General features: G+C 67.3%; 181 protein-coding genes, 6 tRNA genes and 2 pseudogenes (2 of these 189 running past the window's edge). 117 read left to right on the plus strand and 72 right to left on the minus strand.

What is annotated here, in order from left to right; genetic code table 11:
* The 3 genes from GQ464_RS16765 to GQ464_RS16775 form a co-directional block, all read right to left on the minus strand.
* Positions 1-1,860: the 5' portion of a cation-translocating P-type ATPase gene (locus GQ464_RS16765; RefSeq protein ID WP_166973946.1), read on the minus strand. The gene continues 867 nt to the left of window position 1, outside the view; 1,860 of the gene's 2,727 nt are visible here — the first part of the coding sequence; its start codon is at positions 1,858-1,860; its stop codon lies beyond the left edge, outside the window.
* A 451-nt stretch (positions 1,861-2,311) separates the two neighbouring features.
* The gene (locus GQ464_RS16770) at positions 2,312-3,199 is read right to left on the minus strand and encodes a hypothetical protein (protein WP_228350388.1); all 888 of its coding nucleotides are present in this window, start codon (positions 3,197-3,199) and stop codon (positions 2,312-2,314) included.
* 327 nt (positions 3,200-3,526) lie between these two features.
* On the minus strand, positions 3,527-4,822 hold the full coding sequence (locus GQ464_RS16775) for a peptidoglycan DD-metalloendopeptidase family protein (protein WP_166973953.1): 1,296 nt from the start codon (positions 4,820-4,822) through the stop codon (positions 3,527-3,529).
* Positions 4,823-5,023: 201 nt separating this feature from the next.
* On the opposite strand from GQ464_RS16775, the gene GQ464_RS16780 reads away from it, so the two are divergent.
* On the plus strand, positions 5,024-5,989 hold the full coding sequence (locus GQ464_RS16780; protein WP_166973956.1) for a 2-hydroxyacid dehydrogenase: 966 nt from the start codon (positions 5,024-5,026) through the stop codon (positions 5,987-5,989).
* A 147-nt stretch (positions 5,990-6,136) separates the two neighbouring features.
* On the opposite strand, the gene GQ464_RS16785 is transcribed toward GQ464_RS16780, so the two are convergent.
* Both GQ464_RS16785 and GQ464_RS16790 read right to left on the minus strand, forming a co-directional pair.
* Positions 6,137-7,588, minus strand: coding sequence for a DUF5723 family protein (locus GQ464_RS16785; protein WP_166973959.1), 1,452 nt, complete (start codon positions 7,586-7,588; stop codon positions 6,137-6,139).
* 57 nt (positions 7,589-7,645) lie between these two features.
* Entirely contained in the window at positions 7,646-10,432 is a 2,787-nt protein-coding gene (locus tag GQ464_RS16790) for a hypothetical protein (protein ID WP_166973962.1), read from the minus strand.
* Positions 10,433-10,833: 401 nt separating this feature from the next.
* Here GQ464_RS16790 and GQ464_RS16795 point away from each other — a divergent pair, with 401 nt between their 5' ends.
* The 8 genes from GQ464_RS16795 to GQ464_RS16830 all read left to right on the plus strand — a co-directional run bounded on the left by GQ464_RS16795 (position 10,834) and on the right by GQ464_RS16830 (position 22,353).
* On the plus strand, positions 10,834-11,268 hold the full coding sequence (locus tag GQ464_RS16795; protein WP_166973965.1) for a DUF4783 domain-containing protein: 435 nt from the start codon (positions 10,834-10,836) through the stop codon (positions 11,266-11,268).
* A gap of 123 nt (positions 11,269-11,391) precedes the next feature.
* Complete coding sequence (locus tag GQ464_RS16800) at positions 11,392-15,543, plus strand: sensor histidine kinase (RefSeq protein ID WP_228350389.1); 4,152 nt, start codon at positions 11,392-11,394, stop codon at positions 15,541-15,543.
* A gap of 199 nt (positions 15,544-15,742) precedes the next feature.
* Positions 15,743-17,095: a Trk system potassium transporter TrkA gene (trkA, locus tag GQ464_RS16805; protein WP_166973971.1), complete on the plus strand. Its 1,353-nt coding sequence runs from the start codon at positions 15,743-15,745 to the stop codon at positions 17,093-17,095.
* Between the two features lie 15 nt (positions 17,096-17,110).
* A complete protein-coding gene (locus GQ464_RS16810; RefSeq protein ID WP_166973974.1) occupies positions 17,111-18,622 on the plus strand; it encodes a TrkH family potassium uptake protein in 1,512 nt (503 codons plus the stop codon).
* A gap of 363 nt (positions 18,623-18,985) precedes the next feature.
* Positions 18,986-19,246 carry a hypothetical protein gene (locus GQ464_RS16815; RefSeq protein WP_166973977.1) on the plus strand — a complete coding sequence of 87 codons (261 nt, stop codon included), beginning with the start codon at positions 18,986-18,988 and terminating at the stop codon, positions 19,244-19,246.
* A 417-nt stretch (positions 19,247-19,663) separates the two neighbouring features.
* Positions 19,664-21,010 (plus strand): ammonium transporter, encoded by a 1,347-nt coding sequence (locus GQ464_RS16820; RefSeq protein WP_166973980.1) that lies wholly within the window; start codon positions 19,664-19,666, stop codon positions 21,008-21,010.
* 246 nt (positions 21,011-21,256) lie between these two features.
* Positions 21,257-21,415 (plus strand): IS4 family transposase, encoded by a 159-nt coding sequence (locus tag GQ464_RS16825; RefSeq protein WP_423816168.1) that lies wholly within the window; start codon positions 21,257-21,259, stop codon positions 21,413-21,415.
* Between the two features lie 242 nt (positions 21,416-21,657).
* Positions 21,658-22,353 carry a TorF family putative porin gene (locus tag GQ464_RS16830; RefSeq protein WP_166980623.1) on the plus strand — a complete coding sequence of 232 codons (696 nt, stop codon included), beginning with the start codon at positions 21,658-21,660 and terminating at the stop codon, positions 22,351-22,353.
* 176 nt (positions 22,354-22,529) lie between these two features.
* Here the strand turns inward: GQ464_RS16830 and GQ464_RS16835 are convergent, their stop codons facing one another.
* Positions 22,530-23,045, minus strand: a complete 516-nt coding sequence (locus GQ464_RS16835) for an HhH-GDP family DNA glycosylase (protein ID WP_166980625.1) — start codon at positions 23,043-23,045, stop codon at positions 22,530-22,532.
* Positions 23,046-23,175: 130 nt separating this feature from the next.
* Complete coding sequence (cysS, locus tag GQ464_RS16840) at positions 23,176-24,681, minus strand: cysteine--tRNA ligase (RefSeq protein ID WP_166980627.1); 1,506 nt, start codon at positions 24,679-24,681, stop codon at positions 23,176-23,178.
* Between the two features lie 209 nt (positions 24,682-24,890).
* Here cysS and GQ464_RS16845 point away from each other — a divergent pair, with 209 nt between their 5' ends.
* Positions 24,891-25,295 carry a hypothetical protein gene (locus GQ464_RS16845; protein WP_166980629.1) on the plus strand — a complete coding sequence of 135 codons (405 nt, stop codon included), beginning with the start codon at positions 24,891-24,893 and terminating at the stop codon, positions 25,293-25,295.
* Positions 25,296-25,497: 202 nt separating this feature from the next.
* Positions 25,498-27,957, plus strand: a complete 2,460-nt coding sequence (gene bamA / locus GQ464_RS16850) for an outer membrane protein assembly factor BamA (RefSeq protein ID WP_166980631.1) — start codon at positions 25,498-25,500, stop codon at positions 27,955-27,957.
* 42 nt (positions 27,958-27,999) lie between these two features.
* Here the strand turns inward: bamA and GQ464_RS16855 are convergent, their stop codons facing one another.
* Positions 28,000-28,290, minus strand: coding sequence for a hypothetical protein (locus GQ464_RS16855; protein WP_166980633.1), 291 nt, complete (start codon positions 28,288-28,290; stop codon positions 28,000-28,002).
* Between the two features lie 168 nt (positions 28,291-28,458).
* Between GQ464_RS16855 and GQ464_RS16860 the strand changes: the two genes are divergently transcribed.
* From GQ464_RS16860 to GQ464_RS16890, 7 genes are all read left to right on the plus strand, one after another.
* Positions 28,459-29,445: a coiled-coil domain-containing protein gene (locus GQ464_RS16860; RefSeq protein ID WP_166980635.1), complete on the plus strand. Its 987-nt coding sequence runs from the start codon at positions 28,459-28,461 to the stop codon at positions 29,443-29,445.
* A gap of 93 nt (positions 29,446-29,538) precedes the next feature.
* A complete protein-coding gene (locus GQ464_RS16865) occupies positions 29,539-30,177 on the plus strand; it encodes an RNA polymerase sigma factor (RefSeq protein WP_166980637.1) in 639 nt (212 codons plus the stop codon).
* Positions 30,164-30,595 (plus strand): anti-sigma factor family protein, encoded by a 432-nt coding sequence (locus tag GQ464_RS16870; protein WP_166980639.1) that lies wholly within the window; start codon positions 30,164-30,166, stop codon positions 30,593-30,595. Before GQ464_RS16865 ends, GQ464_RS16870 begins: the two co-directional genes overlap by 14 nt.
* Positions 30,596-30,600: 5 nt before the next feature.
* A complete protein-coding gene (locus tag GQ464_RS16875; protein ID WP_166980641.1) occupies positions 30,601-31,035 on the plus strand; it encodes a hypothetical protein in 435 nt (144 codons plus the stop codon).
* A 100-nt stretch (positions 31,036-31,135) separates the two neighbouring features.
* Positions 31,136-32,422, plus strand: a complete 1,287-nt coding sequence (locus GQ464_RS16880; protein WP_166980643.1) for an efflux RND transporter periplasmic adaptor subunit — start codon at positions 31,136-31,138, stop codon at positions 32,420-32,422.
* Positions 32,423-32,460: 38 nt separating this feature from the next.
* Positions 32,461-33,213, plus strand: coding sequence for an ABC transporter ATP-binding protein (locus GQ464_RS16885; protein WP_166980645.1), 753 nt, complete (start codon positions 32,461-32,463; stop codon positions 33,211-33,213).
* A complete protein-coding gene (locus tag GQ464_RS16890; RefSeq protein WP_166980647.1) occupies positions 33,210-34,427 on the plus strand; it encodes an ABC transporter permease in 1,218 nt (405 codons plus the stop codon). The genes GQ464_RS16885 and GQ464_RS16890 overlap by 4 nt, the downstream gene beginning before the upstream one ends.
* A gap of 47 nt (positions 34,428-34,474) precedes the next feature.
* Here the strand turns inward: GQ464_RS16890 and GQ464_RS16895 are convergent, their stop codons facing one another.
* From GQ464_RS16895 to GQ464_RS16905, 3 genes are all read right to left on the minus strand, one after another.
* Complete coding sequence (locus tag GQ464_RS16895; RefSeq protein WP_166980649.1) at positions 34,475-34,981, minus strand: MogA/MoaB family molybdenum cofactor biosynthesis protein; 507 nt, start codon at positions 34,979-34,981, stop codon at positions 34,475-34,477.
* On the minus strand, positions 34,962-35,312 hold the full coding sequence (gene yidD, locus GQ464_RS16900; RefSeq protein ID WP_166980651.1) for a membrane protein insertion efficiency factor YidD: 351 nt from the start codon (positions 35,310-35,312) through the stop codon (positions 34,962-34,964). Before yidD ends, GQ464_RS16895 begins: the two co-directional genes overlap by 20 nt.
* A 98-nt stretch (positions 35,313-35,410) precedes the next feature.
* Entirely contained in the window at positions 35,411-36,127 is a 717-nt protein-coding gene (locus GQ464_RS16905; RefSeq protein WP_166980653.1) for a cell wall hydrolase, read from the minus strand.
* A 223-nt stretch (positions 36,128-36,350) separates the two neighbouring features.
* Here GQ464_RS16905 and GQ464_RS16910 point away from each other — a divergent pair, with 223 nt between their 5' ends.
* The 4 genes from GQ464_RS16910 to GQ464_RS16925 all read left to right on the plus strand — a co-directional run bounded on the left by GQ464_RS16910 (position 36,351) and on the right by GQ464_RS16925 (position 41,212).
* On the plus strand, positions 36,351-37,022 hold the full coding sequence (locus GQ464_RS16910; RefSeq protein WP_166980655.1) for a hypothetical protein: 672 nt from the start codon (positions 36,351-36,353) through the stop codon (positions 37,020-37,022).
* 177 nt (positions 37,023-37,199) lie between these two features.
* Positions 37,200-38,531 carry an asparagine synthase-related protein gene (locus GQ464_RS16915; RefSeq protein WP_166980660.1) on the plus strand — a complete coding sequence of 444 codons (1,332 nt, stop codon included), beginning with the start codon at positions 37,200-37,202 and terminating at the stop codon, positions 38,529-38,531.
* A 27-nt stretch (positions 38,532-38,558) separates the two neighbouring features.
* Positions 38,559-39,563 carry an archaeosine biosynthesis radical SAM protein RaSEA gene (locus GQ464_RS16920; RefSeq protein WP_228350391.1) on the plus strand — a complete coding sequence of 335 codons (1,005 nt, stop codon included), beginning with the start codon at positions 38,559-38,561 and terminating at the stop codon, positions 39,561-39,563.
* A gap of 59 nt (positions 39,564-39,622) precedes the next feature.
* On the plus strand, positions 39,623-41,212 hold the full coding sequence (locus tag GQ464_RS16925) for an NAD(P)/FAD-dependent oxidoreductase (RefSeq protein WP_166980657.1): 1,590 nt from the start codon (positions 39,623-39,625) through the stop codon (positions 41,210-41,212).
* On the opposite strand, the gene GQ464_RS16930 is transcribed toward GQ464_RS16925, so the two are convergent.
* The 7 genes from GQ464_RS16930 to GQ464_RS16960 all read right to left on the minus strand — a co-directional run bounded on the left by GQ464_RS16930 (position 41,157) and on the right by GQ464_RS16960 (position 48,739).
* A complete protein-coding gene (locus GQ464_RS16930; protein WP_166980659.1) occupies positions 41,157-41,954 on the minus strand; it encodes a phosphatase PAP2 family protein in 798 nt (265 codons plus the stop codon). The genes GQ464_RS16925 and GQ464_RS16930 overlap by 56 nt on opposite strands.
* A 52-nt stretch (positions 41,955-42,006) precedes the next feature.
* Complete coding sequence (locus GQ464_RS16935; RefSeq protein WP_228350392.1) at positions 42,007-42,891, minus strand: IS982 family transposase; 885 nt, start codon at positions 42,889-42,891, stop codon at positions 42,007-42,009.
* Positions 42,892-43,213: 322 nt separating this feature from the next.
* Positions 43,214-45,535, minus strand: coding sequence for a TonB-dependent receptor (locus GQ464_RS16940; protein WP_166980317.1), 2,322 nt, complete (start codon positions 45,533-45,535; stop codon positions 43,214-43,216).
* Between the two features lie 107 nt (positions 45,536-45,642).
* Positions 45,643-46,740, minus strand: a complete 1,098-nt coding sequence (locus tag GQ464_RS16945; RefSeq protein ID WP_166980315.1) for a sialidase family protein — start codon at positions 46,738-46,740, stop codon at positions 45,643-45,645.
* A gap of 27 nt (positions 46,741-46,767) precedes the next feature.
* The gene (locus tag GQ464_RS16950) at positions 46,768-46,956 is read right to left on the minus strand and encodes a hypothetical protein (RefSeq protein ID WP_166980313.1); all 189 of its coding nucleotides are present in this window, start codon (positions 46,954-46,956) and stop codon (positions 46,768-46,770) included.
* A 199-nt stretch (positions 46,957-47,155) separates the two neighbouring features.
* Positions 47,156-47,545, minus strand: coding sequence for a hypothetical protein (locus GQ464_RS16955; protein ID WP_166980311.1), 390 nt, complete (start codon positions 47,543-47,545; stop codon positions 47,156-47,158).
* Positions 47,546-47,722: 177 nt separating this feature from the next.
* A complete protein-coding gene (locus tag GQ464_RS16960) occupies positions 47,723-48,739 on the minus strand; it encodes a carbon-nitrogen hydrolase family protein (protein ID WP_166980309.1) in 1,017 nt (338 codons plus the stop codon).
* A gap of 298 nt (positions 48,740-49,037) precedes the next feature.
* On the opposite strand from GQ464_RS16960, the gene GQ464_RS16965 reads away from it, so the two are divergent.
* Positions 49,038-51,752 (plus strand): DUF5916 domain-containing protein, encoded by a 2,715-nt coding sequence (locus GQ464_RS16965; RefSeq protein ID WP_166980307.1) that lies wholly within the window; start codon positions 49,038-49,040, stop codon positions 51,750-51,752.
* 873 nt (positions 51,753-52,625) lie between these two features.
* On the opposite strand, the gene tadA is transcribed toward GQ464_RS16965, so the two are convergent.
* From tadA to truA, 4 genes are read right to left on the minus strand one after another with little or no spacing between them, the layout of a single operon-like run.
* Positions 52,626-53,108: a tRNA adenosine(34) deaminase TadA gene (gene tadA, locus GQ464_RS16970; RefSeq protein ID WP_228350393.1), complete on the minus strand. Its 483-nt coding sequence runs from the start codon at positions 53,106-53,108 to the stop codon at positions 52,626-52,628.
* Entirely contained in the window at positions 53,105-53,293 is a 189-nt protein-coding gene (locus tag GQ464_RS16975; RefSeq protein WP_166980305.1) for a hypothetical protein, read from the minus strand. The genes tadA and GQ464_RS16975 overlap by 4 nt, the downstream gene beginning before the upstream one ends.
* Positions 53,294-53,316: 23 nt before the next feature.
* Positions 53,317-54,666: a Kelch repeat-containing protein gene (locus tag GQ464_RS16980; protein ID WP_228350394.1), complete on the minus strand. Its 1,350-nt coding sequence runs from the start codon at positions 54,664-54,666 to the stop codon at positions 53,317-53,319.
* Positions 54,659-55,405: a tRNA pseudouridine(38-40) synthase TruA gene (gene truA, locus GQ464_RS16985; RefSeq protein ID WP_166980300.1), complete on the minus strand. Its 747-nt coding sequence runs from the start codon at positions 55,403-55,405 to the stop codon at positions 54,659-54,661. The genes GQ464_RS16980 and truA overlap by 8 nt, the downstream gene beginning before the upstream one ends.
* Positions 55,406-55,545: 140 nt before the next feature.
* Here truA and GQ464_RS16990 point away from each other — a divergent pair, with 140 nt between their 5' ends.
* A complete protein-coding gene (locus GQ464_RS16990; RefSeq protein WP_166980298.1) occupies positions 55,546-56,100 on the plus strand; it encodes a shikimate kinase in 555 nt (184 codons plus the stop codon).
* Between the two features lie 41 nt (positions 56,101-56,141).
* Here the strand turns inward: GQ464_RS16990 and GQ464_RS16995 are convergent, their stop codons facing one another.
* Together GQ464_RS16995 and GQ464_RS17000 are read right to left on the minus strand one after the other, a co-directional pair.
* Positions 56,142-57,368, minus strand: coding sequence for a thiamine pyrophosphate-dependent enzyme (locus GQ464_RS16995; protein ID WP_228350395.1), 1,227 nt, complete (start codon positions 57,366-57,368; stop codon positions 56,142-56,144).
* A gap of 87 nt (positions 57,369-57,455) precedes the next feature.
* Positions 57,456-59,321: a 2-oxoacid:acceptor oxidoreductase subunit alpha gene (locus GQ464_RS17000; protein ID WP_166980295.1), complete on the minus strand. Its 1,866-nt coding sequence runs from the start codon at positions 59,319-59,321 to the stop codon at positions 57,456-57,458.
* 572 nt (positions 59,322-59,893) lie between these two features.
* Here GQ464_RS17000 and GQ464_RS17005 point away from each other — a divergent pair.
* The 3 genes from GQ464_RS17005 to apaG all read left to right on the plus strand — a co-directional run bounded on the left by GQ464_RS17005 (position 59,894) and on the right by apaG (position 61,904).
* Positions 59,894-60,448, plus strand: coding sequence for a hypothetical protein (locus GQ464_RS17005; protein ID WP_166980293.1), 555 nt, complete (start codon positions 59,894-59,896; stop codon positions 60,446-60,448).
* A gap of 137 nt (positions 60,449-60,585) precedes the next feature.
* Entirely contained in the window at positions 60,586-61,428 is an 843-nt protein-coding gene (locus GQ464_RS17010; RefSeq protein WP_166980291.1) for a BtpA/SgcQ family protein, read from the plus strand.
* Positions 61,429-61,520: 92 nt separating this feature from the next.
* Positions 61,521-61,904, plus strand: a complete 384-nt coding sequence (gene apaG / locus GQ464_RS17015) for a Co2+/Mg2+ efflux protein ApaG (protein ID WP_166980288.1) — start codon at positions 61,521-61,523, stop codon at positions 61,902-61,904.
* A 23-nt stretch (positions 61,905-61,927) separates the two neighbouring features.
* Here the strand turns inward: apaG and GQ464_RS17020 are convergent, their stop codons facing one another.
* Positions 61,928-62,188: a hypothetical protein gene (locus tag GQ464_RS17020; RefSeq protein ID WP_166980286.1), complete on the minus strand. Its 261-nt coding sequence runs from the start codon at positions 62,186-62,188 to the stop codon at positions 61,928-61,930.
* Positions 62,189-62,445: 257 nt separating this feature from the next.
* Here GQ464_RS17020 and thyA point away from each other — a divergent pair, with 257 nt between their 5' ends.
* On the plus strand, positions 62,446-63,339 hold the full coding sequence (thyA, locus tag GQ464_RS17025; RefSeq protein WP_166980283.1) for a thymidylate synthase: 894 nt from the start codon (positions 62,446-62,448) through the stop codon (positions 63,337-63,339).
* Positions 63,340-63,362: 23 nt separating this feature from the next.
* A complete protein-coding gene (locus GQ464_RS17030; protein WP_166980280.1) occupies positions 63,363-63,941 on the plus strand; it encodes a dihydrofolate reductase in 579 nt (192 codons plus the stop codon).
* On the opposite strand, the gene GQ464_RS17035 is transcribed toward GQ464_RS17030, so the two are convergent.
* Positions 63,929-64,567: a class I SAM-dependent methyltransferase gene (locus GQ464_RS17035; RefSeq protein WP_228350397.1), complete on the minus strand. Its 639-nt coding sequence runs from the start codon at positions 64,565-64,567 to the stop codon at positions 63,929-63,931. The genes GQ464_RS17030 and GQ464_RS17035 overlap by 13 nt on opposite strands.
* A gap of 286 nt (positions 64,568-64,853) precedes the next feature.
* Here GQ464_RS17035 and GQ464_RS17040 point away from each other — a divergent pair, with 286 nt between their 5' ends.
* The 3 genes and pseudogenes from GQ464_RS17040 to GQ464_RS17050 all read left to right on the plus strand — a co-directional run bounded on the left by GQ464_RS17040 (position 64,854) and on the right by GQ464_RS17050 (position 68,390).
* Positions 64,854-65,930, plus strand: coding sequence for an N-acetylmuramoyl-L-alanine amidase family protein (locus GQ464_RS17040; RefSeq protein WP_166980275.1), 1,077 nt, complete (start codon positions 64,854-64,856; stop codon positions 65,928-65,930).
* Positions 65,908-66,942, plus strand: a complete 1,035-nt coding sequence (gene mamK, locus GQ464_RS17045; RefSeq protein ID WP_166980273.1) for a MamK family actin-like protein — start codon at positions 65,908-65,910, stop codon at positions 66,940-66,942. The genes GQ464_RS17040 and mamK overlap by 23 nt, the downstream gene beginning before the upstream one ends.
* Positions 66,943-67,203: 261 nt before the next feature.
* A pseudogene (locus tag GQ464_RS17050) lies at positions 67,204-68,390 on the plus strand (IS256 family transposase).
* 117 nt (positions 68,391-68,507) lie between these two features.
* Here GQ464_RS17050 and GQ464_RS17055 read toward each other — a convergent pair.
* The 12 genes and pseudogenes from GQ464_RS17055 to GQ464_RS17105 form a co-directional block, all read right to left on the minus strand.
* A pseudogene (locus tag GQ464_RS17055) lies at positions 68,508-68,930 on the minus strand (AGE family epimerase/isomerase); the annotation flags it as partial.
* A protein-coding gene (locus GQ464_RS17060) for an IS630 family transposase (protein WP_228350172.1) occupies positions 68,929-70,058 on the minus strand; the annotation gives its coding sequence in 2 pieces (ribosomal slippage) (positions 68,929-69,626 and positions 69,626-70,058; 1,131 coding nt in all). The gene GQ464_RS17060 and the pseudogene GQ464_RS17055, both read right to left, overlap by 2 nt.
* A gap of 45 nt (positions 70,059-70,103) precedes the next feature.
* On the minus strand, positions 70,104-70,928 hold the full coding sequence (locus tag GQ464_RS17065; protein WP_166976560.1) for an AGE family epimerase/isomerase: 825 nt from the start codon (positions 70,926-70,928) through the stop codon (positions 70,104-70,106).
* Complete coding sequence (locus tag GQ464_RS17070) at positions 70,925-71,878, minus strand: dihydrodipicolinate synthase family protein (RefSeq protein WP_166976559.1); 954 nt, start codon at positions 71,876-71,878, stop codon at positions 70,925-70,927. The genes GQ464_RS17065 and GQ464_RS17070 overlap by 4 nt, the downstream gene beginning before the upstream one ends.
* 1 nt (position 71,879) lies before the next feature.
* Positions 71,880-74,471 carry a sodium:solute symporter family transporter gene (locus tag GQ464_RS17075; RefSeq protein ID WP_166976558.1) on the minus strand — a complete coding sequence of 864 codons (2,592 nt, stop codon included), beginning with the start codon at positions 74,469-74,471 and terminating at the stop codon, positions 71,880-71,882.
* A complete protein-coding gene (locus GQ464_RS17080) occupies positions 74,461-75,204 on the minus strand; it encodes a FadR/GntR family transcriptional regulator (protein WP_166976557.1) in 744 nt (247 codons plus the stop codon). Before GQ464_RS17080 ends, GQ464_RS17075 begins: the two co-directional genes overlap by 11 nt.
* 107 nt (positions 75,205-75,311) lie before the next feature.
* Positions 75,312-75,986, minus strand: coding sequence for a GDSL-type esterase/lipase family protein (locus tag GQ464_RS17085; protein WP_166976556.1), 675 nt, complete (start codon positions 75,984-75,986; stop codon positions 75,312-75,314).
* 20 nt (positions 75,987-76,006) lie between these two features.
* On the minus strand, positions 76,007-77,128 hold the full coding sequence (locus GQ464_RS17090) for a sialidase family protein (protein WP_166976555.1): 1,122 nt from the start codon (positions 77,126-77,128) through the stop codon (positions 76,007-76,009).
* A gap of 25 nt (positions 77,129-77,153) precedes the next feature.
* Positions 77,154-78,626, minus strand: a complete 1,473-nt coding sequence (locus tag GQ464_RS17095) for a RagB/SusD family nutrient uptake outer membrane protein (protein WP_166976554.1) — start codon at positions 78,624-78,626, stop codon at positions 77,154-77,156.
* Between the two features lie 47 nt (positions 78,627-78,673).
* Positions 78,674-81,862 carry a SusC/RagA family TonB-linked outer membrane protein gene (locus GQ464_RS17100; protein WP_166976553.1) on the minus strand — a complete coding sequence of 1,063 codons (3,189 nt, stop codon included), beginning with the start codon at positions 81,860-81,862 and terminating at the stop codon, positions 78,674-78,676.
* Positions 81,863-82,097: 235 nt separating this feature from the next.
* Positions 82,098-82,322: a GIY-YIG nuclease family protein gene (locus GQ464_RS19270; protein WP_166976552.1), complete on the minus strand. Its 225-nt coding sequence runs from the start codon at positions 82,320-82,322 to the stop codon at positions 82,098-82,100.
* Between the two features lie 52 nt (positions 82,323-82,374).
* Positions 82,375-82,448 (minus strand) — tRNA-Pro (locus GQ464_RS17105).
* A gap of 241 nt (positions 82,449-82,689) precedes the next feature.
* Between GQ464_RS17105 and GQ464_RS17110 the strand changes: the two genes are divergently transcribed.
* Both GQ464_RS17110 and GQ464_RS17115 read left to right on the plus strand, forming a co-directional pair.
* Positions 82,690-83,763: an isoaspartyl peptidase/L-asparaginase family protein gene (locus GQ464_RS17110; protein WP_166976551.1), complete on the plus strand. Its 1,074-nt coding sequence runs from the start codon at positions 82,690-82,692 to the stop codon at positions 83,761-83,763.
* Between the two features lie 148 nt (positions 83,764-83,911).
* Positions 83,912-84,091: a hypothetical protein gene (locus GQ464_RS17115; protein WP_166976550.1), complete on the plus strand. Its 180-nt coding sequence runs from the start codon at positions 83,912-83,914 to the stop codon at positions 84,089-84,091.
* A gap of 9 nt (positions 84,092-84,100) precedes the next feature.
* Here GQ464_RS17115 and GQ464_RS17120 read toward each other — a convergent pair whose 3' ends face one another.
* Positions 84,101-84,355, minus strand: a complete 255-nt coding sequence (locus GQ464_RS17120) for a hypothetical protein (RefSeq protein ID WP_166976549.1) — start codon at positions 84,353-84,355, stop codon at positions 84,101-84,103.
* A gap of 147 nt (positions 84,356-84,502) precedes the next feature.
* Here GQ464_RS17120 and arsN2 point away from each other — a divergent pair, with 147 nt between their 5' ends.
* The 3 genes from arsN2 to GQ464_RS17135 are packed head-to-tail and all read left to right on the plus strand — an operon-like array spanning position 84,503 to position 86,782.
* The gene (gene arsN2, locus GQ464_RS17125; RefSeq protein ID WP_228350399.1) at positions 84,503-84,979 is read left to right on the plus strand and encodes an arsenic resistance N-acetyltransferase ArsN2; all 477 of its coding nucleotides are present in this window, start codon (positions 84,503-84,505) and stop codon (positions 84,977-84,979) included.
* The gene (locus GQ464_RS17130) at positions 84,972-86,258 is read left to right on the plus strand and encodes a thioredoxin domain-containing protein (RefSeq protein WP_228350400.1); all 1,287 of its coding nucleotides are present in this window, start codon (positions 84,972-84,974) and stop codon (positions 86,256-86,258) included. The genes arsN2 and GQ464_RS17130 overlap by 8 nt, the downstream gene beginning before the upstream one ends.
* Complete coding sequence (locus GQ464_RS17135; protein WP_166976546.1) at positions 86,258-86,782, plus strand: class IV adenylate cyclase; 525 nt, start codon at positions 86,258-86,260, stop codon at positions 86,780-86,782. Before GQ464_RS17130 ends, GQ464_RS17135 begins: the two co-directional genes overlap by 1 nt.
* Positions 86,783-86,790: 8 nt before the next feature.
* Here GQ464_RS17135 and GQ464_RS17140 read toward each other — a convergent pair whose 3' ends face one another.
* The 7 genes from GQ464_RS17140 to GQ464_RS17170 all read right to left on the minus strand — a co-directional run bounded on the left by GQ464_RS17140 (position 86,791) and on the right by GQ464_RS17170 (position 94,567).
* Positions 86,791-88,026: an ATP-binding protein gene (locus GQ464_RS17140; protein ID WP_166976545.1), complete on the minus strand. Its 1,236-nt coding sequence runs from the start codon at positions 88,024-88,026 to the stop codon at positions 86,791-86,793.
* Positions 88,027-88,082: 56 nt separating this feature from the next.
* Entirely contained in the window at positions 88,083-89,150 is a 1,068-nt protein-coding gene (locus GQ464_RS17145; protein ID WP_228350401.1) for an agmatine deiminase family protein, read from the minus strand.
* A 10-nt stretch (positions 89,151-89,160) separates the two neighbouring features.
* A complete protein-coding gene (locus GQ464_RS17150) occupies positions 89,161-90,063 on the minus strand; it encodes a carbon-nitrogen hydrolase (protein WP_166976544.1) in 903 nt (300 codons plus the stop codon).
* 88 nt (positions 90,064-90,151) lie between these two features.
* Complete coding sequence (gene speA, locus GQ464_RS17155; protein WP_166976543.1) at positions 90,152-92,158, minus strand: biosynthetic arginine decarboxylase; 2,007 nt, start codon at positions 92,156-92,158, stop codon at positions 90,152-90,154.
* Between the two features lie 48 nt (positions 92,159-92,206).
* Positions 92,207-93,238, minus strand: a complete 1,032-nt coding sequence (locus tag GQ464_RS17160; RefSeq protein WP_166976542.1) for a deoxyhypusine synthase family protein — start codon at positions 93,236-93,238, stop codon at positions 92,207-92,209.
* Between the two features lie 95 nt (positions 93,239-93,333).
* Positions 93,334-93,807, minus strand: a complete 474-nt coding sequence (locus tag GQ464_RS17165; protein ID WP_166976541.1) for a hypothetical protein — start codon at positions 93,805-93,807, stop codon at positions 93,334-93,336.
* 355 nt (positions 93,808-94,162) lie between these two features.
* Positions 94,163-94,567 (minus strand): PAS domain-containing protein, encoded by a 405-nt coding sequence (locus GQ464_RS17170; RefSeq protein WP_166976540.1) that lies wholly within the window; start codon positions 94,565-94,567, stop codon positions 94,163-94,165.
* A 218-nt stretch (positions 94,568-94,785) separates the two neighbouring features.
* On the opposite strand from GQ464_RS17170, the gene GQ464_RS17175 reads away from it, so the two are divergent.
* The 4 genes from GQ464_RS17175 to GQ464_RS17190 all read left to right on the plus strand — a co-directional run bounded on the left by GQ464_RS17175 (position 94,786) and on the right by GQ464_RS17190 (position 100,437).
* Positions 94,786-95,736, plus strand: coding sequence for an ABC transporter substrate-binding protein (locus GQ464_RS17175; protein WP_166976539.1), 951 nt, complete (start codon positions 94,786-94,788; stop codon positions 95,734-95,736).
* 61 nt (positions 95,737-95,797) lie between these two features.
* Positions 95,798-96,433, plus strand: a complete 636-nt coding sequence (locus GQ464_RS17180) for a hypothetical protein (RefSeq protein WP_166976538.1) — start codon at positions 95,798-95,800, stop codon at positions 96,431-96,433.
* 65 nt (positions 96,434-96,498) lie between these two features.
* Positions 96,499-98,649, plus strand: coding sequence for a S46 family peptidase (locus GQ464_RS17185; RefSeq protein WP_228350402.1), 2,151 nt, complete (start codon positions 96,499-96,501; stop codon positions 98,647-98,649).
* A gap of 168 nt (positions 98,650-98,817) precedes the next feature.
* Complete coding sequence (locus GQ464_RS17190) at positions 98,818-100,437, plus strand: amidase (RefSeq protein ID WP_166976536.1); 1,620 nt, start codon at positions 98,818-98,820, stop codon at positions 100,435-100,437.
* 14 nt (positions 100,438-100,451) lie between these two features.
* Here the strand turns inward: GQ464_RS17190 and GQ464_RS17195 are convergent, their stop codons facing one another.
* Positions 100,452-100,676, minus strand: coding sequence for a helix-turn-helix transcriptional regulator (locus tag GQ464_RS17195; RefSeq protein WP_166976535.1), 225 nt, complete (start codon positions 100,674-100,676; stop codon positions 100,452-100,454).
* The gene (locus GQ464_RS17200) at positions 100,676-101,122 is read right to left on the minus strand and encodes a DUF2178 domain-containing protein (protein WP_166976534.1); all 447 of its coding nucleotides are present in this window, start codon (positions 101,120-101,122) and stop codon (positions 100,676-100,678) included. Before GQ464_RS17200 ends, GQ464_RS17195 begins: the two co-directional genes overlap by 1 nt.
* Before the next feature lie 152 nt (positions 101,123-101,274).
* On the opposite strand from GQ464_RS17200, the gene GQ464_RS17205 reads away from it, so the two are divergent.
* Positions 101,275-102,216, plus strand: a complete 942-nt coding sequence (locus GQ464_RS17205) for a hypothetical protein (RefSeq protein ID WP_166976533.1) — start codon at positions 101,275-101,277, stop codon at positions 102,214-102,216.
* Here the strand turns inward: GQ464_RS17205 and GQ464_RS17210 are convergent.
* The gene (locus tag GQ464_RS17210) at positions 102,198-102,917 is read right to left on the minus strand and encodes a site-2 protease family protein (protein ID WP_166976532.1); all 720 of its coding nucleotides are present in this window, start codon (positions 102,915-102,917) and stop codon (positions 102,198-102,200) included. The two genes, GQ464_RS17205 and GQ464_RS17210, sit on opposite strands and share 19 nt — an antisense overlap.
* Positions 102,918-103,166: 249 nt before the next feature.
* On the opposite strand from GQ464_RS17210, the gene GQ464_RS17215 reads away from it, so the two are divergent.
* Entirely contained in the window at positions 103,167-103,640 is a 474-nt protein-coding gene (locus GQ464_RS17215; protein WP_166976531.1) for a DUF6010 family protein, read from the plus strand.
* Between the two features lie 19 nt (positions 103,641-103,659).
* Here the strand turns inward: GQ464_RS17215 and GQ464_RS17220 are convergent, their stop codons facing one another.
* Positions 103,660-105,936 (minus strand): hypothetical protein, encoded by a 2,277-nt coding sequence (locus GQ464_RS17220; RefSeq protein ID WP_166976530.1) that lies wholly within the window; start codon positions 105,934-105,936, stop codon positions 103,660-103,662.
* 162 nt (positions 105,937-106,098) lie between these two features.
* On the opposite strand from GQ464_RS17220, the gene GQ464_RS17225 reads away from it, so the two are divergent.
* From GQ464_RS17225 to GQ464_RS17320, 20 genes are all read left to right on the plus strand, one after another.
* Positions 106,099-106,905, plus strand: coding sequence for an IclR family transcriptional regulator (locus tag GQ464_RS17225; RefSeq protein WP_166976529.1), 807 nt, complete (start codon positions 106,099-106,101; stop codon positions 106,903-106,905).
* Positions 106,906-107,020: 115 nt separating this feature from the next.
* Positions 107,021-109,975 carry a TonB-dependent receptor gene (locus GQ464_RS17230; protein ID WP_166976528.1) on the plus strand — a complete coding sequence of 985 codons (2,955 nt, stop codon included), beginning with the start codon at positions 107,021-107,023 and terminating at the stop codon, positions 109,973-109,975.
* A 93-nt stretch (positions 109,976-110,068) separates the two neighbouring features.
* Positions 110,069-112,666, plus strand: coding sequence for a T9SS type A sorting domain-containing protein (locus tag GQ464_RS17235; RefSeq protein ID WP_166976527.1), 2,598 nt, complete (start codon positions 110,069-110,071; stop codon positions 112,664-112,666).
* Positions 112,667-112,701: 35 nt separating this feature from the next.
* A complete protein-coding gene (locus GQ464_RS17240; RefSeq protein ID WP_166976526.1) occupies positions 112,702-113,709 on the plus strand; it encodes a PorV/PorQ family protein in 1,008 nt (335 codons plus the stop codon).
* Positions 113,710-113,782: 73 nt separating this feature from the next.
* Positions 113,783-115,360: a hypothetical protein gene (locus GQ464_RS17245; RefSeq protein WP_166976525.1), complete on the plus strand. Its 1,578-nt coding sequence runs from the start codon at positions 113,783-113,785 to the stop codon at positions 115,358-115,360.
* Complete coding sequence (locus GQ464_RS17250; protein WP_166976524.1) at positions 115,347-116,231, plus strand: carbohydrate ABC transporter permease; 885 nt, start codon at positions 115,347-115,349, stop codon at positions 116,229-116,231. Before GQ464_RS17245 ends, GQ464_RS17250 begins: the two co-directional genes overlap by 14 nt.
* 8 nt (positions 116,232-116,239) lie before the next feature.
* Positions 116,240-117,514, plus strand: coding sequence for an aminotransferase class V-fold PLP-dependent enzyme (locus tag GQ464_RS17255; RefSeq protein ID WP_166976523.1), 1,275 nt, complete (start codon positions 116,240-116,242; stop codon positions 117,512-117,514).
* A 17-nt stretch (positions 117,515-117,531) separates the two neighbouring features.
* Positions 117,532-118,431, plus strand: coding sequence for a carbohydrate ABC transporter permease (locus GQ464_RS17260; RefSeq protein WP_166976522.1), 900 nt, complete (start codon positions 117,532-117,534; stop codon positions 118,429-118,431).
* Positions 118,432-118,460: 29 nt separating this feature from the next.
* Entirely contained in the window at positions 118,461-119,741 is a 1,281-nt protein-coding gene (locus GQ464_RS17265; protein WP_166976521.1) for an extracellular solute-binding protein, read from the plus strand.
* Positions 119,742-119,753: 12 nt separating this feature from the next.
* A complete protein-coding gene (locus GQ464_RS17270) occupies positions 119,754-120,602 on the plus strand; it encodes a sugar phosphate isomerase/epimerase family protein (protein ID WP_166976520.1) in 849 nt (282 codons plus the stop codon).
* Positions 120,599-121,630 (plus strand): Gfo/Idh/MocA family protein, encoded by a 1,032-nt coding sequence (locus tag GQ464_RS17275; RefSeq protein WP_166976519.1) that lies wholly within the window; start codon positions 120,599-120,601, stop codon positions 121,628-121,630. Before GQ464_RS17270 ends, GQ464_RS17275 begins: the two co-directional genes overlap by 4 nt.
* Before the next feature lie 8 nt (positions 121,631-121,638).
* A complete protein-coding gene (locus GQ464_RS17280; protein WP_166976518.1) occupies positions 121,639-123,501 on the plus strand; it encodes a hypothetical protein in 1,863 nt (620 codons plus the stop codon).
* On the plus strand, positions 123,498-124,520 hold the full coding sequence (locus tag GQ464_RS17285; protein WP_166976517.1) for a WD40/YVTN/BNR-like repeat-containing protein: 1,023 nt from the start codon (positions 123,498-123,500) through the stop codon (positions 124,518-124,520). The genes GQ464_RS17280 and GQ464_RS17285 overlap by 4 nt, the downstream gene beginning before the upstream one ends.
* Before the next feature lie 26 nt (positions 124,521-124,546).
* Positions 124,547-125,353 carry a phytanoyl-CoA dioxygenase family protein gene (locus tag GQ464_RS17290; RefSeq protein WP_166976516.1) on the plus strand — a complete coding sequence of 269 codons (807 nt, stop codon included), beginning with the start codon at positions 124,547-124,549 and terminating at the stop codon, positions 125,351-125,353.
* A 58-nt stretch (positions 125,354-125,411) separates the two neighbouring features.
* Positions 125,412-126,779 (plus strand): hypothetical protein, encoded by a 1,368-nt coding sequence (locus GQ464_RS17295; protein ID WP_228350403.1) that lies wholly within the window; start codon positions 125,412-125,414, stop codon positions 126,777-126,779.
* Between the two features lie 3 nt (positions 126,780-126,782).
* Positions 126,783-127,682 carry a sugar phosphate isomerase/epimerase family protein gene (locus GQ464_RS17300; protein WP_166976515.1) on the plus strand — a complete coding sequence of 300 codons (900 nt, stop codon included), beginning with the start codon at positions 126,783-126,785 and terminating at the stop codon, positions 127,680-127,682.
* Between the two features lie 33 nt (positions 127,683-127,715).
* A complete protein-coding gene (locus GQ464_RS17305) occupies positions 127,716-128,912 on the plus strand; it encodes a Gfo/Idh/MocA family protein (protein ID WP_228350404.1) in 1,197 nt (398 codons plus the stop codon).
* Between the two features lie 48 nt (positions 128,913-128,960).
* A complete protein-coding gene (locus GQ464_RS17310) occupies positions 128,961-129,728 on the plus strand; it encodes a 3-ketoacyl-ACP reductase (protein WP_166976514.1) in 768 nt (255 codons plus the stop codon).
* 72 nt (positions 129,729-129,800) lie between these two features.
* Entirely contained in the window at positions 129,801-130,835 is a 1,035-nt protein-coding gene (locus tag GQ464_RS17315) for an aromatic ring-hydroxylating oxygenase subunit alpha (RefSeq protein WP_166976513.1), read from the plus strand.
* Positions 130,836-130,876: 41 nt separating this feature from the next.
* Positions 130,877-131,926 carry a cobalamin-independent methionine synthase II family protein gene (locus GQ464_RS17320; RefSeq protein WP_166976512.1) on the plus strand — a complete coding sequence of 350 codons (1,050 nt, stop codon included), beginning with the start codon at positions 130,877-130,879 and terminating at the stop codon, positions 131,924-131,926.
* A gap of 24 nt (positions 131,927-131,950) precedes the next feature.
* Here the strand turns inward: GQ464_RS17320 and GQ464_RS17325 are convergent, their stop codons facing one another.
* Together GQ464_RS17325 and GQ464_RS17330 are read right to left on the minus strand one after the other, a co-directional pair.
* Positions 131,951-134,407, minus strand: a complete 2,457-nt coding sequence (locus tag GQ464_RS17325) for a glucosidase family protein (protein ID WP_166976511.1) — start codon at positions 134,405-134,407, stop codon at positions 131,951-131,953.
* A gap of 43 nt (positions 134,408-134,450) precedes the next feature.
* Positions 134,451-136,772: a type 1 glutamine amidotransferase family protein gene (locus GQ464_RS17330; protein WP_166976510.1), complete on the minus strand. Its 2,322-nt coding sequence runs from the start codon at positions 136,770-136,772 to the stop codon at positions 134,451-134,453.
* Positions 136,773-137,144: 372 nt separating this feature from the next.
* Between GQ464_RS17330 and GQ464_RS17335 the strand changes: the two genes are divergently transcribed.
* The 20 genes from GQ464_RS17335 to GQ464_RS17430 all read left to right on the plus strand — a co-directional run bounded on the left by GQ464_RS17335 (position 137,145) and on the right by GQ464_RS17430 (position 170,910).
* Positions 137,145-137,597 (plus strand): nuclear transport factor 2 family protein, encoded by a 453-nt coding sequence (locus GQ464_RS17335; protein ID WP_166976563.1) that lies wholly within the window; start codon positions 137,145-137,147, stop codon positions 137,595-137,597.
* A 72-nt stretch (positions 137,598-137,669) separates the two neighbouring features.
* Positions 137,670-138,671, plus strand: a complete 1,002-nt coding sequence (locus GQ464_RS17340) for an aldo/keto reductase (protein WP_166976509.1) — start codon at positions 137,670-137,672, stop codon at positions 138,669-138,671.
* 60 nt (positions 138,672-138,731) lie between these two features.
* Positions 138,732-139,979 carry a PQQ-dependent sugar dehydrogenase gene (locus GQ464_RS17345; protein ID WP_166976508.1) on the plus strand — a complete coding sequence of 416 codons (1,248 nt, stop codon included), beginning with the start codon at positions 138,732-138,734 and terminating at the stop codon, positions 139,977-139,979.
* A gap of 29 nt (positions 139,980-140,008) precedes the next feature.
* Positions 140,009-141,037, plus strand: a complete 1,029-nt coding sequence (locus GQ464_RS17350; protein WP_228350405.1) for an SMP-30/gluconolactonase/LRE family protein — start codon at positions 140,009-140,011, stop codon at positions 141,035-141,037.
* A 235-nt stretch (positions 141,038-141,272) separates the two neighbouring features.
* Positions 141,273-142,286, plus strand: coding sequence for a LacI family DNA-binding transcriptional regulator (locus tag GQ464_RS17355; protein WP_166976507.1), 1,014 nt, complete (start codon positions 141,273-141,275; stop codon positions 142,284-142,286).
* Positions 142,287-142,313: 27 nt separating this feature from the next.
* Positions 142,314-144,311, plus strand: coding sequence for a T9SS type A sorting domain-containing protein (locus GQ464_RS17360; RefSeq protein WP_166976506.1), 1,998 nt, complete (start codon positions 142,314-142,316; stop codon positions 144,309-144,311).
* 135 nt (positions 144,312-144,446) lie between these two features.
* Positions 144,447-147,167, plus strand: a complete 2,721-nt coding sequence (locus GQ464_RS17365) for a TonB-dependent receptor (protein ID WP_166976505.1) — start codon at positions 144,447-144,449, stop codon at positions 147,165-147,167.
* Positions 147,168-147,270: 103 nt separating this feature from the next.
* Positions 147,271-150,567 (plus strand): fibronectin type III domain-containing protein, encoded by a 3,297-nt coding sequence (locus GQ464_RS17370; protein ID WP_166976504.1) that lies wholly within the window; start codon positions 147,271-147,273, stop codon positions 150,565-150,567.
* 92 nt (positions 150,568-150,659) lie between these two features.
* Positions 150,660-151,694: a PorV/PorQ family protein gene (locus GQ464_RS17375; RefSeq protein ID WP_228350406.1), complete on the plus strand. Its 1,035-nt coding sequence runs from the start codon at positions 150,660-150,662 to the stop codon at positions 151,692-151,694.
* Positions 151,695-151,966: 272 nt separating this feature from the next.
* Positions 151,967-153,820 carry a glucoamylase family protein gene (locus GQ464_RS17380; protein ID WP_228350407.1) on the plus strand — a complete coding sequence of 618 codons (1,854 nt, stop codon included), beginning with the start codon at positions 151,967-151,969 and terminating at the stop codon, positions 153,818-153,820.
* 46 nt (positions 153,821-153,866) lie between these two features.
* On the plus strand, positions 153,867-155,315 hold the full coding sequence (locus tag GQ464_RS17385) for a glucoamylase family protein (RefSeq protein ID WP_166976502.1): 1,449 nt from the start codon (positions 153,867-153,869) through the stop codon (positions 155,313-155,315).
* 44 nt (positions 155,316-155,359) lie between these two features.
* The gene (locus GQ464_RS17390; RefSeq protein ID WP_166976501.1) at positions 155,360-156,256 is read left to right on the plus strand and encodes a formylglycine-generating enzyme family protein; all 897 of its coding nucleotides are present in this window, start codon (positions 155,360-155,362) and stop codon (positions 156,254-156,256) included.
* A gap of 27 nt (positions 156,257-156,283) precedes the next feature.
* Complete coding sequence (locus tag GQ464_RS17395) at positions 156,284-158,527, plus strand: glycoside hydrolase family 3 N-terminal domain-containing protein (RefSeq protein WP_166976500.1); 2,244 nt, start codon at positions 156,284-156,286, stop codon at positions 158,525-158,527.
* Between the two features lie 91 nt (positions 158,528-158,618).
* Positions 158,619-160,037, plus strand: coding sequence for a sulfatase family protein (locus GQ464_RS17400; protein ID WP_480383401.1), 1,419 nt, complete (start codon positions 158,619-158,621; stop codon positions 160,035-160,037).
* 14 nt (positions 160,038-160,051) lie between these two features.
* Positions 160,052-162,649, plus strand: a complete 2,598-nt coding sequence (locus tag GQ464_RS17405) for a glycoside hydrolase family 2 TIM barrel-domain containing protein (protein ID WP_166976498.1) — start codon at positions 160,052-160,054, stop codon at positions 162,647-162,649.
* 46 nt (positions 162,650-162,695) lie between these two features.
* The gene (locus GQ464_RS17410) at positions 162,696-163,979 is read left to right on the plus strand and encodes a sugar ABC transporter substrate-binding protein (RefSeq protein WP_166976497.1); all 1,284 of its coding nucleotides are present in this window, start codon (positions 162,696-162,698) and stop codon (positions 163,977-163,979) included.
* Between the two features lie 47 nt (positions 163,980-164,026).
* Positions 164,027-164,929: a carbohydrate ABC transporter permease gene (locus tag GQ464_RS17415; RefSeq protein ID WP_166976561.1), complete on the plus strand. Its 903-nt coding sequence runs from the start codon at positions 164,027-164,029 to the stop codon at positions 164,927-164,929.
* 8 nt (positions 164,930-164,937) lie between these two features.
* Positions 164,938-165,750, plus strand: a complete 813-nt coding sequence (locus GQ464_RS17420) for a carbohydrate ABC transporter permease (RefSeq protein WP_228350409.1) — start codon at positions 164,938-164,940, stop codon at positions 165,748-165,750.
* Between the two features lie 12 nt (positions 165,751-165,762).
* The gene (locus tag GQ464_RS17425; RefSeq protein WP_166976495.1) at positions 165,763-169,182 is read left to right on the plus strand and encodes a GH36-type glycosyl hydrolase domain-containing protein; all 3,420 of its coding nucleotides are present in this window, start codon (positions 165,763-165,765) and stop codon (positions 169,180-169,182) included.
* Positions 169,183-169,542: 360 nt separating this feature from the next.
* Positions 169,543-170,910 (plus strand): GH1 family beta-glucosidase, encoded by a 1,368-nt coding sequence (locus GQ464_RS17430; RefSeq protein ID WP_166976494.1) that lies wholly within the window; start codon positions 169,543-169,545, stop codon positions 170,908-170,910.
* A gap of 33 nt (positions 170,911-170,943) precedes the next feature.
* Here the strand turns inward: GQ464_RS17430 and GQ464_RS17435 are convergent, their stop codons facing one another.
* From GQ464_RS17435 to GQ464_RS17445, 3 genes are all read right to left on the minus strand, one after another.
* Entirely contained in the window at positions 170,944-171,933 is a 990-nt protein-coding gene (locus GQ464_RS17435) for a radical SAM protein (RefSeq protein ID WP_166976493.1), read from the minus strand.
* A 93-nt stretch (positions 171,934-172,026) separates the two neighbouring features.
* Positions 172,027-174,309, minus strand: coding sequence for a TonB-dependent receptor (locus tag GQ464_RS17440; RefSeq protein ID WP_166976492.1), 2,283 nt, complete (start codon positions 174,307-174,309; stop codon positions 172,027-172,029).
* Between the two features lie 60 nt (positions 174,310-174,369).
* Entirely contained in the window at positions 174,370-174,816 is a 447-nt protein-coding gene (locus GQ464_RS17445) for a hypothetical protein (RefSeq protein ID WP_166976491.1), read from the minus strand.
* A 431-nt stretch (positions 174,817-175,247) separates the two neighbouring features.
* Between GQ464_RS17445 and queA the strand changes: the two genes are divergently transcribed.
* The 4 genes from queA (at position 175,248) to GQ464_RS17465 (ending at position 178,283) form a co-directional block, all read left to right on the plus strand.
* Positions 175,248-176,294: a tRNA preQ1(34) S-adenosylmethionine ribosyltransferase-isomerase QueA gene (gene queA / locus GQ464_RS17450; RefSeq protein WP_166976490.1), complete on the plus strand. Its 1,047-nt coding sequence runs from the start codon at positions 175,248-175,250 to the stop codon at positions 176,292-176,294.
* A gap of 26 nt (positions 176,295-176,320) precedes the next feature.
* On the plus strand, positions 176,321-177,079 hold the full coding sequence (gene ispD, locus GQ464_RS17455) for a 2-C-methyl-D-erythritol 4-phosphate cytidylyltransferase (RefSeq protein ID WP_166976489.1): 759 nt from the start codon (positions 176,321-176,323) through the stop codon (positions 177,077-177,079).
* A gap of 70 nt (positions 177,080-177,149) precedes the next feature.
* A complete protein-coding gene (ispF, locus tag GQ464_RS17460) occupies positions 177,150-177,629 on the plus strand; it encodes a 2-C-methyl-D-erythritol 2,4-cyclodiphosphate synthase (RefSeq protein ID WP_166976488.1) in 480 nt (159 codons plus the stop codon).
* Positions 177,630-177,641: 12 nt separating this feature from the next.
* Positions 177,642-178,283 carry a DedA family protein gene (locus tag GQ464_RS17465; protein WP_166976487.1) on the plus strand — a complete coding sequence of 214 codons (642 nt, stop codon included), beginning with the start codon at positions 177,642-177,644 and terminating at the stop codon, positions 178,281-178,283.
* A 46-nt stretch (positions 178,284-178,329) separates the two neighbouring features.
* On the opposite strand, the gene GQ464_RS17470 is transcribed toward GQ464_RS17465, so the two are convergent.
* Positions 178,330-179,448: an ISAs1 family transposase gene (locus GQ464_RS17470; RefSeq protein ID WP_166982023.1), complete on the minus strand. Its 1,119-nt coding sequence runs from the start codon at positions 179,446-179,448 to the stop codon at positions 178,330-178,332.
* A gap of 174 nt (positions 179,449-179,622) precedes the next feature.
* Between GQ464_RS17470 and GQ464_RS17475 the strand changes: the two genes are divergently transcribed.
* From GQ464_RS17475 to GQ464_RS17555, 17 genes are all read left to right on the plus strand, one after another.
* Positions 179,623-179,694: transfer RNA gene (locus GQ464_RS17475), tRNA-Thr, on the plus strand.
* An 89-nt stretch (positions 179,695-179,783) separates the two neighbouring features.
* Positions 179,784-179,866, plus strand: a tRNA-Tyr gene (locus GQ464_RS17480).
* A gap of 75 nt (positions 179,867-179,941) precedes the next feature.
* Positions 179,942-180,014: transfer RNA gene (locus GQ464_RS17485), tRNA-Gly, on the plus strand.
* Between the two features lie 218 nt (positions 180,015-180,232).
* Positions 180,233-180,304: transfer RNA gene (locus tag GQ464_RS17490), tRNA-Thr, on the plus strand.
* A 115-nt stretch (positions 180,305-180,419) separates the two neighbouring features.
* On the plus strand, positions 180,420-181,616 hold the full coding sequence (tuf, locus tag GQ464_RS17495) for an elongation factor Tu (protein ID WP_228350410.1): 1,197 nt from the start codon (positions 180,420-180,422) through the stop codon (positions 181,614-181,616).
* Positions 181,617-181,650: 34 nt separating this feature from the next.
* Positions 181,651-181,723 (plus strand) — tRNA-Trp (locus GQ464_RS17500).
* Between the two features lie 29 nt (positions 181,724-181,752).
* Positions 181,753-181,935, plus strand: a complete 183-nt coding sequence (gene secE, locus GQ464_RS17505; protein ID WP_166980541.1) for a preprotein translocase subunit SecE — start codon at positions 181,753-181,755, stop codon at positions 181,933-181,935.
* Positions 181,936-181,969: 34 nt separating this feature from the next.
* Positions 181,970-182,521 carry a transcription termination/antitermination protein NusG gene (gene nusG, locus GQ464_RS17510; RefSeq protein ID WP_166980543.1) on the plus strand — a complete coding sequence of 184 codons (552 nt, stop codon included), beginning with the start codon at positions 181,970-181,972 and terminating at the stop codon, positions 182,519-182,521.
* Between the two features lie 138 nt (positions 182,522-182,659).
* Positions 182,660-183,100 (plus strand): 50S ribosomal protein L11, encoded by a 441-nt coding sequence (gene rplK / locus GQ464_RS17515; RefSeq protein ID WP_166980545.1) that lies wholly within the window; start codon positions 182,660-182,662, stop codon positions 183,098-183,100.
* Between the two features lie 99 nt (positions 183,101-183,199).
* Positions 183,200-183,910, plus strand: a complete 711-nt coding sequence (rplA, locus tag GQ464_RS17520; protein WP_166980547.1) for a 50S ribosomal protein L1 — start codon at positions 183,200-183,202, stop codon at positions 183,908-183,910.
* 74 nt (positions 183,911-183,984) lie between these two features.
* Positions 183,985-184,515, plus strand: a complete 531-nt coding sequence (gene rplJ, locus GQ464_RS17525; protein WP_166980549.1) for a 50S ribosomal protein L10 — start codon at positions 183,985-183,987, stop codon at positions 184,513-184,515.
* Positions 184,516-184,645: 130 nt separating this feature from the next.
* Positions 184,646-185,026: a 50S ribosomal protein L7/L12 gene (gene rplL / locus GQ464_RS17530; protein ID WP_166980551.1), complete on the plus strand. Its 381-nt coding sequence runs from the start codon at positions 184,646-184,648 to the stop codon at positions 185,024-185,026.
* Positions 185,027-185,286: 260 nt separating this feature from the next.
* Positions 185,287-189,114 (plus strand): DNA-directed RNA polymerase subunit beta, encoded by a 3,828-nt coding sequence (gene rpoB, locus GQ464_RS17535; protein ID WP_166980554.1) that lies wholly within the window; start codon positions 185,287-185,289, stop codon positions 189,112-189,114.
* Positions 189,115-189,211: 97 nt separating this feature from the next.
* On the plus strand, positions 189,212-193,501 hold the full coding sequence (gene rpoC / locus GQ464_RS17540) for a DNA-directed RNA polymerase subunit beta' (RefSeq protein WP_166980556.1): 4,290 nt from the start codon (positions 189,212-189,214) through the stop codon (positions 193,499-193,501).
* Positions 193,502-193,664: 163 nt separating this feature from the next.
* Entirely contained in the window at positions 193,665-194,039 is a 375-nt protein-coding gene (locus tag GQ464_RS17545; RefSeq protein WP_228350411.1) for a hypothetical protein, read from the plus strand.
* 254 nt (positions 194,040-194,293) lie between these two features.
* Positions 194,294-194,803 carry a hypothetical protein gene (locus GQ464_RS17550; protein ID WP_166980558.1) on the plus strand — a complete coding sequence of 170 codons (510 nt, stop codon included), beginning with the start codon at positions 194,294-194,296 and terminating at the stop codon, positions 194,801-194,803.
* Between the two features lie 123 nt (positions 194,804-194,926).
* Positions 194,927-195,115 (plus strand): hypothetical protein, encoded by a 189-nt coding sequence (locus tag GQ464_RS17555; RefSeq protein WP_228350412.1) that lies wholly within the window; start codon positions 194,927-194,929, stop codon positions 195,113-195,115.
* Between the two features lie 198 nt (positions 195,116-195,313).
* On the opposite strand, the gene GQ464_RS17560 is transcribed toward GQ464_RS17555, so the two are convergent.
* The 8 genes from GQ464_RS17560 to GQ464_RS17595 form a co-directional block, all read right to left on the minus strand.
* Positions 195,314-196,519 (minus strand): endonuclease/exonuclease/phosphatase family protein, encoded by a 1,206-nt coding sequence (locus GQ464_RS17560; protein ID WP_166980562.1) that lies wholly within the window; start codon positions 196,517-196,519, stop codon positions 195,314-195,316.
* A 38-nt stretch (positions 196,520-196,557) separates the two neighbouring features.
* Complete coding sequence (locus tag GQ464_RS17565) at positions 196,558-197,856, minus strand: NHL repeat-containing protein (protein ID WP_166980564.1); 1,299 nt, start codon at positions 197,854-197,856, stop codon at positions 196,558-196,560.
* 3 nt (positions 197,857-197,859) lie between these two features.
* Entirely contained in the window at positions 197,860-198,924 is a 1,065-nt protein-coding gene (locus GQ464_RS17570) for a PorV/PorQ family protein (protein WP_228350413.1), read from the minus strand.
* Positions 198,925-198,955: 31 nt separating this feature from the next.
* Positions 198,956-201,853 carry a TonB-dependent receptor gene (locus tag GQ464_RS17575; protein ID WP_166980568.1) on the minus strand — a complete coding sequence of 966 codons (2,898 nt, stop codon included), beginning with the start codon at positions 201,851-201,853 and terminating at the stop codon, positions 198,956-198,958.
* A gap of 65 nt (positions 201,854-201,918) precedes the next feature.
* Positions 201,919-203,538: a hypothetical protein gene (locus GQ464_RS17580; RefSeq protein WP_166980571.1), complete on the minus strand. Its 1,620-nt coding sequence runs from the start codon at positions 203,536-203,538 to the stop codon at positions 201,919-201,921.
* 87 nt (positions 203,539-203,625) lie between these two features.
* Positions 203,626-204,054 carry a four helix bundle protein gene (locus tag GQ464_RS17585; protein WP_228350414.1) on the minus strand — a complete coding sequence of 143 codons (429 nt, stop codon included), beginning with the start codon at positions 204,052-204,054 and terminating at the stop codon, positions 203,626-203,628.
* Positions 204,055-204,122: 68 nt separating this feature from the next.
* Complete coding sequence (locus GQ464_RS17590) at positions 204,123-206,333, minus strand: T9SS type A sorting domain-containing protein (protein WP_166981584.1); 2,211 nt, start codon at positions 206,331-206,333, stop codon at positions 204,123-204,125.
* Positions 206,334-206,422: 89 nt separating this feature from the next.
* On the minus strand, positions 206,423-208,606 hold the full coding sequence (locus GQ464_RS17595; protein WP_166981587.1) for a hypothetical protein: 2,184 nt from the start codon (positions 208,604-208,606) through the stop codon (positions 206,423-206,425).
* 240 nt (positions 208,607-208,846) lie between these two features.
* On the opposite strand from GQ464_RS17595, the gene GQ464_RS17600 reads away from it, so the two are divergent.
* The 3 genes from GQ464_RS17600 (at position 208,847) to GQ464_RS17610 (ending at position 210,555) form a co-directional block, all read left to right on the plus strand.
* Positions 208,847-209,674 carry a class I SAM-dependent methyltransferase gene (locus GQ464_RS17600; RefSeq protein WP_166981590.1) on the plus strand — a complete coding sequence of 276 codons (828 nt, stop codon included), beginning with the start codon at positions 208,847-208,849 and terminating at the stop codon, positions 209,672-209,674.
* Between the two features lie 165 nt (positions 209,675-209,839).
* Complete coding sequence (locus GQ464_RS17605) at positions 209,840-210,292, plus strand: response regulator (protein WP_228350415.1); 453 nt, start codon at positions 209,840-209,842, stop codon at positions 210,290-210,292.
* Between the two features lie 17 nt (positions 210,293-210,309).
* Positions 210,310-210,555 carry a response regulator transcription factor gene (locus tag GQ464_RS17610; protein ID WP_166981595.1) on the plus strand — a complete coding sequence of 82 codons (246 nt, stop codon included), beginning with the start codon at positions 210,310-210,312 and terminating at the stop codon, positions 210,553-210,555.
* On the opposite strand, the gene GQ464_RS17615 is transcribed toward GQ464_RS17610, so the two are convergent.
* Positions 210,512-211,918, minus strand: a complete 1,407-nt coding sequence (locus GQ464_RS17615) for an IS4 family transposase (protein ID WP_228350416.1) — start codon at positions 211,916-211,918, stop codon at positions 210,512-210,514. The genes GQ464_RS17610 and GQ464_RS17615 overlap by 44 nt on opposite strands.
* A gap of 78 nt (positions 211,919-211,996) precedes the next feature.
* On the opposite strand from GQ464_RS17615, the gene GQ464_RS17620 reads away from it, so the two are divergent.
* Positions 211,997-212,491, plus strand: coding sequence for a LuxR C-terminal-related transcriptional regulator (locus tag GQ464_RS17620; protein ID WP_166981517.1), 495 nt, complete (start codon positions 211,997-211,999; stop codon positions 212,489-212,491).
* A 184-nt stretch (positions 212,492-212,675) separates the two neighbouring features.
* Here GQ464_RS17620 and GQ464_RS17625 read toward each other — a convergent pair whose 3' ends face one another.
* The 4 genes from GQ464_RS17625 to GQ464_RS17640 all read right to left on the minus strand — a co-directional run bounded on the left by GQ464_RS17625 (position 212,676) and on the right by GQ464_RS17640 (position 217,722).
* Complete coding sequence (locus GQ464_RS17625) at positions 212,676-214,361, minus strand: hypothetical protein (RefSeq protein ID WP_166981520.1); 1,686 nt, start codon at positions 214,359-214,361, stop codon at positions 212,676-212,678.
* Between the two features lie 126 nt (positions 214,362-214,487).
* A complete protein-coding gene (locus GQ464_RS17630) occupies positions 214,488-214,850 on the minus strand; it encodes a hypothetical protein (RefSeq protein WP_166981523.1) in 363 nt (120 codons plus the stop codon).
* Positions 214,851-214,878: 28 nt separating this feature from the next.
* Complete coding sequence (locus GQ464_RS17635) at positions 214,879-215,577, minus strand: HmuY family protein (protein WP_166981526.1); 699 nt, start codon at positions 215,575-215,577, stop codon at positions 214,879-214,881.
* A gap of 42 nt (positions 215,578-215,619) precedes the next feature.
* Positions 215,620-217,722, minus strand: a complete 2,103-nt coding sequence (locus GQ464_RS17640; RefSeq protein ID WP_166981529.1) for a TonB-dependent receptor plug domain-containing protein — start codon at positions 217,720-217,722, stop codon at positions 215,620-215,622.
* A gap of 279 nt (positions 217,723-218,001) precedes the next feature.
* Between GQ464_RS17640 and GQ464_RS17645 the strand changes: the two genes are divergently transcribed.
* From GQ464_RS17645 to GQ464_RS17660, 4 genes are all read left to right on the plus strand, one after another.
* Complete coding sequence (locus tag GQ464_RS17645) at positions 218,002-219,012, plus strand: patatin-like phospholipase family protein (protein ID WP_228350417.1); 1,011 nt, start codon at positions 218,002-218,004, stop codon at positions 219,010-219,012.
* A gap of 6 nt (positions 219,013-219,018) precedes the next feature.
* Positions 219,019-219,783, plus strand: a complete 765-nt coding sequence (locus GQ464_RS17650; protein ID WP_166981535.1) for a sulfite exporter TauE/SafE family protein — start codon at positions 219,019-219,021, stop codon at positions 219,781-219,783.
* Positions 219,784-219,950: 167 nt separating this feature from the next.
* On the plus strand, positions 219,951-220,535 hold the full coding sequence (locus GQ464_RS17655) for a sigma-70 family RNA polymerase sigma factor (protein ID WP_228350418.1): 585 nt from the start codon (positions 219,951-219,953) through the stop codon (positions 220,533-220,535).
* A 17-nt stretch (positions 220,536-220,552) separates the two neighbouring features.
* Positions 220,553-223,657, plus strand: a complete 3,105-nt coding sequence (locus GQ464_RS17660; RefSeq protein WP_228350419.1) for a bifunctional serine/threonine-protein kinase/formylglycine-generating enzyme family protein — start codon at positions 220,553-220,555, stop codon at positions 223,655-223,657.
* A 67-nt stretch (positions 223,658-223,724) separates the two neighbouring features.
* Here GQ464_RS17660 and GQ464_RS17665 read toward each other — a convergent pair whose 3' ends face one another.
* On the minus strand, positions 223,725-224,141 hold the full coding sequence (locus GQ464_RS17665; protein WP_166978425.1) for a c-type cytochrome: 417 nt from the start codon (positions 224,139-224,141) through the stop codon (positions 223,725-223,727).
* Positions 224,142-224,356: 215 nt separating this feature from the next.
* The gene (locus tag GQ464_RS17670) at positions 224,357-225,640 is read right to left on the minus strand and encodes a ScyD/ScyE family protein (RefSeq protein ID WP_166978423.1); all 1,284 of its coding nucleotides are present in this window, start codon (positions 225,638-225,640) and stop codon (positions 224,357-224,359) included.
* Between the two features lie 224 nt (positions 225,641-225,864).
* Here GQ464_RS17670 and GQ464_RS17675 point away from each other — a divergent pair, with 224 nt between their 5' ends.
* The 3 genes from GQ464_RS17675 to GQ464_RS17685 are packed head-to-tail and all read left to right on the plus strand — an operon-like array spanning position 225,865 to position 228,708.
* Positions 225,865-227,091 carry a di-heme oxidoredictase family protein gene (locus GQ464_RS17675; protein ID WP_166978421.1) on the plus strand — a complete coding sequence of 409 codons (1,227 nt, stop codon included), beginning with the start codon at positions 225,865-225,867 and terminating at the stop codon, positions 227,089-227,091.
* A 2-nt stretch (positions 227,092-227,093) separates the two neighbouring features.
* Positions 227,094-227,513: a QcrA and Rieske domain-containing protein gene (locus GQ464_RS17680; RefSeq protein ID WP_166978419.1), complete on the plus strand. Its 420-nt coding sequence runs from the start codon at positions 227,094-227,096 to the stop codon at positions 227,511-227,513.
* Positions 227,514-227,529: 16 nt separating this feature from the next.
* Entirely contained in the window at positions 227,530-228,708 is a 1,179-nt protein-coding gene (locus GQ464_RS17685; protein WP_166978417.1) for a hypothetical protein, read from the plus strand.
* 52 nt (positions 228,709-228,760) lie between these two features.
* On the opposite strand, the gene GQ464_RS17690 is transcribed toward GQ464_RS17685, so the two are convergent.
* Entirely contained in the window at positions 228,761-229,048 is a 288-nt protein-coding gene (locus GQ464_RS17690; protein WP_166978415.1) for a EutN/CcmL family microcompartment protein, read from the minus strand.
* Between the two features lie 180 nt (positions 229,049-229,228).
* Here GQ464_RS17690 and GQ464_RS17695 point away from each other — a divergent pair, with 180 nt between their 5' ends.
* Positions 229,229-229,933 carry a hypothetical protein gene (locus tag GQ464_RS17695; RefSeq protein WP_166978413.1) on the plus strand — a complete coding sequence of 235 codons (705 nt, stop codon included), beginning with the start codon at positions 229,229-229,231 and terminating at the stop codon, positions 229,931-229,933.
* Positions 229,930-230,686, plus strand: the 5' portion of a protein-coding gene (locus tag GQ464_RS17700; RefSeq protein ID WP_166978411.1) for a RimK family protein. It continues 743 nt past the right edge of the window; the window shows 757 of its 1,500 coding nt (coding positions 1-757); its start codon is at positions 229,930-229,932; the stop codon falls past the right edge of the window. Before GQ464_RS17695 ends, GQ464_RS17700 begins: the two co-directional genes overlap by 4 nt.

Below are 230,686 nucleotides of genomic sequence, written 5' to 3' on the forward strand. Positions count from 1 at the left end.
GCGGGCGAAGACGTTCGTCTGCTCCACCACCCGGCAGAGGGACGCCTCGTCGAGTTGTTCCAGTTCGGCGCCGGTCAGCACGTCCTGGCAGGTACACGCCGGGTCCCCGGTGGTGAGGCCGATCTCGCGGGCGACGGCCCGGGCGGTCACCGGGTGATCGCCGGTGATCATCTTCACCGTGATGCCTGCCGAGCGGCACGTCGCCACGGCAGGTGCGGCCTCGGGGCGGGGCGGGTCGATCAGGCCGACCAGGCCGAGGAAGGTCATGTCCGTCTCGGCATCCTCGCGACCGGTCCCGTTTGCCCGGGCGCCGGGCTTAAAGGCCACGGCGAGCACGCGCAGGGCCTCTTCGGCCAGGTGCCGGGCCGTCTCCAGGAGGCGGTCGCGGTCGTCCGCCGTCAGGGGGCGGATGTCGTGCTCCATCCGCTGGTGCGTGCAGGCCGGCAGGATGACCTCGGGGGCCCCTTTGGCACAGGCGAACGGTCCTTCGGGACCCTCGTGAAGCGTCGTCATGCGCTTCGTTTCGGACGAAAAGGGGATCTCGTCGAGGCGCGGATAGCGTTCGTCCAGCGCTTCTTTTTCGAGCCCGGCCTTGGCGGCGGCCACGAGGAGGGCTCCCTCGGTCGGGTCTCCCTGGATCTCCCATGCCTTGTGTTCTTCGTCGAAGCGGAGGTGTGCGTCGGAGGCCAGCACGGCGGTGCGCAGCAGCAGGCGCACGGCCTCGGAGGGAGGTGCCGGGGTGCCGTCCCGGACGAAGTCGCCCTCGGGCGTGTAGCCGGCTCCGGTGACCTGCCAGGTCTGCCCGGCCACGACGAGGACCCGGGCGGTCATCTCGTCCCGGGTCAGCGTGCCCGTCTTGTCCGAGCAGATGACCGAGGTGCTGCCGAGCGTCTCGACGGCGGGCAGGCGCCGGATCAGGGCGTTTCGCCGGAGCAGGCGGCGCACGCCCAGGGCCAGCGAGATGGTGACCACCGCCGGCAACGCTTCGGGGACGACCGCCACGGCCAGGGCGATCCCGAAGAGGAACATCTCCAGGAAGGGCTGCCCCCGCAGGAGCCCCAGCGCGACGATCAGCACCACCACGACGAGCGCCGCGCCCGCCAGCACCCGCCCGATCCGGTCGAGGTTCTGCTGCAACGGGGTCCGGCTCACCTCGACCGTCTCCAGCATCGTTGCGATCTGCCCGAAGGCCGTGTGCATGCCCGTGGCGACGACCACGCCCCGGCCCCGGCCGTAGGTCACCGTGGTGCCGGCGAACGCCATGTTCACCCGATCCCCGACCGGCACCGACGCGCCGGTGAGCGGCTCGGTGTGCTTCGGGACGGGCACCGACTCGCCCGTGAGCACGGCCTCTTCGACCTGCAGGTTGACGGCCTCGGTCAGCCGCACGTCCGCCGGTACCCGGTTACCCGTCTGGAGCAGGACGACGTCGCCGGGGACGAGCCGGGAGGCCGGCAGGTGAACCTCCCGACCGTTGCGGAGCACGGTGGCCGTTGGGGCTGCCATCCTGCGCAGCGCCTCGATGGCCCGCTCGGCCCGGTACTCCTGCACGAAGCCGAGGAGGACGGCAAAGAGCACGATGACGAGGATGACGACGGCCTCGATGCCGTGACCCAGAAAGAGGGACAGCACCGTGGCCCCGATGAGGATGAGGATCAGCAGGTCCTTGAACTGGGCCAGGAGGAGCGACCAGGCCGTGCGGCGCCGGGTTGCCTGGAGTTCGTTCGGACCCCAGCGGGCCAGGCGCCCGGTGGCTTCCGCTTCCGTCAACCCGTCCCGTCCGGTGTGCAGGCGCTCGTACACGGCCTCGACGGGCAGGGTGTGCCAGGCCTCGTCACGCCGTTTCTCGGGGGAAGGCATGGAAGCGGTGGGTTCGTCCGGGGTGGCGGCCGCGGTCGAGGCGAGCGGTCAGGGAGCCGGGGCGGCGTCGGCGTAGTGGAGGTGGTTCACCTGCCGGCCGTTCTTCCAGAACCGGTAACAGACGTGCGGGCCGGTGGCTCCGTCGGCCGTTCCTACGGGTCGGCTGCGGGTTTCATCTACCGCTTGGGCTTTGGAGACCCTGACGACATCTCGGCCCGGCTTGGACGTGGTTGCACCGCCCGGTCGCTTCGTTCCGCTGTCTCGCCGTATCGCGGCGCATACGGTTGTTCGAACCGGTTCGTGGTCCGGATGCACCTTGTGACGCAACGGTTCGCTCACGCTCACTTTCAACGCGCTTTTGTTGAGACAGGCTTGGCCTGATGGTGCAGGCGTGTGGGAGGATGTACCTCCTGCCCGTGGGGCCGGGTCTCTGCATTCCCGGGCGTAACGTTCAGTACCAGCCGAGCTTAAAGCCCCACCGGCCGATGTCGAGGGCGAAGGCCAGGCCCCAGTAGAAGACGAAAAACGTCCCGCCGGCCACAAGGGCCAGTCCGCTCAGCAGGACCGGTTGGTGCGGTTTCTCGGCGGCCCATCGGACGAGGCGTCTGCCACCCAACCATACCATCACAGCGAAGAGTACGGCCATTACGGCGATCTGGCCGAGACCCTGCACCATCATGACGCCCGCACCGTAGAGCGGGCTCTCGGCGCTCGCGGCGTAAGTCAGGAACTCCCGGAAGACAGGGAAGGGCCGGCCGACGGCGAAAAGACCGACGAGCGTGCCGATAATGCCTGCCTTTGCCGTCGTCGTGCCGAAAAAGGCGCGAACCGGTAGGGCAACCCGTTCCACCAGTGCGCCGGCGAACCCGAGTTCGACGATGCCCCACACCAGCATGACGAGGCCGATCGTCGTAAACACCGTCTGTGCCTGCGCGAGCCGTGCGCCGCGTTCGTTGTACGCCGCGACCCCTTCCGCGCCGAGCGTGCCCACATACAACCCGTACGCCGCGCACACGACGAGCACACCAGCCACGAACGCTCCCAGTGCCCGCCAGGGGCGCGCCCCCTGCCGCTTCCGGTCGGTCGAGCAGATAAGCCCCGGCAGCATGGCAAAGACGACGCAGTTACACGCGGTGAACGTGGCCGCGAGGCCGGCAATGGCGGCAAAAAGGAAACCGAAACCCGCGCCGTATGCGTCGTAACCCTGCGCGAGTCGGGACGTGTCGCCGATGGTTCTGCCGGCCACCACGTCTCGCCCGAAGCCGTCCACCACGTGGTAGTTCCAGAAGCCTGCGATCACCACGGCCGCAGCAATGGTTACGAGGGTCCAGCGCAGCAACCGGGTACCTCCGTAGACAACGCACGGATTCGCTGGGTCCAGCGTACCGTGTACCACCTTCGTTTGCATGGGTGCGTCTGCCCGTTGAAGCACGTTCTGCCGGCAATATCGTCTCGGGTCCATCTCGAAAGCACCACACGACCCGGTGACATCATGGGACGTATAGTACGAGACAAGCACTGATTACACAATAACCTCCTTGCTAAAAGTCGCTCTGTACACGGCCTCGACGGGCAGGGTGTGCCAGGCCTCGTCACGCCGTTTCTCGGGGGAAGGCATGGAAGCGGTGGGTTCGTCCGGGGTGGCGGCCGCGGTCGAGGCGAGCGGTCAGGGAGCCGGGGCGGTCGCCGGGGCGGCGTCGGCGTAGTGGAGCGGGGCCTGTTCCAGGCGGGGCAGGAGGGTGTTGCGCAGCGTTTCGAAGGCGGTGCGGTGTCTGGCCTGGACCGGCTCGGAGGAGGGGAATTCCTCGCGGAGGTGGTTCACCTGCCGGCCGTTCTTCCAGAACCGGTAACAGACGTGCGGGCCGGTGGCCAGGCCGGTGCTGCCCACGTATCCGATCACGTCCCCCTGCCGCACGCGCACGCCGGGACGAATGCCCTTTGCAATCCGCGACATGTGCAGGTAGCCCGTCGTGTACGTGCCGTTATGGCGGATTTTGACGTAGTTGCCGTTGTATTTCGCATAGCGGGCCTCGACGACGACGCCGTCGCCGGTGGCGCGGATGGGGGTGCCGGCGGGTGCGGCGTAGTCGGTGCCCAGGTGCGCCTTGTACCGTTTCTGCACAGGGTGGAACCGCCGCAGGTTGTACCGGGAGCTGATGCGGGCGTACTTGACGGGCGACATGAGGAAAGCCTTGCGCAGGCTGTTGCCTTCCTCGTCGAAGTAGTCGGCCTGTCCGTCTTGCTCGAAGCGGAAGGCCAGGTAGTCGCGCCCGGCGTGGGTGAAACGGGCGGCCCGGATGCGCCCGAGCCCGACCGGCTCGCCGTCGATCCGGCGTTCCTCGTAGATCACCGTGAAGGCGTCGTGCTTCTGGATGCGGTAGAAGTCGATCTGCCAGGCATAGATCTCCGAAAGCTCGATGGCCAGCGCCGGATCGATGCCCTGTTCGTCGAGCGTCTCGTAGAGGGAACGGGTGATGACGCCGCTGGCCGTGCGTTCGACGGTTTCAACGGGGCGCTGCCGGGCGTAGACCCGTACGGAATCGCTCAGGTCGAAAACGACGTAGTTGACCGCATCCTGCGCGTAGACCAGGTAGCGGGCCGTGCCGAGGGAGTCGTCGAGGTAGAGGCGATAGGGGCGGCCGGCGCGAAGGTGCCGGCGCACGTCGAAGACCGGTCGGGCTTTCTCGGCCGCGCGGACGATGGTCGGATAGGGCACCTCGTGCGGTACCAGCAGATCGGCGAAGGTCTCGTTGCGGCGGATGCGTGCCTCGACCGTGCGGAAGGCGTCGGCCGCGAAGCCGTATTCGTCGAGCACGGGCAGGGGGGTGACGGCAGAATCCGCCTCGGCCTCGGACGTGGGCGGCGGGGCCGGGTCGGGCGGGAGAAGCGCAAAGACGGACAGGCCGCTCAACAGGAGGAGCGGCAGGATCAGCCGGAGGCGCCGTCGGGGAACGGACTGCATGGGATGCTCGGTCGAAGAACGGGTGAAACGGTACGGGAAAACGTGTTTGCACCGGCGGAATATAGGGGTTCTCCCGGGTTATCGGCAAAAGGGGCGGGGAAGAAAGCGAGACGACCGGAACGCGGGAGGAACGCACGGTTTCTTGTTGCCCGCGGATGCCGTAATTTGGCGCGCCGTTGCCACGAACCGTTTTCGTAGCTCATGGCCCGCATCGTCATCACCCGTGCCCTGCCCGAGGCCGGGATTGCCGCGCTCCGCCGTCGTCACGAGGTGCATGTTCACGACCTCGGCCCGCATACCGGCGGGGATGAGGATGGCCTCATCGCGGCGGCCCGGGAGGCCGAGGCCCTCATTTCCATGCTCGACAACCCGCTCACGGCCCGGGTGATCGAGGCCTGTCCCCGGCTGCGGGTCATCGCCCAGTATGCCGTCGGGTACGACAACATCGACCTGGAGGCGGCACGGGCCCGCGGCATCGTCGTCACGCACACCCCGGGCGTGCTGACCGACGCCACGGCCGACTTCACCTTTGCGCTGCTGCTGGCGCTGGCCCGTCGCCTGCCCGAAGCCGAGCGCTACGTGCGCGAGGGCCGGTTCCGTCGCTGGGAGACGATGCTGCTGCTCGGTATGGAACTGCGCGACAAGACGCTCGGCATCGTGGGCCTCGGGCGTATCGGGGCGGCGGTGGCGCGGCGTGCCCTGGCTTTCGGGATGCGGGTGGTCTATCACAGCCGCCACCGGGCCAACCCCACCGTCGAGCGCATGGCCGCCGCCCGGTACGTTTCGATGGACGAGCTGCTCGCGACGAGCGACGTCGTCTCCCTGCATTGCCCGCTCAACGAGCAGAGCCGTCACCTGATCGATGCCCGTGCCCTGGCGAAGATGAAGCCCACGGCCCTGCTCATCAACACCGCCCGCGGTCCGGTCGTCGACGAGGCGGCGCTGGTGGAGGCGCTCCGGGCAGGCCGCATCGCCGGTGCCGCCCTGGACGTGTACGAGCGTGAGCCGGAGGTACATCCCGGCCTGCTGGAGCTGGACCGGGTGGTACTGGCGCCGCACCTGGCCAGCGCCACCGTCGAGACGCGCACCGAGATGGCAAGCATGTGCGCCCGTGCCGTGCTCGCCGTGCTCGACGGGGAAGAGAAGATCCCCTACCGCCTGGTGTAGCCCGCACAGGCTCCCCCGAAAAAATGGCTTCCTCCGCCGCCGGGACGGAATCCGCGCGAGGGTGCCTGTTCGGTTTAACCCCCCTGCCTCGCGCGCTTCCCGTTCCCGTCGTGCGGAGGAAGCCGGAAAAAATCGCCGTTCGCCGTCTCAGATGTGGATGTTGACGAGGGAGAGGGCGAGGGTATACCGCCCGCCGTGGCCCATCATGTCCGTCTTCGGGGTGGCGGCGACGCTGAGGCCGAACTCGTAGGCGCGCGTGCGCAACCCCAGGCCGGCGCCGATGGTGAGCGCGCCGTCGCCGCCGTAGCGCACGCCGGTCCGCAGCGGGACCGGGCCGAGCCGGTGTTCGATCCCGGCATGGAAAGAGGGTTTGCGCGTCGGGTTGCCCGGGGCGTCGTTCAGGGCCATCGAAAGGCCCATGTTCAGGGTGGTGCGGCCTTTGTACCAGGCCGAACCGAAGTGGAAGGCGGCGGGCAGGGCCGTCGAGAAGCCGCCGTGGACGCGGTGGACCTCGTCGTAGGCGTCGCGGGCCAGGCTGTCGAGCACGCTCCGGGCATAGCGGCCCAGGCTGCCGTCAAACTCGTCGTTGATGCGCGACTGGTTCAGTTCGAGGCCCTCGAAGCGGAACGTGTGGTTGACGGGCGAGAGCGTCTGGGCATCGCCGTCCCAGGCGACGGAGCCGAGGTCCGTGACGGAAGCGGCCACGAGCACGCCCGGGGCAGCCACGTAGGTGAGGCCCAGGTCGAGCCCCAGCCCCTTGCCGGCGACGGGTCCGAAGGGACCGGAGAAGGAGGCTTCCTCGAACGGCGAGGCTTTGAACAGATCGACGGCGTCGAGGAAGTCGCGGCTGAACGAGCCGGCGGCGCGGATCGTGTAGTCGAAGGTCTGGATAAGGGCTTCGTCGGTGATGGAGACCGTGGCGGTGTAGGTGCCATCGACGTAGCTGGTGCCCAGGACGAGCTTGGGCGCGACGCCGACGAGGAGCCGGTCGAAGCGCCGGCTGAAGGCCAGCGAGACCTCGGTCGTCGCCAGGGTGTGGAAGGTGGCGTCGAGGGGGAGGTCACGGTTCTCGCCGGTGCCGCGCAGCAGCAGGTCGAGCCAGCCCCGGTTCACGCCGAAGCTGTTGTGGGATCTCGCGCGCACGGCCAGGCCAAACGCCCACGCGCCTCCCCGGACGGTGACGGCCAGGGGGACGACGTCGGCGTAAAGCCCGGCACGGCGCAGTTCGTTGGCCTCAGCGGCGCCGAACCAGCCGTCGAGCATCCGGGTGATCTCGGCTTCACCCAGATGGCGCCCGGCGGCGAGGTAATCGTTGTAATAGTTGAACTGGAGGAGACTCCCGCCGCTGTAGGCAAAGGTGTTGCCCAGCGTGAGCACCGCCCGCGCCCCGCGGTCGGAGAGGACCAGGTTGGCCGGGTTGAAAAGGATGGCGTCGTTGCCCCGGACGAAGGCCGGGCCGCCGCCGGCGGTGCCGAGCAGGGCTACGCCGCGGGTTTCCGCCTGGCCCCGGGCGTCCGGTCCGGAAAGCCCGCAGAGGAGGGTCGAGGCGAGAAGCACCCGCACGGCGTGTGTGCCGCAGAGTCGAAGCAGGGTGGTCATGAACGGTCGTGTGGATGTCATGTCATGAAGGCGAAGGGAGGGGGCAACGATCCCCGGTCACCGGCCGCCGACCTTAACTTCGAACCGGAAGTCGCCGTGGAGGCTGAGGCGGAGGGTGTCGTCGGCACGGAGGCGGGCGGGGGATCCCGCCTGCTCGCCGGTCTCGACGGTCAGGGCCAGCCGGATCTGCCGGCCCCGGCTGAGCTGTCTCAACTCGTCTTCGCTCAGGGTGAACTCGAGCAGCCCGGAGCGGGGCTCGGCGCTCAGGCCGGCGTCGTCTTTCACGGCCGGGACGAGCCGGAGGGCCGGTTTATCCGGGGCCGGGAAGCTGATCTCGACCTCGCCCAGGTCGTTGAGGACTTCCAGCCGGGTGTCCACGCCCAGGGGGAGGCCGTTCTCGTAGGTGAGGCGCAGCGAGGCCCCTTCGAAGAGCACCTCTTTGGACGGGTCGGTCAGGTCGGCCAGATCGGTCAGGTCGGCTTCGAGCTCGTCGCGGAACGTGAAGTCGCCGGCGAAGTTGAGCGGGACGGCCGCGCCGATCGCCGCCGAGAGCTCCAGCGGTTCGGCGAGCACGTCGCGGCCGCCGCCGGCCTGTACGAGCACCTTGCCGACGTAGCGTACCTGTTCGGGCAGGGCGCTGATGAACTCGTCCACGTTCGAGTTGGTAGCGTCCAGCACCACGGTGCGGGTCACCGCCTGGCCCGGTGCGGGCGCACCTTCGATGGGTAGACGGATCATCTGCTCGGGGCGGACCGGTACGCCGCCGGCGAGGAACGTCCCGGCCAGCGTGTCCCCGGCGGCTACGGCATAGTCGCCCTTGCCCTGGAGGAAGACCGTCTTGCCGGCGGCCGTCGTGCCCAGGAGGACGGCGTAGAGCTCCAGGTCGGTCGTCACATTGGTGCGGATGTTGAAGGTGAACGCGCTGCCCTCGAAGCGGAGGCCGTCGAAGTCCTTCTCGGTCAACGCGCTGAGTTCGTCCAGGCGGGTCACCTCGGCGTCGGCGTCGCTGAGCACGTCGAGGTGGCCGTCACCGTCGCCATCGGGGGTGACGGCCACGGCGAAAGGCTCGATGAAGGCGGCCACGTCGTGCACCCGGGCCTCCCGGACGCGGATCGAGGCGCTGATCGCATCGGTGGCGGTCAGTTCGCGGACGTCGGAGGACGTTTCGCTGCGGGCGTAGATCCGGTAGGTGAGGCGGTTGTCACGCGGGTAGATCCGGACGTCGCGCAGGTCGAGTGTGGCGTGGCGGGGGCCTTCGTTCCGGTCGAGCCGGCGGAACTTGTGCGCCCCGGGGTCGTCGGTCGATCCCTGGAAGTGGATGACGAGTGTGTCCTGCTCGCGGTAAGGCGGCCGGCGGAAGTCGGGCAGGCTGATGTCGACCCGTTCGAGGGCCAGATCCATCCTGTTGATGAGGTCGCTGATCTCCAGGAGCCCTTCCTTCAACGTGACGTAGTCGTCGGCGGAGGTGAAGCGCACGTCGCGCACGTCGAGCTCGATGATGCCGGTTTCGGTGAAGGTTTCCCCGTTCGGCCGGAAGACGAGCCGGTCGATGAGCGCCTCGCCGTCGAGGCTGAGTGCCAGGCCCTGGCCGGCGTCGAGCGTGACGGTCCGGGACGTCCCCCCGCTGGAGGCCCGTACCGTGACCGAGACCCGCGTGCCGATGCCGACGGCACCGAGGTTCACCGGGACACCGACCGTGCCCCCGGCGGGCACGTCGACGCCGGTGAGCGAGAGGATCGTCGAGCCCGCCGGAAAACCGGCGACGGCCTCTTCGTTCCGTACCTCCAGGGCGTCGATCCGCACGTCGATGGGCAGGGTGTTCGTCACGTGCAGCGTGGCCTGGCCCGTCCGCGTGACGATTTCGGTGAAGACGACGTCCCCGGTGTCGAGGAGCAGGTTTTCCCTGGAGATATCGATTTCGGACTGGGCCGGGATGTGGTGGACGCGGGTCTCGCCGTAGCGCAGCGGGGCGAGGGTCATCTTGAGGCGCACCGCCCCCGGATCGTCGAGCAGGGGCTGGACCTGCCCGCCGGCCCCGACGTTGAGGCGGTATGTGAGCGCGTCGACGGTGAACGTCTTGCCGGCCACGCTGAGGTGGACGGTGGCCCGCTCGCCGGGGCCCACGAACCCGAACACGGCGGTGCCGAGGACCGCGCCGTTCTGAAGCAGGGTGATCCGGGGTGGCTGGGACGGATCGGTCGCCGCGGTCAGGGGTTCGGGCAGGTCGTTGATGAGCTCGAGTGTGAAGGCGTTGACGCCGGCGGTTTCATCCGTGAAGCGGACGGAGGCCAGGCTCAGGTCACTCAGGGTTACGAGATCCACCTTCGGGGGCACGAGAAAGTTGGGGACCTCGACCGTGGCCTCCCCGGCCTCGGGGTCGGGCAGGACCGGCATTTCTTCGGAGAGCGCCGGCGGCAGCGGCGTTTCGGCCGGGTCGAGGGTGAAGATGCCCAGCGGTCGCTCGTAGGCCGTGCCGAATCGCTGCTCGGCCAGCTCGCCGATGGAGACGGACAGGTCCACCGGGGCCACGTTCAGGGCCGGCAGTGCGCCGTCGAGGCTGCCGATGGCGAAGTCGTCCAGGTTCTGGACGAGGTAGACGGTGTTGTCGGTCTCGCTGACGGTGAACAGGCTATCGAAGGCGGAGGTCGTCGTATCGATCAGGGCCTGGTGCCCGGTGGCGCTGGGGCCCATGAACACGAACGTCTGATCAAAGATCAGCGGGGCACGTACGCCGGGGGAAAAGGAAAAGTCGGGACCGGAAGAAGGCAGGTCGCAGGCGCTGACAAGCAGGAGGAGCAGGGGGAAGGGCGCGAGGAGGTAAGGTCTGGAAGGAGAACCCGGCATGGCGGTACGGCTTTGATGGAACAGGCTTACTTCGGGGCCGGCTACGGGAGCGGCTTCCAGGGGCTGATGCGAACGTGCAGAGAGCACCCTTCTGGTTTGGCACCGGCAGGGCAGTCTCCGGGAAAGGGTCTCGCTTCGTGTGGCGCCGGGGGTGTCCTGTGGATCGGCGCCGTCGGAAAATTTTTAAGTTTTGCCTGCCTGCAGGGACGTCGCCCGGCGGGCGCAGGCGGGGGATCCCGGCGAATCCGGTTCTTCCGGACGCTCCCCGTCAGCGAAACCATCCGGGAGGACGGGGGTGTCAGCACCGGTACGGTTCGCTTTTTGCGGGCACAGGGTCCTATCTTATCTCGGAAGCCGGCGGTGGGCACATTGGCCGCCGGGAAGGACGGCACGCGCGCAGCATGTGGATCGAGAAACAACTGATCGTGGCCTTTTTAGTGGTCGGAGGCGGCTGGTTGGCCGGGCAGCCGGTGGCCGTGCTGGGGCAGGAGCGCGGCACGGGCGCGATCCAGGCCATCGAGGAGGCCTTCTCTCGAGGCGATGTGGAAACCCTGCTGCACCGGGCGGCACCGCAGGTTGAGATCGCGGTGTTCGAGCCCAGCCGTCTCTACAGCCGCGGGCAGGCACGCTACGTCTTGCGTACTTTTTTCAGGGCGTATCCCCCCCGGCGCTTCGTTCTGCGGGACTACTTCGAGACGCACAGCGGGTGGTTTGCCGAAGGCGATTTCTGGCATGTGCGGGGGGAGGAACCGCTGCGCATCTACCTCCGGCTCCGGCAGCGTGCGGGCCGGTGGGAGTTGCGGGAAATTCTTGTGGAGGAGGGCGAACACCGGTGAGTGAGGTCCGGTCCTGCTCCCCGGCCGGCTGAAGGAAGGGCGTTCATCCGGGCATCGAGCCGCCCCGCCGCTTAATCAGATAAAGCGCTTATGAACGGGATCCGGGCACGTACGCCGTCCAGGGTGTACCGCATCATAGGCGGGGTGCTGGGGGCCCTGTTGCTGGCGACCTGGATCGGGCGAGACAGTTATGTGGCCCGGGTGCGTGCGACCGTTCCGGCCCGGCAGGAGGCCGAGGTGCACCAGGCGCTGGCCCGGGTGGAGCGCAACTTTGCCGAGATCCAGGCGCAGCTGCTGGCGCAGGCCCGGGCGCTGGCGGAGGCACCGGCGGTGGTTCTGGGCTTTCGCCGGCTACAGCAGGGGGAACGGCCCGGAGCCAACGAGGCGCTGGTGCGCTATCTGGCCGCCTTCGAGCAACCCCGGCACATCGCCGTCGAGCTCTACGACCCGACCCCGCTGTTGCTGGCCTGGAACGGGTTCAGCATGCCGCTCGATGCGGCACCGAGTTCGCCGCGTTTCCTCGAAGCCGTCCAGACGGCCGTCGTGCAGGATGCCGGTAAGCGGGCTGCTCTGGTGGTCTGGTGGCCGGTGCGGGACGGGATGCGCCCGCTGGGTGCCGTTCGTGTGATGCGGCTGATTCACTTCGATGCACCCGTGCGCAACCGCTACCTGCGCGATTATAGCCTGGACGACGAATGGACGCGGGCGGTGCGCCTGCCGGTCCACGTGGCGTACGACGTGACGGCCGGACCCGGCGCGACGGAGGAGGGGCGGAGCCGTCTTTTGCAGGGGATCGACGGAACCCCGCTCGCCCGGGTGCGCGTAGAGCCGCCGCCGGCCGCGCAGCTCATCGCCGACGCCCGTGCCCGCTTCGACGACCTGATCGTGCTCTGGGTCGTTCTGCTCGGCTTCTGGGTCGTGGCCGGCCTGTGGCAATGGTACCGTGCCCTGTGGACGCCCGGCGAGCCGGCACCTATGCACCGGGAGGCACCGCCGCCCGGCAGGCTGCTGGTCCGCTTCGGCATCGTGGCGCTGGCCTGGTGGGCATGGCGCTACGGCCTGCTGGCGCTGAACGCTCCGGGGCGCTGGCAGGCAGGCAAGGCGCCGCTGGCCCCGCTCTTCGACCCGCAGCACCTGGCTTCCACCTACGGCGGCGGGCTGATGCGCTCCACCGGCGACCTGCTGCTTACCGCGTGCTTTGCGCTGTGCTTCGCCCTGGGCCTGCTTCACCTGGCCATGCAGGTGCCGGCGACCGGTACCGGCCGTGCCGCGCTGCGCGGTCCCCGGCTCCGGGACCGTCTCCACCGGCCGGAGCCGGTCTATGCCCCCCTCGTGCGGCTTTTCGCCTCCACGGTCGGGGTCGTTGCTCTGGCGGGCCTGCTGGTGTTCGGGCTCGGCGGGGTCGTCCGGCATGCCATCCTGGACAGCACGCTCGACTACTTCGCACGCACCGGCCTCCTGCCCGGCCGCCTGGCGCTGCTCGTCTACATAGCCCTGCTGCTGTTGACGCTGGCGGTGCTGCTGGCGATCACCGGCGTCATGCGACTGGCCCCGGGTGCCGTGGCGTGGATCGGCCCGTTCGCCGGTTCCGTGTGGCATCGGATCCTGACGTCGGTCCTGGCCGTGGTCGTGTCCGTCATCGGTCTCTACCTGTTCGTGCCCGGTGCGGCCGGTCTGGTGCCCTGGACCACCTTGCTGGCCTTCCTGGTCCTCGGAGCCGGCGGGGCCGTCTTCCTGGTACGGCACGGCCTGCCCATCTGGCGCCTGCTGGCCTTCCGCAGCGTGCTGCCCCAGGTCTTTCTGCTGGCGCTGTTGCTTTATCCGCTGCTCTATGGCGGGTTCGATGCCCAGCGCCGTGTCCGGATGCAGGATGCGGCCGAGGCCTTCGAAGAAGGCAACGATCCGCGTATCTACTTTGCCATCGAGCAGGTGCTGCAGAAGGCGTCGTGGGCCGAGGTGTCCCGGGCGCTGGTCCGGCCGGCGGAGGTCGGTGCCGGGCATCCGCTCGACTCGCTGGCCGCGGTGCTGCTGGAGGGGTCCCTGCTGGCCTCGCTGGGGGGGCACGACGTCAGCCTCACCCTCTTCGACGGGCGGCACCGGCCGCGGGGGCGGGCCCGCCTCTCCTCCGAGTCGATGAGCCGCACCCTTCTGGACGAGGCGGATTCGCTGGAGTTCGACCTGCTCCATGCCATGTACACCGAGGCCCGGCAGGCCGGCCCATTCATCGAGAAAATAACCGGCCGGCGGCAGCAGGATCGGTTCCAGTATGCCGGGATCGCGCCGGTCCGGTACGGGCCCGACAGCACCGTCGCCGGCTGGATGCTCGTTCGTGCCGAACCCCGGCCGTACCTCCGTGAAGGCTACAGCGCCTTTCCCCAGGTCCTGTTGCCGGCCGGGCTCTACGGCAGCCGGTATGCCGGCCTGTCGCTGGCCGAATTCCGGGACGGGGTGCTCGTGCGCAGCCAGGGACGCGGCTTCGGCCGCTACCGGCTCGACGACGCGGTGCAGCAGGCCCTCCTCCGGGAGCCGCTGCTCTGGCGCTATGAGACGGTGAAAGAACAGTCGTACCTGACGCTCTACGCACGGGTCGACGACCCCGCGCCGGAGGAGGTCCCGGCTCTTCCCGGCCCGACGCGCGTGGTGGCGGTCCGCACGGCGTCGATCAACGTTTTCGACCACCTGTATTTTCTCCTGCGGCTTACCCTGGCCGGTCTGTTCATCGGGGTGCCGGTCTACCTCGGCGGGCTCTACGGGCGCCGGCGGGCCGGCTACCTGCCCGCCCCGCGGGTGGCCTTCCGAGAAAAGGTGCTCAACGCGTTCTTCGTCGTCGGAATCGTCACGGCCACGGCGATGGGCTACACCGGGCTGAAGGTCGTCACAGGGGAGAACGAGCGGGCGATCCAGAGCTGGCTCCAGCAGCACCTCGAACGCGTCGAGGCGACCCTGGCGCGCCAGGCCCGTGGGGACGAACTGCCCTACCGCGTCCTGGATCGGATCCGCATCGACTCGCTGGCCCTGCAGGTGGGGCTCGACCTCAACGTGTACAAAGACGCCCGGCTCACGGCCACCAGCCGCCCCCAGCTCCTGCGCGACCGCCTCATCGACGAGCGGCTGCCGGCTTCGGCCTACCAGGCCCTCTACTTCGACGGCTTCCGGTTTACCTCCTCCGAGGAGGAGGTGGGCAGCTTCGCCTATACCGCCGGATACCGGGCCCTGCCGGATGAGCGGGGCGTGCCCCGCTACGTCCTCTCGGTGCCCACGCTGCCGGAGCAGGAACGCATCGAGGAGGAACGGGCACGGACCGTGGCCTATCTCTTCGGCGCCCTGCTGCTGCTGGTGCTGGTGGTGGTGCTGACGGCCGGGTTACTCGCCCGCGCGCTGGCCCGGCCCATCGCCCGGCTCCGGGAGGGGCTCGAGGCCGTTGCCCGTGGCCGCTTCGAGCGCATCCCGCCGGTCAAGACGCGCGACGAGATCGGCGAACTGGTCGAGAGCTTCAACGAGATGCAGGCCCAGCTCTCGGAAAGCCGCCAGCGACTGGCCCAGCAGGAACGCCAGCTCGCCTGGCGCGAGATGGCCCGGCAGGTGGCCCACGAGATCAAGAACCCGCTGACCCCCATGAAGCTGTCCGTGCAGCACCTGCAACGGGCCTTCGAAGACCTGCTGGGCGACGGGCGGACCGGCCCCGAGAGCGATTCCCGCCTGCTCCGCTTCGGACAGCTCCTGCAAAACAAGACCGGCACCCTGCTCGAACAGATCGACGCCCTCAAACGCATCGCCGACGAATTCTCCTCCTTCGCCCGGATGCCCACCCGGATGCTCGAACCCCTCGACCTCAACGCCGTCATCCGGGAGGCCGTGGATCTCATGCAGGAAGAGGCCGACTTCACCCTCGAACTCGACCTGCACCCGGCCCCGCTGGTGCTGGAGGCAGACCGTGAAGAGCTGCGACGTATCTACATCAACCTCATCAAGAATGCCCTCCAGGCCATCCCCGAGGGCACGTCGCCCCGCGTCGAGATCACCACCGAGCGGCAACCCGGCGACGACCGGACGCCGGCCTGGGGCTACAGCACGGTCTCCGACACCGGCACCGGGATCCCGCCCGAACTGCAGGACCGCATCTTCCAGCCCAACTTCTCGACGAAAACCAGCGGCACGGGGCTCGGACTGGCCATCGTCAAGAAAGCGGTAGAGGACCTGCACGGCGAGATCGGCTTCGAAACCGAGCCCGGGGTCGGGACCACCTTCTGGATCCGGCTGCCGCTGGTCGAATAGCGCTCCCGTTTTTGCCGATTTCTCGCAGGCGGAAGGCCCGGCGGCCGCCCCGGCCGGGTTGTATGCGGCAGGTCGCCGTCCTATCTTGCGTCCGGCCTGATCTTTTCCTGGCCCGTGGGGGGACGGCCTCTCCGGCGTCGCCTCCGGGTGCAAGCCGCGCACAAGCGATGGTGGCCCGGGGACATCCACCATAAACACGATGAAGGTTGTCGTTGTCGGAGCGGGTGAAGTCGGGTTCGACGTGGCCCGGCTGCTTGCCATGGAGCAGCATGACGTGGTGGTCATCGACGTCGACCCGGACGTGCTGGAGAACGTGCGCGACAAGCTGGACGTGATGACGATTCAGGGCAGCGGCACGTCGGCGCGGGTGCTCACCGAAGCCGGCGTCCGGGGAGCCGACATGCTGATCGCCGTCACGACGAGCGACGAGGTCAATGTGATCGCCTGCATGATGGCGGACCGGCTCGGGGTCCGGACGACGATGGCCCGCATCCGCTCGGACGAGCTCACCGGCACCGAGACGGTGCTCTCGGCTTCGGATCTCGGGATCGACATTGCCATTCATCCGGAGGAGAGTGCCGCCGCCGAAGTGGTGCGGCTCATCCGCCGTGCCAGCGCTACCGACGTGCTGACCTTCGCCGGGGGCCGGCTGCATCTGGTCGGCATCCGTCTCGACGCCGATGCACCGGTCATCGGCAAGTCGCTGCGCGAGCTGGCGGCCTCGCTTCCCGGAATCACGTTCCGGGTGATGGCCATCGTACGCGGCATTCGAACCCTGCTGCCCGGCGGCGACGAGGTGCTGCGCAAGAACGATCAGGTGTTCGTGCTGGCTCCGCCGAAGTACATGCCGCCGCTGATCCGGGCCATGGGCAAGAGCGAACACCGCCTGGAGCACGTGATGATCCTCGGGGGAACCAAGGTCGGCGCCAAGGTGGCTTCGATGTTGCAGGACGTCAAGGGGATGCGCCTGAAGCTCATCGAGCCGGACCGGGAGCGGGCCGAACAGCTGGCTGAAGCCCTTTCCGGCTGCCTCGTCCTCCACGGCCAGTCCACGGACATCGATCTGCTGGTGGCGGAAGGACTGGGGGAGATGGATGCGTTTGTGGCGGTGACCGGCGACGAGGAGTCCAACCTGGTGACCTGCCTGCTGGCCAAGCACCTGGGGGTCCGCAAGACCGTGGCGCTGCTTTCGAAAGGCGCCTACATCCCCATCAGCCAGTCCATCGGGCTGGATGCGGCCGTCAGCACCAAGCTGGCTGTCTCGCGGGAGATCATGCGTTTCTTGCGCGGCAAGCACGTGCTGAGCGTGGCCACGGTGCACGGCATGGACGCCGAGGTTCTGGAGCTGAAGGCGGCCCCGCGTGCTCCCATCACCCGGGCGCCCCTCCGGGAGATGAAGCTGCCGCGGGGGGTGCTCCTCGGGGCCGTCGACCACGGGGATCGGGTCGAGATTGCCACCGGCCATACCCAGCTGCAGCCGGGAGACCGGGCCTACGTCTTCGTTTTGCCCGAGCGGGTCCGTGACGTGGAGCGCCTCTTTGCCCGTCCCTGACACCGATCGCGTCGTATGAAGGTCTTGAACTATCGGGCTGTGCTGAGCACACTGGGAGCGCTGGTCTTCTTTCTGGGGCTGGCCTTGTTGCTTCCGATGGGCGTCGGGCTGCTCTACGGCGAGGCGTCCTGGTGGAGCTTCGGTCTCACGGCGCTGCTGTGCCTGGGGATGGGGGGCGCGGCCTGGCATTTCCTCGGGGAGCACCCGCTCGACCTGCGCCTCCGGGAAGGCTTTGCCATCGTTGCGCTGGCCTGGATGGTGCTGGCGCTGCTCGGCGCCCTGCCGTTCGTGCTCGGCGGGGTTCTGGACGCCTACACCGATGCCTTCTTTGAGACCATCAGCGGCTTCACCACCACGGGCGCGACGATCCTCGGGGGGGCCAACACCCCGGCCATCGAGGCGATCCCGAAGTCCTTCCTGTTCTGGCGCAGCCTGACGCACTGGCTCGGCGGCATGGGCATCATCGTGCTGACGCTGGCCGTCATGCCCATCCTGGGCGTCGGGGGCATGCAGCTCTTCAAGGCCGAAGTGCCCGGCCCCTCGGCCGACAAGCTGACCCCCCGCGTGCGCGAGACGGCCCGGCGGCTCTGGCTGATCTACGTGGGTTTGACGGTCGTGGAGGTGCTGCTGCTGCTGCCCGTGATGGATCTCTTCGACGCCGTCAACCATGCCTTCGCCACGATGGCCACAGGCGGCTTCTCGACCAAGAACGGCTCGGTGGGGCAGTACGGTTCGGCCTACGTCGAGTGGGTCATTACCCTCTTCATGATCCTGGCGGGGATGAACTTCGCGTTGCACTACCGGCTGCTGCGGGGAAACGTACGGATCGCCCTGCGGGACACCGAACTGCGGGTGTATTTCGGCATCCTGGCGGTGGGCACCGTGCTGGTCACCCTCGGCCTGTGGCAGCCGACGCTGCGCCTGCTGCCCGGCGAGGACGCCGTGTCCTCCTTCGAGGGGTATGCCGGGCTGGGAGAGGCGCTCCGCTGCGCCGCCTTCCAGGTCGCGGCGATCGTCACCACCACCGGCTTCGGAACGGCCGACTACGAACTCTGGCCCCCGCTGGCCATCGTGTGCCTCTTTCTGCTCTTTTTCGTCGGGGGAATGGCCGGTTCCACGGGGGGCGGCGTCAAGGTGGTGCGGCACGTGCTGGTCTTCAAAAACTCCTTCAAGGAGATCAAACAGCTCATTCACCCGCAGGCAGTCATCCCGCTGCGCCTCAACGGCCGGGTCGTGCCGCCGGAGGTGATGGGCAACGTGCTCTCGTTCATCGTGCTCTACATCGCCGGCATCACTGCCGGCATTGCCCTGCTGGCCCTGATGGGGATGGATCTGATGAGTGCCATCGGCGCCTCGATCTCCGCCATAGGCAACATCGGGCCGGGCTTCGGCACGGTCGGGCCGGTGGAGAACTACGCGCACCTGCCACTTCCGGGCAAGTGGGTGCTTGCCTTGCTCATGGTGGCCGGGCGCCTGGAGATCTTCACGGTGTTGATCCTTTTCGTTCCTGCCTTCTGGCGCCATTGAGCCGGGCCGGGCGCGTGCGAGGAGTCTATGCCCGGGGGTGCCGGTCCGTGGGGGAAGGTCTCGCACCGTCAGGCCCGTTGCGCACGCCGGTCCGGACGGGCCGACCGGCGCCGGGGCAAGAATTTCCACCACCGGACGACGACCCGCGGCTTCCCGCCCGTGCCGGGCAAAATGAGCAATTTTCCTATCCGCATGAAAAGGTTGTCGTTAAGGAGGTCGGAAAGGTGCCGAAACCCGGTGTAGGCCTGCCTGAAACGACAGCGTTCCGAACGCGACGAACCCCGTGCGGGCACGGCGCTTGAGTGAAGGGCGGGCATCTGTATCATCCAAAAGAGGCCCCGTAGCACACGGGATGGACGAACCATGGAAGCGAGAGCCTATCTGGAGCAGCGCCTGCGGCGCATCTCGGGCCGCAGCATCGCCTGGGACGAAGAGACGTTTACGAAAGAGAAATCGCTTGAACCCGTCGACCTGGTTGATGTGGCCGTCGATATCGCCTGGGAGGAGTTGATGCCTGCCGGTGCCCTGGAACGTCCCGCGCTGGAGGTGGTCAGGCAGGGAGGTCTGATCGTTTTCCGGTTGCAGGATCAGCCGCTTGCCGAGATCCTGCCGCAGGCGGCCTGACGGAAACCGTCTTGCCGGTGCCGGAACCCCGGTGCGAGGCACGGTCCCGGGGTTTCCGGGAGCGGCTTGCCCGGCGGGTGGACGGGCACGAGGCATGCCGGCCGGGCGTGCCGGCATCCGGTCGGGAGGGAACCCGCAGGGCGGGCAGGCACCCCCGTCTGAAGGCCGCCGGCTGCGCGTCATGATGAAAGGGTGGGGAATGGGAGCCCTGGAGCCCATTTCCCACCCTTTCATCGTGAAGAAAACGTCATTTTCCGGAGAAGACCCCGGTCCCTTTTTCAAGAAAAGCGCTTTCGTTAGTAAGGGAATTTTTTGTTTTTATATTGTTATTGCAGGTATTGGGCGATTATTATTAATATTATTAAGGCATTTGGGTAACTTGTCCTAATTTGTTAAACGATTGCGTGGAGGTAGTCTATGCGAAGGTCTATATCGCTCATCGTGCTCGCGGTGCTGGCCGGGGCCCTCTCGGCCTTTGCTCAGGAAGCTCCGGCCGAAGTGGCTCCCGCTGAAGCCGCGCTGGCCGCCGCCGAGGCGACGCAGCTCCACCTCAACTTTGCCTGGACGGTGCTGGCAGCCGTGCTGGTGTTCTTCATGCAGGCCGGCTTTGCCCTGCTCGAGACGGGCTTCACGCGCTCGAAGAACGCCGTCAACATCATCATGAAGAACGTGATGGATGTCTCGGCCGGTGCCGTGGTGTTCTTCGTGCTGGGCTTCGGGCTGATGTTCGGCACGTCGCTCGGCGGCTGGATCGGCACGGACGGGTTCTTCCTCGCCGGCCTGGGCGGGGATCCGTGGACGTATGCGTTCTTTCTCTTCCAGGCCGTCTTCGCAGCCACGGCGGCGACCATCGTCTCCGGTGCCGTGGCGGAACGGACAAAGTTCACGGGGTACCTGCTCTTCTCGGTCGTCATCACCGGGCTGATTTACCCGGTCTTCGGCTCGTGGGCCTGGGGCGGCCTCTTCAACGGCGGCGGCTGGCTCGAAGGGCTCGGCTTCATCGACTTTGCCGGCTCGACGGTGGTGCACTCGGTGGGTGGCTGGGCCGCGCTGGCCGGGGCGCTGGTCGTCGGGCCGCGGGTGGGGAAGTACGACGAGAACGGCAACCCGCGCCACATTCCCGGTCATAGCCTGCCGCTGGCGGCGCTCGGCGTGTTCATCCTCTGGTTCGGGTGGTTCGGCTTCAACGCCGGTTCCACGACCGAAGGCTCGACGGATATCGCCCTCATTGCCATGAACACGTTCCTGGCCGCCGGGGCCGGGGCGACGGCGGCGATGCTGGTCTCCTGGATCCGCGGCGGCAAGCCCGACGCCCCGATGACCCTCAACGGGGTACTCGGGGGGCTGGTCGGCATCACGGCGGGCTGCGCCAACCTCACGCCCGGCTTTGCGCTGTTGACCGGGGCCATCGCCGGGGTGGTGGTCGTCTATGCCACGCTGTTCCTCGACCGGTACGTGGACGATCCGGTCGGTGCCGTGGCCGTGCACGGCGTCTGCGGCGCCTGGGGCACCCTCGCCGCCGGGATGTTCGACAGCGCCGGGCTGTTCAACCCGTCCGTGATCGGGGTGCAGCTCGTCGGGATCGCCGCTGCGTTCCTGTGGACCTTCCCGGTGAGCTACCTGCTCTTCACGCTCATCAAGAAGACCATCGGGCTGCGCGTCAACGGGCATCTGGAGCACCTGGGCCTCGACCTGCACGAGCACGACAACCAGGCCTATCCGGAGTTTGTCCCGACCGATGAACTGACCCTGGCCGAAGTGTGAGGGCCCGGCGCCCGGCGAGGGGGGAAGTCCCTGCGAAGTCAGGGGGCCCGGTGGCTCCGCACGGCCCGCTCGCCGGGCGACCGGCAGCCTGAAGAACCTTTGTTACGCAGTTGAAACCTGTGGGATAGCAGGACTACCCCTCCGTCGCTTCGCGACACCTCCCCTTCGCATCTTACCTTTACCCACAAGTGCCGTGAGATTAGCAGAAGGATGCTGATCAAATAACCTTTTACCCCATCGAAGCCATTGAAGAGGAGCCCCCCSMWGGWGGTCCTGTGGATCGCCCGGCTGGGCGGCTTTCTGGCTCGCAAAAGCGATGGGCCTCCGGGTGTCACTGTGCTCTGGCGCGGCTGGCAACGTCTCACCGATATCGCCTCCGCCTGGCTCGTCTTTCACCCCTCCTGATTTGTGGGTAAAGGTAAGCCTTCGCATGGGGAGGGACTTTTCAGACCGCGTCGTGCCAATACAAGCTCTTCCCCCTGGCCGCCCCCGGCGGCCCTGCAGGGGGAAGGTCCCCGAAGGGGGGATGGGGGTCGCCCTCTCCCTGGTCGAGGGGCCCGCCACGAAGCGAAAGGGAAGCAACGTGACGGCTTCGTCGCCTACCGCGTAACATCAGTTATTCACAGAGAACCTGAGGAGACCCTGCCATGCGTACGCACCTTTTACTGCCGCTTCTAGCCGTCTTTGCCGCCGCGCCGGCGACACCGCTGGCCGCCCAGGAATTCAGCCTGGGAGCCGACCTGATGAGCCGGTACGTCTGGCGCGGAACCGACTTCGGCGAGTCGGCCAGCGTCCAGCCCACGCTTGCCTTCTCGGCGGGTGGCTTCGAGATCGGCACCTGGGCGTCCTACGGCATCGCGCCCGAGGCCGCCGACGTGAACGAACATGACCTGTGGATCAGCTATGGCTTCGAGACCTCGAGCGGCACGTTTACCCTGGGCGTGACCGACTATTACTTCCCCAATGCCGGCGTTCCCTTCTTCGACTTCTCCGACGGCGGCGGGGCGCACTGGATCGAGCCGTTCGTGGCCTACGAGGGCCCGGCCTCCTTCCCGATCAGCCTCTTCGCCGGGGTCTTCGCCTACAACGACCCCGACAATTCGGTCTATCTCGAGGCTTCCTATCCGTTTGCCCTGGATGGCGTTTCGCTGGCCTTCACCGCCGGGGCCTCCGGGGGAAGGAGCGGGCTCTACGGGACGGACGGGTTCGCCCTGATAAACCTCGGCCTGTCCGCGGTGAAGGAGATCCAGGTCACCGAGTCCTTTGTGTTGCCGGTCTCGGTCGGTTACATCGTCAACCCGGACATGGAGAAGAGTTATCTGGTCTTCGGGCTGAGCTTCTGAGGACGATGCGGCTGGTGACAGCCGTGGCTCCAGCCCGGCGCCGGTGTGTCGGCGGGGGGAGGTGCACCTGTGGATGACGGCCCGCTGCAGGTGCACCTTCTTCACACCGGCGTTTCGCGGGCGGAGGCGCTTCCGAGCCGGTCTTCGGAAGGCTTCCGAAGAGCACGGAACCGGTGTCAGGTTCCGGAAAAGTCCCGGTAACCGAAATAGTGCAGCACGTAGCGCATCTTCCGGGCCTTGAGCGGGCCGAAGCCGGGCAGTTTCCGGATGCGCCGCTCGATGGTGGGGAAGTCGGCTCCGTCGTTCCAGAGGTTGGCGGCGTTGCCGTCGTACGAGGCGGCCAGGATCCTGGCGACGGCGTGGGTGCGGTCCGCCATGACGTTCGTAAAGCGATGGACGGCCGGCTTCTCGGCGAAGAGCGCGCGGAGGCGGTCCAGCGGCATCGCGGCGATCTGCTTCATGTCGAGGTGGCCCAGCCGGTCACGGAGGCGGTGCGGCCCGGTGAAGGCATACTCGGCCCGCACGCGCTGGTCGTAGAGGAGGCCGAGCAGGGCGGCGTTGGGATCCTGGCGAAGGTAGGCGTCGGCCTCCGGGTCGCCGGTGAGGGTGCCCTGCTCCCAGAAGCGATCCATCATGCGCGCCAGGCCGCCGTTGAGGTCACCATAGTCGAGAGGTTTGATCGTCAGGGACATGGGAGATCGAGGGGTTGAGGATTTGCGATTCGCGGGTTGAAGATTCGGGGGGCATGTGCGGAGGCGGATGTCCGGGAACGCTACGGGGTTGGTGCCTTCCGTGCAGCGCAACACGCCGTCGGAACTGCGGCTACAGCCTGGTTTTCTTCCGCCACCTGGGTCCTTCGGGCGTGTCCATCACCTCGATGCCCAGGGCGGTGAGCTCGTCGCGGAGGGCGTCGGCGCGGGCGAAGTCGCGGGCTTTGCGGGCCGCTTCCCGTTCGCGCAGGAGCGCCTCGACCTGTTCGGCGAAGGGATCGGGGGCATGCGCCGGCGGGGCTTCGTGCTCGGGGGCGAGGATGCCCAGCAGCGCGTTCATGCGTTCCATCCAGGCGCGGGCGCTGCGGGCCGAGGCCGCATTCAGGTGCTCCTTGAAACCCAGGATGAGGCGGGTGCCTTCGAGCGTCCGGGCGATGGCTTCCGGGGTGTTCAGGTCGTCGCACAGGGCGGCCAGGGCCTGGGTGTAGAGCGCCTCCAGCCGGGAACCGAGCCGGTCCTCACCCGGCCGCCCGGCTTCGAGGGCCGCCTCGACGTTCGCCGCCGCCTCGCGGAAACGTTCGACGTGCTTGAGGCTGGCCTTCAGCGTCTGGAGCGTGAAGTTGTACGGCTGGCGGTAGTGCCCGGCGATGAGCGCCATCCGCAGCGCCAGCGGGTCGACGCCCCGGCCTCCTTCGTGCTCGGGCCGCACCAGCTCGCGCACCGTGAAAAAGTTGCCCGCGCTTTTGGACATCTTCTCCCCCTCGACCTGCAGGAAGCGCGTGTGGACCCAGTGGCGGGCGAACGGCCTGCCGGTCAGGCTTTCGGACTGGGCGATCTCGCATTCGTGGTGGGGGAAGATGTTGTCCTCGCCGCCGGTATGCAGGTCGAGCTCTTCGCCCAGGTAGGCCATCGCCATCACCGAGCACTCGATGTGCCAGCCCGGGAAACCCCATCCCCACGGGCTGTACCATTGCATGAGGTGCTTCTCGTCCTTTTTCCACAGGGCGAAGTCACGGGGGTCACGTTTTTCCGGATCGACCACCACGTCCCGGACGGCCCGGTCGAGTTGCCCGGCCTCCCGGTTGCCCGAGAGCTTGCCGTAGTCGGGGAAGCTGGGGACGTGGAAGTAGACGCCCTGCCGGGTTTCGTAGGCGTGGCCCTGCCGGACGAGCTGCTCGATGGCGCGGATCTGCTGGGCGACGTGTTCGGTGGCGCGGGGCCGCACGTCCGGCTCGCGGAGGTTGAGCGTGCGCCAGTCTTCGAGGAGCGCCTGCGTGTAGAAGCGGGCCAGGTCCCAGATGTTGGCGAACCGCTGCCCTTCCTTCGAACGGAGCGCCTTCATCATCCGGTCCTCACCCGAGGGGTCGCTCAGGTCGTCTTCCGTCAGGTGGCCCACGTCGGTGATGTTCGTCACGTACGTTGTGCGCCAGCCGAGTGCCTGCGCGGTCCGCAGGATCAGGTCGGCGGTGAGGAAAGAGCGGAAGTTGCCGATGTGGGCGTAGGCGTAGACCGTCGGCCCGCACGCATAGAAGCGGAGGTGGCCGGGCTCGCGCGGCACCACCGGCTCGACCGTGTTCGTCAGCGTATTGTACAGCCGGAAAGAGGGATCGGAGGGCATGACCGGGTGTGGATTCCAGGGACAGGAGCCGGGTTGCGGCGGCAGTATAACCCGCCCGGCGACGGGATGTGCCGTGCGGGGCCGGAGCCCGGCGCACTTTCAGCAAGAATTAAACGCTGCCTGCGTGGTTCCTGGATGGAATGCCGGCGCGGCGTTGCACGTCAGGATGCTGGCTACGGACAAGATCCCACTAACCACAGGAGGACATCATGACGGCGCATCGGATGCGGGTCATGCTGGTGGTGTGGCTGGTCGGCTTCGGCCTGGCCGCTACGGTCACCGCCCAGCCCCGATCGTTCGACCCGGAACGGATGAAGGAACGGCTGTACGAACAGGCCGAGGATCTGTTGAAGAAGATGGAACTGGACGAGGCCACGGCGGAGAAGGTGCGCCCGATCCTGCTGGCCGGCGTCGACCGCCGTATGGCGCTCATGCGGGAACTGCGCGGCACCCGGCCGGCGCCCGGCGTGATGCAGGAGAAGATGACGGAGATCGACCGGGAGACGGAGGCACAACTGGCCGGTGTGCTGACGGAGGCACAACTGGAGACGTACCGCAAGCTTCGCGACGAGCAGCGCGCCGCCGCCCGCCGGGGCATGCGCCGGCGGAACTGACCGCACCCGACGGCAACTCCCCTGCAGGATTTGAGGCCGGACAGGGACCGGGTCGGGAAACCGGCACGGTCCCTGCTTGTTGGATCCCGTGTTCCGATCCCGTCCAACGAAACGGCACAGGGCCGGCCGAACCCGATACGAACGTCGTGAAGCTTTCCTGGAAGAAGAACCGGAGCCGGTGCGTTCCGGGACGAATACCTGCATGTTGACCCGCCTGCTGCCGTTGCTGTTCTGGGCGTTGCTTGCCGGCCTGCCGGTCCGGGCGCAGACCTTGCCGGCCGGGGAGGAGCCGGCCCAACTGACGGCCTACGACCGGCCGGTGCCGCTCACCATCGTGGACATCGCCGTGGAAGGGGTGGAGGAGCCGCTCCGGGCGTTCGTGAGGAAGGCGAGCGGGCTTCGGGTGGGACAGCGCGTGGAGGTGCCGGGCGACCCGGCCCTTTCCGCCGCCGTGCGGGCGCTCTACCGGGTGGGGCTGTTCGAGGACGTGAAGTTGCTCGAAGCCGGGCGTGAAGGCGGGAGCGTGCGGCTCCTGCTGCGCGTCAGGCCGGTGCCTCGCCTCACGGAACTTGCCTTCGAAGGTGTGGGCGGGCGGGACCGGCAGGCCCTCGAACGGGACCTGCCCCTGTTTCCCGGTGCCTACGTTCGCCCGTCCGATCTCGTCCGGGCCGAGCAGATCATCCGCCGGCATTTCGTGCGGCAAGGCTATCCCCTCGTGAAGGTCCGTGTGGAACGTGCCGGGACGGGCGACGGCGGGCTGCGGCTCACCTTCGCGGTCGAACGCGGGCCGCACGTGGAGGTGGCCGCCCTCGAGATCGAGGGCAACCGGGCCCTCTCGGACGGCACCCTCCGCAACGTGATGAAGACCCGGCCACCACCCTGGTGGCGCTTCTGGCGGAAGGCTCCCTTCAACCCCGACGTTTACCGGGAGGACCTCGACCGCCTGCTCGCCCTCTACCGCGAACGTGGCTACTACGACGCCCGCATCGTCCGGGACACGACCTACCTGCGGTACGAGGACGACAACCCGGAGATGGTCGTCGAAGTGGAGGTCGCGGAAGGACCACGCTACCACATCCGCCACGTCGTATGGCGGGGCAACGAGGTCTTCCCGGGCGAAACCCTCACCGAGGCCCTCGGTCTCCGTCCCGGCGATCCCTACAACGGCACCCGCCTCGAAGAAAACCTGTATTTCAACGAAGCCGGGACCGACGTCACCAGCCGTTACATGAACCGGGGCTACCTGCGCTTCAACGTGGTTCCATCGGTTCAGGTCGTCGAAGGGGACTCCCTCGATCTCATCTTCGAGGTGTTCGAGGGCGACGTCTACACGTTCGGAGAGATCGAGATCGCCGGTAATTACGCGGTGCGGGAGCACGTCATCCGGCGGGAGCTGGCGACGGTGCCGGGCCGGCCCTTCAGCCGGGCGGCCATCCAGACCTCCCTCATGCGGCTGATCGGGCTCGGCCTGTTCGATCCGGCGGTGCTGGCCGCCGGGCCCGAGATCCGCGTCGACGAGGCGCGGAAGACGGTCGATCTGACCTATCGCGTAGGCGAGGTGCGGCGGAATCCTCTGAGCCTGGGAGGCAGCTATACGGGCGACCTGATCCTGCAGGTGGGGCTGAACCTGGACAACTTCTCGCTCGGCAACCTCTTCAGACCCTCGACCTGGAACCCGCTGCCGGCCGGCGACGGGCAACAGCTTGCCCTCGGCGTGCAGACGACCGGCGCGGATTACCAGCGGTACAGCCTCGACTTCGTCGAACCGTGGTTTCGAGGGCGTCCCGAGCCGCTGGGGGTTTCGGTCTCCTACGCCCGCATCGCCGACGGCTTCCGGTCCGGCACGGACGGGGCGGGCGGGCTGCAGGCCTGGTCCGCCCGTGTCTTTCACGATCGCCGCCTGGCCACGCACCTGACGCTCTCGGCCGGCCTCCGGTATCGCCATTTCGACAACCGGGGCTGGAGCACCTCGCTGCCGGAGGGCCGGAGCCACGAACTGGTGGTGATGCCGGGGTTAACCTACGGCACGCTCGATCATCCCGTCCTCCCGCGCCGGGGGGTGCTCGCCCGCCTCGGGGTGGAGCTGGCGCCGGCGCCGGGCACGGTGCCGTACCACAAATGGCGCCTGCAGGGCCGGGCGCTGGTGCCGCTCACCACGCGGCTCGGCCTCGAGGTGTCGGCGGACCTCGGCTACACGGCCTCGCTCACCGGAGCGCCGCAGGCATTTCGGCGCTTCATGGTGGGCGGTTCTCCGTTCGACGCACAGGGGTTCGACACTTTCTTCGGCGAGGACCTCGTCTACCTGCGGGGCTATCCGGCCCGGGCCATCGGGCCGCGGGATGCCGAAGGACGGCCCGTGGGCGGGCGGCTGCTGACGAAGTATACCGCCGAACTCCAGTGGCACGCCGTCCGGAAGCCCCGGCTGGCGATCGTGCCCTATCTTTTCTTCGACGCCGCCAACACCTGGAGCAGCCCGGCGGCCTACCGGCCGGGCGATCTGTTCCGGGCCGCCGGCGTGGGCCTGCGCATGACCCTGCCCGTGCTGGGCTTCGTCGAGGTCAGCTACGGATACAATCTCGACCGGTTCGCCCCGTTCGGCGACCACGACGGCGGTCGCGGCTGGCGCCTGCAGTTCACCCTGGGCCGCAGCTTCGGCTTCTGAACCACGGGTATCCCTTCCATACCGGCACGGAAGGCAGCCGGGCTACTTCGTACCGGTCCGGGGGGGACGGAGACGGCCGGCCGGTGCACGATCCCGCTGCGGTTCCAGCAGGTGCAGGGCCGGGCCTTCCTCCAGGTCGACGAGCCGCTTGGTCAGGGTGCGGCAAAGGGCCACGGCGGCGTACAGGTGCGTGATCTCGTCCAGCAGAGAACGGCACGTGTGCCGCTTTTCCAGGTCGATCCGGCGAAGCCGGTGAATGCGTTCCTCGAGCTCGTCCAGGGCGGAGGTGATCTCCCGGGAAAGCGCAAGACGGGTCATACGCTGGAAGTGCATGGCGGACGAGGTTTTGAAGGATGCCACACAGGGAATGATCGGAGCAGGTGCGTGCCGGTTAAATGGGAAGGGATCCCATTTCCGGGGTTGCCGGCGTGCGGTGGTGGAATGCCGCCCGGGCTGTGAACGTCCAATGGGCGACACACAACCACGAAACGAGGTGATGCCATGAAGACGAGTCTCTGGAACCGGATGCGGCGGGACGGGCACGCGCTCGGGATCGTTCTGGCGGCGGCACTCCTGCCGGTTGCCTGTGACACGACCCAGCCCCTCACCGAGACCGACACAACGGGAGCGGAAACGCAGGCCGTGACGGAGGAGCTTCAGTCGACGCTGCAGCTCGATGCGGCGCAGACGGCCGAGCTCGGCCGGCTGCTGGGGCGTCTCGAACAGCAGGAACGTGAGCCCGGTGCGCTGTGGACCGTGGCGGCCGCCTTGCACGAGCGTCTGAACGAGGCGCAGCGGGAACGGCTGCGCGAACAGGTCGCCGCCCTGCAGGAACGCGCCGGGGCGGAACGTCCGGGACCTTTCCGGCGGCCGGGTCGCCGGGATCGGCAGGGCGCGCCGGCGCCGTTCGGGGACAGAGGTCCCCTGGCGGACGACCTGACGGACGAGCAACGGGCTGCTCTGGAGGAACTCCGCGATCGTTTCCGTGAGCAGATGCAGACCCTCCGGCAGCAGCGGCAGGACGGCACCCTCACGGACGAGGACTTCCGCCGGCAGATCCGCGAGCAGGCTTCTGCGATGCGTGAAGCGGCGCAGGCATTGTTGACCGAAGAACAGCAGGCAGCCCTTGCCGCGCGGCAGGAAGAGCGTCGCCGGCAGGGGGCGGAACGTCGCGAGGCCGCCCGGGCGGCCCGGGCCGAAGCCCTCGGCCTGACGGCCGAACAGCAGGCGGCGCTGGAGCGTCTGGTCGAACGCCATCGCGAGGCGGTGCAGGCGCTTTTCCGGGAAGTGCGTGACGGCACGCGCGACCGCGAGGCGCTGCGGGACGAGCTCCAGACCCTGCGGGCAGAGCACCGCGCCGAGGTGGCCGGCATCCTGACGGAAGCGCAACAGGAGATCGTCGCCCTGCACCACCTGTTGGCCGCACGGGTGCTCCGGCAGGCCGCGAAGGACCACGCGCGGCCGGGCTTCGGAGCACGGCGGCGCTGAGACGGAAACCGGTCGGGCGCGGTGGGCGGGATGTCGTCCGCCACCGGACGGGTTGCAAAGACGGGCGTATACGTGGTTTACAGGCGCGAAACGTTGAACCTCCCGGCCGATGAGGCCGAACAGCGGCTGGTGGCCCGTGCCCGGCAAGGAGACCGGCAGGCGTTCCGCACCCTCGTCGACCGTTTTCAGGATGAGATCGCCGCCACGGTGGTGGCCCTGCTGGGACCGGGGCCGGAGGTGGACGACGTGGTGCAGGACACCTTCATCCGCTTCTATGAAGCCCTGGACGATTTCCGGGGAGAAGCGAAGGTGAGCACCTACCTGAAACGCATCGCCGTCAACCGCGCCCTCGACGTGCTGCGGCGAAGAAAACGAAACCTGGCCCGCTTCCTCCGCCGCGATGCAGCCGACCCCGGCCGTCTCGAAGGGACCCTCCACGCGGACACGGAGGTCGAAGAGGAGGATGCGGTGGAACAGCGGGAGCGGCAGGTGCTCGTCTATCGTGCCCTCGACCGGCTCTCGCCGAAGCACCGGGCCGTCGTCGTGCTGCGCCTGATCGAAGGGTACTCCACGGCGGAGACGGCAGCGATGCTGGGCATCCCCTACGGGACCGTGCTCTCCCGGCTGAGCCGGGCCCTGGAGAAGCTACGCAATGACCTGGCTCCCTATTTTTCCGGAACGCTTCCGGGCGACCGGGCCGAAAACCAGTCTCAAGGCCATGAACAAGCATGATGCGGAACAGCTGCTGCGCTGGCTCGACGGCGCCATGACCCCCGAGGAGGCGGCGGCCTGGGAGCGCCGGATGGCCGCTTCGCCCGGGCTCCGGGCCCGGGCGGAGGAGATGCGGCAACTCCGGCAAACGCTGCAGGCCTCCGTTGGGGCCGGGGCCGCACAGGTCCTGAAGCCTTTCTTCACGGATCGCCTCATGCGGCGCCTGCAGCCGGTGGCGAGCCGGTCCCGTGAGGAAGCCTTTGCCGCGGCCCTGGCGACCCTCTTCCGGCCCGTGCTGGTGGCCAGCCTGGCCCTGATCATGGTGCTGGCCGCCTACAACCTGACGTTCCGGGCCGATGACGCAGAGCAGCCGGCCGCCGAAGCCGTGCTGGGGCTGCCGCCCGTCACCCTGACGGCCGCCTACGAACTCGACCTCTGAAGCGCATGAAAGCCCGAACCAAGTCGGTCCTCGTCCTTTTTGCCACCCTCATCGTCGGGATCGCCCTCGGGGCGCTCTCTGCCGGTGTGGTCATCAACAAGCGGCTCGATAAACTCCGGGAGCTGGGCCGGCCCTCCGGCTTTTCGATGTACCTGGAGCGGGTGATCGAGCCGGTCGACGAGGTGCAGCGGCGGCAGATCCGTGCCGTCCTGCAGGCGACGGGCGAGCGCCTGGCCGCGCTCCGGCAGCGTCATTACGCCGAGATGCGGGCCGTGATCGACTCGTCTCGCGCCGCCCTCGACACCCTGCTGACCCCCGAGCAGCACGAACGGCTGGCCCAGTGGCTCGAACGGGATCGGCGCATGTTCCGGCGCCGGCCGCCACGGGGGCCCGGGGAACGCGTGCCGCCCGCGTTTCAACGGGAACGAAAAGAGCCGTGATCGATGGAATCCCGAACGCCCGCCGTCGTCTAAGAGCCGGACGCGGCAACCGGGTCGGCGTCCGGGCACCGGGGATCGATCCCTCAGCACATTGACACCCATGAAAAAGTTGCTTCCCATCCTGCTCGTGCTTGTCCTGGGCGGAGCCGGGTGGTGGTACTTCGTACGGGACGGCGGGCCGGCCGTCAACCCGTACCGCTTCGTCACCATCGAACGGGGTGACCTGGAGGCCGTCGTCTCGGCGACCGGACGCCTGGAGGCCGTCACCACCGTGCAGGTGGGCACGCAGGTCTCCGGCATCATCTCGGACATTTTCGTCGACTTCAACGACCATGTCCGCAAGGGACAGGTCATCGCCCGGATCGACACGACGCTGCTCGTGAGTGCCATCCGGGATGCCGAGGCCACGCTGGAGCGAAACCTGGCGCAGCTCGAACACGCCCGGCGCGAGTTCGACCGCATCCGCGACCTGTTCGAGAAAAACTTCACCACCGAGGTCGAATACAACCAGGCGAAATACAACTACGACGTGGCGCAGGCGGCGGTGAAGTCGGCCCGGGTGAACCTGGAACGGGCGCAGCGCAACCTGGGCTATGCGACGATCCGGGCGCCGATCTCGGGCGTGGTGGTCGAGCGCAACGTGGATGTGGGGCAGACCGTGCAGGCCAGCTTCTCCGCGCCCCAGCTCTTTCTGATTGCCAACGACCTGGCCAAGATGCAGATCCTGGCCCTGGTCGATGAGAGCGACATCGGGCACATCCACGAGGGACAGGCGGTGCGCTTCACGGTGCAGGCCTACGACGACGCGGTCTTCACCGGCACGGTGCGCCAGGTTCGCCTGCAATCCCAGATCCAGGAGAACGTGGTCAATTACACCGTGGTGGTGGACGTGGACAACCGGGACGGCAAGCTCTTGCCCGGCATGACGGCCACCGTGGAGTTCATCATCGACCGGCGTGAGGATGTGCTGAAGGTACCCAACGCGGCCCTGCGTTTCCGTCCTACCGAGGCCATGCTCGAAGCGGCCCGCGCACGCCTGGCGCAGCGGCGGGCGAACCTGCCGGACTCGGTGCGCACCCGGTTCGCGGAACGCGGGCGGGCCGGCGGGCTGGCGGGGGCCTTCTCCGGCGACGGCTTCCCCGGCGGTTTCGGCGGGCAACGCCCCGCCAACGTGGCCGTCCTCTGGTACCTCGACGAAAACGGCCGGCCCGCCATGACCCGCGTCCGCACCGGCCTGAGCGACGGGCAGGCAACCGAGATCGAGGGCCCCGGGGTCGAAGAAGGGATGCAGGTCATCGCCGGGGTCACGCAGGTAGCCGCCGACGAGGGGCCGGCCAACCCGTTCCAGAACAACCAGGGAGGCTTCCGGCGGCCGGGCGGGTTCTGAGCGCGTGAAACACGAAAGGAGCAAAGGGAGCGTCGCGGATGGAAAACGACGTCGTCATACGGGTCGAGGGGGTGACGAAGGTGTACCGGATGGGCAAGAACGAAGTCCACGCCCTGCGCGGCATCGATCTGTCCGTCCGGCAGGGGGAGATGATCGCCGTCATGGGGGCCTCCGGCTCGGGCAAGTCGACGCTGATGAACATCCTCGGCTGTCTCGACTACCCCACCACCGGCACGTACGAGCTCGACGGCGTTCGGGTGGACCGGCTCTCGAAAAGCCAGCTGGCCGACCTGCGCAACCGGAAGATCGGCTTCGTCTTTCAGGGGTTCAACCTGTTGCCCCGCACGACGGCGCTGGAGAACGTAGAGCTGCCGCTGCTCTACGACCGGTCCGGAAGACGTCTGAAGACGAAGGAGCTGGCGCGGGCCGCGCTGGAGCGCGTGGGCCTGGGGGACCGGCTCGATCATGAACCGAGCGAACTCTCGGGCGGGCAGCAGCAGCGCGTCGCCATTGCGCGGGCCCTCGTGACCAGCCCGGCGCTCCTCCTGGCCGACGAGCCGACCGGCAACCTGGACAGCCGGACCTCCATCGAGGTGCTGGCCCTGTTTCAGGAACTGAACGAGCAGGGCATCACCCTCCTGATTGTCACCCACGAGCACGACATCGCGCAGTACACCCGCCGGATCGTCGAACTCCGGGATGGCCGCATCATCCGGGACGAACCCGTCCGCAACCGTCGCCTCGCCCGTGAGGATCTCCTGCAGCTTGAACCCCTGGAGACCGTCCCATGAGAGCGATTATCCTGATCAAGGTGGCCGGCAAGAGCATCTTCAAGAACAAGATGCGGACGCTGCTGACCATGCTCGGCATCATCATCGGCGTGGGCGCCGTCATCATGATGGTGGCCATCGGCGACGGGGCACGGGAGCAGATCCAGAACCGGATCAACAGCCTGGGCACGAACCTGATCGTCATCACCCCGGGGACCAGTAACCAGGGCGGGGTGAGCCGGGGCGCCGGCAGCTTCAACCGCCTCACCCTCGCCGACGCCGAAAAGCTCAAGCGCGAGAGCCTTTATCTCTCGGCCGTCTCGCCCGTCGTCTTCACGATGAGCCAGGTCATCGGGGGGCAGGGCAACTGGCGCACCCGCATCAACGGGGTCGATACCGACTACCAGATCATCCGCGACTGGCCGCTCCGCTACGGGCGCTTCTTCGACCCGGGCGAGGTGCGCGCGATGCGCAAGGTGGCCGTGCTCGGCAAGACCGTCGCCGATCAGTTGTTCCCCGGCGTCGATCCCACCGGCCAGCAGGTCCGTATCCGCAACGTGCCGTTCCAGGTCATCGGCGTGCTCGAAGCCAAGGGCAAGACGGCCGAGGGGACGGACCAGGACGACGTCGTGCTGGCCCCCTACACGACCGTGCAGAGCCGCCTGAGCGGCTGGAGCCGCATCTTCCAGATCCTGGCAAGTACCTCGTCCCCGGCCGACATCCCGGCGGCACAGGAGGAGATCCGGCTGATCATGCGGGAGTCACACGGGCTGGCCGAGTGGGAGGAGGACGACTTCGAGGTCCGCAACCAGGCGGACCTGGCCGCGGCGGCCCAGGGTACCACCGAGGTGATGACCATGCTGCTCTTTGCCATCGCGTCGATCTCGCTGCTCGTCGGCGGCATCGGTATCATGAACATCATGCTCGTCTCTGTGACCGAGCGCACCCGTGAGATCGGCATCCGTATGGCCATCGGGGCACGCGGGGCGGACGTGCTCACGCAGTTCCTCGTCGAGAGCATCGTCATGAGCATCGTGGGCGGGCTCATCGGCGTCCTGGTGGGTTTTGCCGGCACGGCCATCCTCGAACGGCTGACCGGCTGGGGCACGGCCATTTCCCCGGAGACGGTGTTCATCGCCCTCGTCTTCTCGGCCGCCGTCGGCATCTTCTTCGGCTTCTATCCCGCCCGCAAGGCGGCCTCGCTCAATCCCATCGAGGCCCTCCGGTATGAATGAGCGCTCCCTGCCGTGCGGCGGGGCGTTTCCGGGCCGTGGGGGGCGCCTCATGCCTGGCGCAGAATCTCCCACACGAGGTGGCGCAGTTCGGGGACGATGAGGCGGTCGAGGGCCAGGCGGACGGCGTTCGTGGAGCCGGGGGTGGCGAAGACGAGCGTGTCCCGGTAGACGCCGGCCGTGGCCCGGGAGAGCATTGCGCCGGGGCCGATCTCCTCGAACGAGAGCATGCGGAAGAGTTCGCCGAAGCCGGGCAGCGTCTTTTCCAGGCGGGCGGACAGGGCGTCGTAGGTGGTGTCGCGGCGGCTGATGCCGGTGCCCCCGTTGAACAGGATGACCTCCACGCGCCCGGCCCAGGCGTCGAGCAGGGCCGTGATCTCGTCCGGCTCGTCGGGGATGATGCGGTAGCAGGCCACCTCGCACCCGGCCTCGCTCAGGCGGCTTTTCATGAGCGCGCCGCTCAGGTCGGTGGCTTCCGTGCGCGTGTCGCTGACGGTGAAGACGGCGCAGCGGACCGGCGTTTCGCGGGCGGCCTCCTTATGCGTTTCGTAGCTCATCTTGCACGGCCGGGGGAGGTGTGGGCGCGTCGCCGGCCGCCTCGTCGTGCGTGCGTGCCGGGAGGGTGGTTCCGGGGAAGGGTTTCGGCTCGCCGAACCAGCGGGGCGGGTCGTACCCGTGCCCGCCCCACGGGTGGCAACGCCCCAGGCGATAGACCGTCAGGATGAGCCCCCTGACGGCGCCGTACCGTTGCAACGCCTCGATGGCATAGGCCGAGCACGTGGGCGTATACCGGCAACTCGACGGCAGGTGCGGTGCCAGCACGAGCTGGTAGAGACGGACCAGCCCGATCAGCAACAGGCGGGGTAACCGAACGAGGGTGCGTACCATCGCGGCGGCAGGTCGGGGACGACGGGCATCCATCCGGCGAGGAGCCGGAACCTGGGAAGGGTGTATCCCGGAGTACGCAGCGGGGTTCCGTCCCGGCGTCACGGTTGCCGGTGACCCACGCGGGGACGTGCCGGGCGCGGGACCCGCCCGCTCAGGCGCGAGCGCATCCGCTCCCGAAGGCTGCTGAGGCCGGTCCGGCGGTCCCGGTGTCGCCGCTCGATCTGCTCCGCCACCCGCGCCGCCCGTGTAGACGCCGGCGCCGGGTCGAGTGTCTCGTCGATGCCGTCGAAGAACCGGAAGCGCGCCGGGTCGACGCCGAGCCGGGCGGCGTCGAGCGGTGCGGCCAGGCGAGCCCAGGGGGGCGCCTCGTGGTGCTGCATCGAGACCGGGCTGTAGAAATGACGCACGGTGATGGGGAAGGGACGCTCGCCCGGCGGGGCCTCGTATACGTCGAGGGCGATCTTCAGGGCGTTGTGCCAGGCCGGATTGTCCGTGTAGGCGTCCAGGCTGAGCAGGTAGGCCCGGCGGGGCGTCGGGTCGTTGAAGGCGCTGAACTGCCGTGGTTCGAGCACGACGTCGCGGTAGGTCGTTCCCCGGAAGCCGGTCTCGACACGGTTGCGTACTACCCAGGCGACGAGCCGCTGCTCGTGCGGGTGGTCGCTTTCGGACAGGATGCAACGGGCCAGCCAGACCACCTCGTCCATGGCGCGCGGGTCGAGGCGACGGAGGCGCTCCCGCACGTCGTCCGGTTGTGCGGCGACCGGGCCGATGCCTGGCACGGCCAGGAACAGAAGGATCGCGAGCAGGCGATGCATGCACATGGGCGGGCTGTGAGGACGACGAATGCCCGCCCGGCAAAGAGCGTACCGCCCCCGCCGAAACGGCCCGAAGGACCGCCTGGACGGCCTCTGGAAGCATGCCGGGGGAAAAGACCGGGCGGAACAACCGGAAAAAGGCGCCGGAAGGGAGGTTTGGAGATATGGCCGGAACGTGGTATGTTCAAGAGACAGCTCATCTTTACGTTAAGGGCATTTCTGGATGGGTGAGAGGCAGTCCCTGGTATTTGTTTTTTTCCAAAAAAACGTGGTAAAAATCATGGTGAGACGATTCGCAGTACCTCTACGGATTGGTCTGGTGGCTTCCATGCTGCTTCTTGCCGGATGTGATGGCGACAACAAGGAAGGCGAGGCCTTGAGCGAGGAAACCCTGGCCGAACTCAGTTCGATGATGACGGACGTCTCCACGGTGATGGGCATGGTGATGGCCCGGGTACAGGTGGGAGGCAAACAAGTGCAGGCCGCTTTCGGCCCCGAAGACATCTTCGCATGTCCCCAGGGGGGACAGGTGGATTACGACGGCTCGTCCAGTTCGAGCGGATCTGTTTTTACCTTCGACCTTGCGATGACCTTTGAGAACTGCAACGGCATCGACGGCTCGCTCTCGGTATCCGGCGACGGTGCCATTTCCGAACAGGTCTACGAATATGCTTTTTCGATGGACGGCGAGCTCCGTGAGGTCTGCACCATCGGCTATGACCAGTTCGAGCAGCGGATCGTGACCAACATCGCCACGCAGGAGTTTTCGATCTCACTGGACGGTTCGATCTCGGGGCGCTGTGGCAACGAGTCGTTCACCTGCAACATGGACGGGGTGACGTTCGACCAGAACAGCTCGGCCGCAGCGTATCAGAACGTCTGCCGGTCCGGGTGAGCTGCGCCTGGAGGGGTGCCTGGAAGGCGAAGGTTCAGGGACGACGGGGGCGGCGGCCCGCGTTCGGCACCGTTTCCGGGAAGGACGGCGAGCCGGATCTGGCGAAAACGGTGACCATCCCGTATACTCGGGCCATACGTTTCCCATTTCTGAACCCGTTTGCCGCTCATGCACCACATGCACCAGACGACGCACGTGGAGCGCCTGGTCAACCTGCTCGACCCGGCGGAGAACCTTTTTCTGAACGCCACCCCCGAGGCGGCGGTCGAGGCCCTGGCGTCCGGGGATCCGGAACGGGTGCGTGCCCTGGAAGGGCAGTTCGCCCTCGTGTACAAGGACGGCGTCACCGTGCGCATGGCCCGTTCCATCGGCCGGCCGATGCGTTATTTCCTGGCCAAACGCAGCGAGGGGCCGTGCCTGGTGGTGGCCGAACGCATCGACGAGATCGCGGGCTTCCTGGCCTCGGAAGGGCTCGACGACCAGTTCCATCCCTCCTACACGCGGATGGTGCCGGCACACTACATCGTCGAGCTCCGGCTCGTCGGCTGCCCCGATCCGAACCCGGCCTACCGGCGTTTCTTCACCCCCGAACGCAACACCCTGCCGCCCGACCTCGACGCCATCGGGCAGGCCTACATCGGCACGCTGGCCGGGGTGTGCGACCGCTGGCTCGACCGGCTCGACCCGCGCGAACCCATCGGGGTGCTCTTCTCGGGTGGGATCGACAGCGGCTCGGTTTTCCTCGTGCTCTACCACCTCTTGCTGGCGCGGGGGGAAGCCCCCACCCGGCTGAAGGCCTTCACGCTCCGCGCCCCCGGCGGCCCGGACGCCGAGCAGGCCCACCGCTTCCTCGATACCCTCGGCCTCTCGATGTTCCTGGAAGTCGTCGACGTGGCCCTCGAAGACCTGGACTACCGCCAGGCCATCCGCGTCATCGAGGACTACAAGCCGCTCGACGTGCAGGCGGCCACCATGACGCTCGCCCTCTGCCGGGCCCTCCGCCAGCGCTATCCGGACTGGACCTACCTCGTCGACGGCGACGGCGGGGACGAGAACCTGAAAGACTATCCCATCGAGGAAAACCCGGAACTGACCATCCGCAGCGTCCTGAACAACCTGCTGCTCTACCACGAGGGCTGGGGCGTCGAGGCCGTCAAACACTCCCTCACGTACACCGGCGGGCTGAGCCGGGGGCACGTGCGCACGTACGCCCCCGTGCGGCACTTCGGGTTCAGGAGCTTCAGCCCCTACACGGTGCCCGAGGTGATCGCCGTGGCCGAAGGCATTCCCTTCGTGGAACTGACAGACTGGGAGCACGAGCGGCTCTACGCGCTCAAGGGCGAAGTCGTCCGGCGCGGGGTGAAGGCCATCACCGGGCTGGACATGCCGGTTTTCGAGAAACGCCGTTTCCAGCACGGCGCGGTCGATGCGTCCGCCTTCCGTGCCCTCTTCCCCGAACGCGAAACCGCCTATCGTGCGGCCTTCCGCGCGCTGTTCGAGGCATACTGACGGCCCGGAGGGTCGCGGGGGCATTCCATGGACCCACTTCTCGGAGCCGAGCGTCAGGGCGCACCGGGTGACGCGGCCGTAGTACGCGGCCCGTGGCCCCGCTTCGACGATGCCGCCATCGTGGCGGCGCGCCCGCCGAAGGCACCGGTGGATCCGCACCGGCCCTATGCGTTTTTCGTCGAGCCGGAGCACACGGCCGGCGGGCGGGTGGAGCCGGTGGCGACCGTCTTTCTGACCAACCGGGAGTGCCCGTTCCGCTGCCTCATGTGCGACCTCTGGCGGCACACCACCGACGCGCCGTTGCCCCCGGGGCTGATCCCCGCACAGATCGACCATGCGCTCGAACGCCTGCCGCCGGCCCGCCACGTCAAGCTCTACAACAGCGGCAACTTCTTCGACCGGAAGGCCATCCCACCGGCGGATCATGCGGCCATCGCCGCGCGGGTGCGGGGCTTCGAGACGGTCATCGTCGAGAACCACCCGAAACTCTGCGGCGACGACGTGCGCCGCTTTCGTGACCGCCTCGACGGGCGGCTGGAGGTGGCCCTCGGCCTGGAGACGGCCCACCCCGGCGTCCTCGAACGGCTCAATAAACGCATGACCCTTGCCGACTTCGAGCGGGCCGTCGCGTTCTTGAGAAAGGAGGACATCGACGTGCGGGCGTTCATCCTGCTGCGCCCGCCGTTCATGACGGAGGAAGAGGGGATCGACTGGGCGCTTCGCTCGATCCGCTTCGCCTTCGACGCCGGCGCCGGGTGCTGCGCCGTCATCCCCACCCGGGGCGACACCGGGCTGATGGCCCGCCTGGCCCGCGACGGCTTCTTCGCACCGCCGTCGATGCGGGCCATCGAGACGGTGCTGGAGGAGGGGCTGCGGATGGGCCGGGGCCGGGTGTTCATGGACCTGTGGGACCTGGAGCGCTTCTTCGATTGCCCGCGCTGCGGTCCGGCCCGCCGCGAGCGGCTTCACCGTATGAACCTCACCCAGCGCCTTGCCCCGCCCGTCGCCTGCCCCTGCCGCCCGGCCGGATGAAGGCCGCCCGGGTGGAAGGGGCGGCCCCCTGAACGTCTTTCCCGATGTCGAAAACCGACATGATGGCTTCACCTGCCCTGACCGTCGACGTCGCCGTGCTGGGCTCCGGCTTCGGCGGGAGCCTCTCCGCGCTGATCCTGCACCGCCTCGGCTACCGCGTAGCGGTTTTCGACCGGGCGCGGCACCCACGCTTCACCATCGGCGAGTCGTCCACGCCCGTGGCCGACATGATCCTGCGCGACCTGTGCGACCGCTACGACCTGCCGCGCCTGCGCCCGCTGTGGAAGTACGGCACCTGGCAGGCGGCCTACCCGGCGCTCACGTGCGGGCTCAAGCGCGGCTTCAGCTATTTCCGGCACGAGCCGGGTGAAGACTTCGTCCCGCGCCCGGACCACGCCAACGAACTGCTCGTGGCCGCCAGCCGCGACGAGGCCACGAGCGACACCCACTGGCTCCGGGCCGAGGTGGATGCCTTCTTTGCGGGCGAGGTGCGGGCGGCCGGCATACTCCTGTTCGAAGAGACGGCCGTGACCGTGTACCCGGACGGGACCGGATGGCGGCTTGCCGGCCGGAACCGCGCGGGGAACGTCCGGTGCCGTGCCGGCTTCGTGATCGACGCCACCGGACCGGCCGCCGTGGTACCGGAAGCGCTCGGGCTGCCCGCCGCGCCGGCCACGGCGTTCCGGACGAACAGCCGGGCCGTCTACGGCCATTTTGCAGGGGTACCCACGTGGGCTTCCCGGCTCACGATGCGGGGGGCGAACCTCGCCGACCACCCGTTCCCCTGCGATGCGGCCGCCCTGCACCACCTCCTCGAGGCGGCCTGGATGTGGATGCTCCGCTTCCGGGACGGCCGCCTCAGCGCGGGCCTCGTCCTCGACGCCCGGCGGCACCCTCCCCGGCCGGACCGCCCGCCGGAGGACGAATGGGCGTGCCGGCTCCACGCCTACCCGGCGCTCCGGGAGCTCTTTGCGACCGCACGCGTCGTCGATCCGCCGGGGCGGCTCGTGGCGACGCCCCGGCTTCAGCGCCGGTGGGAACGGGTTGCCGGGGCGGGGTGGGCGCTCCTGCCGCACACCGCCGGCTTCGTCGACCCGCTGCACAGCACCGGCATCGCCCATACGCTCGGCGGCATCGAGCGGCTGATGCGGGCCTTCGAACGGGGACCGGGCCACGCGCATTTTCCTGAACGGCTGGCCGCCTACGAGCGGGCCGTTCTGGCCGAACTTTCGCTGATCGACGGGCTCGTGGCCGTCTGCTACGAGGCCCTGCCGGACTTTCGCCTCTTCACCGCGGCCGCGATGCTCTATTTTGCCGCGACGATCACGTACGAGCAGGCACGGGCCCGCCACGGTTTCGACGAGGCAGGGTATCTCTTCCGGGCGGAGGACCCGGCGCTGCGCCGCCTCGTCGACGAGGCCCATACACGGCTGGCCCGCCTCCGGCAAGGGAAACGGTCGGAAGCGGTGGTCCGGGCCTTCGAGGCATGGGTGGAAGCGGCCATCGCGCCCTACAACACCGCCGGGCTGTTCCATCCGCCGGTGCCGAACATGTATCACCACACGGTTGCGCCGCTCGTCGAGGCGGAAGGACTCAGAGCACCAGGCGCAGGGACATCGACAGCGCATCCGGGGCAATCACGGGCGTGATCGACAACCGGCGTCGCTCGGCCAGGTGGCGCTTCGAAAGGTGGTAGGCCGTCAGAAAGCCGATGGCGCCCCCGGCGATGACGTCCGTGGCCCAGTGCTTGTCCCGGGCCAGGCGGGCCAGAGCCGTCCCCGTCGAGAGGGCGAACAGGCCGTACGTGACGGGATGAGGGTAATACAGCACCCAGGGTGTCAGCAGGGCGAAGGCGGCCGTCGTGTGGCCCGAGGGAAAAGAAGTGTGGCCGGAGAAGGGATCGAAGTCGTGCGCCCCGTCTCCCTCGAAGGGACGCTCCCGGCCGAAGGCGTATTTGAGCCCGTAGCTGATGGCCCCGGCATAGATCAGGGATTGCAGTGAGGTGAAGGCGGCATCCTGCAGGTGCGTATCCCGGGTGAGGAGCGAGGCGGCAAAAACCGCTACCGCCGGCAGCTTGACACCGGGGCCGCCGAAGTGGTTGGCGAAATCGAGGAAATCGCCGAAGCGTCCCCGGTACCGCTGCTGGATCGCCGGGTTGATGGCCGGGTCGAAATGGGAGAGCGGAAGGAGAAAGGCCGCAGCGGAGGCGACGTACAGCGGCGTGCGCTCGTCGATCGTCCGGGTCAGCGCAAGGGCATCCCGGTACATCCACCGCAGAAAGCGGGCACGATCCGATGACGGCTGCGCGGTGGCGGTTTCACAGAGACATGTCAGGCTGAGGACGCACAGGACCACGCAGGTGCCGGCACGCGGGGAGCAAGAACAGAGCATCGTGATGCGGCGGGTTCTACGAACGGAAGGAAGCAAACCCGATGTGCGGGTTTTAATCCGTAATGAGCTTGGCGAATTGCAGCGGAGGCAGCCCCTGCTGCTGACACAGAAGCACAGCCAGCGTATGACTACAGAGCTTCCTGAGCCATCGATTACACAGGTGCCAGCGGTCTCGCGCCCACACGTGCTTGGCCTGAAATCGCTCCACGAACTGCCCGATCACTGTCTCGATGCGTCGCCGCTTCTGCGTCAGACTCCTCGACCAGTGCGGCGAGGCCCCCCGCTTCTTCGGCGTAATCAGCCGTGTGCCGGCCTCGGCCAGCTCCGCAAACAGGCGCGGGCTCCAGTAGTTGCGATCCGCCAGACCCACGCCCTGCGCCTCGTCGGTCAGCGCCGGGGCCACCGAGAGGTCATGTACGTTGGCCGGAGCCAGTTCGCTCTCTACGACGACGCCCGGCCAGACCACCCGCAGATGGCTGCGCAGGCCGTAGAAGGTCTGTTTAGCCATCTCGTCGTAGCCATAGGTGGCCTCCTCGGCCAGCACCCGGCAGCGATAGGCGCGGGCGAGGCGACAAACGGGCATCGGAAAGCTGTCGATGATCCACAAGGTCGGATCACAGGCTATGCGGCGCAGCAGCCGCTGATGCAGACGCTGTTTGACCGCCCAGAGGTTGGCAGCCTGTCGGGTGAAGGTCGTGCGATGCACCTTGAGGAGCTTCGGAAAGAAGGCTCCATGATGGCGACGGAAGTAGTGGAAGATGCCGCTGTCGGTGTCGTAGCCGAGAAACTCGCCGATGATCTCGCAGGCCAGGACGACGCTGTCGGCCAGTTTGGGCGCGGGGCCTCGGCTGCGAAGCGTGAGGCCGTCGTCTTTCATCTCGGTGAGCATGTCATCGATGAGGCAGAAAACCGTTATTATGTAGTCGGTGAGGGACATGGCTGGCTGCGGGCTGGTGCTCTGTTTTGCGTACAACAACACAGAGGCCGGTCGGCACCAGTCTGTTCCTCATCCTAAAAACCTGCACATCGGGTAAGCAAGGTGGAAGAAGGTCGTAGACGTGCGGCATAGACGACATCGGCTCCGTTCGGAAAAGCTAAATCCCGGGTGCCGCCCAAATTACGGAACGTGCCGCCCGTACGCAAAGGGCCTCCGCGTTTTCCGGCAAAGGGGGGGGTCCGGCAGGCGGGCCGTTGCGGGATGTGTTCCCTCCCTCCCGAAGGGCGGTGCCGGGAGGGAGGGAACGCGTCCGGATGCGGGGTCAGCGGTTGAAGTGATACTTCACCGACAGGCCCGTGTAGACGCTCCGCCCCGGTGCCGGGTCGAAGAAGGCGGGCTGGCCATTGCCGAAGGCCCGGGCGTTCAACGCGGCCTGTGAGGTGTACAGCACGTCGAAGAGGTTGTCCACCCCCACGAAGGCGTTGACGTCGAGGAGCCGGCCGAGGGAGCCGGCATAGCCGGCCTTCACGTCGACGACGGAGTACGCGGGGTTGAAGGCGGTGTTGTCGTCGTTGAGGGGGGCGTCGTCGTTGAAGAAATAGGTCGCGTGGAGGTAGAACCCGGCCGCCGTCGTCACGTCGAGGCCGGCCGAGACGACGTGGGGGGCGATGCCGGTGAGGGCGTTCCCGGAGAAGTCGGCGAGGACGTTTCCCCCGGCGTCGAGCAGGCGGAAGTCCTCGAAGGTGAAGTCCGAGTAGGTATAGCTCAGGAAGGGGCGGAGGGTGGTGAAGAACGCCCGGGGCGGGAGGGGCACCGGGAAGGAGAGTGCGACCTCCAGCCCGTTGAGCGACGTCTTTCCGGCGTTGTTGAAGATCGTCCGGTTCTGCCCGACGCTCTGGGGGATGAGCTGGTCGCGCATCTGGAAGGAGAAGGCCGTCACGTCGTAGTGGAGCCGTCGTCCGAGCAGGCTGCCGCGTGCCCCGATCTCATAGTTGACGCCGCGCTCGGCCTGCACGTCGTCGCGGAGGTGGCCGTCGGCGTCGCTGATTTCGGAAGTCGTCGGCGGGGAGAAGCCGGCGCTGATGCCGGCGTGCAGGGCCAGGGCATCGCCGAAGACGTGTGCCACCGCCAGGCGGGGCGTCACCTCCGAGTCGAACGTTTTCGTTCCGTTCTGCGCCGGTTCCAGAAAGTCCCGCACGGTGTATTCGACCTTGTTCAGGCTCGCGCCCAGCGTGGCGAAGGTGCGGGGCGTGAGTTGCACTTCGGCCTGGATGAAGAGCGTATATTGCAGGTTGTCGAGCTCCTGGTTGAGGAGGAGTGTGCCTTCCCGTCCGCCCTGGTTCTGAAACCGCCTGGCTGCCACGAAGGCCTTGATGACCTCGGCGCCTGCGGTGAGCGTCGTCGGGAGCACGGGCAGGGCGGGTTTGAACACCATCCGCGTGCGCCCGCCGTAGCTCTGGTAGGGCTGCCGGAGGTAGGCGAAGGCGAGGGGGTGGTCCAGCTCGTAGAAGGAGGCGTAGACGCTCGTCGTGTTCGAGAGGTGCTCGTTGAAATCGTAGGTCTGAGAGACCCCGATGCGGGTCCAGGTCTGGAAGCGACCGGCCTGCTGGGCCACATTGGACGCGCTGGCCTGCCGCGGGTCTTCAGCGAGCTGGTCGGCCGTCAGGGCGCCGGGGATCAACGTCTCCTGGCGCGTCTGGTTCAGCAGTACGGTAACCGCCTGCTTCTCGCTCGGGAAGTACTGGAGCGAACCGGTGAAGAAGCGGCGCTCGTCGGTGCTGTGGGCGCGGTAGCCGCCGTAGTGCTGGGTGCCGACCGTGACGGCGGCGTTGAAGCGGTCGGTGCCGATCCGGTAGGTTGATGCCAGGCGGGAGAGGTCGTACGAGCCGCCCAGGGCCGTGGCTTCCAGGCTGTTCTCGCGGTAGGGCGAGCGCTGGATCTGGAAGTGGAGTACGCCGCCCGTGCCGGCGCCGTAGAGGCTCGAAGCCGGCCCCTTGATGACCTCCACCCGCCCGAGCGTTGCCACGTCCAGCCCTTCGATCCGGGTGAACCCATCGGCCTCGGTGATCGGGATCTCGTTGACGTACACCTTCAGGTTGCGGATGCCGAAGTTCGAGCGGATGCCTGCGCCCCGGATCGAGATGCGGGTGTTGGCCAGGTTACTCTGGTCCACGCGCACGCCGGGGATGGTGTTGAGCACGGGCTTCAGGCTGACGCGGCTGGTGCGGTCGAAGTCTTTCTCGGTCAGGACCGCCACCGAACCGGCGGTCTCCTGGAGCTTCCGGTTCGTGTCGAAGCCGACGACCTGCACCTCGTTCAGGAGGATGTTGTCGGGTTCGAGCAGGATGTTGAGGAAGCCGTTGGCATCGTCGATCCGAACGGTTTTGCGGACGTAGCCGACGTAACTGAGCTGGAGCACGGCATCGGGGGTTGGAAGGGGGAGGAGAAAGCGTCCCTCCAGGTCGGTCGTCGTGCCGGTGGTGGTGCCGGCCACGGTCACGTTCACGCCGGCGAGCGGCTCGCCGGTCTGCTGATCGAGCACGCGGCCGCGAAGCTCGGACTGGGCCGCTGCCGGGCCGGCACCGAACACCAGCAGCAGGAGCAAGGCCGCGGGTATGCGCGGCAGGGAAACGGGGCTTTTCATGGTCTATCGGACAAGGGTTGAATACGGAGAAAGATGCCCAGGCGTGTTTCGGCCGGGATGATGGGGGCGGACCGCGCAGGCACGCCACGAACCACACAAGCCGTCTTTTACATCGCCGGGAGGAGATAGAGGAAGGCCTCATCGCGGGTTTGCCCGGCCAGGGCCACGGTGGAGGCGCCGGTCGCGATGGCGGGATGCTCTCCGGAAGGAAGGGGGGCGCCGGCATGGACGAGATCGCCCCGGCCATCGGTGCGGGCCAGGCGAAGTTGCCCGGTGTGCCGGTCTTCCCAAGCCAGCCAGACGTGTTCCTGCCCGTGCCCGCCGAGCTTCACCTGCGAGACACCCACCCCCGTGGCGAGCGGCACCGGAGGGGTGAAGGTGCGGCCACCGTCGGCGGACATGGCATAGTACAGCCCGGCCCGGGTCTCGACGCCCGTATACCAGGCAACGTGGAGCCGGCCGGCACGGTCGAGTGCGAGCGAAGGCCCGGCGTGCGGGCAACCGTCGATCCGCCACCGGTCGGCGTGGACCCGAACGGGTTCGGTGAAGGTGCGCCCGCCGTCGGTGGAGCGAGCCAGGGCGATGTCGCGTTCCCCGCCGGGAAAGATGTGGCGCCAGGCGAGGTAGACGGTGCCCTCTTCCGCCACGGCCAGCGCGGTCCGACAGCACGGGCAGGTGTCCGCAGCCACCACGGCCGTCTCCTCGAACGAGCGGCCCCCGTCGCGTGAGACCGCCACGCGGAGTTCGATGCCGGGAAGGACGGCGTGGTCGTGACGGCCCGGATCGTGGCTGCCGTGTGTTCCGGGAGCCGGTACCCCGGACCGGTTCGTTGTCGCCGTTTCGGCCCGCATCGCGTCGCGGGCGCGCCCGTCCAGCCAGGCGATGTAGACCGTCCCGTCCGGCCCGACGGCCAGGTCGTGGAACGTGTGGCTGGAGGGCCGGTCGCCCGCGTCGCTGTTCACCGAGAGGGCCGGTTCGAAGGTGCGGCCGCCGTCGGTGGAGCGGGCGAAGCGGAGGTTGCTGGCGGGAAACCGTCGTCCCCCGGCAGGGACGTGGTTCGTCCAGGCGACGTACACGTGGCCTTCCGGCCCGAGGGCGACCTGGGCGGGAGCCTGTGCGTGGATCGTCGCGTCGCCTTCGAGGTGGTTGACGCGCACCGGTTCGCCGAGCGGCCGTCCGTCCGGGGCCTGCCGGGTCAGGTACACGTCGGCGTTCTCGGAAGCCTGTTTCAGTCAGGCAACGTAGACCGTCCCCGTATGCGGGTCGATGGCCGTGGTCGGGGCTCGCCCCGTTGCGAGGGTGACGGTGACGGGTTCAGCGGGAGGGCGGGGTGTTTCCGGTTGCCGGCAGCCGGTCGGCAGGAACAGGACCAGCATGCCCGGCAGGGCCCCCCACCACAGGGGCAGGTGCTGCAAGCGCATGGGAAATCTCCGAGGGGTGAAGGAGCAACAGCGGGGCATCGAAGGCTCCTTGCACCGGCAGGCCCACACGGGGGCACATCGGTGCCGCCGGACGGGCGTTTCGTCCACACCGATCGGACGACGACCCGGCAGGCCCCGGTCGGCCGGCGTCGGATCAGGGTGTGTGCCCGTGCCGGCGTTCGGGATGAAAGGAGCGGGATCAGCCCGGCGGGGGACCGCGCTCGGAGATGGGCAGGACCTCGCGCTCGTGCACGTGGCGCGCGGGAGGGGGAGACGGGAGCGGTACCGACGGAGCCGGCAACGCGGTGAACGTTGTCGGAGCGTGCGGGGCCAGCACCAGCGTGGCGAAGAGCGCGGCGTATTCACAGGGGGCATGCGCCGGGTGCTCCGGCCGGAGTGCCGCTTCGCCGTCCTCGCCCGGCATCGGCATCGGTGCTGCCGCCCGGTGCGAATCCGTCGTGTCTCCGTGCCGCCAGGGCACGTAGGCCTCGCTCACCGCCATGAACAGGTGGTGCGACGCCGGGGCCAGCACACCCCCCACCGAGAACGTGAGGAGCAGCAGGAACGATATGTACCGGCGACGGGCCATGGACCGCACAGATTACGGAACAAGACGGCGGAAAGATATGGCAGCGACCGCAACGGCGCGATGCCTTTTGGGATGGATCTTTCGAAAAACCGTTACACCCCGGGACGTTCTCAGCGCCGGGTGAACACGGGCAGATCCGAAAAGGCCATCGCTTCTGCCGCGGAAAAGCGCAAAGATTCAGACGCCGTTCGCCTCGGCCGGCGTCACCGGGGTCGGCACGGCTTTCGCCGGGGGTTCCTGCTTCGGATCCACGACGTGCAGCACCGGGCGCGGGGTGCAATGGATCTTCAACTCGAAGATGTCCGGGCGGGCGTAGTGGCCGGCCACGTCGAGCTGGAAGCGGGGGCCGGTCACCCGGGACGGCTCCAGGTCGGCGTAGAGGATCGTTTCGCATTCACGCACCGGCTCGACGACGAACTTGCCGTCCGGATCCACGATGGCGCTGTCTCCGGGATTGATCCACGTCACGTCGGGGAGGAAATCCTGCTTGAAGGCATAGCGGTCGGGGATGGCGTTGCGGTGCATCGCCGTGCAGCAGCCGACGACGTAGACGCGGCCCTCCTTGGCCGTGTGGCGCAGCGTCGAGATCCAGGGTTCGCCCCGGTCCCAGGTGGGCGCCACCAGGATCTCCGTGCCCCAGCCGTAGAGCGCGTAGCGGGCCAGGGGCATGTACATCTCCCAGCAGATCAACCCGCCGAGCCGTCCGAACGGAGTTTCGTAGACCCCCAGGGTACTGCCGTCGCCCATGCCGTGGACCAGCCGCTCGGCGGCCGTCGGGATGAGCTTGCGGTGCTTGCCCAGGAGGCGGCCCGTGTCGTCGATGAAGAGCAGGGTGTTATAGAGGGTGGTGCCGCTGGTCTCCACGTTGATCTCGTTGATGCCCATGACGACGTGGACGCCGGCTTCACGGGCGGCTTCGCCCAGGCGCTCCGTCACCGGGCCCGGCACGACGACGGCGTTGTCGAGCAACTCGGCATAGAGGGCGCGCAGGTCGGCGGTGCGATACGGCGGGATGAACCATACCCAGAACGGGTACGTCGGGATGAAGCATTCGGGAAAGACGACCAGCCGTGCACCGGCTCGGGCGGCTTCTGCGATGAGGTCACACGCCCTGGCTACGGTGGCGTCGCGGTCGAGGAAGACGGGGGCAGCCTGCACGGCCGCCACACGGAAGGGGGTACGCTGGCGGATCATGGGTGAGCTGGAACTACGCGGTCGCCGGTGGCGACCCGGGCGGGATGAAGCAAGGGACCTCACCCAAGGTAAACTAAAACAACCGCCTGGGCAAGAGAAAAAGGAGGCGGCGGGGGACACCGGGCACCGGGGGAACACGCCACCGGAAAAATTTTGACCCGGCTGTAACAGGTGCTAAAAAATTAGCGTATGGGGTGGCCGAACCCTGAAAGGACGGGAGGCGGGTGTCCGTAAACGTTTCGCCTTCCGGGAAGCACATCGCAGGCATCTGGGAGGCAACCGCACCATGAGGAGGGTCATGCTACTGCTTTGCCTGGGGCTGTCGTCCGGTTGGATGGGGGACGGTGCCCGGGTCCATGCTTTTCCCGCGACGCGTTCTTCCTCCGGCCCTTCGGGGTTCCTGCAGGAGGCCCGGCGGCTGGCCTCCACGGCGTCTCCTCCCGTGGAGGAAGCCGAAAGGCGCGTTCCGGCCGTTCGCCGCCGGCACCCGGTCACCATCGACGGGCGGCTCGACGAGGCTGCCTGGGAGCAGGCGCCCGTGATCGACCGGTTTCTCCAGCGCGATCCCGTCGAAGGAGCGCCGCCGACCGAGCGGACGGCCGTGCGCGTGCTCTTCGACGACGACGCGCTCTACGTCGGCGCCCGGCTCTACGACAGCGCACCGGACTCCATCGTCGCCCGCCTGGGCCGCCGCGACGCCGACCTGGAGTCCGACCGCTTCGTGGTCTTCATCGATCCCTTCTACGACCGGCGCACCGGCTATTATTTCGGCGTCAACGCCGCCGGCACGCTCTACGACGGTGTGCTCATGAACGACGACTGGGACGACGATGCGTGGGACGGGGTCTGGGAGGGAAAGGTACACCTCGATGAAGCGGGCTGGAGCGTCGAGATGCGCATCCCGTATTCGCAGCTTCGCTTTCATCGAAAAGACCGGTACGTCTGGGGCATTAACTTCCGGCGGGACATCTCGCGCAAGAACGAGTCGGATTACCTGGTCTACACGCCGCGGCAGGAGAGCGGCTTCGTCTCTCGCTTCTACGACCTCGTCGGGATGGAAGACATCACGCCGCGCCGCCAGGTCGAGGTGATGCCTTACCTGACGGCACGGGCCGAGTTCACCGACCAGCCCCGGGGCAATCCTTTCGACGACGGCTCGCGGTATGTGCCCGGCGTCGGGGTGGACCTGAAGGTGGGCCTGACGAGCAACCTGACGCTCAATGCCACCGTCAACCCCGACTTCGGGCAGGTGGAGGTGGATCCCGCCGTCGTCAACCTGAGTGACATCGAGACCTTCTTTCCCGAGAAGCGGCCCTTCTTCATCGAGGGGGCCTCCGTGTTCAACTTCGGCCGGGGCGGGGCCAGCAGCAACTGGGGCTTCAACTGGGGCAACCCGGCCTTCTTCTACAGCCGCCGCATCGGCCGGGCGCCGCAGGGAAGCCTGCCGGAGCACGACTATGCGGACGTCTCCGACGGGGTGCGGATTCTCGGGGCCGCCAAGCTTACCGGGCGCATCGGCTCCGCCAACGTGGGCACGATCCAGGCCCTCACCGAACGCGGCGTGGCCGGCGTGGCCCGCGGTGCGGAGCGCTTCTCGGCCGAAGTGGAGCCCCTGGCCTATTACGGCGTCTTCCGGGCCCAGCAGGAATTCAACGAAGGGCGGCAGGCCCTGGGCTTCCTGGGGACCGTCGCGCAGCGCGACTTCCGCGAGGACTGGCTCCGGGACGAGGTCAACCAGGCCGCCTACGGCTTCGGTCTCGACGGCTGGACGTTCCTCGATGACGACAGGGTGTGGGTCCTCACCGGATGGCTGGGTGCCACCCACGTGCGGGGTACCCGCGCGCGCATGCTCGCCCTGCAACAGAGCGCGCTCCACTACTTCCAGCGGCCCGACCTCGGCGCCGTCGCCGTGGACAGCAACGCCACCGGCCTCACCGGTACGGCCGGGCGCCTGGCCCTCAACAAGCAGCGCGGCCGGTTCACCGTGAACGCGGCGCTCGGCTTCATCAGCCCCGGCTTCGATGTCAACGACCTCGGCTTCATGTGGCGCACGAACGTCGTCAACGGGCACCTGGCCACAACCCTCCGCTGGACCGATCCCACGCCGTGGTACCGCCGCCTCTTCTGGAACGCTGCGGTCTTCCGCAGCCTGGACTTCGACGGCAACACCACCTGGACGGGCGTCTGGACCTCCGGCTTCATCCAGTTCCTCAACTACTACGGCCTCTGGGTGATGGTCGCCGTCAACCCCGAGACGGTCAACAACACCCGCACGCGCGGCGGCCCGCTGACGCGCAACCCCCCGGGCGTCGAGCTCGGTCTCGAGTTCGAAACCGACAGCCGCAAGCCCCTCGTCTTCACGCTGAATGCCTTTACCTACCGGCAGCCGAACGAGGGCAACCTCAGCTTCGGCCCGGGGATCGAATACAAACCGGCTTCCAACCTCTCGCTCCGGGTCAGCCCCCAGCTCAGCCTCAACCGCGAATTCGCCCAGTACGTCGGCCAGTTCGACGACCCGACCGCCACGCATACCTTCGGCAAACGCTACGTCTTCGCCGAGCTCGACCAGGTCACCCTCTCGACGAGTATCCGGCTGAACTGGACCTTTACCCCGACGATGAGCTTCCAGCTCTTCGCACAGCCCTTCATCTCCTCCGGCGACTACGCGCACTACAAGGAACTGGCCCGCCCGAAAAGCTACGACTTCATCACCTATGGCGAGGCGGGTACCACCTTCGACCCGGCGACGCGCGTGGCCGACCCCGACGGGGAGGGGCCGGCACCCCCGCTGGAGCTGCCCGATCTCGACTTCAACTTCAAGTCGCTGCGTGGAACGGCCGTCTTCCGCTGGGAATACCGCCCCGGCTCGACGCTCTTCCTGGTCTGGACGCAGGCGCGCTCCGACACCGAGGAGCACGGCGAATTCCGGTTCTCGCACTCGCTCAGGCGCCTCTTCGATGTCCGGCCGGACAACATCTTCATGGTCAAACTCACGTACTGGCTCAGCCGTTGAATCAAAAAAATGATGTTACGCAGTGGAGACCGGTGCGACGGCAGGACTATAGCGGAGGTCAGGGTTATTGAGGGCATGGTTGCCCTTAGCGAACGTACCGTGTAGCCGCGGATCTGGACGCGTTGCGCGTCCCGTTAGCCCGGGCGCGCCGGCGGAGAGGGGGGCGCACCCGTGAAGGGTGCGGCTACATTGCTCCTCGAACGTACCGTGTAGCCGCGGATCTGGACGCGTTGCGCGTCCCGTTAGCCCGGGCGCGCCGGCGGAGAGGGGAGCGCACCCGTGAAGGGTGCGGCTACATCGCGCTGTACAACGGCGCCTTCAACAGCATGGACCAACGCTATATGAAAACCTACCCCTGTCAACCTTCGCATGGGGAGGATCTGGTCGTAGCCCCCACGCCTGACACCAAGCCCTTCCCCCTGGCCGCACCCGGCGGCCCTGCAGGAGGAAGGTCCCCGAAGGGGGGATGGGGGGCGCTATCTCCCGGATCGGGGGCCTGCCATGAAGCGAAAGGAGCGAAACGTGGTGGCTTCGCCGCCTACTGCGTAACATCGGTCAAAAAAGAAACCCGGCCGGTGACACTTTTCGCCGGCGATGCCGTAGGGCTATGGAGTCACTTTGACATTCGGGGTGTAGGTGTGCCCGGAGCCTCTTTGCGCTACCTCCGGGGTTTCGGGCACCTCGGTTCGCGATGGTGGTGTGGCAACACCGGGCGAACGACCTGGAGGGAGGGCATCCCGGAAAAGCCGCCAGGGTGAGGGTTTCATCCTGGCGGTTTTTTTTGTGGGTCACCGTGACGCAGGTCCCACGAAACGCCGGGGCGGGGGAGGGCCCGGTGCCGGTGGCGGATGCCCTGGGAGCCTCCGGGTGCTTTCAGCGCTGTCCGTTGCGCATCTGCACGAAGAAAGCCTGGAGCAAGGCGGCGGCCCGTTCGGCCTCGAGGCCGGAGATCACCTCGACGCGGTGATTCAGCCGTTCATCCTGCGGGATGTTGTAGAGGGTGGAGGCACTGCCGGCTTTCTCGTCGAAGGCACCGAAGACCAGCCGGTCCAGCCGGGACCACACGATGGCCCCGGCGCACATCGGGCATGGTTCGAGCGTCACGTAGAGGGTGCATCCTGCGAGGTATTTCGTGCCGAGCGTTTCGCAGGCGGCCGTGATGGCGATCATCTCGGCGTGGGCCGTCGGGTCCTGCAGCGTCTCGATCAGGTTGTGCCCGCGCCCGACGACCCGTTCCCCCTGCACGATGACGGCGCCCACGGGCACCTCACCCTGTTCGAGGGCTCGTTCGGCTTCTTTCAGCGCCAGCTTCATCCAGCGCCGGTGGGGGGTAAGCAGGGTGGAGAGGCCGTTCACCGTCGCTTCTGTTGGAGCAGTTCGATGAAACGCAGCACGACGGCAATCAGGAAGAGCACGAGGAGGACCTTCAGCGCGAAGCCGAGCAGGAAGCCGGCCAGCTTGAGGATCACGCTCAGCACGACGACCGCCACCATCAGCACGATGGCGACCACGATCCAGCGTATGATTTGCTGAAGGTCCATCGGGTACGGGAAGCGCGGTATCGTCAGAGGTCGAATTCGAAGAAGACAGCGTCGGCGAGGACGATGCCACCGGGGGCGAATCCGCCTGTGAGCAGTATTCGCGCCGGGGGGAGAAAGGTTGCAGTGAAGGTCGTTCGTTGCAACGAGGGTATGGCCAGGGCAGGCAAACGGAAGAAGCGCCGGGCGGGTTCCACGTACAGCTCGGCGGTGTCGACGAAGGCCGTGCCGGTGCCCTGCCGGCCGCCGAGGATGAGCACGAAGCCGGGGCGGAGGTGGACGGCGGCGTGGAGGGTGCGGGGCACCCGCGGTGCGCCGGTCTCCTCGAAGAGCAGCCCGACGCCGGGGCGGTAGTCGAAAAGGAGGCTGGTGGGGTCGGCGAAGTCACCGTCGAAGAAGCTGCCCAGGACGAGGAAGTACCGGGCCGCCGCCTCGTCACGGGCGTCGAGGGGGGTCTGGGTGTGGCCGGCGAGCGGGCCGATGGGAGCCCCCGAGGCCGGGTTGAGTGCAAACAGGGTGTCGTTCCGGAAGGCGAAGCCGCGCAGGTCATCGCGGGTGCCGAGGCGGGGGGTGGCGCCGTACCGGATGTCGCCGCGCCCGCCGTAGAGGTCGACGATGGGAACGCCTCCTTCGATGCGGAGCACGGCCGTGTGGAACGCCCGCCGGATCGGAGCCCCGACGACGGGCACCTCGGCGAAGGTGGCCGTGGCGGGGTCGAACACCTCGGCGGCCTCGACGAGGTGGGTCACGGCGGTCAGGTCGTCGGTGCGGCTGCCTCCCAGGAGCAGGACGCGGCCGTCGGGCAGCCGCGTGGCGGTGTGGCCGGTGCGCGGGGCCCGCATCGTGGCGCCCAGGGGCACGAACCGGTCTGCACCGGGAGCGAGGCGATAGGCGGCCTGCAGCGCCTGCCCCCCGGCATGGGCGACTCCCCCGGCCAGCAGCAGGCTGCCGTCGGAGAGCATCGTGACGGTGTGACCGGCCCGCGGCACCCGCGGCGACGGCGCCGGCCCGACGACCCGGTACGTCATGTGAACCGCGAAAAGGGTATCCCGCCGCCGTACCCCTTCGATGTCGAAGGCGTCGACGATCAGCAGGTTCAGGCCCCGTTCGAGCGTGACGCCGGCTTCCCAGGTGCTCGCCGCAGGGTCGAACGTCATGGCGGCCCCGTTGACGAGAACCCGGTCGATGGGCCGGAAGGAGGTCGCCCGTACCTGCAGGGCGATCCGGTTTTCGAGCAAAACGTCCGACAGGTCGGGCGCGACCACCTCGATCTCCGGTGCCCGCTCCTCGACGAACGGGCGCTCGCACCCGGCGAGAAAGAGCGTAACCAGGAGCAGGGCGGTCAGCCGGCAACGGCCGGAGGCTACACTACCCATCGCAGGCATATTCGACATGTTCGAGGACGAGGCCGCGTGCCGGGGCCGCCGGGCCGGCCTCGCGCCGGTCGCCGCTGGCGAGTACGCGCAGCAGGTCGTCTTCCGGGCGTTTCCCCCGTCCGATTTCAAGGAGCGTTCCGACGATGGCCCGCACCATGCCGTGCAGGAACCGGTCGGCGGTGATGCGGAAGTGCCAGTCTCCGGGACGATCTTCGGCCACCCAGTGCGCCTCGAAGACGGTGCAACGACGGTTCTCCGTCTCGGAGCGGGTACGGCAGAAGGCGCTGAAATCGTGCGTGCCCCGGAGCGCGGCGGCGGCGCGGTTCATCCGTTCGAAGTCCGGGGCGGGCCGCAGCACGTGGCGCCACGCGCGTTCGAGCGGGTGTGGGTGGAGACCCGTGTAGTAATGATACCGCCGCCGGCGGGCGCTGTAGCGGGCATGAAAGCCGTCCGGGGCTTCCTCGAGGGCGAGTACGGCGATACTCGGCGGGAGGAGGCCGTTGAGCGCGTTGCGCAACCGGTCCACGTTCACCGGCGTACCGGTGGTGAAATGGGCCACCTGGCCGCGTGCGTGAACCCCGGCATCCGTCCGCCCCGAACCGATGATGGAGACCGGCTGCCGGAGTACCGTCGTGGCCGCCCGTTCGAGGGCCTCCTGCACGGTCGGGCCGTTCGGCTGCACCTGCCATCCGTGAAAGTCCGTTCCGTCGTATTCGATCAGAAGCCGGTAGGTGGGCACGGCGTTCGGTGTCTGGACAGGAAAGCGGTCGCCCTTTGAAACCACGGCCCGCCGATCTGGTTCGAAGAGGCCTCGAAGGGGCCGGGGGAAACCCTCCGCTTCGCGCTTCGTGTCTTTGCGGTAAACTCCCTCCAGCCGGCATGTCTTCTTCCGGGCGCATCTACCTGACGGGTTTCATGGGCAGCGGCAAGAGCACCGTCGGGCCGCGTGTGGCGGCGGTGCTCGGCTATGCCTTTTACGATCTCGACGCGCTCATCGAAGCCCGGGCGGAGAAGCCCATTCCGCAGCTCTTTGCCGAAGAGGGGGAAGCGGCTTTCCGGGCGCTGGAGGCGCGGGTACTCCGGGAGACGGCCCGGCGGTCCCGGGTCGTCTTCGCGCTGGGGGGCGGGGCGCTGGCCGACGAGGACAACCTCGGCTGGGCGCTGGCCCACGGAACGGTGGTGTATCTGCGGGTACCGCCGGCGGTGCTGGTGGGGCGGCTGCGCGCCGGGCAGGCGTTGCGCCCACTCCTGTGCGATGCCCGGGGGGTGCCGCTGCCGCCGGAGGCCCTGCGCGGGCGGGTCGAGGCCCTGCTGGCCCGGCGCGAGCCCTACTACCTCCGGGCACACGTGGTCGTGGACGCCGGGGACCTCGATGCCGCGCAGACGGTGGCCGCGGTGCTGCAGGCCCTCGCAGACGCCGGCCTTCGCGACTGAATCGGACGCGTCGCCCGCCCGGAGAGCGGCGGAGCGGGTGCTCAGGTGATCTCCCACGTCTCGCCGGCCTGGAGGAGGGCCTGCAGGTCGCCGGGGCCGCGCTGGCGCATCACCGTCTCGATCTGCTGCTGCAAGAGTGCCTCGTAGGTCGGGCGCGTCTCGCGGTAGAAGATGCCGAAGGGGCGGGGCATCTCCGGCTGCCGGAACAGGTGACCCACCAGGGTGGCCATCTCGTAACTGGTCTCGTCGTAGACGAGGCAGTCCGAGATGGACCAGGCGTCGCCTGCCAGGTCGATGACTTCCAGGCGCAGCCCGTCCAGGCGAAGACCCTTTTGGCCGCCGGCGAACGTCAACGGCCGGCCGTGTTCGAGAAAGAGCGTGTGGTCCGGCTTGGTGTCTTTCTCCGTGAAGGTGAAGAAGGCTCCGTCGTTGAAGATGTTGCAGTTCTGGTAGATCTCGACGAAGGCGGCTCCCTTGTGGGCGTGGGCGGCCTTGAGGATGTCCTTCATGTGCCGGGGATCGCGGTCCATCGTGCGGGCCACGAACGTGGCCTCGGCGCCGAGGGCCAGCGCGATCGGGTTGAAGGGGTGGTCGATGGAGCCGTAGGGGGTGCTTTTGGTGATCTTGCCCAGCTCCGAGGTGGGGCTGTACTGCCCTTTGGTCAGGCCGTAGATCTGGTTGTTGAAGAGCAGCAGCTGCACGTCCACGTTGCGCCGCATCAGGTGGATCAGGTGGTTGCCGCCGATGGAGAGAGCGTCGCCGTCGCCGGTGATGATCCACACGTCGAGTTCCGGGCGGCTGGCTTTCAGGCCGGTGGCGATGGTCGGGGCGCGGCCGTGGATGGAGTGCATCCCGTAGGTGTTCATGTAGTACGGGAAGCGGCTGGAGCAGCCGATGCCGCTGATGAAGACGACGTTCTCGCGCGGCACGCCGAGTTCGGGCATGAGGCGCTGCACGGTGGCCAGGATGGCATAGTCGCCGCAGCCGGGGCACCAGCGCACGTCCTGGTCGGAGGTGAAGTCCTGCCGGGTGAGCCCGCGTGGGGCGCCGTCGCCGCCGGGGGCGGGCGGCCGTGCCGGTCCCTTGCCGGGCCCGGCGGGTCTGACGCCGGGCGGCATGGCCGGTTTGGCGCCTTTCGGGCCTTCGGCCGGTCTGGCGCCGGGCGGCATGGCCGGTTTGGCGCCCTTCGGGCCTTCGGCCGGTCTGGCGCCCGGAGGGAGGACGGGCTTGGCACGCTTCGGCTGTTTGTCGGGATGCTGGTCAGCCATGTTCTTATGCGTTAACGTGTCACAGCGCTAGGCGGCCGTGACGTTGGTGGATGGGCAGAGTAGAGGCGTTGCGTGGAGGTTCAACGCTCACGAAAGAATTTCATTGATCCGGCCGACGATTTCGCTCCTGGTGAAGGGAAGGCCCTGCACCTTGTTGAGCGGGATGAACGGCAGCAGGTAGCGGTCTCGCAGCAGGCGCACGAGCTGGCCGTTGTTCAGCTCGGGGACGAGCAGGTGACGGAAGCGGCCGAAGTGCTCCTTCAGGTCGGGCGGGAGCGGGTTGAGGTAGCGCAGGTGGATGCTGCCGACCCGCCGGCCGCGCTGCCGGACCGTTTCTACGGCCGCCTCGATCGTACCCCGCGTGGAGCCCCAGCCGATGATGAGCAGGTCCCCCTCGGGATCTCCGAAGACCTCGGTGGGGGGATACTCCCGGGCCACCCGTTCGACCTTCTCGGCGCGGAGGCGGGTCATGAGCTGGTGGTTTTCCGGGTCGTAGGAGACGTTGCCCGTCTCATGCTGTTTCTCCAGCCCGCCGATGCGGTGTTCGAGGCCGGGCGTGCCGGGCCGGGCCCAGGGGCGTGCCAGTGTGGCCTCGTCCCGCACGTAGGGCAGGAACGCGGCTTCTCCGTTGTGGGCGTGGTTGGGTTTGTCGGCAAAGCGAACGGAGAAGGGGGGCAGCCGGTCCAGGTCGGGGATGCGCCAGGGTTCGGCCCCGTTGGCCAGGTAGCCGTCGGCCAGGAGGATGACCGGCGTCATGTACTGGACGGCGATGCGGCAGGCCTCATAGGCCACCTCGAAGCAGTCGCCCGGCGTGGAGGCGGCCAGGACGGGCAGGGGGGCGTCGCCGTTGCGGCCGAAGAGGGCCTGGAGCAGGTCACTCTGTTCCGTCTTGGTCGGCAGGCCCGTGGAGGGGCCGCCCCGCTGCAGGTCGACGACGACGAGCGGCAGCTCCGTCATCAGGGCCAGGCCGATGGCCTCCGTCTTGAGCGCCAGGCCCGGACCGCTCGTGCCGGTGACGCCCAGGCTGCCGCCGAAACTGGCGCCGATGGCCGCCCCGACGGCGGCGATCTCATCCTCGGCCTGGAAGGTTATCACCCCGAAGTTCTTCAGCCGGCTCAGCTCGTGGAGCAGTTCAGAGGCCGGGGTGATCGGATAGGAGCCGTAGAAGATCGGCAGGCCGCTGGCCCGGCTGGCGGCAACCAGGCCCAGCGCCAGCGCCTCCGCGCCCCGGATGGCGCGGTACGTGCCAGGTGCCAGATGGGCCGGGCGAATCTCGTACCGCACCAGGAATTGCTCCGTCGTCTCGCCGTAGTGGTAGCCTTTCTTGAGCAGTTCCAGGTTGGCATCCCGGATGACCGGCTTCTTCGCAAATTTCTTGTTCAGCCAGGCGATGGCGGGCTCGATGGGGCGGGAATAGAGCCAGAGGGCCAGCCCCAGAGCAAACATGTTCTTGGAGCGGTCGATCTCTTTCTGGTTGAGCGGGCTGTCCTTGAGCGCCTCGCGCGTCAGCCGGGTCAGTTCCACCGGGACGACGTGGTAGTCCCGGAGGGAGCCGTCTTCGAGCGGATTGGTGTCGTAGCCGGCCAGTTTGAGGTTTTTGTCCTCGAAGGCGTCGACGTTGACGATGATCGAGCCGCCGGGGCGTACGCGCCGCAGGTTCACCTTGAGGGCGGCGGGGTTCATTGCCACCAGCAGGTCCACCTCGTCACCGGGGGTGCGGATGTCGACCTCGCCGAAGTGGAGCTGGAAGCCGCTGACGCCGTAGGTGGTTCCTGCCGGCGCGCGGATCTCTGCCGGGAAGTCGGGCAGGGTGGCCAGGTCGTTGCGGGCGTAGGCCGTCGCCAGGGTGAACTGCGAACCGGTCAACTGCATGCCGTCGCCGGAGTCGCCGGCAAAGAGGATGGTCGCCTCGGGCAGGGTCTCGACCCTTTTGTCGGAGGAGGGAGGATGCATGGATCCAGCAATGGTAAGACGGAAGGCACGGCGGGTGCATGCACGCCGGAGGCCGGGAGCCTCCGAACGGCACATGCTCAAACGCCGCAAATCTGGAGTTGATTCGCGGAGTTACACCGGGCGGGCACCGCGATGATGCTTCACATAGGACGGCATGTCTCGAAAGAAGGGTATCTCTGGAAAGGATTCCCCTGATAATCCTTACCTCGAGAACTTCCTTACTGTTCGGGGGACCGGGTTTCGTGGAAATTTTTCTGAAATAGAAGCATATTTGATGTTCGGGTCCCGGACCTTGTTCTTGGCTGATGGAAGGCGAAAGCAGAACTCTAGCGGAGGTCATGGTCATTGGGGGCATGGCTGCCCTTAGCGAACGGCCCACGTGTAGCCGCGGATCTGGACGCGTTGCGCGTCCCCTCGGCCCGGGCTCTCCTGTGGCCCAGGTGCGCACCCGTGAAGGGTGCGGCTACAGGGTTGTTTCCTGTAGTTGCGGGCTTTAGCCCGGGCTCTCCGGTGGACCAGGGGGCGCACCCATGAAGGGTGCGGCTACATCGCGCTGCACAATGATGCCCTCAATGGCATTGACCAACGCTATCCTGGTTCTTCTGTCAAACGCACGCGTCGCCATGGTCATGAGGAACATCAGAAACGTGAGTGGTTTCGTTACCAAGGAGCGATTCATTCTGGGGAAGACCCCTCGGGAGATGGCCCGACTTCTGGGATTCGATGCAGGTCGCATGTCCGAGGGGGCGGAGGTTTATGTTTTGAAGGTCCTTCCGTCGGACGAGCAGTTCGAGCTGGCCGGCTATACGTATTGGTCGGGATTAGACCCCGCCAGGAAGCAGCGCGACGTGCTCTGGCCCCGGGAGGCCGTGGCCATCGACCGGCGCCTGGGGTTGCCGGATCCGGAGGTTCGGGCCAGGAAACGGGTACGGAACTCCTGGAGTCTGCATGGTCCGGATCGGCTTGTAAAGGTCATACCCCGCAAGCCGCACGTTGAGGGTGTTTCTGAGTATCCTCCCGGCACGGGTGTGCCCCAGTGGGTGCTCCGGGTTGCGTTGCCCGCCGTGCTGGTGAAGACGCTCGGGCCTGACGAGCCTTACCGGCCCTACGGGGGAGTGGGCCGGTAAGGCTCGTCGTGTGAGATCCCGGCGGCAGCATGGTTTCGTCACCCGGCCCGGCAGCGGAACAGAGACGGCAGCCCGGCTGTTCACCCCATGCTTTTCGTTCCGGACGAAACCCCAGCCGGTTTTTTGCGAGGCTCGCCATGCCCGTCGCTTTCGCCGATCTTTTCAGCCGGCCCAAGCCCCTGATTGCCATGATCCACACGGGGCCGAGTCCGGGGTTGCCGGGGTTCGTCTGCATGGAGAGTGCCGTCGAACGGGCGGTGGCCGAGGCCGAGGTCTATCTCCGGGCCGGGGTGGACGGCATCCTGGTCGAGAACATGCACGACTTTCCCTGCGTCCACGAGCGAGAGATGGGGCCCGAGGTGGCGGCCTTCATGACGCGGGTGGCCTACGCCGTCAAACGGCGGGCGGGCAGAACGCCCGTCGGCCTGCAGGTCCTCTTTCAGGCCAACCGTACGGCCCTGGCGGTGGCCCTGGCCGCCGGGTGCGACTTCGTCCGCGCCGAGGGGTGGACGTACGCCCACGTGGCGGACAAGGGGATGGCCGAGGCCTGTGCCGGTACGGTGGTGCGTTATCGCCATCACATCCGGGCCGACCACCTGCCCGTCTTTGCCGACGTGAAGAAGAAACACGCCGCCCACGCGCTGACGGCGGACCTGAGCCTCGCCGACCTGGCGCGCGGCATGGCCCTGCACCGCGCCGATGCCGTCGTCGTCACCGGCACCCGCACGGGCGAGCCCCCGTCGCCCGACGACCTCGACGCCGTGTGCGCGGCCACGTCGCTGCCGGTGATCGTGGGCAGCGGCGTCACGGCCGGCAACCTGGGCGACCTCTTCCAGCGGGCCGACGGCTTCATCGTGGGCAGTGCGCTCAAAGAGGGCGGCGTGTGGGATGCCCCCGTCTGTGCCGAACGGGTGGAGGCCCTCGTCGGCGCCCTGGAGCGGTGCCGGGCCGCCCATCGCAGCCGGCTCATGGAAAACTGATCCGAACCATTTGCCCGGTCCTTCGTTTACCGCGTCGCGAACATTTCTTTTGTGTCGAAACAACGAAGCATCGGGTAGAGCCCGAGGAAACGATGGTTCCCTATGTCGCCATCACCGACGACATCGTCGTCACCGTTCGCCCGGTGTATCTCGACGGGCGGTCCGACCTGATGGCGCGGAAGTTCGTCTTCGGCTATCTGGTGCGGATCGAGAACCGGGGTGTGGACGACGTGCAGCTGCTGCGACGTCACTGGATCATCCGGGATGCCCGCGGCCATGTACAGGAGGTGGAAGGCCGGGGAGTCGTCGGAAAGCAGCCGGTCATCTCCCCCGGTGCGGCGCACGAGTACAACAGCTTCTGTGTGCTCGAGACGTTCGAGGGCAGCATGGAGGGGACGTATCTCATGGAGCGGGCCAGCGGCGAGCGCTTCCGGGTTACCATTCCCCGTTTCGACCTGCGCGCGGCCGCCAACTGACGGGCCATGGCCTACCGGCCCCGTCACATCATTTCGACGTCGATCACGTAGTCGGGCGTCTTCAGCTCGATCGTCCGGTTCTCGTTCTTCAGCCGGTAGCTTTCGATGGCCTCCGGGAGCAACTCTCGGGGCGTGTGCATGCGAAAGAGCGTGTCCGCCACCACGTGCCAGTCCTCCACGGTCAGGTGCACCGTTGCCCGCCCTTGTTCGGCCACGAAGGGCGCGTAGTTCAGCACCCGGTTCAGGTGGTTGATGCCCATCTTCTGATGCAGGTTCGGATCCATGGTCCTCCGGCGTCTGCCGTGAAATGCGGATGAGGTCGAAAGCGAGGGCCGGCGCGGCGGCCGGTCGAGAAAACCGGTCGACCCCGCCGGGCGTTCCGGGGCGATGCGGCCCGTTCCGCTTTTCACCCGAAGTGCATATCCGGCGGTCCGGCCGCGTTGCACGTTTTGCCCCGCTGTAGTAGGTTCTTTCCACGTTTCGCGTTTCAGTCCGGTGTTCGACGTGAAACGTTCAACGTGAAACGTTCAACGTTCAGCGCATGCAGCCGTACCTCGATCTTCTCCGCCTGGTTCGAACGCACGGTGTCCGGAGGGAAGACCGCACGGGCACGGGCACGCGCAGCGTCTTCGGCTATCAGATGCGGTTCGATCTGAGCCGGGGGTTCCCCCTGGTTACGACGAAGCGGGTCTGGTTTCGCGGGCTGGCCCAGGAACTGCTCTGGTTCCTCTCGGGGGAGACCAACATCCGGCCGCTCGTCCGGGAGGGGATCTCCATCTGGACGGACTGGCCGCTGAAGCGTTATCTGGAGCAGACCGGGCAGGCGGTTCCCCCCTCCGACAGCCCGGCCTGGGCGGCGTTGAAGGCAGATTTCGAGGCCCGCATCCGAGAAGATGAGGCTTTTGCTGTGCGCTACGGCGACCTGGGGCCGGTCTACGGGCGGCAGTGGCGCGCCTTCGGAGGGGTCGATCAGATCGCCCGCCTCGTCGATCAGCTGCGCACGAACCCCGAGAGCCGGCGGCACATCGTCAGCGCCTGGAACGCGGCCGAGATCGACCGGATGGCCCTGCCGCCCTGCCACATGATGTTCCAGTGCTACGTGGCCGAAGGAAGGCTCTCCTGCCAGCTCTACGTGCGCTCGAACGATCTTTTTCTGGGGGCTCCCTTCAACATCGCCCAGTATGCCCTGCTCGTGCACATGCTGGCCCAGCAGTGCGACCTCATCCCCGGCGAACTCATCTACACCATCGGCGACGCCCACATCTACGAGAACCACCTCGATCAGGTCGACGAGCAGCTCGGCCGCGAGCCTTATCCCCTGCCGACGCTGCGCCTGCGCCGGCGCCCGCCCTCGATCTTCGACTACGTGTATGAGGATTTCGAGCTGCTCGACTACCGTCACCATCCGCCCATCAAGGCGCCCGTGGCCGTCTGATCGGGCGCAGCTGCAGCGTGCTCATGTCGAATGCCGCATCGTTTCCCGGGGAACAGCCGCTGGTGAAGCCGGAGGGGCCGGAGATCGTCCTCATTGCCGCACTGGCCGAGCGGAACCGTGTCATCGGGCGGGGGATGGAGCTGCCCTGGCATCTGCCCGAGGACCTGCGGCGTTTCAAGCGGCTGACGCTCGGGCACCCGCTCGTGATGGGGCGGCGGACGTTCGAGTCGCTCGTGCACCAGTTCGGCGGGCCGTTGCCGGGGCGGCGCAACGTGGTCGTCAGCACGGGGGCGGCCTGGCCGCAGTATCCGGAGGTGGAGGTGTACCGCTCGCTCCGGGAAGCCCTCGCGGCGCTCGAAGACGAACCCCGCATCTTCATCGGCGGCGGGGGCACGGTCTACGCCCAGTGCCTGCCGCTGGCCGACCGGCTGGAGCTGACGCTGGTTGCGGGGGACTACACCGGCGATGCCTTTTTTCCGCCCTACGAGCACCTTGTCGGCCCGGTCTTCGAGAAGGTGGCCGAGGACCGGCGCTCGGGCTTCCGGTTCGTCACGTACCGCCGTCGGGACGCGGCGGCCCGGCCTGTGTCTCAGCGGGCGTAGAGCCACACGTGCCAGAGCAACGTGCGGCGGCTCACCCGCCGCGTGAGGCCTGCCTGCTGCACCAGGGCATCGACGGCGGCGGGCGGGTGCAGGTAGGTGCGGAACGGAGAGCGGCGGAGCCGGAAGAAGGCGTTCGCCAGCCGGAAGCCGATGCGCGTCAGCAGGTGCACGCGGGGAAAGACGAGGCCGTACACCTGCCGTGCCTTCGCGGCCGAGCGGGTCACGAGGGCCTCCACGTCGTCGTAGCAGCAGACGACCCGGTCGAGCGTGACGACGTCCGCCGCCGGGAGGGACGGTGCCAGCTCGACGAAGTCGCCCGCGTGGTAGTGCATCCTGTGTGCGTAGCCCAGCCGCGCGGCCTCGGTCCGGGCCGCGTCGAGGTAGGCCGGCGAGGCGTCCACGTTGATGCCCGCCTCGTACCCGTTACCCACCAGCGCGTGCTGGATCGCCCCGACGCCGCCGCCGATGTCGAGCAGCGAGCGGGCCCCGGGGGCTTCGGTGCGGATGGCGTCGAGGAGCAGCCGGGTGGTCTTCAGCGGGCCGCGTCGCCGGTAGCGTTTCAGCTCGCGGGCGGCCAGCCGCGCGTCGAAGAACGTGGCGATACCCCGGCACTGGGCACACGACATGGCGCGGGCGATGGAATGAGGATTGCGGGTGAGAACAGCGGCCACGCCCCCGGCGGGGCGGGTACGGTCCGGAGGTTCCGGTGTGCCGGCGTCTTGCCCGGAGAAAAGCACCGTGTGGCCGGGCTCCCAAAATATATTTTTTTGGCCTATAATGCAGCCGGAAGGCAAACGCGGCCGATACCTTCCCGGGCGGGAAGCCCCGGCAGCGGGGCGGCTGGCCGGACCGGGTGAATCCCGGGGGGACCCCGTCGCATTTAAGGACCGGCTTTTTCAGCGACGCATTCGCATGGCAACGGTGGCGGAAAGCGGAAAAAAAGTTCGCCAGAATATTCTCCGCGGGGTTTACGAGGACAACCTCCGGACCGTGCGGCGGCTGGGGCCGGAGCCGCGCACCGGTGCGGTTCCCCGGCGCCGTGCCGCTCCCCGGATGGCCGGCGGGCTGGTATGGCTGCTGGGGCTGGTCGTTCTGGTCGGCGGCCTGTTGTCGATGGGGGGGGACCCGGCGCGTTCCTCGGAGGCCGGAGCGGGCGAAGGCACCGTGCGGATGACCCTCGGCCTCTCGGCGGTGCCGGAGCAGCCGGCGCGGGCCGGTGCGGTCCCCACGCCGGAGCTCGTCGCCAACCCCACCGTGGCGCGCCTCTACGGGCTCGAACCCAAAACCATCGTCATCGACCCGGGACACGGCGGGTATGATCCCGGCACCACGGGGCAAAGCGGCCTGACGGAGAAAGAGATCACGCTCGACGTGGCGCACCGCCTGCGGGCACGGCTGTCCCGGTATCCCGGCTACCGGATTCTCCTGACGCGCGAGTTCGACGAGAAGAAGACCCTCAGGGAGCGAATCACGTTCGCCAACGAGAACAAGGCCGACCTCTTCATTTCCATTCACGTCAACTGGGTGCCGGACGCCTCGCTGGTGCCGATCGAGACCTATTACTACGGGCCGGGTTCGGATGCGAAGGCCACCCGGCTGGCCCAGCGGGAGAACCGTAACTCCGGCTACACCCTGGCCGAGTTCAACGAACTGACCCGGCAACTCGGCCTCGAAATGAAGATCCAGGAGTCGCGGGCGCTGGCGGGGTCGATTCAAAGCGTTTTATATCGTAATATGCGCCGGATCAACGAGCACGCCAGCGACTGGGGGGCCAAGACGGGCGACTTCATGGTGCTGCTCGGGGTGCAGGCGCCCAGTGTGCTCGTCGAGATCACCAGCCTCAGCAACCGGGAGGAGGAGGCCAAGCTGGGCACCAGCGCGCACCGGGAAGAGCTGGCGATGTTTCTGGAACAGGGCATCGTGGGTTACCTCCTGCCCGCTGCCAACGAGAACGAACCAACCGAACATGCCGCCGAAGAAAAAGACTAAGGAAGCTACCGAGATTCTGTACGTGGGCGTCGATCTGGGGACTTCACGGAGTGCCGTCTCCGCCAGCAACGAAAAACGCCAGTGGGTGGAGAGCTACGTGGGCTGGCCCCGGGACTTCGTCTCGCGCAAGCTGCTGGGCAAACCGGTTCTGTTCGGTGAGGAGGCCCTCAAGAACCGCATGGCGCTCACGCTCGTGCGCCCGCTCGAATACGGGGTGATCCGGGACGGCACGGCCCGCGAGGAAGAAGCCATCCGCGAACTGATTCACCACCTGATGGGACTTGCCGAGGCCGGCGAGGACAAGGCCATCTATGCCGCCGTCGGGGTGCCGGCCGAAGCCCTCAAGGTCAACAAACTCGCCATCCGGGACGCCGTCCGGGAGTTCGCGGACTCGCTGATGGTCGTCTCCGAGCCGTTCGCCGTGGCCTACGGCCTGGGGGCGCTCAACAACGCCATGATCATCGACATCGGCGCGGGCACGGTCGACTTCTGCGTGATGCACGGCACGATGCCCGGCGAAGAGGACCAGCGCACCCTCACCACGGCCGGCGACTACATCGACCGGCAGCTCTACGACCGCCTCTCCGAGAAGTATCCGAACGCGAAGTTCAGCCTGCCCTACGTCCGGAAGCTGAAGGAAGAGCATGGTTTCGTGGGCGAGACCAAGGGCAAGGTTACCGTCAAGGTGCCGGTCGAGGGCAAGTTCGTCGAATACGAGGTGACGGAGGAGGTGCGGCAGGCGTGTGAGCGTATCCTGCCTCCCATCGTGGAGACGACCATCGACCTGATCAGCCGCTATGAGCCGGAGTTCCAGGAGCAGGTCCGGCGAAACATTTACCTGGCCGGCGGCGGCAGCCAGATCAAGGGCATCGCGACGGCCCTGGAAGAGGCCCTGCGCGAGTACGGTTCCTTCAAGGTGAGCACCGTCGAGGATCCCCTCTTCGCCGGCGCCGACGGGGCCCTGGCGCTGGCCCGCGACATGCCGGAAGAGTACTGGGAGGACATGAGCTGAGGCGTACCCCGCCGACCGTTATAGAAAGGGGGGGAAGGTGCGGAGAGGAGGGGCAGAGGCCGCTTCTTTGAGTCTCGGTGGGATAGGACATATTGGATGCGTGACGCGTCCTTAGAAGTAGTGTACCTTTCTTTCTGTAAAAGTAGTTGTCGTCGTCGAGCTGTGGACAAGTGGGCAGCATGTCTGTCCACCGCTTGAACAGACGAGCGGCCATGATTTATCCTTTCTCTTGCCTTGTTCCATCTAAGAAAGGAGGACATCATGACCGCTCATCCGATGCAAGATACGACGCTCGACCGGCTCTTTGAACTACTCAGCCAAGAGGGCCTTGATGCCCTCGGACGGGCCTTCGTGCTGTTGTTGAACCAAGCCATGAAGCTCGAACGCCAACACTATCTCGGCCTTGAACCCTGCGAGCGTAACCCAGATCGGCGCCACGACTGGGCCAACGGCTACAAAGACAAGACCCTCAAGACCCGCCTGGGCGAACTCACCTTCGAGGTTCCGCAGGTGCGTCAGGGCGCGTTCTACCCGAGTGCCTTGGAAAAAGGCCTCCGTTCCGAAAGGGCGCTCAAGCTGGCCCTGGCCGAGATGTATGTCCAGGGCGTCTCGACGCGCAAGGTGGCCCAGATCACCGAGCACCTCTGCGGTTTCTCGGTCAGTTCAAGCCAGGTCAGCCGGGCCAGTGTCTCGATGAGTTGCTCGACGAGTGGCGGGAGCGCCCGCTGGGTTCGTATCCGTACCTCTTTCTCGACGCCCGGTATGAGAAAGTCCGTCAGGGTGGGCTGGTGCGTGATTGTGCCGTGCTCGTGGCCAGCGGTGTCGCGCTCGATGGCAAGCGGGAGGTCTTGGGCGTGTCGGTCTCCTTGAGTGAGGCCGAGGTGCACTGGCGCGCGTTTTTGCAGTCGTTGCAGCGGCGGGGCCTGCATGGGGTGCGTCTCGTCATCTCGGATGATCACGCGGGGTTGAAGGCGGCACGGCGGGCGGTCTTTGCGGAGGTGCCCTGGCAGCGGTGCCAGTTTCATCTTCAGCAGAACGCCCAGGCCTATGTGCCGCGTCAGGCGATGAAGCCGGATTTGGGGCGCGATCTGCACCGGGTCTTCAACGCCGCTGACCTGGCTGAAGCGCACGACCGGCTGGCAGCTCTGGTCGAGAAGTATCACGAGAGCGCGCCGAAGCTCTCGCAGTGGATCGAGACTGACCTGATCGAAGGCCTGACGGTGTTTCGCTTTCCAGAGTCTCATCGGCGTCGTCTTCGCACGACGAACATGCAGGAGCGATTGAACCGGGAGATCCGTCGTCGCACGCGTGTGGTGAGTCAGTTTCCCAACGAGGCCTCGTGTCTTCGCCTGGTCACGGCGGTGGTCATGGAGATCTCGGAGGAGTGGCAGGCCGGCCGGGTGTACCTGAACATGGACTTGCTCTTGACAGAAGACGGGAATGGGTAGATCCAACTTTTACAGAAAGGATGTTGCGCTATCTCCTTAGAAGCAGGAATATCCCGCCTTTAGGCGGGGGGCAAGGAGACGAAGGCCGTTGCTCGGACGGCAGGGATCTTATTGTTTCTACATGAATGCCCGAGAAGTGACGTCTCCCTGATCGAGTTCTTCCAGGAGCTTCCAACAGTACCATTGCATGCGAGGAATGTGGTAGGGGCCTTTCCAGTAATTACCTTTCAGGGGTACGGACAAGCGTCCATCCCGATGCAGGTAACCGTACCACTCGCCATAGAGAGCATCCGGGAAATGGGTGTGCGTCCAGTTGTGGACCTGGGCGTGCCACCGGGCATAGCGTTCCTCGCCCGTTAGGACATAGGCGAGCAGGGTGGCGATGATGGCCTCGCACTGAGGCCACCAAAACTTCATATCATGCCAGTACTCTTGGATAGGCAGGTTTTTGACGTCGCGAAAATAAAAGAGGCCGCCGTACTGGTTGTCCCACCCTCGCTGCCACATCCAGTCGAGCATCGTAGTGCCTAGTGCTGTGTCAAGTTATAATTGACGGGTATAGCCGCTTCAACTTCACCCGCGCATCCGCCGTCGTGAACTGCCAGTCTACACCCCGCTGCTTTGCGTTGCGCGCCTCGTACCAGGCGGCGATCTCGCCCTCTAACTGCGATGCATTGCCGATGCGGCGACAGAGACCCTGACGAACCAGCACCGAAAGCTCGATCTCGGCCATGTTCAACCACGAACCATGCACCGGCGTCGAGACTATCTCCAACTTGCGCACGATGCGCCGGGCGCGCTCGGCGTCGAAGACCTCGTAGAGCGCCGAGGCGGTGTGCGCGGAGAGGTTGTCCTGAACCAGCGTGATCGTCTCGGCGTCTGGATAGAGGTCTTCGACGAGGTGGGCCACCACACGAGCCCAGGTCAAACGGTCCTGACGCTCCTTGACGAGCACCTTCCGGAAGCCGCCCAGGGGCTCGCAGAGCATATAGAGCGTGCGGGTCCCTTCGCGTTTGTACTCGTAATCCACGTGCCGCACCCCGTCGGCACGCGTGAAGGGCTGTCGCACCTCGCTGATGAGTTGCTTGCGCGCTTCGTCGAGGCACACAACCGGTCGGAGCGGGTCGTAGGGCCGGGCGTAGACATCGAGCACTTGCTCCATCTGGCAGACGAAGGCGGCATCGGCCTGAGGAATTACCCACGACTTAACGCGCCAGGGCTTGAGTTCGTTTTTTTAAGCAACTGCCGCACGCTCTCATGCGAGATCGATTCGACGTAACCGAGTTCGATCATACGGTCAGCCAGAAGGCGGAGCGACCACCGGGCAAAGCCTTCCGGCGGCTCTGAACAGCGCAGGGCCACCAGATGAGCCTCGACCTGCCCGTCGAAGATCTTCTCTTTAACCGGTTCGCGTTTTTTGCCGTAGAGAGCCACCTCGAAGCCTTCTTCGACGAAGCGCCGACGTAAGCGCTCGACGGTTCGGACACTGACGTTGTAGCTTTCGGCGATGCGTTCATCGGTCCAGGCCGGTGCGCCCTGGCTCTGGTCTGCTTTGAGCAGCATGAAGGCTCGTTTGACCGGCGGGACACCTTTTGAACGCCGCTCAATGAGGTCATCGAGGTGCTGGCGTTCACTGTCATTGAGCGTGACGCAGTATTTTTTGGCCATGGCAGGAAGTGGCTTCAGGAGTGAGCGACTGTTGAAGCTACTATCCTACCCGGCAGATGATCCTTGACGCAGCACTAGGGCGATCAAGTCCGCATCGCGATTCCGGCACCTGGCCTCATGCAGGATGAACCAAGCGGCTTCGATTGCATGACCCGGGTTGAGCAGTCGGCCGTCGAAGTGGTCGATGAATTCTCCATGCGGACCAACGTTTTCCATCACGGCCTCGAACTCCGGCTTGAGGAAATCGTGGCGGATCTCATCGATGCACCGATCGATGACCTCGGTTGCTCCGGGGTCATCGATCGTCTCGCGCAACACCTGAGCCACGCCCAGGGTGATCATTGGAACTCCCAGGCTCTTGAGCCTCCTTGTTTCGGAGATGGTCTTCGGTTCGAGCAGACCGGGGGTGGTGGTGAGGCGGAGAAACCGCTGGAAGAGATCCCGTGCCTGCGAAGCGCTGTGATCGTCCTGCGCGGCTCTGGCATAGGCCGCCAGGGCCATGGTGGCAAAGGCTTCCGAGTAGGCGTAACGGCGCTTCCGCAGGGGCTGGCCTTCCCTGGTGACAAGGAAAAACATGCGCCCGTCCGCGTCGAAGCCGTGTCGGAGCAGGAAGGCCAGGGTGTGGTGTGCCAGAGCAAGCCATTCGTCGCGCCTCTCAACGGTGTTGTAGAGCGTGGCCAGTAGCCAGGCAAACCGTCCCTGGGCCCAGATGGCTTTGTCGGTGTCGAGGATGGTGCCGTCCCGATCGAGCGAGGTGATGACGCCGCCATATTCATGGTCGACGCCATGCTCTATCCAGAAGGGGAGGACATTATCGAGCAGGCCCGAACGGTAGGTCTTCCTGGCCTGAGCGAAATGTGGGGGGCTCATGGTCGTAGCTCGCCGTCGGATGACAGAGGGATGTCAGAGGCGCGGGCCCATTCGAAAAAACCCATGTTTTCGAGGGCCTGCCTCATGGCCCGCAGGGCATCCGGTCCGGGAGTTTGTAACGGAAGGCGATGGCCGCCCAGATCGAGCCCGATGAGGCTCATCACGGCCTTCAGCCCACCGCGACCGCCGTGGTGAAGGATGGCCTGGATCATCCGGTTGGCCCGGGCTTGGAGGTGCTCGGCCCGTTCCAGGTTTCCCGTTTCAACGTAATGCAGAATACGGCGGAAAAGAGGGGCGGCAAAGTTGTACGTGGAACCCACGGCACCGCGCACTCCCAGCACGAGCCCGCTGAGAAACATTTCGTCAACACCGAAGAGCACGTCGAAGCGCCCCGGCTCGATGTGGCGACAGGCCTGCAGTTCTTCGAGCCGGCGGTCGGAGAACTTGATGCCGGCCAGGGTGGAGAGCCGCTTACTGCCTTGCTGGAGAAAGGCTTCCATACTCAGGTGCACCCCGGTGAGGGCCGGAATGTGGTAGTAATAGAAGGGCAGTTCCGGCGCGGCCTGGGTGATCTCGGCAAGCGAGTCGACGAGTACCTCAATGGTTTCGGGCTTGAAATACTCCGGAGGCATGGCCGAGATGGCATCGGCGCCGATGTGCTGAGCATGGGCGGCGAGCGTGCGGGCCTCGGCCAGACTGTTGTGTCCGACCTGAACCACGACGGGAAGACGCCCCCGTGCAGCCTGCACGTATGCTTCGGCGACAGCCATACGCTCTTGCGTCGTCAGAGAGACGCCCTCTCCCGTGCTGCCGAGGATGTACAGGGCCGAAACGCCATCACGCTGGAGGTGATCAACGACGGCAGGAATGCGGTCAAGGTCCAGGGCGCCGTTCGCTTGCAGAGGGGTAAACGCCGCGGCTACTAGACCGGTCAGGGGTTTGTATTTCATCTCAGTGTAGGATCTTTTTCTCGCGCGGGTGCAGGTTGTAGATCGTCAGGCCGGCAAGCGGTTGTCCCCGGTGGGGGATCAGGCAGCTGGCCAGATAGCCGACGGCAAAGCAGGTCATGATTCCGATCGCTGCGTAGAGGAAAAAGTGAATGGGGGTAAACATCTTCACCAGGTAGAGTACAACTATACTGGCAGCAACGCCAATGAGAGCACCGGCGCCATGGGCACGCTGCGTGAAGATGCCAAGCGCAAACAGGCCGGCTAGGCTGCTCCCGAACAGGCCGATGATTTCCAGAAACAGATCCCAGAGTGACTGCACCGGGTAAGTCGCCAGGAGCAGGCCCGTTCCGGTCGCCATGATGCCGAAGGTCAGGGTAAGCCAGCGGGCGAGCCGGAGCCGGCGCTGCCCGGTGGTTTCGGGAATGAACCTGCGGTAAAAGTCCGTAACGATTACCGTTGCGACACTGTTCATGCTGCTATCCAGGCTGGACATCGCGGCTGCGAAGATGCCGGCGACAAGCAGTCCTGCCACACCCGCCGGGAGTTGCTGAACAATGAACATAGGGAAGATGGCGTCGGTAGGAAGGGCCGGTTCCAGCAAGGTGGGGTGCTGCTTGTAGAACACATAGAGGGCCGTACCCAGACCGAAGAAGATGACGGCGGCCGGAATCGTGAGCAGCGCACTAGTCCAGATGGATTGTGCCGCAGCCTTTTCGTCGCGCGTTGTCAGGTAACGCTGCACGACAGTCTGGTCCGCCGTGTAGGGAACGAGGTTGCCGAGCAGATTACCCAGCAGGACGACCCAGACGGATGTGGTCGTGTAGTCCCAGCTCCAGGTGAAGACGTGGAACTTGTCGTCGGCAGCGGCGGTCGCGAGCAGGCCCTGGAAGCCCCCATCGACTTCGAGGGTGATGATGAGGAGGCTCAAGAAAGCCCCGCCGAGCAGGACGATCACCTGCAGTACATCCGACCAAACAACGGCCTCGATCCCTCCGAGCGCGGTGTAGAGGGTAGCCAGCAGGCCCGTAGCCAGAATGGCCAGATAGATGTCGATTCCCGTCGCGGCAGAGAGAGCCAGGGCGGGCAAGAAGATGACCACCGCCATCCGCCCCATCTGCAAGAGCACAAAGGCAAAACTGCCGAAGAGACGGACGGCGACGTTGAACCGTTTCTCCAGGTACTCGTAGGCCGTCGTCACCCGGAGCCGGCGGAAGAACGGAAGGTAGAGCAAGACGATGACGGGCGCGATCAGGACAATGCTGACCTGCCCGAGGATATATACCCAGTCCGTGGCATAGGCTTTGGCCGGGATGGCCATGTACGTGATGGCGCTGAGCTGGGTGCCGAAGATGCTCAGGCCGGCCGCCCACCAAGGAATACGCCCGCTAGCGAGGAAGAAGTCCTCGTCGCTCTTTTCCCAACGCATGAAATAAATACCGATCCCCACGAGCAGGAGAAAGTAGGTCACGAGGACCAGGTAGCTGGCCGGCGCCAACGAACCGGTGTGAGGAACGGGGCGGGCACTGAGGATCTGGGGAGAACGGGTACCGGGCCGGATCTCCCCGCTGGGGATGACCAGGCGGTCTTCCCATGCGACGAGCGGCGTGGTCACGTGGGCAGCGGGGAGCGTGTCGAGCACGGCCCAGGTGTCGGTGATCGTGTGGTAGGCCAGGATCTCACGGCGAAAGCCGGGATGGCGGTCTTTCAGTTCTTGGACGCGGGGCACGTCGGAACCGTCGTTGCCGCCGAAAACGAGGAGGTGAGCAGGGCCATAGGCCGGGGTCGGTGAGGGAGCCGCTGCGGCAGGCCAGGGGAGATCGGCCAGACGCTCCCATCCCTTTTCGGGGTTGTACCGGTACGCGTCGTTCAGGAAGCGATACCGGAGCCCTCCCTGCCCGTCGGGTTGGAGTTCGGTGCCACTGATCAGATAAAAGGCGCCGTCCAGGGCAGCGGCAACGGCATTGAACCGGGCCGACCCCGGCCAGGGTGGCAGGGCGCGCCAGCCCGCCTCGACTGCCGTGAGGTCGAGGGCCCAGAACTGCCGCTGTGCGACAGAGTCGGCCGGGTGTTCGAGGCCACCGGCAACATAGATCGTCTCGCCGGCTCGGGCTGCCGCTGCGAACGCGATGGGCCGGGGCAGCGGCGGCAGCGTCCGCTCCTGTACCAGGCGCCCGCGCTCCCAGCGGAGCGAGAGCACATCGGAAACGTGTTGCCGGGCGTCGCCGCCACCCAGGCAGAGTACGGTGTCGTCCAGCGTCAGCGCAGCGCTGTAGCCACGGGGCGCGTCGAGCGCATAGCCGGTGTGCCAGACGTAGTCGCCACCGGGCGTCTGCTCCAGCACGTAGACGGAATCGGTCCAGACCTTTGTACCGCCCTCAAAGAGCGAGACCGGGAAGTGGGCTCCACCGGCTACGATCAGGGCCCCGTTGGACACGCCCGCACAGGCACCGGCCACCCCGAGCGGTTCCGGCAAATCCGGCAGTGCCTCCCAGTCGTAAAGCCGCCCCTGTGCCCGTGCAGCGTGGAACCCGCTGAGGCCAACCCCGATGGTCAGCAGCCAGATCGCCAGGAACAGGGTACGTCTAGCTATCATGATCGGAACTTTCCCCGTTGGCGTGGTCCAGATCCAGCTGGTTCTCGAGGACCCTTCGGAAGTGATTATCTAGATGCAGGCGCATGGCCCGGCGATACTCGTCGGGGGTGCCACTGCGCAAGATGTCTACTAGGCCGCGGTGGCTGATGAACGGCCGGGTCGGGTCGTGTCTGGCCTGTAAGGCTTTGTCGTGTACATACCCAAAGATGGGGAGAAGCAGAGTCTGAAAACGCTGAAGGGTCCGGTTTCCGGAGATCTCATAGAGTTTGCCATGGAAACGGGCCTCGAACTCGATATCGAAGAGGAAAGCACTCCCACCCTCCGGTTCGTCTTTCACAATTTCCTCAAGCTCCCGAAGATCTTTTTGCTGGAGACGAGAAAAGACTAGGTCGGCCATTCCTACCTCAAGAACGAGCCGAAGCTCGAACAAATCTTTAAGTGTTTCTTGGTCGAGAATCTGCGGTTGTAGGACGCGTTCTATGTTGGTGAGTACATCAGGATGGGTTACGACACTTCCTTTGCGCTTATTGGACTCGATTAGCCCCCGCACCTTTAGACGGGTCAGGGCTTCGCGGACAACCGTGCGGCTGACACCAAAAGCGTCGGCCAGTTCGGTTTCTTTGGGTAAAACATCACCGACTTTGACTTCGTTGCTGGCGAGAAAGTCCATGAGCTGGATTTCGACCAGGTCCACCAGCGAATGCGTCGGGATGGGTTTGATCCGATGCTTCATCGTTTACGTGCCCGGTTTTCGTGTACAGGGGAAAGGCAAGCTCGCGTGAATATATGTATGTCATAATCGCTCCAGGCGTTGCACGGTGTGAGATGGTATAGAAAAGTTCACCGATCGACGTATTTCCTGATGACCTCATACCACCGGAGGTAGCCTCTGCCGTTGAGGTGCAGTCCGTCGGACGAGAGCTCTTTCATGAGCTGTCCGGACGCGTCGCGCATGGCCGAAGCCACATCCACGTAGGTGACGCCGTCCCAGGTGACCAGGCCGACAAGGCGTTCGTTGAGGGCAAGAATGCGCTCGTTATGGCGGCTGCCGTCCTCTCGGCCATAGACGGGCAGCACACTCTGCAGGTAGATCTCCGTCCCGGGCGTTTGCCGGCGGATGGTGTCGATGATCTCAACGATCTTCGCATACACGTCCGCTACGGATTCGCCATGGGCCAGATCATTGGTACCGACCAGGAGGAAGATCTTTTCGGGATGACCGGAGGTAACCTCGTCGAGGCGGGCCAGGATGCCCCAGGCCGTGTCGCCGCTGATGCCGCGATTGGTTACCCGCGCCAGGCCGGTCAATTCCTGCCATTCGCAGCCTTCGGTGATGCTGTCTCCCAGGAAAACGATTTCCCCTTCGGGATTGGGAAGGCTACGAAACAGCGAGACCCGATGCTGCCAGTGGGGGCGCTGCACGACGAAGGCCGCCTGGCCGGAAACCGGTACCGGCAACAGACAACCTATCCCGGAAACAAGAATGATGACACAAAAAAATCGCATGGTTTGCATGCTTCTGATGGCAGCAGCGTCTAGCGGGTGTTTGCCGGCGTATCCGCACTATCGGTAAGCCATTCCAGCGAGAAGCGCACGAACACGTTTTCCGTGTAGTTGTCCTTCTCGAAGAGAATGCCGATGTCGCCGTTGGCCAGCACAGTCATCGACGGGTAGGCCGCGCTGCCCGGATAGATGGTTTTACCATAGGGCCAAGTCTGGCCCTCATCGTAGCTCAGGCGCACGGTCATGTTTTCCCTGGCGCTCGCGGAAGCGGCATTGGCGAAGAGGAGCCAGTTGCGCTCTGCTCCGTCTGCTGTGGAGGTGTAGCGGACGATACTGCCATTGACGCCCGGATCGATGAGCGTCGAATCTGGCCTCGAACTCCAGGTTTTTCCCTTGTCGTGTGAGCGATGGATCCACCGCACGCCAGCTTTATTGACCCGGCTGTTGATCATCCAGGTGCCATCGCTCAGTTCCACCACCTTGGACTCGTCGCCCGGTTTGATGGGCGTGTCAATGAGAAACCACGAGGCACCATGGTCATCGCTACCGAAAAGATGCAGTCCTCTGTTCAGGTTCACGAGTGTGTGCAGGAGCCACCTATCACGGGTCTGGATGCCACGTCCCGACGTGATGAACTTGAAGTCTTGATGCCATTCGGGCTTGGTTATCTGGGTCGTAATGTCCTCGGGCCCGTGCCAGGTTTTGCCGTTATCGTGGCTGCGCATGAGGTGCAGGTAGTAGACATCCGGCTCTTTCTCCAGGTCCATGAAATTGTAGAATAGAAATATTTCCCCCGTCACAGCATCCACGATCAATGATGGATCGGAGGCCGATTGTCCATCGGGAAAGTCCACGATAGTTTCGATCAGCGACCAGGTGTGGCCGCCATCGCTGCTTCGTCTCATCACAAGGTTAATGTTACGATTTCCCCTGAGGTCGGCGCACGAGGGTACGCGCTCGTCGATGACGGCGATCAGGTCCCCGTTGGGAGCCGTAGCGAGGGCAGGGATGCGATAGCAGGCAACCCCTTCTCGCATGCTTGTATTGAACAGGTCCTGATAGGTGATGACACCGGGGGCGATGCCAGCTGGTTGTTTTTGGGCACAGGCTGTCAGGGCAACCAGATACAGGCCGAGGCAGGTCAGGAAGCGCATGGGATGTGGCTTGGAGACGATGGATTCAATAGCCCGGGTTCTGTTCGATGCTGGGGTTCAGGCTAATAGTTGTCTGCGAGATTGGCCAGAGCAACAGGTGTTCTTGCCCTTCCCGTCCCTGCAGTGAGGGCACCAGCTCGAATGCTTTGCCGAAGCGTACGAGATCCCACCATCGTTTACCTTCGAAGGACAGTTCTAGGAGGCGTTCCTGCAGGATGGCATCGTCGTTATCCGCCTGGCTGCCGCTGACGAATTCATGGGCTGGGAACGCGTCGCCGTAGGCGCGTTGCCGGACCTGATTGATCTCGGGTGCTGGATCCTGACCGAGGCCGTTTTTGGCTTCGGCAATCATCAGCAGAACATCGGCATACCGGTAGAGAATCACATCGTCCAGGAACTTTCGAGACCCACTTTCTACGAAACCCCGGAATTTCCTCACGGCGGAAGCATAGAAGGTGGAGTCACCATTCTCCGTGAGGGTGTACAGCTCCACGAACGTGGCATTTTTGCGCTGGTCGTCCTCGGTGAACTGGTTACGGAGGAGCTCCGAGGGCGCCCAGCGGTTGAGACCGCCTCCGGTACCGATCAGGTTGCGCCCATACTCGGTAGCGTTCTCGGGGATTTGATCATCACGCACATACATTAAGTTGTTATAAGTTTCACCGGACTCCAGATCTCTGAAGTGAACAGCCATCAGAATCTCCCGGTTACCCTTGTTCGAATATCGGAAGATTTCGTCGTAGTTTTCGAGCAACCCGACGTCGGCAGACTGCGCGTTAAGGAGTGCGGCGAGGGCCGTATTCAGATCAGCGTTCCCGCCTCCCAGGCGCTTGGCCGTCCAGAGGTAGACATCCCCCTTCAGAGCTTCGACCGCCGGCTTTGACCATTCACAGCGGCAGGCAGGGAAGCCGTTGTCCGGGAACAGGGACAGCGCCGCCTCAATGTCTTCTTTGATGAGGTCGAATACCTCGCTCACACTGTTTCGTGGTCTGAATGTCTTCTCCGGGTCATACTCTTCGGTCGGCTCGGTCACGATGGGTACGCCGCCCCAGGTCCGGGCCATGATGAAGTACACGTAGGCCCGCATGGCGTGAGCTTGGGCCAGTATGCTGTTTTTCTGGGCTTCGCTGTTGAAATCGATACCGGGAACGTACTTCAAGAGCAGGTTGGCATCGTGCACGACCGTATAGAGGCGGAGCCAGTCGGGGCCTGCGAACGTGGCATCAAGCGTGTTGAGGAAGTAGCGTTCGCGGCCTTCGGACGCCTGTAGCCCGAAGGAGAGTTCTTCACTGCGGGCCGCACCCCAGATGTAGAGGTTCGAACTGGCCTGATCGCGGAACCGGGCGTACATGCCGTAAAGGGCGCCGGTCGCGTCGTCCGGGCCATTCCAGAAGGAATTGACGGTGATCTCACTGGTAGGTTTTACATCCAGGACGTTATCGCAACCGGTGGCAGTAATCGCCAGGCTCAGGAGCACGAGTATAGAAAAACGGGTCATGACGGGATCTCCAGTTTGGGTAGATGCTTCACCGAAGTTGGCCACGCTCAGAAGCCGATATTGACGCCCATCGTGATGGAACGCGGGAGTGGATACCGGCCATTGTCAGTGCCACCATCTTCGGGCAGCAAGCCCTTGTAGGCGGTGAAATAATGCAGGTTGCTGCCGGTCAGGTAGACCCTTGCGGAGGCTAAGCTGAGACGCTGCACCCATTTTTGCGGAAGCGTGTAGCTTGCGGTCACCTCCCGCAAGGCCAAGTAGTCTCCCTTCTCGTAATAGTACGAGGTGCCCCGGTTACCCCGGAAAATGTTGTTCTGTGCGAGCTGGTCGGCCCAGTAGTAGCGGGGGATGTTGGTTCGATCGCCTGGCTTTTGCCAGGAACGGAGCACTTCGTCGGTGAAGCCAATGTCTCCCTGCGTCTGGCCGTTGTATGCCAGGAGCGTCTGGTTGAAGATGGTGTGTCCCAATGCAAAATCCATCCGCACAGTCAGGGTGAGATTCTTGTAGGAGAAGGTGTTTATGATTCCTCCGGTCCAGTCCGGAAAAATGTTGCCGACGTAGACCTGATCTCGCGTGTCGATGATACCGTTGCCGTCCAGGTCGGCCAGGATGGCATCTCCGGCTTTTTTGGTCTTATCAGGGCCACTGATCAGCATGTCGAGTGGGGCATTGGCAGCCTCTTCGTCGGTGGCATAGACCCCTAGGTGTTTCCAGATGTACAGATCGCCAATAGGTTTGCCTTCCTGAAGGCCGCCGACCCACACGTACTTGCCCTGTTTAGGGTCGTATACTTCGATGCCGCCGATGCGGTTATTCTCGTTGCCGTTATCGGGCAACCTCAGAATCCTGTTCTGGTTGGTGGCGGCATTGAAGCTCGCGCGCCAATTGAGACCATTCGGGTTGTCAAAGATGCGGGCGTTGAACTCGAACTCGAAACCGCGATTTTCGAGGGAGCCTAGGTTGGTTAGAAGGCTGGAGAAGCCAGTAGACTGAGGTAGTTCGAGAGAGGTCAAAAGGTCACTTGTTACACGGCGATAGTAGTCGACGAGCAGCGTGATGCGGTCGTTCATCAGGCCAAGATCAAACCCGACATCTACGGTCTTTGATTTCTCCCATCTCAGGTTCTGGTTTGCCATCCGATTGTTTTGTATGGCGGCCGCCCCGCTGTACCGGGCTCCGACGCTGTAGAGGCCTTGGGCATGGAAGTCGGAGAGTCCTGAAATATTTCCGTTGACACCGTAGCTGGCGCGCAGCTTCAGGCTCGACATGAAGGCGGGCAGGGTGTTCCAGAAGCGTTCTCGGTGCAGGTTCCAGCCAGCCGAGATGCCGGGAAAAAAACCCCAGCGATTATTGGTTCCCAGGTTGGACGCCCCGTCATAACGGGCGGATGCCGAAAGCAGATATTTTTGCTTGTAGTCATAGGTTACCCGGCTGAAGTAGCCCAGAATAACCTGATCGGTCGAACTGCTCCACACACTTACGGGCTCGGAAGACGCATTTAGCGTGGGAACGAGGTCCGTGGAGGCTCCACGCCCGGAGGCACTCGCTTGATACAGCTTCCGATCGTAATAGGATGCTCCCAGCTTGGCCTGCAGGTTGTGATCCCTGCCTATGCTGGCATCGTAGGTGAGTACCCCGTCGATCTGCCGCTGCCAGTAGATGCTGTTAAAGGCGGAAGCGTCGCGTGAGTCCACAAACTGGGTCGGCGTGTTCCAGTAAGACATCTGGAAGGAGTTGTCAGTCGCCCTCACGGAATACAGCGAGGCCGAGGGCTCAAAGGTTAATCCGGGCCTAATCTCCCACAGGCCATGCAGCCCGAGCGTCATGCGGTCGACGCTGTTTTTCGCCTTGATCCGGCTCAGGTGGTAAAGTGGGTTTCCGATGCTTCGGTTCTGCCCCGGTGCAAGCGAGCCGTCTTCGTAGGTCAGTTTGGCCGTTGGAGGCAGTCCCAGGGCCCGCTGGAAGATCTGGAACTCGCTGAAGACGCGGTTGTCGCTGGCGTTGCTGTAGTTGAACTGGCCGTCAAAACTGAGGTTGTCCCTTACCTGCACACGGCCGCCCATGTCGACGGTCATTCGACGATAGCCGGTTCGAATCGTGATGCCTTCATTGTCGAGGTAACCGAAGCTGAGGTTGTAGGCAGCATCGGGACGGCCGCCGGAAATCGACAGGTAGTGGTTCTGCGTCAAGGCAGGGTCGAAAAGAACATCCTGCCAGTCGGTCTCTTTGAAGATGATCGTTTTGGTGGAGTCCAGCGGGTCCGGCATGCTTTCCCATCCCTCCTTGAGCTTGTGCTCGTTCTCTGGGGTCAGGTATTGTGTGGTGAAAGCCGTGCGGTTCGAGAGATCGTTTCCAGTGCCGAAGCCGACGGGGAGACCGAGGCGAAAGAGCACATCGGGACGTCGCTCTGCGGTGGCGGCCACCCCGAGGCGCCCGAAGTAGATATAGTCCCGCGCCGAAGCCAGCGGCATCCGCTTGCCCAGTTCAGAGATCTGCAGGCTCGACGAATAGTTGATCTGTGTACGCCCGGGCTTGGCGGACTTGGTGGTGATGATCACAACGCCGTTGGAGGCACGTGACCCATAGATGGCCGTCGCCGCTGCATCTTTGAGAACCTGGACGCTCTCGAAATCCAGCGCGTTCAGGTCATTGATGTTGTTTCGAATGACGCCGTCGACGATGTAAAGCGGTTCTGCAGCGTTTGGATTGTTGATTGACGTGCCTCCTCGGAGAATGACGCGCGGTGCAGCACCGGGTTGCCCGGTCGTCGTCTGGACCCGCAGACCCGGGATGGTACCCTGTAGGGCAGAGGCGGGATTTGCGTATGGGATGTATTGCAGGGCTAGGGTATCCAACTTGGAGATGGAGGTTGTGAGCGTTGCTCTGGATTGCTCTCCATAGCCAATGACCACCACTTCGTCGAGGTTGGAAATAGATACGGTCAGCGCGACATCGAGAACACTCCGATCTCCAAGTACCACTTCCTCTGTCTTGAAGCCAATGGCGCTAAAGACCAGTGTGGCACCTTCCGGTACCTTGAGGCTGTAACGACCGTCTAGGTCGGTTGCAGTCCCGATGGATGTTCCTTTTACCACGACATTGACACCTGGAAGGGGTTCTCCCGTGTCTTGAGCGGTTACTCTGCCGGTCACGACCCGGTCTTGTGCCTGTGCCTGCAAGGCAAGCACCAGTATCATAGCCGGCAGAAGCCATACGGAGCGGGCTACTGTGTTCATGGCGCCAAGCTTTGTTGGTTGGGGATGGCTTGTTCTTCTGAGGAAAAGAGGCTCAGGGACCTCGCAGAAGGCAAGATGTCGATCATCAATGCATTATGTATAACATAATTCAAAAAACTGGATCCGTCAAGAGAGGAAAGGGAAAAGTGGTCGGATTATGGATCGTGGAAATGAAGTGGATCGGGCTCTGGACGGTACGGACCGGGACGCCTATAGTATGAATTGCCGAACCCGCTCAACATCTGCGCGGTGCAGAGCTGTCTGCAAGACCCGTGTTTGCCGGGCGCGATAGAACCCCTTGAAGTGAAGGAATTGCGTCAAAGGGAAAACGCTTGAACATAATTGCCGCGGGTGTTTGCCCGGCGTTGTGTTCGGCGAGGCGTCGTTCGAGGTTGTACGTGTGGCCGATGTAGAGTCGGCCGGAGGAAGCCGATTGCCGGACGTAGACGTGGCAGTCCATGGCCGGCGCGGATACGAAAAGAGCCGCCCTCGTGCTGGAGAGCGGCTCGGTGTCGGGGTGGCGGGATTTGAACCCACGACCTCCTCGTCCCGAACGAGGCGCGCTACCGGGCTGCGCTACACCCCGAAAAGGTGGCCCTTCAACGCGGAGCGCGCGTCGAAGGATCCAAAAGCTACGAACCGCGGGCATCGTGATCCAACGGCATCCGGGCCTCCGGCCAAAGTTCAAGGTTTATCCATATAGCGATGGGAGGGGGCGGGCGAAAGGGCTGGCATAACTGATCCGGGGCGTCGTACCTTGGCCGGCCGGCACACGGCCTTCGTTTGTGTGTGCAAAAAAAGCGCTTTCACCTTTCGAACTCGTCGTTATGCATACCCTGCAGTTCCTTCGCCCTGTTGGTGCGTTGATCCTCGTCGTTCCCGTGCTTCTGGCGCTGGGTGCCTGTGAACGGCACGAAGATGCCGGCGGGTCGGTTGCCCGGGCGGCCGGACCCACCTTTGCCCTGGCCATCCATGGAGGGGCCGGCACCATCCGGCAGCGGGACATGACGCCGGAGCAGGAGGCCCGGTACCGTGCCGTGCTCGAACAGGCGCTTCGGGCGGGACACCGCATCCTGGCCGAAGGGGGGACGAGCCTCGATGCCGTCGTCGCCGCCGTCACGGTGCTCGAAGATTCGCCCCTCTTCAACGCGGGCAAGGGGGCCGTCTTCACCCATGAGGGCACGGTCGAACTCGACGCCGCGATCATGGACGGGGCCACGCGCAACGCCGGCGCCGTTGCCGGGGTGAAGCACATCCGCAACCCGATCCTTCTGGCCCGGCGCGTCATGGAGGCCTCGCCGCACGTGCTGATGATCGGCGAAGGGGCCGAGGCCTTTGCCCGCGAGCAGGGCTTCGAGATGGTTCCCAACGAGTACTTTTACACCGACCGGCGCCGGGCACAGCTGGAGCAGATCAGAGCCCGGGAGGACGACCTGGGGCGGGCGGTGCCGGCCGGGGAAACCCTCTCGCCCGGCGCCGACAAGTTCGGCACCGTCGGAGCGGTGGCGCTCGATCAGGCCGGCAACCTGGCGGCGGCCACCTCCACCGGGGGCATGGCCAACAAGCGCTTCGGCCGCGTCGGCGACGTGCCCGTCATCGGAGCGGGGACGTATGCGGACAATGCCACGTGTGCCGTCTCGGCCACCGGTCACGGCGAGTACTTCATCCGGGGCGTCGTCGCCCACGACATCGCCGCCATGATGGCCTACGGCGGCGCAACGCTGGAGACGGCGGCCCGGACGGTCATCATGGAAAAGCTTACCGCGATGGGTGGAACCGGCGGGGTCATTGCCCTGGACCGGCAGGGCAACGTCGCCATGCCGTTCAACACCGAAGGCATGTACCGCGGCCACATCGACGCCGCCGGGAACGTGACCATCGGGATCTACGGTACGGACTGAACGATCATCACGCCGCGTTTGCCGTGCTCCGGCTTCTCAAGCTGAGACGGCACCGCTTTTGTAGGGCACCGGGGACCGCACGGCGACCTCGCCCGTGCGAAGCTAAAGTACAACCCGTCAGCAGGGGGGCGTGATGATACCGGTGGCCGTGATCATTGACGAACGGTGGTCCGTGGAGATGGAACTGACCGAGGACGAGTACTGTGCCCTGGTGGAAGTGACACAGCGTGGTCCCCGGATACGCCCGGAGGTCCGGATGACGATCGAAGAGGAAGACGCCGTGCCCCGGGTGATCACCGGCGATCGATGCCGGCTCGTGCTGCGCTGAGCCGCCGGCTCAGCGCGGGATGCGCGGGTGACGGGCCGGCGTGGTCAGACGACGATGGGCCACCGCCTCGCGGTCGGGAGCCGCGGGGCGCAGCCGGTCATGGCGCCGCGGCGTCTGGGGCGACACGGGCAGCGGAGGACCGGGATCCGGCGGCGGGGGCTGGTCGTCTGCATCGTCGTCGTCGCTCTGGCGCATCATCTTGATGGCGTAGAGCCCGACCAGAAACGGAAAAGCACCGATGAGCAGGACTACGATCTCGAACATGACGACATCCCGGTAGGCGTGGCGAAGAACGGATGGGAGCGACGACGCATCACGCAAAGGTATCTCTGTCTTTACAATGGTTTCATGAATAACGGTTCCCGTGGAAAAGGGCAAGTAAAAAATCGTTTCCCGGCAATGGAGGGTACGATGCAAAACGCACACGACATGGCCATCGCACCGGCGCGGCCGGAGGAGGCCGGAGCCATGGAGGCGCTGGTGGCCGCGCAGGGGTTGCCCTCCGAAGGATTGACGGCGTGCCTGGAGACGGCCCTCGTGGCGCGGGCGAGCGGTCAGGTCGTCGGTACGGCGGCGCTGGAACTTTACGACGGAGGGGCTCTTTTACGCTCGGTCGCGGTGGCAGCGGCCTACCGGGGGCGGGGACTGGGGCGCCGGCTCACCGGGGCGGCCCTGGCGCTGGCCCGGCAGCACGGTGCCCGGCACGTCTACCTGCTGACGACGACGGCACCGGACTTCTTCGCCCGCCAGGGCTTTCGTCCCATCGAGCGGGCCGCCGTCCCGCCGTCGGTCCGGGCTTCGGCGGAGTTTGTACACCTGTGCCCGGCCTCGGCCATCGTGATGACCTTCGACCTGTCCCACCTTTCATCTTCGGAGAACGATGCCTAAACAGGGTAGCGCCAGACGCCAGAGACGGGAAAAACGGGTGCGCCGCGCCCAGGTGCCGCCGCTGCGGACAGGCCCGCTCTGGGGAACGCTGGGGCTGGCCGTCTTTGGCGGAGCCCTGGCCCTCTATGCCACCGGCCTGACGTTCGAGATCGCCCGGCAGGGGGTGATCGACCCCAGCGGCTGCTCGCTCAACGACTTCATCAACTGCGACGTCGCGCATGCTTCCAGCTATGCCTTTTTCCTCGGAGTGCCGGTAGCCTGGTGGGGTTTCCTCTTCTACCTGTGGACGGCGCTGGCCGCCCTCTATGCCACCCGGACCCAGAACCGGGAGGCAGCCACCGGCGCCGTGGCCCTGACCTGGCTGCTGAGCCTGGGTGCCGTGCTGTTCTCCGCCTACAAGGCCTGGCATCTCGTCAACCTGGGTGTGCTCTGCCTGGTGTGTGTGGGCATGTACGCCGCCAACCTGGGCATCGCGGTGCTGTTGCCGCCGGCCATCAACCTCTCCTACCGGAACCTCGGGGCGTTCCTGGTGAACTACGCGCGCGGCCTTGCCGGGCAGGAGGCCGCGCTGGATTTCGACCCGAAGCCGGCACGCTACGGCCTGCTCCTCGCCGCCCTGTTCGGGCTCGGCTTCGTCGGTATTCAGGGGTATAACGACGGCACACCGGGACGATCGGACGTGGACGTGCAACAGGCCGTCTCCCTGCACTTCCGGCAGCCCCCGGTCGACATTCCCGTGCCCGCCGATGCCCCCGTATGGGGGAACCCCGCGGCTCCCATACGGATCGTCGAGTTCGCCGACTTCCAGTGCCCGGCCTGCCGCGAGTCGGCCTTTCACCTGCGCGGGACCCTCTACGAATTCCGCGACGACGTGGCCCTCTATTTCATGCATTACCCGCTCGACCGGACCATCAATGAGCGGCTTCAGCGTCAGGTGCACGTGCAGGCGGGTCCGGCCGCGCGGGCTGCCGTCTGCGCCGCCCAGTTCGGCGACTTCTGGGGATACCACGACGAACTCTTCCGGAATCAGACGATCCTCGGCGAACGTCTCTATCTCGGCCTGGCCGAACAACAGGGCTGGGATACGGAAGCCTTCGCGGCCTGCCTGAACGGCGAAGCCGCGCTGGAGCGCGTCCGCCGCGACGTGACGGCCGGCACCGCCATCGGCGTCTCCGCCACCCCGTCGATCTATGTCAACGGACGGCGTGTGGCCCTCTGGCGCAACAGCGACGTGATCCGGGCCGTGATCCGGGAAGAGTTGAAACGCCTCGGTTCCTGATGCCGGTACTGAACATCGAGATCAAGGCCCGTTCCGCCGCCCACGAGGCGATCCGTGCGCGGCTGGCCGAAGACGGCGCCCGCTTCGTCGGCGAGGACCACCAGGTCGACACCTACTTCGACGTGCCGCGCGGGCGGCTGAAACTGCGGGAGGGAACCATCGAGAACGCCCTCATCTTCTACGACCGCGCCGACGAGGCCGGTCCGAAACGCTCGGACATCTGGCTCTACCGCGCCGCCCCGGACCCGGCCCTCAAGGCCCTCCTCACGGCGGCCCTCGGCGTCCGCGTGGTGGTGGACAAGCGCCGCGAGATCTATTTCATCGACAACGTCAAGTTTCACCTGGACCGGGTCGAGGGGCTGGGCACGTTCGTCGAGATCGAGGCGATCGACGAGACGGGCGCCATCGGGCCCGATCGGCTGCGCGCGCAGTGCGAGTACTACCTGAGGCGCTTCGGCATCGGGCCGGACGACCTCGTTTCCGTCTCGTACAGCGACCTGCTGGAACGGCAGGCGGCCGGGTGAAAAGGGACCTACCAGTGCCAGAGTGCCTGAAGCGGAACGGCGTACAGGTCCGGCTCGAAACCGACGATCGCTTCCCCCTGGTAGAGGACGATACCGCGTACGAAGGTTTCCGGTCTGGCCTCGCGGAGTGCGCGTAACCCTTTCAGATCGGTATTCGAGACGCTCGAGGCGGCTTTCACCTCGAGACCAACGAGCCGTTGGCGCGCATCTTCGAGAACGAGATCGACCTCACGACCGGTTTGCAGGCGAAAATGGTAGAGCGTGGGTTTTCGTTCACTCCAGGTAATCTGTTTGCGCAGTTCCATCGCTACGAAATTTTCCAGCAGGGCGCCCTGCATGGGATGGTTGCGCAGGTCTTCCGGCTCGTACAGGCCGATCAGATGAGCCAGCAAGCCCGTATCCGAGATCAACAACTTGGGTGTTTTGACCAGGCGTTTTCCCAGGTTCGCGTGCCAGGCCGGCAGGGTCTGGATCAGAAACGTGGCTTCCAGAAGGGACATGTACCGCCTGAGTGTCGTCAAGGGCAGGCCCGAACTGCGCGACACTTCGGCATAATTGAGCAGGCCCGTGGCACGGGCCGCGAGCAGGGCAAGCAGGTGGGGTAACTGGGTCAGTCCTTCGATATGAGCAAGGTCGCGGACATCCCGTTGAAGAATGGTGGTGAGATAGGCATTGAACCAGGCTCTACGTCGCTGGGCCGATGCACGCTGCACCACTTCGGGATACCCTCCCCGCAATACGCGGGTCCACAGGTCATCAGGTTGGGTAAGGGGCGGGACGTCGCCAGGAAGGGTACCTGAGAAAACCCGGTCGATGAAGGTTTCCCGGGTTCTTTCGAGCTCGCCTTGGGAAAATGGCCACAGCGTCAGTACCTCCATGCGCCCGGCTAGCGATTCCGAGACGTTGGGCAGGAGTAGGACATCTGCTGATCCGGTCAGCATAAAGCGTCCGGGACGACGGTTCCGGTCTATCTCGAGTTTGAGTGCGCGAAAGAGGGAAGGCACCCGCTGAACTTCATCCAGGACCACCGGGGTTTCGAGCGAACGAATGAAGCCGGAGGGATCGCTTTCGGCGGCCGCCAGAACGGTGGCGTCGTCTAAGGTCAGGTACCGTGCCGGATGGGCCTCTTCGGCGATCTGACGGGCCAGGGTACTCTTGCCGGTCTGGCGTGCTCCGTTGATGAACACGACCGGCGTATCCGAGAGTGCCGCAAGCAGTTCAGAAGTGATGTGTCGCGGAATCATGGTTGAAAATTAACCACCCGGTGGATGAATTTCAACCATGATTCGGTCGATCGCGGCTACCGGATGGCCGGCACCTGCTGCGTCAGGCAGTGGAAAGCGCCCAGGCCCCAGACCAGCTCCCGGCAGTCGATGCCGACGACGCGCCGGCCGGGGAAGTGCCGCCCGATGATCTCGGCGGCCACGGCGTCGTTCGGGTCGTTGTAGACCGGCAGCAGGATGACCGTGTTGCCGATGTAGAAGTTGGCGTAGCTGGCCGGCAGCCGGTGCTCGCCATAGTAGACCGGTGCGGGCATCGGCAGCGTCTCGACGCAGAGCGGTCGGCCGTCGACGGTGGTCATCTCGCGGAGGCGGGCTAGGTTCTCCTGCAACGGCGCGTAGTTCTCGTCCGCGGGGTCGTCCTCCACGACGGCCAGCACGGTGTCCTCGCTGACGAACCGGGCGATGTTGTCGATGTGGCCGTCGGTGTCGTCGCCGGCGAGTTCGCCCCGAATCCAGAGGATCTTCCGTACGCCCAGGTAGTCGCGCAGGGCCTGTTCGATCTCCTCGCGGGAGCGGCCGGGGTTGCGGTTGGGGTTGAGGAGGCAGTCGGTGGTGGTGAGGAGCAGCCCGGCGCCGTTGACCTCGATGGAGCCGCCTTCGAGAATCAGGTCCACCTCGAAGCGCGGGACGCCCAGCGCCTCGGCCATCTGGCGGGGGATGGCGTTGTCCAGGTCGAAGGGCGGGTACTTGCCGCCCCAGGCGTTGTAGCCCCAGTCGGTGGCGGCCAGCTCGCGCCGCCCGTCCCGTTCGCGGACGACGAAGATGGCGCCGTGGTCGCGGCACCAGGCGTCGTTGGTGGGGAAGCGGTGGTAGACCACCGGCCCCTCGACCCGGCGAAGCAGGGACCGGACGTGTGCCTCATGGTCGGCGTCGAGTACGTTGATGTGGACCGTCTCGCTCCGGGCCAGCGCCTGCACCGCCGCCACCATCACCGGCTCGACGGGCTCGAAGTTGCCGGGCCAGGTGTCGCGGTTGTGGGGCCACGAGAGCCACACGCCCTGGTGCGGCTCCCACTCGGCGGGCATCCGGTAGCCCAGGGCGGCAGGCGTCAGCACACCGGTCGCGTCGTCCGTCGGGTGTGGCATGGGCGGTGCGTCAGGCCGGGTCGATGAAGCGGCGGGTGAGGTCGGCATAGGCGTCGATGCGGCGATCGCGGAGGAAGGGCCAGCCGGTGCGGGCCTGCTCCATGCGGCCGAGCTCGAGCGGGCAGACGATCACGGCTTCCTCGTCGACCGGGGCGCGGGCGAGCACCTGCCCGTCCGGGCCGGCCACGAAGCTCTGCCCCCAGAACTCGATGCCCTTGCCGGGATCGCCGGCACCCGGCTCCGGCTCGAAGCCCGTCCGGTTGACGGCCACCACGAAGCAGCCGTTGGCCACGGCATGGGCCCGCTGGGCCAGTTCCCAGGCCTCGTGCTGGGCTTTCCCGTATGCTGCCTTCTCCTCGGGGTGCCACCCGATGGCGGTGGGGTAGAACAGGATGTCGGCGCCCTGCAAAGCGGTCAGTCGGGCCGCCTCGGGGTACCACTGGTCCCAGCAGACGAGCACGCCCAGGTTAGCCTGCCGCGTCGGGAAGCTCTTGAAGCCCAGGTCACCCGGTGTGAAGTAGAACTTTTCGTAGTAGCGCGGGTCGTCCGGGATGTGCATTTTGCGGTACTTGCCCAGGTAGCCTTGCTCCCCGTCGATGACGGCGGCCGTGTTGTGGTAGAGGCCCGGGGCGCGCCGCTCGAACAGGCTTACCACCACCGTCACGCCCAGCTCGCGGGCCAGCGCCTCGAAGGCCCCGGTCGTCGGCCCCGGGACGGGTTCGGCCAGGGCGAAATGGGCGTGGTCCTCGGTCTGGCAGAAATAGCGGCTCAGGAACAGTTCGGGCAGGCAGATGACCGTAGCGCCCTGTTCGGCGGCCTCGCGGGTCAGTTCCAGGGCACGCTGGCGGTTGACGGCCGGATCCTCGGCGCAGCGCATCTGCACCAGCCCGACGTGCACGGTAGGGCTCGACATCGGCTTTTTTCAGGTTTTCACACGTGTTCTGCGCGGGCGGCGCCCCGGCTGAAGACGGCCGGATGGACGCCGTGCCGCGCTCCTGCGACTACAACGACGAGGAGGGGGTGTAGTAGGTCGATCCGCTGAAGGTGGCCAGGTACTGTTCCAGCAGGCGCACGCCGGCGCGCGGCCGGATCACGCCCGCCTCCACCTTGGCACGGATCAGCGCGTTCATGCGCCGCTCCAGGTCGTTCGGGAAGTACTGCACGAGGGCGAGCATCTGCTGCACCGTGGTGCCGGGGATCATTTTCTCGATGTAATACCCGCCGGGTTCCTCGTCGTCGGCATAGATGTGCACCTCGGTGACGCGCCCGAAGAGGTTGTGCATGTCCCCCATGATGTCCTGATAGGCTCCCATGAGAAAGAAGCCGAGGAAGTAGGGTTCGTCTTCGCGGAGGGGGTGCACGTCCAGGTAGCGTTTGTCCTCGTTGGCGGTGACGTAGCGGCTGACCTTGCCGTCGGAGTCGCACGTGAGGTCGACCAGGACGGCGCGGCGGGAGGGGGGCTCATCGAGGCGGTGCAGCGGCATGATGGGGAAGCGTTGCCCGATGGCCCAGTGATCGAGGATGGACTGGAAGACGGAGAAGTCGCACAGGTACTGGTCGACGAGGTGTTCGTCGAGGGCGAGCAGTTCGTTGGGCAGCCAGTCGGCGTCCATTTTGCGCACGCGCTCGTTGATGGTACGGCAGATGGACCAGTAGAGGCGTTCGGCCAGGGCCTTTTGTTCGATGGGGAGGTAGCCGAAGCTGAAGAGCGAATCGGCCTGCTGGCGTTTCTCGGCGGCGTCGTGGTAGGCTTCGAGGAGTTCGGCGGGGCGCATCGTGGGCGTCTCCCGAACCCACTGCCAGGTGGCGTGCAGCTCGTGGACGAGTGCGTGGTCCGTCTTGGCCGGGGTGAAGTCCGGGTCGATCTCGTTTTTGCGGTAGGCCCCCAGGGCCTCGACGACGAGCACCGAGTGGTGGGCCGTAATGGCCCGCCCGCTCTCGGAGATGATGGCCGGATGTTCCACCTGTTCGGCGTCGCAGACCTCCATGATGGAGTGGACGACGGCGTTGGCGTATTCCTGCAGGGTATAGTTGATGCCGTCGTTGAGGCCGGCGAAGTCGGCCTCGTAGTTGACGCCGAGGCCGCCGCCGACGTCCAGGTAGCGGATGGGCACGCCGCGTTGCCGGAGCTGGGCGTAGATCTGGGCGATTTCCTTGACGGCTTTCTTGAGCGTCTGGATGTTGGCGATCTGGCTGCCCAGGTGGAAATGCAGCAGGGTGAAGGCGTCGAGGCGGTTCTGGTCGTCGAGGTGTTCCAGCAGGGTGAGCAGTTCCGGGATGGAGATGCCGAACTTGGAGAGGTCGCCGCCCGAGTCCGCCCAGCGGCCGGCGCCGGAGGTGGTCAGGCGTACCCGCACGCCGAAGCGGGGACGGATCTTGCGGGTACGGGCCAGGTGCATGAAATGCTCGAACTCGTCGTACTTCTCCAGCACCGGGATGATGTTCTTGCCGAGCTGTTGCCCGCTCAGGATGAGCTGCAACATCACCCCGTCTTTGTAGCCATTACAGATCAGGAGGGTGTCGTCGTCTTCGAGGTGGGCCAGGGCAGCCACCAGTTCGGCCTTCGAGCCGCATTCGAGCCCCATGCCGAACGGCTTGCCGGCTTCGAGGACCTCCTCGACGACCTCGTGGAGCTGGTTCACCTTGATGGGGTAGACGGCCGTGTAGCGGTTCCGATAGCCCAGTTCGGCGATGGCGTCCCGGAAGGCATGGTTGAGCTGCTGCACACGGCCCCGGAGCACGTCCTGAAACCGGATCAGCACCGGGAAGGGGACCTTCTCCTCCTTGAGATGCCGGACGACCTCATAGATGCTGATCGAGGCCGGGCCACTCCGCTCCGGCCGGACGGCCACCTCGCCCGTTTCCCTGACGAAGAAATAGCCGTCGCCCCAGCCTTTGACGTGATAGTGTTCCTCGGCTTCCTCGGGGGTCCAGACCGGCGTCTCCTGTGCGATGGTTTCGAGGGCTTCGTCGTGGGTTGCCACGGCGTTATCCGGCGTCTCTTTCATTCAGGCTGTTCGGGTGGCAAAGGGTGGTCGAAACACGCGGCAGACCGGTCAACCCCGTGCGGAGGAAGCGGCGGCGACCGGCTCTGCCCCGGTGAAGGCGTCACACTGTTCGAGCACGTACGTGAAGATGAGCGGGGCCACGATGGTGGCATCCGACTCGATGATGAAGGACGGCGTCTCGGCCGAGAGCTTGCCCCAGGTGATCTTCTCGTTCGGCACGGCGCCCGAGTAGGAGCCGTAGCTGGTGGTGCTGTCGCTGATCTGGCAGAAGTAGCCCCAGCGCGGGATGTCCTCGATGCCGAGGTCCTGTTCCAGCATGGGGACCACGCAGATGGGGAAGTCCCCGGCGATGCCCCCGCCGATCTGGAAGAAGCCGATCGAATGCGCGGCCGCCTCGCGCCGGTACCAGTCGGCCAGCCACATCATGTACTCGATGCCGGTGCGGACGGTGTGCACGTTCCGCACGTCTCCTTTGAGGCAGTGGGCGGCGTAGATGTTGCCGAGCGTGGAGTCTTCCCAGCCGGGCACGACGATGGGCAGGTTCTTCTCGCAGGCAGCCACGAGCCAGCTGTCCTTCGGGTCGATCTGGTAATACTTTTCGAGCCGCCCGCTGCGGATCAGTTCATACATGAACTCGTGCGGGAAGTGGCGCTGCCCGCTGCGGTCGGCCGCCTGCCAGGCATCGAGGACGGCATGTTCGATGCGGCGGATGGCTTCTTCCTCCGGGATGCACGTGTCGGTGACGCGGTTGAGGTGGCGTTCCAGGAGGGCCTCTTCGTCGGCTTTGGTGAGGTCGCGGTAATGGGGGATGCGGACGTAGTGGTCGTGGGCGACGAGGTTGAAGAGGTCCTCTTCCAGGTTGGCGCCGGTACAGCTGATGATGTGGACGCGTTCCTGCCGGATCATGTCGGCCAGGGAGAGGCCGAGTTCGGCGGTGCTCATGGCACCGGCCAGCGAGATGAGCATTTTGCCGCCCCGGTCCAGGTGGCGGACGTAGGCTTCGGCGGCATCGACAAGGGCGGCGGCGTTGAAATGGCGGAAATGGTGGCGGAGAAAGTCGGAGAGGGTAGCTTCTTTCATCGGCTCGGTTGGGCTGGTGGGACGATACGCTTTTGAAACGGGCAGGCCGGGTGCGGGGTCCGCCGTTTCAGCGTTTCGTCACCAGAGCGGGTGGGTTAGTCGTCGTCGAGGTCGTCGTCGGTGTCGGAAAAGACGTCGTGGGCGCGGGTGCCGTGACGGTGGGGTTTGTCTTTTCGGGAGCGCATGGCAAGGCCGTCGTCCCGGAAGCGGCGCGGGGCGCGGGGCCGGTCGTCGTCGAGCAGGCTGCGGCGGAAGCGGGATTCGAGGGCCAGCTCGTCCTCATCCTCCCAGTCCTCGTCGTCGTCTTCCCAGTCTTCTTCGTCGTCCCAGTCTTCTTCGTCGTCTTCCCAGTCTTCTTCGTCGTCCCAGTCCTCGTCGTCGTCTTCCCAGTCTTCTTCGTCGTCCCAGTCCTCGTCGTCCCAGTCCTCCTCATCGTTGCTGAGGCGTGCATCGGCCAGGGCCAGCGGGAAGGCGGCGGGGTGTGCCGGAATGCTTTCGAAGGGGAAGGTGAAGAGCCCGGCTACGGGCAGGGACGTACCGGCGGTACGCGCTTCAAAGAGGCGTTTCATGGCTCTTTCCGTGGTTGTCGGGTGGAAACGGGCGAAGAAAAAGTAGAATACGCTCGGGAAATAAAACAACGTCCGGGGTCGAAAAAGACCGAAAAAGGGGAAGCTGATTGCCGGAGCGCTCTTCCGTCGAGGGAAAAGGCGGCAAACACGGAAGCGGCCCGTCCGGCCGGGGCTAGCGAGGGCCGGGAAGGGCAGGTCGGGATGGTTTTACACGGCGGAGACAGCGGTGTGGAAAAGGAAAACGCCTGCGTCCAGGGGGGTGACGCCAAACGTAGCGGCTGAAACAGCCATTTGTCTCACAGGTTTCCGGCGAATCCTTGGCCGGATTGTGAAATTGATGCGTGTCGTTGAGGGACTACGTCAGTTCCCGGAGGTTCAACAGGATGATCTCTTCCGGGGTGTCGAGCAGGTTCAGGGCGTGGACCCGGTACCAGTTCCAGGTTTGTCGTCCCGTGCGCAGGCGCAGCATCCAGGCGGCCTTTTCCTTACCGTAGCAGACCATGTCGGCCACGTCACGCATGACCGGGTACAGGTTGCCGGGATGAATGTGGGAAAAGAAAGAGGTGCCGAGCGGCGTTTCGGTGCGGTATTCGAGCAGGTTGAGCGCGGTCGGGGTCAGATGCCGGATGGTGCTCCGGGCATCGAGCGCGATGAGGGGTAGCAGGGGGTTCAATCGTTCCTGGAAGCGCTTCCTGTCCGGGGCAAAATTTTTTTTCCCGGCCTCGTCTCGAAAGGTGTTCGGAGAAAGGGTCTCTTTCATGGGAAGGGGGACTTTGGCAGATACAGGGGTTTCGTTCGTCACACGGGTTTCTGGTCGTGTCGGGAGCACGCACCTACAAGATGCAGGTTGGGAGGACGGGATGCAAGTATCCCGGATCACGTTATCGTCACGAATGTCGGTCGTTTCAAGCGGGATCGCAGCGGGCGTTGCGACGTTTCTCCGCACGACGCCGTCACGCGGATGTTCCCCGGCTCGTCATGCGCATCGTTTCCCTGCTTCCCGCTGCCACGGAGTGGGTCGCGGCCTTCGGCGCCACGGAGGCCCTTGTGGGCCGCTCCCATGCCTGCGACTTCCCGCCGCGGGTGCGGAGCCTCCCCGCTGTCACGCGCTCCCGCGTGGCGGAAGGCGGCGACACCCGGGCCATCGACGATGCCGTGCGGGCGACGCTGGCGGCAGGGCTGAGCCTCTACGAGGTGGACCTCGGCGCCCTGCGCGCGCTCCGGCCCGACGTGGTGCTCACGCAGGCGCAGTGCGCTGTCTGTGCGGTGGATCTGTCCGGGCTCGAAGCACTGCTGGCCGGCTGGGCGGGCACCCGCCCCCGCCTCTTTTCGATGGCGCCGATGACCTTTCGCGCCGTGCTGCAGGAGGCCCTGCACCTGGCCCGCCTCCTGGACCGGCTGCCGCAGGCCATGGCGGTGCTGGGGGCGGGCGAGCGACGCCTCCGGCGCCTCCGCGACCGGCTGGGCCTCCCGCGCGAGGCCGACCCGGCGACGCTGCCCACCGTCGCGTGCATCGAGTGGATGGAGCCGCTCATGACCGCCGGCCACTGGATGCCCGGCCTGGTGGAGCACGCCGGCGGCCGCGCCGTACTGGCCGGGGCGGGGAAGCCGTCGCCCGTCGTGGACTGGGAAGCCCTCCGGGCGACCGACCCGGACGTGATCGCCGTCATGCCGTGCGGCTTCTCGCTCGAACAGACCCGCCGCGACCTGCATCTGCTCACCGAACGGCCGGGCTGGGGCGACCTCCGCGCCGTCCGCACCGGGCGCGTCGTCCTCTTTGACGGCAACGCCTACTTCAACCGGCCCGGCCCCCGCCTCTACCGTGCCGCCGAGCTGCTGGCCGCGGCCCTCTACCCGGACCGCATCCCGCCGGATGAGCTCGGCGTGGCGCCCTGGGAGATGGCCCCGCTTGCCCACATCCCGACCTGACGCCTTCGTCCAACGTTCCACAACGCGACCCGATCCTGCCCTCGAAACGAACCGGCGTACCATGGACCTGACTGTCGAACCCTATCCGAACCTCGACCTTTTCGCCTTCATCACCGTGTTTCCGCGCCCGCTGGGGGAGCTGCCCTCGCCGCCGTGGCTGGTGGCGCTGCTGGACGCTGATGCCGACGCTCCTCTAACACGTGATGAGACGGTGCGGGCCGCCGTCCGCGACCTGCTCCGCCACCGGGGGTACAAGCCCACCGGGCGCGGCAAGCCGGCCTCGGAGTACCTGGTGCGGGCGGCCGGGGAGGGCCACCTGGGCAGTATCAACGTGGCGGTCGATACCTGCAATGTGGTGTCGCTGCACAGCGGGCTGCCCGTCAGCGTCGTCGACCTCGACCGCGCCATGCCGCCCTTCCGCGTGGCGCCCGGTGGCGACGACGACGCCTATGTGTTCAACGCGGCCGGCCAGGAGATCCGCGTGGGCGGCCTGCTGTGCCTCCACGACGCCGAAGGGCCGTGCGCCAACCCGGTCAAGGACGCCCAGCGCACCAAGACGCACGACGGCACGCGGCGCACGCTCACCCTGGTCTGGGGCACCGATGTGCTCGACGCCCGCACCGCCCGGGCCACCGCCTGGTACCGCGACCTCCTCGCCCGCCTCGGCGCCACCACCGAGGTTGTCTACCCGGCATGAAAACCCGAAATTCTACCCGACCCATCCAAACGTTCAACGCGAAACGTGTAACGCGCCCAGGCCCCATGACCCTCTCCCGCAAGCTGCTCGTCCTCCTGCTCCTGACGCCGGCCCTGCATGCTGCCGGCGCTCAGCCCGTGGCCGACCCCGATCCGACGAAGGCCGGGCCGTACGACAACGGCAAGATGTGGACGTTCGAGTACCCCCCGCTCGACTACCTGGCCGAGACGTACGACTTCCACCCGGACGACGCCTGGTTCGAGCGGGCGCGGATGAGCGCCCTCCGCATCCCCGGCTGCTCGGCCTCGTTCGTCTCCCCCAACGGGCTGGTGGTCACCAACCACCACTGCGTGCGCGGGCGGGTCTCGCAGGTGAGCCGACCCGGCGAGAACCTGCTGGACAACGGCTTCATCGCCACCACGCTCGCGGAGGAACGGCCCATCCCCGGCTACTATGCCGACCAGCTCATCGCCATCGAAGACGTGACGGAAGAGGTCGACGCCGCGCTCGAAGCCGCCCAGACCGACGCCGAGCGGGCCGCCGCCCGCGAGGAGGTCTTTGCCGCCATCACCGAGCGCCTGAAGGAGGCCCACGGGGGGGACGACATCGAGGTGCAGATCATCCCTCTGTACAACGGCGGCCGCCATTCGGCCTACGTTTTCCGTCGCTACCGGGACGTGCGCCTGGTGGCGGCCCCCGAGCTGCAGCTGGGCTTCTTCGGGGGCGAATGGGACAACTTCACGTACCCGCGCCACGCGCTCGACTTCGCCTTCCTCCGCATCTACGACGAGGACGGCGAACCCCTCCAGACCGACCACTACTTCACCTGGAGCCGGCGGGGCGTGGAGGAGGGCAACCTGATCTTTGTCATCGGCAACCCCGGCTCCACGAGCCGCCACGCCACGGTTGCCCAGCTCGAGTTTTTCCGGGACGTGCTGGTGCCCCACACCCTCGGCTTCCTCGACCGCCGCCTGGCCGCCTACCGTGCTTTCTTCGAAGAGGACCCCGAGGCGGGCGAGGCCATCGACATTCGCAACACCATTTTCTCGATCTCGAACAGCCAGAAGGCCTACGCGGGCCGCCTCGACGCGCTCAACGACCCGGTGATCCTGGCCCGCCGTGCCGACGCCGAGCGGCAGTTCCGCCAGGCCATCGAGGCCGACTCCAGCCTGCGGGCCCGGTATGCCGGCCTGTTCGACGAGATGGAGGCCATCCAGGCGGAGAAGAAGGCCATGGCGGCCGAGTACGGCGCGTTCCGGCTGCTGGAGAGCCGCTTCTCCTCGGCGACGATCCGGCGGGCGGTGGCGGCCTACCGCTACCTGACGGCCCGGACCGAAGGCGCCAACCCCGAACGGGGGGCGAAGCTGGAGGAGGCCCTGCTGGGGGTGCCCGACCTGCCGGCGGGGCTGGAGCGGCGGCTGCTCGCCGCCCGGCTGGAAGAGTGGCGGCGGTACCTGGGCGCGGACGACCCGCTCGTGCAGCAGGCCCTGGGCGGCCGGACGCCGGCGGAGGCCGCCGACGCGCTGCTGGCCGCCTCGACGCTCGCCTCGGCCGAAGCCACCCGGCAGGCCGTCGAGGCGGGCACGCTGTCCATGGACGACCCGGCCCTGGCGCTGGCGGCCCTCCTGGTGCCCCGCTACGAGGCGTTCGAGCGGGCCTTCAACGGGCTCTCCGCGCGGGAGAACGCCCTGGCCGCCGCCCTCGGGCGCGCCCGCTTCGCCGTCTACGGCACCTCCGTCCCGCCCGACGCCACCTTCTCGCCCCGCTTCACCGACGGCATCGTGAAGGGCTACCCGTACAACGGCACCGAGGCCCCGCCGTACACTACCTTCTACGGGATGTACGACCTGCACTACGCCCACGGGCCCGGCACCGACTGGGACCTGCCCGCGCGCTGGCTCAACCCGCCCGATGCCTTCAACCGCGCTACCCCGCTCAACTTCGTCTCCACCGCCGACACCATCGGCGGCAACTCGGGTTCGCCCGCCGTCACGCCCGACCTGGAGATCGTCGGGCTCAACTTCGACCGCAACATCGAAGGGCTCTCGCGGGACTACATCTACCTGCCCGAGCGCGGCCGCAACATCATGGTGGACGTGCGCGCCATCCGCGAAGCGCTCGACGTGGTCTACGACGCCGACCGCATCGTGCTCGAACTGACCACCGGCCACCTGGCCGAAACCGAAGCCGAGGCGGATGCCTTCCTCCGGCAGTGAGGCGTTTCGGGTTCCACGTTTCAGGTTGAACGTTCCACGTTTCAGGTTGAACGTTTCAGGTTTCAGGTTGAATGTTTCACGTTGAGGACCATAAACGTGCAACGTGGAACGCACAACGTGCAACGTGGAACGCGCAACGCGCAACGTTAAACGTTATCGGATTGCCCCATGAAGCGACGTGACTTCCTGCAGGTGAGCGCCCTCGGCGGCGCCGTGGCCCTCACCGGCCTGCCCGGCTGTGTTCCGCCCGCAAAGGACGAGCAGGCCGACGCGCCACCCGCCGTTCCCCCCTTCGAGCTGGAGGAAAAGACGATTGCCGAGCTGCAGGAGGGGATGACCTCCGGCGCCTATACGGCGCGTCGCCTGGCCGAACGCTACCTGGAGCGCATCGAGGCCGTCGACCGGGGTGGGCCGGGGGTGAACGCCATCATCGAGGTGAACCCCGACGCGCTTGCTATTGCCGAGGCGCTCGACCGGGAGCGGGCCGAGGGGCGGGTGCGCGGGCCGCTGCACGGCATCCCGGTGGTGCTCAAGGACAACATCGACACGGCGGACCGGATGCACACCACCGCCGGCTCGCTGGCCCTGGCGGGGTCCATCCCGTCGCAGGATGCCTTCGTGGCGCAGCGGCTGCGCGAGGCCGGCGCCGTCATCCTGGCGAAAGCCAACCTGAGCGAGTGGGCCAACTTCCGCTCGACGCGCTCGTCGAGCGGGTGGAGTGGGCGCGGCGGGCAGACGCGCAACCCCTATATCCTCGACCGCAACCCCTGCGGCTCCAGCTCGGGCTCGGCGGCCGCCGTGTCGGCCAACCTGTGCGCCGTGGCCGTGGGCACCGAGACGGACGGCTCCGTGGTGTGCCCCTCGTCGGCGTGCGGCGTCGTCGGCATCAAGCCGACGCTGGGGCTCGTCAGCCGGTCCGGCATCATTCCCATCGCCCACAGCCAGGACACCGCCGGGCCGATGGCCCGCACCGTCACCGACGCGGCCCTGCTGCTGGGCGTCCTCGCCGGCGTCGACCCCCGCGACCCGGCCACCGAGGGCAGCCAGGCCCACCCGGACTACACCCGCTTCCTCGACCCCGACGGGCTGCGCGGCGCCCGCATCGGGGTGGCGCGCACCTTCTTCGGCTTCCACGACCGCGTCGACGCCCTCATGGAGGAAGCCCTCGCGGTGATGCGGGACGCCGGCGCGGAACTCATCGACGAGGTCAGCCTCCCGCCCCGGCGCGAGTACGGGCAGGCCGAGTATGAGGTGCTCCTCTACGAGTTCAAGAACGACCTCAATGCCTACCTGGCCGCGCTTCCGCCGGGCGACGGCCCCCGCACGCTGGACGACCTGATCGCCTTCAACGAGGCCCATGCCGAGGAAGAGCTGAAGTACTTCGGCCAGGAGATCTTCCTCGCCGCCCGGGAGAAGGGGCCGCTCACCGACCAGGCCTACCTCGACGCGCGGGCACTGTGCCTGCAAAAGACGCGCGAGGAGGGCATCGACCGGGCGTTCCGGGAGCACAACCTGGATGCCCTCGTGGCCCCCACCGGCGGCCCGGCCTGGCCCATCGACCTGATCAACGGCGACCACTTTGGCGGGGGCAGTTCGTCGCCTGCCGCCGTCTCCGGCTACCCGAACGTCACCGTGCCCGCCGGCTACGTTTTCGGCCTGCCGGTAGGCATCTCGTTCTTCGGCACCGCCTACAGTGAGCCTACGCTCCTGCGGCTGGCCTATGCCTTCGAGCAGGCGACCCGCGTGCGCCAGGCCCCCACATTCCTCCCCACATTGCCGATGACGTGAGCGGACCGGCGCCCTCACGGCTCCTCGTCCGGTTCGTACTGGAAGACCTCTTCGAGGGGCACGCCGAAGACGCGGGCGATGCGGAAGGCCAGCTCCAGCGAGGGCGAGTACTTGGCGGCCTCGATGGCATGGATCGTCTGCCGCGTCACGCCGACGCGGTCGGCCAGCTCCTGCTGGGTCATCTCCCCCGCCATGAAGCGCAGCGTACGGATGTTGTTGCGAACAGGGCAGCGTCCCATCAGATTCCCCGGCGGTAGAAGTACACCTGCGTGCCGTACCTGGTGAGGCTGGCCGCGAAGAGCATCAGGAGCAGGAGGTGAAAGACGAGGAAGGGCCGGGCGAGGAAGACGGGTTCGCCGGCGGCCTGCGAGAGCACGTCGCTCACGAACACGTGTACCAGCAGGGCGGCCGAGGCGCTCATGAAGACCCAGTAGGCGTTGCGGTACCCCTTCGCTGCGATGCGCTCGTCCCGCTCGTCTTTCTCCACGGATCCGGCCCGGCGGCTCAACTCCAGCACCACCTCGATCAATACGGCGATTCCGATGACCTTGAGGAAGAGGCTCGAAAGGGCCTCGGCCTGGCGCTCCATGCCCTCGGGCAGTCCCCAGAACATCAGCAGATAGAACCCCAGCAGGCCCAGGTCCATCGCCAGCGAGGACCAGGCATAGATCTCTTGTTTCGACATAGCGCTTTTCCGGTGGATGAGCGGAAATGTGCTTCGTACTTTACGTGGTGTAAAGAATAAGTTACACGAAGTAAAAAAATTTTCCCTGAATGAACAGGGGAGCGTCGGATGCTTACCTTTGAGGGCGGGGCCTGTCAAATACGGAGGGAGCCATGGAGGCGAGAACGTGTTTCCTGACCGGGCAGCCTGCGACGATCGAGCGGCAGGGCGAGCGATTCGTCGTCACGTCGGAGCCCTGTGGCACCTACGAGGTTTCGGCATCCCTGGCGGTGGCAGAATGGGAGCGGTATGGAGACCGGCTGTACATCCTGGCGGCCGTCGCACGGCAGTGGGCCGAGCGGGGGGAGCGGCTGGTGTTGCAGGCCGGCAACCTCGACGCCGTGCTGGCATCCGTGGTGCCGCCCGCCGGACCGCTGGAGCAGATCGACCTGCTCTTGCAGCACGTCGTCCGTCATTCCCGGCAGGGAGGTGAGGAAGTTCCGCTGCCGTTCGCGCGGGATTTCACCCTCGTCTTTGCACGCGACGCGACGGCCTTTCGCTGGCTCATCAACAAGGCGATCGGCCTCGGCTATCTCGAAGGCACCGGCCGGGCAACCGGCTTTGATGCCGCCCTGACGCTGAAGGGCTGGCAGCGCGTCGATGAACTGCGCAGGACCGGGCGGGATTCGGAACAGGCCTTCGTCGCGATGTGGTTCGATGCGTCGATGATGGAGGCCTGGGCGCATGGGATCCGGCCGGCGCTGGAGGACACCGGCTGGAAGCCGATCCGCATCGACACGGTGGCGCACAATGAAAAGATCGACGACCGCATCGTCGCCGAGCTCCGGCGGAGCGGGCTGCTCGTGGCCGATTTCACCGGGCACCGGGGCGGGGTCTACTTCGAGGCCGGTCTGGCGATGGGGCTGGGGCTGCCCGTGATCTGGACCTGCCGGGTGGACCACCTGAACGGGCTGCATTTCGACACACGCCAGTACAACCACATCGTATGGCACGAGGCCGCCGACCTGCGGGAGCGGCTCCGCCTGCGCATCGAGGCCACGAACCTGGCCCGTGCGTCGCACCGCCGGGAAGGGGTTCAGGCCGGGCCGGGGTAGCCGTAGCCGGTGCGTTCCGTTTCGGCGACGGCGCGGACTTCCTGCCGTGCACCGAGAAAGACGAATAGCCCGATGAAGACGAGCACCGGGTTGAAGTCGAGCAGGCCGGCCAGGCCGAAGAGGATGGCCATCGCCTGGCCGATCCAGGCTGCGATCCGGGTGGCGCGGTGATAGGGCAGCCGGGCGGCCAGCCACGCACGGAGGACACGTCCCCCGTCCATCGGAAAAGCCGGCAGCAGGTTGAACCCCGCCAGCAGGAGGTTGACCCACATGAGCATGCCGGGGATCGTCGTGCGCGGCGGCAACAGTGCGTCGATGGAGAGCGGCCGGCCGGTGAGCAGGTTGAACACGAAGAAGCCGGCCGCCAGTCCCAGGTTGACGGCCGGCCCGGCCACGGCGATCCAGAACTCGTGCGCCGGCACGCGCGGGATCCGTTCGAGCCGGGCCACCCCGCCGATGGGGTACATCGTGATGTCGCGCGTGCCGATACCGAAATGCCGGGCCGCCAGCGCATGCCCCAGCTCGTGCAGGAGGACGCATCCGAACACGACGGCGATGAGCAGCACCCCGGCCAGCGCCGCTCCGAGCGAGACCCCGCGCCACAGGTAATAGAGGAACAGCCCGAAGAACATCACCACCGTCGTCCAGTGGACGAAGATGTTGATGCGGGTCACGGTGCCGAGGTGATAGAAAGGCTTCATCGGAGGCCGGGCGGCGAAGCGACGCATCGCCTATCTTTGCGTGCCGGTGACGGAAAGGTTGCATGCCCGCGGGCATGGGCGCACGTCGGGACGCATGACGCGCCCGGCCGCCCGGGTGTTTGAGGGCAGGCAACGCTCGTTGCCGGGGCACGGCGACCCGAAGGCCGGCCGGGCCCCCGGAGAAGCCGTACGGTTCAACCTGACCGGCGTTTCGAAGCGCCGGCGTAATCCGCACGAGATCCTTCTGACGTGCGCCCACCCGAGTTCATCCTGATCGACCTGGCGCTGGGCATGGTCCTGGCGCTGTTCACCCTCCGTACCGTTCGGCGGTACGGGCAGCGGCGCGAGCGGCGGTTCTTCGCGGTGGCGCTGGGGGTGGCGGCTTTTCTCTATGTGGTTTTCGCGATGCGGGGGGGCGGGCCGAGCTGGATCGGGATCGAAACGGCCGGGCTGGTCGCGTTCGGGTTGCTGGCCTGGCGCGGGGCGTCGCCGCGCCGGGAGCCGGCACGGGGGGCGTGCTGGCTCGCCGCCGGCTGGCTGCTTCACGTCGGATGGGACGTGGGGCTGCACGCCACCGGCGCCACCCCCTTCGTGCCGCCTTTCTACCCGATGCTGTGTGTTGCGTACGACCTGATCGTGGCCGCCTACCTGCTCACCCGGCGCCGGGCCTGGGCCGTGCCGGCTCCCGCCTCCCGGCGGGCGGAAGACGGTGCGGAAGGATGACGTGCCGGGCCGTCCGGCATCAGGGTAGGCGCCAGATCAGGGCCTCGTCGATGTGCGGCTCGACGTGCCGGTACCGCTCGGTCAGTTCGATCTTGCGGCGGAGCAGCTCGCCGAAGTTCTCACCGTAGATGAAGCTCGTCTCCCCGACGTCCGAGACCAGCATGAACTCGGTGTCGCTCTGCTCCCAGAGCGCCAGCAGGCGACGGGTGCTTTCGAGCTCGAGGTCGATCATGTGGTCCAGGTAGGCGCGATGCCGCGCGCGCTCGTCCCCGGAGGCCGCCCGGCGGTAGCCGTAGACGCCGGCGACCCAGGCGCAGGTGTTGCGTTGCGTGGTGGCCCAGCACCGGAGGGCGCGGGTGCGGTCGCGCAGGTCCACGAACACCGCGCGGGCTTCCGGGGCGGTGATCGTGTTGCAGTGTTCTTCCAGTCGTTCGAGTGCCGCATCGAGGCGTGGCAGGGCGTTCCGGTCGAACTGCCCGGCCATGCGCCGCCCGCTCTCTTCGTTGATCAACTCGAAGAGCACGTCCCGCCCCAGGTCGTTGATGTTCGGGTTGTTGGCCGTGCTGACCATGAAGCGCTCGTAGTACTGCCGGTCTTCCGCCGGGACGGCCTCCAGGTTGGGAACGAAGGGGCGTACCCACGTGCGCAGCCACACGAACCCGAAGTGGCTGTAGAGGGGGACGACGGGAAAGTAGCGAAGGGCATCCTCGACGGCGTCCCAGGCCGCGACCAGGGCTCCGGCGTGGGACGCGCCGGCCCAGCGCTCCGCCAGCGCCGTCAGGACGGCCTCCACCGGGCGCTCGGGGGTGAACTGGGCGGCCCGGATAATCCCGGGGTGGGGCCAGTAGGGCGTCTTTTCCAGGTGCAGCAGGCCGCCGTAGGCACTTACGGCCCGGAAGCCGGTTTCCCGCAGGGCGCGGAGCTTCTCGTGGAGCAGGCGGGGATACGGGATGCCCAGGAGCGGTTCCAGGTTAAAGGAGGAACTGACCGAATAGGTCATCTTCGGTTCGATGCCGCGGGCCCGGTGTTCGGCCAGCAGCTCCTTCTCCCGTGGGTCGAAGGTGGTGTGGAAGAGGGAGCCGGCCAGTCCCCGCTGTTCCGGATAGTTCGGGTGATGGTAGGGGAGGTCGTAGCCGCGCACGAGCAGCGAGGGGGCTTCCAGACCGAGGCCGTCGCCCATGCCGGCGAGCAGGTGGTCGTGCTCCACCTTGAAGGGTTCGATCCGGAGCAGCACCTCGAAGCCGGGATTGATTTCGGCGGCCGTGTCGCGCATGAGGCGCAGCCAGCGGAGGGCGCTTTCGGCAGCGGCCCGGGCGATCTGGTCGTGGTCGCGCCACTCCCGGATCAGGTAGGGCCCCCCGTTGCGGCCCACGTACAGCGAGGCGGTGTGTTCGAAGCCGGCCCCGCTGTCGTTGGTCCAGACGGAGAGGTAGTCCAGGTCGGGCACGGCTTCCATCAGGCTGCGCATCAGGTGCCGGTAGTGCTCGCGGGCGAGGGGGTGGTCCTGCGCCAGGGTATACCGCGGCAGGTGGGACCGGAAGGGATGGTCGACCCGGGCGCCCCGGAGGGTCGGGTACCGCTGGAAGAAATGCTCCGGCAGGGTGCGCGGTTCGAAGCAGAGCAGGCCGGGTTTCAGGCCATATTTTCTGCCGAGCGCCGCCAGGCGACGGACGCGGTTCAGGTTGGCCTGCAGGTAGGCCGCCGGGTAGAGGCCCCGCGTCAGCGGGCTGTCGACGAAATGATTCAGGCCGGGGCAGTAGGTGTAGAAGGGAGGGTAAAATTCGGTCGGGACGCCGGGTTCGAACGGGATGTGGAAGGCCAGCCCGTTCACTTCGAGGTGGGTGAAGCCCGCGCGGGCCAGGTGTTCGATATAGGCTTCCGGATCGAACCGGCGGGTGGTGCGGGCCACCTGCGTCAGGATACTGTCGAAGAGCGGCCGGTGGAAGGAGAAGGCGGGTTCGATGAGCAAGCCCCGGGCGAGGCGGTCGGCGGCGTGCGGGAGGAGGTCGTCGGCGAGGAGGTGGACCAGGGCGTAGAGCAGGGCGGGGGAGGAGGCGGACAGCGTCCCGCCGCGGTCGTCGAGGCGGGCCCACATCCAGGCGGGGGCGTCCGGGGGCGGCGCCGGGGTGAGGGACCAGGGGCCGCCGGCGACGTCCAGGTTGAGGCCGGGTCCGGGTTCGTCGCGGGCCTCGGCGGGAGGGAGGCCCAGCCGCCGGCTGAGGGTGATGGCCGCGGTGGCGACAGCGGGGGGGGCGCCGGCCGGGTAGGCCGGCGGCAGGGAGGAAAAAGTGCGCATGGAGGGTCCGGTTGTTTATTATGTGAAACGTCGTTTTTAAATTTGATCGAGGGGAAATCCCTCTTTTTGCCCCTGAAAAGGGCGATTTGGGGTCGGATGGCAGGGGCGTGCCCGAAAAAGGCCCTTGACATCTTCATGTAAAATATTTAAATCATACACGAAATGAAACACCATTTCACATTTGAAACAGAAAATCGCTACCTCGTCCCCTCGGTCGAGCGAGCGGTACAGGTGCTGGGCCTGCTGGCACGGGAGCCCCGGGGCATGGTGCTGGCCGACCTGGCACGCGAGACGGGTATCCCGAAGAGCACCCTCTTTCGCATCCTCGTGACGCTGCGCAAACATCACTGTGTGACGCTCGATCCGGAGAGCCAGGCCTACCGCCTGGGTTCGTACCTGTTCGAGCTGGGCAACAAGTTTGCGGAGCAGAGTGATCTGTTCCGGGTGGCGACGCGCTACATGCAGTCGCTGGCGGAGGAGTGTGGCGAGACGGTGTTTCTGAGCAAGCTGGAGGACGGCGAGGTTGTGTACCTCCGGCGGATGGACAGCCCGAAGTCGATCGCCGTGGTGAAGAAGCTGCAGTCCCGGGTGCCGGTGCACTGTACGGCCACCGGGGTGGCGTTGCTGGCCTGGTTGCCCCGGGAGGAGGTGGAGGAGATCCTGGACCGGCACGGGATGGAGGCTTACAACGAGGCCACGCTGACGGATCGCGACCTGTTCATGCACCGGTTGGAAGAGGTGCGCCGGCGGCAGTATGCCGTCGTCGACGGGGAATACAACCGGGAGCTGCTCTGCGTCTCGGCGCCGGTGTGGGATCACAGCCAGCGGCCGTGCGCGGCGTTGACGGTGGCGATCCTGTCTTCCCAGGTGACGGACGAAAGCCGGGTAGCCCGCGTCGGGGAGGCAGTGCGCCGGGCGGCGCGCCAGCTCTCACGCGAGCTCGGAGGGCGAGAACCCGTGCCTGCCTGAGGAAAAGGCCCTGCGCGAGCGGCCGGGGGGCCGTTTGAGCACGGCGCTTCTTTCCGGGCGGGCTTCCCTCCATAGAAAACCTTCCTGCATCCACCAAACGAGTAGAGGCTTTCTCATGAAAGGAACACCCGCCTGGAAAGGCCTCCGGTATCTGCTGGCGCTCCTGTTGATGGGAGCGCTTCCGCCGGTAGCGCATGCACAGAGTGGCAAGCTGGCCGGTCGTGTGACCGATGCGGCGACCGGCGATCCGATTCCGGGGGCCACGGTCGTCCTGCTGGAGACCGGGCAGGGCACCGCCACCGACGTCGATGGCAACTACGTCCTCATCGGGATCGCGCCGGGCGCCTACACGGTGCGCTTCTCCTTCATCGGGTATGCCACCCGCATCGTGGAGAATGTGCGCATCACCTCGAACCGTACCGTCACGCTGGATGTGGGGCTGACCCAGGAGGTCATCCAGGGCGAGGAGGTGGTCATCGAGGCGGTGCGCCCGGTGGTGGATCAGAACCAGACCAATTCGCGGGCGCTCGTCACCGGTGAGGAGATCGCCCGCCTGCCCGTGACGCGCCTCGAAGACGTCATCGCCCGCACGGCCAACGCCTATGACGGCTTCATCCGGGGCAGCCGGCGCTTCGAAACCCGCACGCTCGTCGAAGGCATCGACGTGACGGACGCCTTCTACACGCTCTCGAGCGGCACCAACTACGTCGGCGCCACCTACAGCAACGCCAACAAGGCCGACCGGACCGACCCGAGCATCCTTTCGCTCAACCCGGAGGGTGTCGAGGAGGTGACGGTCAACGCCGGAGCCACCAACGCGCAGTATGCCTCGGGGTCCGGCGGCGTCGTCGCCGTCACGCTGGCCGAAGGGCGCGGGCCGATCCGCGGCTCGTTCTCGGCACGGATCGCCCCTTCCATCCCCCGGCCCGGCCCCGATTCGCTCGACTTCTATCACGACGGCGACGTGTACCTGGCCGAGCGGGAGCTCGTCGAGGATCCACTCAAGAAAGCCCTCTATACCTGGACACCCGACAAGTACCAGGTGGGCGACCGGCCCGAGTATGACCTGCGCTTCAGCCTGGGCGGCTCGCTCACCGACCGGTGGACGTTCAGCACGACGGGGCAGTTCTTCCAGACCAACGGGTATCTGCCCAACTACTTCCGCAAACGAATCAACGGGCAGCTCAAGTCGACCTACCGCCTCTCCGACCGCACGAGCCTCACCGCCATCGGGCTCTTCGAAGACAAGGGGCTCTGGGGCGGCTGGAATAACACGGACTACATGGAGTTCTGGCGGTTCTACCTCGAAGGCGTCTCCCAGCAGGACGGCGGCAGCTACGTCGGCTCGCTGCGCCTGCGGCACGTGCTCTCGCCCACCGCCTACCTGACCGTGCAGGTCTACCGCACCTACGACCGCACCCGCTACGGCTACGTCGACGACGACGGCGACGGCTTCCAGGAGATCGGGGAAGACGGCGACTTCCTGGACTTCACCGATCCGGCGGTGGTCGAGAAGTACATCAGCACGAGCGCCACACGGGACGAGGCCAACAACCCGAAGATGTTCGTCGACATCGTCACGGACAACTTCAGCGAAACGGGCATCAACCTGCCCAACGGCACGCGGTATCGCCTGGCGCGTCCGGCCCCGTTCTACGAGGATGCCGAGAGCGTCACGAATGCCGTCAAGGTGGACGTGGCCAGCCAGGTCACCCTCAACCACTTCGTGCAGGCCGGCCTGGAGTTCAAGCAGCGGTCGTTCGACTACATGCACGTCGAGGGTCTGCCCGGGCCGGGGGCGATCCTCAACGACGCCGAGGAGCCGTTCCGGATCGACTACTGGGACCGCAAGCCGTGGGAGCTTTCCCTGTATGCGTCGGACCGCATGGAGTACGCCGGCCTGATCATCAACGTGGGCGCCCGGCTCACCTTTGCCGACCGCGACATGGAGAAGATCGAGAACCACTTCTATCCGTTCGTCCGAGATACGGTCGATTTCCGCGGCAAGACGGTGGCGCGCAACTTCGTCCGGCGCGGGGAGGCGGTGCCCGTCGACGTGCTGTTCAACCCGAGCATCGGCGTCTCGCACCCGATCGGGGAGACGGCGTCGATGTATTTCTCCTATTCGCGCTCGCAGCAGCTCTTCCCCTTCAACACGCTCTACCAGCACTACGGCGGTATCCACACCACCAGCCAGTTCTTCAACCTGGTCGATCCGGAGATGGACCCGATCACGTCGAACAACTACGAGCTGGGGGTGCAGTGGGAGTTCGCGCCGGGCTGGGGGGTGGACGTGAACGCGTACGCCCGGAGCATCGACAACTACGGCACGCTCACGATGACGGCGTTCAACTTCACGCCCGAAGGGGAGCCGACGATCCAGGGTTTCAGCCAGTACACCTACGTCACGAACACCGGCTATGCGGATGCGCGGGGCATCGAGCTGGTGCTGCGCCGCGCCCCGCTGCGCCTGGCCGAAGAGGTGACGCTGGGATTGACGGCTTCCTACACCTTCTCTTCGGTCGAGCAGTCGCGCGTCACCGGGCAGAACCTGCGTGAGTTCCGCTACGATCCCGAGACGGGCGAAACCCAGATTCCCTTCGAGGACGCGAAGGATTTCCAGAACTTCGCCATCAACGTGCAGGGCGGCTCGACGATCACGGGCGGCTACGACCGTCGCCACCGGTTCATCCTGCGCGGCGTGGCCGGGTTGCCCGCCGGCCTTTCCGCCGGCCTCATCGGCACGCTGGAGAGCGGCTTCCAGTATCCGAAAGCCATCGGCGCCGACCCGCGCGACCGGGAGCTGCTCACGGCGCCGGCCAACTACCGCATCGACCTGCGCCTGGAGAAGGACTTCCGCTTCACGAACCGGCTGGGCCTGGACCTCTTCCTCGACGTGACCAACCTGACCAACCGGCAGAACGTGGTCGCCTACGAGGACAACACCCCGACGGGCCCCGTCATCTTCCAGGAGACCGGGGTGCCCGGCACCCGCCTCATCCGCGACGACGGGGTCGCGCTCTACGGCCCGGCTCGTACGATCTACTTCGGTTCCCGGCTGCGCTTCTAGCCGCCCCGGACGTGCAGGGTCGTCTGGCGCGGCCCGGCGTCCGGTTTCGCGCACGTGCTCTTTTCAACTGGCAAGGATAGGACCATGCAACGTATGAAACGAATTCAGCGCCTGGCCGGCCTGCTGGGCCTCTGCCTGGCCCTGGTGGGGCCGGTGCAGGCCCAGAAACGGGACGTCCCCTCGTCCCTGTTCAAGACGGCGTCCCGGCCCACCGTCCCCGGTGACGGCTACATGGTCGCCGGGGATTTCTGGAACACGATCAAGCCCATGAACACCGCCACCGACAACGGCGTCGAGGATCCGAACCGGGACCGCGGGGCGCTGCACTGGATCACCCTGGGCCCCGACGGCACCAACTGGCTCGAACCCAACGGCGTCTGGCCCGGCGGCTACGACCTGACGAGCAACTGGCGGGACGGCACCCGGCTCGTCTTCCCCGTCTTCGAGGCCGACGGCTGGCCCACGCCCATCCTCCGGGCCGACGACGCCACGCCCGACGACCGGTACATGTTCGCCTACTACACGCCGAACGTGCCCGGTGCCGGCGACCCGGCCCGCAACTACCGGCGCGAGGCCCGCTTCACCGACGAGACGCGCACCCACCTCGTCTATGAAGCCGGCTGGCCCACCACGGCCGGCATCGACTTCAAGCTCCGCGCCCACCAGTACACGATCAACGAGCAGAACCTGAACGACTTCGTCGTGCTCGAGATCTCGATGACGAACACGGGCGTCGTGGACGCCAACGGGGACGGCACACCCGAGCTGACCGGGCACGCCATCGACGCCGTGGCGGCGGCCGCCTGGATGATCCCGTCCATCTCGGTGCGCATCACCCAGACGGCCGGGCGCTCGAACCGCTTCGGCGCCGGGCGTACGATGGGGTACCTGGTGCCGGCCGTCGCGGACGATCCCCCCATGTTCGTCTGGTACGCCAACGTTCCGCCCTCGCGGACCGACGGCCGGACCACGCCCGCGCCGGGCACCCGCCTCATCGGCGTCAACGACGGCGCCATCCTCGAAGGCTATACCGACGTCTGGAACGCCGTGATGTGGCTGGGGGCCAAGCAGGGCGCCATCGACGACAACAACCTGGCGGCCCTGGCGGGCGCGCCGGACAAGCGCACCCTCTTCGGCACGCATCCCGTCGGCGTCGGGGGTGAGGCCGGCTGGTATACCTCCGCCACGAACCAGGACCCCAGCCTGTTCAACCTGAACCGGGCGGACCTGGCCTTCTATTCCGCCACGGCCACCTGGTATGCCGATTACGGCAAACGCACCACGTTCGACAACAGCAACCGGGCGCCGAACCCGAACCTGTTCTCCGGCGGCACCCCCGGGGACGTGACCACCTTCGGGCAGGCGGCGCCGGGCGTGCGTCCCGACGGCGACTATAAGCACGCCAGCGTGGACGTCAGTCCCACCGCCATCGAACAGCCCATCTGGGAGGATCGCCTCAACCCGCAGGCGGCTTCGGGCAACTTCTACGGGGGAACGGGCTTCACGCAGGAGTACACCTTCGGGCAGGACGTCAACCACGGCGTGGGACCCTTTGCCCTGGAGGTCGGGGAATCCATGACGCTCGTCTTCGTCATGACGGGCGGCTTCCGCTGGGAGGGCGTCGCCGACGCAGCGAAGGCGGCCCGGTGGGCCTGGGAGCGCGGCTGGAACGTGCGGGACGCGCTGCCCGTGCCGCCGGCCCCCGACATCCGCGTGGAGAGCACGACGAACGGCACCGCCCGCATCCGCTGGACCGACGTCTCCGGCATCGACCCGGACGTCGACGGCTACAAGATCTGGCGGGCCGCCCAGTTCCAGCGTGAGAGCTGGTTCCCGAGCCAGGAGGAAGGCGCCAACGGCTTTGCCCTCGTCGACAACTACCACCGGCTCCATGAGCCCGGCGGCAGCATCAAGCAGTTCGCTGATGCCGGCAACCCCTACTTCGACGCCTTTGCCGAGTTCGCCGGCGACACGCAGAACTTCTACCAGCCGGCCGAGTGGGGACCCTACCAGCTCATCGCGAAGATTCCGGTCAGCGAGGTGTCCCAGTACAACGACGCCACGGGCGGGTACGACTACAGCTATGAGGACACCGAGGCCATCACCGGCTTCACCTACTGGTACTACGTCTCCGCCTACAAGGAGGGGAGCTTCACCGGACCGCTCGGCCCCGTGCCCGTCGGGCATATCGAGTCGTCCAACTTCAACCGGAACGGGCGTAACAGCCGCGACGTGCCGGACGGCCAGATCGGCCTCTTTGCGCCCTGGATCGACACCTACCCGTTCGCCATCCGGGCGGCCGACTATCCGGCACCCGGCACGCAGAACAGCAAGAACATCGGAGGGCCGTTCACGGTGACGCCCCCCGTGGCCCCGGTCGACCGCGTGGCGCAGCTCATCACGGTGACGCCCAACCCCTACAAGATCACCGGCCTCAACGACGAGCGCGACAACCCGTCGAGCCACAGCATCGACTTCCTCAACCTGCCCGAATCCTACACCCTGACCATCCTGGACGTCTCCGGGCAGATCATCTTCCAGACGACCGTGGAGGGCGCCACCGACGGCAAGTACACCTGGGACATGTTCTCCAAGGACGGCGTGGAGGTCGCCAGCGGCCTCTACATCTACCATGTCTCGTACGACAACGGCAACCGCGAGGCCGTCGGTCACTTTGCCATCCTCCGCTAGCTCCTGCCTTCACGATGAGACGCATGAGGTCCGCCATGAAACGAATCCTCTTTCTGAGCATCCTGCTGGCCGCCCTGGTCGTCTTGCCGGCCGAGGCGCAGCGCAAGGCCGGGCGTACCGGCGCCGCCTTCCTCGAGGTGGGGATCGGGGCCCGCGAGGTGGCCCTCGGCTCGGCGGCGACGGCCCTGACGGGGGACGCCGGGCAGATCTTCTGGAACCCCGCCGGAACCGCCCTCCACGGCGACCGGCGCGGCAGTGTCAGCTTCTCCTACGTCGACTGGATCGCCGACATCGAAGCCGGGGCGCTGGCGGCCGGGTACAACACCGCCTACGGCACCCTCACCCTGGGCGTGCAGTATTTCGGGCTGACGGACATCCCGGCCAACCGGCAGAACGGGTACACCGACCCCATCCTGCAGGAACTCGTGACCGACACGGAGACCGCGCCCACGTACAACTACACCGACCTGGCCGTCAGCCTCTCCTACGCCCGGTACGTGATCGACCGGCTGAGCCTGGGGGCGACGGTCAAGTACATCAGCGAGCGCATCGACGGCGTCGGTGCCTCGGCCCTGGCCTTCGACTTCGGTTCGGTCTATCACGTCGGCGTGGCCGGCTGGCAGCTGGCCGCCCGGCTGAGCAACCTGGGCACCGACCTGTCCTTCTATAACCAGGACAACCCGCTCCCGCTGACGTTCTCCATCGGCTCGACGATCTACCCCGTCAACCGGGAGCAGATGCGCCTGATGCTGGCCGTCGACGCCACCAAGCCGCTCGATTCGCAGCAGCTCGTCTATGGCGGGGCCGAGCTGTCCTTCTACGACCTGCTGTTCCTCCGGGCCGGCTACCGCTTCAACTATGCCGGGGCCGAAGACGACGGCACCAGCACCCGCGACCCCGTCAAAACCTCGATCGAAGGCGTCTCGCTCGGGGCCGGCCTCCAGTATGCCCTGGGGGACTACGCCCTCGGCCTCGACTACGCCTTCACGCAGATGGACCTCCTGGACAACGTCCATCGCTTCACCCTGCGCATCGGGATGTGACGGCCGCCGCGCCGGTCGGAGCGGGCGCGCGGCCCGCCGGACCCCCCGTTTCCTCAACCCGCCTGACGGAAGCTTGCTGACCGTAGAAACGTCTTCGGGCCGATGGGGCCCCTTCTGTGAACAGATCGCCGCGTTTCTGGCCGCCGACGTCATCACCCTGGCCGTCGACGGCCAGGCGGTGCGCGGGTACCGGAGCCCCGACTCACCGGCGCTCTGGATCCGCGACCACTCGGACATCCTCCGGGCCGGGCGCTATTTCACGGACGACGTGCAGAGCGCCGTGGACGCTTTCGCCCGGCAGCAGGCCCGCAACGGCCGCCTCTTCGACTTCGTCACGACCCGTCCGATGGGCGGGCGGGAGAACTGGGAGACGTGGGTGCGGGTACCCGTCGAGGCCGACGTCGAGTACCGGTTCGTGAAGGCGGCCTTCCTGGCCTGGCAGGCCTCGGGAGATGACGACTGGATCGCCCGGCTTCTGCCCGCGCTCGACCGGGCGCTCGTCTACACCACGACCCACCCCTGGCGGTGGGACGCGCACCACGGCCTGGTCAAGCGGCCCTATACCATCGACACCTGGGACTTCGACTTCACGGCCGGGCGCCACCCCTGGCTCAACTTCCAGATCACCGACGAGACGTTCTGGGGCATCATGCACGGCGACAACAGCGGCCTCTACGAGGCGGCCCTGCTGCTGGCCCGGCTCTACGACCACATCGGGGCCGGGGAGCGCGCCGCGGCCTGGCGGGCGCGGGCCGACGCGGTGCGGGCGCAGGCCAACCGGCTGCTGTTCAACGGCCGTTTCTACACCCACTTCTACCGGCTCGGGCCGGTGCCGGACCCCGGCGTCGACGAGGCCGAGCAGCTGAGCCTGAGCAACCCCATGGCGATCAACCGGGGCCTGGCCGATCACGCCATCGCCGTGTCCATCCTGCGGGAGTACCGGCGGCGGCGGGAGGCCGGAAGCGCCTTCGCCGAATGGTTCAGCATCGACCCGCCCTTTCCGGCCGGCACCTTCGGGGACGAGCGCCTCGTGCCGGGGGCCTATTGCAACGGCGGCATCATGCCGCTCGTGGGCGGCGAGCTGGCCCGGGCCGCCTTCGAGCACGGCTTCGAGCGCTACGGGGTCGAGACCCTCGAGCAGTACCGCGCGATGATCGCCGCGCAGCAGGCCACCTACCTCTGGTACTTCCCGGACGGCACGCCCTCCTCTGTCGAGACCAGCACCAGCCCCGAAGCGACGGCCACCGACGGCTGGGGGGCCTCGGCGATGCTCTGGGCGTTCGTGGAAGGGCTGTGCGGGGTGGTGGACCGGGCGCACTCGTTCCGGCGGGTGCGGCTGGCGCCGCGCTGGGTGGCCGCCGGCGAGCGGCGGGCGGCCGTGCAGGTCGGCTATCCGGCCGGGGGCGGAACCTTCGGCTATCGTTTCGAACACGACCCGGAGGCCCGCACGATCCGCCTGGAGATCGCCTCGAGCGGGGCCGAGGTCAGCCTGCACCTGCTGCTGCCGCCGGGCCGGAGGCCGGTGGCGGCCCGGTGGGACGGGGCGGACGTGCCCTTCACGGTGGAGCGGGTGGAGGAAAGCACCTATGCCGCGATGCAGCGAGCGGTTACCGGGAGCGCAAGTGTGGAGGTGACGTATGCCGGCGCTTAGCATCGGGGGGCGAGCGGGACGAGGCGAGGTGCGAGCCGCGTACGTGCTGCTCCTGCCCACACTCGTCTTTTTCCTCGTTTTCCAGTACTACCCGATCCTCAAGAGCATCGCCCTGAGTTTCTTCGACTACGGGCTGTTGCGCCGGCACACGCCGTTCATCGGGCTGGAGAACTACGTGCGGCAGTTCCAGGACCCGCTCTTTCTCTCGGCGCTGGGCAACACGTTGCTCTTCGTGGCCGGCTGCGTGGTGGCCGGCGTGGTGCTGGCGCTGGTGCTGGCCGTGATGGTCGAGGGCACCGGCCGATGGGCGCGGTTCTACCGGACGCTCTACTTCATCCCCGTCGTCACCTCGCTCATGGCCACGGCGATGATCTGGCGGTGGCTCTATGCCTCGAACGGGCTGATCAACTACCTGTTGACGTTTGCCGGTCTGCCGCCGCAGGGCTGGTTGCTCGACGAGCACCTGGCGCTGCCGGCCCTGATGGCGCTGACGGTGTGGAAAAACCTGGGGTTCGACATGGTTCTGTTCGCGGCGGCGTTGCAGAGCATCCCGGCCGAGTACTATGAGGTGTCGCGTCTGGAAGGGGCCACGCCCTGGCAGACGTTTCGCCTGGTGACGTTGCCGTCGTTGCGTCCCATCGTGGTGCTCGTCAGCATCACGGCGGTCATCCGGTCCTTCCAGGTGTTCACCATCGTGCTGGCGATGACCCAGGGGGGGCCGGTGAATGCCACCCGCACCATCGTCTATCATATCTACGAGCAGGGGATCCAGTATGACGAGATGGGTTATGCCTCGGCGGCGGCGGTCGTCCTGCTCGTGCTCATTGCCGGCATGACCTACGTACAGATGCGGTTGGACCGCGAGCGGTGAGAAACGTCATGAAGCAGTCACGCAGGCATTTCGTCTCGAGTCTCGGGCGAGCGGCGCTGGGGGCCGGTCTGGCCGGAGCGATCCGGCCGGGGCGGGAGCCGGCCCCCCCGCTGCCCGGGTTCGACGACCCGGATTTCTGGCGCGTGGTGCGCCTGCAGTACCCGCTGACGTTCGAGCGCGTTTACCTCAACACCGGCGGGCTGGGGCCGGCGCCGTATGCCGTGCTGGCGGCCGTCGAGCAGACCACCCGGTCGCTGCAGGCGCTGTCGGAGACCGGGCACCACCTGATCGAGGAGACGCGCCCGGCGGTGGCAGCCTTCCTGGGTGCCGATCCGGACGAGATCGCCTTCACCCGCAATGCCACCGAAGGCAACGCGACCGTCGCCATGGGGCTCGACCTGCGGCCCGGCGACGAGGTCATTTTCGAGTCGCACGCGCACCCGGGCGGGTCCTTTCCGTGGATGGCCCGGCAGAAAGAGCAGGGCATCCGCGTGCGCCTCTTCGAGCCGGACCCGACGAGCGCCGCGGGCAACCTGGAGCGCATCGCCGCCCTGATCACCCCGCGCACGCGCGTCATCCAGGTGAGCCACGTCACCGCGCCGACGGGCATTCGCTTTCCGGTCGAGGACATCGCCCGCCTGGCGCGGGAGCGGGGCCTGTGGTTCCACATCGACGGGGCACAGGCGGCCGGCATGATCCCCGTCGACCTGCATGCCATCGGGTGCGACTCCTTCGCCACGAGCGGGCACAAGTGGATGGGCGGGCCGCACGGCACGGGCGTGCTCTACGTCCGCCGGGACCGGCTCGACGCCGTGCGCCCCACCGAGACGGGCGCCTACGGCGACGACGGCGACGTCCACCTGCCGGACCGCTTCGGGTACCACGCTTCGGCCCGCCGGTACGAGGTGGGCACGCGCGATGCGGCTTCGGTGGTGGGGCTCGGGGCCGCGGTGCGGTTCCTCGAAACCATCGGGATGGCGCGCGTGGCCGAACGGGCCCGCACCCTGGCCCGTACCCTGCAGGCCCGCCTCCGTGCCCTCCCGGGCGTGACGATCCTCACCCCGGCGTCGGACGACCTGGCCGCTGCCATGACGACGATCCGGGTCGAGGGTGTGCCGTACCGCGACCTCTACCGCTATCTGCTCCAGGAGCACGGCCTGCGCTGCCGGATCGTCAGCGAGCGGGGGCTCGACGCCCTCCGCATCTCCACCCATATCTTCAACCAGGAAGACGAGTGCGAGCGGGTCGCCGAGGCCGTCCGTCGTGCCCGGGACCTGCGCTGATCCGGAGGAAGCCCGCCATGTACCAGCCGCCTGCGACGAGGACCGGAGCCTGGAGGGGGCGCCTCCGCCTGCCCGCACCGGGGCGGGTCGGGGTGCACCTCGTGCTGCTCCTCGGCGCCGCGGTGATGGTCGGGCCGCTCGTCTGGATGGTGCTCACCTCGCTCAAGACCCCCGCCGACGCCGAGGCCTTCTTCAATACGCCACGTCGCCTCATGGCCTTCCTCCGGGCGCTCTGGCCCGACCCCCTGACCTGGGACAACTACCGGGCCGTCTTCACCGAGCGGCCCCTGTTGCGCTACTTCCTCAACAGCGCCATCTACACCGGCCTGCGCATGGTGCCGGCCCTCTTCTTCTGCTCCCTGGCCGGCTTCCTCTTCGCCAAGATGAAGTTTCCCGGCCGGGACGGCCTCTTCGGGGCCATCCTTCTGACGATGATGATCCCCTTCCAGGTCAAGATGCTCGTGCTCTACGAGATGATGGTCGATTTCGGCTGGGTGGACACGTACTGGGCGGTCGTGGTCGTGGGGCTGATGGAGCCGTTCGGCATCTTCCTGTTCCGGCAGACGATCAAGGACATCCCGGACGCCCTGCTCGACGCCGCCCGCATCGACGGGTGCGGACCGCTGCGAATCTACTTTCAGGTGGTGCTCCCGCTCATTCGTCCGGCCCTGGCCGCCTACGCCATCTTCCTGTTCATGTGGTCCTGGAGCGACTTCCTCTGGCCGCTCATCGTGATCAACACCGAGACGCTCAAGCCCGTCGAGGTGGGCATCCTGAGCTTCTCCGACATCAACAATCCGGACTACGTGAAGATGATGGCGGCCGCGACGGTGGCCGTGGCGCCGATCATCGTCTTCTTTCTCTTCATGCAGCGGCAGTTCATCCAGGGCATCACCATGACGGGTATCAAGGGATGAAGCGCCTTCGGACCCCCATACGATCCGCCGTGCTGTGGCTGCTGCCGGTGCTGCTGGTGGCGACCGGCATGGGGTGTGGTGCCGCGTCGCAGGAGCCGGCTTCCGACGGTCGCATCCCCGTACGTGTCTTCGTCCTGCTCATCAGCACGTCGCAGGTCGCCTTCTACCGGTGGGCCGAGCAGGCTTTCGAGGCGGCCCATCCGGAGGTGGACGTGCGCATCGAGCAGTTCCCGGGCAGTTCGCTGAAGGATTTCGAGATCAAGCTGCGCCTGCGGTTTGCCAGCGGGCAGGCGCCCGACCTGTTCCACGTCAACACGAACGTGGGGGCCGAGCTGGCGGCGCTGGGGCTGCTGGCGCCCGCCCCGCCCGACGTGGTGGCCCTGGTCGACACGAACAGCGTCAACGAGATGGCCCGCACCGCGGCCCGGTTCGACGGGACGTACTACGGTGTCGTGAGCGACGTGGTCTGGACCGCCCTCTACTACAACCGCACGCACTTCCGGGAAGCGGGCCTCGATCCGGACCGCCCGCCCCGCACCTGGGACGAGCTGCTGGAGATGGCCGACCGCCTCACCGTGCGCCGTCCCGACGGGACGCCCGTGCGTGCGGGGCTGTCGCTGCGCAAGACGGGGTTCAAGGCCGGCACGGCCGAGAAGTGGTTGACGTTCCTCTACAGCGCCGGCGGTCGCGCCTTCGACGAGAACGGCACGCGCACCCTCATCAACAGCCCCGCCGGACGGGCCGCGCTCGACTTCTACGCCGAGGTCCTCTTCCGGCGCCGCATCGACGACGTGGCCCTCGAAGGCGATCAGCAGGGATTCGGGCAGGGACGGGTGTCCATGTTCATCCGCGAACCCCACGTCATCGGGTGGCTGAAGCAGAACTACCCGGACCTGGACTTCGGTGTGGCGCCGATCCCGCGGCGGGACACCTCGCTCAGCAGCGGCGGGGCCTACATGTTCGCCGTCAGCCGGGACAGCCCGCACCCGGACGCGGCCTGGCGCTTTGCCCGCTTCCTGATGAGCGACTCGGTGTATGTACGCTATGCAGCAGGCGGGAGCGTGGTGCCGGCTCTCCGCTCGGTGGCCCGCCGCCCCGCCTACACTGGCGACCCGCGCTGGCGGGTGTTCCTGGAGCAGCCGGCCCGGCTCTCCGGGGGCTTTCCCCGTGCCGGCCGGGCGCTCGACATCCTCGGCGCCTACATCGAACAGTTCTGCTACGGCCGCCTGGAGGCCGGCGAGATGCTGCGCCTGGCCGAGCGGGACATGAACGCCGTGCTGGCTCCGAACCGGCGGCGGGACCCTTCATAACCGGACGAGACGATGCGTGACACGATCCCGGAACTGGGCATCATCACCGACGAGGTAGCCCCCGAGGTGGAAGAGGCGCTGGCGACGGCCATGGACTGGGGCCTGCGCCGGTTCGAACTGCGGGAAGGGCGCACGGGTCGTTTCCCGGCCTTCACGCCGGGGGAGGTGCGGGCCGTCGAGGCGGCCCGGGCGGCCGGGGCGCAGATCACCGCGGTCTCGCCCGGCCTGTTCAAAGGGGTGGTCTCGGACAAGGCCCGCCTGCGCCGCGAGCTGGACGACGTGCTGCCCCGTGCCATCGAACTGGCCCGGCGGTTCGAGGTGCCGGTGCTCATCGCCTTCGGCTTCCAGCGGTACCGGGGCGAACTGCCCTCGGGCCGCATGCGGGCGATGCAGGCCTTCGAGCGGGCGGCCCGGCAGGTCGCCGAGGCGGGTATGGTGCTGGCCCTCGAGAACGAGCCGGACTTCTGGATCGACCGCCCGGCCGAGGCGGCGGCGATGCTCGACGAGATCGGCCATCCCGCCCTCCGCCTCAACTGGGACCCGGCCAACCTGCACTGGGGGGGACAGGTGCCCACCCGTGCCGATTTCCTGGCGGTGCGCCCCTACCTGGCGGGCGTGCACGTGAAGGACTATTACCCGGCGCGGCCCGAGGCTCCCTGGTTGCCGGTAGGTGAGGGGACGACCCCGTGGGACGAGATCCTCCCGTGGCTCGTCCACGAGACGGACCTGCCCCATCTGACGATCGAGACCCATTGCACCCCGCTCCGTGTCTGTTCGGAGCGGGCCCTGGCGAACCTGCGGCGCCTCCTCGCGGCGTGCATCCGCGGCGAGGTCGCCCGAGACCCGGAGGACGGACGATGACGACCCCCCCTGAACAGGCCGAACCCGTACGCCTGGCCATGGCCGGGCTGGGCGGGCACGGGCGGACGATCCAGCAGGCGGTGGCCTCCGTGCCGGCGCTGCGCGTGGTCGCCGTCTACGATCCCGACGCCGCCGAGGCCCGGGCGGCCGCCGCCCGGTTCGGGTGTGCCGTGGCTCCGTCCTACGAGGCGCTGCTCGCCCGCGACGACGTCGAGGCCGTGGTCCTCGTGACGCCGAACCACCTGCACCGTCCCCAGGCCGAGGCGGCCCTGGCCGCCGGATACGACGTGTTCGTCGAGAAGCCGCTGGCGAACACCGTGGCGGACGGGCGAGCGATGGTGCGGGCGGCCGAGGCGACCGGCCGGGTGCTGATGGTCGGGCACAACATGCGCCGGGGGCGCCCCGCCCGCCGGGCCCGGGCGTTGCTGGCGAGCGGGGCCCTGGGGCGTGTGGCCAGCATCGAGGTGCACTTCTCTTCCGACACGGCGCAGCGCCTGCCGGCCGGTTCGTGGCGGCTGCACCCGGGCACGTGCCCGCTCCTGCCCATGATGCAGCTCGGCATCCACGGCGTCGACCTGGTGCACTACCTGGCGGGGCGCGTCGAGACGGTGCAGGCCCGGGCCGCCGCGCTGACGACCGGCCCGCCCGTCGTGGACCACGTGGCCGCGCTGCTGGGGTTGCCGGACGGGGCCACGGCCACCCTCGTGTCGAACTACTGCACGCCGGTGCGTTTTGCCTGGCACGTCGCCGCCACGGAGGGCAGCCTGGCCGGCACGCCCCACACGCTCACCGTGACCGACCGCTCGGGGGCCGTCCTCGAGACGCTCGACGCCGGCGACGATCCCTACGGTTCCTACGTCGACCAGATGGCGGCCTTTGCCCGGGCCGTCCGCACGCGGCAGCGGCCCGAGACCGACGGCTATGCCGGCCTGCAGGCGCTGGCGGTCGTCGAGGCCGTCGAAGCCAGCCTGGCCCGTCAGGCTGCCGTCCCGGTGCCCGTCTACGCTCCCGACCGCCATCCAGCCTGAGATACGCGATGCCGATCTGCCGACTACTGGTCCTGATGATGGGATGCGGGCTGCTCCTGCCTCCCGCCACGGCCCGGGCCCGCCAGGCGACGCCGGGCGACCTCGACCGCGCCTTCCAGGCCCGCCGCGATTCCCTCATCACGTACTTCGCCACCCGCATCCCCGATGACGACCTGAGCCGCGGCGGCTACCTCGACGTCGCCGCCCGCCTCTATCGCGGCACCTGCGGCACCTGGTGCGTGGCCCGCCTCGACTCGCTCATGGCCCATCCCCGGGGCGACATGTTCTGGATGTACCCCTTCGTCACGGTCATGTACAACGACCGGGGCACGCTGCCCGAAGCCACCCGCCGCCGCATGCGGGACCTCTGGCGCACCTACACGCCCTACCGCGGCGACACCGAGAACCACTGGGCGCTCTACTACACGGCGCTCTACCTGGCCGCTCAGCAGTATCCGGGCGAACCCGGCTCGTCCTGGTTTACCGGCAAGAGCTCGGAGGAAAACATGGCGGAGGCGCGGGACTACCTGATCGCCTGGATGGACCTGACGACCCGCCGCGGCCAGGGCGAATACGATTCGCCCCACTACCTGCGCGTCTATCTCACGCCGATGGCCCTGCTCTATGCCTACGCCGAAGAACCGGCCATGCGGCAGCGCGCCCGCATGATGCTCGACTACCTGCTGGCCGACTTCGCCGCGGAGAGCCTGGACGGCCTCTCGGGAGGGGCCCACAGCCGCATCTACGAGCGCGAGGTGATCCGCCCCTTCCGGGCACCCGGCGCCGCCCCGACGGCCTGGCTCCTCTTCGGCAACACCCCGTTCCAGCCCACCGGCGAGACGCTGATTCTGGCCCTGAGCGGCTATCGCCCTCCGCCCATCCTGCACTACATCGCCACCGACCGGCGGGCGCCCTATGTCCACCGCGAGCTCAAGCGCACGCGCCACCGCATCCGCTACAGCAGGGAACGCAACGCGCCGGTCTACAAATACACGTACGTGCGGCCCGAGTACGTCCTCGGCTCGACACAGGGCGGCCTCCTTCAGCCCATCCAGCAACAGACCTGGAGCCTGATCTGGCGCACCGACGACCCCGAAGAGGCCCGCAACACCCTGTTTTCCCTCCATCCCTACTCGTCTCCGGTCGAGCTGGGGATGTACTTCGCCGAGTTGCAGGAGTTCGTCACCGAGATCGTCGTGCGCTCGAAGAAAGAGTACGATTCGCCGGACAAGCTCACCGGCGGCTCGCCCTATGAGCAGGTTTTCCAGCACGAGGATGCCCTCATCGCCCTCTACGACATCCCACCCGGCACGCGCTTCCCGCACGTCAACGCCTTCTTTTCGGACGAGCTGCGTGACCTGAAGGAGGACCGTTCCGGCTGGATCTTCGCCCGGGGCGGAGAGGCCCTGATCGCCTACTACCCGCTGGCACCCTACCGCTGGGAGGAGCAGCCCGACGCCTGGGACGAGAACCGGAAGCACCGGCGGCTGGTGAGCCCGCATCTGAAGAACGGCGCTGTCGTGCAGGTGGCTCCGGCTTCGGCCTACGCCTCCATGGAGGCGTTCCGGGCGGCGGTGCGGGCGCTGCCGCTGGACGTCTCCACCCGCCCCGTGCCGTCGGTCCGCTTCACCACGCTCGGCGGGGCCACCATGGAGCTCACCTATGGCGAGACGCCCCGTCTGAACGGCACCCCGGTGGATTATGCCGCCTGGCCCCTTTACGACGGCCCGTTCCTGCAGGCCGCACCGGAGAGCCGCCGGCTCGAGATGCGCTACGGCGCGCTGCGTCGCCTGCTCGACTTCAACACCCTCACGATCCGCGAGTGGGTCGAGACCCCTTCCGACAACCGGCAAGACCCCGGCACGCCATGAGACGAATGCACCTTCTTCCGGTCGGGCTCCTGTTGTTGCTCGGTGTGCCTCCGCGCGGGGCCGTGGCCCAGGCGGACGCCGGCCCGGCGATCCTCTACGGCGGCTTTATCCCGTCGAAAGGCTACGTCGTCGGCAGTAGCCTGGACGAGAGCGGCCTCATCCGGCGCGAGCCGGACGGACGCTGGGTGCACCTGGGACACAACAACCCGCGCGTCAATGCCGTCGCCGCCGTGCCCGGCCGGCCGGACACGCTCTTCGTGGCCGCCGGCAACGGCGTGTTGCGCACCTTCGACGGCGGTCGTTCCTGGCGCATCGTCACCGACTGGCGCATGACCGAGGTGCAGGATGTGGCCGTGGACGCCCACGCCCCCGGCTTCGTCTATGCCGGCACCGCCTACGGCGTCTGGCGCTCGACGGACGGCGGGGACACCTGGGAGGAAGCCAGCGTGGGCATCCCGCCGGGCAAGACGTACACCGAGACCGTGGAGGTGGACCGTACGACCGCCTACCGCGTCCTGGCCGGGACCGACGACGGCGTCTACGTCTCGGAGGACGGCGGCCGGACGTGGCTGCGCGCCGGCCTGCCCGGCGTGGAGGTGCTCGACCTCCAGCAGAGCCGCACCGCGCCGGACGTCTGGCTCGCCGCCACCTACCGGCACGGCCTCCACCGCTCCACCGACGGCGGGCGGACCTGGCACCCCGTGGCCCCGGCCTGGGCCGCACACAGCATCCACGGCGTCGCCATCGACCCCCACGACGCCCGGCGTATGGCCGCCGCCGGATGGGACACCGGCGTCCTCGTCTCCGTCGACGGCGGGCGGACCTGGGAACGGCGCGGCGACACCCTGCCCGTCGACGACTTCTACGAGATCGTCTTCGACGCCAACGTGCCCGGCCGGCTGCTGGCCGCTACCGTCGAGGAGGGACTCTTTGCCTCGGACGACCTGGGCCGTACCTGGACGCTGCTGGGCCTCGAAGGCGCGCTGATCTTCGACCTTACGTTCGTCTATCCCCGATGAATTCGCTCACCGAACCACGAACCGCCATGAGCACGACCACCGCCACCACCCTCTTCCAGCGACCCTATGACGTCACCGACGAGCAGGTTGCCTTCTTCCGGGCCAACGGGTACGTGCGCTTCGACGGGGTGCTCTCCCCCGAGGAGGTCGAGGCGCTGCGGGCCGCGCTCGAACGCGCCCTCGCCGCCAAGAAAGCCTTCACCCGCGACCTGGCCGGGGGCGGCGACCGGATCGTCCAGATGCTCAACCTGTGGGAGCACGACGACGTCTTCCGCGCCTATTCGACCAGCCCGCGCCTGGCCCGCATGGCCGCCCGTCTTACCGGCAGCGAGACCATCCACCTCTTTCACGACCAGGCCCTCATCAAGCCGCCCGGCCCGAGCGCACCCTCGCCCTGGCACCAGGATCAGCCCTACTGGCCCTCGAAAGAGCCGGGCATGATTTCCTGCTGGATGGCCCTCGACGACGTCACCATCGACCGGGGGGCCATGCAGTTCATCCCCGGCTCGCATCGCTGGGGCGAGTTCGCGCCCGTCTCATTCGCCGGCGACGGCCCCGGGCTCTACGACATGATCTCGGACGAGCAGCGGGCGCAGTGGACCCCCGTGCCCGTCGAGCTGAAAGCGGGGGACTGCACCTGGCACCATGGCCTCACGTTCCATTACACCCGCCCCAACACCACCGACCGGACGCGCCGCGCCGTCGTGACGATCTATATTCCCGACGGCATCACCTACGCCGCCGACGAGAAGATGGAACACCCGCTCTCGCCGACGATCACCAGCCGCAAGGGCGAGCCGCTGCGGGGCACGAAGTTCCTCCGGCTCCTGTGACGCGGCCGGGTGGCCGCACCGATCCGTTTCACGCATCCATTCAACCCGGAAAGACCACGTGATCGACCTCAACCACCGGCTCACGCCGGCGTCCCTGTTGCCGCGGATCGAGCGGATGTGGGACGTCTCGGCGGCCAAGCTGCGGGCGCTCGATCGAGATTTCGACCCGTCGCAGGGGGCGCCCGTCTACACCGTCGAGGGACGCTATACGACCCGCGGGTGGACCGACTGGACCGAGGGCTTCCAGTACGGCTCGGCCCTGCTGCAGTTCGATGCCACCGGAGAGGAAGCCTTTCTGGAGATGGGGCGGCGGCCGACGCGGGCCCGCATGGCCGCGCACGTCACCCATACCGGCGTGCACGACCACGGCTTCAACAACGTCAGCACCTACGGGGCCTTGCGCCGCCTGATGAACGAGGGGCGGATTCCGGAGAACCCCTGGGAGCGGGCCTTCTACGAGCTGGCGCTGAAAGCCTCCGGCGCCGTGCAGGCCGCCCGCTGGACGGCGCTGCCGGACGGCTACGGCTACGTCTATTCCTTCAACGGTCCCCACTCGCTCTTCGCGGACACCATCCGCTCGATGCGGGTGCTGGCGCTGGCACACCGCCTGGGGCACGTCCTGATGGGGGAGAACGACACCCGCATCTCGTTGCTGGCACGCTTGGCGCGGCACCTGCGCACGACGGCCCGCTTCAACGTCTATTACGGCCGGGGACGCGACGGCTACGACGTCCGGGGGCGCGTGGCCCACGAGAGCATCTTCAACCTGAACGACGGCCGCTACCGGTGCCCGAGCACGCAGCAGGGCTATTCGCCCTTCACGACGTGGACGCGCGGGCTGGCCTGGGTCATGCTCGGCTTCGCCGAACAGCTCGAGTTCCTGGACACGTTGCCGGCGGAGGAGGACCTGCCGGGCGGGCGGGACGACTTCGAAGCGATGATGCGCGAGGCCGCCCGGGCGACGTGCGACTTCTACCTGGAGCACACCCCGTCCTGCGGCGTGCCGTACTGGGACACCGGGGCGCCGGGGCTGGTACACCTGGGAGATTACCGGAGCCGCCCGGCCGACCCGTTCAACCCGTACGAGCCGGTGGACAGCTCCGCCGCCGCCATCGCCGCGCAGGGACTGCTGCGCTTCGGCCGGTACCTCGACGGCCACGGGGAGGACGGCGCGCGGTACCGGGCCGCCGGCCTCCGCGTGCTCGACACCCTGCTGGACGCACCCTACCTGAGCACCGATCCCGCACACCACGGGCTGCTGCTGCATGCCGTCTACCACTGGCCCAACCGGTGGGATCACGTGCCGCCCGGCCGGCAGGTCGCCTGTGGTGAGGCCACCCTGTGGGGCGACTACCACCTGCGCGAGGTCGCCCTCTACGTGCAACGCCTGGCCCGCCAGGAACCCTACTACACGTTCTTCGGATAACCCATGCCCCGAACGCGAGCAACTCCGGCGGGCACGCCCGACGGCCGGCCGGGCACCCACGAGGCGGAGCGGCTGCTGCCTCCGCCGCGCGACCTCTCGCGCCTCTGCATCCACACCGTCACGACGCGGCCGTGGAGCCTGCCCGAAGCGGCGGCGGCCTACGAGCGTGCCGGCATCCCCGCCATCACGGTCTGGCGCGAGGCCGTCGCCGGGCACGGGCCGGCCGAGGCGCACCGCATCATCGCCGACCACGGCCTGACCATCGTCTCCTACGTGCGGGGCGGCTTCTTCGCGGCACCGACGGCCGCCGCCCGGCGTGCCGCCGTCGACGAAAACCTGCGCATCATCGACGAGGCAGCGGCGCTGGGTGCCCCGCTCGTCGTGCTCGTCTGCGGCGCCGTGCCAGGCCAGCTCCTGGAGACCTCCCGCGCCCAGATCCGGGACGGGCTGGAACGCATCCTGCCCTACGCCGAGGCCGCCGGGGTGCGCCTCGGCATCGAGGCCCTCCACCCGGTCTATGCCGACAGCCGCTCCGCCATCAACACCCTCCGCCAGGCCAACGACCTCGCCGACGACCTGGACAGCCCCGCGCTGGGCGTCGTCGTGGACGTCTATCACCTCTGGTGGGACCCCGACCTGCGCGACGAGATCGAGCGCAGCGGCCGGAACGGTCGCCTCTTCGCCTTCCATATCTGCGACTGGAAAACCCCGACCGAACACCTGCTCCTGGACCGGGGGCTGATGGGGGAGGGATGCATTCCCCTCCGGCGTATCCGCACCTGGGTCGAGGCCGCCGGCTTCGACGGCTACCGCGAGGTCGAAATCTTCTCGGAAAGCTACTGGCGCGAGGACCAACACGACTTTCTGGAAAAGATCAAGCATGCCTACCTGACGCATGCCTGACCGTAACCGACACCCTAACGCACCCACGACGACATGAACGAGATCGACCAGACGGCCCCCTCCGTCCGTGAAGGCACCCCGACCATCCACCGGGTGGGTATCGTGATGAACGGCGTCACCGGGCGGATGGGGACGAACCAGCACCTGCTTCGCTCCATCAAAGCCATTCGGGACCAGGGGGGGATCCGCCTCAGCGACGAGGAGATCATCCTGCCCGAACCGCTGCTTGTAGGGCGCAACCCGGTCAAGCTGGCACGGCTGGCCGCCGCCTCCGGTTTCGACAAGTGGACGACGGACGTCGAGGCGGCCCTGGCCGACCCGGCCTACGAGGTGTATTTCGACGCACAGACCACCGACCGGCGGGCCGTGTGGGTGCGGCGGGCCATCGAGGCCGGCAAGCACGTCTACTGCGAGAAGCCCACGGCGCTGACCACGGAAGAGGCGCTGGACCTCTACCGGGCCGCCCGCGAGGCCGGCGTCAAGCACGGCGTCGTGCAGGACAAGCTCTGGCTGCCCGGCCTGATGAAGCTCCGCGCGCTGCGGGAGACGGGCTTCTTCGGCCGCATCCTCTCCGTGCGGGGGGAATTCGGCTACTGGGTCTTCGAGGGGGACGTCGTCCCGCCCCAGCGCCCTTCGTGGAACTACCGCAAGGAGGACGGCGGAGGGATCATCCTGGACATGCTCTGTCACTGGCGTTACGTGCTGGACAACCTCTTCGGGCCGGTGCGGGCCGTCTCGTGCCTGGGGGCCACCCACATCCCGCGCCGGTGGGACGAACACGGCCGCCCGTACGACGTCACCGCCGACGACAGCGCCTATGCCACGTTCGAACTCGAAGGGGGGATCGTCGCCCACTTCAACGCCTCCTGGTGCGTGCGCGTCCGCCGGGACGACCTGCTCACGTTACAGGTCGACGGCACCCGTGGGTCCGCGGTGGCCGGGCTGCGCCGCTGCTGGACGCAGGCCTACGGCAACACCCCGCGGCCGGTCTGGAACCCCGACGTCCCCCAGCCCATCGACTTTTTCGACGGCTGGCTGGAGGTGCCCGACCAGCAGGCCTATGACAACGCCTTCAAGGCCCAGTGGGAGCTCTTCCTCCGGCACGTGGTCCGGGACGAGCCGTTCCCCTATGACCTGCTCGAAGGGGCCAGGGGGGTGCAGCTGGCCGAGCTGGGCCTGGCCTCCTGGCAGCGGCGGGCCTGGATCGACGTGCCTCCGCTGACGTCGTGACCCCACGTACCCGGCGTGTGTGCGCCGCATCCCATCGAACAGACGCCTATGAAGCCACTGGCCCTGATCACCGGGGGAGCCTCCGGCATCGGCCTGGGGATCTCCGAAGCGCTGGCCGCCGAGGGGTACGACCTGCTCGTGTGCGGCCGCCGCGCCGAAGCCCGCGTCGCCGCCGCCCTCGACCGGCTGCGGGCCGCGGGCGCCCACGTCACCTACGTCTCGGCCGACATGGGGACGGCCGGCGGGCGGCAGGCCGTCATGGAGGCGGCCCGCGCCCAGGGACGGCTGCACGTGCTGGTCAACAACGCCGGTATGGCCCCGCCCGAACGCCGCGACCTGCTCGACGCCTCCGAGGAAAGCTTCGACCGGGTCCTGGACGTGAACCTCAAGGGCCCGTACTTCCTCACCCAGGCCGTCGCCCGGTGGATGATCGCACAGCGGCAGGCCGATGCCGGCTACCGGGCCGCCATCATCAACATCGGATCGGTCTCGGCCACGATGGCCTCGGTCGAGCGGGGCGAGTACTGCCTTTCGAAGGCGGGGCTGGCCATGGCCACCCGGCTGTGGGCCGTCCGGCTGGGGCCCTACGGCATTCCCGTCTACGAGGTGCGGCCCGGCATCATCCGCAGCGACATGACCGCCGGCGTGCAGGAGAAATACGACCGCCTCATCGCCGACGGGCTGCTCGTACAGGCCCGCTGGGGAGAGCCGGAGGACGTCGGCCGCGCCGTGGCCATGCTCGTCCGCGGCGATCTGCCGTACTCGACCGGCCAGGTCATCATGGTCGACGGCGGGCTCCATCTGGAGCGGCTCTGACCCCCACACGAACGGGACAGGTCAACCCCGGAAGCTGTTCTCTCCAACCCCTCAACCCAAACCCCTACAGCCATGCAGTTGAGCGAAGACATGCCGTTTCGGGCGATGCGCAAGACGTGGCAGCCGGTGGGGCTGTCGCGCGACCTTCCGGTGGGGCAGGTGTTGCGCTACACCTTGCTCGACGAAGAACTGGCCGTGGCCCGGTTCGAGGACGGCCTGCTGGCGACCCGCGACGCTTGCCCGCACAAAGGGATGCGCCTGAGCTGCGCCTACATGGAGCGCGGCGAGCTGGTCTGTGCCTACCACGGCTGGCGCTTCGCACGGGACGGGCGCTGCACCGGCGTGCCCTCGTTGCCCGACCCGCCCCGCCACCTCCTCGACCGGGCGTCGCTGGACACCTTCGCCGTGCGGGAACGCTACGGCATCATCTGGGTCCGCCTCGACGACGAGGAAGCGGCTCCCCTGCCCGACATTCCCGAGTTCGAAGGACACGACGGCTGGCAGTACCTCGTGGCCGAACCCATGCCGTTCCGGTGCGGATTCCGGCGAGAAATCGAAAACTACCTGGACATGACCCACTTCGCCTTCGCGCACCGGACCACCCTCGGGGCCGCCGCCGACACGGTCCTGCCCGAGCTGAAGATTACCCGGCTGGCGGACGGCTTCCAGATGGAAGCCCCGTTCCCGGCCGTGCGGACGCCCGGCGTCACCCCCTCGAAGCTCCAGCGTGCCCACTTCCGTCGCCAGCGCTGCTACCTGCCCAACTTCACCACCATCCGGCAGACCTTCGAGGACGGGGACGAGCGGATGCTCGTGCACATCCCCAGCCCGAACACCCGCGAAACGTGCACCGTCTTCTGGGCACTGGCCCAGCCGGAAGGCTTCCGGGGGCCGAGGCTCGAAGAACAGCTCGCCTTCTCGACGAAAGTGCTGGAGGAGGATCGCTACATGTGCGAGAACCAGGTGCCGCGCGAAGTGCCGATCAACCCCGCGCGGGGTGGATGGGGGGTGCTCGTGGCCCCCGGCGACACGCTCGCCAACACGTTTCAGAAAGCCTTCCGGCGCTTCGTGCTCGAGGCCCTTGCGGAAGAGGAAGCCGCCGCCTGAGATGTACCGACCCCTGAACTTCCGTCCCGGACGCGAACACCATGACCCCCGAGACCGCCCCTTCCCGCCTGCCCGGACAGACCTTGCCCCGCGAGCCGGAGATCCTGACGACCACGGTCGGGTCCTACAGCCCCATCCCCTGGGTGCAGGCCTGGCCGGGCGAGCAGACGATCCTGGATGCCACGGCCGTGGTCATCGGCACCCAGCGCCGGGCCGGGATCGACCTGCCCACCGACGGCGAGCTCTACCGGTTCGACCCCGACCATCCGGACACGAACGGGATGATCGACTATTTCGTCCGCCGCCTCGGCGGGATCGAGACGGCCGTGGGACGCACCGACGCAGCGGCGTTTCGCGCCCGGAGCGAGATGGCCTTCCGGCGCAAGCCGGCCGGGGTGGTCCGCGGCCCGCTGCACGAGGGCACGCTGGACCTGCAGGCGGCCTGTGCCCGCTCCGCCTCCGTCGCCGGCGGTCCCTTCAAGTTCACGCTGACGAGCCCTTTCATGCTCGCCCGCACCCTGCTCGACCACCACTACGGCGATTTCGAGCGGCTCACGCTGGCGCTGGCGGACGTGCTGGCCGAGCAGGTGGCCGGCCTGCCCTGTGCCTGCGTGCAGGTGGATGAGGCCAACGTGCCGGGCAGCCCCGACATGGCCCCGCTGGCCGCCGAGGCCATCAACCGGGTGCTCCGCCGCGTGGAGGTCGAGCGCGCCGTGCACCTGTGTTTCGGCAACTATGGCGGGCAGACGATCCAGCGGGGCCGGTGGAAGGCGCTGACGGATTTCCTCAACAGCCTCGCGTGTGACCACCTGGTGCTGGAACTGGCGCACCGCCCCGCGGACGACCTGGCCGCGCTGGCGGACATCGACGCGCGGATCACACTCGGCGTCGGCGTCATCGACGTCAAGGTCAACCACGTGGAGACGCCCGACGAGGTCGCCGCCCGCATCGAGCAGGCCGTGCAGGCCGCCGGTCCCGAGCGCATCCGGTGGGTCCATCCGGACTGTGGCTTCTGGATGCTCCACCGCTCCGTCGTCGACCGCAAGATCGAGGCCCTCGTAGCCGGCCGCGACCTGTTCCTGGGCCGCTGAATCCGGCCCGCCCGCTTTTTCCGGCTACCGGCCCGGATCGGGTGAGGGGGCGAAGTCCCGGCCGAAGACGTCCAGGGCGACGGCGAGGATGCCGAACTGGTCGGTGAGAAGGCCTTCATAGCCGCAGGGCCGGTCGTCCCAGTACCGCCAGTCGCGGCCGCTGCGGCAGCCGCCGAAGACGGCCGCGTCGGCCAGCCCGGCGCACAGGCGCCGGAGCAGGGTCTCGGCCTCCTGCCGCATCCCGACCCGGTAGAGGGCGCCGACGAAGTGGCGGCTCTGCGCGTGGGTGCGCCCGCCGTTCTGGTAGAAGCCGAACGGATAGCCATGCATGATGCCGGCCAGGTCGTCGTCGGGGATGGGCCAGAGGTTGCCGGGCAGGCCCAGGTAGGCGTCGGGCAGGTTCCGGCGCCGGGCTTCTTTCCAGAGGCGCCGGATGACGTCGCGGGCCAGGTCGTCGTCGAGGAGGCCGGCGCAGACGGCGGCACCGTTGGGGGGGAGGAAGGCGTAGTCGTGCAGGCGGTCCTCACGGCAGCGCCAGCCGGCGAGCCAGCCCGTGGCCTCGTTGTAGAAGGCCGGGGCGAAGTGCGCGCGCAGGCGGGCCGCCCACGCCTCGAGCCCCTCGGCTTCTTCGGCGGCCCCCAGGCGGGGGAGGAGGCCGGCCAGCCGCACGAGGGCGGGGTAGAGCAGGGCATTGGTGAAGGCGTCCTTCCACCCGAAGGAGACCACGTCGAACCAGCAGGTGCTCCACTGGCCGGTGCCGCTCACGCCGGTACGGTAGGGGCTCTCGACCAGCCCGTCGCCGTCGAGGTCGCGGGCCCGCATGGCGTCGAGTTGCTGTCGGATGGGCTCCCGGTAGCATGCCACCCAGGCCGGGGTGCCGGCGGCTTCGAGGAAGTCGGCCAGGCCCAGCAGGCAGGCGGCGCCGGTCATCAGGTATTCGTCTTCGGCGGCGTGGCCGGCGTAGCCGAGGTAGCCGCTCGTGTAGCCGGGGCCTCCGTCGAGCCAGCGTTCGAGCGAATAGCGCACCAGTTCCATGGCCGGGAAGCCGGGGAGCAGGCTCCCGGCCCGCCGGGCGATGGCGGACCAGTTGTCCATGCAGATGGGACAGTGGATGGAGGCACCGTTGTTGCTCAGTGTGGCGGTGTCGGGGCGGAACGTGAAGGCGGTGAGTGTGCAGCGGCGGATGGCCCGGACGACCTCGGCGGGGGCGTCGTCGCGCAACGGGAGCCCGGGCTCGTCGCCGGTGCCGGCGGTGTCCCGGACGGGGAAGGCGTCCGAGAAGTGCCAGGTGAGGCGGCTGTGGAAGCGGCCCGCCGGCAGGAGGTAGTCCCCCTCCGGCCGGGGGACTTCGCCCAGCTTCAGCTCGAGCGTCGTCATGTCGAGCGGGCGGAAAGCGTCGCTGCGCAGGAGGACCTCGTCGCCGGAGGCTTCGAGCAGGAAGCTGCCGTGCCCGGGGAAGTGGAGCCAGGCGGGCAGGTCGAGCAGGCCCGTTTCGCCCGAGCGCACCAGGCGCCCAATGGCATGGGCCGGCGTGACCGTGCAGTCGAGGCCCAGCATCCAGGCACACGATCGCCAGGCCCGGAGGGGGCGTTCGCCGTGGCGCTCGGCCTCGAGCACGAGCCGGTCCGGCCAGACCTCCCAGGCCAGCCGGTAGTGTTGCCCGCTCGTGCCCAGCGTCAGCTCGTAGACGACCCGGTTCCCGTCGACCGTGGTGGTGCCCGTGACGTGGTTGCGCAGGGCCGGCTGGACGACCGGCGCCGACCCCACCGGGTGGAGTTGCGGTCCCTGGAAGAAAAGGCCGGGATTGTGGCGGAGCACGTCGGCCCGCCGTTCCGGGGCACCCGGGGCCAGCCGGGCAAGACCGGCACGGTTCAGGCAGAAGGCGACGTCGAAGTGGGCGGAGCGGAAGCGGAGGGCGCCGTCCGTGCGTTCGGACGAAAGGCCGGCGGGCAGCGGCGTCGTCGTGCGGGCCGGGGCGGGTTGCAGCAACTGCTCACCCGGCGGGGCCAGGGGTTCGAGCAGTTCGCCCTCCAGCATCAGGCCCCCGGCCGCCAGGTTCCACGACGGCCACCACCCGTCGATGGCGCACCGGCGGATCTCGATGAGGGCGGCCCGTGCCTCGATGCTTCCCAGGTCGTACCACGCCGGCGCCGCGTCCGTCGCGGCGGGCAGGTCGCGCTCGTCGCGGTGGACGCGCCACGCCGTCCCGTCCCATACGAGCACGCGAAAGGCTGTCACACGGTCCAGGTCGACGTGGCTGCCGCACTTGTGGTGGCCGGGTGCGGTGCGGAGGCCCAGCCGGTGCAGGCGTGCCGGCGCATGGAGCGGGACGGCCCGGGCATGGATGATGCGTCGTGCCGGCGCCCCCGCCTCGCCGGGCAGGCGTTCGGTCCAGAGGGCGCGCCCGAAGGCGAAGGGCTGATGGCCCGCCGTGTCGCCCATCGGGGGTTCATGATCGCGCAGTGCGAGCAGGTCGGTCATGAAGTCGAAGGGGTTCGGTGTTCGTGGGGAGGGGTAGGCCCGGCTAAGCCGTGGCGTGGAACAGGCGGACTTCGCCGAAGTCGAGGTGGGCGGTGTGGGTAGTACGGGCCGGTCCGCCCTCCTCGGGCTGCATGGGGAGGGGCAGGGTGAGCGTGTGCGTCCCCGTCTCGGTGGCGACGAGCATCGCGGTGCTCCGTGTGGCGGCGACGATGGCCGGGCGGTCGGTCCACAGCGCGGCGCCGGCCTCGGCCGCCAGGCGGCGGAGGAGCTCGACGGGCAGCGGCGCCGTGCCGGCGTAGACGGAGGTCCAGCCGTCCATCACACGCCGGGCAAGGGCCGGGCGGCGGGGCGTCGTCCACCGGCCCAGGACTTCGATGTCGTCCCCGGTGACGGCGAAACGGGGATGGTAGTAGGCCGGGCTCATCACCCCGAAGCGCCGGGGCGTGTCGTCCTCCCGTCCCATCTCGATCAGCAGGGGGCCGGGGTCGTCGAGCACCTGGAAGGTGAAGCCTGTCAGGCGGGCCATCTGCTCCGGGTCGGGGCCGCCGGGGCCGAGGAGGCCGGGGGCATAGTACCAGACCACGGTGGTACCGGAGCCCGCCAGCATCGCCCGCAGCCGGTCCACCTCATCCGGCGCCAGGAGGAAGGCGTTGGGCACGAGCACGAGGCGGTAGCGGCGCAGGTCCTCCGGCGTCAGGTCGAAACGGTAGAGGAGGTCGACCGGTGCGCCCAGCCGGTTGAGGGGACGGGCCTGGGCGTTGAGGAACCAGTGGTTGAAGAAGTCCGAGTAGCGGATCCCCTGGCCGGGCCACGGGCGGGCCGCAAGCCAGTGTTCGGTGGCGAAGAAGCTCTCCGTGTCGCCGGCGAGGGCGATCTCGGCCACCGGCGAGAGGTCGAGGCGTGACCGCGTGTGGAACCGGTGCACCACCTCCCGGACGGTCTCGATGATGGGGCCATCCCCGTACCAGCCAGCCGGCACGTCGTAGTGCGGTCCGAAGTCGTAGAGCCAGCCGCCGGTGCCCTCGGCAAAGGCCCGGCCCAGGTCCCGGCGGAGGATGCGGCGGGTGCCCGTTTTCGTCTCGTGGCCGGAGCCGCCGATGCCGGGCCAGCTTTTGCCGGTGTCGAGGTAGGTGCTGGGGTCGATCTCGGAGATGAAGAGCTTGCCGCGCCGGTGGAGGGAGGCGAGCATCACGCGGAAGGCCCCGTCCCCGGCGACCCCCCGTGCCCGTCCGAGCCAGTTGCCGGCGCCGTCATAGAGGTCGCTCTCCCAGCGTTCGGCGTCCGGGTCGTTGGTCGACTGGTAGGTGTAGGGACAGGCCAGCAGGTCGATGTGGGGGCTGTCCAGGACGGCCCGGGGCCTCAGGTGGCCGCTTTCCTGGATGCGGGGTACCTCCATCAGATAGGCGAAGAACGTGCCGCAGAGCACCCGCCCGCCCATGGCCTCTTTGACGGCGGCGGCCAGGTCGGCCACCAGACGGGCGCGGACCTCGTGGAAGCGGCGGTAGAAGTCGATCACGGCGGCCTCGCGGGCCGGATCGCGCAGGAGCCCGTAGCAGGTGTAGAGCCGCTCGCGCGGTGAGGGGAGCGGACCGGCCGCCCGCGCCATCGGCGTGCTGTAGTCGGGCAGCCAGTCGGCGCCCGGCACGTTCCACTCCTCCGTGCGCCCGTGGACGAAGAAGTAGCCCATCATCCGGCTTACGAGCGGGCTGGCCTCGATGAAGCGGACGAAAGCGTGCAGCAGCGCCGTGGTGTCCCGCTTCCAGGTTTCCGAGGCATACGAAGCCTCCCAGGCTTCCCCGTAGAAGTTGGTGAAGTGGTGGTCGCCTTCGGCCAGGGGGAGGTTCCGCTTGCGGATGACGTCATAGAATCGCTCGTCGTAGTCGAGGCCGTAGGTGGCGGTTTCGTCCGGGTGGGCTTCTTTCCACCAGATCGGGGTCTGGAGCTGGAGCCGGGGAAAGAAGAAGGCGTCAGGGTGGCGCTCGAGCAGGCGGGCCAGGTAGGCTTCGAGGCGGGTGAAGTCGTACCGGCCGGGGCCGGTCCAGGCGGAGGCGAGGCCGAGCTGGGGCTGGAGCAGCCGGATGCCCATCTGCCGGTAGTTGTCCACCGTGGCCAGCAGCGAGGTGCTCAGCCCGAAGAGGGGGGCGGTTTCCTCGCCGTTGAGGAACAGGCGCGGGGCGCCGCGTTCGAGGCGCACCTCGGCCCGGCACGGGGGTTCGCCGCGCAGGGTGTCGAGCAGGGCCCGGGTGGCGGCATCCGGGGGTTCACCGGCGGGGCCGTCGATGTCGTCAAAGACGAGGCCGGCGGGCATGAGGGGCAGCACGCCCGCCGTCGCGCCGAGGCGATGGAGGAAGTCGCGTCGTTTCATGGGCAGGGCAGGAGTTTCTTGATATGGTTGTTTTATATTTGAAATGACATTTCACTTATGAATTAAAAGAAGGTAATCATTCCGGGCAAGAAAGTCACAGGGGGTGGTGAAAAAGCAGCCTTTATCGGAGGTGGTGCGTGCGCCGGTCGGGTTCCGGGTCGTCTCCGGTGCGGCTTCACCCGGATGATCGGACAGGGTCGTGGGCCGGGAGGCAGAGCGATTTGTAACAGGATGCAAGAATCGTGTAGGATCGTTCAATCCGGATACCTTCAGACGGTCCTATCTTTCGACAAAATGTGGCTACCTGTCCCCTGGCGATAGGGCTTCGACTTGATCATTCCACCTCAAACCCGACCCAACGTGCTTGCACGCTTGAAACCGCTCCGCATCCTCGTCCTGCTCCTGATCCTCGCCCCGTCGAGTGCTCTTGCTCAGGCGACCGGCGTGGAACAGACCCTCCGGGATCTCTCCGCCACGAAATGGCAATGGATGGCCGATCAGAACGTGGATGATCTGGCCACCCTTTTTCATGACCAGTCCAAATTCGTCCACATGAGCGGCACCTGGGGCAAGGTGCGCGAGCTCGACATCATCCGAAGCGGCAGCATCCACTACAAACACGCAGACGTCCACGACGTGGCGGTGGAGATCGTCGGCGATACGGCCCTGCTCTGGAGTCGCATCACCCTGCAGGCGGTGGTCCGGGGCAACGAGGTGTCCAACGAGTTCACCGTCACCGAGGTCTACAAAGCGATAGAGGGGGACTGGAAACTGCTGGCCCTGACCTTCAGCAGCGTACGCGACGAACATCGCATCGAGCATTGATCCCGGCCCGGCATCGCACCGGGACGTACGGGGGCCATGGTCCCCCATACCTTCCATCGAACCTCACGAACCATGCAAACACGCACACTCGGAACCGGCCTCGACGTGTCGGCCCTCGGCTTTGGCTGCATGGGCCTCAGCTTCGGCTACGGGCCCGCCACCGACCGCGCCGAGGCCGTCGCCCTCATCCGCCACGCCGTGGACCTGGGCGTGACGTTCTTCGACACGGCCGAGGTCTACGGGCCGTTCATCAATGAAGAGATCGTCGGCGAGGCGCTCGCGCCCGTCCGCGACCGGGTCGTCATCGCCACCAAGTTCGGGTTCGACATCGACCCCGAGACGGGCCAGATGCGGTCCGGCGGGATGCCGCTCAACAGCCGCCCCGAGCACATCCGCCGGGCCGTCGACGGGATGCTCCGGCGGCTGCGCACCGACCGCATCGACCTGCTCTACCAGCACCGCGTCGACCCGGAGGTGCCCATCGAGGACGTGGCCGGCACCGTGAAGGACCTGATCCAGGAGGGCAAGGTGCTCCACTTCGGGCTCTCCGAGGCCGGCGTCCGGACGATCCGCCGGGCGCACGCCGTGCAGCCGGTCGCGGCGCTCCAGAGCGAGTACTCCCTGTGGTGGCGCGAGCCGGAGGAGGAGATCCTGCCGGTGCTCGAAGAACTCGGCATCGGCTTCGTCCCCTTCAGCCCGCTGGGCAAGGGCTTCCTCACGGGGAAGATCGACGTCACGACGACGTTCGCCGAGAACGACTTCCGGAACACCGTCCCGCGCTTCGACCCGGAGAACCGGAAGGCGAACCTGGCGCTGGTGGACCTGCTCCGGCGGATCGCCGGCGAGAAGGGGGCGACGCCGGCACAGATCGCGCTCGCGTGGCTGCTGGCCCGGAAGCCGTGGATCGTTCCCATCCCCGGGACGACGAAGCGGCACCGCCTCGAAGAGAACGTGGCGGCGGCCGACCTCACGCTTACGGCCGGCGACCTGCAGGAGATCGAGGAGGCCCTCGCCCGGATCGAGATCCGCGGCGCCCGCTATCCCGAGAGTGCCCAGCGGATGATCGACCGCTAGGCCTATCTTTCAGGTACAAAACGGAAACCACAGCCCCATCCAAACTACTGGAGGTACCCGATGAAACCCCTGTCGCTGCTGCTTCTCGTCGCGTCGGTGCTGGTCGCCGGCTGCACGCAACCCGAATCGTCGCCCGGCGCCACGCAGGCGGCGGCGTGCGAACCGCTGGAGACGGCCCCGCGGGAAGCGCCCGGTCGTGAGCCCGCCTTCCCGGGGCAGACCCGCGCCTGTGGCGTCACCTCGGACGTCGCCTTCGATGTGGTTGTGCTGACCACGGCCCTCGAGCGCCCGTGGGCCGTCGAGCCGCTCCCCGACGGCGCGCTGCTGGTCACCGAAAAGCCCGGCCGGATGCGGGTCGTCTCGGCCGGCGGCGAGGTCGGCCCGCCCCTCGCCGGGGTCCCCGCCGTGGACGACCGGGGCCAGGGCGGCCTGCTCGACGTGGCCCTGAGCCCGGACTTCGCCACGGACCGCACCATCTTCTGGAGCTATACCGAGCCGCGGGAGGGCGGCAACGGCACCAGCATCGCACGCGGCGTCCTCTCGGCGGACCGCCGGCGCCTGGAGAACGTGCGCGTCATCCTGCGGACGCAGCCGACCTATGACAACAACTTCCACTATGGCTCACGCATCGTCTTTGCCGGGGACGGGACGTTGTTCGTTACCGTCGGCGAGCGCGCGGACACCCTCATGCGCATTCACGCCCAGCGGCTCGACGGCCACCTCGGCAAGGTGCTGCGCATCCGGCCGGACGGCTCGCCGGCGCCGGACAACCCGTTCGTCGGCCGGGAGGACGCCCTTCCCGAGATCTGGTCCTACGGCCACCGCAACCCCCAGGCCGCGGCCCTCGATGCACAGGGGCGGCTCTGGGTCATCGAGCACGGCCCCCGCGGCGGCGACGAGCTGAACCTGGCAGAGAAAGGGAAGAACTACGGCTGGCCGCTGATCACCTACGGCATCGACTACCGGGGCGGCCCGATCACGTATGCCGGCGGTCCGGCCGAGGGCGCCGGGACGCAGGGCGAGGGGCTCGAGCAGCCGGTGTACTTCTGGGACCCGGTGATCGCCCCGTCGGGCGCGCAGTTCTACGACGGCGCGGCGTTCCCGGCGTGGCAGGGCAGCCTGTTCATCGGCGCGCTGCGCGCAATGCGGCTCGTGCGGCTCGTCATCGAAGACGACCGGGTCACCGGCGAGGAGCACCTGCTCACGGACCGGAACCAGCGCATCCGCGACGTGCGGCAGGGCCCCGACGGGATGCTGTACCTCGTCACCGACGAAGGCCAGCTGTTGAAGCTCACACCGCGCGGTTGATTCTCCGGCACCATCCAGCGAGGCAATCCATGAAACGCATCCTCTCACTTTTTCTCCTGGCCGTCTGCGGGACCGGCATGCCCGGCCCGGCCCTGGCCCAGGAACCACCCGATACGCGGCCCTACTACGTCGGCAACCCGCTGGGCCTGCCCGTCGTCCCGGACCCCGGCGGCACCTTCGCCCCCATCTCGCCCCACGTCCGGGTCTACGGGGCCATCTACTGGGCCGAGAGCTGCACCTACGACGCGGAGCGGGGCGTGCTCGTGGTGCCCAACCGCGGCGTGCCGCAGCGCGTCCAGGCCAATGACGCCTGGGTGTCCCTCATCAACCACGACGGGTCGGTGCATACGGCCCGGTGGATCGGCGTGCAGGGCCCGGACGAACGGGCGCGCCTGACGCCGCCGCTCGTGCTGAACGATCCCCTGGGCAGCGAGATCGCCGGGGGCGTGCTCTATATGGCCGACCGGGATGGCGGCACGGGCCCGGACGATCCCAGCGTCGCCGTCATCCGGCGGTTCGACCTCCGCACGGGCATGCCGGCTGGCGACGTTCGCATCGAAGGCTCTCCCTGGATCAACGACCTGGCCGTCGCTCCCGACGGGACGGTCTACGCCACCCAGACGGGCGACTTCGGTGACGACCCCGACCCTGCGACGTGGCGCGTCTGGAAGGTCTCGCCGGACGGCACGGCGTCGGTCTTTGCCCAGGGGCCGCCGCTCCGCATGCCCAACGGCATCGCCTTCGACCCCGAGGGCCATCTCGTCGTCGTCAACTTCGGCAACGCCGACGTGCTGACCTTTGCGCCGGACGGCCGGCTGGTCCGTACGGAGCAGGCCGCCCAGCCCGGCGGCGACGGGCTCGTGATCCTGCCGGACGGGACGAAGTACGTGAGCAGCGTCCGGCACGGCGGCGTCTCGCGCATCCGCCCGGGCGAGGCGGCCGAACTCATCGCCGAGAACATCCCGAGTGCCGCATCGATGTGCTACGACGCCGGCGCCCACCAACTGGTCATCCCCATGAACCCGAACAACGGCCTCGCCTTCGTTCCCCTCGATTGAGGCGATCCTGTGCAAGAGCGGGGAAGCATCGAGGCGGATGGGGAAAAAAGGAGGGACGGGCTTGACAGCGGCGGGGACGTGTCTTATTATGGAAACGTTTCCATCCGGCGCATGGGATCGGGAAGATTCCACGTGTATGGAATCGGGCGGTGGGTACGATCCGGGAGGAGCCTTCTTTTTTTATCGTGCGAAGTGGAAACGTTTCCATTCAGGTTGAGCCGTCGGCGTTTTGACGATGAGCGTAACCATCAAAGATGTGGCGCGTGAGGCCGGCGTGGCCGTTTCGACCGTGTCGCGCATGCTCAACAACAGCGGGCCGGTCAGTCCCGAGGCGCGGCAGCGGATCGAGGCGGCCGCCCGGCGGCTGGGCTATGTGCCCAACGCCACCGCGCGCAGCCTCATCACCAGCAAGACCCACACGCTCGGCATCCTGCTGCCGGATCTCTTCGGGGAATTCTATTCGGAAGTGCTGCGGGGGCTGGATCAGACGGCCCGCCAGCATGCCTACCACATCCTCGTCTCCAGCTCGCACAACGAGCGGCGCGACATCGAGGCGGCGCTGCTGGCGATGAACGGGCGGGTGGACGGCCTCGTGGTGATGGCACCGGCCGTCGACCGGCGGGCGCTGCGGGACAACCTGCCGGCGCGGCTCCCGGTGGTGCTGCTCAACTGCCACGTCGATGCCAGCGGCTTCGACACCATCCGCCTCGACAACGAGGGGGGGGCCCGCGCGCTGGTGGAACACCTGATCGCACACGGCCATCGCCACATCGCCATGATCACGGGCGGGGCGGGTAACATCGACGCGGAGGAACGGCTCGGCGGCTACCGGGCTGCGCTCGAGGCGGCCGGCCTGCCCGTCGACCCCGGCCTGATCGTCGAGGGCGACTTCACGCAGGCGGCCGGCTACCGGGCCATGCAGGCGCTGCTGGCGCGGACGCCCCGTCCGACGGCCCTCTTCGCTGCCAACGACGCGATGGCCATCGGGGCCATGGGGGCGCTCCGGGAGGCCGGTCTCCGTGTGCCGGAGGACGTAGCCGTCGGCGGCTTCGACGACATCCCCATGGCGCCGTACCTGAACCCCCCGCTGACCTCGGTGCATGTGCCCATCAGCGAGCTGGGCGCGCTGGCCATGCAGCGCCTCATCGACCGTATCGAGAACGAACATCCACCGGAACCCCGGGAGGAGGTGATCCCGACACGCCTTGTTGTGCGGGCGTCATCCGGCGGTCCCGTCGTCTCCGGTTAACCGATCACCAAGAAGGAGGATAAGGCCATGAAACGAATCGCTACCATGTGCACGCTCGGCGTGTTGCTGGTTGGCCTCACCGTGCCGTTCGTGGCGGCGCAGCCCGTCCGCAACGGCGTCGACGTCATCTGGGCCCGCGACGTTGCCGGCGCCACCATGACGCTCGACGGGCAACTCGCGGAGCCGGAATGGGCGCTGGCGGAAAAGATCGAACTGAAATGGAACAACCCGCCCGGCGGCAAGCCCGGAAGCGGCCAGAAGATCGAGGGCAACCCGCAGATCGCCGAGCCGCTCGACGGCAACGACGGGACCCTCTATCTGCTCCGTGATGGCAACGTGCTCTGGATGGGGCTCGACGTGCGGGACAAGTCGATCGGCGGCGGGCGCGCCCTGCAGGCCGGAAACTGGTTCTTCGACGGCTTCATCATGGCGATGACCGACCGGAGCGAGCGCGGCCTGATCAACTACGATGATCCGAACAACTTCGTCACAAACCCGGCCGAATTCATCTATGGCTGGTGGCTCCCGGCCGATACGCTCGAGGGGGGCCTGCCGGTGCCGGACATTGGGCCGCGCTTCTTCGGCAACTACGGGGTAGGCTTCAACGACAAGCGCGATGCCGAGCGCACGCCCGAAAAGGAGGCGGTGTTGAACTGGGCCTACTCGATCGACGGCGTCTCGAACGACGATACGCACGGGGACGACGTGGGCTACGTGTTCGAGGTGACGATCGACCTCGGCCTGCTGGGGTACGACTTCTCCCGGCCCGGCGGGGACAAGGTGCCTTTCAGCTTCGCCCTGCAGGATGCCGACTACAACTGGCCGTTCGACGAGAACAAGTTCTGGGTCTCCCGGGTGTGGTTCCAGAACCAGTGGGCCAACAATTTCAACGAGGGCGCGGCCTACATCCTCGGTGCCTCCGACGTGACGGTGAACTCGGGGGCGGCGCCGGACGTGACCGAGCCGGAGTTTCATATCCCCACGGCGGGTGCGCTGGGAGCCCCGACGCTCGACGGCAGCCTGGACGAGGCCGTCTGGCAGACGGCCGAACCCATCTTCTACATGCAGTACCAGGCCCCGCCCGAGGTGATGGACATGAACCCGGGTGCGATCGCGCCCTATTACCAGATGTGGTTCCGCCCGGACATCAACGGGGACGGCAACGCCGCGCTGGTCGTTGACCCGTCGCTGGCCCAGGTGAAGATGTTCTTCGAGGGGAACACCCTGTACATCGGCGTCGACGTGGCGGACCAGGCCGTCAGCGGCTTCTCCTCGGAGGGTGGCCGGGACGGCATCCGGTTCACGATGCGTCATTACGCGGAAACGGATGCGGAGGGGACCCTCACCAGCCGCCAGATCGACGTCTACATCGACTCGTCGGGCGTGGCGCAGTTCGCCCTGGATGCCCTCACGATCAACAGCGAAAACCCGGGGGCCATCCAGGCCATGGCGCACCTGAAGGGCGCTTCCACCGTGGCCGACCCGACGGACATCGACGAGGGGTATCAGCTGGAGATCGCCATCGACCTGACGGCGGCCCTCGGGTATCCGGACGGCCTGGGCGACGGCCGGCTCTGGCTCTCGGTGAACTTCTTCGACGGGGACTTTCTCGAAAACCCGGCCGACAGCTATGCGACGCGCACCTGGATTTCGGGTGAACGGGCCGAGGGAGGCAGCATCTACGGGTATCTGAACGCGGCTTCGGCCGTCGCCGTCGAGGACGAGCCGGCCGGGGTACCGGAGCGGATCACGCTGCTGGGCAACTTCCCGAACCCGTTCCATGCGACGACCACGCTCCGTTACGCGCTCCCCCGGGCCGGGGAGGTGACGGTGCAGGTCTTCGACGTGCTCGGGCGGCAGGTGGCACAGCTCAAGCCCGGCCGCCAGGGCGCCGGCACGCAGGCGCTCGCCTTCGACGCTGCCGGCTTTGCCTCGGGCATCTACTTCTACCGCGTGCAGGTGGCCGAGGCCGCCGGAGGGCAGGTGCTCTCCAGCAGCACGGGCCGCATGGTGCTGCTGAAGTGAGTCAAGGATCCATGAGCGATGGTCGATGGTCAATGGCCGGTGCGGGTGCGGATTTTCGCCCTGTCACGGGCCATTGACCGTCGCCCGTCGACCCGCAAAAAGAAAATCATGGCGAAGCGAGGGCGTTTCGGACGCGTGAGACGTCCGTTCATCGGGCTGCTTTTCGTGCTGTGTGGGACCATGGCGGGCAGTGCGTGGGCGCAGACCGGCAAGCTGGCCGGGCGTATCACCGACGAGCGGGGCGATCCCGTCGTCGGGGCGACGGTCCTGATCGTCGATACCGGGCTCGGGACGGCGGCGGACCTGAACGGGGACTATGCCGTCATCCGCATCCCGCCGGGCACCTACAGCGTGCGCTTCAGCAGCGTCGGCTATCAGACCCAGATCGTCGAAGGGGTGCTCATCACCTCGAACAACACCACCACGCTCGACGTGACCCTCCGCGAGGAGGTCATCCAGGGCGAGGAGGTGGTCGTCACGGCCGAGCGGCCCCTCGTCGATGTGTCCCTGACCAGCTCGATCCAGACGCTGACGCGGGAGGACATCGACGTGTTGCCCGTGCAGCAGCTCGACGAGATCGTCAACCTGCAGGCGGGCGTCGTGGACGGCCACTTCCGGGGCGGCCGCCTGGGCGAGGTACAGTACCAGGTGGACGGCGTCTCGGTCAACAACCCCTTCAACAATGCCTCGACGCTCACGCTGGACCGCTCCGTGCTACAGGAGGTGCAGGTCATCAGCGGCACCTTCGACGCCGAGTACGGGCAGGCCCTCAGCGGCGTCGTCAACGCCGTCCTCCGCAGCGGCGACGAAGACCGCTACGAGTTCTCCGCCGAGGTCTTCATGGGGGATTACGTCAGCCCCGGCAACGACTCGACGGTCATCGTGGACCGCTTCGAAGGGCCGATGACCGTGGCCCTCTTCCCCCATATCGACGACATCGACCCGGCCACGCGGCAGAACTACCAGGCCAGCCTGAGCGGGCCGCTGCCGCTCGCCCCGCGCACGACGTTCCTCCTGAGCGGCCAGCGCTTCGTGGACCTGGGGCACCTGATGGGCGAGCGCCGCTTCCGGCCCACCGACCGGAACGACTTCGAGCAGCGCGTCTTCAACCCCACCGGGGACGGTGCCATCGTCCCGATGGACTTCGACAAGCAATGGTCCTGGCTGGGCAAGCTCACCAACCGCTCGATCCCCAACGTGCAGCTCAGCTACCAGGCCGTCGGCAACTACATCGAACGGCAGAACTACAACCACGCCTTCCGTTTCAACCCCGACGGGCAGAAGACCGCGAAACAGTTTTCCATCGTCCACGGGCTGGACTGGACGCACACCCTCAGCGACCGCCTGTTCTACGAGCTGAGCCTGCGCCAGAACTACTTCGACTACAAGGACATGAAGTACGAGGATCTCGGGACGATCCCGGAGGATGCCGGCAAGCAGTTCCCGTTGCCCGAGGATTCCCCGTACCGGGCACCCGGCCCGCCGCGCGGCGACGCCAACTACGAAGAGGGCGCCATCGTGCAGGGGGTGGACCTGGGCCGGTTCGTCCAGCGGACGAACGCGCTCGTGTTCAAGGGGACCGTCACCAGCCAGGCCACGAAGACGCATCTGCTCAAGGCGGGCGTCGAACTCCAGCGGGCGCGGCTCTCCTTCGGCACCCCCGGCCGCGTCGACCAGGTCGTCGTGGACGGTATCCAGCAGCTTGGCGTCGTCCGCGACACGCTCGGGGCCGAGGTGAACCACTACGAGCCCGTCAGCGGCGCCGCGTTCATTCAGGACCGCATCGAGTGGCGCGACCTGCGCGTGCGCGTCGGCCTCCGCCTCGAGTACTTCGATGCCAACGCCACCATCCCGAGCGACCTGCAGAACCCGGCCAACAGCATCGACGGGGCGCCGCCGTCGCTGCCAAAGCCGACCTCCGTCAAGCTGGCGCTCGCGCCCCGGCTGGGCATCTCGTTCCCGATCCTCGACCGGGCCTCGGTCTTCTTCTCCTACGGGCACTTCTACCAGATGCCCGGCCTCGGCCAGATCTTCTCGAACGCCGACTACTCCGTGCTCGAGGACCTGCAGGCCGGCGCCGTCGACTACGGCGTGATGGGCAATCCGGACCTCAAGCCCGAGTTCACGGCGCAGTATGAGTTCGGCTTCAAGTCCGAGTTGACGCCGTTCCTGGGGCTGGACCTGAGCCTGTTCTACAAGGACATCCGGGATCTGCTCGGCGTCGAGTTCGTGCAGACCTACACGGCCGCCGAATATGCGCGGCTGACCAACGTCGACTTCGGCGGGGTGCGCGGCTTCACGCTGGCGCTCGACCAGCGCGGGCCGGGGCCGCTGAGCACCTCGATCGACTACACGCTCCAGGTGGCCACCGGCAACAGCAGCGACCCGCGCGAGACGGCCAACCGCGCCGCCGCCGGCGAGGACCCGCGCCCCCGGCAGGTGCCCTTCAACTGGGACCAGCGTCATACCCTCAACGGCACGCTCATCTGGTACCAGCCGGATAACTTCGCCGTCACGGCCATCGTCCGCTATGCCAGCGGCCAGCCCTACACGCCCACCATCAGCACCGGCTTCGGGGCCGAGCTCGAAGCCAACTCCGGGCGCAAGCCCGACTACGTCACCGTCGACCTCCGGGCGGAGAAGTTCTTCCGCGTCGGCGCCGTCAACTGGACCGCCTTCGTCCGGGTCTTCAACCTGTTCGACCAGCACTTTGCCAACGGCTTCGTGTATGCGGACACGGGCAGCCCGTTCTTCACCCTGAACCCGGCGCAGCAGCGCAACCCGAACCCCGCCCGGTTGAACCCGCCCCGGCGCGTCGAGATCGGAATCTCGTTGCGCGGTGTCGTGCCCCGGTAAAGGGCCTGGTCTGGAGGGCGGCCGGGTTTCGCTCCCGGACCGCCGATAACCGGTCATCAGAACGTTCCACCGACCACCACCCCTTGTTCGATAGAGAAGCGAGATGAAGCGCCTTTTCCCCCTTCTCCTCTGGCTGTTTCTGGGTGTGCCGGCACAGGCGCAGGAGCTGGAGCCGGTGGTGCCGCCGGAGCTGCGCAGCCGCATCGACTTCGAGCGCTCCGCCGTGCACGACGCCAACCGCATCCGCACCGTCTTCTACAACTACGGGATGGTCGGCGATTTCCAGGTCAACCCGGACCTGAGCATTTTTCACTCGGTGGAGGTCCCGAAGGGAAGCGGGCTCAACTATTCGGACGGCATCACCCCGTTCGTGCTGGCGCGCATCGTGCAGGAGAACGGGCGGGAGGCCTACATCATGGAGACGGGCTATCGCGAGCGGCAGGCGACGAGCCCCTTCTCCGGCCGGGTGATGCGCTTCGAGCCGCGCCCCGGCTACCTCGAGCCCGACCCGAACATCAACAAGGGGCGCTCGATCGCCCTCTCGAACGACCCGCGCACCTGGCCCGGCGCCGTCGATGCCAGCGGCAACCCCCGCGAGGGCGTCGACCCGAGCCAGTGCTGGATCGACAAGGTCAACGACCCGGACGATCCCGGCTGGTGCGGTTCGTGGAACGGCTTCTTCGGCAAGCGCCCCAACGCCGACCAGGAGTCCTTCTTCGTGATGGACGACAACTTCTACGACGCCTGGAGCTTTTACCCGGACAGCCGCGACCGCACGCGCCGGGGGCTGGGCCTGCGCGTCGAGGTGCGGGGGTTCCAGTGGGCCAACCCCCAGGCGCAGAACGTCATCTTCTGGCACTACGACATCGTCAACGAGGGGACGACCGACTACGAGGACATCGTCTTCGGCCTCTACATGGACTCGGGCGTCGGCGGGTCGGCCGTCTCGTGTGACGGCACCCCGGAGTCCGACGACGACAACGCCTTCTACAACCGCGACTTCGGCCTGAACCTGGTCTACACGTGGGACAAAGGCGGGCGCGGGGTCAGCCTCAGCTCGAACTGTGCCCCGACCGGCTACCTGGGCTATGCCTACCTGGAGACGCCCGGCAACCCGTTCGACGGCGTGGATAACGACGAAGACGGCATCACCGACGAGCGGCGCGACGGCGGCCCGGGTGAGCGCATCGAGGGGCAGGACGCCATCCGGGCCTACGTGCAGGCCCACTACGACCTGGCCCGCTTCGAGGCGTTCTACGGCCCGCTCGAGGAACGCCCGGCCTACCGCGCCGGCGTCTGGTGGACCGGCGACGAGGACATGGACTGGGTCGCCGAGTTCAACGACACCGGCGCCGACGGCATCTTCGAGGACGACGACAACCCCGCCGACACCGGCGAGCGGGACGGCATCCCGACCGAAGGCGAGCCCAACTTCGACCGCACCGACGTCAACGAGTCCGACATGATCGGGCTGACGGGCTTCAAGATGAACCGCATCCGGGCCGGGGCCGGGGCGCCCACGTCCGAGACGGACAACATCGTCTTCTTCATGAACGAACAGGAGTGGCCGAAACGCCTCTACGAGCAGTTCACCCATCCCGACGAGGACGTGCGTTTCGACGACCCGCTCGTGCTCAACTACAACATCGGCTTCCTGTTCGCGTCGGGGCCGTTCCGGCTGGAGGCCGGCCGGCGCGAGCGCTTCAGCCTGGCCCTCGCCTTCGGGCAGGACCTGACCGAGCTGGAGTCCACCGTCGAGGTGGTGCAGTCCATCTATGCGGCCAACTACCAGTTTGCCACGCCGCCGCCCCTGCCGACGGTGCAGGCCTATGCCGGGGACGGCTTCGTCACGCTGACGTGGGACAACGCCGCCGAGCGCTCGGTCGACCCCGTCACGAACCGGAACGACTTCGAGGGCTACCGGATCTACCGCGCCACCGACCCCAACTTCCTCGACGCGCAGGTCATCTCGAACGCCCGTGGCACCGGGCCCTTCGGCAACGGGCGGCCCATCGCCCAGTTCGACCTGGCCAACGGCATCCGCGGCTTTTCGAACCTGACCGTCGACGGCGTCGCCTACTGGCTCGGGGAGGATACCGGCCTGACGCACACGTTCACCGACTCGACCGTCACCAACGGCCAGACGTATTACTACGCCGTCACGGCCTATGACCGGGGGTCGGAGGAGTTCAAGTTCTTCCCGTCGGAGAACGCCATCACGGTCTCGCGCACGCCCCGCGGGGGGACGATCCTGCCGAAGAACGTCGTCGAGGTGCGGCCGAACCCGCCGGTGCCCGGCTACGTCGGTGCCCGTGTGGCCGAGGGCTCGATCGCGCACGTCGAAGGGGAGGGGAGCGGCTCCGTGGAGGTGCGCATCCTCAACCCGGCGGCCGTGCCGGACGGCCACACGTTCCGCCTCGACTTCCACGGCTCGGCCGACAGCGTCCGGGCCGCCTCGTACAGCCTGACCGACCTGACGACGGGCGAGGTGCTGTTCGAGGAGGGCACCGACCTGGAGGGGCGGGGCGTGGGCCCCGTCGGGGCCGGCCTGCTGCCCGTCGTCCGGACGCCCGCCACCGTGGAGGTGGACACCCTGCGCTCCGGCTTCCGGGAGGGGAGCGGCACCACGGCCCGGTTCACGGCCCGCTACGTGGCGGCCCTGCCGATCAACCTGCGGCGGCCCGGCTTCCCCGAGGACCTCGTCGTCACCTTTGCCGACAGCCCGCTGGACACCTCGCTGGCCGCCATCGGGGCGCCGGCCATCCCCGCCCGCTTCAAGATCGAGAGCGCCGTGACGGGGCGGCAGTTCGACTTCCGCTTCCGCGACGTCAACGGGGATGCTACCCTCAGCGACGCGGGCGAGTACATCGAGGTGATGCTGCCCGAGGCCGAAGGGTCGACGCGGCAGCGCCCGGCCTGGCGCATCGAGCTGGACGCCGTGCGGACCCCGCCGCCGCTGGCGACGCCCCCGGGAGCAGGTGATGTCTATGAGCTGGTGCTCCGGCGTCCCTTCGGCCACGAAGACGCCTTCACGTTCGAGGTGATCGGCGAGACGATCGACCCCGTGAAGGCCCGCGAGACGTTCGCCGAGGAGAAGCCCTACGTGGTGCCCAACCCGTACGTGGCCTCGGCCAGCTTCGAGCCCGAGCGCTTCGCCGTCGCCGGACGCGGCGAGCGCCGGATGGAGTTCCGCGCCATCCCCGCCGGGGCCACCATCCGGATCTACACCCTGCGCGGCGAACTGGTGCAGACCCTCCATCACGATGGCTCCACCACCGGCATGGTCCCGTGGAACCTCCGCACAAAAGACAACCTGGAAGTGGCGCCCGGTCTCTACATCTTCCACGTTGAGGCCGACGGCGTGGGCGACTACGTGGGCAAGTTTGCGATCATCAAATAGGGGGAAACGGTCGGGAGATGGCAGAGGGCGGCGGGTGATGCTGAAAGCATCCGTTACACGTCCAGGTTCAACCTGCACGATGCCCGTCTGCCATGCCGACCGGATCCGGTAAACGCCTGAGCGACATGAAGCGGCTCCTGATTTTTCTGATCCTGCTGTGGCCGGTGCTGACGGTCCGGGCGCAGAGCAAGACGGGCACAACCGTCGGGCAGTTTCTCCTGATCGAGCCGAGCGCCCGGATGGCGGCCATGGGCAACGCGGGGGTGACCGACTTCCACGAGGTCACGGCGGCCTTCTACAACCCGGCTGCGCCCGGTCACCTGCCCGGCTCGGACGCGCAGTTCACCTATGCCCGCTGGCTGGCGGACATCACGTACAACTATGCGGCCGTGGCCGTCCGGCTGGGCGAGCTGAACACCCTCCACCTGGCCGTGACGGTGCTGAACTCCGGCGAGATGGATGTGCGCACGGTCGAACAGCCGCTGGGCACCGGCGAACGCTTCTCGGTGAAGGACCTGGCGCTGGGCCTGGGGTACAGCCGCCGGCTCACGGACCGTTTCTCGGCCGGGGTGCAGGTCAACTACGTGCAGGAGACGATCTGGCACAGCTCGATGCAGGCCCTCGGGTTCAACTTCGGGGTGCTCTACGAGCTGCCCTTCCAGGCCTACCTGGGCGCCAGCCTGTCCAACTTCGGCACGCGCGGCGTCTTCGACGGGCGCGACCTGCGCGTCCGCTACGACCAGGACCCGGACCGCTTCGGAGACAACAGCAGCCTGCCGGCCGCGCTCCATACCGAGGATTTCCCCCTCCCGATCCTCTTTCGCGTCGGCCTCGGATTCCCGCTGAACCTCTCCCCACAGAACACGGTGCACCTCGTCGTCGATGCCTTCCAGCCGAGCGACAACACCAACAGCGTCAGCTTTGGCGGAGAGTGGCTCTTCATGGATACGTTCGCCCTGCGCGGCGGCTACCAGCATCTGTTCCAGCAGGACGCCGAGACGGGCCTCACCCTCGGCATGGGCATCAAGTACGACGTGGCCAGCTACGTCTTCCGCATCGATTATGCCTGGAACGACTACGGCCGCGTCGGGGATGTGCAGCGGTTCACCCTGGGGTTTGCGTTCTGATACCTGCTCTGCGGAGGGGCTGTGCGCGGGATCGGGGACCGGCGGCGTCGACCCGCCTCGGGGAGCGTCGACCGGCCGGTCAACGGTTCCGTTCAGAAACGTGCACCGTGAATGCGCAGGGAGGGCATGAGGGGGGAGGCGCGCCCCACGGCCGGCCGCCGGCAGCCCGGGCAGAAGCCCGCGGCTACGTGTCCACGGCCTGCGGCATCATGCGCTTTCGGAGGCGTGGCACGCCGGAAAGTCATCTTGTTCATCTTTCATCACGAAGGCTCATGCCGTCACGTCTCGGGTTACTGTTGCTGGTGAGCGGGCTCATCCCGGCCGGCGGGCTGCACGCACAGCCGTCTGCCCCGGAGAACCTGGTGACCCGCGCCGGCGACCGGAGCGTGATCCTGCACTGGGACACCGTCGCGGCGGCGGACCTGAAGGGCTACCGGGTCTACCGCGCCCCCGCGCCCGGCGGGCCGTTCGAGCAGCCCGTCCCCGCCGTGTTTCTCCATCCCCACTTCGTCGACTTCGACGTGGAGAACGGCACCACCTATTACTACCGGGTTCGCGCCGTCGACACGGCGGACCGTGAAAGCACCGACTCCAACACCGCCGCGGCACGCCCGGACGTGCTCGACGACGACGCTTTCCTCGACCTCGTCGCCCAGACGGCTTTCGACTATTTCTGGTACGAGGCTAACCCCGAGAACGGCCTCATCCGGGACCGAAACACCTCCACTTCGGCCTCCAGCATCGCCGCCGTCGGCTTCGGCCTCTCGGCGCTGACCGTGGGGATCGACCGGGGCTGGATCAGCCGCGAAGCCGGGCGCACGCGCGTGCGCACCACGCTCGAGTTTTTCTGGAACAGCCCGCACGGTCCCGGGCCCGACGCCACCGGGTACCGCGGTTTCTATTATCATTTCCTCGACATGGAGACGGGCCGCCGCGCCGGGACCACGGAGCTCTCGACGATCGACACGGCCCTGCTCATGGCCGGCATCCTGCACGTCCGTCAGTACTTCGACGGGGACGATCCCGACGAGGTCGCCATCCGGGCCCTGGCGGATTCGCTCTACGAGCGGGTGGAGTGGGACTGGATGCAGGTGCGCGGCCCGCGCATCGCCCACGGGTGGAAGCCCGAGACCGGCTTCCTGCCCTGGGACTGGGGCGGCTACAACGAGGCGATGATCCTGTACCTCCTCGCCCTCGGCTCGCCCACGCACGCCGTCGGCCCCGAAGCCTGGACGGCCTGGACGAGCACGTACACGTGGGCGACCCATTACGGCTATTCGTTCGTGGTCTTCCCGCCGCTCTTCGGGCACCAGTACAGCCACGTCTGGATCGACTTTCGGGGAATACGGGATGCCTATATGCGGGCGAAGGGGATCGACTACTTCGAAAACTCGCGCCGGGCGACGCTGGCCAACCGGGCGTACGCCATCGACAACCCGAACGGGTTCGCCGGGTACGGCGAGCATGCCTGGGGTCTGACCGCTTCGGACGGTCCGGACGGCTACCGGGCACGGGGAGCACCTCCGGCCCAGAACGACGACGGCACCCTCACGCCGACGGCTGCCGGCGGCTCGATGCCGTTCGCGCCGGAGGTGGTGCTTCCCACCCTCCGGCACCTGTACGACACCTACCGGACCCGGCTGTGGGGACGCTACGGCTTCCGCGACGCGCTCAACCCCACGCGGGGGTGGTTTGCCACCGACCATCTGGGCATCGACCAGGGGCCGATCGTGCTCATGATCGAGAACCACCGCACCGGGCGGGTCTGGGACGTGTTCATGCAGCACGAGGCCGTGCAGCGCGGCCTCGAACGGGCCGGCTTCACGCCGGTGTCCACCGGGCAGGCCCCGTCCCCGGAGGCGCCCGGCGGCACGCGGCTCCTGCCGGCCTACCCCAGCCCGGCGACGACGCGCGCCGTGATCCCGTTCACGCTGGCCGTCCCGGCCCATGTCAGGCTGCGGGTACATGACCTCCTCGGCCGAACGGTCGCCACGCTGGTCGACGGAGCGCGCCCGGCCGGCCGGCACGAGGCCGCCCTCGACGTCGCGGGCCTGCCTGCCGGGGTGTACGTCTACACGCTCACGGCCGGCACCGCCCGCGCAACGGGCAAGCTGGTCGTCTACTGACGGCCGGAGCCCGGATCGTATCGCCTACCGACAAACGAAACCGCCCATGAAAACACGCTTTGTTACGCTGGCTCTTCTGGCGTTCTCCTGCCTCAACGCAGCCTGTGACACGGAGCGCCGGGCGTCCTCGGAGACGGCCGGCCTGCGCGACGACCCCTTCGTCGAAGACCTCTCGGCCCGCACGTTCCGGTGGTTCTGGGAAACGACGAACCCGGCCAACGGGCTGGTGCCGGACCGCGCCCCCGAGCCGCCCTTTTCGAGCATTGCCGCCGTGGGCTTCGGGTTGACGGCCTACGGCGTCGGCGTCGAGCGGGGGTACGTCTCCCGGCAGGAAGCCGCCGAGCGGACGCTCACCACCCTGCGCTTTTTCTGGGAGGCGCCACAGGGACCTGAGCCGGCGGGCCGGGCCGGATATCGTGGTTTTTTCTACCACTTCCTCGACATGGAGACGGGCGAGCGCTTCCGCACCACGGAGCTCTCGACGATCGACACGGCCCTGCTCATGGCCGGCGTCCTCTTCGCCCAGGCCTACTTCGACCGCGACGACCCCACCGAGGCCGCCATCCGGGCCTATGCCGACTCGCTCTACCGGCGCGTCGAGTGGCCGTGGTTTCAGCGCGACAGGGCCCCGCTGATCACGATGGGCTGGCACCCCGAGAGGGGCTTCGGGAGGGCCGCCTATGAGGGCTACAACGAGGCGATGATCCTGTACATCCTCGCCCTCGGCTCGCCCACACACCCCATCGCGCCCGACGTGTGGGACGCCTGGACGAGCACCTACCTCTGGGGCGACTTCTATGGCTACGAGCACGTCCAGTTCAGCCCGCTCTTCGGGCACCAGTACAGCCACGTCTGGATCGACTATCGCGGCATCTTCGACGACTACATGCGCGAGAAGGGGATCGACTACTTCGAGAACTCGCGCCGGGCGACACTCTCACAGCGGGCCTACGCCATCGACAACCCGCGCGGGTTCCGCGATTATGGCGAAAACATCTGGGGGCTGACGGCCTGCGACGGGCCGGCCGGCGCCACGTTCGTCGTCAACGGGGACTCGGTGCGTTTCCATCGCTACTGGGCCCGCGGCGCCAGCCTGCGTCACATCAACGACGACGGCACCATCGCGCCGACGGCGGCCGGTGGCTCCGTCCCCTTTGCGCCGGATGTGACCCTGGCCGCCCTCAAGGCCATGCGCGACCGCTACGGCGACCGCGTCTACAACGAGTACGGCTTCGTCGACGCGTTCAACCCGACCTTCACCTTCGAGGCCGAGACGGAGTTCGGCGTCGTCGATCCCGAGTACGGGTGGTTCGACGGCCAGCAACTCGGCATCGACCAGGGGCCGATCCTGCTCATGCTCGAAAACTTCCGTTCGGAGCTCGTGTGGGAGACGATGAAGAAGAGCCCCTACATCGTCCGGGGGCTCTGCCGGGCCGGATTTCGCGGTGGCTGGCTCGAGGGGCGGTGCACCGGGGAGGCGGGTGCCGGGGCGTGAACGGGCCAGCGAACATAGAGCTGCTTGACCGACCGGGTAGCCGGATGAGCACGTATGCGGCATACGGTGCGGTGGTGCTGCTGGCGGTGAGCCTGGCGGGATGCCGGGCCGAGGCGCCGGGCACGCCGGCCTTCGAGGCCGTGCAGGCGGAGGTACCCGAAGGGATGGTGTACGTTCCCGGCGGCACGACCCGTATCGGCTCGGACGACGGCTTACCCGACGAGGCGCCCTCCTTCGACGCGGTGGTCGCTCCGTTCTTTCTCGACGTGCATCCGGTGACGGTCGCGCAGTTCCGGGCATTCGTGGAGGCCACCGGCCACGTGACCGACGCCGAGCGCTTCGGCAACTCGGCCGTGCTCGACCCGGCGACGAAGACGTGGACGCTGCACGAAGGGGCTACCTGGCATCATCCGCTCGGTCCGGTCGCGGCGCCCGCCCCGGACGACCACCCGGTGACGCACGTCTCCTGGTACGACGCCGTGGCGTATTGCGCCTGGGCCGGCCGGCGACTGCCCACGGAGGTGGAATGGGAACATGCCGCCCGCGGGGGGCGCAACGCGCCGGGGCCGTACGTCTGGGGCACGACCTTCGGGGCAGGCGGGCGCTACGAGGCCAACACCTGGCAGGGCACGTTCCCCTTCGTCAACACGGGAGAGGACGGCTTCCTGTTGACCTCCCCCGTGGGTGCCTTCGGCACGTCCGAGCTCGGCCTGATGGACATGGCGGGCAACGTGTGGGAATGGACGGCAGACTGGTTCCGCCCCTACGCCGAGCGCGACCGCCCGTTCACCCCGGACGCGACGTCCGAGAAGGTGCAGCGGGGCGGCTCGTTCCTCTGCCACGCGGACTACTGCCATGGTTACCGCGTCTCGGCCCGCAGCCATTCCACCCCGGAATCCTCCCACTTTCACGTGGGCTTCCGGTGCGCGAAAGACCTGTGAACCGAAGCCTCTTACCCTGTAATCACCATGCGAACGATGCACAAGACGCTCCTTTGCCTGATGGGCCTCTGGCTGGCCTGGGTGTCGGTCCTCCCGCCCGGGGGGCTGGCGCAGCCGGTGGCCGACCCGCGGGAGGCGGCCTTCGTCGATTCCGTCCTTTCGCTGATGACGCTCGAAGAGAAGCTGGGCCAGCTGGCACAGTACCGGGGCCGCTGGAGCGACACGGGACCCAAGGTGCCCGAGGGGGGCGAGGCCGAGATACGGGCCGGCCGGGTCGGGTCGTTCCTGGGTGTCTACGGCGCCGCGTACACGCGCGAGATGCAGCGGCTGGCCGTCGAGGAATCGCGCCTGGGCATCCCGCTGCTTTTCGCGCATGACGTGATCCACGGGTTCCGCACGATTTTTCCCGTGCCGCTGGCCGAGGCGGCCACGTGGGATGTGACGGCCGTCGAGGAGGCGGCCCGCATCGCCGCCGTCGAGGCGACGGCCCACGGGCTGCACTGGACGTTTGCGCCCATGGTCGATGTGGCCCGTGATCCCCGGTGGGGGCGGATCGTCGAGGGGAGCGGGGAGGACCCGTACCTGGGGGCACAGATGGCGGCAGCCCGCGTCCGCGGCTTCCAGGGCGCCGACCTGCGCGACCCCGCCACGATGCTCGCCTGCGCCAAGCACTTCGCCGCCTACGGCGCCGCCGAGGGGGGGCGGGACTACAACATCGCCGACCTCTCGGAGCGCACCCTCCGCGAGATCTACCTGCCACCTTTTCAGGCGGCCGTCGAGGCGGGCGTCGAGACGATCATGGCGGCCTTCAACGAAGTCAACGGTGTGCCGGCGCACGCCAGCACGTTCCTGCTCGACGACGTGCTGCGCCGCGAGTGGGGCTTCGGCGGCCTCGTCGTGAGCGACTACACGGGCGTGCTGGAGCTGATCCCGCACGGCGTCGCCGCCGACCGGGCCGAGGCCGGGCGGCTGGCCCTGACGGCCGGTGTCGACGTGGACATGGTCAGCGGCATCTATGTGGACGACCTGCCGGCCGAGGTGCGGGCCGGACGGCTGGACGAGGCCGTCGTGGACGAGGCGGTGCGGCGTGTGCTCCGGGCCAAATACCGCCTGGGCCTCTTCGAGGACCCGTACCGGTACAGCGACCCGGCGCGGGAGCAGGCGCTCACGCTCACCCCGGCCCACCGGCAGGCCGCGCGCGCGATGGCGCAGAAGTCGCTCGTGCTCCTGAAAAATGAGGGCGGCGTGTTGCCGCTGGACCGCACTGTGGGGACGCTGGCCGTCATCGGTCCCCTGGCCGATGCGCCCCGCGAGATGCTCGGCGGGTGGGCTGCCGCCGGACGAGCCGAGGACGCCGTCACGATCCTTCAGGGCATCCGGGAGGCCGTGGCGCCTGGTACTCGTATCCTCTACGCGAAAGGGGCCACCATTGAAGGCGACGACCGCAGCGGCTTCGACGAGGCCGTACGGGTGGCCCGCGAGGCGGATGCCGTCGTCCTCGTCCTCGGCGAGCACCACGACATGAGCGCCGAGGCGCACAACCGCACCTCGCTCGACCTCCCCGGCGTGCAGCGGGAACTGGCGCAGGCGGTCCACGCCACCGGCAAGCCCGTCGTGGCCGTGCTCATCGGCGGGCGGCCCCTCTCCGTGACCTGGCTCGATGCGCATGTGCCGGCCATCCTGATGGCCTGGTTCCCCGGCGTCGAGGCGGGCCATGCCGTGGCCGACGTCCTCTTCGGCGACGTCAGCCCGAGCGGGAAGCTGCCCGTGACCTTCCCCCGCACCGTCGGCCAGGTGCCGATCTATTACAACCACAAGAACACGGGCCGCCCGCCCGACCCGAACAACAAGTACACGTCGAAATACATCGACGTGCCGTGGACCCCGCTCTATCCTTTCGGGCATGGCCTGAGCTACACCACCTTCGCCTACGCCAATGTGCGGGTGGACCGGCCGGTCATCCGTGCGGGCGAGACGGTCACCGTCTCGGTGGACGTGACCAACACGGGTGATCGCACGGGCGACGAGGTCGTCCAGTTGTATCTTCGGGATGAGGTGGCCAGCGTGACCCGGCCCGTGAAGCAGCTGCGGGGCTTCGAGCGGATCACCCTGGCGCCGGGCCAGACGAAGACGGTCACCTTCACGCTCGGCCCGCAGGACATGACCTTCTACGACCAGGCCATGCAGCCCGTCATCGAGCCGGGCTTCTTCACCGTCTATGCCGGCGGTAGCTCGGAGAACGTCATCCAGACGCGGTTCGAGGTGCAATGACAATGAGGGAGCCGTTCAGGTATCTGGCGACCAGAAACATGGAGTGAACATGCAACGAATGCGACGATACAGCCTGCTGACGGTCCTGCTCATGCTCATCGGGTCAGGGACGGTCCTGGCCCGGCAACCCGCGTCGGCGCCGAGGAACGTCGTCTTCATCCTCAGCGACGACCACCGGTACGACTTCATGGGCTTCCATGAACATGCGCCCGACTTCCTGGAAACCCCGAACATGGACCGCATGGCCGCCGAGGGGGCGCACCTGAAGAACGCCTTCGTCACCACCTCGCTCTGCTCGCCAAGCCGTGCCTCGATCCTCACGGGTCAGTACGCGCACCGGCACGGTATCGTGGACAACTCCAGCCCGATCCCCCCGGGCACCCGCTTCTTCCCGGCGGACCTGCAGGCGGCCGGCTACCGGACGGCCTTTGTCGGCAAGTGGCACATGGGCGAGGTGGACGACAGCCCGCAGCCCGGCTTCGACCGCTGGGTGAGCTTCCGGGGACAGGGCGTCTACGTCAACCCCACGCTCAACATCGACGGCGAGCGGGTGCGCCGGGAGGGCTACATCACCGACCTGCTCACCGACTATGCGCTGGACTGGCTCGGCGAACGGGCGAGCGACGGCGCTCCGTTTTTCCTCTACCTCTCCCACAAGGCCGTCCATGCAGAGTTCGAGCCGGCCGACCGCCACGCCGGGCGGTATGCGGACGTGGCGATCCCGTACCCGCCCACCATGGCCAACACCGAGTCCAACTACCGGAACAAGCCGCGATGGGTCCGGGAGCAGCGCTACAGCTGGCACGGCGTCGACTATGCCTACCACGGGCAGATGGACTTCGACGACTTCTACCGCCGCTATGCCGAGTCCCTGCTGGCCGTAGACGAAAGCATCGGGCGGGTGATGGATTTCCTGGAAGCGCACGGCCTGGCGGAAAACACGCTGGTCGTCTACATGGGCGACAACGGCTTCCTGCTGGGCGAGCACGGCCTGATCGACAAGCGCAACGCCTACGAGGAATCCATCCGCGTGCCGATGCTGGCGTGGGCGCCCGGCTTCATCCGTCCCGGCACGGTCGTCGACGGGCTCGTGCGCAACATCGACGTGGCCCCGACGATCCTCGAACTGACGGGCGCCACGTCGTCGATCCCGATGGACGGGCAGTCGTTCCTGGACCTGCTCACGGGCGCATCCGCCCCCGGCGACGACCGCGAGTTTCTGTACGAATATTACTGGGAGCACGCGTTCCCCCATACGCCGACGACGTTCGCCCTGCGCGGCGACCGGTTCAAGTACATTTACTACCACGGCATCTGGGACCTGGCCGAGCTCTACGACCTGCAGGCCGACCCCGAGGAGCGCCACAACCTGATCGACGTGCCGGCGTTTCGCGAGGTGGCCGAACAGATGCGCGAGCGTCTGTTCGACCGGCTGGAGGCTGCCGGCGCCATGTACGTGCCCATGCGCCGGGGCTCCTGGCAGGCCGCCGAACGCAAGTTGCACGACTGACCCGGAGGCCTGCCATGCCCGGACGATCTGCATCGCTTCTTCCGTACGGCGTCCTCCTGGTGCTGCTCGTCCTGCCGGCCGGCTGGTGGGAGGCGCAGGCGCAAGAGAGGGGAGAGCGGGTGCGCTTTACGGTGAATGACGGCTGGCGCTATGCTCCCGCCGAGGCCGTCCCGCCCGGCGCCGCCGACCCGGCCCTCGATGATGCCGGCTGGGAGGTCGTCGATCTGCCCCACACGTGGAATGCCCGGGACGCCTTCGACAAGGAGCCCGGCTACCGGCGTGGCGTGGGGTGGTACCGGAAGCGGCTCGTGCTCGATCCTTCGCTGGCCGGGCGGCGCCTGTTCCTCTACTTCGAAGGGGCCAACCAGGTCGCCGACGTGTACGTCAATGGCCTTCACGTGGGCAGCCATGTGGGCGGCTACACCGCCTTCGCTTTCGACATCACCGCCGCCGTGACCTTCGACCGGCCCAGCCTGGTGGCCGTGCGGGTGGACAACCGGCACGACGACGACATCCCTCCGCTCGACGCCGATTTCACGTTTTATGGAGGGATCTACCGCGACGTCTGGCTGCTGGCAACCGACCCGGTGCACTTCGATGTGCTCGACTACGCCGGGCCGGGCGTCTACGTAGACACGCCGCTCGTGACCGGGGAGGCGGCGACGGTCCGCGTGCGGGGCACGGTGGTCAATGCGGGGGCGGCGCCGGCGGCGGTCGAGGTGGTCAGCCGGGTGCGAGAGGCCGGCGGGCGCGAGGTAGCGGTGCTCCGCAGCACGGTGCAGGTGCCGCCCGGCGGGCGGGCGCCGTTCGAGCAGGTGAGCGACACGCTCTCCGCCCCGCGCCTGTGGTCGCCCGCCGATCCGTACCTGTACCACGTGGAAGCGTCGCTCTACACCGGAACGCACCGTCGGGACGTGGTGGTACAGCCGCTGGGGTTCCGGTGGCTCCGGGTCGATCCGCAGCTGGGCGTCTTCCTCAACGGACAACCCATTCGCCTTTTCGGCACGAACCGGCACCAGGACCTGCCCGGACTCGGCAATGCCCTGCCGGATGCCGCCCACCGCCGCGACGTGGAGATCGTCAAAGAGAACGGCTTCAACTTCCTTCGCCTGGCGCATTACCCGCAGGATCCTGCCGTGCTCGAAGCCGCTGACCGGCTGGGCCTCGTCGTCTGGGAGGAGATCCCCGTGGTCAACATGATCACCCGTTCCGAGGCGTTCTATGCGCATGCCGAGCGGATGCTCGTTGAGATGATCCGGCAGCACTACAACCACCCTTCGGTGCTGTTCTGGGGGTACATGAACGAGATCCTGCTGCGCGAAACCACACCCGTCGACACCGCGTACCGGGCCGACGTCGTGGCCCTGGCCCGCCGGCTCGAGGCCCGTGCGAAGGCCGAGGACCCCACGCGCCACACGGTCACGGCCATCTCCCACGGCGAGGTGAACAACGGCAGCGGCTTCCAGGACATCCCGGACGTCCTCGGGCTCAACCTGTACTTCGGCTGGTACTACGGCACCTTCGCCGACCTGGGCGCGTTCCTGGACACGTTGCATGCCCGTCATCCCGCCCGCCCGCTGATGGTGAGCGAGTACGGGGCCGGGAGCGACGAGCGCGTCCACACCACGGGGCCTGTGCCGTTCGACTTCTCCTCCGAGCACCAGCAGGCGTTCCACCGCGAGAGCTTCGCCCAGCTCCAGGCTCGGCCCTATCTGGCCGGCACGGCCGTGTGGAACCAGTTCGACTTCGGCTCGGCCCTTCGCCAGGACACGAAGAACGCCCTCAACCAGAAGGGCCTGTATTTCTTCGACCGGACCCCGAAAGACATCGCCTTTTACTACCGGGCCCGGCTCCGGGACGAGCCGGTGCTCTACATCGCCCGCGAGTGGTCGCGGCGGGCCGGGAGCCGCCCGGAGGATCGACGGCAGCCGGTGTGGGTCTATGCGAACACCGACTCGGTAGAGCTGCTTGTCGACGGCATCTCGCAGGGGTGGCAGCCGGTGGTGAATGCCACGGCCCGGTGGCTGGTGAACTGGTCGGACGGCATGCACCGGCTGGAAGCCCGGGGATGGAAGGGGGGAGGGCCCGTGGTCGACGTGGCCCACGTCGCGTTCGAGGACCGGACAGGGTTCTTCGAGGGACGCGGACCCGCCGTGCTGGCGGTCAATGCCGGGGCGCACGAGGCCTACACGGACGGCTCCGGGGTGGTCTGGGAGCCGGATCGCCCCTATGCGCCAGGGGGCTGGGGCCATGTGGGGGGGACGGCCCGGCGCACCCACCACCGCATCACCAGCACGGCCGACGACCCGCTCTTTCAGACCTACCGGGAGGGCGTCCAGGCCTACCGCTTCGACGTACCCGACGGCCGCTACCGCGTGACCCTCGGGTTCATGGAGGCACAGCACGAGACGCCCGCACAGCGGGTTTTCGGCGTCCGGGCCGGGTCCCGGCCGCTGCTGGCCGGGCTCGACCTGGCCGCCGGCACCGGTCGCTGGCGGGCGACCACCCGCACCGCCGACGTCGTCGTCACGGGCGGCACGGGGCTGGTCCTCACCTTCGAGGCCGGCGCCGGGGCGCCCGTGGTCAGCAGCATCCTCCTGGAGCGACGATGACCGTCTGTGATCTACCCGTTCACACCACGCACCAGACCGATCGTCCATGCGTCGTTCCATCGTGATACCGGTCCTGCTGGCCATGCTCGCGGGCGGGTGTGCGGCCTCCCGCGAGGAGGTCGTCGAGATCGACTTCTGGGCGATGGGGGCCGAGGGGGACGTGGTGGCCCGGCTGTTGCCCGACTTCGAGCGGGAGCATCCCGGTATCCGGGTGCGGGTGCAGCCCATCCCCTGGGCCTCGGCGCACGAGAAGCTGCTGACGGCCTTCGCCGGCGACGCCACGCCCGACCTCTGCCAGCTCGGCAACACCTGGATCCCCGAGTTCGCCGCCCTCGGCGCCCTCGAAGACCTCACCCCCTGGATCGACGGCACGGACGGGGTCGATTCGACCGCGTATTTCCCCGGCATCTGGGAGACGAACGTGATCGACGGGGCCGTCTACGGCATCCCCTGGTACGTCGATACCCGCCTGCTTTTCTACCGCACCGACCTGCTCGCACAGGCCGGCTTCGACCATCCGCCGAGGACGTGGGACGAGTGGACGACCATGCTTGCGGCCCTCAAGCGGCAGGCCGGATCCGATCGCTACGCCATCCTGCTGCCGGTCAACGAGTTCGAACCGCCCATCATCCTGGCCCTCCAGCAGCCCGATCCGATGCTGCGGGACGGGGGACGCTACGGCAACTTTGAGAGCCCCGGCTTCCGCCGGGCCTTCACCTTCTACACCGACATGTTTCGCCACGGATGGGCGCCGAAGGTGGCCAACACACAGGTGCCCAACGTCTGGCAGGAGTTCGCCCGGGGCTATTTCACCTTCTACATCACCGGCCCGTGGAACATCGGCGGGTTCCGCGAGCGCCTGCCCGCCGCGGTGCAGGACGACTGGATGACCGCGCCGATGCCGGGCCCCGGCACGTGGCCGGGTACCTCCGTGGCCGGGGGGAGCAGCCTGGTGATGTTCCGCGACGCGGCCCACAAGCCGGAAGCCTGGGCGCTGATCGCGTATCTCAGTCGCCCCGAGACGCAGGTGCGCTTCCACGAACTGCTCGGCAACCTGCCCGCCCGCCGCGAAGCCTGGGACGACAGCGTCCTCGTCGCCAACCCGTATGCCCGTGCGTTCCGGGAGCAGCTCGCGCACGTGAAGCCCACCCCGAAGGTGCCCGAGTGGGAGCGCATCGCCACGCTCATCCGCACCTATGCCGAAGCCGTCGTCTTCGGCCGGATGACGGTGGACCGGGCGCTGGCCGCCCTCAACCGGGACGTGGATGCCCTGCTGGAGAAACGCCGGTGGATGCTCGCCCGGCGCGAGCGGGAGGGAGGTGCGGAATGAACGCGGATCGCAGGGGGCTTCACCGGTGGAAGCGGGCCGCCCGCGCCATGCGGCAGGCGACGGGGGACGGCACGGTCCGGGCCGCGTTGCTCTTCCTGGCACCCGCCCTCGCGGTGATCGGCGTCTTCTTTTTCCTGCCGGTGGCCGCCGCCTTTGTCCTCAGTTTCACCGACTTCGACATCTATGCCCTGGCCGATGCCGGCAACGCCCGGTTCGTGGGCCTGCGCAACTACGTGGCGCTCGTCCGGCATCCCCTCTTCTGGAAAGCCCTGGGCAACACCCTGTACTTCGTCTTCGCGGGTGGCCCGCTGACGGTGGCCGTGTCGCTGGGGGCAGCCCTGCTCGTGAGCAGCCGTCTCGTACGGTTCAAGGCCCTCTTCCGCACCGTGTTCTTCGCCCCCGTGGTGACGACGCTCGTGGCCGTGGCGCTGGTGTGGCGCTACCTCTACGACACCCGCTACGGCCTGTTCAACGGCCTGCTGGGCTTTTTCGGTCTCGACCCCATCGACTGGCTCGGCGATCCCGACTGGGCCATGCCCGCCATCATCCTGCTCGCCGTCTGGAAGAACTTCGGGTACAACATGATCATCTTCATGGCCGGCCTGGCCGCCATTCCCGAGACCCTCTACGAGGCCGCCCGCATCGACGGGGCCGGGCCCTGGCGGCAGTTCCGGCACGTCACCCTGCCGATGCTGGCGCCCACGTTCCTGTTCGTCGGCGTCGTCACCATGATCGGCTATTTCCAGCTCTTCGCCGAGCCGTACGTGATGACGCAGGGGGGGCCGCTGCAGAGCACCGTCAGCGTCGTCTACCTGATGTACGAGGAAGGGTTCAAGTGGTGGAACATGGGCTATGCCGCTGCGGTGGCGTTCGTCCTGTTCGTGATCATCCTGGCCGGGACGGTGCTCCAGCTCCGGCTGCAGAAAGCGGGGATGGAGGGGACGGGATGAGACGGGAGATGCTCCTCAAGGTCGCGATGTACGCGGTGCTGCTGGTGGCGGCCGCGCTGACGGCGTTCCCGCTCCTGTGGATGGTGTCCGTTTCGCTGATGCCATCGGGAGCGGCCCATGCGGTGCCGCCGCCGCTCTGGCCCGAGGCACCGACGCTCGTTCACTACGGCGAGCTGTTCACCCGGCTGAACATGGGACGCTACCTGTTCAACAGCACCCTCATCGCCGTTGCCGTCACGCTGCTGTCGTTGCTGCTGAACTCCATGGCGGGGTATGCCTTCGCCAAGTTGCGCTTCCCCGGGCGGGACCGGCTATTCCGCACGTTGCTGGCGGCGATGGTGGTGCCCGTGCAGGTGGCCATGCTGCCCCTCTTTCTGCTGATGAAATACCTGGGGCTGGTCAACACCTATGCGGGCGTCATCATCCCGGGCATGGCCTCCATCTTCGGCATCTTCCTCATCCGCCAGTATGCCCTTTCGGTGCCGGGTAGCCTGATCGAGGCGGCCCGCATCGACGGCGCGGGCGAGTTCCGGATCTACTGGTCCGTGGTGTTGCCCCTCCTTCGGCCCGTCCTGGTGACGCTGGCCCTCTTCACGTTCATGGGTGCCTGGAACGACTTCATGTGGCCCCTGATCGTCCTGACCGACCACGACATGTACACGCTGCCCGTCGCCCTGGCGACGTTCTCGCGCGAGCACGTGCAGGATACCGAGCGCATGATGGCCGGCGCCGTCCTGACCGTCCTGCCCGTCCTCGTCGTGTTCCTCGCCCTGCAGCGCTATTACCTCCAGGGCATCATGGTGGGCGGCATGAAAGGTTAAACCGGATTGACGATGCATGACGCTACGTATGTTACCGAAAACGACCTGGTGCTGGTGCGCGGCGCCCTCCGAACCGAGCTGACCCCGCTGGGCGCGGGAGGGGTGTACCTGGGCGACCTTGCGCTGACGCGCTACCGGCCCGACCCCACGTCCGATACCGACGGCTACTTCATCTACGTCCGCGACCTGGAGGCGGGGACCCTCTGGTCGGCGGGCTACCTGCCCGTGCGCCGGCGACCCGATCAGTACGCGGTGCGCTTCGGGCCGCAAGCGGCCCTCTTCGAGCGGCGGGACGGTGACCTTACGACGCGGATGGTGGTGGTGCCGGTAGCTTCGGACGAGGCCGGTGTGGATCTCCGGCACGTGACGGTGGTCAATCACGGCACCCGACGCCGCCGTCTGGACCTGACGAGTTATGCCGAGGTCGTGCTCAACACCCCCGGGGCGGATGCGTCGCATCCCGCCTTTTCCAAGCTGTTCGTGCAGACCGCCTGGGACGCCGGCCGGCAGGCGCTCGTGGCCCGCCGCCGTCTCCGCAGCCCCGACGACCTGCCGGGGTGGCTGGTCCACACGCTGGTGACGGACCCGCCGGCCACGGTGACCTTCGAGACCGACCGCATGGCCTTTCTCGGCCGGGGGCGCGACGTGACCGGCCCGCGGGCGCTCGACCCGGGCGCAGCGCTCGGCGGCACCACCGGCAGCGTCCTCGACGCCATCGCCAGCCTGCGCGTGCCGCTCGACCTGCCGCCGGGGGGGCAGGCCACCGTGACGTTCCTCCTCGGAGGGGGCGCGACGGAGGCGGCCGTGTGGGAGATGGTGGACCGTTTGCGCAGCCGGGAGGCGATCCGCCGGGCGCTGTCCGGCGTGACGGCGGAGGTGCGGCCCGTGGTCGTGACACTCCCCCCGGCCCGCACGCCCCGCTACCGGCCCGTGGACCCGCCGGCCGCCTCCCCCGGCGGATCGCCGGCCCGCGCGGCAGAGGAGCCCCTCCGGTTCGACAACGGCTACGGCGGCTTCAGCGCGGACGGGAAGGCCTATGTCATCCGCCTCGCGCCCGACGGTACCCGGGCGCTACGCCGCCCCCCGCTGCCGTGGACGAACGTCGTCGCCAACGAACGGCACGGCTTCCTGGTGACGGAAAGCGGGGCCGGCTATGTGTGGAGCGTCAACAGCCGCGAGAACCGCCTGACGCCCTGGTTCAATGACCCCGTTTCGGATCCGTATGGCGAGGCGCTCTACCTGCGGGACGAGGACGACGGGGTGTTCTGGTCGCCCCTGCCCGGTCCGGTGCCCGGCGCGGGCGGCTACGAGGTGCGGCACGGCTTCGGGTATACGACGTTCCGCCACGAGAGCCGTGGCCTGGCCTGCGAGACGACCCTGTTCGTACCTCGCCATGACCCCGTCCGGGTGACGCGCCTGCACCTGACGAACCGGGGCACGGTGCCGCGGCGTCTCTCGGTGGTGGCCTACCACCGGCTGGTGATGGGCGTTCACCCGCACGAGACGGCGCCGCACGTGGTCACGTCGGAGCAGAACGGGGTGCTGCTGGCGCGTAACCCGGTAAACCGCCCGTACGAAGGGCAGGTCACGTTCGCCACGCTGGCCGTGGACCCTCCGGCCGGGGAGACCTCCTTCACCACAGACCGGACGGCGTTCCTGGGACCGGCCGGCCACCTCACCGCGCCGTCCGCCCTCGTCCACGACGACCGCCTCGACGGCCGGACCGGCTCGGGGCTGGACCCCTGCCTGGCGTTTCAGTCGTCGTTCACGATCCCGCCGGGCGAGACGGTGACCTGCCTGGTGCTGCTGGGGCAGGGCGGGGATGAGGAGGAGGCCCTGCGCCTGGCGACCGTCTACCGCGATGCCGGCCAGGCGGACGCCGCCCTCGAAGGCGTCCGGGCGTTCTGGGAGGACCTCACCGGTCGGGTGCACATTGCGACGCCCGCGCCGGAGATCGACCTCATGGCCAACGGGTGGCTCCTCTACCAGAACCTGAGCTGCCGGATGTGGGGGCGCTCGGCCTACTACCAGGCCGGGGGCGCCTTCGGCTACCGGGACCAGCTCCAGGATGCCGCCGCGCTCGTCTACACGCGCCCCGACCTGACGCGGGCGCAGATCCTGCTCCATGCCGCCCACCAGTTCGTCGAGGGCGACGTCATGCACTGGTGGCACCCGCCGGACGACCGGGGCCTGCGTACCCGCTTCTCGGATGATCTGCTCTGGTTGCCCTACGTCACCGCCTTCTACGTCCATGCGACCGGCGACCGCGGCGTGCTCGACGAAACGGCGCCCTTCCTTACCGCCCGTCTCCTCGACGAAGGCGAGGACGAAGCATTTCTCCAGCCCCGGCCTTCGGGCGAGGCGGGGGACGTCTATACCCATTGTGTGCGGGCCATCGACCGCTCACTCACGCGGGGGGCACACGGCCTGCCCCTCATGGGCACGGGCGACTGGAACGACGGCATGAACCGCGTCGGGCGGGGGGGACGCGGCGAGAGCGTCTGGCTCGGCTTCTTTCTGCACCACGTGCTCGACCTCTTCATGCCGTTCGTCGAGGCGCGGGGCGACACCGCGCGGCGGCAGCGCTACGAAGCGTACCGGGCCGCCCTGCGTTCGGCGCTGAACGAGGCCGGCTGGGACGGCGCCTGGTACCGCCGCGCCTACTACGACGACGGCACCCCGCTCGGCTCCGCCGCCGGCGACGAATGCCGCATCGACGCCATCGCCCAGGCCTGGGCCGTCCTCTCCGGCGTCGCCCCGCCCGAACGCGCCCGGCAGGCCCTCGACGCCCTCGAAGCTCACCTGGTCGACGAGCGGGCCGGTCTCATCCGCCTCCTCACCCCGCCCTTCGACCGGACGCCGCACGATCCGGGGTACATCAAAGGGTACGTGCCGGGGGTGCGCGAGAACGGGGGGCAGTACACCCACGGCGCCCTCTGGGCCGTGCGGGCGCTGGCCGAAGCCGGACGGGGCGACCGGGCCGCCACGCTCCTCCGCATGCTCAGCCCGGTGGCCCACGCCGCCACGCCCGAGGCCGCCGGCCGCTACCGGGTGGAGCCCTACGTCATCGCCGCCGACGTCTACGGGGAGCCGCCCCACGTCGGGCGCGGGGGGTGGACCTGGTACACCGGCTCGGCCGGGTGGATGTACCGCGTGGTGCTGGAATCGCTGCTGGGCCTCCGGCTGGAGGACGGGCGGTACCTCGTGCTCCGCCCCGTCCTGCCCGGGAACTGGCCCGGTGTGCGCTTCACCTACCGGCCCGACGACCGGGGGACGGTCTACCATGTCGACGTGCGAACGGCGTCCAACCACGAACGCCCCCGGGCCACGTTCGACGGCCGGCCGCTCGCGATCGAGGCGGGCGGCGTGCGCGTGCCGCTCCTCCGGGACGGGCAGGCGCACCGGGTGATTCTTCATCGGGGCGGGTCCTGAGGCGTCGCGGCGAGAAGCCGGGACGTCGTTGCGGTTTCCGGTGCTCTCATCCTCCCGGCCGTGGCACCCGGATCACAGATCGAGGACGGCGTTTTTGCACGAAGACGTCAGGGCAGGAATAAGGCAATCCCGAAGTTTTAGCGGAGGTCATGGTTATGGAGGGCATGGCTGCCCTTAGCGAACGGCCCACGTGTAGCCGCGGATCTGGACGCGTTGCGCGTCCCGTCCAGCCCGGGCTCTCCTGTGGGCCATGGGGCGCACCCGTGAAGGGTGCGGCTACATCGCGCTGCACAACGACGCCTTCAATAGCATGGACCAACGCTATTTATTTGTAACCTCAAATTTGAAACCCACAATCCGATGACCTTTCCGAAGGAATTTCTCTGGGGTGTGGCGACGTCCGCCTATCAGGTCGAGGGGTCGCCGCTGGCCGACGGGGCCGGTCCGAGCATCTGGCACCGCTTCGTCCGCACCCCGGGTCGCATCGTCGACGGCGGCACGGGCGACGTGGCCTGCGACCATTACCATCGTTATGAGGACGACGTGCGGCTCATGCAGGCCCTTGGGGTGAAAGCCTACCGCTTCAGCGTCGCCTGGAGCCGTATCCTGCCCGAAGGCACCGGACGCGTCAACCCCGCCGGTCTGGCCTTCTACGACCGCCTCGTCGACACCCTGCTGGCGCACGGGATCACCCCGTTCGTGACCCTCTACCACTGGGACCTGCCCGCCGCGCTCGACGACCGGGGCGGGTGGCTCAATCCCGACGTGGCCGGGTGGTTCGCCGACTACGCCGCGACCCTTTTCCGCGCCCTCGACGACCGCGTGCCGTACTGGGCGACGCTCAACGAGCCCTGGGTGGTGATGGACGGCGGCTACCTCAACGGCGGGCTGGCGCCCGGCCACCGCAACCTGTTCGAGGCGCCGCGCGTGGCGCACAACCTGTTACGGGCCCATGCCCGGGCCGTCGAGGTCTACCGCGCCTTCGGGCGCCACGCCGTCGGGCTGGTGCTCAACCTGGAGCCGAAGTACCCCGCGACCGACAGCGAAGAGGACCGCGCCGCCACGGCCCGCGCCGACGCCTACATGAACCGGATCTTCGTCGAGCCGGTCCTGACCGGCCGCTATCCGGACCTGCTCCCGGAGATCTTCGGGGAGGCCTGGCCGGAGATCCCTGAGGCCGACGTGGAACGCATCGCAGCGCCCATCGACTTCCTCGGGGTCAACTATTATACCCGTGGCGTGACGGCTTTCGACCCGGACGCACCGCCCCTGCAGGCAAAGACCGTCCCGCAACCCACCTCGACCTACACCGAGATGGGCTGGGAGGTGTACCCGGACGGGCTCTACGACACGCTGGCCTGGCTCCACGGCTCCTTCGACGTGCCGCCCCTGTTCATCACCGAGAACGGGGCCGCCTTCTACGATCCACCCCGGTGTGCCGGCGGGCGCATCGAGGATCCGTTGCGCGTCGACTATTTCCGGACGCACCTGCGTGCCCTGTGCCGTGCCCTCACCGACGGCATCGACATCCGGGGCTACTTCGCCTGGTCGCTGCTGGACAACTTCGAGTGGAGCTACGGCTACACGAAGCGGTTCGGCATCGTGCACGTCGACTACCGGACGCAGGCGCGCACGCCGAAGGCCAGTGCCCGCTTTCTGGCCCGGGTCTTCGCGACGAACGGGGCCTGCCTGGCCCGTGAGGCAGCCGAGGCCGGTCGGGACGGCTGAGCGGCGTCGCTCACGGTCGCGGCCCGGGACGGCCTACAGGCCGTGTGACGCGGCCCTGCGCATCCAGATGCGGTTGAGGAGCCGGGGATGGGGGCGGCGTGTGTCCAGGCGGCGAAGGCCCAGGTCGCGGGCCATCGTTTGGGCCTGGCGGAACTCGTCGGAGGTCAGCCGGCGGTTGATCTCGGCGTACTGCGTGGCGCTCACCTTGCCCGAGGGGTAGTACTGGTCCATGAGGTTGACGTACGTGTTCGGGCCGAGCTCGGCGGCGATCCATTCGAGGATGGCACGGGTTTCGTCGAGGTGGCCGGGCATGACGAGGTGGCGGACGATGAGGCCGCGCCGGGCCAGCCCGTCGGCGTCGAGGACGAGGTCGCCCACCTGCCGGTGCATCTCCAGGATGGCGGCCCGGGCGGCCTCCGGGTAGTTCTCGGCCTTCAGGTAGGTGCGGCTTCGCTCGGCACTCCAGTACTTGAAGTCCGGCATGTAGATGTCCACGATGCCGTTCAGGAAGGCGAGGCTTTCCAGGGCGTCGTAGGCGCTGGTGTTGTAGACGATCGGCAGGCGCAGGCCTTCCTCCACGGCGACGGCCACGGCTTCGAGCACCTGGGGCACGACGTGCTCGGGGGTGACGAAGTTGATGTTGTGGCAGCCGAGGCCCTGGAGTTCGAGCATCATGCCGGCGATGGCCTCCGGCGGCGACCCGGCGGGCGAGTCCGGGCGGCCCGGCTTGATGTTCCAGGAGATCTCCCAGTTCTGGCAGAAGACGCAGCGCAGGTTGCAGTGCGAGAAAAAGATGGTGCCGGAACCGTTCCAGCCGCGCAGGCAATCTTCTTCACCGAAGTGGGGAAAGTAGCTGCCCACGACGGCATAACGTCCGGTCTTGCAGGCGGACCAGCGGTCTTCGAGCCGGTTGACGCCGCAGTCACGTGGGCAGGCGCGGCAGTCCGCCAGGGTGGCGACGGCCCGGCGGGCACGCGCGCGCAGCGCGTCGCGGGGCAGGGCCAGGTAAGCGGGCCAGGTCATGGCAAGGGGAGCGTTGCACGCTCGGTATGTCGCGGATGACAGATCCTTCCACCTTCCCACATCTCCACACCTCTAATATTACCCGGTCCGTGCTCAGTGGGTCCACTGGAGTCGCAGGGTGTAGTTCCGGGGGGCGGCCAGGTAGGCGGGGCGTTCGAGGTAGTAGTATTCGAGGGCGTTTTTGACGAGGAAAGCGAGGTGGAGGCCGCCGTGCCGGACGGCCAGGCGGAGGTCGAGCACGCGGGTGTCGACGAGCAGGTCGGCGTCCGGGACGAAGCGGGCAAAGTCGGATTCGACGCGCTCGGGGCGGCTGGCGAAGCGGTAGTCGAAGCCGGCTTCGAGCGGGCCGATGAGGCGGGCATCGAGCGAGGCCAGGAGGAGGTGACGGGGGCGGAAGGGGAGGGGGGCACCGGCGGTGCGGTCGTTGGCGTCGAGGAAGGTGTAGCCGAGCCGGGTTCGCACGCGCTCGTCGGCCAGGTCGAGGTCGAGGGCGGCTTCGAGCCCGCGGATGCGGGCCCTGGTCAGGTTGACGAACTGGAAGGCCCGTCGTTCGGGCACGAACTTCGGCTCGATCAGGTTGGCCAGGTCGTTCCAGAAGAGGGCCAGGTCGAGGCGGATGCCGCCGGTGCGGGAGAGCGGCAGGAGGGTGCGCAGCCCTGCTTCCACGCTGGTGCTTTCCTCGGGGCGGAGCTCGGGGTTGCGCGCGATGGGGACGAAGTCCCGGTTGTCGGTGAAGCGCTCGGCCAGGCTGGGCACGCGGAAGCCCTGCCCGAAGGCGGCCCGCAACGTCAGGCTCGGGCCGGGGGTGTAGGCCAGGTTGAGCTTGGGGCTGAGGCGGGTCACGGTTTCTGCGGCATCGATGCGGTAGGCGTCGAAGCGCAGGCCGGCGACGGCCTGAAGGTGGTTGCCGGGGGTCGCTTCCCACTGGGCGAAGAGGGCGGCTTCGGGCTGGCCGCCGAGTTCGTCGCCGTCGGTGGTTACGTAGAAGGAGGAGCGGGTGAGGTTGGCGTCGAAGGAGGCGCCGGTGGTCAGGTGGTGGCCCGGCCGCACCTGCCAGTTGACCTGGGTTTCGCCGCCGTAGCGGAAGCCGAGCGTGCCGTCGGCGACGGACCGGGGCTTGCCCGTCACGTCGTCGATCGGGCGGATGACGACGGCGAAAAGGCGGGCCTTCAGGGTATAGAACACCTGCTCGCTGACGACGTGGGTGAAGGCGGGCAGCAGGCTGAACTGGTTGTTGAAGGCGTCGTTCGTGCCCGTGGGCGAGGTGCCGGGCGTGAAGGACAGGTTGCCGGGGTTGAGGGCATCGCGGCCGCCGTTCCAGAAGAGGAAATTGTCGCGTTCCCGGGCCAGCAGGCCGGCGAGCACGTCGAGGCGGAGGCCGGGGCGGGGCCGGTAGCCTACCTTGGCGTAGCCCTGGACGAGCCACAGCCGGCTGAAGTTGAGGTAGCCCGTGTCGGCACGGTAGGCCAGGTTGAACCAGAAGCCGAGGCGGTCGTTCAGGCGCCGGGCGTGGGTGAGCGTTGCCCCGCCGAAGGGGCGCGCGCGCCCGGCATCGTCCCATTTTTCCCGCCAGAGGGCGTACCGCACCGGTTCGTAGACGCCGCCGAAGAGCCGGACCGAGGACGAGGGGGTCTCGGGAAAGGGTTTCGTGATGACGTGCACGACCCCGCCCAGGGCGCCGCTGCCGTAGAGGGCCGAGCCGGGGCCTTTGAGTACCTCGATCTGCTCGACCTGGGCCATCGGGAGGGCATCGAGCGGGAGGCCGTCGCTGTCGGGCGTCAGCAGCGTGGCCCCGTCGAGCAGGAGCAGGACACGGCTGCCCGTGTTGTAGGCGAAGCCCGAGGCACCGCGCACGTTGACCTGGTTCTCCTGAACCTGCACGCCCGGCACATAACGGAGGGCCTCGTCGAGTGCCACCACGTTTCGTGTCTCCAGCTCGCGGGGCGTCATCACGGACAGGCTCACCGGTGCCGTGTTCGAGAGCTGCGCCCGCCGCGAGGCCGTCACCACCACCTCTCCGGACTGGAGCACGACCTCCTCCAGGACGAAGTTGACCGTCAGCGTGTCGCCGGGCGCCAGGCGGACGGTGCGCTCGGCTCGCCGGAAGCCCACCGCCGAGACGGCAAGGAGGTGCTCGCCGGCCGGCAGCCCCTCCAGGCGGTAGCGCCCGGCCGCGTCGGTGGCCGTCCCGCGCGGGGTGCCTGCCACCACCACGTGGACACCGGGAAGCGGCTGTGCGTCCGCGTCCTGAACGGTCCCGCGGATCGTTCCCGTCTGCGCCGCCGCCGGCGCGGCCAGGCACAGGCACAGCCACAGGGCCGGCACGGAGCGCCTGGAGGGCGGATCGAAAAAGGTTCGGATGAAGACCTGAAACATCGCGTGTGCAGCCTGGAGCCCACGTTCACACCGGCGTACGTCCCGGTAGCCTCCGGGCGTTCAGGGCGGGAAGGGGGGCGGGTTGGCAAAATCGACGGTGAGGGACAGTTCCGTGACTTCGCCGGGACGGACCTGAAAGAGGCCGCCATTCTCCCGGTAGAGCCCGACGGGGCGCCAGGCCAGCGGGTCGGTCCCGAAGCGCTGGGCCACCCCGCTGAAAGGGAACGTGCCCGCCTCCACGTTGTCGATGAAGAACGTGTCGGCGGGTACGCCGTAGGCCAGCGTCTCGCTGAAGACCATCCGGTTGAGCTGGAGCAGGTCGGTCGTATCCCGGGGGATGAAGCGCAGGGCGACGAAACGGAGGTCGCGCACCTCGCTGCGGGGCGGCCAGGTGCCGGTGTAGGTGACGACGCCCCGGATGGCCCCGGCGGGCGGTGTCTCCGGCGGGGCCAGGCCGTGGTCGCAACCCGACAGCACCGCGGCAAGCAGGTACAGGGGCACGCGCATGGAAGATCAGGCGGGGAAAGTGGAACCGGCGAAACCTAATCACCGGCACCCGAGGCCGTCAAGTTCTCGTTGAATTCAACGTGTAGCGCGGGAACCCGGGCGAGAAAGGCCCGGCCTCTGTTTGGAGCGGGCAGAAAACGAGGTTATATTATCAACTCGTTCGAAACCCGCCCGGTCAGGGCGTTTCAGGTGCCTGCGCGGCCGGTCAGGAAGCCGTAAAGGCGCGGACCGGCGACGTTTCTCGTCATGCTCACAGGAAAGTGCAGGGGCTCGTCTCGGTGCGGCGTCGTGGAGTGCGGGGCCGGCGGCTGGTACCGGCCGCCTCGCTCCCGGGCATTCTTCAAGGGCCATGTGGAGCCGGCAGACGTGGGATACGTCCGCATCCGCGACCGGCTCCTCGTTGATCGTCATCTCCGTAGTGCAAAGCGTCTATGAAGCTTTCGGACTTCGTCTACGAATATCCCAGAGAACTTATTGCCAAGTATCCGGCCGAGCCGCGCGACAGCGCTCGTCTGATGGTGCTCGACCGGAAGAAACAGACCATCGAACACCGTGTCTTCCGGGACATCGTCGACTATTTCAACGACGGCGATGTGCTGGTGGTCAACAACACCAAGGTGTTTCCGGCACGGCTCTACGGCAGCAAGGAGAAAACCGGCGCGCGCATCGAGGTATTCTTGCTCCGTGAGCTGAACCCCGAGAGCCGGCTCTGGGATGTGATCGTCGATCCGGCACGAAAGATCCGCATCGGCAACAAGCTGTACTTTGAGAACGGGCTCGTCGCCGAGGTGATCGACAACACCACCTCGCGCGGGCGGACGATCCGCTTCGTCTTTGCCGGTTCGAACGAAGAACTCTACCGGAAGATCGACGAAATCGGTCAGACGCCCATCCCGCCCTACATCAAGCGCGAGGTGGAAGAAGAGGACCGTGACCGGTATCAGACGATCTTTGCGAGGGAGCGCGGTGCCGTGGCCGCACCGACGGCCGGCCTCCACTTCACCGAGTCGCTGGTCAAGAAGCTCCGGGCCAAGGGGGTGCAGATCGCTCCGGTGACGCTGCACGTCGGGCTGGGTACGTTCCGCTCGGTCGAGGTGGAAGACCTGACGAAACACCGGATGGACTCGGAATACTATGACATTTCGCCGCAGACGGCCGAGATCGTCAACCGGGCACTCGAATCTCCCGACCACCATGTGACCGCCGTGGGCACGACCGTCGTCCGGGCCATCGAGTCGAGCCTGTCGGCGGCCTATACCCTGAAAGCCAACCGGGGCTGGACGGACAAGTTCATCTATCCGCCCTATGACTTTCACATCACCGAGCGGCTGATCACCAACTTTCACATGCCGCGCAGCACCCTGCTGATGCTCGTGGCGGCTTTTGCCGGTTACGACTTCATCATGGAGGCCTACCGGGTGGCGGTTCGCGAGAAGTACCGGCTCTTCTCTTTTGGCGACGCGATGCTGATCCTTTGAGGCGGGCCGTCTGCGTCCGGGGCCCTATGTCGAACCGCGAAGACAGCACGCGGCTTTTCTCCACGGCGCACGCCGGTCCGGTGGCCGTGCTCGTGCCGGCGGCCGGAACGGGCCGGCGGATGGGAGGTCCCCGCAAACAGTTCCGGCAGCTCGGCGGCCGGCCCCTGCTCGTGCAGACCCTGCTCGTTTTTGAGCGGCATCCGGAGGTGGACCGGATCGTCGTGGCCGTCCCGCCCGGGGCCGTCGTTTCCCTGGAGGCGACGCTGCGCGGGGCCGGGGTGCACAAGCTGCAAGCCGTGGTGCCGGGCGGAGGGACGCGGCAGGCGTCGGTGGGCGCGGCCTTGCAGGCCCTGCCGGACGACGTCGCCATCGTGCTCGTGCACGACGCCGTTCGCCCGTTCGTGCGCCGCGAGGACGTCAGCCGGGTGCTCGATCACGTGCGCCGGCACGGGGCCGCCGCCCTTGCCCTTCCGGTCTCCGACACGCTCCGGTACGGGCTTGAGGGTTTCTTCGGCGAGACCGTGCCCCGGGAAGGGCTTTTCCGTATGCAGACCCCCCAGGGATTCCGCCGCGACTGGTTCGAGGAGGCCCATGCAGCGGCCCGGCGGGACGGGGTGCAGGCCACCGACGACGTCGAACTCGTGCAGCGGCTGGGCCATGCGGTCGCCATCGTGCCAGGGAGCGAACAGAACGTCAAGCTCACCACGGCCGGGGACTGGGAGTGGGCCCGGCGCTTCTGGCCTCAGTGGGCCGCCGAGATCCCGGAAGAGGCGGCGGGCCGGTAGGCGAGCGGTCCGGCCACGTGCTTCCGGTCGAGAAACGCGGAACCTCGAACGCAAAAAACGCAGGCAAGCGATGCGGATCGGGATCGGATACGATGTGCACCGGCTGGTGGCCGGACGGCCGTTGATCCTCGGCGGGGTGGAGATCCCGCATGAGAAAGGGCTGGAAGGCCATTCGGACGCCGATGTGCTGCTGCACGCCGTCGCCGATGCCCTGCTCGGGGCCGCCGCCCTGGGAGATATCGGGCTCCATTTTCCCGACACCGACGAACGCTGGCGTGGGGCCGACAGCCGGCTGCTGCTGGCCGAGGTGGGCCGCCGCGTGCGCGAGGCCGGCTACCGGATCCTGAACCTCGATGCGACCGTGGCGTTGGAGCGGCCAAAGCTGCGCCCCTTCATCGACGCCATGCGGGCCAACATCGCGGGGGCGCTGGAACTGGAGCCCGGGCAGGTCTCCGTCAAGGCGACCACCTCCGAAGGGCTCGGGTTCGTCGGAGCCCGGGAGGGCGCTGCCGCCTGGGCCGTCTGCCTGCTGGCCTCCGCCGGCGGCTAGCGCCATACCGCTATGGGCGAACTTTTTACCGACATCTTCGAGTGGATGGCGGCCCTGCCGCCGCTGTGGGCCTATGTGGCCCTGCTCGTCATTGCCTACGGCGAGAACGTGGTCCCGCCGATTCCCGGGGATATGGTCGTCGTCTTCGGCGGCTACCTGGTGGGCGTCGGCCGGCTCGACTTCACCGTGGTGGTGGTACTTGCGACCCTCGGCGGCGCCCTCGGTTTTATGACGATGTACGCGATCGGCTATCGCATCGGCGAGGCCGTGCTCGATCCCCGGCGGCTGCGCTGGCTCCCGAAGGACCGGATCCGGCAGGCACGCCGCTGGGTTCGGCGATGGGGCTACTGGGTGGTGGCGGCCAACCGGTTTCTCAGCGGGCTCCGCTCGGTGATCTCGCTGACGGCCGGCATGGCGCACATGCATCCCTGGAAGACGGCGGCTTTCGCCACGCTGAGCGCCGCGGTGTGGACGACGCTCATCGCCTATCTCGGCTATATGGTGGGGGAGAACTGGGAGGTCGTGCGGGGGTACCTCCGCACCTATGGCTGGGTTGTAGGGGCCGCCATCGGGCTGTTCGTGCTCGTGCAGCTGTGGCGCTACTACCGGCGTCATCGCAGGCGGCCGGTCGCCGGAACGGAAGAGCAGGCCTGAGCCGGCATCCTTCATGGATCCTTTATTCCAGCAGGGCGAGCGCATTCTAAATTCCGACGATCTGCGCCAGGAAGGCATCGTCCCAACCGGCCCGTTTTCGCTTCATGCGCAGACTCAACCGCTTCGTTTCGTCCTTGCGCAACAGGTTGAGCGCTAGCTGCCGCACCACCGCCATGTTCTGCCCCCCGTGATCGCGCCGAATACGGCTCTCATCCTCCCGAAACACCACATCGAGCACCCAGTGCAGCTGATTCTCAATGCCCCAGTGACTCCGGATGATATCCAGCATCTGCTCCGCTGTGGTCGCGAGGCTGCTGATGTAGAAGCGGCGCTCCAGACTCACGCCCTGCTGCGTGTGGCGCTCGTGTTCGACCATCACGAGGCTGTTCAGGTCACGCCACGCCTCGGCCTTGGGCACCCAGGCCACATCGGTCGAGATCCACAGCCGACGCACTTCCTTGCGCCCGTGCCCCAGGTCACAGCGCTCCGCGTAGGCGACCGGCATCGCCCGCCAGTGCCGCGTGCGCCCCTGCTCGAAGTAGGCCCGCACCTCACGGTGGAGCAGGCCCTGGTTGCCCTTCAGGGCCAACACGTAGTCCGCCCCCTGCGCGCAGATCGCTTCGGCAATCTCGGTCTGCGTGCCCATCGCATCGAGCGTCACAATGCAGCCTTCGAGGTCCAACACCTCCAGAAGCGCCGGAATCGCGGTAATCTCATTGCTCTTGGCCGAGACCTTCTCTTGCGCCAGCACCAGATGCTGCTCACACGCCCAGGCCGAGATCATGTGCAGGGCGGCCTTCGGGTCGTCTTTGTCGTAACTGCGGCGCAGCGTCTTGCCATCGATGGCAATGACCTCGCCGGCCGTCTGTTGGGCCAGCGCCTCCACCCAGCGTACGAAGCCGCGGGCGAAGGCCTCCGGGCAGATGGCGGCCAGGACGCGGCGGAAGGTGTCGCCCGAGGGCGTGCCATGTTTGAGGTCGAGCCGTTGGGTCAGCCAGGAGACTTTGGCCTGGGCGAACGTGGCGATGTCATCCCAGCCCTCAGCACCGGCAACAACGGCACAGAGGGCGATCACGAGCACGTGCTCGAGCCGGTGGCGTTTGCCCTGATCGCGTCGGGGGTCCTCAAGGTGGTCAAAATAGCGAATAAAGCAGGTCTCAGACATGAACGGAGGGGAGCAAACTGGAACGGCTGACGAACCGGCACAGCTTACGACATCCCAGGCCATTAACACTAGCCTATTTTAGAATGCGCTCGCCCTGTATTCCAGGCTCGGTTGACAGGGGAAAAGCACGTTCGTAAATTGGAAGTCTTGTCAGGCCTCGAACCGGCTGGAGCAGCTGGCGTAGCTCAACGGTAGAGCAGCTCACTTGTAATGAGCAGGTTGGGGGTTCGACTCCCTCCGCCAGCTCTTTACATTAAATTCTTGTCTTCAGCCGGCACAAGGTGCCTTTTTGCTCTTTAAAGCATCTGCTGTGGCGCATCGACGCGCCGCGAACGGGACAGGTACCGAAGCGGTCAACCGGGCTGGACTGTAAATCCAGTGGCTTTCGCCTTCGGAGGTTCGAATCCTCCCCTGTCCACTACGGCTGATGGCTCCCGGCCTCCGGCTCCCGGCTTCAGCCGGAACCGGCAGCCGGAGGGCGCCGGTTCGTAAGGCGGGAGTAGCTCAGTTGGTAGAGCATCAGCCTTCCAAGCTGAGGGTCGCGGGTTCGAATCCCGTCTCCCGCTCTTTTTATCCTTGTCATAGCGTTCATCCTCCGGGTGTCCGCTGTGGCGGGTGCCGTTGGGATGGGGCGGGCGCTGGCCCGGCGGATGTCGTCGGGATGGGGCGGGCTCCGATCCGGCAGGTTTCCGGTGTTGCCGTTGTCGGGATGACCGGATGCGCTGGGAACAGGCACCGGCAATAGCATGTGTTCGAAGAACGCGTGTTATTGCAAAAATGAAACGCCGCCTTAGCTCAGTGGTAGAGCACTTCCATGGTAAGGAAGGGGTCATCGGTTCAAATCCGATAGGCGGCTCACGCATGCGGCGTGTCCCGCCGGCAAAACGGGATGCGCTTTTTCGTGGGCGGGGGCGTTCTGGCGTCTTCGCCGGCTCGCGCTTCCATAACAGACACGTTATCCAAGGCAGACCATGGCAAAGGAACAGTTTGTTCGGAGCAAGCCGCACGTGAACGTGGGTACGATCGGGCACGTGGACCACGGCAAGACGACGCTGACGGCGGCCATCACGCAGGTGCTGGCCAAGCACGTGCAGGACCCGGCCAACCAGGTGCGCACCTTCGACTCGATCGACAACGCCCCCGAGGAGCGCGAGCGCGGCATCACGATCGCCACGGCGCACGTCGAGTACGCCACCGAGAAGCGCCACTACGCGCACGTCGACTGCCCCGGGCACGCCGACTACGTCAAGAACATGGTCACGGGGGCGGCGCAGATGGACGGGGCGATCCTGGTCGTGGCCGCCACCGACGGGCCGATGCCGCAGACGCGCGAGCACATCCTGCTGGCGCGCCAGGTGGGCGTGCCCTACATCGTGGTCTTTCTCAACAAGGTGGACCTGGTCGACGACGAGGAGCTGCTCGAGCTGGTCGAGATGGAGGTGCGCGAGCTGCTGGAGGCGTACGAGTTTCCGGGGGAGGAGGTGCCGGTGATCCGGGGTTCGGCGCTGAAGGCGCTCAACGGGGACCCGGAGGCCGAGCAGCAGATCCTGGCGCTGATGAACGCGGTCGACGAGTACATTCCGACGCCGGAGCGCGACATCGACAAGCCGTTTTTGATGCCGATCGAGGACGTGTTCTCGATCACGGGTCGCGGGACGGTTGTCACGGGCCGGATCGAGCGGGGCGTGATCAAGGTGGGCGAGCCGGTGGAGATCATCGGGATGCAGGAGGAGAAGCTGAGCTCGACCGTGACGGGGGTGGAGATGTTCCGGAAGCTGCTCGACCAGGGGCAGGCCGGGGACAACGTGGGTTTGCTCTTGCGCGGGATCGACAAGGACGAGGTCGAGCGGGGGATGGTCGTGTGCAAGCCGGGTTCGGTGACGCCGCACCGGGAGTTTGAGTGCGAGGTGTACGTGCTCTCGAAGGAGGAGGGGGGCCGCCACACGCCGTTTTTCCAGGGCTACCGTCCGCAGTTTTACTTCCGGACGACGGACGTGACGGGGGACATTCTCCTGCCCGAGGGAGTGGAGATGGTCATGCCGGGGGACAACACGCGCTTCAAGGTGAAGCTGATCGTGCCGGTGGCGATGGAGGAAGGGCTGCGCTTCGCCATCCGTGAGGGCGGGCGCACCGTCGGGGCCGGCGTCGTCACCAAAATCCTGGACTGAGTCGAAGTTCCGGGGCGCGGTGCCCTGGAATTTTACGGGCGTAGCTCAATTGGCAGAGCAGCGGTCTCCAAAACCGCAGGCTGCAGGTTCGAGTCCTGCCGCCCGTGCTGCATGCTGACATAGCGAGGTGAACGGAATGAACAAGGTCAAGGCGTACCTGGAAGAGGTCGTCAAAGAGATGCGGAAGGTGAGCTGGCCGGCCCGGCGCGAGCTGATTAGCAACACGGGGATCACGCTGCTGGCCACGCTCGTCATCTCCCTGTTCATCTTTGCCGTCGACCGGGTGATCAGCCAGGTGCTTGAATTTATTTACCGGTAGCGGGAGGCGGCTCCGCCGGGCGAATGGGATGGCCATGCAGAAGACAGAGAACATCCGAAAGTGGTACGTGCTGCGCACCTTCTCAGGACATGAGAAGAAGGTGAAGGCCTATCTGGAGCGGGAAATCGAGCGGCTGGGCCTGCAGGATAAGATCACCGACATCATGATCCCGACGGAGACGGTCTTCGAGATGCGCGGCGGCAAGAAGCGGACGCGCGAGAAAACCTTTTTCCCCGGTTACGTCTTGCTTCACTGTGTGCTGGACAACGAGTTGCAGCACGTGATCTCGAACGTGCCCTCGGTCGTCGGTTTTCTGACCACCGGCGATCAGCCCACCCCGCTGCGCCCGGACGAGGTCAACCGCATCCTGGGCAAGGTGGACGAAGCGCGGGAGATGGGGGAGCAGCCCGAAATCCCCTTCAAGCCGGGCGATGCCGTCAAGGTGGTCGATGGGCCGTTCAACAACTTCACCGGCTTCGTCGAGGAAGTCTATCCGGACAAGATGAAGGTCAAGGTGATGGTCTCCATCTTTGGCCGCAAGACCCCTCTAGAGCTCGACTATCTCCAGGTGGAGCACGAGGAGTAGCGCTCCCCGGATGAAGCTTGCGTGGATGCGGAACCCCGGTCCGCGGCGGGGCATAGAACGCGGCCCTTTCATCTGTACACACCGTAACCCTGAGGCGGGAGCCTGCCCCCGGCGGGCGTTCGAACCGCATACGAACCCATGGCAAAGAAGGTAGAAGGTTACATCAAGTTGCAGGTCAAGGCGGGCCAGGCGAACCCGGCACCGCCCATCGGCCCGGCGCTCGGGCAGCATGGCGTCAACATCATGGAGTTCTGCAAGCAGTTCAACGCTGCGACGCAGGACCGGATGGGCCTCCTGCTGCCCGTCGTGATCACCGTCTACACCGACAAGTCTTTTTCTTTCATCGTCAAGAGCCCGCCGGCGGCGGTGCTGTTGAAGAAGGCGGCCGGCATCGAATCCGGCGCGGCGGACCCGCTGCGCGAGCGGGTCGGAACCGTCACCTGGGAGCAGTGCCGGGAGATCGCCCGGCAGAAGATGAACGACCTGAACGCCTACGACCTGGACAAGGCGGCCTCGATGATCGCCGGCACGGCCCGTTCGATGGGGATCAAGGTCGAAGGGCGCCCGGAAAGCGTCTGACGGGGGGCCGGTCCGGGATCGCCCTCCTGTAGAAAGCCTCAACCGGCGGGAGCCTGCCCGGCAGCGGCGGGCGTTTGAACCGCACAGATCGCACCGATCATGGCAAAGAAAGGGAAACGTTACCGTAAGCTCAAGGAGTTGATCGCGCAGGTCGATGGGCCGATCGACCTGGGCAAAGGGGTGGAACTCATCAAACAGACCGCCTCGGCCCGTTTCAACGAGTCGGTTGACATCGACGTCCGGCTCGGGGTGGACCCGCGCCACGCCGATCAGATGGTGCGCGGCACGGCCGTCTTGCCGCACGGTACCGGCAAAGAGGTGCGCGTGCTCGTCCTGACCGACGAGGGCAAGCAGGCCGAGGCCCGGGAAGCCGGCGCCGACTACGTAGGGCTCGACGACTACATCGAAAAGATTCAGAAAGAAGGCTGGGTCGATTTCGACGTCGTGATTGCCTCGCCCGACGTGATGCCCAAGGTGGGACGTCTCGGGCGCATCCTCGGGCCGCGCGGCCTGATGCCCAACCCCAAGAGCGGTACCGTCACGATGGACATTGCGCAGGCCGTCAAGGAGGTCAAGGCCGGCAAGATCGATTTCCGCGTGGACAAGTTCGGCAACCTGCATACCGCCATCGGCAAGGCGTCCTTTGCGCCGGAGCAGTTGCGGGAGAACGCGGAGGCGTTCCTCCGGGAGGTGCTTCGCCTGCGTCCGGCTTCGGCCAAGGGGACCTACGTCCGCTCGATCACCCTTTCGACGACGATGGGGCCGGGCATCCATCTGGATCGCGGTGAAGTCCTGAACGCGTTACGCTAGTCATCCGCCGGGCGTGTGGCCGGGCGCCGGGGCCGGTGCCCGCGCAAAGCGCCGGGCGAAGCGAGGAAAGAGGCATGGCACTGACAAGAGAACAGAAGGCGGTGGCCGTCGAGGCCTTGCAGGAGAAGCTCCGGGCCACCCCCACCATCTACCTGACCGATTATGCGGGCCTGACCGTGGAGCAGGCCAACACCCTGCGCAACCGGTTCCGGGAAGCCGGCGTCGAGTTCCGGGTGATCAAGAACACGCTCCTGCGCCTGGCCATGGAGAAGGTGGGCGGCTACGAGGAGCTCTTCGACCACCTGCACGGTCCCACGGCGGTGGCCTTCAGCGAGGAGCCGGCCGCCCCGGCCCGCGTCATCAAGCGCTACCTCGAAGAAACCAGCCTGGAGCGACCCGCCCTGAAAGGGGCTTTCGTCGACGGCGCCGTCTTTCACGAGGATGCGCTGGAAGCCCTGGCGGCCCTCAAATCCAAGGATGAACTCATCGGGGACATCCTCGGGTTGCTGCTGGCCCCGATCACGAACGTCGTGGGAGGGCTCCAGGCGCAGGGCGGCAACCTCGTCGGGGCGCTCAAGACGATCGCCGAGCGTGGCGAGGCCTGAACGCATGCGGATTGTGGAAGGAGGCTTCCGGGCGTCCGTCTGCGATCCATCATCCCAAACCCACACCAACCCTTAATCGGCAACGCAGTCCCCGCGGGGACAGAGACCGTTGCAGGAAACGGAGGACATCATGGCAGACATCAAACAACTCGCGGAGCAGCTGGTCAACCTGACCATCAAAGAGGCCAACGAGCTGGCCAAACTGCTCGAAGAAGAGTACGGCATCAAGCCGGCGGCGGCCGCGGTGGCCGTGGCCGGTCCGGCCGGCGGCGACGGTGCCGCGGCGGCCGCCGAGGAGAAGACCGAGTTCGACGTGATCCTCACCGGCGTCGGGGACAAGAAGATCAACGTCATCAAGGAGGTGCGCGCCATCACCGGGCTGGGCCTGAAGGAGGCCAAGGACGTGGTGGAAGGCGTGCCGAGCCCGATCAAGGAGGGCGTCTCGAAGGAGGAGGCCGAACAGATCAAGGCCAAGCTCGAGGAGGCCGGTGCCACGGTCGAGATCAAGTGAGCGGGCCGCCTGCTTGCTCACAACGTCGCACAGCGAAGGCCGGCCCTGTCTGCGGGGACCGGCTTTCGCGGCTTATATCCGGCCACCCGCTTCGGAGACGGAGCCGGGCCTGAACAGCTTTCGGTGAAACAAGAGGATAGCGATGGCGTTCACTCCCCGATACGCCTTTCTCGATACCCGAACCTGATGCCCCTGTCGGCGTACGTTCGCCTCGCCTTCCCACTGCATCGCGTTACCAACCCACGGTATCCACTCAGCTTATGCAAAACGCCCATGGCCAGGCGGAACGACACAGTTTCGCCCGCATTCGCTCCGTTCAAGATTACCCGGACTTTCTCGAGGTTCAACTCCAATCCTTCCGTGACTTTGTACAAGACGACGTAGCGCCCGAAGAGCGCGAGGACATCGGCCTGCAGGCCGTCTTTCAGGAGCACTTCCCGATTCAGGACAGCCGCGAGCGCTACACGCTCGAGTTCATCCACTACACACTCGACGCGCCGAAGCATTCCGTCGAGGAGTGTATCGCGCAGGGGCTGACCTACTCGGTGCCGTTGAAGGCCAAGCTCCGGCTCTCGAGCAAGGAAGACGAAGACGAGGACGAGGCCGAGGAGGCCATCGAGCAGGAGGTGTACCTGGGCAACCTGCCGTTCATGACCGAGCGCGGCACGTTCGTCATCAACGGGGCCGAGCGCGTGGTCGTCTCGCAGCTGCACCGCAGCCCCGGCGTCTTCTTCGGCCAGAGCGTCCACCCCAACGGGACGGAGCTCTTCTCGGCCCGCGTCATTCCCTTCCGGGGGTCGTGGATCGAGTTCTCCACGGACGTCAGCGACGTCATGTGGGCCTACATCGACCGGAAGAAGAAGCTGCCCGTGACGACGCTGCTGCGGGCCCTCGGCTACTCCACCAACGCCGAGATCATCCAGCTCTTCGACCTGGCCGACGAGCACGACGTCCGGACCAAGAAGAGTTTCGAGAAGGTGATCGGGCGCCGGATCGCCACGTCGCTCACCGTCGAGCGGCAGGTGGAGCTCATCGATGAGGATACCGGCGAGGTGATCGAGGAACGCACCGAGCGCGAGGTCATCCTCCCGGCCGGCACCGAGCTGAAGGAAGAGCACTACGACACGCTCAAGGAGATGGGCGTCGAGGTCGTCTACCTGTTGCGGGAAGGACAGGAAGACGATGAGCTCGACCGGTCGACGCTGCTCAACACGCTCAAGCGGGACCCGACGCACTCGACCGAGGAGGCGCTCGCCTACCTGTACTTCCAGCTGCGCGGCACCGAGGCCCCCGACCTCGACACCGCCCGCGGGGTGCTCGAGCGCCTCTTCTTCAGCGAAAAACGCTACGACCTGGGCGAGGTCGGGCGCTACCGCATCAACAAGCGGCTCCGGATCGAGGAATCGCTCGAGACGCTGACGCTGACGCGCAACGACATCGTCGCCATCATCCGCGAGCTGATCCTGCTCAAGAACGGCAAGAGCACCGTCGACGACATCGACCACCTGGGCAACCGGCGCGTGCGCACCGTGGGGGAGCAGCTGGCGGCGCAGTTCTCGCTCGGGCTGGCCCGCATGGCCCGCACCATCAAGGAGCGGATGAACCTCCGCGACGCGGAGAACTTCACGCCACAGGACCTGGTCAACGCCCGCACCGTCTCGAGCGTCATCAACACGTTCTTCGGAACGAACCAGCTCAGCCAGTTCATGGACCAGACCAACCCGCTGGCCGAGCTGACGCACAAGCGCCGCATGAGCGCCCTGGGCCCCGGCGGGCTCACGCGCGAGCGGGCCGGCTTCGAGGTGCGTGACGTTCACTACACCCACTACGGTCGCCTCTGCCCCATCGAGACGCCGGAAGGGCCGAACATCGGCCTGATCTCGTCCCTGTGCGTGCATGCCCGCATCAACGACTTCGGCTTCATCGAGACGCCCTACCGCGTCGTGCGCAACGGCAGGGTGACCGACGAGATCCGGTACCTGACGGCCGAGGAGGAGGACAACGCCATGATCGCGCAGGCCAACGCGCCGATCGACGCGCAGGGCAACTTCCTCAACAAGTACGTCAAGTGCCGCTACAAGGGCGACTTCCCGATCGCGGAGCCGGAAGAGATCCAGTACATGGACATCAGCCCGAACCAGATCGTCTCGCCGGCGGCCAGCCTGATCCCGTTCCTGGAGCACGACGACGCCAACCGTGCGCTCATGGGCTCGAACATGCAGCGCCAGGCCGTGCCGCTGCTGCGGCCGGAGGCGCCCATCGTCGGCACCGGCCTCGAGGAACGGGTGGCCCTGGACTCCCGCGCCGTGCTCGTGGCTGAAGGCGACGGCGTCGTCGAATACGTCGACGCCACCCGCATCGTCATCCGCTATGACCAGGACGAGGAAGACGCCGAGCTGGCCTTCGAGGAGCCCGTCGTCACGTACCACCTGACCAAGTTCCGCCGGACGAACCAGGACACGAGCATCAACCAGAAGCCCATCGTCAGGGTCGGGCAGCGCGTCAGCAAGGGCACGCCGCTCACCGAAGGCTTCTCGACCGACAAGGGCGAGCTGGCCCTGGGCAAGAACGTGCTCGTGGCTTTCATGCCCTGGCGCGGCTACAACTTCGAGGACGCCATCGTCATCTCGGAGCGCCTCGTGGCCGAGGACGTCTACACCTCGGTGCATATCGAGGAGTTCGAACTGCAGGTGCGCGACACCAAGCGCGGCGAGGAGGAACTCACACGGGAGATCCCGAACGTCTCCGAGGAGGCCACGAAAGACCTCGACGAGCGCGGCATCATCCGCGTCGGCGCCGAGGTGAAGGCCGGCGACATCATCGTCGGCAAGATCACGCCGAAGGGCGAGACCGACCCGACCCCCGAGGAGAAACTGCTCCGCGCCATCTTCGGCGACAAGGCCGGCGACGTCAAGGACGCCTCGCTGAAGGCGCCGCCGGGCATGAAGGGCGTCGTCATCGACACGAAGCTCTTCAGCCGCCGCCGCCTCGACCCGGCCTCGAAGAAGCTGGAGCAGGAACGCCTGGCCGAGATCGACGAGCACTTCGAGAAGAGCGTCGCCGACCTCAACCGCAAGTTCTGGGAACGTTTCTTCCGGCTGGTGGAAGGCCGGACGGCGGCCTACGTGGAGGACCGCGAGGGCAACGTGCTCGTCTCCGAAGGGGCCAAGATCACGAAGGAGGCCTTCGACGGCATCACCCCGAACCGCCTCAACGGCCGCATCGACTACACCGACGACCCGGATGTCAACCGGAAGGTCCGCAAGCTCTTCCGCAACTACGAACGGCTCTACCGCCGGATCGAGGGCGAGGCCAAGCGAGAGAAGCACCAGGTGCAGATGGGCGACGAACTGCCCCCCGGCATCGTGCAGCTCGCCAAGGTCTACATCGCCCGCAAGCGCAAGATCCAGGTGGGGGACAAGATGGCCGGACGCCACGGCAACAAGGGTGTCGTGGCCAAGATCGTCCCCGTCGAGGACATGCCGTTCCTGGAGGACGGCACCCCGGTGGACATCGTGCTCAACCCGCTGGGCGTGCCCAGTCGTATGAACCTGGGCCAGATCTACGAGACGCTCCTGGGCTGGGCCGGCAAGAAGCTCGGGGTCAAGTTCGCCACCCCCATCTTCGACGGCGCCACGCTCGACGACGTCGCCGAGTGGATGGAGAAAGCCGGCCTGCCCGCGGACGGCCGGACGCAGCTCTACGACGGGCGCACCGGCGAGCCGTTCGACCAGAAGACGACCGTCGGCTACATCTACATGCTCAAGCTCAGCCACCTGGTCGAGGACAAGATCCACGCCCGCTCGATCGGCCCCTACAGCCTCATCACGCAGCAGCCGCTCGGCGGGAAGGCCCAGTTCGGCGGCCAGCGCCTGGGCGAGATGGAGGTGTGGGCCCTCTATGCCTACGGTGCCGCGCACACGCTGCAGGAGATGCTCACCTACAAGTCGGACGATGTGCAGGGCCGCTCCAAGGCCTATGAGGCCATCGTCAAGGGGGAGAACATGCCGGAAGCCGGAACGCCGGAAAGCTTCAACGTGCTCGTGCGCGAGCTGCAGGGCCTCGGTCTCGAGGTGAAACTCGACTAATTGCGGAATGCGGAATGCGGGAGGCGGGGCGGCCCGGGGTCGCGCCGCCTCCCGACGACCCCATCCGAAATCCGAAATCCGAAATCCGCAATCGATCATGCCTTACGGAAAGACCCAGAAGATCAAGAAGAACTTCAGCAGCATCACCATCAGCCTGGCTTCTCCGGAGAGCATTCTGGAGCGGTCCTACGGCGAGGTGCTCAAGCCCGAAACGATCAACTACCGGTCGTTCAAGCCGGAGAAGGACGGGCTGTTCTGCGAGAAGATCTTCGGCCCGGTCAAGGACTGGGAGTGCCATTGCGGCAAATACAAGCGCATCCGGTACAAGGGGATCATCTGTGACCGGTGCGGCGTCGAGGTGACGCAGAAGGCCGTGCGGCGCGAGCGCATGGGGCACATCACGCTCAGCGTCCCCGTCGTCCACATCTGGTACTTCAAGACGCTGCCGAACAAGATCGGGCACCTGCTCGGGCTGCGCTCGAAGGACCTCGAAAAGATCATCTACTACGAGAACTACGTCGTCATCCAGCCCGGCGAGGCGGCCAAGCTGGGGGTCGAGCCCGGGCAGCTCCTCTCCGAGGACGAATATTTCAACATCCTCTACCAGATCCGGGAGGACAACAACCGCCTGGACGACGACGACCCGGAGAAGTTCGTCGCCAAGATCGGGGGCGAGGCCATCGAGATGATGCTCAAACGGCTGGACCTGAACCGGCTCTCGCAGGAGCTGCGCTTTCAGGTCAAGACCGAGACGAGCCAGCAGCGCAAGAGCGAGGCCCTGAAACGCCTGGCCGTGGTGGAGGCGTTCCGGGAGGCCAACCGGAAGATGGAAAACCGGCCGGAGTGGATGGTCATGCGGGTCATCCCGGTCATCCCGCCGGAGCTGCGCCCGCTCGTCCCGCTCGAAGGCGGCCGCTTCGCCACGAGCGACCTGAACGACCTCTACCGCCGCGTCATCATCCGCAACAACCGCCTCAAGCGGCTCATCGACATCAAGGCGCCCGAGGTCATCCTGCGCAACGAGAAGCGCATGCTGCAGGAGGCCGTCGATTCCCTCTTCGACAACAGCCGGAAGGCCAACGCCGTCCGCTCGGACTCGAACCGCGCCCTCAAGAGCCTCAGCGACATGCTCAAGGGCAAGCAGGGGCGGTTCCGGCAGAACCTGCTCGGCAAGCGCGTCGACTACTCGGGCCGCAGTGTGATCGTCGTCGGGCCGGAGCTGGAACTGCACCAGTGCGGGCTGCCGAAGGAGATGGCCGTCGAGCTGTTCAAGCCGTTCATCATCCGCAAGCTCATCGAGCGCGGCATCGTCAAGACGGTCAAGAGTGCCAAAAAGGTGGTCGACCGCCGCACGGCCGACGTGTGGGACATCCTGGAGAAGGTGATCGAGGGACGGCCGGTGCTGCTGAACCGTGCCCCGACGCTGCACCGCCTGGGCATCCAGGCCTTCCAGCCGGTGCTCATCGAAGGGAAGGCCATCCAGCTGCACCCGCTCGTCTGTACGGCCTTCAACGCCGACTTCGACGGCGACCAGATGGCCGTGCACGTGCCGTTGAGCCATGATGCCTGCCTGGAGGCGCTGGTGCTGATGCTCTCGAGCCACAACATCCTGAGCCCGGCCCACGGCGGTCCCATCGCCGTGCCGACGCAGGACATGGTGCTCGGCCTCTACTACATGACCAAGGCGCGCGCGGGGGTCAAGGGAGAAGGGATGGCCTTTAGCAGCACGACCGAAGTGCGCCAGGCCTACGATCAGAAGGTGGTGGACCTGCACGCCCGCATCCGGGTACGCCTCGACGGGGAGGGACTCATCGACACCACCGTCGGGCGGGTGCTCTTCAACGAGGTCGTGCCCGAGGGCGTCGGCTTCATCAACGAGGTGCTCACCAAGAAGAACCTCCGCACGATCATCGGGCGGGTGCTCAAGGCCACCGGCTTCCCGCAGACGGCCCGCTTCCTGGATGCCATCAAGGAGCTCGGCTTCGAGATGGCCACCACGGCCGGCCTCACCTTCTCGCTTTCGGACATCGTCGTGCCCGAGGCAAAGGAGAAGCTCATCGCCGAGGCCAACCAGGAGGTGGAGAAGGCCCGGCAGAATTACGCCATGGGCTTCATCACGGAGAACGAGCGCTACAACCAGGTCATCGACATCTGGACGCGCACGAACAACCGTGTCTCGGAGGTGCTCTTCGAAGCCCTGAAAAACGACCGGGACGGCTTCAACGCCATCTACATGATGGCCGATTCGGGCGCCCGAGGGTCGAAGGAGCAGATCCGCCAGCTCGGCGGCATGCGCGGCCTGATGGCCAAGCCCCAGAAGAGCCTCGTCGGCTCGGCCGGCGAGATCATCGAGAACCCGATCATCTCGAACTTCAAGGAAGGCCTCTCCGTGCTCGAGTACTTCATCTCGACGCACGGCGCCCGCAAGGGCCTGGCCGACACCGCGCTGAAGACCGCCGACGCCGGCTACCTGACGCGCCGCCTCGTCGATGTGGCGCAGGATGTGGTCGTCACGCAGCACGATTGCGGCACGCTGCGCGGCATCCGCATCTCGGCCCTGAAGGACAACGAGGACATCGTCGAGCCGCTGGCGGACCGCATCCTGGGCCGCGTGTCGGTGCACGACGTCATCGACCCGCTCAACGGCGAACTCATCGTGTCGGCCAATGAGCTGATCGACGAAGAGAAGGCCCGCCGGATTTCGGAGACCTCCATCGAAGAGGTCGAGATCCGCTCGGCGCTCACGTGCGAGAGCCGCCGGGGCATCTGCGCGCTCTGCTACGGGCGCAACCTGGCCACGGGTCGCCTGGTGGAGGTCGGCGAGGCCGTCGGGGTCGTCGCGGCCCAGTCCATCGGTGAGCCGGGCACGCAGCTGACGCTCCGCACCTTCCACATCGGCGGGGCGGCCAGCCGCATCTCGGCCGAAAGCACGATCAAGTCGAAGTTCGCCGGCAAGGTGGTTTTCGAAAACCTGCGCATCGTCGACTTCGACGACGGCGAGCGGCAGCGCGACGTGGTGCTCTCGCGCCAGGGAGAGGTCAAGATCGTGGACCCCGAGGACGGGCGGCAGCTCGTCGCCTACGTCATCCCCTACGGGGCCGAGGTGCTCGTCGAAGACGGGCAGATGGTGGAAAAGGACACCGTGCTGGCCTCGTGGGACCCCTACAACAGTGTCATCCTCTCGGAGGTCTCCGGTACGGTCACCTTCCAGGACATCATCGAAGGCACCACCTACCGCGAAGAGTCGGACGAGCAGACCGGCTACCGCGAGAAGGTGATCATCGAGAGCCGCGAGCGTAACCTGACGCCCGCGATCCTGATCGACACGGGCGAGGCCCTGCGCGAATACCCGCTGCCGGTACGCGCACGCCTCCAGGTGGACGAAGGCGACACGGTGCAGGCCGGCCAGATCCTGGCCAAGATCCCGCGCCAGACCGCCAAGACGCGCGACATCACCGGCGGCCTGCCGCGCGTGACGGAACTCTTCGAAGCCCGCACCCCGAACGACCCCGCCGTCGTCAGCGAGATCGACGGCGTCGTCAGCTTCGGCGGGCGTAAGCGCGGGGCGCAGGAGGTGATCGTCACCAGCCGGGACGGAAGCGAGCAGCGCAGCTATCTCGTCCCGCTCTCGAAGCACCTGCTCGTACACGAGAACGACTTCGTCCGCGCCGGCGACCCGCTCTCCGACGGGCAGATCTCGCCCCAGGACATCCTCTCCATCCTCGGCCCGCGGGCCGTGCAGGAGTACCTCGTCAACGAGATCCAGGAAGTCTACCGCCTCCAGGGCGTGACCATCAACGACAAGCACATCGAGGTGATCGTCCGCCAGATGATGCAAAAGGTGAAGGTCGTCGACCCGGGCGATACCAGCCTGCTCGAAGAGGACTACGTGGACCGGTTCGTCCTCGAAGAACTCAATGACAACCTCTACGACAAGTTCGTCGTCACCGATCCGGGGGATTCCGAACTGCAGATCGGAGAGATCGTGGACCGGCGCCGCCTGCGCGAGGTCAACTCCGAGATGAAACGGCGCGACATGAAGCCGGTGCTCGTGCGCGAGACGCAGCCCGCCGTGGCCGACCCCATCCTGCTCGGCATCACGCAGGCCGCCCTCTCGACCGACTCCTTCATCTCGGCCGCCTCCTTCCAGGAGACGACGAAGGTGCTCACCGACGCGGCGATCCATGCCAAGACGGACCCGCTGTTCGGGCTCAAGGAGAACGTCATCGTCGGCCATCTCATTCCGGCCGGCACGGGCCAGCGGCGCTTCCGCGACCTGGTCGTCGGCTCGAAGAAAGAGCTGGCCGAGATCCAGGCCGCCGGCGATGGATCCGGCGAGGCCACCGACGGCAAACAGCCCGCAGAGACGGTCCGGACGTCCTCCTGAGACGACGCCCCGCTCGGTCAACCGGACCCGGTCCCCGGAAGGGGGCCGGGTCTTTTTTCGTACCGGTTTCACCGGGCAGACTGGCACGGGGTTGGCAACGGGCAAGACGCGCAACCATCCTCTCCCCGGCGATGTGAGACGTTTCACCAATCGGAGAAAGGTTATGCAAGGCAAGTCGATGATGCCCGTATGGCTGACGGTTGTGTCGGCGTTGTTCGTGGGGGCGTGCGCGTCGGCCCAGCCGGTGGCCCATCATCCGCATCGTGTGGATCGGGTCGTGGTGGTACATGCGCATCCGGGACCTGATCATGTGGTCATCGTCCGGAAAAAGCCGCCGAAGCCGCGCCGGGAAAAGTACCGTCATCGTCCTTCCCCGCGTCATGTCTGGATTCCGGGGTACTGGGCGTGGCATCGGGGCCGGTACGTGTGGAAGCACGGATACTGGGCGCTTCCGCCCCGTCCCGGGGCCGTCTGGGTGGCCACGCACTGGGCACCCTATCGCGACGGATGGGTCTTCGTGGCCGGGTACTGGCGCTGAGGTACACCTTCCCCCCGCAAGCGCAGACCCCGGTGTGCCGGCAGGGCCACCGGGGTTTTTGCATGTTTGACCCGGAAAAGACGATGAACTGTCCACTATAGAATACAATGTGCGGTCCGGTGAGGGATCCGGGGGGTGAGGGGTTTCGCTCCGGCGCGGCGGCCCGGGGTTTGCAGGGGGCTTCGGCAGACGCATCCGACCGGACCGGGACCTTTTCCCGCGAGCGGGTCATCATCAAACGAAGGGAGGAACCCATGAAAACAGGACGTACGATCGGGCTGGCGCTGATGCTGGTGCTGGCCGGGTGCAACATCGAGACCGTCGGGCCGGAAGGGCCGCCGGGACCGCCCGGCAACGCCAACGTTTTTACGCTCACCTTCACCTTCTCGATGGCCGATGCCGTCTTCAACGGGCCCGTTGCCTCGGTGCAGTACGAGGTGCCGGCCATCACCCGCTCGGTCGTCGACGAAGGGGCCGTGCTGCTCTTTTTCCGCGAACAGGGAACCTGGACGGCCATGCCCTACACTTTTGCCGTGGAATCTCCGGACCTGCCGGCCGTGGATTACACGATCTCGCTCGGCTTCGGCTATGACGTGCAGTTCCTGGAGGTCTTCTACGAGGCCTCGACGGAGGCTGCCCCGCTCGAAGACCAGCCGGACCGGCTCATGAAGGCGGTCGTCATCGACGGCTTCCCGGCCGGCAAAGCCCCCGTCGACCTGACGGACTATGAGGCCGTTCGCCGGTATTTCGGGCTGCCGGATTGAGGGGCGGGCTGCCGGAACAAGATGTGGAAAACTTCTCCCGGCGGATACTTTAAGAATGAAGGCCGTTGTCGATACTGTCGGAGCCACGTTAAGGTTGTTGTACCCGCAGGAAGGAGAACCTTCATGGACCGTTCAAGGCCCGAGAGCATGAGCCAGACGAAACGTGCCAACACCCCGCACATGCGGCAGGTCATTGCGGCTTTCTGCCGCACGGCCGTCGAAGATTACCGGCGGGCCGGCTGCCCCTTCGGGGCCGATGTCGACGGGATGCTGATCTGGTTCGAGTTCGGCCAGCACACCACCGGAAACTGATCGGCGCCTTGGATGGCCTGCAGGGCCTCGGGGCATCCAGCCTTTCGAAGCCTGTTGCTGCCCGCACAGGGGAGAAGGTTCCGGGACATTCCATCCCCGGGGCCTTCTCCCGTTATACCCGTTGCCGGGGCATGACGCGCCCGCGGCCGCGTTCAGATGACATGGCGAAAGCGTTGCCGGGAAGCCGGCGGCCGGGCTTCAGCGGACGTGCAGCAGGGGGCGGGAGGTTTGGCCGTTCGGGGTGCGCAGGTACACCATGTAGAGGCCGGACGGGCGCCCGGCGGCGTCGAAGTCGACGCGGTGAAAACCGGCCGGTAGGGGCCGGTCTACCAGCCGGGCCACCTCACGCCCGTAGGTGTCGTAGACGGCCAGCCGTACGGCCCCGGTCCGGGCCAGGGTGAAGGAGAGCGTCGTGCGGTCACGGAACGGGTGGGGGGCGGCGGTCAGGGCCGGGCCGTCTGGCACGCCGGGGATCGGCCGCGTCGTGGTGGCACGTGCGAAGTCGAACCGGGCGACGACGGGCAGGTGGTCCGACGTGGTGACGGTGTAGCTGCCGAGGGCGTCGAGCAGCGCCTCGTACCGTTCGGCCGAGCCCGGGACGTAGTGCGGCACCAGTTCGTCCGTGATCAGGATGTGATCGATCGTGGAGCCGGCCGCACAGGTGCTGCTGCTGCAAAAGGTGGCCTGGCCGGCCGCTTCCAGCGCGAGCGTGGGAAAGAAGTAATCGTCGGGGTCCTGGACGAAGTTGTCGTACGGGGAAGGCCGGCCCGGTGTGATCGAGTTGAGCAGCTCGTCGTTGAAGTCGCCCAGGACGATGACGGGAACGCCGGGGAGCAGGAAGTCGAGGCGGTTCTTGAGCCGTTGCGAGGCCTGGAGCCGCCGCTCGTAGGAAGCGAGGTCGCTGAAGGCCTTCATGTGGACGGTGATGAAGGTAACCGTGAGCGTCGTATCGCCCAGGGTGATGTCGGCTTCCAGTTGCAGCGGCGGGCGTCCGGCGAAGTCGGAGGCGAAGTCCGTCAGGATGTGGCCGTAGTTGCGGGGGCGAAGGAGGCCGGTTTTGTAGATGAAGCCGATGCGCTGGGTGCCGGATTCGGTGGCGAGCAGGCCGGCGTAGGTACTGCCCAGGCCGGCCAGCAGGGCATCGAAGTCGTCCGGGTCGGCGATTTCCTGCACGGCCCACAGGTCGACGGCCGCCTGTTCGATGACGGCCTGCACGTTGGCAAGCTGGAGGGGGTCGTCCGACGGGCCGTTTTGCGGGTCACCGAACCATTCGATGTTCCACGTGGCGACGTCGAACGTAGCGTCGGTCCCCTTCGGGGGGACGGACTGGGCGTGCAGCGGGCCGGCCGGGAGCCCGGTGAGCACGAGGCATCCGAGGAAAAAGACCAGGCGCCGTGGGTTCATGTGTTCAACCGTCAACCCGCCGTTTCCGGGGGGGTGTCTCATTCGAAATCCGTGTTCAGGCGGAAGCGTGCGATGCGGTTGTTGCCGCGGTCGGCCACGTAGACGATGCGGTCGAAGTAGCCGACGCCCATGGGGTCGCGAAACTGCCGGGCGCCGTCGCCCGTGCCGCCGAAGGAGACGACGACGGGGCGGGTGGAGGTGGCCCCGGGCGGGGGGGCTACGCCCTCGATCCCCTGTGCGGTGAAGACGAACAGGCTGTCCTTGCCGGCATCGGTCACGAAGAGGTAATTGGTGCCGTCGGCGGCGAACGTCAGGTCCGTCGGGTTCTCGAAGCGGAACTCGTCGTAGAGGAAGCCGTCGCCCCGGTCGGGGTTGGCCGCTACCTGGAGTTTTTCGGTGTCGGGGCGATACTCGGTGCCGTCGGGCGTCTCGACGGCGCGGATCGACAGGACGGCGAAACGCAGGCTGTCCCGTGTGGCGGGGTTCTCCGGGGTTTCGCCGTCGGGGTAGGGGGACTGGGCGATGAGGAAGTGTTTTTCGTTCGGGAAGAAGGCGCGCTGCGGCGGCTGCACGAACGTCATGACGTCGGCCGGATGGATGGCGCTGCGCAGGCTGGGCTGGGTGGGGTTGAGCGCGATGATGGCCTGCACGTTGATCCCGTCGGTGTTGAACTCGAGGACCGTATTGTGGGGCAGGATGACGGAGGTGCGGTCGTTGACCGGCCCGCGCCGGGCCACGTAGATGTTGTTGTTCGGCAGCACGGCGACGCCGGTGAAGGCTACCTGCTCGTCGGTGTCCAGCGGGTCGGGGCGGTTGAACCGGCGCGAGTCGTCGTCGAAGGGGTGCCAGATGAGGTCCACCAGCACCGGGGTGCCGGTGGAGAGGCCGTCGTAGTGGAGGACGACGGGCAGGTTCCAGGTGCGTCCGTTGACGGTCGTGTCTCGCCGGGCCGTCACGTAGACGTGGAGCCGGCGGTCCTGCGTCACGGAGGTGGCACCACCGGCGATGGGCACGAAGACGGCGGGGCGCCCGGCCCGGTCGAGCACGTGCAGCCCCCGGGCATCGGTCACGTAGATGAACTCGTCATAGCCGACGTACACGTCCGTGGGGGCTTCGAGCGGGTTTCCGTCGCCGCCCCGCGTGAAGAAGGGGAACAGCGGCACGTATTCGACCTCATTGATCAGGCCGGGCTCCGAGCGCCCGGCCTCGAAGATCTCGCGGGTGGTCTCGTCCGACTTCGAGCCCAGCAGGTCGTCACAGCCGGCTAGGGCGAGCGTCAGCAGCAGGATCGTCCAGGAACGCATCGCGTGGCCGGGAAGCATCGGGTTTCTATGCATACGTCAGCCTTTCAGGTTCAGCCCGATCCGGTGGACGGTACCCAGGCGTTCGAGCCGGTTGAAGCCGTAGTCGAAGCGGAGGTCCGGGCCGAGGTAGGGGATGTGCAGGCCCAGGCCCAGGCTCGGGAGGGTGAACTCCTCGACCCCGAAGCGGTAGCCCGCCCGCAGGGTCAGCGTCTCGTGCCAGACGTATTCGAGCCCGACGTTCCACGTTTCGGCGTTGTCGTTGGGGTTGTTCAGCTGGGCCGAGACGAACAGGTCGTTCCGGGCATCCCGGTGCAGCAGGTTGTAGGTGGCCCCGAAGAGGAACGTCGTGGGCGGGGTGATCGCGGCGAAGTCGGTTTCGATCACCTCGGACGGGTTGCCGATGACGGTGCGTCGCAGGCGGCCGCCGGGTCGGCCGTCGAAGCCGAAGTTGCGGATCGCGACGGCCATCTGGGCCCCCGTGTCGCCGATGCGGTAGAAGATGCCGAGGTCGAAGACGAGGGTCGAGGTGGTCAGTCCCGCCACGCTTTCCCGCACGTATTTGCCGGTGACGCCGTAGCTGAACAGGTCGGTCAGGCGCTGGGCGAGGGTCAGCCCGGCCGCCAGGTCGAAGAAGCGGAACCGCTCGCCCGTGCCGAAGGGCTGAAACTCGGTCGTCACGTCCATCTCGCCGGAATCCATCGTCTGCAGGCTGGCGCCGAGGGTCAGGCCGGTACCGCGCAGGGGGTACGCGACGGCCAGGAAGTCGAGCGTCACGCCGGCAAAGTAGGCGGTGTGGTGCAGCCCCACGTGGAGGCCGTCGAACTGGGCGGCCAGGGCCGGGTTCCAGAAGAGGGCGCCGGCATCGAAGGCGCTGGCCACGACGGTTTCGCCGAGGGCCGCCCCCCGGGCGTCGGCGGCGATTTTGAGGAACTGGAAGCCGGAGGTTCCCGCCCGGTCGCCGCCGAAGGAGGGCAGCACCTGCGCGGAGGCGGACGCCGGCAGCAGGAAGATCGCAAGCCCCAGCACGAGGCGGAGAACGTGCTGCCGGGGAGGGCGGGGCGACGGGTGGCCCCTTCTTTTTTCTTCCCGTCGTTTTTGCATGAACGGAGGCATCAGATCGCTCTCATCAGTCTCAGAACCGGAAGGACACCCCCAGCATGATGTGCCGCTGGGGCAGGAAGCGGGCCGGGTTGAACGGCGGGAGGCCGCTCGTCTCCGGGTCCTCGTAGCGCGGGTCGCGCGTGCCGGCGGGCACGTCGAAGTCGGGGTTGTCGCGCAGTTGCGTGAAGTCGGTCGTTTCCGGATCGACGTCCGGGTAGGCCTTGCCCGTGACGGGGTTGATGATGACGCTGTTCTGCTGGTTGAACAGGTTCGTGATTTCGAGTGAGAAGACCAGGTCCGTTCCGGCGAGGGCGACGGAGCGCTGGAGGTTCAGGTCGAACCACCACCAGGGTTCGCCGACCTCGGAGAAGCGTTTCTCGGGGTCGGAGACGATCTCGTAGACGGGTCGCCAGTCGGCCTCGCCGGTGAACGGGTTGACCTCGCGGCCGCGGAAGACGGCCGGGGTGTAGCGCTGGCCGCTGCGGAAGGTGGAGGCGAGGTAGACACGGAAGCGGTTCAGGCCGGGGATGCCCAGCAGGGGGCGGTCCCGCTCGTGGGTGAACGTGACGCTGGCCTTCAGATCGAGGGGGCGATCCCAGGCCAGGGGCGTCTCGAAGGTGTTCTCGATGTCGCCGTTGGCGAGGAAGTCCTGCAGGGCGTCGTTGTTGGTGGAGCTGAGGCCGGTGGCGCGGGAGAAGGAGCCGGAGAGCTGTCCCTGGAACCAGTCGCCGATGCGTTTGAGGTAGCTCACCTCCACGCCGCGGACCCGGGCGAAGTCGCCGTTGACGCGGAAGGCGCGGGTCACGTCGCGCCCGGTGGGGTCCTTGACGACGACGTTTTCGACGGTGATGAAGTCGAACTTGTCCCGCCAGAAGAAGGTGAGGTTGAGCACATCGTTCTGGGAGAACTGGTTGCGCAGGCCGAGTTCGTAGGAGATGTCCACCTCGGGGTCGAGGTTCGGGTTGCCCAGGTCGGCGAAGAAGGAGCGGTCCTGGAAGAAGGGGTCGAGGCCGGTATAGACGAAGGTGGGATGGGGGAGTTTGGTCGAGTGGCCGTAGTTGAAAAAGAGGACGCGGTTTTCCTGGATGGGGAAGGAGACGCGCACCTTGGGCAGGAGGCGGAACTTGTAGCGCAGGCCGAGGAGCTTGACGGTTTCGTTCTTGTAAGCCTGGCGGACGCCGTCGAGGATGGGGGCGAGGGGGTCGTCGACGAGCCGGTCCACGTAGCGGCCGGGCGCCCAGTACTCGAAGCGGAGGCCGGCGTTGGCGATGAGCCCGCGGTAGCGCAGCTGGTAGGTGCCGAAGAGCGCGCCGCGCCGGGGGCGGACGCGCCAGATGTCGGCGCTTTCGCCGAGGCGTCCGGTGCGGGTTCCCTCGTCCCCGCCGATGGGGGCGCCCACCCAGGGGCGAATCACGTCGATCCACTGGTAGTCGTTGAACTTGGCCTCGAGGCCCACGTTGAGCCGGTTGTTCTTGTCGGTCGAGAAGCGGGTGTAGGTGGCGCGCAGGGTGATCTCCTCGGCGAAGTGGTCGTGGAAGCGCGTGGCGATGCCGCCGTTGTTGATCAGCCCGGGGCCGGGCAGGACGAAGAGGGCGTTCGGGTCGATGGGGTCCCCGTTTTCGTCGACGAAGAGGTTGGCGGGATAGGTGACGATGCTCTCGGGGTCGAGCTCGGTGCTGACGTTCTCCGGTCGCCAGCGGCGTCCGTTGGCGTCGGCGCGGAGCTTCGTGAAGAGGCGGCTCAGCTGCACGTCGTAGAAGGAGCGCTCGTTGAGGACGTGCGACCAGCGGGCGTAGGCGATGATGTTGTCGTGCGCGTACGTGTTGGCGTTGTCCGGCTGGAGGATGAAGGCATACTGGAAGCCCGGCTGGATGACGGCTTCGTTGCCCGTCACCTGGAGCATGCGGGTGTTCTGGTTGATGGTGAGCGAGCGCTGGTAGGAGGCCTGCACGCGCATGCCGGGCCGGAGGTCGTAGGTGAGCTTGGCCAGGCCGTTCCAGCGGTTGCCCGTGCGCGGGGAGAAGAAGTCGGTATCGACGAGGGAGGAGCGCACCTGGCGCGGGGTGGCCACGTGCCGGGTGAAGCCGTCCGAGAGCTGCACCTGCCCGGAGACGAAGAAGCGCAGCTTGCCCCGGACGATGGGGCCGCCCAGGTTGAACTCGTAGATTTCCTCGTTGAAGTTGGAGGCTGCCTCGTCGTTGAAGCCGAGGTGGTCGCGCTTGTGGGAGAAGAAGCCCGCGAAGGTGTCGCCGCCCGTCTGGGTCTCGACGGAGACGACGCCGCTGGTGGCGTCGCCCACTTCGGCGCCGAGGCCGCCGGTGGTCACTTCCACCTCGGAGAAGGCGTTCGAGCCGATGTCGAGGCCGAAGCCGGTGCCGGCCAGCGGGTCCTTGGCCGAGACACCGTCGACGATGAAGCCCGTCTCGTAGGCCCGCCCGCCCCGGATGTAGAGGCCCGTGGGGTCCTGGAGGACGCCGGCCTGCGTGGCGACGGCCTCCTGCACGTTGCGCAGCGGGGCGGCGTCGAGCTGGTCCCGGCCGATCGTGTACGCGCTGGTGGACTGCTCGACGTCCAGCAGGGGTTTCTCCCCGACGATAACGATCTCTTCTTCGGTCGAAAGGACGGCCTCCTGCAGCGTCACGTCGAGCGGGGTGGTCCGGCCGTCGCGCACCTGGATGCCGGTGAAGAGCTTCGTCTCGAAGCCGATGTAGGAGACTTTGACGGCATACTCGCCGGGCCGCAGGTTCTCGATGACGTAGCGCCCGTCGGCGTCGGTGGCGGCGCCGCTGGTGGTGCCCACCACGATCAGGTTGACGCCGATGAGCGGCTCGCCGGTGGCCGCGTCGCGCACGGTGCCGGCGATCCGGCCCTGGGCGAAGATCGGGACGGCAGCGAGGTGGAGCAGGAACAGGCAGGCGAGAAGGCGCATGGTCTGGCGTCGCGTCACAGGACTACGTGGGAAAGCAGGGCGTGTGCGGGGGCGTTCGTCCGCGGCTAGTGGCCGGGGAAGCCCAGGCTTTCGAGCATCAGGTGGATGGCCCGGCGGGGGGCTTCGGGATCGCCGTCGGCGCCGGCGAGCAGGGCCCCCCCCGTCTGTTCGTTGACCATGGGCAGGGCAAAGAGGCCCACCCGGCGGTCGGCGCTGAGCGAGGCGACGGTGTTCGGCCCGGGCCAGTCGCCCTGCCGGCCGTCCCGGGTGCGAAAGCGGTAGGCTCCCTCGTAGAGGGGGATGATGTTGACGCTCTCGGCGTCGTAGGGTAGCTCGTTGATGAAGAAGCGTTGTGCGACGAGGGGCGGCAGGGGTACGCCGGGGCCCGGTACCGGCTCGACCGGTGTGATGGCCGCACCGTTGCTCAACTCGAGCCGTCCGATCGAGTCGGGCAAGGCTGTCAGATCCCGGATGGGCAGCAACAGGATGGCCGCGTTCCCCAGGTTGTCTTCCGGGTTCGTCGGCAGGGTGATCGGGGTGTGGACCATCAGCTTGCCACCCTGCTCGAAGAAGGCATCCATGACGGAGGCTGCCAGCGGCAGGTTGTTGCCCTGAATGCGGTTGGTGGCGTTTGTGGTTACCCAGTAAATGTATTTGAACAGGAGGAGCGTTTCGCGGAGTGTGGGTTCAGCCTGCGGCGGCAGGGCATCGGAGCGTGGCGTATTGCCGGCCGAACCGGTGGCGAACGGCCGGGAGAGGTCCCAGGTATCGATGGGGGTGCCGGGGGGCAGGTAGTCCCGGAGGAGTGCCAGGTGATAGGCCTGCACGGTGGGTGCCGTCGCCTTGCGGTAGTCGTTTACGTAGAGCACCTCGCTCGTTGGCTTCTTGACGTACCAGGTGAAGCGCTGCAGGGTGCTGGTCGTGTCCGTCTGGTCGACGGCACGGAGGTAGAACGTGTTGTCTGCGTTGAGGTGCAGGCCCGGTACAGTGATGCCCGTGGGCTGGAATGCGAGGCCCGAGAAGACGCGGGCTTCCGAGGGAGATGGTCCCGGGTCGTTCCGGTCGAACGTCCCGACCAGGGTGATGAAGTCGATATCCGGAGGCAGGGCCACGAACGTCGTACTGTCGTTGAGGCTGATCTCGATGCGGTCGAGGTTGCCGGGGCCTTCAGGGTCGCTGGCCCGCCAGGCAAAGGAAAAGACGGTGAAGGTCGTGTCGGGTGGCAGGTCGAACGTGTTGAGGGAGATGGCCGGTGGGCTGTTCTGGATGGGAAAGACGGTGCGGGCGGGTGTCGGGTCCTTGAGCCCGTCGTTGTCGATGGCACGTACCTCGAACGTGACGTCGGCGATGCGTTCGCCGCGTGGAATGGGCAGGAGCACCAGGGAGTCCGTGCGCGTGGTGGTTGTCCATCCCTCTTCTGGATCGGGCCGGTCGCCCCGGGCAAAGAAGCGCAGTTCGTAGGCCGCCACAAAGCCGTCGGGATCGGTGCCGCTCCAGGAGACGAAGACGGTGCTCGTGAGCCGTTCGGCACCGGCCAGGTTGTCCACGAGGGAGGTGTCGCGGACGCTCAGGGTGGTCTCCGGCGGCTGGTTCTCGAAAGCGACTCCGCCGAAGTCGGCATCGCAACCGGCCGAGAGAACGAGCACGAGCGTGAGGAAAAGCGCTATGGTACAACGGAGGGGCACGGGGTGTGTTGGTGTTTGGGTGTGTGGGTGTTTGGATGGTTGGGTGTGTGGGTGTGTGGGTGTTTGGGTGTGGGGGTGTGGGAGTGGTCAATCGATTTCGGGTGCCGAATCGGGGGAATAGGGTACGGGTTCTTCGCGTAACCGGGCAGGGCCGCACCATGTGTCTCGGTGCTGCATCATGCCCACGAGACCGCTGGCGATGGCTTCGTACGTCGCGTCGAGTTTGCCGTGTTGTTCGGCAGACAGATAACCACAACGAAGGGCCATATCCAGCCAGCTCTGTGTTTCGGCCACTTCGGCGTCGGCGTCGGTCAGCTTGCTGACGAAATGGTTCGGGTATCTCCTTTTGCGCCATGCTTCAGCGATGTTGGCGCACACGGAGCGTGAGGAACGTCGGATCTGATCGGTCAGCGCATAGCGCTCTTCGACCGGCCAGGCCTTCGAGAGCACAAAGAGGTGCATCGAAGCCTCCAGCGCCTGCTGGTAAACCCGGAGTTCCCTGAAATGCCGAACCATCACACCGTATATGGTTTGCTTACAGCCTTCTCGTCCCCCATCTCCAACCACCCCCACACCCCACACACCTACTTCATCAACAACATCGTCCGGGTCATCACCTGCGAGCCGGCCGTGAGGCGGTAGACGTACATGCCACTGGCCAGGTCACGTGCGTCGAACGTGACGGTGAACGAGCCCGCCGGCTGCTCGCCGTTGACCAGGGTGGCGATGCGGCGCCCCAGCAGGTCGAAGACCTCCAGCGACACGCGACCCGTGCGAGCCAGCTCGTACCGGATCGTCGTCTGCAGGTTGAACGGGTTGGGGAAGTTCTGGTGCAGCGCGTACCGTGCAGGCAGCGTCTCGTCTTCCGTGGCCACATTGACCACGGTGCCGACGTCGGTAGCCAGGTCCTCCGGCTCCAGCTTGTAGTTGCCGAAGGTGTACCACCAGATACCCTGGATGAAATCATGGGTGTCGCCGACGTTGAAGAATTCGCCCGCGAAATTGTTCGTGAACGAGATGGCCTGAGAGGCATCATCGGCACGGACGGCGTTTTCGGCGGTGCCGTCCGAGGAGAAGGCCCATTCACCGAAAGGTCCGGCGGGGTCGTCCGGATTGACGCTCGTGATCGTCACATTGTCGAAGCGGAGCAGCATGCCCTCGTGCGCCTCCGCAATGTTCTCGTCCTGGAGCACGTCGGTCGTGACGGTCTTGTAGCCATAGAACGCGTTCGGTCCCGCCGTGATCAGTTCGAAGGTGATGTTCTCTAGGCGCGTCAGGCCGAAGCTTTCGGCGATGGTGGCGTTTGTGATGCGAATCTCGTCGCCACGTTTCAGGGTCGCCGCCAGGTCGCCCGAGGCCTGGATGGCGATGCCCGTCCAGGGGTTGAGATCGGCATCGTCCTGAACGGCGATCAGGCCGGAGAGGTCGGGTTGCGACTGCACGATGACCGTCAGGTCCATGTCGGTCGTCAGGCCGACGAAGGGGCTGTCGCCCGGGCCGCCGTCGATGGTCTCCTGGATGTCGGCGATCTCGTTGATCCCTTCGTAGAGGACCCGCGTTACCTGTACGGGCTCCGACGGGATGACGGCGCCGTCGGTATCGGTGACCTCGACGAAGTAGGTGACGAACGTCCCGTCAGGCTGTGTCGGGATCTCGCCGGTATAGGTGACGCCCCCATCCGTGCTGCTCATGGCGACGGTCTGGGTGCCGGTGGCCGCCGAGGTTTCATAGACCAGGTTGACGGCCGCAATATTGGCCGGGTCGCTGCTGAAAGTGACCGTGATCGGGATGGGGCTTTCACCCGGCACGCCGTCCGGCCCCGAGACGCTCTCGATGACCACTTTCGGTGCCGCCGTGATGACGAGGTCTTCATCCGCCCACGGCGTAATCTTCAGCATACCGGCCGGCGGCGCACCGATGGCGAAGGGGTCAAAGTCACTGCGCAGGAGCGCGAAACCCTGCACGGTGACGATAGCACCCGGCGGCGGGGCCTCGAAGTCCGTCTCGCGCTTGTCGAACGTATCCGGGTAGTTGTCCCGGTCGTTGCGATAGCGGAGGGAGATGTCATCATTCTGGATGATGACATTGTCGTCGATGAGGGCCCAGTTGGGGCGGTCGTCTGTGCGGTTGGGCGAGCGCCAGACGACCACATTCTCGATGCGTACGTACTGCTGGTTGAGGCTGTTGAAGTTGGCCCAGTTGGCCTGGATCTGGAACGCATCTCCGGAGCCCAGATTGCGGTTGATATCGCCGATGGTTACCGTGACCGGGTCCAGCAGGTCGGCCGGCAAGCCCAGGTCGGTGTAGAAGCCCAGCGGTTCGATCGTCTCCGGGGTGATCTGCAACGTGGTTCCGAAATAGGTGACGTCCCCGGTGATGGTGACGACGTCGCCCTTGAAGAGGCTGAGCGAACCGGTGGTCTGATAGTCACCGTCGACGATCTGGATGTCCATGCCGGCCGGGCCCAGCGACGCGGCCGAGGTGTCCCGGACGAAGTAATGAACCCGGCTCGGATTGACGCCGTCTCCGCCGATACTCGCAAGGCCGGACTTGTTCGGTTCGGCCAGCACGACGGCGGTGAAGCGCACTTTCTGCCCGTTGAGGGGCGAGCGGATATAGGTGGTGATGTCGTCAAAGGTCAGGTCGGTACCCCGGGCGAGTACCTGGTCGATGTTTTCCTGCGGGATGGCGTTGATCTCCCGCACGGTCACCTCCACGGGGTCCTGTGCGGCGGCCTCGCGGGCGAGGCCGAGCAGGAGAAACAGGGCGAAAAGAGTCGTAAAGGTTCGTCGCATGGCATGCTCCGTGTTGGGTTGAAAGGAAATCGTGTGGTGCGGGAGGCGACGCCCGGCGCCGGGCGCCCCGGTCGCACCACGAACCGGTGTTATTTGATGATGACGAACTTGCCGCGCTGGACCTCGCCCGTGTCGAGGTTCTTGACGGTAAACAGGTAAAGGCCGGGGGAAATATTCAGCCCGTTCTCGGAGAGGATGTCCCACGAGTGTTCGCCGCCGGGGAGCTGCCGGTTCTCGGCGCTGAAGTTGTCGTACCACCGGATGTCGCCCCGGTAGGTCCCGGCCTCGTGCCGCATCTCCTTGACGATTTCACCGGCCAGCGTGTACACACGGATCTCGGCGCGGGGGGGGAGATTGTAGAAGTTGAGCCGCCGGGTGCGGTTGGTGCCCCCGTCCCAGGCGGCGCCGGCGCGGTACGGGTTGGGATAGACGCCCACCCGGCGCGCGCCCTCCGGGTCCGGCGGGGTGCCGGGAAAGACGCGGGTGGCGTTGGCCGTGCGGGACGACTCGAACGACGGCAGCCCGGCGTCGGGGTCGCCTTCGTCGAAGGCGGTGACGATGAAGAGGTACTGCCAGCCGGCGAGCAGGTCCTCGGCTTCGAACCGGTACCAGTATTCGGTTGGATCGTCGGGGAACGTGACGGGCTCCTCGAGCGCGATCTCGTCGAAGCCGTTGTTGAAGCCGGTGCGGTTGCCGGGGCGGTCGTACTGGGCAATCAGGGTGGCGCGGTCCAGGATGTTGCCGGCGCGGTCGTCGCCGGGGTTGCTGCGGTAGATGCGGTAGCCTTCGAAGTCGAGCCGGCCGGTGACGGGATCACGCGACAGTTCAGCGGTGCGATCCCAGTACAGGACAACCTTCGCCTTCTGCCGTCCGGTGGCGGGGTCGATGTCGTTCTCGAAGGCGACGCGCACACGGGGGGCCGCCGGCGGCTCGGGGATGAGATAGCGGTCCAGCACCCCGTTGCCGTTGACGTCTTCGCCGGGGTCGAGCGTGCCGTTGAGGTTGTTGTCCTCGCCGGCATAGGTGCGCCGGGCCCAGGCGATGTTGTTGGCCAGCAGCGCCCGGCTCTCGGGGGTGTCGACGGGCTTGCCGGCCTGTCCCTGGAAGGCTTCCGGCTTGAGGGCGGCGACGACGGCGTAGGTCACCGTCAGCGTGTCCCCGGGAGCGACACGGGGGAAGGGGCCGATGGGGGTCAGCCCGATCCAGTTGCCGGCGGCGTTCTGCCCGTCGGTGCGCAGCCGCTCGAACCAGGCCGCCCGTGCCGCCTCGAAGTCGACCGGATTCGGGAAGGCGTCGGGGTTGGGGAAGGGGGTGGCCATGCGCCGGTAGCGTTCCTCGTCGGAAGCCGGGCGGGCGAGTTCGTCGAGGCCGCCCGAGAAAAGCCACCAGCGGGGGTTTACCTGCGGCCGGGGCAGGCCCTCGGCTGCGTAGGCCTCGGCCAGGGCGGGGTGGAAAAAGCGCTTCCGACCGGCCGTGGGGTCCGGCCATTCGGCCCCCAGGAAGACGATGGCGCCGTAGGTGTTGAGGGTCTCTTCATTGCCGCCGGCGTTGAAGGCGTAGGAGGCGTACAGGCTGTCGATGAACCCGTAGCCGCCCTTGTTGAAGAAAGCACTGCCGCTTTCGGTCGTCGTGTTGACGTTGCGCACGACCAGGTCGTGGTACATACCCACGTAGACGTTGTCCCAGGCCGCCTCGCTGATGTTGATGATCTTCCAGTTGAGGATGACGAAAAACTCGGTGAAAGGGAAGTTCCATGCGAACGTTTCCATCTCCACCTTCATGCCGAGCCGCCCCCGGGGGTCGGGCATCTGGATGGAGGTGCCCGGCAGCACGGCGGCCGTGTCGACGAAGGCGGCCAGGTAGTCCTGGTGGCTGACGGCGCTGCGGGTGAAGACCTCGGAGGTGGGCAGGGTGGATCGTTCGAGCAGCGGCGTCAGCTGGGCGAACTCGTAGCCGGTGGCGCCGGGCCGGTAACCACCGGCCGCCGTGACGGCTCCCGTGCGCACCGTGATCACCCCGTCGCTGCGGACGGCCCCTACCCAGAGCCCCGACTCGAACAGGTGCTCGACGCCCGAATCGAGCGGGTATTCCATCGACGGCGGGCCGGTGGGGTTGTTGCGCACGTTGGCCCGCCCGATGAAGCCCGCATTGGTCACCGTCAGCCCGAGGTTGCCCACATCCACCACTGCCTCCTCGAACGAGGCCGTCTGTGCACGACCGTGGAGCGGCAACAGGAACAGCAGGAGCAGGACCGGAACGGCAAGGTGCTTCATACGAAGAGGGTGAGGCCGGAAAGCTACGGAGGCAACCGATCCCGAAAGCAGGGATCTTACGGGAAAGCTCATAATATGCGGCTCGGGTAAATAAAAAGAAACGCCGGTGTGAAGTCCAGTCGAAAAGCCGGTACCGGCTCTGCCCCCGGGAAAGCAGACGCCCCGGGATCTTTCTGTGCCGGGCCGGGTCCTTGTAGCCCGATTCGGGTCCTTTTCTGGTGCTCTGGGCCAGGGCCTGCCATGTTCCACGTCTGTTCCTGCAAAGTGCTGCGCCGTGCCTGCCGGTATCTCGCCGTCGCGGTTCTGTTGCTGGCGGTGGGCCAGGGTGGGTGCGGGCCGGCGGGTGAACGACGCTCCGACGGGCCGCGCTACGAGGTGCGGCGCGAGGCCGGACCGGACGGCACCGGGCGCTACTACATGGGACGGGAGATCGCCCGGCCCCTCACCGACGCCGACGATGCCGGCTGGCTCGAACGTGCCGAGCGCGAATCGGTGGAGTTGCCGGACCGGCTCGTGGAAGCGCTCGGGCTCAAACCCACCGATATCGTGGCCGACGTCGGGGCCGGCACCGGCTACTTCACGTTTCGACTCGGCAAAAAAGTGCCCTACGGAAAGGTCTATGCCGTCGACATCGACCCGGCCATGCTGGACACCATCCGTACCCGCATGGCAGCACGCGGGGTACGCAACGTGATTCCCGTCCTCGGCGAACCCGACGACCCGCATCTGCCCGCCGGCACGATCGACATCGCGCTCATCGTGGCCGCCTATCACGAGTTTTCCCATCCGTACGAGATGATGCAGGCAATCGTGCGGGCCCTCAAGCCCGGTGGGCGCGTTGTCGTCGTCGAATACCGGGGCGAGGACGCCACGATCCCTCTGCCGTCCCTGCATCGCATGACCGAGGCGCAACTGCGCCGGGAGATGACGGCGGCCGGCCTGCGCTGGCGCGAAACCCGGGAGATCCTTCCCTGGCAACACTTCATGGTGTTCGAGAAGCCGCCGACCCCGGGAGAAACCGGTTCCGGCGGGATCGCACCGGGAAACCTCGAAACGGCACGGCGTTAACAGGGAAAGCCATTTTTTGCCCGGAAAAGCAGGAGGGAGAAGGGGCAGAGGACACCGGCATGATGATCATCGTGGTGCGGCCGGAAGCGGCCGCGTTTAGCCTCTCATTACGTTACAGTTATACTTATGAAAACCGATTCGCCCGGCGTGAAAACCGCGCACGTCTTGCTCGTAGAAGATAATGAAATGGATGTCGAGTTGACGTTGAATGCCTTCCGGGAGGTCGAACAGCGCAGCGCCGAGGCGCTGGGCGGCCGGCCCATCCGGTGCACCGTCTCCGTGGCGGGCAACGGGCAGGAAGCCCTCGACTACGTCTTTGGCCGTGGGGTCTACGCCGATCGGACCCGGTACCCCGTACCGGACCTGATCCTGCTGGACCTCAAGATGCCCGGGATCGACGGGTGTGAGGTGCTCCGGCAGATCAAGGAGGCCCCCGAGGCCCACCGCACCCCGGTCGTGATGTTGACTTCGTCGGAGGAGGAGGAAGACCGGATCCGCAGCTACCGCTACGGCGCCAACAGCTACCTGGTCAAACCCATGTCGTTCGACGCCTTCTCGCGCATGATCAGCACCGTCGTGACCTACTGGTGCGGCCACAACCTGCGACCGCCCGGCTAAAACCGACACAGACCGCCATGGATGCGGCGAGCATTTTTCTGGTAGACGATCATCCCATCGTGCGAGAAGGACTCTTCCGGCTCATCGACCGGGAGCCGGATCTGGGGGTCTGCGGGGAGGCGGAAGACGCGGCCGGCGCCCTCGACGGGCTGGCCCGCACCAGCCCGGACGTGGTGGTGGTCGACCTCTCCCTCAAAGGATCTTACCTTTACCCACAAATCAGGAGGGGTGAAAGACGAGCCAGGCGGAGGCGATATCGGTGAGACGTTGCCAGCCGCGCCAGAGCACAGTGACACCCGGAGGCCCATCGCTTTTGCGAGCCAGAAAGCCGCCCAGCCGGGCGATCCACAGGACCACCTGGCCCACCGTGGGCGGCCGGGCAGGCACCTGCTGCGTCTTGTGGTGGAAGGCATACAGAGCCCGCCACTCATGCTCGGCCAGCACCAGCGTGCAGGGCACATCAGGCGCATGACGGGCCACCAGGGTCATCCAGAAAAGACGCCAGGCTATGATGCTGAACAGGGCCAGATAGGGCATCAGACGCTCCACGCTGGCCAACTGGGCTTTTTCCACACGGCATCCCGATTTGAGCACCTTGTGATAGACCTCAATCTGCCAGCGCAGGCCGTACCACCGGATCCGCTCCACGGCGTCGGCAAAACGATGCACCGGCACCGTGCTCAAAAGAAGCCAGCACAAAGGCGGGTCCTCCGCGGGCGGGGCCTCCTCTTGCACCAGCACCGCATAGAGCGGCATATCGCCCATCTTTTTGCGCAGGTGCCGAGGGGCTTTCAAGCTCACAGGCGCAAAGCGCACCGTGACCGAGGCCTGGCGTTTCGGCTTCCCTTTGCGGGCGGGGACGAGCACCTGCAACTGCCCGCACGCCGCTTGCCGGCCCATCACCTCCCAGAGCCGCCCCACTTCGGGTGCACAGACGGAGCGGTTCTGGGCGGCTCGCACCAGCAGGTCGGTCTCCAGGGTGCGGGCCTGGTGAAAAAGCTCAAAAAGGTCGGACTCGCTGTCGCCGATGGTGATGAGCTGGGCCTCGGGGGGAACGACGGCCTGGGTCTGTTGCAGGGCCTGGAGCCACTTGGAACTTTCCTTCTCTTCGATGGGCAGCTTGCGTCGTTCGTCTGCGGTGCGCTGGTGCATCGTGGGGGGGCGCACCCAGATGGCCTGACCGGCCAATCCGAGCGGAAGGCCCTGCTCGGTCATGAGCAGGCTGGTGTGCATGACTATGCCGGACAGGTTCTGCTGCGCGGTGCCGATGGGTCCGAGCCCCTTTGTACTGGGATGATGGGTATAGTTCAGGTAGGTCGTATCCTGAATGGCAAAGAGCCGTTTGTGCCCCTGGGCCCGCTCCCGCGTACGGCGATAATGGGGCGCCCGGATCTTCTCGGCGGTCGTTTTGGCATTGTCGAAGAGCCGGTAGGCGGCCTTGGTGTCGGCCCAATCCGCACAGGCCTGATTGATCGACACCGAAGGCCTGGCCGCCAGTTTGGCGCCGGTGTCGAGCAGTCGCCGGTCCAGGCGCTTGTCGCCCAGCGCCATGTCGTGCAATTCATGCACAAGCCAGGTGGAGAGTTCATCGACCTCAGGGAGGTCTGGGATTGCTTCCGTATCCATCGGGGGGCTCCTCTTCAATGGCTTCGATGGGGTAAAAGGTTATTTGATCAGCATCCTTCTGCTAATCTCACGGCACTTGTGGGTAAAGGTAAGCTCAAAGGATCGAGCGGGCTCGATCTGATCCGGGACATCAAGGCCCGCTGGCCCGGGATGAAGGTGCTCGTGCTCTCGATGTACGACGAGGCCTATTACGCCGAACGAGCCCTCCGCGCCGGTGCGATGGGATACGTCATGAAACAGGAACCCCCGCGTACCGTCCTCGATGCGATTCGGCAGGTACGAGCCGGCGAAGTATATGTGAGCCGCTCCGTCGCCAGCCGGGTGTTGCAGGGTATGGCCGGGGCTGCCCGTCCGGCCCCGGATGCACTGCTGGAGCGCCTGAGCGACCGGGAATTGCAGGTGTTCCACATGATCGGCGAGGGCCTCAGCTATCCGGAGGTTGCCGCCCGGCTCTCTCTGAGCGTGAAGACCGTGGAGTCGCACGTCGAACGCATCAAGGAGAAACTGGCCATGAACAGCGGGCGCGAGCTGTTGCTCCGGGCCGTCGAATGGGTACTCCGAACCCAGCGGTGAGGGCTCGTTCGACCGGCGTCATCGTGCGCGTTTCACATGGCCCAATATGGTTGCTTTCCCGGGGGGCGCTTTCGCGGGCCCCCATCTCGGCGACCGCCACGGTAAAAGGGCCCCGCGGCTTTGGCTACGGGGCCCCGGCGATGTCGGATTGGCGGCTGGAGGCAGGGGCTGACCGCGCGGGGGTTCAATGCCGGGCGCTGGTGACGGTGTCCCTACCGTCCATCAGGCGGGCGATGCCGTCTTCGATCATGGCTTCGAGCCACCGGGTGAAGGCCGGGTGGGGGGCGAAGCCCTCGCCGTAGCGGTACGTCAGGCCGTCCAGATACTGCGCCGCGGGGCCGGTGGCGGCCGTGCGGGCGGGCAGGACGATGGCCGTGCCGCCGTCTCGGGACGCCTCCTCCACCATGGCGCGGATCGTGCGGACGGCCGCCTCGCGCTTGTCGGGCCAGTCTTCCCGCCAGGTGTGGGCCTTCACAGCCCGGAAGTGTGTGCCCGTCTCGCTCGCCACGAGGGCGTCGATGGTGGCGGCCAGGGTCTCCAGGTCACGGATCCAGGCGGCGTTCGCCGCATCGTCGAAGGTGCCGTGGGCGAGCAGGATGAGGGTCTCGCGGGCGGGGTCGGTGCTGAGTGCGCGGGCCCGGTCGGCCAGGGCCCGGGCAAAGAGCGGGTGCGTACCCACCCCGCCCAGCGTGACGAAGCGCAGGTGGCTGGCGATGCGGTCCGGGAAGCCGCGGCCGAACTCGGGGCGCAGCCCCAGAATGTATTCGCCCTGCTCACGGAAGCTCTCCTCCCGCCCGAAGATGCGGACGACGACGGCCGCCCGCATTCCGGCCGCCTCCAGGCGACGCACGGCCCGCTCGACGACGGCCGGGTCCATCATGGAGAACGCCTCCTCGATCCGGTACCGGTCGCGCAGCGGAGCGATCCCCGCACGCATCGTCTCGTTCCAGTCGTAGTCGGAGCCGTGCGGCACCACGATGACGCCGATCTGATTCCTCGCCAGCGGGCGGTAGGTGTTGGCGGTGCGGACGAGCCAGCGGCGGATGTTCGGGTGGGGCAGCAGGTCCTTTCCGTCAAAGCGGAGGCGGTCGGTGGCCGGGCCATGTGCGCCGTGCCCGCCGTGGTGTCCGTGGCCGCCCCCGGCCCCCAGCGCTCGGAGCAGGCGGTTCCAGTCGGACATCATCGTCGTCAGCCGGGGTGCCAGGTTGAAGGGCACGAGGAGGACCGTCCGGTCGGCCGGCACCGTCTCCACGGCGGCGCGGGCCGTCTCCGGGCCGGTGCCGGCTCCTTCGGCCGCCAGGGCGCCGTCGTACGTCACCACCACGTCGCCGCCGGCCAGCCCGTGACGGGCCACGGCACGCTGCACCATCGTCTGGAGGGCCGTCCGGATGGCTCCGGCTCCGGCCGGATCGGCGGCGCCGCCGGCCACGAGCACCAGATGCTCGGCGCCGGGATGCCGGACGAGCGCCGCGACCCGGTCGAACAGGATCTCCTCGGCCAGGTAGCTCGCGCCCAGCGGTTCGGCATGGCGCAACGCAACCGCCCTGCCCGGACGTGCGGCCAGGCTGTCGAGCAGGCGCCGGGCCAGGGCGTAGCGCGCCTCATGCGCCGTCACGAACAGCGGGAGGACGACCACCTCCGCCGGCGCGTGCGCCGCTATCAGGGTGTCCAGCGCCCTTTCCAGGTGGTACGCCGTGCGACCGGACGTCACGAAGGCCAGGGCCGAGGCCGGCACGTCTTCCCGAAACTCGGCAAACACCTCGCGGATCTCCTCGTTGCCGAGAAAGCCCCGGTCCGGCGCCAGCACGAGGAACGCCGGCTCGGACTGGCCCAGGGCAGGACCGGCCAGTAGCAAGAGCAGAGTGAACAAGACACCCGGACGGTGGATGCGATGGTGCAGCATGGCGGTGGATGCGAAAAGAAGGTTGCAGGGGCAGAGGAAAGGTGGAGGGGCGGGGAGCCTGAGGCGATCGCAGGCTTCGGCCGTGGGGCGTGGTCACGATGGACCGGGCCGGCGGGCCGGTGGGCCGAGCGTCTCCTCGAGCATCTTTTCCAGATCGAGCATGGCGGCGGCGCCGTCGAGCAGGGCATCGAGTTCCCGCACCTCTTCGGCCGTGAAGGCAAACCCGATCTGCCGGTCCGGCGTGCGCAGGTAGTGACACCGTTCCGCACAGGCAGGGCCGTTCCCACTTGCGGAAGCCATCTCCCGGATCAGCCGTGCAAACCGGAACAGGCCCGCGGTATCGTAGGCCAGGATGATCGGCCCGAAGCAGATGTTGACCCACCGGCACCCACGGCACCGGTAGACGGCGCCGTGGGTAGTCCGGTAGATCGGTTCGAGTGGGTGCGGGCAGGGCATGGGCTCGTCTCGTCAGGGGCGTGGCGGCCTAGTTGGTGCTCAGGTCCCGGGAGCCGTCCGGCTGGAAGACGTACTCGAAGGTGTAGTAGCGGGAGGGGTTGGCTGCCGGGTCGATCGCTCCGGGGTCCGGGTTGCCTTTGTAGTAGCTCAGGATACGCAGCTTCGCATAGCGCCCGTCGGCCGTGCGGACGACGATCGTGCGTCCGGGGATGGGCGTGACCACGTTGGTCTGGCTGTCGTAGTTGTACCAGCCGTTGCCCGAGCCGGGGCACACGGCCATCTTCGGCCCGGGCTGCCCGAAGACGGACGGGCACTCGGCCGATCCGTCTACGCGGAAGGCGGCGTCTTCGGGGGCGGTGAGCACGTTTTCGAAGACGTCCTCGATGAGGACGGCGGCGCCTTCGCCGGGGCCGCTCGTGCCGCCGTTGAAGATCAGGTTGGTGCTCTGGAAGCCGATGTCCCAGGCGGTCGAGGCCGAGTCGGCGCGGTTTTCCTCGTCGGAGCCGAGGACGATCCGGTTTTCCCGGAGGCTGAACAGCGTGTAGCGCCCGGTGCCGGTGGGCCGTCCCGTCTGCGGGTCGATGCGGGTGGCCGGGTCGGCGGGCAGGTCGGCCACGACGGTGGCTTCGAGCGGCGGCGTTTCCTCGACGTTCGAGGTGCCGTCGCAGCCGGTGAACAGGAGCAGGGCCAGGGGCAGGAGGGCGAAAAGAAGGCGGTTCGTGTTCATGGATCTATGGAAGGTTATAAGGTTATCGGGTCATGGGTGTTGTCAAAGGTCGATCTGGAAGCCTGCGTAGAGGCGGCGCCCGGAGAGGGCGGGTATCTGCGCCGGGCGGGTGACGTCGAACAGGTTGTCGACGCCGGCCTGGAGGCGGAGCCGTTCGAGCGGGCGGGTACGCCAGTCGTAGGTGACGGTGAGGTTCCACAGCACATAGCCGTCGACGAACTCGTCGTCCCGGTTGGGGATGGCGTTGCCGTCCACGTCGCGGTAGCCGTAGCGCCCGCGCCAGATGCCGCGCAGGCTCAGGCCCGGCCCGTCAGAGGCGGGGCGATAGCTCAGGCCGAGCGTCCCGCTGTGCGTCGAGCGGCCGAAGAGCCCGCCGTAGTCGGACCGGCGCAGGCGCACGTCCCGCCCGGAGGCATCCCGACCGAAGACGCGCCCGTCCTCGATGGCCTCGATGATGTCCCGGTCGTGCGCCTGGAGGAACTGGTAGCTGCCGGTGATCCGCAGGGCAGGCCAGGGGGTGAAGGTGACCTCGCTCTCCAGGCCGCGCGTGTAGATCCGGTTCAGGTTGAAGTAGCTGTAGACGAAGCTGCCGTTCGTCTTGCGCGCCACCGGCTGGGTCTCGATCAGGTCGCGCACGTCGTTGTAGAAGACGTTCAGCGAGAGCGAGAGCCGGTCGAAGGGCTCGGCCGTGAGCCCGGCGTTGAGGGCGGTGGAATGCTCGGCCCGTATGGTGCCGAGGCCGGCCGGGTCGAGGTAGCGCTCCTGGATCTGCCCGGCAGCTTCGAGGGCGGCGAGGCCGTCGTGTAGCTCGACGGCGCCGAGGACGCTGTAGCCGGCCGTGGGGTTGGTGAAGCTGAGGTAGCGCTGGCGGAAGTCGGGCGCCTTGAACCCTTTGCCGAGCGAGAGGCGCACGCGCAGCCGTTCCGAGGGGCGGAGGAGCACCGCCAGCTTGGGACTGATGCGGGTGGCGTAGTCGGTGTGGACGTCCAGGCGGGCGCTGGCGTTCAGTTCGACGAGGCGTGACGGCAGCCATTCGTGCTGAAGGAACGCAAAGGCGGCGCGGGCCTCCGGTCGCTCCGCATAGCGGTCCGCGTCGAGGCGCTCTTCGATGAGGCCGGCGCCGAGGGTCGTCAGGTGCCGGAGGTCCCAGACGAGGCGGCCCTGGAGTTCGGCCTTGGCGTAGCGCTGGTCGAAGCGGTCCTGGCTGTAGAGTGTGCCGTCGTCGAGACGGAGGCGGCTCTCGGTCCGGTAGCGGGCCAGGTAGAGGTCGCCTTCGAGCGAGAGGCGCCGGGAGATCCGGGCGCGTACCGCAGGGTGCAGGCTCCAGTCGGTGCGTTCCTCGAAGCTGCGCGCCCTGGTGGAGGTGGTGCCGGAGGTGAGCGTGAGCGGGCTCTGCTGGTCCTGGTCGTTGAGGCGGGCGCCGAGGCGGAGGGTGAGGCCGTCCCGGGGCCGGGCCTCGAAGCGCAGGTCGGCGGTGTAGTCGGTGAAGGCCGGTGCGGTCGGGGCCGTCGTGGAGGCGTCTAGGTCGTACCCGTCGGAGGCATAGCGGTCGAGGAGCAGGCGCAGGCCCAGGTGCTCGTTTCCGGCCTCGGCCGTGGCCTGCAGGTCAGTGGAGGCGTGGGTGCCGTAGCGGGCGGACAGGTTGCCGCGCAGCGTGCCCTCGGGCGGGCGGGTGATCAGGTTGATGACGCCGGCCAGGGCCTCGTTGCCGTAGAGGGACGAGGTGGGGCCGCGCACGATCTCGACGCGCTCCAGCCCGGCGACGGCCAGACGCTCGAGGTCGAGCGTCCCGGCGGTGCGCCCGATGACCGGCTCGCCGTCGATGAGGACGAGCGTATAGTCCGGGTCGAAGCCCTGGATCTGTATGCCGGTGCCGTGGTCGTGCACGAGGGTCAGGCCGGGCAGCTCGGCCAGGGCGTCGGCCAGGCGCAGGCGGCCGCGCAGGGCCAGGGCCTCTGCCGTGACGACGGACACCGGCACGGCCACGTCTTCGAGCTGGCGCGGCGCCCGGGTGGCCGTCACCACCACCGGAGCCAGTTCGTACTGCCGGAGCGTGTCGGCGGGAGCGGCCTGGCGGGCCGGAGCCGGGAAGGCCAGGCCGAGGCCGGCAAGCAGGAACAGCGGCACGTGTAGCAAAGGAGACATAATTTTATTTAGATCAAGTCTAAATTGCAGTTCGAAAGTATTCACATGTCCGGTCGCGGGCAAGTAGGGGGGCATGAAGAAACGTTTAAGACCTCCTGGCGCGCGGGGACCTGCCCAAACGGCTCTCCGGCCCCGGGACATTCCCTTGCCTCGGGGCGTTGAACCGAACGGCCGCCCGGGCACGTCGAAACGTTGCCGCGTGCGGGGGCCTCCGGCAAACGGTCAATGCGCAATGCTTCGTGCGTCTCCGTGTGCCCCTTTCGGATGCCGAATTTTTCCATGGTCTCTTCTCCGGTTCGTCGCAAGAAGGTTGGTCTGGCACTGGGCAGCGGTTCGGCCCGTGGATGCGCGCACATCGGCGTGCTCAAGGCCCTGGACGAGGCCGGCGTCCCCGTCGATTGTGTGGCGGGAACGAGCATCGGGGCGCTGGTCGGCGCCATCTACACGATGGGGGATCTGGAAGAGCTGGAGGCTTTCCTGCGGGCGCTGGACCGCCGGAAGCTTTTGTCCTATTTCGACTTCGTCTTTCCCCGTTCCGGCCTTCTCGACGGCGAACGGATCTACGAGCTCATCTCACGCCACGTCACCCATACCCGGCTGGAGGAAGCCCGGATACCGTTCTGTGCCGTCGCATGCGACCTGGCTTCGGGGCGGGAGGTGCTCTTTCGCACGGGGGATGTGGTGGAGGCCGTTCGGGCCAGCGTTTCCCTGCCAGGCATCCTGACCCCGGTGTGGGTGGACGGCACCTTTCTGGTGGACGGAGGGCTGGTGAACCCGGTGCCGGTGGACGTGGTGCGCCGGATGGGCGCCGAGGTGGTCATTGCCGTCGACCTGAACCACGATTTTGCCACCCGCGCCTGGTCCGGCCGGGGAGTGCCCGAAGACCGGGCCACCGTGCCGGAGCAGGGTTTGCGCGGGGCGGAGACGGACGCGACGGGAACACAGGCCGGTCCGTCGTGGCCGGGCGAAGCCGGAGCGCGTATTCTCCAGGCCCTCGAACAGCGCTACCAGCATCTCAGCCTCTCCATGCGGCGAAGGCTCAACCGGTGGATCGCCGATACGCGCAACGACCCCACCATCTTCGACGTGATCAGCGCCTCGATCGGTATCATGAGCAAGCGCATCACCGAGGCGAACCTGCGCATTCACCCGCCGGACGTGCTCGTCCGCCCGGCCGTGGGGCACCTCGGGCTCTTCGACTTCGCACGTGCTGCCGAGGCGATCGAGGAGGGGTATGCCAGGATGGTTGAGGCGATGCCCGAGGTGCTACGCCGGCTGGAACGAGGCTGAGGGGCGATGGCGACGGGAACGCTGCTCTTGCTTGTCGGGCTGGTCACGGCCATTGCCCTGCTCTATGCGTCCGTGGGGCACGGAGGCGCCTCGGGCTACCTGGCGGTGATGGCACTGCTCGATGTGGCGCCGGCCGAGATGCGCCCGGCGGCGCTGGCGCTCAACATCCTGGTGGCCGCCATCGGGACGGCGAAGTTTTACCGACGCGGCTATTTTTCCTGGCGGCTTTTCTGGCCGTTCGCGCTGCTCTCGATGCCCATGGCCTACGTGGGCGGAAGGCTCGTTTTGCCGGACGTGGTCTACAGGCCGGTCGTCGGTGCCGTGCTGGTGTGGGCGGCCTACCGGCTTTACCGGCAGACAGGCCGGCGTGCGCGCTCCGGGACGAGCTGCGACGAGTCAACGCGCCCGTTCATCCTTTCCGTGGCGCTGGCGGCCGGCGCCGGGCTGGGCCTGCTCTCCGGGCTGACCGGCGTCGGCGGCGGCATCTTCCTGAGCCCGCTGCTGCTGCTGGCCGGATGGGCCGACGCCCGGGCGACGTCGGCCGTGGCGGCGGCGTTCATTCTGGTCAACTCGGTGGCGGGGTTGCTGGGGCACCTGGCACAGTACCCCGCGTTGCCGGCATTCCTGCCGTGGCTGGCCGTGGGTGCCCTCGCCGGCGGATGGGCCGGCGCTGAGCTGGGGAGCCGCCGCTTCTCCGGCACGGGTATCCGCCGTGTGCTGGCCCTGATTCTGCTGGGCGCCGGCGTCAAGATGATCCTGGCGATGGCATAGGCGGGCTCCACAGGGGCATGGCCAATCCTCGGCCCTGCCGGGATATGGCTACGGGACCAGCGCCATGCTGCTGTTCCCCACCCGGCACCGGTCATTCGGCCGGACGGGATATCGTTGTCCCGGAACCTTATCTTGTCTGTTCATGCAGGCTTCTTCAATCTGAACGTGTGACCCGTCTTCCGAATCTTGATGCCACCGGGCTACTCCGGGCCTTCAGCGCCGGCGACCGCAGCGCCCTGGACCGGCTCATGCCGCTGATCTACGAGCAGCTTCGTGATCTGGCTCACCGGCATCTGCGCCGCGAGCGCTCCGGTCACCTCCTGTCCACCACCGCCCTCGTGCACGAAGCGTACCTGAAGCTGATCGACATCAACCAGGTGGCGTGGCAGGACCGGTCGCATTTCCTCGCGATGGCCTCGCGAGCCATGCGGCGGCTGCTGGTGGATTATGCCCGGGAGCGCCAGACCCGGAAGCGCGGCGGAGACTACCAGCGGGTCGATCTGACGGAGGTACGCCTGCTGGCCGACGAGCAGGTAGAAACCGTGCTGGCCCTTGAAGAAGCCCTGCAGCACCTCACCCGGCTCGACCCCCGCAAGGGTAGCGTTGTCGAGTACCGGTACTTCGGGGGGCTGACCAACGAGGAGATCGCCGCCGCGCTCGGTGTCTCGCTCGCCACCGTCAAGCGCGATCTGACTTTTGCCCGTGCCTGGCTGGCCCGTGCCCTCGGCGACGACCCGGCCGCCGCGCTCTGAATTCCCCGGACGACCCCATGCACCGGCAGGACTGGGAACGACTTACCCGCCTCTTTGACGAGGCCGCGGCGCTGCCGCCGGACGCCCGCCCGGCGTTCCTGGCCCGGGCCTGCCCGGACGAGGCGCTCCGCCGGGAGCTGGCCGCCCTCCTGGCCGCCCACGATCGGGCCGACGACGTGCTCCGCCCCGTCGAGCGGCTGGCCGAGGCACCCGCCGGCGGTCCCTTCGCGCCGGGCGAACAGGTGGGCCCCTACCGGCTGCTCGACGAGATCGGACGGGGCGGCATGGGGGTGGTCTACCGGGCCGAGGACACCCGCCTCGGGCGCCTCGTAGCCCTCAAGGTGCTCCCGCCCCACCTGCACGCCGCCGTCGCCCTCCGCGAGCGCTTCGTGAACGAGGCCCGCGCCGCCTCTGCGCTCGATCATCCCAACCTGTGCACCCTCTACGAGATCGGTATCCATGCCGGCCGGCTCTTTCTCGCGATGGCTTACTACGAGGGGGAAACGTTGCGGGAGAAGCTGGCGCGCGGCCCCCTGCCCGTGCCCGAAGCGCTGGCTCTGGCCCGGCAGATGGCCGAAGGGCTGGCCGCCGCACACGAACGCGGCATCCTCCACCGGGACGTCAAGCCGGCCAACGTGATCGTCACCCCCGAGGGGCGCGTCAAGCTCCTCGACTTCGGGCTGGCCAAGATCGCCGAGGCCACGCAGCAACTGACTACCGAGGGCACGACGCCCGGCACGGCAGCCTACATGAGCCCGGAGCGCACCCGCGGCGAGCCGGCCGACGCCCGGGCCGACGTCTGGTCGTTCGGGGTGGTGCTCTACGAAATGCTGGCCGGGGAGCGCCCTTTCCCGGGTGATACGGCCGAGGTGCTCTTCCATGCCATCCGCCACGACGCCCCTCCGCCCCTCACCACCCGGCGGCCGGACGTCCCCGGGGCGCTGGCGGCGCTGGTGGAACGCCTGCTGGCGAAAGACCCGGCCGGGCGCTCCGCCTCGATGCGGGAGGTGGCCCGGGCCCTGGCGGTCCTCCAGGCCGGCGGCGACCGGCGCCCCCGGCGGCGGCGTGCGGCGATCCTGGCGCTCGGGCTGCTCCTGCTGGCAGCAGCGGCCTTCTTCCCCTACTGGCAGCGCGTGCAGGCCGACCGTGCCCGCGCCCTCCTGCCCGAGATCGAGCGGCTGGCCGCCGCCGGCGCCTTCGCGGAGGCTTATGCCCTGGCCGAACGCGCCGGGCGCCACCTGGGCGACGACCCCGCTCTCGCCCGCCTCTGGCCCGGGATCACCGACGTGCTGACCGTCGCCTCCGACCCGCCCGGCGCGCGCGTGACCGTCCAGCGCTTCGACCCCGTCGGGGCCGCACAGCTGGTCGAGGTGCTGGGCGTGACGCCGCTCGACGGGATGCGCCTCCCCCGGGGCGCCTATCGCCTCCGCCTGGAGAAGGCAGGCTACGCCCCCCACGAGCGCGTCGTCTCCCGCTTCCTCTTCGCCCCCGTCATCCACGTCGAACACCGGCTCATCCCCACCGACAGCGTCCCCGGGGGGATGGTGTTCGTCCCCGGCGGGCGGTACCGGCTCCGCGGCTGGGACGTGCCGGATGCGACGCCCGTAGACCTGGACGATTACTTCATCGACCGTTACGAGGTCAGCAACCGCGCCTTCAAAGCCTTCATCGAGGCCGGAGGCTACCGGGACACGACCTACTGGCGCTTCCCCTTCGTGAAGGACGGGCGAGGCCTCGGCCGGGACGAGGCCCTGGCCCATTTCGTCGACCGGACGGGCCTGCCGGGGCCGCGCGGCTGGCAGAACCAGACGTATCCCCCCGGCACGGCCGACCATCCCGTGACGGGCGTCTCGTGGTACGAGGCCGCCGCCTATGCCGCCTGGGCGGGCAAGCGCCTCCCCACCGTGCACGAGTGGCAGCGGGCGGCGCGCCCCGACACTACCCATCCCTACGGCGTCGTCATGCCCTGGGGCGCCATGCTCCCCCGCGAGAACGTGGCCCGGCGGGCCAACTTCAATGGTCATGCGACGGTGCCCGTGGATACCCACCCCTTCGGGATGAGTCCCTTCGGAGCCTATCACATGGCCGGCAACGCGCGGGAGTGGGGCGCCAACCCCATGGGCACCGGCTTCGTGGCGGTGGGCGGGGCCTGGGAGGATCCGCCCTACGCCTTCGCCTATCTGGGCACCTTCGACGGCTTCCACGCCGCGCCGTCCCTCGGCTTCCGCTGTGCCCGCTCGGCCGACCCGTCCGCCGCGCCCTCCGTACGCCCCCTGCCCGCGGACCCGCCGGCGCCGGCCTACACCCCGGTCGACGCCGCCACCTTCGAGGGCTTCCGCACCCATTACCGCTACGACCCGCGCCCCCTCGACGCCGGGATGATCGACGTGCACGAGACGCCCGACTGGCGCCGGGAGACGGTGACGTTCACGGGGGCTGCCGGCGAGCGGCTTCTCGCCTACCTTTACCTGCCCCGGCACACGCCGCCGCCTTACCAGACCATCGTCTTCTCTCCTCCTTATCCCATCTACGCCGGGTGGTACAGCATCGCCGAGGAGGTGGAGCGCTCGCTCCCCGCCCACATCAAAGCCGGGCGGGCCATGCTGGCCGTGGTCCCCTTCGGCGGCCTCGAGCGCCCGGCGCCGCCGGGCTTCCGCTTCCCGGACCCGCGCACCGTGACCTATCGCAACCTGGCCGTGCAGTGGGCCCTCGAGCACCGCCGGGGCCTCGACTACCTCGCCACCCGCGACGACATCGACATGGATCGCCTGGCCCACCTCTCCTTTAGCGCCGGCGGCGCCAAGCTGCTGCAACCCGCCCTCGAACCCCGCTACCGGTCGATCCTGCTCACCGGCGCCGGGCTGCACCCCGGGGACACCCTGAAAGTCTCCGAGGCCAATCCGATCCACTTCCTGCCTCGCTACCCCGCCCCGACGCTGGTGCTCCACGGCCGGTACGACGAGATCGACAACCTGGAGGTGCATGTGCGCCCGCTCGTGGCGCTGTTGCCCGAGCCGAAGCGGCTGGTGGTCGTCGAGAGCGGGCACGTGCCCCCGGCCGACCTGCGCGTCCCCGTCATCGAGGCCTGGCTGGCCGAGACGCTGGGGCCGGTACGCCGGTGAGGCTTGCCGATGCATGCGGCCGCATGAAACGACGAACTTCGTCTACCCTTCCCGGCTTTGCGTCATCTCATGGCTGCGGCAGGTTCTGCGGCATCAGCGAGAGGTACGGCGTGGCCGGCTCCTGGCCCGGTGGGACGGGTGCGGGCATGGGCTCGCCTTTCGGTCCCAGGGCCCTGATGTACCGGTAGAGCGCCCGGGCGTCCCGCTCGCTCATCCGGTTCACGTTCATCCAGGGCATCGGCGGGCGGGCCGTCCTCGTGTGGAGCGTGCGGACCCACTCGTCTTCGCTCACCTCCTGCACGCGCAGCCGCAGGTTGGTCGCGTAGGTGGTGCCCCAGGGACCGCGCCAGCCCATCGCCGAGCCGGCCAGCCACTCGTCCTCGGGGATGCGGCCCTCCTGCTGGAGGTAGCCCGCTGTGTGACAGTCGTTACACCCGGCCACGATAGCCAGGTAGCGCCCGGCCTCCACGGCGTCGGCGGCCATGATGTGCGGCGGTGTCCCGGCTTCGGGTTCCTGTTCCGGTTCGGACCGGCAGCCAAGATGGCCTAGGACCGCCAGCACAAGAAGCGCACGCACCGCACTCCCGGAGGGAAGCTGCGGGGGGATACGAAAATCGGTTTTCATCCTGGGTCTTCCGTGGTGTATGGAGTGAGGAAGGGGTTCGGTCGAAGCATGAGGCGTCTTCTGCCCCCGGCGTTTCACCGCACCAGCACCATCGCCCGGATCTGCGTCTGTCCGTTTGCTTCGAGGCGGTAGAAGTAGATTCCACCGGGCTGCCCGGTGGCTTGCCAGGGCACCTCGAACGTGCCGGCCGGATATCGTCCTTCCAGGAGCGGGGTCACCTCCCGGCCCAGGAGGTCGAAGATGTGGAGGGTCACGTGGGCCGGCTCGTGCAGATGGAAGTGGATATGCGTGGAAGCGGTGAACGGATTCGGGTAATTCGGTCCGAGCGTGAACCGCGCCGGCAACGCCTCCGCTTCCACCGATGTGGCCGAGGCCATCGGCATCTTGAAAACGACACCGATGAGCGAGCTCAGGTAGACGTTATCGTCCGGAGCCGGGTACATGGCCGAGGGCAGCATGAGCCCGGAGAGCAGCGTATCGACCGTACCGCCGGAGAGGCGCACCAGGCTGCCGGTCTCCGGCAGGAAGCCCCCCTCCAGGTCGAAGCGCGCCATCTGGAGAGCCAGCAACGAGCCATCCGCCGGGTCGACGGCCAGGTCGGTCACCAGCGTGAGCCCTTCCTGTACCGGCGTCACCTCGCCCGTCATGCTCACCTCGTAGACGCCGGCGAGCCCGTCCAGGAAGGGGAAGCCCGTGAACAGGCTCACGTAGAGGCGCCCCTCATGGTAGACGACGCTCGTGGGGACGGGGTCGATCATCGGCGGGCCGACCGGTGTGGGGTTCGGGATCGGGTCGAACGTGGCCAGGACGCTCAACGCGCCCGTGGCGCCGTCCATCCGGAAGAGGGCGTTGGCCCCGGCATCGACCAGGAAGAGGTCACCGTCCGGTCCTTCGGCGAGGTCGTACAGGTTGTTGGCCGGGAAGCCGTTGTCCGTGGCGAAGGCGCCCACATTGGTCACCGTGTCGATGGCGGCCAGGGGGCGGGGCGGGTCCCCGGGGGTGAAGCCCGTGGTGTCGACGCGGAGCAGGTAACCCTCCGGCGTCACGGTGCCCATCCCGTTGGAGAAATAGAGCCGGCCGTCGATGAACCGGAGGTGGTAGGTGCCGGCGTTGCCGTCGGCCTCGGGTACCGAGCCCAGCCCGTCGAGGAAGGGGTACACCTGGCCGTCCGGCGTCACCACCGAGATGCGGCCGTCGTTGTTGCCGGTACCCACCTGAGCCACCCAGAGACGACCCCGGGTATCCATCTCCAACCCGATGGGGGTGAGCAGGTCCGTGGCAAAGGGTTGCCGGGCCTGTGTTTCCTCCGCCGGGCGGAGTGCCAGGAGGAGCAGGGAAAGGAGGCATAACCGTAACATGGGTCCTTACGGGTTCTGGTGGAAAGCATCAGCCCTTTTCCCTGTAGGCGGGAAATCCGGTCTGGATGGCTCATCGTTCCGGTCGAAGCGCATCGCCCGCCGAAAAACGGCGGTTTCGCTCCCGGGACGCACGGTCCGGCCGTGCTGGGTCGATGCGGGTTGACTTTTGGATCAAAAAGTTAGATATTCAAAATAGTCTGTTTAGTCTAACCTAAAAAAAGAGTATGTCTCGGGAAAAAACTGCGGTCTGGCTCTGGGCCGGGGTGGTGATCGGGCTCGGGGGCTGCGACGTCTTTCTGCCGGAGGCGCCGCCGTCGGAGACGATCCTGGCCGAGCCCATCGAGGGGTTGACGCCGGCCCAGATGGCGGCCCACATCGCCGGCGACGAGGAGTTCGCCCGCGTCTTCGGAGCCGCCGACGGGCTCGGCCCGCTCTTTGTGGCGGCTTCGTGTGAGGGGTGTCACGTCGGGGACGGCAAGGGACACCCGCTGACGACCCTGACCCGCTTCGGCCGGTATGTGGGCGGCGTGTGGGACCCGATGCCGGCTCACGGCGGTCCCCAGCTCCAGCACCGTGCGCTGCCGGGGTACACGCCCGAGGCGATCCCGCCCGGGGCCACGGGCGTCACCCGCCTGATGCCGCCGGCTGTGACGGGCCTCGGCCTGCTCGAAGCCGTCGAGGATGAGACGCTGCTGGCCCGCGCCGATCCCGACGATGCCGACGGCGACGGCATCTCGGGCGTGCCCAACTGGATTGAGCCCCCGGACTACCTCAAAAACCTCGACGGGCGCATCGCAAACGGGGGGCGGTATATCGGGCGGTTCGGCAAGAAGGCCGGTGCCATCGACCTGCTTCACCAGGTCGTGACGGCCTACAAGGAGGACATGGGGGTTACGTCCGATTTTGACATGGAAGAGCTCTTCAACCCGCGCGAGGGGGCCTTCACGGGAGACCTCGTGCCCGACCCGGAGGTGCCGGCGGAAGTCGTGCGCAACGTGGTCTTCTACATTCGCACGCTGAAGCCGCCGCCGCGCCGCGACCGGGACAACCCCGACGTGCAGGCCGGGGAGCGACTCTTCGAGGTCATCGGCTGCGCGGCGTGCCACGTGCCTACGCTGCGTACGGGTCCCTCGGACGTGGCGGCACTCCACGAAAAAACGTTCCACCCCTATACCGACCTGCTCCTGCACGACATGGGACCCGAGCTCGACGACGGTTACACCGAGGGAACGGCGAAGACGTCCGAGTGGCGTACCGCGCCGCTCTGGGGGATCGGCCTTGCCGCCGACTCGCAGGGGGGGCGGGCCTTTTACCTCCACGACGGGCGGGCCGCCACCCTTGAAGAAGCCATCCGCTTCCACGGGGGCGAAGGGGCCGCCAGCCGGGAGGCCTTCTTCGCATTGTCTCCGGAGGAGCAGCGGCAGGTCCTTCGTTTCCTCGAATCCCTGTGACCATGCACCGGCGCGATTTCATCAGGTGGCTGGAACGGCTGGCCGCCGGGGTAGCCTGCGCGGGCGGGGGGCTGCTGGCCGGCTGTGCGGGCAGCCGCTTCGTCCCGGCCCGGCCGGAGGCGGGGCGACTCGTCATCCGAAAGGACGATCTTGCCGGCCGGGCTGTTGTGCTCGTCGATCTGCCGGGAACCGGGCGGCCCATCCTGCTCCGCCGAACGGGGCCGGACGCCTTCGTTGCCGTCTGGACGCGCTGCACCCACCGGGGCTGCCAGGTGGAGCCGGCGGGGGACCGGCTCGTCTGCCCCTGCCATGGCAGCGAGTACACCCTCGACGGCAAGGTCGTCAAGTCGCCGGCACGGATGGATCTTCGACGCTTCCGGGTGACGACCGACGCCGGGCACGTTTACGTCGAAATGAACTGAAACCATGCCTATCGCTATGCGACACGTGCTTTTGCTCTGGCTCTTGGGCCTGTTGCCTGCCTGTGCGGCCCGGGCCCAGGTAGACACGACGACCGTGCAGGACGCGCTCTATGACCGCCCGTTCATCGGGGCGATGGCGCAGACCGCCATCGGCGGATACCTCGAAGGCAACACGAACTACTTCTCCGAAGACGGTATCGCCGAAGGCTTCTCGATGGAGGTGCGCCGCTTCAACGTGTTCCTCTTTTCCGCCATCAGCGAGCGCGTCCGGCTCATCTCCGAGCTGGAGTTCGAGCACGGGACAGAGGAGATCAACCTGGAGACGGCCCTGCTCGACTTCCGGATCGGCACCGGGCTGGTGTTGCGGGGTGGGATTCTGTTGCCGCCCATCGGCGCCTTCAACCAGAACCACGATGCGCCGCTCTGGGAGTTCGTCGACCGCCCGCTCGTCTCCACCGAAATCATTCCGGCGACGCTCTCGGAGCCCGGCTTCGGGGTCTATGGCAAGCTCTTCCGGGGGGCGCTGGCTTTCACCTACGACGTGTACCTGACCAACGGTCTGGGCGACGGGGTGTTGCTCAACGGGGAGGGGCGCACGCATCTGCCGAGCGGGAAGCGGGAGGATCTTTTCGCGGAAGACAACAACGGCTCGCCCGCGCTTTCCGGGCGGCTGGCCGTGCGGGACTACCGGCTGGGAGAGGTGGGCCTCTCGTACTATGGCGGCGTCTACAACACCTACCGGCGGGACGGCGAGGCGATCGACGTGCGGCGTCGCCTGCACCTGGTCGCCGTCGACCTCGACGGTGAGGTGGGGCCGGTGGCCCTGCGCGGCGAGGTGGCCTGGGCTTTCGTCGACGTGCCCGCAGCGCTCCGTGAGTTTGCCGGTCACCGGCAGTGGGGCGGTTACCTCGACGTGGTCGTACCCGTGGGCCGGTGGCCCGTGCTCGGCTACGAAGATGCGGTCTTCAACGCCAACCTCCGGCTCGAACGGGTCGACTTCAACGTGGGCACCTTCGCTTCCACCGGGGCGAAGATCCATGACGAGGTCGAGGCGATCGTGCTCGGGCTGAGCTTCCGCCCGACGCCGGAGACGGTCTTCCGGGCGAATTACCGCTACCGGTGGGAGCGTGACCGGCTGGGCAATCCCGCCGTGCGCACCGCCGGGTTTCAGTTCGGCCTGGCCACGTATTTTTGAGGGGGCCGGTGCCGCCATGCCGGCGGGCGGCGCTTTCGGAAGGCCGGGCCGGTCACGCCGGTTCGGTGCCTTCACAGGACCAGCCGTCGACCACCCCGAGGACGATGACGTTGGCCGGGGTGGGAGCGGCCATGAGCTGTTCGACGACGGCGCCTTCGCGGGCCACCAGCACATAGTCGCCGATGCCGGCTCCGTAGCCGGGGTCCAGGGCCAGCTGGTCCTTGATGCCCTTCAGCCGTCCCGCCAGGTCGACCGGGTGAACGATCAGCAGCTTGCTCGGGCGAAACCGTTCGTCCTTGCGGGTCGCCACGACGGTGCCGGTCACTTTGCACAGGTACATAAGGCGGCTGCTCTCGGAAGTGGAGGGTCCGGAGACAAGATAAGGCGGCAAAAAATCCGGTGCTGCGGAGGAACTTCGGACGGGGTCCGAGATTGATGCGGCGGACGGCGGGCCCGGCCTCCCGCCCGCCGCCGGCCGGACCGGGGAGGCCGCCCTTCCCTGCGGTGTGAGCCGTCGCTCATGCTCGACGTCAGAATCCTCGAACAGCCGGACGACGTGACCTGCGGGCCGACCAGCCTGCATGCCGTCTACACCTATTTCGGTGTGCACCGGGAGCTCCAGGAGGTCATCCGCTCGGTCAACTACCTCGAAGAAGGCGGTACGCTGGCCGTCTACCTCGGCCTCGACGCCCTGCGACACGGCTTCACGGCCGACATCCATTCCTACAACCTCAAAATCCTCGATCCCAGCTGGGCGTCCCTGCCCCGCGCGGCGCTCGTGCAGAAGCTCCGGGACCAGCTCCGCTACAAGCACGGCAAGAAATTCACCGCCGCCACCGAGGCCTACATCGCCTTCCTCGAGGCCGGCGGCAACCTGCTCTTCGACGACCTGACGCCCGAACTGCTCCGGAGCTACTTCGACCACCGCCTGCCCATCCTGGCCGGTCTCAGCGCCACGTACCTGTACAACTGCCCGCGCGAGTATACCAGCGAGAAGAAACGCACCGTCTACGACGACCTCCGGGGTGAGCCCGTGGGGCATTTCGTGGTGCTCTGCGGCATGGAAGGGGAGTCCGTCATCGTGGCCGATCCGTACACCCGCAACCCGATCTCGGGCCAGAATTACTACAAGGTGGAGATGAACCGGCTCCTGAACGCCATCATGCTCGGGGTGGTCACCTACGACGCGAACCTGTTGATCATCTCGCCCGATACGATTGCATGAAGAAGCTCATCGTCGTCAACAACCCCCGGGACTGGACGCTGGACGTGCCGGGGGTGGAGGTGGTGGCCTCCCGGCAGTACCTGACCGACCCGGGCTTTGCCGCCCAGCGGAACGTGCGCGTGTTCAACCTCTGCCGCGACTATAGCTACCAGTCGAAAGGCTATTACGTCTCGCTCCTGGCCGAGGCCCGCGGGCACAAGGTGATCCCGAGCGTGCGAACCATCCAGGACCTGAAGAACCCGGTCGTGGTCCGGATCGAGTCCGAAGAGCTGGACGACCTCATCCAGAAGAGCCTGAAACACCTGCGCTCGGACGGGTTCGTCCTGAGCATCTACTTCGGGAAGAACGTGGCCCGGCAGTACGACCGGCTCAGCCGGGAGCTCTACAAGCTGTTTCAGGCGCCCCTGCTCCGGGCCCGCTTCACCTACCACCAGGGCATGAAGAAGTGGCTCCTGCAGAGCATCCGGGCCATCGATCAGAAGGACATCCCGGCCCATCACCTCGACTTCGTCCGGGAGGCCGCCCGCGCCTATTTCGCGCGGAAACGCTACGACGGGGCCCGGGCACCTTCGTACCTCTACGACCTGGCGATCCTCGTCAACCCCGACGAGCCGGCCCCGCCGTCGAACGCCCGTGCCCTGCAGCGCTTCGTCGAGGCGGCCGAAGCGCTGGGCTTCTACGTCGAGTTCATCACCCGGGAGGATTACAGCCGCCTGGCCGAGTTCGACGCCCTCTTCATCCGTGAGACGACGT

This window comes from Rhodocaloribacter litoris, from assembly GCF_011682235.2.
GTDB classification, from domain to species: domain Bacteria; phylum Bacteroidota; class Rhodothermia; order Rhodothermales; family ISCAR-4553; genus Rhodocaloribacter; species Rhodocaloribacter litoris.

Coding starts and splice junctions, on each gene's coding strand:
- GQ464_RS16775 (WP_166973953.1), bottom strand. CDS start 4,822: ATGCAGTCCGTTCCCCGACGGCGCCTCCGGCTGATCCTGCCGCTCCTC.
- GQ464_RS16780 (WP_166973956.1), top strand. CDS start 5,024: ATGGCCCGCATCGTCATCACCCGTGCCCTGCCCGAGGCCGGGATTGCC.
- GQ464_RS16785 (WP_166973959.1), bottom strand. CDS start 7,588: ATGACCACCCTGCTTCGACTCTGCGGCACACACGCCGTGCGGGTGCTT.
- GQ464_RS16790 (WP_166973962.1), bottom strand. CDS start 10,432: ATGCCGGGTTCTCCTTCCAGACCTTACCTCCTCGCGCCCTTCCCCCTG.
- GQ464_RS16795 (WP_166973965.1), top strand. CDS start 10,834: ATGTGGATCGAGAAACAACTGATCGTGGCCTTTTTAGTGGTCGGAGGC.
- trkA (WP_166973971.1), top strand. CDS start 15,743: ATGAAGGTTGTCGTTGTCGGAGCGGGTGAAGTCGGGTTCGACGTGGCC.
- GQ464_RS16810 (WP_166973974.1), top strand. CDS start 17,111: ATGAAGGTCTTGAACTATCGGGCTGTGCTGAGCACACTGGGAGCGCTG.
- GQ464_RS16815 (WP_166973977.1), top strand. CDS start 18,986: ATGGAAGCGAGAGCCTATCTGGAGCAGCGCCTGCGGCGCATCTCGGGC.
- GQ464_RS16820 (WP_166973980.1), top strand. CDS start 19,664: ATGCGAAGGTCTATATCGCTCATCGTGCTCGCGGTGCTGGCCGGGGCC.
- GQ464_RS16830 (WP_166980623.1), top strand. CDS start 21,658: ATGCGTACGCACCTTTTACTGCCGCTTCTAGCCGTCTTTGCCGCCGCG.
- GQ464_RS16835 (WP_166980625.1), bottom strand. CDS start 23,045: ATGTCCCTGACGATCAAACCTCTCGACTATGGTGACCTCAACGGCGGC.
- cysS (WP_166980627.1), bottom strand. CDS start 24,681: ATGCCCTCCGATCCCTCTTTCCGGCTGTACAATACGCTGACGAACACG.
- GQ464_RS16845 (WP_166980629.1), top strand. CDS start 24,891: ATGACGGCGCATCGGATGCGGGTCATGCTGGTGGTGTGGCTGGTCGGC.
- bamA (WP_166980631.1), top strand. CDS start 25,498: ATGTTGACCCGCCTGCTGCCGTTGCTGTTCTGGGCGTTGCTTGCCGGC.
- GQ464_RS16855 (WP_166980633.1), bottom strand. CDS start 28,290: ATGCACTTCCAGCGTATGACCCGTCTTGCGCTTTCCCGGGAGATCACC.
- GQ464_RS16860 (WP_166980635.1), top strand. CDS start 28,459: ATGAAGACGAGTCTCTGGAACCGGATGCGGCGGGACGGGCACGCGCTC.
- GQ464_RS16870 (WP_166980639.1), top strand. CDS start 30,164: ATGAACAAGCATGATGCGGAACAGCTGCTGCGCTGGCTCGACGGCGCC.
- GQ464_RS16875 (WP_166980641.1), top strand. CDS start 30,601: ATGAAAGCCCGAACCAAGTCGGTCCTCGTCCTTTTTGCCACCCTCATC.
- GQ464_RS16880 (WP_166980643.1), top strand. CDS start 31,136: ATGAAAAAGTTGCTTCCCATCCTGCTCGTGCTTGTCCTGGGCGGAGCC.
- GQ464_RS16885 (WP_166980645.1), top strand. CDS start 32,461: ATGGAAAACGACGTCGTCATACGGGTCGAGGGGGTGACGAAGGTGTAC.
- GQ464_RS16890 (WP_166980647.1), top strand. CDS start 33,210: ATGAGAGCGATTATCCTGATCAAGGTGGCCGGCAAGAGCATCTTCAAG.
- GQ464_RS16895 (WP_166980649.1), bottom strand. CDS start 34,981: ATGAGCTACGAAACGCATAAGGAGGCCGCCCGCGAAACGCCGGTCCGC.
- yidD (WP_166980651.1), bottom strand. CDS start 35,312: ATGGTACGCACCCTCGTTCGGTTACCCCGCCTGTTGCTGATCGGGCTG.
- GQ464_RS16905 (WP_166980653.1), bottom strand. CDS start 36,127: ATGCATCGCCTGCTCGCGATCCTTCTGTTCCTGGCCGTGCCAGGCATC.
- GQ464_RS16910 (WP_166980655.1), top strand. CDS start 36,351: ATGGGTGAGAGGCAGTCCCTGGTATTTGTTTTTTTCCAAAAAAACGTG.
- GQ464_RS16915 (WP_166980660.1), top strand. CDS start 37,200: ATGCACCAGACGACGCACGTGGAGCGCCTGGTCAACCTGCTCGACCCG.
- GQ464_RS16920 (WP_228350391.1), top strand. CDS start 38,559: ATGGACCCACTTCTCGGAGCCGAGCGTCAGGGCGCACCGGGTGACGCG.
- GQ464_RS16925 (WP_166980657.1), top strand. CDS start 39,623: ATGATGGCTTCACCTGCCCTGACCGTCGACGTCGCCGTGCTGGGCTCC.
- GQ464_RS16930 (WP_166980659.1), bottom strand. CDS start 41,954: ATGCTCTGTTCTTGCTCCCCGCGTGCCGGCACCTGCGTGGTCCTGTGC.
- GQ464_RS16935 (WP_228350392.1), bottom strand. CDS start 42,891: ATGTCCCTCACCGACTACATAATAACGGTTTTCTGCCTCATCGATGAC.
- GQ464_RS16940 (WP_166980317.1), bottom strand. CDS start 45,535: ATGAAAAGCCCCGTTTCCCTGCCGCGCATACCCGCGGCCTTGCTCCTG.
- GQ464_RS16950 (WP_166980313.1), bottom strand. CDS start 46,956: ATGCGCTTGCAGCACCTGCCCCTGTGGTGGGGGGCCCTGCCGGGCATG.
- GQ464_RS16955 (WP_166980311.1), bottom strand. CDS start 47,545: ATGGCCCGTCGCCGGTACATATCGTTCCTGCTGCTCCTCACGTTCTCG.
- GQ464_RS16960 (WP_166980309.1), bottom strand. CDS start 48,739: ATGATCCGCCAGCGTACCCCCTTCCGTGTGGCGGCCGTGCAGGCTGCC.
- GQ464_RS16965 (WP_166980307.1), top strand. CDS start 49,038: ATGCTACTGCTTTGCCTGGGGCTGTCGTCCGGTTGGATGGGGGACGGT.
- GQ464_RS16975 (WP_166980305.1), bottom strand. CDS start 53,293: ATGGACCTTCAGCAAATCATACGCTGGATCGTGGTCGCCATCGTGCTG.
- GQ464_RS16980 (WP_228350394.1), bottom strand. CDS start 54,666: ATGGGTAGTGTAGCCTCCGGCCGTTGCCGGCTGACCGCCCTGCTCCTG.
- GQ464_RS16990 (WP_166980298.1), top strand. CDS start 55,546: ATGTCTTCTTCCGGGCGCATCTACCTGACGGGTTTCATGGGCAGCGGC.
- GQ464_RS16995 (WP_228350395.1), bottom strand. CDS start 57,368: ATGGCTGACCAGCATCCCGACAAACAGCCGAAGCGTGCCAAGCCCGTC.
- GQ464_RS17000 (WP_166980295.1), bottom strand. CDS start 59,321: ATGCATCCTCCCTCCTCCGACAAAAGGGTCGAGACCCTGCCCGAGGCG.
- GQ464_RS17005 (WP_166980293.1), top strand. CDS start 59,894: ATGGCATTGACCAACGCTATCCTGGTTCTTCTGTCAAACGCACGCGTC.
- GQ464_RS17010 (WP_166980291.1), top strand. CDS start 60,586: ATGCCCGTCGCTTTCGCCGATCTTTTCAGCCGGCCCAAGCCCCTGATT.
- apaG (WP_166980288.1), top strand. CDS start 61,521: ATGGTTCCCTATGTCGCCATCACCGACGACATCGTCGTCACCGTTCGC.
- GQ464_RS17020 (WP_166980286.1), bottom strand. CDS start 62,188: ATGGATCCGAACCTGCATCAGAAGATGGGCATCAACCACCTGAACCGG.
- thyA (WP_166980283.1), top strand. CDS start 62,446: ATGCAGCCGTACCTCGATCTTCTCCGCCTGGTTCGAACGCACGGTGTC.
- GQ464_RS17030 (WP_166980280.1), top strand. CDS start 63,363: ATGTCGAATGCCGCATCGTTTCCCGGGGAACAGCCGCTGGTGAAGCCG.
- GQ464_RS17035 (WP_228350397.1), bottom strand. CDS start 64,567: ATGTCGTGTGCCCAGTGCCGGGGTATCGCCACGTTCTTCGACGCGCGG.
- GQ464_RS17040 (WP_166980275.1), top strand. CDS start 64,854: ATGGCAACGGTGGCGGAAAGCGGAAAAAAAGTTCGCCAGAATATTCTC.
- mamK (WP_166980273.1), top strand. CDS start 65,908: ATGCCGCCGAAGAAAAAGACTAAGGAAGCTACCGAGATTCTGTACGTG.
- GQ464_RS17065 (WP_166976560.1), bottom strand. CDS start 70,928: ATGAGCCCCCCACATTTCGCTCAGGCCAGGAAGACCTACCGTTCGGGC.
- GQ464_RS17070 (WP_166976559.1), bottom strand. CDS start 71,878: ATGAAATACAAACCCCTGACCGGTCTAGTAGCCGCGGCGTTTACCCCT.
- GQ464_RS17075 (WP_166976558.1), bottom strand. CDS start 74,471: ATGATAGCTAGACGTACCCTGTTCCTGGCGATCTGGCTGCTGACCATC.
- GQ464_RS17080 (WP_166976557.1), bottom strand. CDS start 75,204: ATGAAGCATCGGATCAAACCCATCCCGACGCATTCGCTGGTGGACCTG.
- GQ464_RS17085 (WP_166976556.1), bottom strand. CDS start 75,986: ATGCAAACCATGCGATTTTTTTGTGTCATCATTCTTGTTTCCGGGATA.
- GQ464_RS17090 (WP_166976555.1), bottom strand. CDS start 77,128: ATGCGCTTCCTGACCTGCCTCGGCCTGTATCTGGTTGCCCTGACAGCC.
- GQ464_RS17095 (WP_166976554.1), bottom strand. CDS start 78,626: ATGACCCGTTTTTCTATACTCGTGCTCCTGAGCCTGGCGATTACTGCC.
- GQ464_RS17100 (WP_166976553.1), bottom strand. CDS start 81,862: ATGAACACAGTAGCCCGCTCCGTATGGCTTCTGCCGGCTATGATACTG.
- GQ464_RS19270 (WP_166976552.1), bottom strand. CDS start 82,322: ATGGACTGCCACGTCTACGTCCGGCAATCGGCTTCCTCCGGCCGACTC.
- GQ464_RS17110 (WP_166976551.1), top strand. CDS start 82,690: ATGCATACCCTGCAGTTCCTTCGCCCTGTTGGTGCGTTGATCCTCGTC.
- GQ464_RS17120 (WP_166976549.1), bottom strand. CDS start 84,355: ATGTTCGAGATCGTAGTCCTGCTCATCGGTGCTTTTCCGTTTCTGGTC.
- arsN2 (WP_228350399.1), top strand. CDS start 84,503: ATGCAAAACGCACACGACATGGCCATCGCACCGGCGCGGCCGGAGGAG.
- GQ464_RS17130 (WP_228350400.1), top strand. CDS start 84,972: ATGCCTAAACAGGGTAGCGCCAGACGCCAGAGACGGGAAAAACGGGTG.
- GQ464_RS17135 (WP_166976546.1), top strand. CDS start 86,258: ATGCCGGTACTGAACATCGAGATCAAGGCCCGTTCCGCCGCCCACGAG.
- GQ464_RS17140 (WP_166976545.1), bottom strand. CDS start 88,026: ATGATTCCGCGACACATCACTTCTGAACTGCTTGCGGCACTCTCGGAT.
- GQ464_RS17145 (WP_228350401.1), bottom strand. CDS start 89,150: ATGCCACACCCGACGGACGACGCGACCGGTGTGCTGACGCCTGCCGCC.
- GQ464_RS17150 (WP_166976544.1), bottom strand. CDS start 90,063: ATGTCGAGCCCTACCGTGCACGTCGGGCTGGTGCAGATGCGCTGCGCC.
- speA (WP_166976543.1), bottom strand. CDS start 92,158: ATGAAAGAGACGCCGGATAACGCCGTGGCAACCCACGACGAAGCCCTC.
- GQ464_RS17160 (WP_166976542.1), bottom strand. CDS start 93,238: ATGAAAGAAGCTACCCTCTCCGACTTTCTCCGCCACCATTTCCGCCAT.
- GQ464_RS17165 (WP_166976541.1), bottom strand. CDS start 93,807: ATGAAACGCCTCTTTGAAGCGCGTACCGCCGGTACGTCCCTGCCCGTA.
- GQ464_RS17170 (WP_166976540.1), bottom strand. CDS start 94,567: ATGAAAGAGACCCTTTCTCCGAACACCTTTCGAGACGAGGCCGGGAAA.
- GQ464_RS17175 (WP_166976539.1), top strand. CDS start 94,786: ATGCGCATCGTTTCCCTGCTTCCCGCTGCCACGGAGTGGGTCGCGGCC.
- GQ464_RS17180 (WP_166976538.1), top strand. CDS start 95,798: ATGGACCTGACTGTCGAACCCTATCCGAACCTCGACCTTTTCGCCTTC.
- GQ464_RS17185 (WP_228350402.1), top strand. CDS start 96,499: ATGACCCTCTCCCGCAAGCTGCTCGTCCTCCTGCTCCTGACGCCGGCC.
- GQ464_RS17190 (WP_166976536.1), top strand. CDS start 98,818: ATGAAGCGACGTGACTTCCTGCAGGTGAGCGCCCTCGGCGGCGCCGTG.
- GQ464_RS17195 (WP_166976535.1), bottom strand. CDS start 100,676: ATGGGACGCTGCCCTGTTCGCAACAACATCCGTACGCTGCGCTTCATG.
- GQ464_RS17200 (WP_166976534.1), bottom strand. CDS start 101,122: ATGTCGAAACAAGAGATCTATGCCTGGTCCTCGCTGGCGATGGACCTG.
- GQ464_RS17205 (WP_166976533.1), top strand. CDS start 101,275: ATGGAGGCGAGAACGTGTTTCCTGACCGGGCAGCCTGCGACGATCGAG.
- GQ464_RS17210 (WP_166976532.1), bottom strand. CDS start 102,917: ATGAAGCCTTTCTATCACCTCGGCACCGTGACCCGCATCAACATCTTC.
- GQ464_RS17220 (WP_166976530.1), bottom strand. CDS start 105,936: ATGCGCACTTTTTCCTCCCTGCCGCCGGCCTACCCGGCCGGCGCCCCC.
- GQ464_RS17225 (WP_166976529.1), top strand. CDS start 106,099: ATGAAACACCATTTCACATTTGAAACAGAAAATCGCTACCTCGTCCCC.
- GQ464_RS17230 (WP_166976528.1), top strand. CDS start 107,021: ATGAAAGGAACACCCGCCTGGAAAGGCCTCCGGTATCTGCTGGCGCTC.
- GQ464_RS17235 (WP_166976527.1), top strand. CDS start 110,069: ATGAAACGAATTCAGCGCCTGGCCGGCCTGCTGGGCCTCTGCCTGGCC.
- GQ464_RS17240 (WP_166976526.1), top strand. CDS start 112,702: ATGAAACGAATCCTCTTTCTGAGCATCCTGCTGGCCGCCCTGGTCGTC.
- GQ464_RS17250 (WP_166976524.1), top strand. CDS start 115,347: ATGCCGGCGCTTAGCATCGGGGGGCGAGCGGGACGAGGCGAGGTGCGA.
- GQ464_RS17255 (WP_166976523.1), top strand. CDS start 116,240: ATGAAGCAGTCACGCAGGCATTTCGTCTCGAGTCTCGGGCGAGCGGCG.
- GQ464_RS17260 (WP_166976522.1), top strand. CDS start 117,532: ATGTACCAGCCGCCTGCGACGAGGACCGGAGCCTGGAGGGGGCGCCTC.
- GQ464_RS17270 (WP_166976520.1), top strand. CDS start 119,754: ATGCGTGACACGATCCCGGAACTGGGCATCATCACCGACGAGGTAGCC.
- GQ464_RS17275 (WP_166976519.1), top strand. CDS start 120,599: ATGACGACCCCCCCTGAACAGGCCGAACCCGTACGCCTGGCCATGGCC.
- GQ464_RS17280 (WP_166976518.1), top strand. CDS start 121,639: ATGCCGATCTGCCGACTACTGGTCCTGATGATGGGATGCGGGCTGCTC.
- GQ464_RS17285 (WP_166976517.1), top strand. CDS start 123,498: ATGAGACGAATGCACCTTCTTCCGGTCGGGCTCCTGTTGTTGCTCGGT.
- GQ464_RS17290 (WP_166976516.1), top strand. CDS start 124,547: ATGAGCACGACCACCGCCACCACCCTCTTCCAGCGACCCTATGACGTC.
- GQ464_RS17300 (WP_166976515.1), top strand. CDS start 126,783: ATGCCCCGAACGCGAGCAACTCCGGCGGGCACGCCCGACGGCCGGCCG.
- GQ464_RS17305 (WP_228350404.1), top strand. CDS start 127,716: ATGAACGAGATCGACCAGACGGCCCCCTCCGTCCGTGAAGGCACCCCG.
- GQ464_RS17310 (WP_166976514.1), top strand. CDS start 128,961: ATGAAGCCACTGGCCCTGATCACCGGGGGAGCCTCCGGCATCGGCCTG.
- GQ464_RS17315 (WP_166976513.1), top strand. CDS start 129,801: ATGCAGTTGAGCGAAGACATGCCGTTTCGGGCGATGCGCAAGACGTGG.
- GQ464_RS17320 (WP_166976512.1), top strand. CDS start 130,877: ATGACCCCCGAGACCGCCCCTTCCCGCCTGCCCGGACAGACCTTGCCC.
- GQ464_RS17325 (WP_166976511.1), bottom strand. CDS start 134,407: ATGACCGACCTGCTCGCACTGCGCGATCATGAACCCCCGATGGGCGAC.
- GQ464_RS17330 (WP_166976510.1), bottom strand. CDS start 136,772: ATGAAACGACGCGACTTCCTCCATCGCCTCGGCGCGACGGCGGGCGTG.
- GQ464_RS17340 (WP_166976509.1), top strand. CDS start 137,670: ATGCAAACACGCACACTCGGAACCGGCCTCGACGTGTCGGCCCTCGGC.
- GQ464_RS17345 (WP_166976508.1), top strand. CDS start 138,732: ATGAAACCCCTGTCGCTGCTGCTTCTCGTCGCGTCGGTGCTGGTCGCC.
- GQ464_RS17350 (WP_228350405.1), top strand. CDS start 140,009: ATGAAACGCATCCTCTCACTTTTTCTCCTGGCCGTCTGCGGGACCGGC.
- GQ464_RS17355 (WP_166976507.1), top strand. CDS start 141,273: ATGAGCGTAACCATCAAAGATGTGGCGCGTGAGGCCGGCGTGGCCGTT.
- GQ464_RS17360 (WP_166976506.1), top strand. CDS start 142,314: ATGAAACGAATCGCTACCATGTGCACGCTCGGCGTGTTGCTGGTTGGC.
- GQ464_RS17370 (WP_166976504.1), top strand. CDS start 147,271: ATGAAGCGCCTTTTCCCCCTTCTCCTCTGGCTGTTTCTGGGTGTGCCG.
- GQ464_RS17375 (WP_228350406.1), top strand. CDS start 150,660: ATGCCGACCGGATCCGGTAAACGCCTGAGCGACATGAAGCGGCTCCTG.
- GQ464_RS17380 (WP_228350407.1), top strand. CDS start 151,967: ATGCCGTCACGTCTCGGGTTACTGTTGCTGGTGAGCGGGCTCATCCCG.
- GQ464_RS17385 (WP_166976502.1), top strand. CDS start 153,867: ATGAAAACACGCTTTGTTACGCTGGCTCTTCTGGCGTTCTCCTGCCTC.
- GQ464_RS17390 (WP_166976501.1), top strand. CDS start 155,360: ATGAGCACGTATGCGGCATACGGTGCGGTGGTGCTGCTGGCGGTGAGC.
- GQ464_RS17395 (WP_166976500.1), top strand. CDS start 156,284: ATGCGAACGATGCACAAGACGCTCCTTTGCCTGATGGGCCTCTGGCTG.
- GQ464_RS17400 (WP_480383401.1), top strand. CDS start 158,619: ATGCTCATCGGGTCAGGGACGGTCCTGGCCCGGCAACCCGCGTCGGCG.
- GQ464_RS17405 (WP_166976498.1), top strand. CDS start 160,052: ATGCCCGGACGATCTGCATCGCTTCTTCCGTACGGCGTCCTCCTGGTG.
- GQ464_RS17410 (WP_166976497.1), top strand. CDS start 162,696: ATGCGTCGTTCCATCGTGATACCGGTCCTGCTGGCCATGCTCGCGGGC.
- GQ464_RS17415 (WP_166976561.1), top strand. CDS start 164,027: ATGCGGCAGGCGACGGGGGACGGCACGGTCCGGGCCGCGTTGCTCTTC.
- GQ464_RS17420 (WP_228350409.1), top strand. CDS start 164,938: ATGCTCCTCAAGGTCGCGATGTACGCGGTGCTGCTGGTGGCGGCCGCG.
- GQ464_RS17425 (WP_166976495.1), top strand. CDS start 165,763: ATGCATGACGCTACGTATGTTACCGAAAACGACCTGGTGCTGGTGCGC.
- GQ464_RS17430 (WP_166976494.1), top strand. CDS start 169,543: ATGACCTTTCCGAAGGAATTTCTCTGGGGTGTGGCGACGTCCGCCTAT.
- GQ464_RS17435 (WP_166976493.1), bottom strand. CDS start 171,933: ATGACCTGGCCCGCTTACCTGGCCCTGCCCCGCGACGCGCTGCGCGCG.
- GQ464_RS17440 (WP_166976492.1), bottom strand. CDS start 174,309: ATGTTTCAGGTCTTCATCCGAACCTTTTTCGATCCGCCCTCCAGGCGC.
- GQ464_RS17445 (WP_166976491.1), bottom strand. CDS start 174,816: ATGCGCGTGCCCCTGTACCTGCTTGCCGCGGTGCTGTCGGGTTGCGAC.
- queA (WP_166976490.1), top strand. CDS start 175,248: ATGAAGCTTTCGGACTTCGTCTACGAATATCCCAGAGAACTTATTGCC.
- ispD (WP_166976489.1), top strand. CDS start 176,321: ATGTCGAACCGCGAAGACAGCACGCGGCTTTTCTCCACGGCGCACGCC.
- ispF (WP_166976488.1), top strand. CDS start 177,150: ATGCGGATCGGGATCGGATACGATGTGCACCGGCTGGTGGCCGGACGG.
- GQ464_RS17465 (WP_166976487.1), top strand. CDS start 177,642: ATGGGCGAACTTTTTACCGACATCTTCGAGTGGATGGCGGCCCTGCCG.
- GQ464_RS17470 (WP_166982023.1), bottom strand. CDS start 179,448: ATGTCTGAGACCTGCTTTATTCGCTATTTTGACCACCTTGAGGACCCC.
- tuf (WP_228350410.1), top strand. CDS start 180,420: ATGGCAAAGGAACAGTTTGTTCGGAGCAAGCCGCACGTGAACGTGGGT.
- secE (WP_166980541.1), top strand. CDS start 181,753: ATGAACAAGGTCAAGGCGTACCTGGAAGAGGTCGTCAAAGAGATGCGG.
- nusG (WP_166980543.1), top strand. CDS start 181,970: ATGCAGAAGACAGAGAACATCCGAAAGTGGTACGTGCTGCGCACCTTC.
- rplK (WP_166980545.1), top strand. CDS start 182,660: ATGGCAAAGAAGGTAGAAGGTTACATCAAGTTGCAGGTCAAGGCGGGC.
- rplA (WP_166980547.1), top strand. CDS start 183,200: ATGGCAAAGAAAGGGAAACGTTACCGTAAGCTCAAGGAGTTGATCGCG.
- rplJ (WP_166980549.1), top strand. CDS start 183,985: ATGGCACTGACAAGAGAACAGAAGGCGGTGGCCGTCGAGGCCTTGCAG.
- rplL (WP_166980551.1), top strand. CDS start 184,646: ATGGCAGACATCAAACAACTCGCGGAGCAGCTGGTCAACCTGACCATC.
- rpoB (WP_166980554.1), top strand. CDS start 185,287: ATGCAAAACGCCCATGGCCAGGCGGAACGACACAGTTTCGCCCGCATT.
- rpoC (WP_166980556.1), top strand. CDS start 189,212: ATGCCTTACGGAAAGACCCAGAAGATCAAGAAGAACTTCAGCAGCATC.
- GQ464_RS17545 (WP_228350411.1), top strand. CDS start 193,665: ATGCAAGGCAAGTCGATGATGCCCGTATGGCTGACGGTTGTGTCGGCG.
- GQ464_RS17550 (WP_166980558.1), top strand. CDS start 194,294: ATGAAAACAGGACGTACGATCGGGCTGGCGCTGATGCTGGTGCTGGCC.
- GQ464_RS17555 (WP_228350412.1), top strand. CDS start 194,927: ATGGACCGTTCAAGGCCCGAGAGCATGAGCCAGACGAAACGTGCCAAC.
- GQ464_RS17560 (WP_166980562.1), bottom strand. CDS start 196,519: ATGAACCCACGGCGCCTGGTCTTTTTCCTCGGATGCCTCGTGCTCACC.
- GQ464_RS17565 (WP_166980564.1), bottom strand. CDS start 197,856: ATGCATAGAAACCCGATGCTTCCCGGCCACGCGATGCGTTCCTGGACG.
- GQ464_RS17570 (WP_228350413.1), bottom strand. CDS start 198,924: ATGCAAAAACGACGGGAAGAAAAAAGAAGGGGCCACCCGTCGCCCCGC.
- GQ464_RS17575 (WP_166980568.1), bottom strand. CDS start 201,853: ATGCGCCTTCTCGCCTGCCTGTTCCTGCTCCACCTCGCTGCCGTCCCG.
- GQ464_RS17585 (WP_228350414.1), bottom strand. CDS start 204,054: ATGGTTCGGCATTTCAGGGAACTCCGGGTTTACCAGCAGGCGCTGGAG.
- GQ464_RS17590 (WP_166981584.1), bottom strand. CDS start 206,333: ATGCGACGAACCTTTACGACTCTTTTCGCCCTGTTTCTCCTGCTCGGC.
- GQ464_RS17595 (WP_166981587.1), bottom strand. CDS start 208,606: ATGAAGCACCTTGCCGTTCCGGTCCTGCTCCTGCTGTTCCTGTTGCCG.
- GQ464_RS17600 (WP_166981590.1), top strand. CDS start 208,847: ATGTTCCACGTCTGTTCCTGCAAAGTGCTGCGCCGTGCCTGCCGGTAT.
- GQ464_RS17610 (WP_166981595.1), top strand. CDS start 210,310: ATGGATGCGGCGAGCATTTTTCTGGTAGACGATCATCCCATCGTGCGA.
- GQ464_RS17615 (WP_228350416.1), bottom strand. CDS start 211,918: ATGGATACGGAAGCAATCCCAGACCTCCCTGAGGTCGATGAACTCTCC.
- GQ464_RS17630 (WP_166981523.1), bottom strand. CDS start 214,850: ATGCCCTGCCCGCACCCACTCGAACCGATCTACCGGACTACCCACGGC.
- GQ464_RS17635 (WP_166981526.1), bottom strand. CDS start 215,577: ATGAACACGAACCGCCTTCTTTTCGCCCTCCTGCCCCTGGCCCTGCTC.
- GQ464_RS17640 (WP_166981529.1), bottom strand. CDS start 217,722: ATGTCTCCTTTGCTACACGTGCCGCTGTTCCTGCTTGCCGGCCTCGGC.
- GQ464_RS17645 (WP_228350417.1), top strand. CDS start 218,002: ATGGTCTCTTCTCCGGTTCGTCGCAAGAAGGTTGGTCTGGCACTGGGC.
- GQ464_RS17650 (WP_166981535.1), top strand. CDS start 219,019: ATGGCGACGGGAACGCTGCTCTTGCTTGTCGGGCTGGTCACGGCCATT.
- GQ464_RS17660 (WP_228350419.1), top strand. CDS start 220,553: ATGCACCGGCAGGACTGGGAACGACTTACCCGCCTCTTTGACGAGGCC.
- GQ464_RS17665 (WP_166978425.1), bottom strand. CDS start 224,141: ATGGCCGCCGACGCCGTGGAGGCCGGGCGCTACCTGGCTATCGTGGCC.
- GQ464_RS17670 (WP_166978423.1), bottom strand. CDS start 225,640: ATGTTACGGTTATGCCTCCTTTCCCTGCTCCTCCTGGCACTCCGCCCG.
- GQ464_RS17675 (WP_166978421.1), top strand. CDS start 225,865: ATGTCTCGGGAAAAAACTGCGGTCTGGCTCTGGGCCGGGGTGGTGATC.
- GQ464_RS17680 (WP_166978419.1), top strand. CDS start 227,094: ATGCACCGGCGCGATTTCATCAGGTGGCTGGAACGGCTGGCCGCCGGG.
- GQ464_RS17685 (WP_166978417.1), top strand. CDS start 227,530: ATGCGACACGTGCTTTTGCTCTGGCTCTTGGGCCTGTTGCCTGCCTGT.
- GQ464_RS17690 (WP_166978415.1), bottom strand. CDS start 229,048: ATGTACCTGTGCAAAGTGACCGGCACCGTCGTGGCGACCCGCAAGGAC.
- GQ464_RS17695 (WP_166978413.1), top strand. CDS start 229,229: ATGCTCGACGTCAGAATCCTCGAACAGCCGGACGACGTGACCTGCGGG.